A 230,686-nucleotide genomic window follows, 5' to 3' on the forward strand; every position below is an offset into this window, starting at 1 on the left:
TGCCGTTCGTCGCAGCGGGCATGAAATAAGTTGAAAGGATAACGACCATGGCACGAGTTTGTGAATTGACGGGCGTTCGCCCAAAGGCCGGTAACCACGTATCGCACGCGGTTAACCGCACGAAGACCCGTTTCCTTCCGAACCTTCAGACCAAGCGCGTCTGGGATCCGGAGACGGGCCGATTCATCACGATCAAGGCAACGGCGCGCGCATTGCGTACGCTCGACAAGAAGGGCTTTGCAGCCTTCAAAAAGTCGACCGTCAGCCGCTGATCGCGCTTCGAATCTTTGAAAGTCGCTCCTCGTACACGGGGAGCGACTTTTGCATTTTATGGGACGAACACGGAGCAGCCAACTTCTCAAAGACGCCGAGATCGCCATACGGCGAGCATTTATCCGTTGGCTCTCGTCTCGCTCGGAGCCCGAACAGCCGGGCCTCCCGCTCGAACTCGGCGAGACACCGACGATCCTCTTCCTGCGCCAGGATCGCCTCGGCGATGCCATCATTACAACTCCCCTGCTCGTCGCAATGCGCCGCCGCTATCCGCATGCGAAGTTCATCGTGCTCCTCGGAGAGAACAATAAGGACATCGCTCCGCTGCTACCGATCGAAGCCGAGATTGTCATCTATCGCAAGCGGCCGCTGGAAGACATCGAGATGCTTCGGAAACTTCGCCGTCGCACGATCGACGTAGTCGTCGATCTGATGGATAATCCGTCGGCGACATCGTCGATGCTCATTGCCGCGATCGGGGCAAGATATTCGGTCGGCGTCGAAAAAGATAATGCACCGGTTTACAATATCAGAGTGCCGCTGATCGACCGGGGCAAGTACCATATCACCCGGCGGATCGCCGAGCTGCTTCGACCGTTCGGTATCGATCCGGAGACAGTCGACCTGAAAGCGGTCTTGCGAGGCCTGAACGTACAACCGGTTGCCGGCCGCTTCGGATTGAACATCAGTGCCGGTCACCCCGACCGTGAGATGCTGACCTCGACGTTCGCAGGCGTCGCTAAGGCGATCCGTGAGCATGAATGGGCAAACGAAGTAATATTGATGTTCCATCCACGCGACAAGGCTCGGGCTGAAGCTATCGCAGCGGAAGCCGGTACGGGTGGCGTGACGCTCGGGCCGGTCACCAAGAGCTTTCGGGAATTCGCCGAGTTACTCGGCACATGCAAAGTGGTCATTACGCCGGATACGTCGGCAGTGCACGTCTGTTCGGCGCTCGGCATCCCTGTTGTCGCCGCGTATATGCCCATGCCGCCGACGCTGCATTATTGGACGCCGGTCGGTGTTGATTTCGAGATGATCGTACCCAACGCACGCGACCTTACTACTCTGCCGCCGGAGCCGATCATCTCGGCCATCGCGACGCTCGTCGGCCGGTTGCATCACGCCGTGACCACTACCACTAACTCCCCGGCATATGTGGCGTAATTACCGACGGCTGCTGCCATTCGCAAAGCCATTCCGCGGCCGCTTCGCATTTGCGGTCGTATTTAATCTGCTGACGGCGGCAGCGACGACGCTCGTCTTCACCGCGTTGATGCCGGCGATGGCAGTGGTACTCGGCGAGACGTCGCCAACCCAGGGCATGCCCGGCGCCAGTGTCGCCGTCAAGAGCGAGATTCTGCAGTCGTTCAAAGAGTATTTCATGAGAGGGTCGCGGACCGACGCCCTGCTGCGGGTCTGTGTATTCATCTTTATCACCTACCTTCTCAAGAACATCTTCCAGTATACTGCAAACTACTTCATGTCGCTCGTCGAAGGCGGCATGAGCAAACGCTTGCGCGATACGGTCTTCGATAAGCTCACGAGCCTTTCGATCGACTACTTCTACGACCGGAAGATGGGGCATCTTCTTGTGAGGGTGACTGACGATGTCGGTGTCGTGAATGGCATGCTTACATCAAGCATGACGACTTCGGTTCGAGAGCCGTTGCAGATCCTCTCGTTTCTCTACATCCTGCTCTCGACGAACGTCCAGTTAACGCTCGCTGCATTTGCGGCGGCAGCGGCGAGCCTCTTGCTCATTAATGTAATCGGCAAGTCGCTCAAACGATACGCGCACAAGGTGCAGGAAAAGGTCGGTGGGTTTATCGGCGTCGCACAGGAGACAATTGCTGCGATCAAAGTAGTGAAGTCGTTCGGTATGGAGAAGTACGAGTCTGCCCGCTTCCGCGAGGAAACGCAAAAGCATTACAAGTACTCGCGCCGACTGACTCGCATCCGTCAACTCATTTCGCCGATGAACGAGATGATTGCGATTATCGGCTTCATTACAATTCTCTGGGTCGGTGGTAACCAGGTGTTCGCGAAGCAGATGAACGGCAGCGAGGTGATGTTCTTCCTGATCATCATGATCCAGCTCATGCAGCCGGTTCGTGCTCTTTCGGAAGTTGTCGGTAAACTACACGAAGGTTCGGCGGCTTCGGAGAACATCTTTACGGTACTCGATGCAGTGCCGTCAGTCAAGCCGGGCACCCTCCCAGCCCCGAGCGCTCATACGTCTCCGATCGTCTTCGAGAACGTTTCGTTTCAATATCGCAACAGTACGGATCATGCACTCGACGGTATTTCGCTCGAAGTGCGACCGAACGAAGTACTCGCGCTTGTCGGCCCGAGCGGCGCGGGGAAAACGACGTTCGTCGATCTCTTGGCTCGCTTTTACGATCCCACCGGCGGTCGTATCCTGCTCGAAGGAAACAATCTCAAAGAGTATGACCTCGATTCATTGCGTAAGCTCTATGGGATCGTCACACAGGACACCGTCCTCTTTCACGACACAATCTACAATAATATTGCCTATGGCAATAAGAGCGCAACGCGTGAAATGGTCGAGGCAGCCGCAAGAGCCGCAAACGCGCACGACTTTATCGTTGCCTCCCCGGGCGGATACGACACCATGGTCGGTGACCGAGGCGTTCGCCTGAGCGGCGGTCAGCGTCAGCGTATTGCCATCGCTCGCGCCTTGTTGAAAGATCCCCCCATCCTCGTCTTCGACGAAGCCACCAGCGCACTCGATACGGAGAATGAGATGCTCGTACAGGAAGCGATCGAACGTCTGCTCAAAGAACGCACTGCCGTCGTGATCGCCCATCGTCTTTCAACGATTCAGAACGCGGATCGTATCGCCGTTTTCGATTCCGGAAAGATCGTCGAGATGGGTACGCACGAAGAGTTGCTGGCGAACCCGGACGGCGTCTACTACCGTCTGTATAACATCCAAATGCGAGCCGCATCCGAAGGCCTCGTGAACATCCAACCGTAAGTTGTCTCTCGGATGACAGCGAAGAAGCAAACGTATCTCTACAAGCCGCAGAAGGAGTATGTCCAAAAGCCATGGCATAAGCTACTGATCGGACGCATCGAAAAGTATAATAAGATGCTGACGCTTCGGCTCCTCGGCAAATGGCTTCGGATCAAACGACTCAACGCTCCGATGCCACTCGATCAGGTTCGCAGCGTCCTGTTTATTCGCTATGATGCGCTTGGAGATATGATTGTAACGACACCGCTCTGGCGACTGCTTAAGCGACTCAAGCCGTCGATCAAGATTGGGGTAGCAGGAAGTTACAAGAACCTCGATATCCTGCGCTCAGATAACGACATCGATGTTACGTACGACTATTCCGCCGGGTCACTCGCGGAGATCAAAAAGCGTGCAAGAGCTGCGGGGGAGGAAGATTGGGATGTCGTACTTATGTGTAACTTCAACCAGAAGACGCGCAACTCCGTCATTGCCCGTCGCTCCACGAGGCATGGCGTAACCGCCACGGTCGGATCTGAAAACAAGGAAGGACATCAAGCCCTTTTTTCAACGCTTGTGGCTCTCCCCGAAACCGAGCGGCCGATGCTTATGACCGAGCAATTGCAGTACTTGCTGCGCTCAGTCATCGCAATTCCCACAGGTGCCTATGAACGTCCGACAATCAAAATCGACCCGGCAACGGAGCGTGCAACCGTGGTGCGCATCGCCGCACTGCTCGAATCCGAGCAATGCTCGAAATACGTGATCGTCAATACCGATTCACCTGCGTTCAAAAAATGGGGACTCGGAAATAATATTGCCCTCGCCGAACACATCGCCACAACGCATCATGATGTCGTGGTCGTGCTTACTGCGTTGCCGGAGAACGGGAAAGAGATAGAAGAGGCCATAACATCGCTTGGCACTCCACGCATCCATTACGTACAGACCTCGGATATTCACGAAATGTGTACGCTTATCCGTCATTCATCGCTCGTAGTCACGCCCGATACATCGATCGTTCATTTGGCGAGCGCCGAATCGAAGCCGGTTGTTGCATTTTACCTTGCCGCCGGCGAATGGCTCCCATTTGGGATCCCTGCGGAGATATTTCTTCCGTCGAAAGGCGATGCGATCGCGACGATTCCCTTCCCCCTTGTCTGTGACGGTGTGGATCGGATGATGGCGTCACTTACCAACGAATTAGTAGCACACCAACGTATTACCTGGACCGACAGGCCAAGCGAGTTCGAAATTATTACGCTGAATCCTACCGCAAATACAGGGGCGCAGGCGTAAAGCAGAGGCCGAAGATCACAAAGCAGAATACTCCGATCGCGATACGCTTCCCATCAAGCGGTGATTCGTCCATCGTTACCGGATGACGGAAACGGATCACAACGAGAATCATGATTACCCAGGCCGCCCATGTCGATCCTCCATTGATCGCAATTCGCTCAAGCCATGGCATTGATGCAGTCATTGACATCGGCAGCAAGCCCAGCGCCAACTCGGGTAATGAAAGTGCAGCGAGTACGCACACCACTGTGATGCCAACGATCCTATGGATGCGTGGTGAGAATAACCCATACGTAGTGTGTCCGCCGTCAAGCTGACCTACGGGCAGAAGATTTAGCGATGTAACGAACAGTCCGAACCATCCCGCACATAACAACGGATAATGATACATCTCCGTCATCGGCGGTATGTACGATCCAGCAGGGGCAAAGACTTTCTCCATGAACTGATAGAGCAGTGTTTTACCGAATGCAAGGTCGCCACCGGCGGGAAGTGATACCTTCGGATATCCCGGATGGATGTGTTGCAAAAACTCGATTCCCGGCAGGGTCAGAAATCCGACGGCAAGCAACACCAAACACACGATAAACCCTGCGATTGGCCCTGCGACACCGATATCAAAAATGACCTTTCTGCTCGGCAGCTTACTCCGAGTACGGATGACGGCCCCGAAGGTGCCGAAATTCGGCATAATGCCCATCGCCGCACCGGGGAATGGGATGTAAAACGGCAGTGTCGCATCGACCCCGTGTCGACGTGCAGCGATAAAATGACCGAACTCATGCGCCGACAAGAATAGCAGCAGCGCAAGCGAGTATTGCAACCCGTAGCCGATATTTTCCAGATCATTGGGATCATGGCCACTCCAGGCAACGCCGGCAAGCGTGGTCGTGAAGAGCGTAAATACGAACAATCCGATGTGCAGCCAGAGCCGCTGTTTGCCAAGAAAGGTAGAAATGCTCACGAACGGTAGTACGTGTTAGTTACCGAGAAGATTCTTTCCAAGCCGTATGCCCACTTCAACACCACTCTCCTTGCGATCGCCCTTCACGCCGTATCGCGTATAGCCACTATGGTACTCACCGTACACATCAAGCGCTGCGTTCCCTTTTCCTCCTGCGAACCTCGCAACAAGCGCGGCGGCAGGCATCGGGGCGTATGCTCCGGCACAATCAGAAAGCGACAGAAACAATTGATTCTCATCATGAGCGCCGAAACGAAGCGGGACAAATTCCATCGATGCAAGAAATTGCACGGGAGCCTCGACAATTGTCACCTGGTGAAAGACCCACCGTGCACCGATCGTACCCCGAAACACGAACGAACGCCCCCATGACCACTCCCCAAGCGACGTTTCAAGAGAGACAAATTCCCTGCTATATCTGCTGCTCGATCCCCCCACAATACTATCTTTCACCCCGTCAACCCAGTGCGAGGAAATATGGCTAATACGAGCACGCATCGGGTATACGAGATCTCCGACACGGATTGGGAATATACTATAGAGACCGAAGAAGTAATCCGCGGTTTCGACTGGAAACCGAAAATCACTGAGAGATTTGAGACCACTCCAGATCAGGCATTCTGCGCCAATGGATGTCTCGCCGATGAGAAGCGTTCGCCCCCCGAACCCAGCCTCGAGCCGCAGATAGTGCGGGTTAGCATCATAGACTGTTCCAAAACGATTTGGCTCGAGAAACGAGCCGAACATTGGGGTCCACTCGCCGAGCGTACTTGTGGCTGCAATACTTGACGAATCGGGTGTCTTGGCAGAAGGTTGTGCGAGTGTACTGCTGCCGAGAATGCAGATTAGCACACACATGGTGATGAGCGGTAGGAATTTCACGGCCTGTATAAACAAAAAACATCCGCAACGGTGCGGGTAAATTACGATATAGATACTATCTAAAAAAGCAGGGCTCTCCATTCCCGTAGTGGAATGGAGAGCCCCACAAACCTTGTGAACTCTCTTTCTCGACTCGTTTGAGTTAGTTTGTTACATCAGCAGTATGGACGCGTGCAACCCAGCGTACTGTGCCCGGCACACCTGCGAAATCCTGTACCTGAATGCGAAGCGTGGTACCCACGGCAATCAAGGTGACCGCTCCTGTACCAAAGCCATTCACATACGTCGTAACGGGCGAACTGGCGATCGTGACGACCGCGCCCGAACGTGTTGCATTTCCTTCGACAATATAGGATGCCGAGTTGCCAAATCCACCTGTTGCATCACGTGCGGTGACAAGGATACGGAAAGTAATGCTCTGATTGGGAGCAAGGCTCAGCTCAGTTCCAGCACCATCAAGTGCCAGATTCTTGATCGGGTTGGCTGCATCGGTAGTCGTACGTTCAACGTACATTGACGTCTGAGCATCACCCTGAGCGGCAAATCCGCCAGCCGAATGTGCAACTTGACCGTACTGCCAGCTCTGCGCCATGAATCCTGATGCAACCGAATAGGTAGCACCGAGCACCGTCTGGTTCGCAGCACCGCCGACAATGGTCGAAACATCACCGTCAGCATTATTTCCACGTCCGCCACCAATTACAGCATGCGACGCATTGGCCGTTGTAACGTTTCCGCGACCGCCGCCGATAAACGAGTGCATCATTGTCGCGGTATTCGCCTCACCACCTGCGACGGTGGTACCGTCACCAAGTGCCTGGTTATTGTCGCCACCACCGACGGTTTGCGTGATATCTGCAGGATTTCCATTACCGGCACGATTCATACGCCCACCGCCAACCGTTGCGAACTGACCATCGACAATGTTGCTTTGTCCACCGCTGATCGTCCCATGGTTTGCACCGACGGTAGTTGTGTTGCTCAATCCACCGCCGATAAATGAATGCATGTCGTTCGCCGTATTGCCTTCGCCACCGGCGATCGTCGCCCCGTCGCCAAGTGCCTTGTTATTATCGCCGCCGCCAACGGTTTGCGTGATGTTACCGGCAATACCATTGCCTGCACGGTTCATGCGCCCGCCGCCGACCGTACCGAACTGACCATCAACAATATTGTTTTGGCCGCCGCCGATCGTCGCGTGGTTTGCACCGACATTCGTCGTGTTGCCGATACCACCGCCGATAGAGGAGTGTGTATCGTTTGCCGTATTGCCTTCACCGCCAGCGATCGTCGTTCCGTCGCCAAGCGCTTGGTTATTATCACCGCCACCGACGGTTTGTGTAATGTTCGCCCCGATACCGTTACCGGCACGGTTCATCCGACCGCCGCCAACGACAGCAAAATTACCATCGGTGATATTTCCTTGACCGCCGCCGATCGCAGAATGCGTCGCACCGGGATTTGTCATATTGCCAAAACCGCCGCCGATATACGAGTGCATATCCGTAGCCGTATTTCCTTCACCACCGCAGATCGCCGTCCCGTCACCTAAGGCCTGGTTATTCTCACCACCACCAACAGTCTGGGTGATGCCGGGGCCGCCGACTATACCGGCAGTGTTATTCTTTCCACCACCGACGATCGCCCAGTCGTTGATCGCACGGTTACCATCGCCGCCGCCGACCGTCGTTTCGGTACCGATTGCTTTGTTTGGCCCTGCAGCACCGGCACAATCGATGCCGCCACCGCCGACAAACGAACCGCATCCGCTCGCGACGTTATTGCCGCCGCCGCCGATCGTCGCATAGATACCGGAAGCGGTGTTCCCTGTGCCGCCTCCAATGAATGTGAAATCGGCCGTGTTTGTATTGGCCTGTCCTCCTCCAATCGTGGAGAAATTCAGTGGTGCAGCGCCATTAAGAGTAGTGTTGGCCGCACCACCTCCGATGAAGTTGGTATTGCCCGGTCCGCCGCCGTCATTGTTCGTCCCGATCGGATTGAACGCGATACCTTGCGCATGTGCAGTACCGATGCCTGAAGCACCTGAGATACCGACAGAGAGGCTATTCGTCATATCGTCGTACTTCAGATCGATCCCATCACCGCTGCGCAGGTTCAACGCGCCGCCTTTGGTGGTGATCGTCGTACCATTGACGCTGATACTCCCGACGTAATCGGTCGCCAGCTTCTTGGCCGTGATCGAATTGTCAGCGACATTCAACGCATAGGGTACTGAGGCAAGTGGAGTCAGCGGGCGAAGTTCTTCGCCGCTGCCGACCGTGACGCCAAGCCAAAGCTGCTTATCGAGCATACTGAGCTTCGGTAATGCCGATGAGCCGCTGCCAAGCTGCACGGAGAAAACCCCGCCCTGTACGTGCGCTGTGTACGAATCTCTCCAAATGAAGTTCGACCCGTTCGGATCGACGTAGAGTGTCGTGGTGATGGCGTAGTCGCCGTCGGGGACGTGTTGCCCGTTCGACGAATTGAGCACACCTTGATATGTGATCGTGGGAGATGCCACGGCGGATGTCGCTGGGGTCTGCGCGTTAACGGTGCCGGCAAACAGCATCGCCGCAACAACCAGCAAAGCACATCCACGAGTGATGGTAGTTCTGGTATTCATGATTATTAACGTTGGTAAGTTAATCTGTTAATTGATAAAGAAACGAGAAGCATACAGCACGTGCATGAGTGGATGCACGACTGTATGAATGCAATATAAACCGTCGCATGAAATTTTCGCCCCTCAAAAACCTCACGAAACTGTATAGAATGAAGATTTAATAAGTCGATCGGCAAATTAAACCTGAATCAGACCTTTTTGCGAGCAACCAATTACTAAACAACTACCATCAAATAGAAACACCCGTCATGCAGACATGACGGGTGTTGTGTTCCACAGCTCCTGAGGTAGTAGTCTCGGAGTTCATTTTGAAGCAGAAATGCCGCTTTTTGGTATTGGAATCGCGGTTATTGGGTCAACGTCAGGTGCCGTTTTGTACCGTGTTCGGGGACAGAGCAGGGACAGAAATCGATCTGTAATCGCTCTATTACGGATTACAGGCACCACTTGCGTCGGGCGTATAGCCTGCATTGATCGCTTCCTGCCGAGTGCTGAATGTGATCCAGTTCGATCCGGTCCCAACGTATCGGCAATTCGGTAGATGGAATACCTTTGTGGACTTGTTGCCATAGTATGAAACCGTACCGTTTCCATTCGAGCCGTTATCGGTGTTCGTGGTGGATGAGCACCCGCCAACTACAGCTCCGAGTAGAATACCGAATGCGAAGATTCTGAGTGACTTTCTCATCGGGGAGCCCTCCGCTTATGTGCGCTCACGACAGTGCCGTCCTTGCGCTTATACGATCGAACCGAAACGGTCTTATTCCCTTTTGACTTCGAGCTCGAATGGTACGATGAATGACTTCGACCGGAGCTCCGATGACCACCGCGGGCCGGAGAAAGAAGAGGCGGTAGCATCATCAATGCTACCAACAATGCAATGATTGTCTTTTTCATGGATGAATTAGGTTGATGAATGACACTCTATTGGATAATGAGCACCGGGTGTACCTCTACGCCGTTCACGGCCACTCCACGCTGCCCATGGATGAAGTCAAAGAACCGAACGCCTCGCACCGTGACGGCGACGTCGCACGTCTTGAACGAGCTCGTTGGATTGCCGACATGGTCCTTGATCCATTGCGCGGCCGTCGCATACTGTCCTGCATGCGATGTGCGGTTCGCCGGTGAACACGTAGCCGACGGGATCTCGGCGATCATAGTCTGGCCCGAGTCGTCTTGCAGCACCAGGTGAAGATCTCCATCATCCTCCCGCTTGTACGACGTGAGGTGCGCGCTAACCTCTATGACGTCACGCTCGATCTGCAGGCGCGAGTCCGGACTTGTGGGTTTCGGTATTGCGATCTCAGCTGCAACTGTGCTCGGGTGAATCGTAGCGAAGTCTATGAGCGACGTATCGGCATCGGCCAGACTCTTCACATGCCATCGTTCGGTACCGCATTCGGCGGTGTCCGTTGGCTGGGTTGTGGTTTGCGTTGCGCTCGAGCAGGATAATAGCGCGGCGATGACGATTGCAATGGGGAGCATTGATCTCATAGTTGACTAAGTAACACTACGAATATACAACAATTCTATTCGTATGTTAGCGTCAGGAAGTGGCGGGTGGCGAAGTAGCTATTTTGTCAGCGCAATGATCACGTTCACAACAGCCGAAAACGCGGAAATGCAAGTAGCAACAATCAGCCAGAGAGTCATCTCTTGATTCTCGCGAGCGAGCCGATCACTTGCCCTCCTATTCAATTCATTCTCCAAGCCGTTGAGATTGTAACCTGCTACGGTCTGCATGTTGGCGTCGATAATCTCCTGAATTTCATCGTCCGTCAGTTGCCGTATGCTCTTCATACCGCTTTGAAATATAGCTTCGTGATGTTCTTCTTTTTGAAATAAGCGACTCGCCAGAGCTTCGCCGGTATCTTCTCCACATCAGTCCCTTCCGGCGATATCGTGTACTCACCCTTGCTGTAATCCATACGCCTGTCCCCGGGCTGACTGATCGTCATGCTTGCGAACCTCTCAGTGATTGGACGATTCTGGACGGGCCTCGCCATCGTTGCGAAGCTGATCTCTTTGGCGACGGCAAGTGAACCGATATTCGTGCTGTACGTCATGCCCTTTCAACCCCCATCCCACCGAAAGGATTCACGGCGATTGTACGCTAACGCTGCTCGGTCTACGAGGTCTGCGAGCTGCTGTAGCGTGTCGAAATCCACCTCTGCGGAGCGTATCACATTGCGACACATCGCACAGGCCGTGAAGTGGTTCTCGAATGACATTGTCCCCTTGCCCCCGCAGCGAGGACAACGCTCCACCGGGTTCACGGTGACGGTGCCGAAGCCCATGATATAGAGCTTGACCGGCTCGGATTCGTAGAATGCCGTTTTCTCGTGGAATCTGAGAACATGGCCGTTATAGAATGACATAGGTGCCCCTGATTGAAATTGCTATCAACGAGGCAACCCACAGGCACCAGGTGCCGAGTTCCTACGCGGCGACTCGATCGATCAAATGCGGGTCTTCGTATCCAGCTCTACCGACCGCTTTATCTACTGCATAGATATCGAGGTAACTCCGATCACATGGATGCAGCATTGATGTCACCATTTCGAGCGGCGTATCGGGAGCGAGCCACTGTTCTTGTTCATCCGGCGTAACAATCATCGGCATGCGGTCGTGGTAGTCTTTTGTGACCTCGTTCGGATGCGTGGTAATAATCGTGCATGTCGTAATTACCTCGCCACCGTCGAGAACGGTTTCACCCCAAAGTCCGGCCAGTGCAATTAACTCGGCATGCGCGGCGTGGAAATAATATGGCTGCTTATCCTTCGCATTGAGTTTTTTCCATTCATAATATCCGGCAACTGGGATAATACAGCGGTGCTTCTTCATGGCCGGGGCATACATCCGGCTCATGAGGATCTTATCGTCGCGGGCATTGAACGTTGCGAACTTGAAATCCTTGGGGTCACCGATACGAGGCGGCAGCAGACCCCAACGCATCATCCGTGCTTCGCGGTCACCATTTGGATCCTCGATAATGCCACAGATTCTCGTCGTTGGCGATACATTGTACCGGGCATATTCCTGGATGTCGGCAAACTTCTTCACGCCATACTCGCGGCTGAGCTGCTCCCGGTCAATAAGCTGAACTACGCGTCCGCACATAGCTTACTCGGCTTTGAATCCATTCTCAGCGAGAACGCTACGAATCGCGTCTTCCGGCATATTGTGTTCATCGAACTGTATCTCGATGTGCTGTTCGTCAACCCGGTCAATGTTGATCTCACCCTCGGATGGTAAGCGTTCGGATAGACGGTGCACATCATCGTAGAATGTGGCTTGGTTCGGTATGGCAGCGATAATTATCATGTACAAATATAAGAAGCCCACGAACAAAAGTTTAGGTGATAACTGTCATTCGTGCGCCAGACCGTCGCGGATTGCACTTCTTACTCCAATATAGTGAATGTGCATTTCTCGTGCATAATGTAAAGTAATAGTGCATTTTGGAATCATATTGTACAGTGATGGCGGCGACTTGGAAGACTTGGAAATCGCGACAGTCTCAATGCGCCCTGAATTTAATTCGTGAAATAAGAACTCATTGAGCTACAGCAACTTACGGAAGGGTACACATTACTCGTGAAATAAAGAGGCCCGACGCTGTTGAACGTCGGGCCTCGCCACGGGATACAAGCTACTAACACTGGATGGTTGGTAGTTGTAGTTGCTGTGAGCGGTGAGAGATTAGCCGCTCCGGGTTGAATCGGAGGTAACTCGTTCGAGGATTTCGACGAATGCCTGCTTTCGAGCCGTGAGGCGTTCGATTGCAAGCTCATCCTGCATGGCATTGCCTTCCGCGCCGCTTGGGTTCGTCAGCGCCGGGGATTCGGCTTTGAGGGCTTCATTGCAGATCGCAATTTCAGCCCTCAGGTATTCGGATAAATTATCCATACTCGTTACGCGATCGGCAGGAGTTCGACAATCACCGTGATATCGAGCGCAGTACCCGAATCGGGGCTCACAACTACCGCCTCGACCTCTTTGCCCGCCTCGATCACGCCCGTGCCATTGACGAGATAGATCACCGGGTTATCCGGGTTGTCGAGGTTCGAGTAACGTTGGTCGGCAGCAGTGAACGGGATAGTACCCGATGCATAATTCTTACTATCGGCCTGAATGCGAAACAGCATATCGCCGTTCGGAGAGGTCGCTGTATCGGAGAGTACGGTAACACTTTTCAGAACACAGTCCTGATCGAGCGTACCGAGTGCGGTCGAGCCGTTTGTTGTGCCGGAAATGCCGCGTTTGACGAGATGGATTGGATTGCTAATGGTCATTGTATTAGATTGATTAGTGAAGTCGTTGTGCAGAAAAAAATGAGTTTGCTCCCACACCGGCCTCGTTGCCGTCGAGACTCTTCATGCGTAGCGCGAGTGTACCTGCATTTGATCCGTTGCGAATCAAACCTGATACGACATATAGATATGTACTACCAGCCTCAACCGTAGGTGTGAATGCCGCATCATAGGCGCCTATTCGTTTCACCGATACGGTCGAATTAAGTTGCACGAGCGTTGCGCTGATTGCCGTAGGCGATGTAGGACCGTTTACAGCCAGCTGACAATTCGTGACATTGACGTTTGCGCCAATAATGATGAATCGGAATTCCCAGACCTCATTCGCGCCGACGGAAAACGTCATGCCCGTTACATCGACGAAGGAAGTGCTGAACGTCGTTACATCGGCGGTGAGGTAATTACCTGATCCACTCCATGCGGGGATACCTCCGAATACCGATAGTATTTGGCCCGTAGAGCCTATCCCGAGTTTTGACAGCGTATTCGATGCGGAAGCATAGAGTAGATCGCCGGTCGTGTAGGTTGATTGATTGGTGCCGCCATAGGCTTCCGAGATTTTAGTCGCATTCCAGATGCCGGTTGTCACCGTGCCAAGCCCCGTAATAGTTGTTGTGGCTGCCCACGACGTGTTCGTGCCGTCCGTCGTGAGGTACTTACCACTGTTGCCCGTTTGTGAAGGGACGAGTTTCGTGTTCGCCACGCCGGAGACACCCGACGTTTGAGCGAACGATGCGGAAGCAAGCAGAAGAATGATCGCGAGGACTTTCATCAATTCACTGTCAGATTACCGGCTGCCGAGACGACATACCAGAGATTATTCGTGCCGTCGTTCTTCTGAAATACAACGTCGACCGCATCGCCGGAGCCTGTGGACTGGATGTATCCGCCAGTCCCTGCTGTCGTGACCAGAGAACCCCAGTATATCTTTGTCGTTGCGGGCTGTGCGAGTTTCCATCCTGTGTTCTGTGTGGGATCGACACAGAGCGCTACATGCTGTCCGATCGTGGGGGACGTCGGAAGCGTTACGACGCATCGAGTGGAGGTCTTATTCGTGAAGTAGAAGTTGCCCGCCGTTGCGGTTTGATCCGCAGTTATCGTCGAGTACGTGTAACCGCCCGATGGAGCCTGAAACGACGGTGCGGCTGAAGAGCCGTTCGACGTGAGTACCCACCCTGCGGTTGATAGTCCAGTTGATGCGCTCTGGAATGCTCCGGTTGACGTTGTGCCCGCAAGGACGGGAGCGTAGGCCGTGAATGAACCCGCACCTGTTCCGCCTTGAGCGACCGTTACGAGTGCGTTATCTGTGAGTATCGTCGCACTGGCGTTCGGAAGCGTGAACGTCTTTTCAGAAGTCGTCGGGCCGGAGAACTTCGTGAACCCGTTGCCCGTACCTCCATAGCCCGAAGTAATGATCGTCCCGTTCCAGACGCCGGTCGAGATCGTGCCGAGCGTCGTAATGTTCGCCGAGCCCGCCCACGTCGAAATAGCGGTATTCTCCACGAGATTCAGCGACAGATCGGTCTTGATCTGGGTATAGGTTCGTCCGCCCAAACCTGTCGTCTGCGCGAACGCAGGCAACGCATCGCAGGATATGAATGCACTCAGAACAGAGAGTAGAAAATAGAGATAGCGTTTCATGGTCAGTGTTTCAGAAGTAAAAGGGTTGTCAGTGATAGTACCACGCCGGCGAGAATACCGATCGCGAGTGTTCGTGGTCGTTGCGCGTCTTCGCGTAGTTGGTTAAAGTGCTCGAACAGTTCATGGTCGACGATGCGGCGTTCATACACCGAATCAGTTGCCGCATGGAATCGGATCGCATCGGCGTACCGCTCGCGCTGCGACCAGAGCGACATCGACAGGACGGCGTTCTCCGTGCGCAGTGCCGCAATCGCCGAATCCTTCGCAACATCAGACGAATCGCACTGTGCAAAGCAGGGTGATACAAAGAGCAGTATGAATATCAGGATCCTCATGGTATCGTTTGGTATGCGTTCGCCGACAGGACGAGGAAGCGAATGTTGTCCTCGATACAGAGGAGTAGGATATTCCCGTACCGGTCGCTACTCTCGATCACCGTGGTATTATCATACTCGTTGCCGTTATATTCGACGAACTGCCCGGCACCGATCGTCAGACTCCACCCTCCGATCGAACGACCGTAGATGTTTAGCTTCTGCCCGGCAGCGATCGTCGTCGGCAGCGTGAATACGATCCGATGCGCACCGCCGGCATTGCAGAGGTACTCGGTATCCGGACTCATGACCGTATCGCTTGCAACGGTCGAGAATGTCAGACCTCCGTCACGGCCATCACGTCCGGCTGGGCCTTGCATTTCGAGGATGACCACCAACGTCTCCGTCAGTTGGGAGATCGACACAAGCGGAGCATCGTCGACGAAGATCGTCGGTTGCTCACTCGTGAAGTTGATGATCGTATCTGGCATTACTGCGCGTCGAAAGGAACGTAGGCGTACTTCGTGTCCAAGCCGTTGACATATTTGATTCGGATGTAGTTAGTCCCGCGGCTGAGCTTCGTGCTATCCAGATCGAATGAATACGAAAAGCGGAAGCGGTCGAGCGTCGTACCCCAATCCGGTGTGATCGCGATTAGGCTCTCGGCGTCTTTGGATGCATACTGGCACACATCCACAGTCACCATAAAGCTCGTAGCGTCGATGCAGGTATAGAACTTCCCTACCTGTCCTGTTGCCGCAATCCCCTGTACGCCATTAAGCGATACGGTCTTCGAGTCCACAACCGTAATCGTCTGATTGCCGAGCACTGCCGGATTATCAGGTATGCCGACGAGATAGACGTTCTGTCCGGTCGTGAGCTGATGCGGATACTTGAACGTGACCTTTGCCGGATTCTCGGCCGTCGTGCCTGTGATCGGGTTAACGCCCGAACCCGGTACGATAAGCTCCGCTGCCAGCTGCCATGTGCCGCTAAGAGTCTCTCCGAATCGTTTTGTGATGCTTCCCATAAGTAACGGGGGAAGGATTTGAACCTTCAACCTTCGGCGTATGAAGCCGACGAGCTACCAATTGCTCCACCCCGCGAACGATCGACTGCCTGCCTATCGCCCAATCTTTGCCACCTCAAGCGGAAGCAGACAGCGACGCCGGCGGACCGCCCGCCGACAAAATCTGATCGAGTTTATTTTCGATCGAAGCCATCCGACGTTGCCATAGCAGATTGCGAATGTCGCCGTCGGCTTTCATATCCCGCAAGAACATGCTCAGTGCTTCCGGCTCTTTGAGACTCTCCGATGTATCGGTTCGCTCAAGCGTGAAATACGATTTGTTCTTGCGAAGCTGTTCAAAGAGGAATTCCGGATCGACGGTGAGCGAATGCCGAAGCTCGTCCGCCGTGATGTGCAGACGAGCCGCGAGCCCTTCGTAGTCGATGCGGAAGATGGCGATCATTGACCGACGCCGAGTGCAGACGTAATCTCGTCGCCGATCGCGCCCGATAGGATCTCGAGCGTATCGCCCGCGACGTCCGAGCCTTTGGCCTTGGCCGCTTCGACGAATGTCTTGAGTCCGGCGACACCGTCCTTGTAGAGATCGCTCTTCTCGGCGGCCGGCATTTCGGAATCCGACCACACGGCGAGCGTTGCACCGCCGAGTTTGACCATCGCGCCGACTTCCTCTTCAATGAATGGAAGCGTCTTCTCGGCGGTACGCTTGGCAATCGCAGCGAAGATGCTTTGCAGAAATATGACGATCGGATTCATATTAGTATGCTCCTTTGGCTGATGAAATAATGGCATCGAGTAGGTCACGCTTGTGGCCGTAGAAGCCACGGGAATAGGTGTCCAGTGAATCACCGGCTCGGGTGGCGTTGATGCTCCCGTAGAAGTATCCGAGTACTTTGGCATCATTGCCCGTAATACTAGCAAACGCGGAATCGGATGTAGCGTAAAACGAGGAGGAGAACGGAGCCCCCTGTGCCTTGCCGTCATAGTACTGATGCACTCGGGCCTGTTCGTTCGTCACTGCCTCTTTGGTGAGCTTGCGTGTTCCGCCGCATGCCGCAAGCGCAAATCCGATAGCAACAGCAAGCAGGATCGGGACTGTCTTGTTGATCTTTTGCCCGAAGTTCTTATCGAGGAATGCGATTGCCCATTGAAGCGTGTTTTCGTCCTTGTCGATGAGCGCAATAGCGATCGTCGCACCGCCACTGATGACGAGCCACCATACCGGCGCAAGCGTGAAATGGATCGTGACGCTTAGCAGCCAGACGATGCCAGGGATGAACGAGGTGATCGTCGCAAATACGGCATCGGCGCTCTTAGCGAAGCCGTTGGTGACGATACCCGTAATACCGATGCCAAGGGCAGACACGGCCGCCTGGTCGCTGGTGGTAAACGGGATGTTCAGTTGCGGCGCCACTAACGCAAAGAGCGTTACGAGGTAGCCGATGATCTTCGATGCGGTCATAGTTGATCCTTTCTCGTGGTTATGATTTTGATTCTCCAAGCAGAAGTGTTTGAAGGTCTTTCACGCGGTTCAGCCATCCGTCGAGGAAGCGTTCGAGCCCACGGTTGCGGGTGCACAGCTGCGCGTAATGGGCTGAACGGGCACGTAGGAGTGATGCAACGAGCATGTTCTGTCCGAACTCGTCGATCTCGTTGTTCACGGCAACGATCGACTTCGGACCGAGAATGCCGTCGGCGTCGACGTCCACAAGGTTCTGCAAGGACCGCACGGCCGCGCCGACGCCGCAGTTCGCGGCGAAGTCGAACAGGGCCGTTGCGAGCTTGTCGGGAAGCTGATCACAACGGGATGCAATCCAATACGACGCATAGTAAATTGCCCGCAGCTCGTCATCCGTGATCTGACGTACCGATTGCTCGGGAAGATTCTGATGAAAGCGCCATGTGGAATAGACCTCCTGCGTGATGCCCTTCATCGTAGCGCCGCCGGGATCCTTCGGGTCGTTCGACCATCCGCCTTCCCACTTCAGAGTGAAGGCGAGCGAGTCGAGGAATATCTGAGGATAGGTTAGTGCCATGTGCGGCCTTGGCGAAATTCTGCGCGCTGCGCGGTAGCGATGGTATCGACGCGGGAGTTCGTCGCTGTCAGATCATGCCGCAGGCTGTCGATGCGCGAGTGTGCGGTCTTGATCTGCTTCGGCGCATCCCATACTTCATGTACACCCGTCCAGAAAAAGACGAGCATGGTAAAAGCCAGATGCTCGACGATCAAACCGGCAACGCCGATTCCAACGCCTTTCCAAAACCCGCGTTTGCTGAGAATATAGGAGTCGTTGGTCTTGGTCATGGACGTTCGCGGATTAGGGTGAACGACGATAGGCCGCGCGTAGCGGTGTGGTGAAGATCGTTGCGGGATGTGCGGCCATCAGCCGGTCGGCTATGGCTTATATTCAGTTGTAAGTGCAGTGCATCCATATCCGCTTCTTGTCGAAGCGTCGGATTGCTCGGTTGTCACAAGGTAACGAGGTAACCGTCGGAGAGCGTGATAAGGTTCACGCCTTAAATTGCATCGGGCGTATAACACAATATCCACTTCGAGCTAAGATACATGAATACAAAGTGATAGTGTTTATTCGATACGAGCGTGAATGTTGCGCCGCCCGCCGATACATTTGCTCCCCAAGTCACAGTCTGATTGCCTCCCGTCGCTTTGGCGTGGAATGCGAGGAATTGCCCGTCAAAGCTGCCGGAAGAAATATCGAGATTCAGTCCGCCGGTAACGGGTACGATATATTGCGTCGTACCGTCTGCCGGATCGAGTGTGACGTTCGCCGCGTAGTTGATCGACGCGGCTTGATGGTATTTAACACCGAAGTTATCGAGTACAGTTATCATACGTTTCGCGGACGCCAACGACTTGCGTTACCGTCATAGTAAAAGTCTTGGTTCTGGAAAATTCGGATCACGGTTGAAGCGATTCGATTTGCCGTCGTACCTTCAGCCGTATCGTTTGGCGACCATTTGATGCCTTTGCCGGTATTATCGAGAATATTGAGCTCGTAGCCATCCTCACCGTTCGCAATCCCACACAGATCATAGGGGCCAACACCCGCAGAAGAGTCTGTCAGAATAATATTGCGGCAGCCCTGAGGATCGAGCCCCGTGATCTTGCTACCGGAAAGATACCCCGCCGCCCAGATATCGATTGTGAGTATACGTGCATCGATATGACCCATTATATGCAGCGAGCCGGCTCCGTCGAGCCACCATAAGGAAGCGCTGCTGGAATCCTGGCCTTCGATCATCACAGCCGATGCATCGTCGCCCGAACGCTGACGGAAGATCGACGTCTTGTTCTTTGCCGTGTATTGCACGACCTGATCTGCGCTCGTCGAAAGCAGGAACACGCCCGTCGGTATTCCGAGCGCCGACGCAAGCGAAGCGACGGTCGTTGCTTGCCATGGCCCCGTGCTGCCGCTAAGGTTTGCGATTACATAACCCGTCGGGGTATTGACAATCCGGTCAATCGGCATCGCGCCTGCGCCGATCGACCACATTTGCGAACCGTCGCCGACGTCGGATCCCGCGAGCCCGGTTGCCGAATCGATCGAATCGGCTGGATATGGGTAGAGCGAAATGATCTGCCAATAATTGGTTTCGAGGTCATATCGACATATGGCCCACCCTCCGGGCTGCACCTTCCCTGCCGTGCCGTGATAGTTGGCAAGGTCGAATCGCATCCATGCCGACGAGTGCGTATCGTGGTGCTTAATCGTCATCACTTTCGACGTTCCGTTGCGGAACATCACCAGGCGCGGGGCGACGTTCGATCCGCTTGAACCATAGGACGAATCAATGGCACCTGTCAGGTCGAAGTTATTGGTGGCATTGTAAAACTCTATAACCGAATAGCCGATACCATTCACATCGACGAGGCCGATCTCGTCAAGTCGTGTTGCCGATGCGACATTGATCTTTGTCTTGTTCAGCGCGAGCGAGTACATCCAGAGATCGGTTTCGACACCGTTGGCGGGTGCGGTCTGATTTCGGATATTGTTCGCCGGGTTCACCAATAGAGAATTCTTGCCGCTGCCGACGGACGAACCGCCGCCGCCGCTTGTACTGCTGCCGATGTTCGATCCACCCACGGATCCCGATGTTCCGCCGTTATCACTAATGATCGTAAGGTCATTAATTACCGACTCATCGGATGGAACTTCAACGACCCGGAAGCGCGTCACACCGGTCTTTTCATTGAGGTAGAGTTTTGTAACGCCGAAATATACCGTGCTTCCGTAGCGATTCTTTCCCTGCAATTTGAAATACTCGAACATTCCAGAGATTTCGCCACTATCGTTACGAAAGCTCTTGACCGTGTATTCCTTTTCGGTCTCATCGATCAGCAACGCATTTGCCATGATGAGCGCAGTGGAAGACAGGTCGGAGAAATTCTGCTCTCGAATATTCGTTGAATCTTTTGTCAGTCCGCCCGACGTAATCGTCGAACCATCTTTCAGTTTAAGTGTACCGGAAAATTCTTCATAGACGATATTATATTCACCCGCTTTATCGGTGTGGGTGGCATTATCTGCATCGCCGATATCTCCAATGATTGCCTTATCAAAGGCACTCGGCCAGATAGATGGCTCGGGGGATCGTTTGATGTAATCGTACGATCCAATCAACCATCCCTTCGACGGCTGATATAGTATTCCTCCGTCCGAATCCGCTTTTTCCTTGAAATAGTATACGCAATCGTGTTGCTCCGAAATATCGACACTATTGTCATAGATAAAATTATCGGCCTTATAACCACTGAGCTCCCCCCATTTGCGCGTACCGCCGACATAGGTGAGTTCGATTACATCTTCACCGGTCCTCGGCTTGCGCGGACAATAGACGCCGGTTTCGGATCCTCGGTGCTTCACATGAACGCAGGTCTTGGCGAAGTTTCGGTTGAACGTCTTTGGCTTCTGCACGTGGATGGCATTCTGCATCGCCGTCGGGGCCGTTTCCGTCGTCCTGCCAATGCGTTTGAACTTAAGTTTCGGTTTGCCGAAGTCATCGCCGCTTTGATTGTACCCCCAGAGCATACTGCATCGAAACCGAAGCGCCTGATCCTTCAGAACGGCGGCATTGCTCATCGACCATTGGTAACCGCCCTGCTTTTCCCACTGGTAAAATCCGTCTCCGGCATAATAGAGATCACCGTCAGTGGTGAATGTACCTGAACCGTTTATCGGATTACCCGCTCCGTCGGCGAGTGTGAAATGGTAGTCATCAACAATGAGCGCAGTTTTAGTGCCTTGAAGATGGATATTTGCGGATGTGTTGCCGCCGACATTCAGCACGAAGACCGGGATACCTGCATATTTGAGTCCATGCGGTTCATCTGTTTCGAAGATAATCGGCGATGTGTTGGTCGCCCCTACGATCTTACGATGCTCGAGCACCGTACCGCGTTCCGAATCCGCAGCCCATGCGTCGGTCGCTGCGCTTGTCGCACTACCGCCGTAGCCACCAAAGACCTTGAGGAATTGATATTGCATCGGGTTCACGCCGAACACCACATTATAGTTCAGGTGCATGAAGTCACTCAGCTGCGTGCCTGATATTAGTGTCAGCGACCATTCGTCGGATCCGCTTGGCGATGCGAAGCTATGACCATAGGCGTCGCAGACACGTTCGACGTCGGAGGGGTCGAACGTGAAGCAACTGATATCTGCAATCTTCTGAATGATCGACGTGCGAGTGATGGCGCAGAACCCGAATGGCACTCCGTATGGGTTGACGGGCTTGACGGTATCTGTGAATCCGAGATCGACGCGGTCAAAGAGCTTCACGTCATCGGGATAAGAATATGCAGCAAGATTGGTACGATCGATATCCCCACCGATCGCTTTGAACGATGATGTAGGAGTAAGATTGTTCTTCAAGAAATCTACCGTGCCCACTACTCCATTAATACCGAATCCGGTATGAAACTGCTTGCGCTCGCCGTCAACAATGTCCGAAGCCGTGAAGCCGGGGATCGGGTAGCTCTTAACCTTGCCGGAGTTCGTACCGGTGACGAGCTCGGCAACGACGTGCTGATCGGTACTGCCGAGGCCTGTCGTTGTCCGGAATGTCCATTCAGAAAGCGTCAGTGCCGAGAAATCACCGGGGCTTTCCATGTAGTACACCTCGTCAGTAATATTACTGAAGTCGATTGAACCGCTGTAATATACCGGATTGGTCTTGAATGAGTAGTCGGCATTGATATCCAACCTGCACACCCAATAGCGGGCCTTTGGATCGTTAAAGAAACTGCCAAGGAACGTCGTGCCGGCTGCCTTGAAATCCATGTCTCCGGTTGGCGCGCCGTTGATCGTTCCGTGAGCCTTGAAACTATCGAACATCGAGAAGTCCCACGAGAGCGGGACCATATTGCCGTCCTCGTTCGAGCGTTCGATCGCCGTGTCGCCCCAATGAGCTCCGTCGAAATACTGATTCGGGTTGCCGACAATAAGCGTATCGTCCGGATGTGTTTCGGGCCATGCATGCGGCGAAGACCGGCCACCGCCAGAGACATTCGACCAGTCGTGGGTACCATCGTCGCGCATCAACCGGAGTTCGCAAATACCGTCGCTGATCAACAGGCCGCGAAAGACGATGCAATTGGGATTCGGCAGTGGCATTAGTAGTTCGGGAAAGTGTTGTTGATCACTCGATTCTGTGACGACTTATTGCTCTGACGCATCATATCAGATGGAATGGCGGTATCGCGGCCGTTCGAATATGCCTGATGCAGCGCGTCGAACTTCGACTCCAACCGCGAGAAATCGTATCCGCCGCCGCCATGCGAGCCTCCACCTCCGCGCATATAGGCAAGCGATTCTGCATGCGGGATCACGCGATAGCTCGAGCGAGGCTGCATAATCTCCGGACCGCGTTCGCCGACCCAGAACGGTTGATTCGTTGGTGTGTTATCGGTGCCTTCCGCGAACCCGAACAGGCCGCCAAGAATACTGCTGGCAATGCCGCCACCGGGGATGAGTGCGAGCATAGACTTCGCAAGACCGCCGACCATCGACGTCGCCGCGGCTTTTTGTTCCGCTGCGCTGTGAGCACCCATGAACTGCCGCAGGCCGCGAGCACCCGTGACGGCAGCATCAGCGCCGAATTGTCCGTCTTTACTGTTCGCTGAAGGAGCGGTAGGGGCGCTAGCCTCTTGCGCCTTGCCTGTCTCCGTAACCTGGGCGGCAGTCTCTTTCGACGATTCACCGAGCGTCTTGAGGTGTTGCGTGGCATCCTTCGCTGCATCTCCGAGGTCTTTCAGGTGAGTCGGCTCTTCGGCGTACGCACTTTCAATACCAAGGTGAGCTACACGTTCGGCGGACGGCAGCAATTCCGATGCTGCATTAAACTCCGTATGGTGAAGGGATCCATGGACCTGGCCCGACGCATAACCAAGCACCGACGGAAGCAACACATTCGCACCGCCGGATAGATAACGCCCCTCCTGAAGTTGGTCAACACCTTCGTTGATCGAACCAAGGTTCATTAAATTCGAAGCGCCTACCGCTCCGGCACCTGCCGCCTCAAGCCCCTGTATGCCGGTCGTATAACCGACCATATTCCCGGCGAAGCGAGGAATAGAGAACCCTTCGTGCCCACTGCCGAGAAACTTGAACAGATCGTCGCGGTTTTGTTCATATCCATGTGCAATCGACGGCAGGACGCCGCCTATTCCCTTGTTCATCAATTCGTACCCGCCAACCGCTGTGTTGGCGAATATCTCTGCTATGCCTGCCGGGAATTGCGCGAAAGACTTACCTACATCGGCCATTCCGACACTTTCGCGTGTTCGCTCCTCGTCACGTTTATCTTCATTGCGCCGACGACGCTCTTCCTGCTTCGCTTTATTGAGCTCTTTTTGGAATTCCAGTTGACGACGAACAGCTTCTTCTTTTTCCTTCTCACCTTTGGTGAGCTCGGCGGCATCGTCTTTCGATACGTGTGGATAGTTGAGTATGTAATCGGGGAAACCCGTGCCGTCCTTGAAGCCTGGCATTCCGGCGGACTGAAACAGGCCGACCATCGAGTTTGGGATGATCGTGCCCGGAACGTGGTCGATGCGGATCTCCGGGCCTTCCTCGCCAACGAGATACGGTGTGCCTACGGGCGTCGAACCGCCTTTCGCGCGTTTCGGGATATTACCGAGGATACCAAAGATGGAGTTCAGCGGTCCAAGACCGGGGATGGCACTGAACGGACCGCTATCCGCCGTGTCTGCTTTCTTCGCGAAGAGCGAATCAACTAGCTTTTCAACGGCCTTGCTCGCCGCAGTTGCTATCGCATTCCGAACGATGGACAGGAACAGATCGGCAAACCAATTCTTCGCGTCTGCCGTCTTCTGCTGCAAGGGCTGAAAGAACTGCTGCTCGAATGCGCCGAACATCTGCTGACCGGCGCTCTGGGCGATGGACTCGGCTTCCGAATATTGAGCCTTCCACGCCTTATTGAGAATATCCGCGCGGTCGCTGATATACTTTTTGGCCTTCTCGGTCAGGATCTCTTCCTTGCCATAATATTGATCCTGTTCGCCCTGCCACCGGATTTCAAGCAATGCGAGTTCGCGCTTGGTATCATCCGTGATGTTTTCGGCTTTGGCGTTGGCGAGCGTCTTTGCATCGTCAAGGCGCTCTTTCTCTTTATCTCGATCAAGCTGCCGAAGGTGCTCGGCGTCGGATAGATATTGCTTTTCCCATTCCTTTTGTGCGTCGAGAATTGCTTGTCCTCGGCCTTTTTCCAATGCACCGTAGTCCTGACCGAATTGCTTGGCTGCCGCGATCTCGGCGTCGTAGTAAAATAGCGTCAGCGCGAGTTTGCGCTTGCGGAATTCGCCTTCTTTGTCAATGATACGGTCATCGTTCTCAATATCCTGACGGGCCATCTCCGTGTAGTGCGCGAGTTGGTCCTCGGACTCTTTGGTCAGCGCATCGTAGCGAGCCTTGGCGATCTGCTCGGGAGTCTTCTCGGTGCCGGACTTACCGGAAGACGCGGCTGTCGCTTGCGACGGATCGAATGACGACACCTCAGTGAGCGCGTCGTTGTACTTCTTGATCTCGCCGCCCATGCGCTTAATTTTGTTCTCGAGCGCAGAGAGTAATTGCTCGGACGCCTCTTTTGACAGACCGCTGGTCTGCCCGCTTTGGATGGAGAGCTTCAGCCGTGCCGCTTGCTGTTCGAGCAGGGTAATGGAGTCACGCTGACCCGAAAGAGCGGCCATAAAATCATCGTTTGCCGCCTTTGCCTTTTCGGCCATCGCGGCATCCGTGCCAAGGGCGGATGCGTGTACGGTGACAGATCCCGCTGCCCTTTTGGCGGACTCGGCCTGTTGGTCGATAGCGCTTTTGATCCCTAGCTCGGCCTCTTCCTCCTTCGTGGTTGTACCTAACAGCAGATCGAGACCTACATCGGCCTTTTCCGCCCATTCACCCACGGACCCTATCCATTTGATGGCCAGTTGGCCTAGCCGCTCGACTTGGTTTTGACGCCGAATCGATTCTCGTTCTAGTGTCCCGTCTGCGGACGCGATGAATTCGGCCTGGCTCTTGACGAGTTGATTCGTGCCAGCAATAGCCCGACCAAACAGGTCCTCTTTGGAAGTCGCCTGCTCCAGGTCTTTCACGAGCGCAGGCATTGACATCCGCAGTCTGCCGAACACTTCCTTGCCTTCATCGCTATACATTCCTTGCGAAATGCCTCGGATGAATCTGTCGGCGGAAATCTCACCCTCAGTACCGGCGGTCTGTTTTTCAATCGCGGCAGCCGCCTGCACGATTTGCCTATTCTGTTCGCCTACAAAATGACCGGTGAACGCTGCTATCCGCGACAGCTCCTTCCAGTGGGCTTCGGTTATGCCCAATGTTTTACCGAAGCGTTCGTAATCCTGAATTGTCTGATTTACATTCGCTCTAGCCTGAGCAAACGTCAACCCTGACATTTGATATGCGCCCTGCAATTGTCGCGTTACCCGTGCGGATTCTTCACCGAGCTTGACGATCTCGCCGGTTGAAAGCCCGATACCCAATGACGATGCTACGCCGATCAGCTTGCCACTGAATTCACCTGATAATTGCTGTCCGATCCCAAAAATGGATTTACCGTTCGAGCCCTCCTTCACATTTCGAATGTGCATCAGGGCATCGATCGTCTCCTTCTCGACTTGCTTGGCGTTAAGGATGGCCTGCTGCGTCTCTTCGTTGTTATCCTGCTTCAGCGCATTGTTAATCGCCTTAGCTTTCTGACGGTGCTCTTCGAGCAGTACCTCGATCTTACGAAGCGAAAGACCTTTGAACTGGGCTTCGAGTTCGGACTGACGACGAAGCGACGCCTCTATAGTTGCAGCCGAACGGTCGGTGCCGTCCTTCTTGACGACGGATCGAGTAATGATGTCTGCCTTTAACGCTGCGAGCTCGCGGTCCCGATGCGCTTTGTTATCGCGCTCCTCATCGGCTATAGTCTTCCGATTCTGCTCTAGCTCAAGGCGCTCGCGTTCTTTGTAGAAATCAACGAACTGCTTGCTTCGTGGAGGGACCGTCGATCCGCTCGTCAATTCGTCAACGCGAGCCTTGGCCTGTGCCCGGAGACGTTCACGACGTGAATTCTCTTCCTTCTCGGCTTCCTGTGCACGTCGCTCGCGGTCTTTGGAAAGCTGCGTGTCCCCGGCAAGGATCTCGGCGTTAGTTTGCTTCTCCGACTGAAGGCGTTTCGCACGAAGATCAGCATCGTGCTTATCCCAAGCCGCATTCATCTGAATGCGCTTCGCCGTTTCGTCGCTGATAATCTTTGTGACGCCACGTTCATGGATTGCTGACCGTTCGGCGTAAGCCTTCGACCGCTCCTCTACTTTCTTGTAGTACCCGGATTCCCATGCCTGCCATGATGCCTCTGCTGTATCCTTATGCGATGCTATGCGCTTGTTATTGTTCTGTTGCTCTTGACGAACAATAGCAACGCCCGAGTCCTGAAACTTGCGGTTGACGGATTGAATGAGTTCATCGATCTGGCCAAGAAACGCATCGGAGTCCTCGGCCGTGAACCCTAGTCCTATCAGTAAGTTATCGGAGTCGGTCGTTGCCATTGTCAGAGCGGTTTATTCATATTGTCTTCGACCTTCGAACGGATGCGTTCGGAGATCGCGAGATTCGTAAAGAGTGCAAGCTCTTCCGGATGCGGATCGATGCTGATCAACTGCCGGAAGGCCGTGAATCCGTCTGCCGCTCCGAAGTATCGGATGTAATGACGGTATCGTTCGGGGACATAATCGGTGATGGCTTCGAAGCTTCTGGGCTTTCCGTCGCCGTCGAGTTCGAGCTCTCCTTCACGACCTGCCCATTGTTCTCGGAAGGCTCGGTCGATGGCGTCTTCGGCGTCCCAATGGGGAGTGGCTTCTCGAAGGTATCGATAAAAAAATCGCGCACGAGTGCCACCTCCTCCTCCGAGAGCTCATCGACGACCGTGAGCGGATCCGGTGCGTTGCCGACGGGCGTCACCAATACCGAGACGATGGCCCGGAACAGGTACTCGGGGATGAAGTCACGGTAGTACATTGCCGTCTTTCCGTCGTCCGTCGGCTTGAGGTACGTGATCTGATAGAGCGCGTACAGGAAGGCGCGATTATCGTCGATCATCGCCGAACGGTTGCCGCTGCCGTTGTCATCTTCGAGCATGCGGCTCATGTGCACTCTCGCGGCTTTGGAGAGTGCGGCCTTCAGCGCGGCGGCGTAGAATCCGCTATATGCTGAGCGGATCTTATACTGATGACCGGCAAGCGTGACGGTCGTGAACTTCGGTGTTGGCTTGGTTTCGGTATTCATTGGGCAAAGAAAGAAGTGCGGCGGCAAGCAGACGCTGAGCGCATGCCGGCCGCCGCATGATGAATGATATGCTTAGTTCGCAGCGGTCTCGGCCTTCGGCACGGGAGCGGCTTTCGCTTCCGGCTTGTCCTCGACGTAGTTCTCGGCGAAGTGATCGTTCGAGTATGCCGTGTCCTGCGGCTTGCCCGGTGCATCGAATACGAGCCAGAAGCCCGGTTCGACGATGAGCGCACCGTGCCCGATGGCCCTCTTTCCTGTGTGCTGCTCGGCGAGGATGGTCTCGCCGGTCGCCTTGTTGCGATACTTTTTCATGGTTAGTTCGTCCCCCTGTTTTTAATGGCAAGTGTGTCTGCGTTCGTTACGCCGATATCGATCGCCTCGGTGGCACCCGACGTCTCGGTGACGTTCAGGCAGGTCTGTCCCTTCACCTCGAAGTCGATGATATGATCATCGTCGGCCTTGGTGATGGACATTTTCGACGGGACTGTCGGCAGACTGATCTTTCGACCGTCGGCGAGCGTGGCAAGGATCGCAACGCCGGCACGAGCGTCGGTCGTCCAGGCCTTGATGTTCGACGCACCGACGGACTTCGACTTGCCCTTGAGGGACCAATCGAACATCGAATGCGTGTATCTGTTGCGGGTGTCCTTGTCGTATTTGTCCGACGACTTGAGCGTGAAGTTCATGTCGAGCATCGCGCCTTCGAGCGCTGCGCCGGCGGCGTTCGTGAACTGGAACGACTGGAAGTTGCCCGGTACGTCCGTGGTCAGGTCGTAACCGCCCGCACTCATGCCGATTGTTCCGGTGCCCGCGCCGCCGGTCGTCGCAGCGACAGCATCTGCCATCCAGTCAAGCTCGTCGTCATTGACCTGACCGCTGAACATGGCTGCGAGCTTCGACATCGTCACGGTGTGCGAGTATTCGAACGCCGGACCGAGGTTCGTCGAACCATTCGGTGTTGCGGGCGTGGAGTCGTTGATGAAGTACCAATAGTCGCCGTCGGCCATTTGCAGCTTGGCATCGACCAACCCGTTCTTGATCAGCAGATACAGGTTCAGAAGCATCGGCCAGGTGGCGCGAAACGTCTCGTGACGGACCTCGACATTATGGGCATACGGACGATATGCCTTCTGGAAGTCGTCGTTCGTCACGCTCTCGGTCTTGAACGACCGGAGATAAGCATGCCCGAGGGACAAAGCCTCCGGGCTTGTGAATGCATTGCCGGTGGGCACGACGAGCAAGCTGTTCACTCGCTGAGCGCGTCCGGACTTTAACCCTTGGTGTACTGTAGACATTAGCTCTCCTTGTTAGTTAGAAATATGGAAAAACTCGTAAGCAACTCATCGGGCTTGGCGTCGATCATGCAGCGCGAGTAGTCATCGCAGCGACCGCCCTGATTCCACCCGCGTGAATACCGCTTCGAGCATGGAGCCGTGCAGCCCTTATCGTTCGGCGCGGACAGCACGACCATGCGCGGCCCACTTGAATACCGGTCATATTGACCGAGGATCGTGAAGGGATCGGAAGGACCGAAGACCGCGAACGTCGGCACATTAAGGGCCATCGCGACATGAACGATGCCGGTATCGACGCAAAAGACACCACGCGCATTGCCGACTGTCGAAATCAGTTCGGGGAGTGATCCAAACATCGTCTGCCCTGCCCCGAGCCAGACCACGCCGTATTCGCGATTGAGACGGCGGTGAATGTATCCGGCAGAGGCCAGGTCGCGCTCGGGCGACGAGGCGGTCGGCGCATAGATCACCGCGCGTTCATCAATCGATTCATCCACAGCGAAGCCGAGCGCCGTCGGATAGTCAAACGACGGGGGGGCCGTGATGCCGAAAAACGATGCGAACAGGTCGGTGAAATTCGTTAAGCCTGCACCGTCAGCCGCGATCTTCTCGTCGAGCGACCATTCGCAGAGCCAGTAGACCGAGCCGAATGTCGTGAGCGAGTCTTCCGTGAGACCAGGACGAATATTTTCTGCCGGAATGAATTCGCAGCCCGCACGCTCATAAAGCTCTTGCACGAATGGAGTCGCATAGACAGTGAGTTCGTAGCCAAGACGTCGGAGTTCATAGATCACGGGCAACGACGCGATGTGATCGCCAAGGCCCACCCACAGATTGTCGTGGCGGGCCATCAGCAGCAATAGGCGATTCGGATCGCCCGAACCGTCGAAACGGCTGACCTGCCTGCCCGGCGATGTGTAATTCGGCGTCATGCGTCCTTCCAGTCCTGCGGTGTGCTGAAATACGTTCGGACCTTCATTGTCACGATCACCGAGAAGTAGTTCTTACCGAGTTGGCGCTCACCGCCACGCACCGTCGGCAGCGTGTTCGACATGCGGACACGCCATGCGACCTTGTTCAGGAACTCCCAACGACGGTTTAATACCGCATGCGGAAGGCCGTCGTTATTGTATTTGTTTGCGACCATCGGATGAAACAGCGCCATCATGCACTGCCGGAAATGCGCATTACGGACCTTCTCGAAGTCCTTCACACCATCGGGACCGTTGTTGTATAGGAATACCGCCAGAACGTCATTCACCGTCGTGTCCATGAACGTTTCGATCGCGGTAATGTCGGACAGCATCTCTGCCGTAAATAGCCTGCACGTCGGCGTACCGGCTGGATCCGGGGATTCGCTGACCGCACGCTCGAGTGCGACCGACCAACCGCGGCCGACGTCAACAAGCATCGGGCGACCGTTGAGATCTTTCGCGCCGCCGAGTGCTTCAATCGCGTCGTCGACGAAATCGTCGACCGGATTCTGCTCGAGGCCAATCAGTTCGCCGTTCTGGTACCAGTCGGATAACTGCAACATGCTCATGCCGCGATCTCCTTTTTGATAGCCTGGACGACAGCTTGCTTGACGGCAGACCGATTCGCGGGATTAAGGCCGATATGCTTACGTCGGCTCGTGAGGCCTTTGGCGATGTCTTCAAAGTCAGCCCCCGGACGTAAGAGCGCCGTGCCGTCGTTGGTATTGACTTCGAATGACTCTTTGTAGCTTCCGGTGCGATAGAGATCTGGCGGGTCGCCGCGATAGCCCTTACGCTCGCGACCATAGATTCGGTAGATTGGTGTATACTGTTCGAACGGCTGACCGTCCACATCCAGGCCACGGCTATTTGCGTCCCAGATCAGCTCGCGGGATTTCTCCGCTGCCGTCGTGACGCCGGTCGTCCGAAGCGCTTCGTTCGCTCTCGCGAGCTTCGTCCGGATTGCCGTTGTATCGATGCGTAGGATCATGTACTCTCTCTCTCCCGAATAAAAAGGGGATGCCACCCGTGTGGCAGCACCCCCTCCCCTTGTGACTAACCGAGCCTCGCGACGCGGTTAAAAATCGTTACCAAATCGCGACCCGTCTGCCTACCGGTCGCGCTGCTTCCACCTCGTAGTCGGAGATCACGCCGTCGCCGTCGATATCCCATCGCACGAGCGAGAAGTCACCGGCGGAGATCCGTTTCTTACCATCGTCACTGAGACGACCGTACTTCGCTTCGTCGTACTTCGCGCTCATCATCGTTTCCACCGTGAAGCTGAAGCGGTCTCCACGGCCTTCGCGCTCGGTAATCACGCCATCGGCAGCCATGAGCATGAGCGTTGCATAGCATGCGCAGTTGACGAGCACGTCCGGGTTGTAGATCAGATCCAGCGAGTCCTCGTTCGCTGTCCTGCGCCATACCGGAGCGGCCAGTGTGCCGATGTTACGATAAGCGAATTGATTGTCGATCTGATTGGTATCGATCAGGATCGCCCCGGTCTTGGCCGTGTTCGCCAGTGTGCCATTCGTCGGGATGCCTTTATAGCAATAGACATTCGGCTCCGTCGTGACGCTGCCAGCATCGAAGCCGTTGATAGCACCATAAAAACCGAGATACGCATCCCCGGACGTGCCGCTGCGTTCGTCGAATGGCATCACGAGACGTGCACCGGACTGATCGACCGCACGTGCTTGGTCATTGCGTCGGTCGTCGATCTGTTGGCGCATGAATGACATCCATTGCTTCACCGTCTGCGGGAACCGCTTATCGGCTTCCTTGAGCAGATCGAACTTGAGGATGCGGTTCTTCGCAATGTCGATCTTGCGCTGTGCGTATCCGTTGAAATCATCCGACCCCAGGGATCGGCTCGATATGACCTCCATCTGCTCGATCGTGTCGCGAACGTCACTGATCGTGCAGAATTGCTGTTGCGCAAAGGTCTTCTGAGCCATATCCCTGTGATCGAAGTAGATACGGTGTTACTGGATCTTCGTCAGGCGCAAGTAGGAACCGCTTCGAAGCGTAGCGACACCCGACGTGTTCTTCTTGTGCTGAATGACGACGTTTCCGGTCGTCGATCCTACAGTGACGGTGCCATGCATATTGACCCACCCGGTCTGAGAATTAGCGTCATTCCAGGAGTGCCCCGCCGTAGCATCGGCTGTGATCGCGTCGGAGTTGAATTGCGATACCGTGGTGTCGGTGCCGAAGGCGATCGCTTTGATCGTAGCCCCGCTCGGGATATCAACAGCCAGTGACATTCCGGCTGCTGTCGTCGACCCGGTATAGAGATACGCGTCGAGCTCCCAAGTCGAATTCGAGTCGACCGCGATCGAGAGCGGCGTAGACTTGAGCCCGGTGGTGGAGTTCGTCGAATCTGCCGTCAGTACCTTCTGACGGATAGCGTTCTTGGCTACGTGCTGCTGTGCGTGGACGCTCAGAGCCGTAGCGAGCAATGCGAAGAGAATAAGTAGTCTTTTCATGGTTAGCTGACGGATGAGGTGTCTGGCAACGCATCCCATGATGGGTTGCACGGAGTGTTCGAGGTATTCTGGTACATCGCCGGAGGATCCGGCGTGACGTAGCAGAGCACTTGGCCTTTGGCCGAGTTACGGTGTGTCGCTTCGACGCCCGCCGTCTGAATGGCGATGGCGATCGTCGGACTCGTCCCAGAAAGCGAGTTGACGTAGGTCAGTAGATCGACGATCTGTTTTCCCTGTCCGTTCTGGAACGTGATTTTGAAGACCCCGATACCGGACGAGAGCGATATATCTTCGACGAGTGTATTGCCCGAGCCGTAAACGGTATCGAGAGCAGCTTGCACGTTGGCAAGCAGCGTGAGGTTGGTCGCGCTCCAGGTAATCTGTCCAGTCGTCCCGGCACTACCGGTCAGCTGAAACGTCCCTGAGGTCGGTGTACCGCCGATCGTGACATACTGCACGCAGTTGGTCCCGTTCGTCGGCGCGGTGGTTGTCCGTTTGATATTCATAGTCTTACCTTGTGAATATGTGGTGAAGAGTTAGGGCGGTGATAACCGCCCCTTCTCCTATAGTGACGACCCAGCCTTAGCTGAGAGCGGTGACCTTCGTGAAGGCCTTAACGCGTGTGACCTCGAAGGCCATACGAGCGTGCGCACGAAGCTTGTATGCAAGCTGCGTGAGATCCTTTTCGGAGCGTTCGAGCACGACATTGAGCCCGCTGCGCATTCCGAGACGCGCGAACATCGCGAAATCACCAACCACAAGCGTGCCGCTGGTGGCGTGTGGCGTTGCAACGACCGGGATGCCCCACAGCGTCGACGGACCGGCCTCGCCAGGACGACGGTAGATGTAGTTGCTGTTCGCGTCCTTGATGAGTGTGATAGAGCGCATATTGTCGGAGTGCAGAATCCCGAGGTTCGGGTTCGATGCGCCATCGGTCTGACAGAGGACGATTGCACGATAGAAGGCGTCGATGTTAGACTCGGTCTCACCGTTGTTATCGTTGTTGTCGGTACGGGCAAAATTGCCGATCCCCGAGATGTTGATGATGCCCTTCATCTCGTTCGTGCCAGTGCCCTTGAGGATCTGACGCTCTGCCTCGAGATCGACGAAGCGCTCGATGCGCTGATCCATGAACGCGCGAAGACCGGGCTGATCTTCAAGCTGCGATTCCGTGATCCGGAACCACGTTCCGACCGGCGCCGCCGTGACCGTGACCTTATCGGTCTCGAACCCGGACTGCACGAGATCATCGAGTTCGTTGACCTGCGTTCCGGCGTTGTTCTGATACGTGGTCTCCTGGAAGTACTCGTAGGCGTTCGATGCCATCGGAAACTTCGGCATGTAGTCCATGATCATCGGTGGGTAGATCGGCAGCTCGCTGATCCCCGGCACCTGCTCAGGGAACTGCGGCACGTTTGCGATCGTGATGTCCGATCCTGTGGTCTTCATGCCACGATGCTGCCAACCCTTGATCTCCACGACGAGGCCGTTCTTGCCGATCGTGTTGAAGTCCTTGACGGACTTGTAGGCATCGGAGTCAACGAACGATTGACCGACGCTCTTGAAGCCATTGTTACCGTTCTCGCGGCCCTGACCTGGAAGGTTCTCCGGCGTGTTCATCGCCCTGAGCTGCTCCTCGTTCTTGATGGTCTTCACCTCGGCATCAATCTTGGAATTGATGTCGGAGCATTCACGCTCTAGGGCGTCGAACTGCTCCTTCATGGTCTTCATGGCATCGCCCGAGACCTCCTTTGCACGCATCTTGTCGAGCAAGGACTTCTGCTCGGCGACCTTCGTCGAGTACAGGCCCTTCAATTCGGTGATCTGAGTATTCATCAGAGTAGTACGGTTTGATGATTGACCTGCTGCTCCATAAGGCGAGCCTCCATAGCCGCGAGGTCGAGTGTGGTGTCAGTGGATTTGGCACCGGCGTTCTGTCCATCGTCCGCCGGGAGGCCGAGCGCGGACTTGATCTCACTGGCACGTTCGATCAGATCCTTGCCGTTGGTTGCGAGTTCATCCGCAAGGGTTGTCAGCTGTTGACGGTTGGCTGCGTTAAACTGCTGCCCCGTCTTCGCTGAGCCCGAAACTTGGGTGATGGTGGCCAGACGACCAGCAAGGTTCTTCGTCGTGTCAAGCACGAACTTCACATGATCCTTCAGGGACGCTGCGGTTCGAAGCTCGGGAGCGGAGAACGTGAGCGACTTTGCCACCTGATACTGTGCCGAGAGTTCGTCCGGATCGAGTGCCAACAGCGCCGCGGCAACCTTCTTGATCTTATCGGCATAGTCATCGGCACCGATGGCAATCTTCGCGATCTTCTCTTCCACAGTGAGCATGTCAGAGTAGACGATTTCCCACAGACCGCCCCAAAGGAATCGGTCATGGAGGCTGCAGAGCGCATTGATCGTCAGGCTCTCGGACCAGGTCTCGCCGAGGACAGAGTCCTCACCGTCCATCATTGACTTGAGCGATAGGGACTTCAGCGACTTGATCGGGAGCACGGTATTGCGATGCTCGGCCGGTGTCGGTGTGATCGAGGCGTCAAGGCCAAGGGGCCAGCGCTTGATGTGGAAAGACTTACCTACCTGCTCACGCTCCACGAGGTAGGGAGCGGTACCAGACGACCATCCCATTTTTTTCTGCCCGATGAGCTCGTAGATCTTCGCTTCGTACTCGTCACGGAGATCAAGCTGGCCTTCGGCCCAGATACCGGCATCGGTCATCGTGAGCGTCGCCTTCATGCCGCCGCCGAGCTTTTTGCGGCCGAGCAACGGATCGAGACCGTGGTTGTAATACACGGTGGATTTGACCTCGCCGGCAAAGTCGGCGTCGTAGTCGGTAACGGTGTCGAAGTAATCGCGCTCGAGATCGGTATCGCTCTCCGCGCCGAAGCGCACGAGCATCCCGCCGAAACGGCCGTCGCCGAGCGCTTTGATCTCGCCGCCGATGACCACGAGCGAATCCTCTGCCTGTGCTTGTGTCGGTGTCTTCATTATGCGTTTTCCCTTACGGTGATGGTGCCGGCGAGCGGCGGTACAATGTTCCCTTGCTCATCGACAGCCGGAGGCGGTGCGGGCATGTTGGCAGGGAAAAACTTCTCTGCTTCGGCGGGGGTGAACCCGAGTGTGATAGCAAAGGCGATGCACTGTTCACGGGTCATACCGAACTTCTCGTTCGCGCCGAGCGCATAGTTGTTCATGGCGACGCGTAGCTCACGGACACCTTCGATGTTATCGCGCAGACGGCTCGTAATGACGTTGTCGCTGACCGGATCAAGGCCAAGCTCGAGACGCAGTTCGTCAAGTGTAATGGCACCGCCTTTATACATCTCGAGATTATAGCGTCCCCAATCTTGCTGTAGCTCGCGGAACGCCTCCATCGACGAGCGGTCAAGTACAATCTGATAGTCGCCCTTAAACCCGAATCGGTTCTTGAACCCATTGGTGAGCGTCTCGCTGATCATATCGAGGAGAGGTCCGAACGTGCGGGTATTAAACCGTTTGTCACCCTCCTTCATGTTTTGCAGCGTCGCATTTCGCAATCCTGCAGGCCATTCGAGTACTACGAGCGGAATTCCGAAGACGCGAGCAACACGGGCCTCAGCTTCGCGCGAGATCGCCTCGGTGTTGAGCTCATCGAAGGTCCCGGAGAAGCTATCGATACCTTCGATGCCTTCGAGGAAGATCATATTCCCACGAGTATCACCTGTCGTCTGTTTGATTACATCTTCCTTGATGGCCTTCCGGTCTTCCGGCGCTGGTGCCTCCGTGCCGTCCTTCACGCGGGCGATCTTGCCACGCATCAAGTCGTTCTTCAGGTAAGCGTATTGAGCGCGTCCGGCTTCGGTGTCGATGTTGATCTCGTTGAAGACCTGCTGGATCGGAGATACTCCCTTGTTGGAATTGTAGGCGCTGCGCGACGGCCATTTGAGGTGAATCACATCGTTCACGCCATAATCGCGATTATCACCCGGGCGCATGGGGTTGCGATATTTGTAGCCGGAGAGGAATCCACGTTCGTCGTACTTTGGCTGCATGAGTCCGCTATGGTAATTCCATAGCTGCACCACTACCTTGCCGTATTGATTCGCATTGCGTCCGCCAAGAATGAACGTCTCTCCACCAATTGACAGGTTGGTAATTATCGATAGCTTGAAATCCGATTCCGACTGTTCGGGATTTGGGTTCTGCAGCAGCTCGCGGATCTGTGGGTATGGGTCTGTCTGTTTCTTGTCCTCGACCGATACCCGGAACTTGGCCTGCGGGAAGGTGAACTGCCAGAAGCTGATAGCACCGGCGATTAGAGAGTTGTTCTCATAGCCGTTCGATGCGTTGCGGTCGAACGTCGGAAGATCGGTCTGATAGCGACTCTGATAATATACCCCTATCTTCGGCGAGGACACGTTCTCAGCCGGAGCGTCTTGGCTCTTGGACTTGCGGAATGGGGTTGGGATCAGGTCCCGAAGCTTCATCGTGTGCGAGTGCGCTTATGCACTGCAAATCACACGAACCGGCGTAGAATTACGATTGTGGCCTATTTGACACCAGGTGACACCCAATGACCCCTAATGACCTACTTGGTATTTGGATCTTTTTGGACATCGTAGCACCGGACATAGAGCGTCAGCGCAGCTCCGGCGAACTCCTGCGACACGTCGACGAGACGCTTAGACTTCTCACCTCGGAGGAACCGTTTCACATACCGCTTTGCCGTTGACGGCGATATCCGTAACTCCCGGGCGTACTCGTACACCGTCATCGTTCGGATGATATACGGAGCCTGAACCGAAGTCGTGTTCTGCGTTGCCATGCTTCCCGTACTGCTTAAAGAACTCTTACCCTGCGCTTCGTGGCGAGCTTATTGAACGCCCCCGAGCTTGCATCCACCTGATCCTTGTATTTCCCTTTCGGGAATGACCCCATTTCGTTGATGTAGTCGGTGTTCCACTCGCCTTCGACGATCTTCACGTTACCGGCCATCCACTGCGACGAGAACGGACCGGCGCGTGTGACCTTATCGCCTGTCGGGCGTTCGGCATCCACGCTGTAGCCTCGGAGCGATCGGATCAACAGATCGACACTATCACGGCCCATACTGCCCGGTTCCTGTTCGAGCCAGATCTTAACCTTGCCGCCGAGATAGACACCTGTCTGGGTAACCGTGCCATCGACAGCGGTTGTGGTCTGAGCAATACCACCGAATCGCTTAGCATCTCGATTCGCCGTTTGCAAGATGTTCGCATCGCGCTGTGCGGCCCCCCACTGTCCACGGACGACGTCGAGCACGTACAGGTCCATATTCTTCGCGATCCCCATCAGCACGCCGGCTGTATATGCCCCGCCGCCCTCGGTGAATGCCTTGTCCCAATAGCGGACGAGCGTCAGCTCATTCGGCACAGCATCGGCAGAGACGCTCTCAGCCTTCGATGCGGGGAACATGTCGCCTTCGTTCGATACCGGCCGCTGCTGCAGCTGTGCTGCCGCCTGTGAGCCAAGCGCCTTCTCGAGTGACTTCGCGTCCTCCTCGCTGAATCGCTCCGTGGAGACGAGCTCGCCGATCACCTCGCGCGGATCACTGAACCCGATGGAGGTGACGTTCTTCTCGCCCTCGTAGCGGAACGGGATCTTGAGGATCTCGAAGCCCAAGTCCAGATCGATGACATACCCGCTGACGTCCATCACGTGGACGCGCTGCTGCATGAGGATATGCACATGTGTCTTCGGGTCGTTGTAGCGGCTGAACCACTTGTTCTTGTACCAGAAGTTGGCCGCGATACGATCGGCGGCCGTCTCCTCGCGCTCCGGGTTGTTTGGATCGTCGCAGATATTGATATCGCCACCTTCACCGACCACAGACGAGCCAACGCCTAGCGATCGCCGGCTGCCGTGTTGATCGGTCTTGTAGTACTCCTTCGTGTCCTGGTCGGACGCGATCTGGTACAGGTCACCGAAATAGGCTCGGTACTCTGGCGAACGGATGAGGTCACGGGCTTTCGTGGCGTCACGGAGCGCAAGGCTCTTAGCGAACGATGCCGTGAGGAAGTTGTGCGACGGGTCCTTGGTCCACACCCACGCCGGGAAGAACACGCTCGTGAGCATGGACTTCAGCGAACGCGGCGGGACGTTGATGATCAGCTTCCGGATCTCCCGACGGTAGCAGGCCTCCAGATGCTCGCAGATCGCACCGATGTGCCAGTTATCAATGAACGGCGTCGTCGGCTCGAGCACGTGCCAGAACTGCTTCACGAACTCATGGAGTGTTAGGCTGCCACGCTGCGAGTAGAACTCTTCTGCGCGGACGAGCCGTAGCAGCTCCTCCTGCTCCTCGGCCGGCATACGATCGAAGTCTATGCCCGAGAGGTCGAACACCTACTGTGCGTCGGGTGACGGTGTATCGGTAGTGGCTGCCGGTGGCGTGTCCTGCTTCGCATACTTCCGGCGCATTTCCTCGAACGCCTGCTTACGGGCTGCATCGGTCGTGAAGTCGCTCACCTTCTTGCGCTCGATCTCCTTGCGCTCGGGGGCATCGGTGCCGAGGATCTTCGCCTCGCGCTCCATGACCTTCAGGTAGGCACGGAGGTTTTCGGGGTTCGGCTCACGCACGATCTCGGGCTCCTCTCCGTCCTTGGCCGGTAGGACCTTCTCGGTATATAGCCCGTCGGAGAGGATATCGTATAGCTCCTCACAGCGTTCGAGCTGACGTGCGCGGACCTCGTCGACGAGCGTGTGGTCGATCATGCTGACCGTGGCGGCCAAGCCCTCACGTTCAAGCTTCAGTACCTCCACGTGGCTGACACCCATTTTGGCACCTATGCGGCGCAGTGACCACCCCATAGCCCTAAGCATCATGATGTCATTGATCATGGATGCCCGTTTTTCGCCCGTTATTGGTGTGCTGAACATCGGTAATCTACAGCGTTAATCGCAATATGATATTTTCGGCACGTTTCAAGCGGCGCTCAGAGCATTCTATTGCTCTTTATGTACCGTCTCGGGTACCCTGAACCCGACAGTCCTGCGCTTTCGGATCGACGCGACTCGGTCGACGATCACGGGGTTACCGGCGGAGTCCTTCGTCTCGACGTACCGCCAGTTGTCGTAGGCCCGAGTAGCCTGACCCGCCATCACGCGGTTGGCAAATCGGCGCTTGCTCCGCTCCTGCTTGCGGTCCCGAGCTTCCGCCCCCTGCTTTCGACGTGCTGCCTTACCCATGGCTGACCTCCGGCACATAGCCATCGAGATCCGGTACCATCTTCCAGTCGTCACGCCTCGCAAGCTCGATCGGTACGGCGTGGGTGTACCCATGTGCGAGCCATTTCCCGTCGGTGACCGAGTATCGACAGTGGCGCATCCAGGCGTCGGATGTCACGTCGTTCGGGTTCAACGCATACCCGTCGCAAACGGCCAGCCCACGGTTCGTTACTGCGCTTTTTAGTGATTCGTCGAGGTTCATGGCATTGTTAGATTAGAAAGATCGCGCACCAAAAGGACACCTTTTTACTGTAATGCAAAGAGCCCCGGTAGGTTTTGTCCTACCGGGGCTCTTATGAAGCTCCTTAGTTGTGCGATATGGCGGCCGCTTTCGGCGCATCCTCATGTGTACAAATATACCACTATTTCACACAGAAGGTTCAACCGCCATACATTTTTCTCAATATTTTCAGTTGCCGATCGACGTATGGCCTCGGCCTTGATCCCGGCCCGCGGAAAGTGCTTAGCAACGATTGGCACTGCTTCTTTTAATGTGACGACATCTGGATCGTCCGGCATAAGTGGACCCTTTCTTGATTAGGAGTGAGTAATACCGGGGATGGCTCCCCGAATTAGAACATGGGAGCTTGCTCGCTCTCGAACTTTGGAATGACGACAAAATCGCCGAACCGACCGGTATTTGCCTGAAATTTCAGCCGCACGTCGCCGATCGGTCCGTTGCGCTGCTTGGCTATGATGTTCATTGCCGCACCTTCGGTCGGTGCTCCGTCCTCGAACTTCTCCTGCCCGTATGTCTCCGGACGGTAGATGAATAGCACGAGATCCGCATCCTGCTCGATGGCACCGGACTCGCGCAGGTCACCGAGATTCGGGCGTTTGTCAGAGCGGTCCTCAACCTTGCGGTTCAACTGACTCAGCACAATCACAGGAATATCGAGCTCTTTGGCTAGTCCTTTAAGCGAACGAGATATCGTCGAAATCTCACGCTCGCGCGAATCCATCGGCTGGTTGGCCTCCATCAGTTGCAGGTAGTCGACGACGACGAGACCGATATTCTGCAACTGCTTTAGCCGAAGACACTTCGCTCGTAACTGTATCGGAGTGATCCCTGCCGTGTCGTCGATGAAGATCGGCGCCGATGCAACGGTCTTCGCCGCAATGCCCCACATCCGGCGTTCCTCTTTCGTCATACGGCCTTTGCGGACGTTCATCAGGTCGATACCGCCTTCGGCACAGACCAAGCGTTGCACGAGCTGCACGGCTCCCATTTCAAGCGAGAAGATCGCTGTCGGTACTCGCTTCTCGGGAGGCGGCACGATCGCCGCACCACGCACATAGGCCAGACCCTCAGCCGTCTTACCTTGCGACGGCCTGGCGGCTACGATGATCAGATCCGTCTTCTGCCAGCCACCGGTGAGTTCGTCAAGATCCGAAAGCTGTGTCGGAACTCCGGTTACGCCATGCGCCGTATCCTGAATCGCTTCGACTAATTTCGTGGTCTCAGCCACAAGCGTACTGATCGGCATCACTTTCTTGCGGTGCGCGATCTCGGTCAACGCACTCGCATCGGTGGCAGCATCGGCCAGAACCTGCAACGGATCGTGTTCGCCGGACAGTAGTTTCAGCTTCGCGTCCTCGAAGATCAACCCGCCTTCACGCGCCATGTAATGCTCGAGGATCAGACGCGCATGGTCTTCGACGTTCGCGGTCGTCACCACATTCATCGCGAGTTCGACCAAATACGCCGGCCCGCCGACCTCGCCAAGCTCGCCGCTGCGGCGTAGCTCTTGCGAGACTGTGAGTTCGTCAACCTTCTGCTGTTGCTCGAATAGCCGGTAACAAGCGCGGTACACCGCCCCGCATGCCGTCGACCAGAATGGGCTATCCATCTCCGAGCGCGAGCCGATCAACTGGATCACTTGCTGGCATGCAACGGCATCGCGAAGCATTGATCCGACAACCGACTCCTCGGCTGCCACGTCGCGCGGCGGCGTCATGTCCTTCGGCGTGATCCGCTCCATCAGCTCGCCGACGGAGAGGAAGCGGTTCTTTTTTGTTTTCTGACGGGTCATTGTCCGAGTAACTCTGCTGTGCTTTTCGAGGATTCACTGCGCTGTGAGCGCGGCGGTTTGAACGCTGCAACGGGTATAGCCGGAGCCGGTTGACCGCGCGATTGCTGCTGCTCTTGGAATCGTTGACCCTTCGGCTTGAGTTTGCCGGCGAGATAATCCCGCAACGACGCCATCGATCGCCAACCCTCGGCCGCGCAGACAAGCACGGCATCGCGTATTTGCGGCTCTGGGTAGCTCATGCGCAACGGGGCGAGGATGCGGTTCTCCATCGGCAAAATGCGCGGATCGTCCGGGTGCAGCCACTCCCCCACGAAATACTCGAGCGACTCGGTGTCGCCGCGTATCGCATGCGTATTTGAACCCACGGCACCACCTGGCGGCCGTGTCGGCAGCGGCGGTGCTTCCGGCGTGATCTCGGCGAATGTCACCGGCTCACCGACGTCCGGCAAAGTTTTCTCCCCAGACCCCTCTTTCAAAGAGTTATCTTGTTTACCTGTTAATTGGTTACCCTTCGGAAGGGTCTCGAACCCTTCCGAAGGGTTAGCAAAAACATCCGTTTGTTTATTAGACTTAGCTTTTTTTGGCTTCTTCTTGTAGTTCTGGATGATCTCGCCGAACCTCTCCATGAATGCTTCGAAGGCTCGATTACCCGGCTTATTGAGATCGGTGAATTGCTTGTGGAGATGACCATGGAATGAGGGGAGCGTTTCGGCTTCCTGCTGCTTGGCCATATTCCGAACAAAGACGAGCGACTTATCGTACACGATCAACGTCCGTTCCTCAAGCTCTACGAGCGCCTTGGTGACGTCCGATTCCGGGAAGGCAATGTCTCGGCTAATATCGGCGATCGTCGCCCTGTAATAGCCACAGATCGCGCTCTCGCGTGCGGCGCAGAGGTAGACGAACACCCACCGAGCGATCCCTGAAAGCTCCTGAATATCCTCATTGCCCCAAATCGCCGTTGTGATGAATCGCTTGCTTGCCATAGAAACTCTACCAAAGATCAATTGTGTATCGAAAGCCTTGAAATCCTATGCCGACACGTCGCTTGCCGGAGCCACGTTCGCAGGGTTGTGAGTGTCTTAGCCATTATGCGTTGTCTCCCTTCGGGGTGAACGGTTCGTAAATTACATCAAGTCCTTTTCTTAGGTGTATCCGTCGCAAAGCAGAGTACATCATTGCCTGCTCTGATTGAATGTCGAATTCCTCGAAACAATGCTCCCGCTTCCCGATAGGATTGATAACGGCGCGAGTCCCTTTTTGGCCCACCCAGAGAAGCCCCCACTTATCGGGTAGTTCGTTCGGTTTTATCAAGCCCCAGCCGCAACAGTACAGGCGGAACCGTCCCATGCCATTCGCAGGGTTCTGACGAAAATGCTTTTTCTTGTCGGCCAAGAAATCTGACCGGGATGCCTTGCATTCAATGACTACAGACTTCCAGTTGCCGAAGCCAATCACGTCTGGAATCTCGCCGCTCTGCGTAGCCGCCACCAACTCTCTAAATGCTATGCCACAGCCACTTTTCAGTAGCCACCTATAAGCCCGCTCAACAAGTTCGGCGTGCGTAATTTGAAACAGCCTGTCCTCGGCGTTGTCGAGGTCTCGAATAATTGAATCCACGTATTGCTGTTCGTTCATCCTTCGTTGTCTCCCTTCGGGGCTGGTGGTAGGGGCATCCAGTGGGTGACATCGAGATAGCCAAGTAGCTTTGTTCTACCGCTGTAAAACACGCAATTGCGAATCGAATCGTCGATATATACAGCACTTGAAACCCCGTTCTTACCACGAAGGACGATGCACCACCGCTCTTCCTTTGGCAACCGCTCCTCAACGCTGATCCACTTCGGCTCCCCCTGCGCCTCCTTGAGTGCGGAGAGAAGGTAGCGGATGTCTGATCTACTCTGGTAATTGCCGCGAGTATCTTCTTCGCATTCCAGCCTCGCCTCGATCTCCGCTACTCTCTGGTTGTCTGTCATAGGTTAGTCTCGTGCATTCAATAGGTGTCTCATTGAATTTGCTATCTGTTCGAGCTCATCCACTTCCCGGCTGAGAAGTCCATCGATGTCCTCGAATGGTTGGCCTTCAACCAAAGTCGGATAATCGGACCTCTTCTCCCAGACTTGGACGTACTCGTTGCCATCGTATTTAATTTTAACCGTTGTGCGCTTGCCCTTGCGGGTGATTTTTGCTGTTATCATCTTCTATCCTTCCTGTTTAGTGGTTGAAAGTCCGTTGCGGATCGCGGCGGCGCGGTCTAAATAGTCTTGTGTCATCGTGGTAGTGGTTGCCAGTGAGTGATAGTATCAGTGTTGAAGTCGTCGTATAGCATACATTCGCTCCAGTGGGCACCTTGACTGCCAGAATCTTTCGCATTCCACCATATTCCCATACCGACGTAGGAATCTGTGATGATGAAAGGCACGGTGCTCTTTACAAGAACGACGGCCCCACTCTTCGGTTTGCGTTTCTTCGCATCAATCCAGTCTTGGGTCATGCTTCTTTCGAGGTTAAGTGAGTGAGGGCGGTGTGGAGGTCTGGAGTCTTAACGAGCATCGTGTGGCACATATCAATCGTGTCCGTTGACTGATTCTCGAAACATTCATCCTCTCGAACCTTCCAAACGCCTTCATCGAATTGAGCCGAACGCCCTACATTATTTTCGTGGTCGTATTTGTCAAGATTGCACTCCCGCAACATCAGCATCGTCTCATCGACTTCTTCCCACGATTTTCCGACAATCCCATCTGTTGTGGTGACGGTGATGGGGCGAATGGTCATTTCAGAATGATCGCCCCATCCGCCACCCATATAAATACCCATTGCCTGCCCGCTGTTGAACGTGACTCTAATAATCCCGTCTTGATCGGTTGCTACGTAAATGTTCATACTTCTCCCTCCTTCCGTGTATCGCTCGTGGAGTGCGCTGTTAGTGTCACTTCGTACTTCCCCGGTCGCAACTCGATAGGTTCGCAAGGCTGGTCGTCGTACCAACCGACAACGCTGATAGTGCCGTCTTGAAATTGCACCGAGAATTCGTCCGCTTGGTATTCGTCGGGTATCTCACTTTCAAACGGCGTATGCCAAATCTTGTAGTGATCCTCCCACAGCTTCCGTAGCGAGTCCTGCGCGTCGGTGAATGTTGCGCCGTCACTGAGTCTGGTTATGAGTAGGTTAGGCATTGGGGTTCTCCTTGCGTAGTATAGACTCGATTCGTGTTAACATTGCCCGGCCAAACGCCCGCACAGAAACGTTTGCCGGGTGGTCGAGAAAATCGCGCTCCTTGTTTATGGCTTTTGAAATGTTCGCGTCTCGCTCTTGGTCGCGGTTGCGGAGCCATGCGGCAATTTCACCGTACCATTCCTGCCAGTCACATTTAAGGTCAAGTATGGTAATCTTGTTGCTAAGAACAGAGTGCAACTGCTCCGCTTCCTGCAAATGCTTCTCGTCGTTAGTCATTGGTCGTGTCATAGAGTCACCTTCCCCTTGATGTCGCCGTTCCGATCTATCTGAAATTTGTGCCCAGACTTACATACGTAGGTAACCGTTTCTTTTTTGGATACACGAACCGGGCGAGATGATTGCTTGCAGATCGCGCAAGTATCCAACTTCGGATAGTTCTTGATGTTATTTTGAGTGTTCATCGGTTTTCCTTTCGGTTGGGGTGTGTGAATCGCACGTATTGTTTGGGTCTTTACTCAGAATCGTAATACCACAGTAGTACCAGTGTGAACCGTTGCCCTCGCCGCCGATCTTGACGTGAGCGCAGTTCTGGCATGTTCTCGGTGTCTCGGTCTGGGTGGCTTCTGGGGTCATGGCTTGGGTTCCTCCTTGCCGTATGATTTGAGATACTGCTTAACCGTGCTGATCGCAACGCCGTATGTACGCGCCAGTCTTGCAACGGTTGCACTATCCGATTTTACAGGTAGTCGCTTACACGCTTCTCGCAAGTCACGTTTAGTTTCGTTGGTCATACCTTCACCTCTTTTAACTTTGCTTCGTACTCGCGCTGTAGGTCGGAGCGTCCCTCGTCCCACCCCGCCTTGAATCCTTTATCTTCCATTGACCTGCGTATGATTCGAATTGCCGTATCAGCGGCTCCTTCATTCGCATTTGGGTATTCAGGAAAAAATTCTTCGGTGAGGAACTTGGCAAGTCGATCAATCTGAGATTGCGCCAATTCATCTTCCCCCACCTCCGCGACGGGTGCGGGGACGGGCGAACACGCGGGGCAATTCTTTTGCAAGCAACTGTAAGCCACGTTCTTTGTCGCGTCGAACGTTTCGGTGCGCTCAACCCATCCTCTACCTTCACACGTCTTGCACTTCGATGCGGGGGCGGGCGGGGCGACGGGTTCGATTAGTCCGATACCATAGCGAAGCGAGAAGTGACCCACTGGGCTTCTAAACATCGCTACAGTCTTATCGTCAATGAATCCGTGCTCTACCAGTTCAACTTTGTCTCTGAGGTAGTTGTATTGCTCTTTCCCCGTCGCATCTTTGTCGCACACCTTGTACCATCCCAACGGCGTGTCCGGCCCGAGAACAACCGTCTTTGGTTCGACGGGCTTCTGCTCTGACTGGAGAGCGGAGCGGAGTTGCGAACGTGCGGTATCATTGAGTTTTAGCACTACCTCATTCTTGTATTCGTCGGGCACTGTGTCTCCAAGTGCGAACTCGGCTTCCGCCCTGTCCAGTGTCAGCGTCACCGTGATCTGTTTGTTCATGCCCGAACTCCATTTCTATATAGGAAATCAACTGCCTTGCTGACTTGTGCAAAGTTGCCGATGTTGTATTCGCGAAAGAGCCACTGGTTGCCCGTCGAGTCGTCACCTTCCATGAAGGCAATTTTCAGAGCATAGATTAGACGCTCCGCTGATTCGATGTCAAGAAAGAACTCCTCCTCGTTCGTCGGGTCTTGGCCGGTCGCACCGATGTAAATATCCGTGACTCGGCGCGTCAATGCTTCGCGTTCACGTGTCTCTCGCTGTGACGTTGTCAGTCGTTTCTTGTTCATTGGTTGGTTTTTGGCTGAGTGAGTAATACCACTGTCCTGTAGTCTGGCTCCCACATAATTACGGAGGCGTTTGCATCTACAAACGCCTTGACCGCGTTGCGGAAGTCATCCACGCCGCGTAAATCGGACGTGTCGAAATCTTCGTATGCTTCCTGAGTGCCGTTGTCGATAATATCATCCACGTTTAAGCGAAGAACCGGACGCTCCGTACATCCATAAACCCATTCAGGCCATTCGGATTTTTCAACATCATCGTTTTCAAGTTGGTCGAACAGGTCATCAACGGAGGCGTAGAAGTCATCGCAATATATGATGCCGCCCGTGTATTGCTCTGTGGAAATCTTCTTCGCAGAATCAAAATGCTTTTGCTCGGTGGCGGCGAGACGCTTTGTGACGCACGAATCACATTCGAGTTTGTTAGATTCGATACCGCACGTTTGGCACGTACAGCATTTATCGGCGATCTCTTTAGTGCGTTTGACTATCCTGCATTTAGCGCAGAAGAACGCTGCTACCGTGCCGTCTGGGGCCGTTAGTGGTTGTCCGTTCATCTTCTTTCCTTCCTTGCTGTGTTAGTGGGTGGGGGTTAGCTTTTCGAGTGCGTTGGCAATCCGCGTCAACTGATCGAGTTGCTTCTGCTGGATGCTCTCCTGCGTATCTGACCGAGAAAACGGCGAGGTCATATTCCTGTCAAGCACGTCCACCCGCGTAATGAAGTGATTCGTTTCCCCGCGATTGCTGAACCAGTTCTTATTGAACGTCTCGTGATAAACGAGCTTCACCTTCCATCCAAAACGCGCCGCGCTGTCAAGTGTGCGAATTACAAGTGGCGGCTCCGCATCGTTGTCAACCGAGAAGTCAAACGGAACCGAACTATTCATCCCGGTCTGGGTCACGTTTAGATGCCCTTCCCAAGACTTCCAGAAGATGCCCGCTCGTGAGAACTGCGTAATCAGTCCGATTCGCTCTCCATTGCTGTAGTCCTCGGAAGCGCATCCCGCGAACAGAAGTGCTACTGCAATAAACGTGAATGTCTTTTTCATATCCTATTCTCCTTGAGGCACTGCCTCGGTGTGTTGGTTAGTGTGAATTAGTCCTGTTCGATCTCGGTGGTCAGCGTGTCGGGGGTGCGCTTGGCTGGGCGTATTGTACCACCAGGTTTTGAAATGGCTTTGAACTTTTCCATTATCTCGGGCAACCGTTTGTCTCTATATTCGAGCCACGCATCGTGGTTGTGGCAATTGTAATGAGACTCGGGCTCACACGTACACGGGTATTTCTCGTCGGCCTCTCGGCTGGCTATGTCCCTACACGCCGATTCAAACGTAAAGTATCTGCGACGCTCCGTGCGGAATACGATTGCAGACTCAAGCATCAATTCGGGTTGTTTCATCCCTGCTTCTCCCCTTTCTCCCGCTCCGCGATAAGAGCGTCGATGGTGGGTCGTGTGTTCCAGATACGTTCTGCATCTTCCTGTTCGTCGCAATGAACGCCGACAAACGGTACGTCCCTGCCTCCATTGCAGCGTGGGCATTCGACAGCCCAATATCCACAATCTTCCATGCCGGGGACATTGTTGCCTACCCATCGGCTATGTGGCTTGCTATTACAAAACGGGCATTCCCGCAACTCAGCGAGTGTCGGGATTTCCGGCTTTTGCCAAACGGCTTCCTGAGTACGGGCCTCATTACACGCACTGCATCCCATACATCCGACGTTGCTATATCCGCAATCGCAGGGTCTCTTACATTCTCCGCACTCATTCAAACAGCAAGTATGCAACTCAGCGAGTGTCGGCGGGTTTGGTGGTGTCTGTGGCATGGGTTCTGCTTTCAAGTAAAAAGTGAATGGTGCAACGTGCTCCTCGCATTCGTAGGATGTCATCCAGTCAAGTGCAACCTTCGGTAGTTTTGGGTAGTCATTTCTTTTGTCGTTACAAAAATCAATATTGTCCCCATCAATAAACACACGGTGACCGAAGACACGGGCGACGGCAAGAGCAATCGGATGCAGGTCGCCATAATCAAACTTGCCGTTGTCAATATCATCTTGCGTGACTTCGATCTTCGTTAGCTGTGTATCTTTCCATTCGTCGCAGATGTGTTCGCTTACGCATTCGCCACAGACCGTTGCTCCGCATTCTACGCAACGAACAACGCGCAGTGTAGCGATACAGCATTCGCGGCATACCGCATTCGCGTCAGGGCCGTCGTAAGGTCCGAAGTTGCTCATCACTGTGCTCATATTGTTAGCTAATATTAAAGTATGGGCGGCCAAATGGCCGCCCATACGGCTTAATATTAAATGCCGATGCTCTTGAAAATTGCTTCGGCAGCGTCAATTATTTCCTGAGTTGACTTAGTGCCACCGATAGCATGAATCAGCGCAACGTAGATGCCCGATTTTATCTGAGGTATTTCGTATGTATGTATGTCCATGTTTGATGTTTAATTAATGTGAATCAGTGTTAGTCCTGAAAATTCTATCTTTGACTGTGGCATTGGTTACTCCTTTGGTGTTAGTTGATACTGTGTCTTGCTCATTGTGTGGCTTCCTCTTATCGCTTGCCCTCCGAGAGTGCGGCAGTGTGGTGGCGAACCTCACAGTGACCATGTGGCAGTGACCGCAAATACTCAAGCCTGTCCAAGTCGTCCTCGTCCAATAGCGTGGGATCAACTCTGTCAACTATCTCAAGAATAATGCGCTCGAACCCGCCGTTCCGAATAATGGTCGTCCCCATTTGCGGATGCTCTATTGTCTCGTTACCTGTTGCCATAGTCGTTAGTCCTTTCGTGAAAGTTGCTTCAATAGGTTCTGAATCCCGCGACCGTCCTTTACCGTCTTGCCAGTGTACCAACCTGAGTATGGGTAGAACTGAATCTTCGCACCGTCGAACAGGAAGTCGATCCGCGTTGAATCTTCGTACACGATTTCAAGACCGAGCGCGGTAATGCGTTGCTTCGCGTACTCCATCCGTTTCGGCTCAAGTACTTTCTGGCGTTCGGTGTCAAGACGTGCCATAGTCGTTAGTTGGATGGGGTGGTGTGTTCTTGGGCCTGAGGAACATACTTGAAAAACTCTTCATCAACCCCGTGCCGCCAGACGGCCATTTTTACGTAAGCCTGCGCGTTTTCCTCGGTCATATTACCGTCCATAAAACGCTCTTCGCCTGTCCTGATATTGACCGCGAATACATCGTATAGTTGTTCGTTCTTTGTATCTGTCATACTCTCTCCCTTTCGTGTTATGCCGTGAATGTCAGTGTGTATGTGTGCGCGTCGTCGGTTGGCTCATAGCATCACACTGGTAAAAGTCTCGCACTCGCTGCCGCCGTGAATGTGCGGGTAGATCGGCTCCGGGGACGGCTCTGTTCTATTCCGTCTGTCGTATTGAGCCATATAGGTCTTTCTGCATGCGCGGCATCGCGTCGATGTGTGCATATCACTGCCGGGCTTCGTCTCGTGGCAAGTATTGCAGGTGCAAATTTCGTTGGGTTCAGGTTTTCGGTTCATGGTTCGATCACCTCCACACTGACGATGACATGCGGTTTTGGCCCGACGATACCCTTGCGGATGTCGGCCTTCGTTGCTCGTTTAATCTGTTCCTGATACCGCTCGATCGTGCAGAGCTGCGGGCGGTCGTCGGTGATGATATAACCCTTGAGCGCGTCGACGATGGCCTTCACCCATAGGTTATCTTCATCGTAGAGACGGAAGAGGTAGGCGGTGATGACGATCCGGTATTTCACGTCCTCACCGAGCAGGTTACGGAAGTAGGCGATGGTCGCTGTCGGGACTTGCGAGATCACGCACTCGCGGGTGATCTGCTTCCAGTCGTTTGTCTCTTTGTAGAGCCGGAAGTGATGTTTGCCGACGATGGTATTCGCCGACGGTAGCTGACGGGGTATCTTGAATTGTAATGTCATGCGGCGACCCTTTCAAATAAGTGCATCATCACTCCATGCGAATACCGCGCTGAGCCGATATGCTGCACACAGGTGTCGGGCAGCGAGTCCTTCGCCAGAATAAACGTGCGCGATTCCCTCCGGTCGGTACTCCCGTGCATCGCATATAGCACCGGGCGATTGCCGCAGATCTCGAACGTGAGTGCGTTGGCATTGATCGGCACGTCGACCGAGAACTCGGTGAATGGCGCGCTGATGGTCTCGGGTAGGGAGATGGCGGTGATGGTCATGCAGTTTTCTTCCTCATTTCATTGATTTGCACCAATGCCCTCTCAATCATACTTATAATTGCTTCTGGACTTTCTTGTACATAATGGACCATACCTCTTATCATAAATTCACTACCATTTGCACGGCCAATAATCGTTACACCCGAAAGTTCTTGTAGGGGCACATATACGCTGTCGGTGGTAACGACTCCTGTTAGAATGAGTCTGGGGTTTAGGTCTCCAATAATTTCTTTATGGGTATTGCTAACTGGTTGGGGTTCGATCGGTGTTTTCATAGTTCAATCCTTTCCAGTTTGAATGATCTTACAGTGTCGAGCACAAATCGCTTCACATCAGGATCGGTGACGAGCCGTAGTCCGTCCAGATGCCAGTCGATGGCTTTATTCGCAAGTAGGGTTTCGGCGAATCGCCGTGCCCCGTCAATCGTCAGATGCCGCAAGGCTACGCATACGGCAGCCCCCGATGTGATGTGTGTAACTGTGAAGCCCGGATCTTCATCTGGGCGACTGGGTTCAAAGCCGAGGTGCGCATGCAGAGCAAGGCCGCCGCAGCAGAGCGCGTTGATCGCTGGGGTATCATGCCCCTTCATGCATGATACCGTGATTAGATGTTGCTCCCATTTCATCGTGCTTTTGCTCCAATTATTCGTTGTTCACGTTGCAAATTGTGAATAGCGTGGCCGATGTTATCGAGCATTCGACGGGCGTCTTTCGTGTATATCCACGGCGAATGTCCCGGTGCATTCTTCATCGCAGGGTCGGCCAGAATTGCCGCATTGAGACTGACGAGCTCGTCGATGCTATAGTGCGTTGCGAGCTTCGCCACATTGAAACCGTAAGTGGGCCTATTGCCCCATGCTTCTTTCCAATTCATCCTTCGGCCCTTTCCAGTGTATTTGATGCCGCCGTGTATCGGAAGCCGTAACTCTTAAATCCCTTCACGTCGCAGAAGGCATTATGAATATCCACCAGTTTCGGCATCGACGACGGCCCGATGCGGTCTGCCGGAATTGACGAGACACGTATCTCGTATTGCGTCTTTTCGTAGTTGAAATAGTGCAACTTGGCGACGATAACGCCGTTCTATTCGACGAAACCCAGGAAGTGGACATGCTTCCAGATCGAAGCGCCGTTCTTACCGATGACTGCGATCGTCAAGTGCGCGGTGAGCGGGGCTGTGTTCATGCCGTCACCTTCCCTTCCGGCCATTCGCGGACGCGCAGGTCGGCTGGCCATTCGATGTGTGTGCTCATGGGTTTATTCAAATAATGAGTCTGATGCCTTGACCGATCCGCGTCCTTCGGATACGACGATCTGTTTCGCGGACATGCGCTGTAAGTATGCGTCACGGGACGAACGTGCATACCAGGTTTGCGCGGTGAGCGAGTCTCGCGTGACGGGTAGTTCGAAGTCCTTTGTAATGGAGAGTGATTTCATGCAGGTAGTCCTGTTTGGCGTAATTCTTGACTAAGTTCATATAGACGTTCGACCATCAGCGACTTGTACTTATGGGCATCGGCGACTGCATCCTCTGCGGTATTGAAATAGCCAGCGCCGGTCGAGATAAGATATTTCCCAAGCTTGCCAGAAAATCGTGTCACGATCTCGTTGGTGATTGGATTCCGTGGGTGGATCAATTCATATTCTGGTTTCAGGCTCAGGCATTTTGCGGCCCATTGAATCTTCTCGATGAGAGTGGATTCCTTGTGTTTGCGTATCATGCGTTCAAAATCTCCCCGCCCCGCATTCACGCAGGGCGGGGTTGAGTGAGGGGTTAGTTGGTGATCTGGTGAATCTCTTCTGCGAATTCAAGAATGGCCTGGCGCATGGATGCGTGAGACCGCTTCGCTGCCATAGTGCGAAGCTTGGATTCGAGAACGGGATAAGTGAGCTCTGATTTTCGTATACTATTATCCGCCATTTTGAAAGCTGCTCTCACGGTTTGCATCACCTTTTCATGCATAGCAATACACGTCTCAAGCGTACCAATCGAAGTGTTTTTGGGGAGTATATATGATCTTCCGAACACGTGAGTATCATTGATCTTTACGTATTCCAATGAATCATTCGTGGACGGGTCATTAGAATATTTTCGACCTTTTGTGTCGTGAGACCAGATACTGTGCGGAACGCGCAAAAATCCAAACTCAGCCGCTACGGTATCCAATATCTCATTACCATTGGGTATGTATTGGTACAGTGGCATATGAGAATCCCGATCTAGAGACCAAATCGGATGAATCCAAGGATTGCCACTTGGAGTTATATAGGCTTTCACGAATCGGAATGGGCGAAGCATTCTGATGCTCTCATACCGAGCCTCCCATTTCGACCGGAATTTGCGGGCTTCATTATCCGCATCCAGCCATGCCGGAGATTCTGCTGAGAGTTCTTTGAGTGCGTTTGCCTTCTTTTCCAAGAGACCGATCGCCTGATCAAACATATCCTCGGTTATTTCCTGGCTTTCATCCTGGCGGTTTTTGTATGCAGCGATGCGCCTGGTTAAAGATATGCTGTAGGCTTCGGGTATCGTTGATACTTGAAGGAGTTTCTTTCCATCCAACTCAATCGTTTCGCCGTTGATTAGAACGGTTCTTTTACTAAAGTAATCTGGGAAGCAGATCACAATAGAGTCAGAGGTGGTCTCAAGGGCAATAGCAGCGATTGGCTCTGCATCACTAATCACATCAATTGGTTTAGTTGTCATTACTTCTTCCCTCCCTTCGGTGCTTTGCCTTTGGTGCTGCCGCGCCGGTTTGTCACCGGCACCGGCTCAAGCGCCGTCTCCGGCGCAGAGTCTTCCTCGGCTTCGAGCTCGAGTTGATCCGCCCCCAAATGTTTGCCATTGAGGTACTCGATCGTCTCGCGCTCGATATTTGCGACAAGCTCTTCGAGCGGCTTTGTGAGATAGATCAGGCTATCGCCCTGCAGCTCCTCGTATGGCACCGGCGGGAAGTACTTCAGTGGAGTGGTGATATTCAGCGGCACCGGAGAGTGTTGCAGCGTCTTTGTTGCCGAGATCGTCAAGCCGACTGTTTCCTGCCGTTTGAATGCGATCTTGCGGACGACGATCTGATCCTCCTTCGCACCGTCACGCGTTCCGGGTTCGGCCCATGTCTTCGGTAACTCGGCAATCGCAATGAAATGCGGAACGAGCTGTTTCCAGACGTTCGTAAAGTCGTCGGTGACTTTCTCGCCGGACTTGTAGGTGATCTGCTTCGTGCCGTGCTCGGTGATCTGGTCGTACTCGATGGTCGGGATGCCGTCTGGCGTCACGTGTACCGAGTTGATGGTGTATTCGCTTTTTTTCATGGTTAGGGGCGTTAGTTCTTTTGATAGTCCTGAAGTGGTGTGAAGGTCAACTCCATCGTCTCGACACGGGTGAGGATCGCCTGCTTGTTGTTCGCAAGGAGTTCGTCGCGGATCTTCCTCATCTCGATATCGTCGCAACTTTCCAGACGATCAGCGATGATCGTTTGAAGCTGTGTATTCGAGCCTTCGAGGAGTTTGATGGCTACTGTCAGCTGCTCGGAGGTGCTGAGGATATCCCACTTCCGTTTCTCGAAATGGATATCGCCATCGATGATGTCGACATCCTTTGCCGGTAGGTGACTAACGAGTGTGCGACGAAGCTCTCGCACTCGCTCGATGCGGTTCGTAAAACCATTGTATTCTGCTCGCTTAGCATCCGCATCGGCTTGGTGTCCGTTTATGATCGCTCGCTGTGCCTCGATGGCCGCACGGTCGATCACTCGCTGTTCGGCGGCGGCAAGCTTGGTATTCAGCGGACCGATCTCGCGCTCGAAGTCCTCGCTGATGGCATGCAGGGTATGATTACATGCATCTTCAAAGCCCTTGATCTCGTCGTCAAAGGGTTTGCCGATCAGCGTGATCTCCGTCAGATGCTTTTTCGGAAGCTCATCCAGAAGTTGATCATGGTTTGCCTTGAGAGTATCGCGGCGACTGATCGCTGCTTTCAGTTTCCCCTCAAGATCGGCGATCTCCTCACTGATCGTGTTGTACTCTGCCTGGTAGCCACCGTTGAGCTTATCGGATTCTGCCCGCTGTTCCGCTCGCTTCGCGTCTTCAGCGGCACGTTTGCGAATCCCAACTTCGGAGACCGCACTATCCCTTGCTTGTCGGGCATTCTCACGGAGTGAATCGCGATTGGACTCAAGGGAAGCCTTTTCGTTCTTGAGGCGCAACACCTCGTCCGCCGGATCGAAATCGCTGACAGGAGGAAGCGTGGCCTCGAGTTTGTCGGCTGCAGATTGGCAGGCTCTGGCGTCCGAACCGATCGTCTCACGTCGGTTCATCAGCGCCTTCAGCAGATTTTCGATTGTATCGAATGGGTTCGATGCTTTCTTGAATGTGACGTCGCCCGCGAGCTCGCTGAGCAAGTTCTCGTCAGGATTGATATCACAGACCTGCATGACGATCTTGATCCGATCATCTGGACGCTCAGCCGCAAGTAGTCTACCGGCGTTCGTCGTATCCTTCTTGCGGATGCTATTGAGGAAGGTGGCAGGCGACTGCTCCATCTCTGTGTCGTTCGCATAATAGAGATTGCAATCGAAGCCGTCACGTCGCAGACGTTTGACCATGTAGCAGTTATCATACTTCGGGTTATCGTGCCCGAACGTCAGAACGATTTCTGCCTCATCGGCCCCCTGCTGAATGAGCGACGGTTCATTGCCGCCCGAGAGCATGCAATCGAGCGCCTTCTCGACGGTTGTCTTCCCGCTGTGGGAGAAGCCATGGATCACGATACCGGTCTTGGGTATCGCGATCGGCTCGTCATCATAAATGCCGGCCTTCTTCAGGCGAAGTTCTTTAATCCATATCATGGTAGTAACTCCAATCGATTAGTGGCGTGGAAATGCACTCTCAATTTCGTCGTCAAGGTTGCCCTGTTGCGGTGTGGGGTTGGCCGGTTGCGGGTCCTTCTGCTCGGGCGGCGCTTGCTTGATGGACTTCAGGTCATTGCCATACTTCGTCTTTTCCCAGACGATCTCGGCGATGGCGCCGGTCCCTTTCATTCCTTCCGCCTCTTCCCCGAGCTTCTGGGAGATGGTACCGAACGACATCTTCTCCTTGGTCTCGGCATTCTCAGCGTTGATCGTGAAGCGGGTCCACCCGCGGCCGTTGGTACTCCCCTCCTTGCGGGAGACGCCGACGATGACGAAGAGACCGTATGGGCCTTCGGGCTTGCGCTTGGTGGCGGTCGACTGCTGATTCGCAGGTGTGAAGTCCGGATCGTCCGTATCCTGGTCGAAGATATCGGACGCGCCGGAGATAGCGAGGGCAAGAGCGGCATCGGCCCGCTTGATCGCCATCTTCACGACCGTGTTCCGAGTGTCGGCGATCTGCGTGCGGATCTGCTTGACCTGATACACATCACCGTCTTTGTCCTTGGCAAACTTGATGCGCCGTAGATTCTCGGGAGTGGAATCGTACTCCTCATCGCATATTGCGACGCGCCATTTGTATTTCTCCTCGGCGGATGAACATTCACCGACGCCCTGCCCGACCGGGTTACCGTTACCGATGTGGAAACCGTTCGAAGTGACGCGTACCCGGTACTCGCCGTCCGTCGAGAGATCCTCGATCTGATGCTCCGCCCGAATGCGGAAGACGATCAGGAGTTTGTCCGAGCCGGGTTTGTACAGAGAGTCTTTCTTAGTACCAGGGACTTTACCGTAATGCACATTCTCCTTCATGACCGACTTCTTCACCTGGTCAATCAATCGGACGTGCGCGAGAACATCTTCCACCTTGAGTGTGGGTGTCGTTACCGCGTAGGTGTTGATTTGGATCTCCTTCTGATTATCCATTGACGAGCTCCTCCTCTTCTGTCACCTCAACCTCGGCCCACCGCGGCAGGGAGAGATCGAGCATTTCGTCCTCAGCCCATCCGGGATAGAGGCCCGTTGTGGTACAATTGATGTAGGTCTTGAGCGCGGCGCGGTACTTGGTCTTGCCGCCGGCGAGCGCCTCATGACTCATGCGCCACACAGTCACCGCGAACGGTGCCTTCTTCTCCACGGCGATGATGATGAACTCGGTGTGCGGTACACCCTGAAGATTTGCAGCGATGTCCGTATAGAAGCCGCCCTGCATGTCGTAGCCGTACTTTGCTACCTGGCGTGGGAATCCGTCCGGGCTTGCATCGACGGTGGTCTTGAGATCCACGATCGTGAACCGGTCCTCGTAGATCATGTACTTGTCGGTGCGGGCTTTGCAGAGCACATCCGTGAGCGGATCCTTTGCAAGGAAGGTCTGTTCGCACCATCCTTCCGCTTCCATCAACTTCCGGGCGATCGGGTGATGCATGACGCTATCGCGGACCTGTTCGCAGAGAACGCCTGTCGCCTGATCGATGACCGTCTTCCCGAAGTTGTCGGCCAGGAAGTTGTTATAGATCGCCTTGCCATCGGAGGTACGACGATCACACTTGGGTGCGATCGCATAGTCTCTCGCGTAGAGATCCGGCTCGAGGAGAGCGGTGTGAACGGCCCGGCCGATCATCAGCGATTCGGTATCCGGCTTCTCCTCGTTGAGCGCGACCTTCAGATGCGCCCCGCTCTTGGCCGCTTCTTTCAGCTTCGAGTTATTGACCGCATCGTGCAGTGCGTATTCGGGGAATGGGATGGACGGGTAGATCCCCGGTACGCCTTCCCTGAATTGTTCGAGTGTGAGTATTTCTGACATATTGCTATCTGTTTGGTTGTTTGAAAATTCTCGGGTTAGTCGGCGACCCTTCGCTCCAAGTCCGCGATAGAGGACTTCAGCTCGTCGCGCTCATCCTCAAGCTTCTCGATTTGCTTGGCTTGTTCGATGATGGTTGAATCCTGCTCCTCGATGATGTCCGTCAACTCTTTGACGGCCGTGGTGATCTCCTTTTGGCTATCATCGATGCTAGTCTTGAGCCGCTGAAGATTTCTGTATTCCGTTTGCGTCATGATCGTTAGAAAAAAAATGGGCTACTGAGCTTTCGCCGTTCGCCCTTGTGGCAGGGACAGTTAGGATTGGATGCAACGGTCGATGAACTCTTGCGTCATGCGATCATTCGCCCAGTCGGGCAACGGCGTTGATGTATTGAGTTCATGGCAGATCGCTTGCAGGTCTTCGCGGATCTCGGCGAGTGCGCTATGGATCTGTAGTACGCCGACACCCTTCATCAGCTTCGTCTCGATCTCGTGAAGCTTGTTCGCGGCGTCGAGGGCGTGGTTCGTGATCTCATCGCGACCGATCTCATTTAGGATGATGGATGTGTTCATACTCAGTTGCCCTCCCCCGTTTGGTCGTATCCCTGCCCCTTGCGGATCACGTCGTTGACCGTCTCGCGAACCTTCGAGAGTACGTCGTACCACCGGCGCTCTTGTGTGATGTCCTTCTCGAATGACTCCCATTGTGCCGGATGCTCTGCCGTGCGGCCACGAACGAGCTTCGAGCCTTTGGCTTTGAGCGTGAAGAGTGGTTCATGTGTGCCGAAGGCTACAAGGATGCGTACCGACGGACGGTTAATGCCGCCATTGCTCATGATGACCGCGACGGTATCGGAGAGTTTATCGCGGATCTGCATTTGATTATCGCCGAACGGAGCGAGATCGCGAGCTGAGATACGCACCGTGAGCTCGTAATCGGTCACGCTGCCGGGGACGAGTTTCGGAACCTCCGTCGCTGTTGTGGCTGTTGTCGTCATTGCTGTTAGTTTCTTTTATTTGTTTGGTGCCCGGCGTTAGCGCGTCGGGCTTTTTTATTTCCCACACTCATTCCCCGCGCTGCCGACCATCGGTGCCGCAACTCCCGCATTCACCATGACCGTGGAGCTCGCGACGGCGGGGATGAAACTCATACTCTCGAACTCCGTCCAGTGCGACGCGCTTTGTTACGGGCTCTGCGACGTGCGGCCTGCATTGCCATCATTATCGCGTGGCCGATCGGGTTGTATTCTCGCATTACCACTTGCGCCCCATGTCCGGCAGCCCCTGCGAGTTTGCCGCCTTGCATGAATGGGATACTGATCCGCCGACCCGTCGTGCGGAAGCGGACAGCGCCGTGATTGTTGCGATGTAATGCTCTTGCCTTGTTTGTCATTGCTCGTTCGTTAGTTGATATCAGATTCGTCTTCCTCCACTTCGACCTCACGCTCATACCCGCATCCCGAGCAGGTCATGATCACGATATCACCGACATACAGGCGGTCCTGGTGCCACTGGTAATGAAAGCAAGCGGCTTGCAGCAGCGCATCCTGCCGGGACGTCGTACCGTAAATGTTCGCGAAGATCGGATTCTCGACTGCTTCGATCATTGCCGTTCCTCCGTAGCCTTAGTCTGCTCTTCCTGCTGCTTGCGGAATGCGATGTCCTCGCAGCGTTCGCAGAGGTCGCTGAACCCGCAGTCCGGCGGTAGCTTCGCGCCGCAACTCGTGCAGCAGCTTACTTGCAAGTCGTCGATGTAGTCTGACATGGTCGTTTAGAGCATGAAATCATCATCGTTTCCAATCTGCCCGAGCATCGACCCGAGCGATTTCGGCTTCGGCTCTTCCGGCTTCGGCTTCTCTGGTTTCGGCTCCTGCTTGTGCGGCGCGTAATCGCGCTGATCGTATTCGTGGCGAAGCACTCTTCCGCCGACGATGAATGTGGGGTCGATCATCATAGCACTATCCCTTCCAAGAGCGAGCGGCCGGGTGCGGTATTCCGGGGTTTTTCTTTATTCATCCTGTCATCATTCACGTCATTCACTTCCGCACCCGGCGTGCTCACGATCGCTCCCGTTGCCACAGACGTATCGGGATCGGCAACGGGAGTTGTGTTGACGGTAGCCGTACCCACGCGGCCACCGACACGATTAAAGAATCCGCAGACGTATGCCCACTGCGAGACGATGATCCCGAGGACGATCAGCGCAATGCTGACGCCGAAGAAGACGTCACCTGACTGTTGCGTCTGTGCGGCTTCGAAAACTTTCTCGTAGGCGGTCATATCAAAATCCCCCGTGCGATATCCGACTCGGCTTCGTGGAGCAGGGCCGGCGTTGTGATCAGATGCCCCTTGTCGCCAAGCGTATGGTAGAAAGCTCGTCTGAATCTCGGGATCGCTTCCATGCGCTGACGGATGTGCTCGCCGCTCTTATGCTTGAGCGCCGCTACCTGGTCGATCGTCAGTTCGCTCATCTGCGTCATGGAGACCATTAGGCCGATCGCTGTGACCTGCTCTTCCATCCGCTCGAAGAATGCGAAGACTTCTCGCGGCACTGCTACTGCTTCATCCATTCTGGTCGGTCGGGTTGACATTATCGGCCTCCCTTCCGGTTCTTAATTTCGGCTTCCATCCGGCTCACGAGTCCCTTGCACTTCTTGAGCTCGCGCATCGCCAGGTCATCCTTCCCGCGTTTGGCGAATGCAATGGCCTTACCGAGCGATTCTACTTCGTCGGTCACTTCGTCGTCGATCGAACCGTCGAGGTTTTCGGTATCCACTGGCGAAATCGTGTGTAGATCAGGCAGTGAAAGCTCAGAAAGACTATAGTCGCCACGTCCTGCCGCTTCGCGGGCAAGGATCACGAACTCTTCCACCGTCAAGGCACGTGTGCCTTCGAGAATGAAGTACACGGTGCGCTCATGCCGACCGGTGATTTCCGCGATCTCCTTCACGGTGAAGATCGGAGTCTCGCCCCATACGAGGCGTTGGAGGCCGTACATGATCGTGGTCTCATTCACGATCCGGTTCGTTTTTGAATGCCGTTCTTGGTTGTTTTTCCCCATAGTGGTGCTGTAGCTTTGCATCATGAATGATGTGATACTCGATTCGTATTGGCAGCGCGTCGATGACTTCGATGAGCTGTGGGTGCTTCGCAGCGGACAGGACTGGCGATGCGAGGCCCGGCGGCACTATTCGTGGCGGAATTGAGCCTAAAGAGCTCGGCGTCGGACACCGTAGCAGGAATACAGAGCACCCGTCGAATATCCGCGCTGAGCGATTGCGACGGCACACGGTTACGGCTCGTCACCTGCTTGATGTGGTGCACCGATACGTCGGCAAGGATGCTTGCCAATGTGGCGTTGCTCCACCCGCGAGCTGCCATGTACCGTTTCAATTCGCTGCTCCGCATTCGTGACATGGGTTATAGATTGATTAATAGTGCGTTATGACCAAAAATCTGCGTATGTTTGGGCCTTAAAAAACCCACAATAAGCATGGAAACCGAGCAGATCACGCGGGACATAGCGCGAATGACCGTCACGGTCGGAATCACGTTCATGGACGAAGACGGTATTAGCAGACTCGAAAGTGATCGGTATGCACCCGGTATTTTGCCCGTCGTTCCGCAAGTCGGGCACGTCATTCTGGTACCGTTGGCCAGAAAGAAGTTTAAGAAGTACCTCGTCTCGCTCGTGCAGCACGGGCGGCTTTGGCAAAAAGGCGACGGTGGCGTTACCGAGTTAGAATACATCATCAGCGTTACTGCGCATGAGGTGGACGATTATGAGCTGCGGGAGCGTACGAAGCGATTCTAATGGACTCTTCGAGGATATCCGCAGCGCTTACGCTTTCTTTAGCGGCACTAGCCCATTCTTCGTACTTGGCGATATGCTCTTGTTCGTCCACGTCCGGCCACTGGCTCACGATCGGGTCGAGCAGGTCATGGCGGGCAGTCAGCCGGAATAAGAATATCGGCGTACCAAGCGCATTCACCGATGCGGAGACCATTTCCTGGTTGATCCCCGCAGCGGGGCCGCCGGAAAAGGTGTTCACGATGCGGTTCGCATCCTGAATGTCTGACGTCATGTAGAATCTGATCATAGCGGTTATGGGTCAGGCGTTGGCGGTTTGTGGTTGAGAGACCTGATCTTCAGTAATCTCGTCAAGTAGGTTCTCGGCCGGAATATCGAGAAAGCTAGCGATCTTCAGCGCGATATCCAGCGGCGGCACGGTATTGCGCATCTGGTAGTTTCGGACAGTCGCTTCGCTTTTCCCGATCTCATCGGCAAGGGCCACGTTCGAGATTCCCCGGTTTCGCATTGTGAATTCCAATCGAGTCATTAGTATTATTGTGCTAATTCGCTGTACAAATATACGTAGTATATTACGAATTTCCAAATCTGTTTCCTATTTTTCTGCTTTTTTTTCTGTAGTCAGTGGCACTATATTTCTAAGTCGTTATTTTTCAATGAGAAGCACGCCTAATAAATTTCTTGCGAATTATCTATTTAGTGCTTAATTTCGCATGGTGGACATTGGAAAAAGAGCAAAGGCGCTGAGAGAAGCGGCCGGGCTAAGCCGGCAGGACCTCGAAGCAAAGGTATCCTTTTCGGCGAAAACGCTGGAGAACGTTGAGCGCGGCGCCAATACGACGATCGAGGTATTGATACAGCTCGCCGCGGCCCTAGGGACCACGGTAGCGTACCTTATAGGCGAATCGGACGAGCCCACCCCGTCCCGTTCAGCGGGCTCATCGAAGTCCGGCTTCAGTATCGAAGAGATCATTGCCGTAGCCGATGAGGTCAGCAGCTATCCGTTCTTCGCTGATATTGACTATGAACAGGCGATGAAGATGGGTATGAAGGAAGCGGACATCGAGGACGTGATCCGCAAGACGTATGCCGACGTGTGGAAATTGATGTTCAGGAGACGATTGGAGGAATTACAGGCCAAGTAAAATTCCACGTAACATTTCCAATCTCAGGTGTTATTATATTTGTGGACCAATATGATTCGTATCATCATCGTCACTGGACAAATTCATGAAGCACTGGGCTCCCCCTCCTATCGAGCTTCGCCCCGATCAACTGACCGAAGCGAAGCGAGTCGCAACGCTATTGAGCAATCATTCACATGGGGATATCGATCTTTGGGTATCCATGCTTGGCTTTGCCATTGAACGACACCCACTACTTCCCCCGGTCAATGCTATTATCATCAAACAGACGATCATCATCCGCAAAGGCATGACGCGCATCGAGGAGATACGGGCGATTGCACATGAGTATGCCCATCACAAGTTTCATCCGAGGGCGGTGCAGTTTCGGGATCTACCGAGTCGCACGATCGCGAAGAACGAAGGACAGGCGAAGGCCTTCGCGGAAGAGGTGTTGATCTATTCGACGTGAGTTCTATTTATCATCATTAAATCATTATGTTTAGACACATTGGAGCATTTGAATTATTAATAGTGATTTTCTTCTGGGTAGGCCCTGCTATTCTGGCAGGAAATATCGCTCGAAAGAAGGGTCGGAGCTATTGGGGATTTTTCTTGATCGCGCTGGTTCTTTCTTGGATAGGTCTGATATTCGCGGCAATCGCTGCGCCAGCCGCATCGACTACTATAATTCAGCCGATCGATCATGCAACATCACTCGCTAAATTGGCAGAACTCCGTGATGCCGGTACGCTGAGTGATAGTGAATTCGAACTAGAGAAGGCAAAGATTCTTAATTCATAATTATCAATATCATGAAAGAGAAACACAACTCATTTGTACCAGAAGCGCATTATCCATCCTTGACCCTATGTCTACTGTTACTTATTGCCGGAACCTATTTATTACGATATGCAGATGGCGATTCTCTCATCGGTGCTGTCGGAGCCTATGGAATTGCATGTATCATCTACTTATTAGTAAAGGTGGAGCGGAATACCGACGGGGCAAGGTATGAAATTAAGCGAATGAATGAACGAGCCGAGCGATGACCCATAGATTGAGGCCTTTAGAACTTTTTCTCTGCATGGTCACGATTGAGGCGTGATCATATAATGAGGAACCGATTCAGATGGAGTTTGAATGCAGCGCACTCGCACTGTTGCGTGCCATCGTTTCAAAATACTCCTGAACTTTGAATGCCAAAACTCTCTTCCATCTCCATAACTAACGATTACGACCATGCGATACATCTCAGTTTTTGCTCTTATCATCTTCGCCGGCTGCATATTCGACTCGACAGCACCGACAACGACTACTGTTGACACGACGCTATTAGGTAAATGGAAGGGCAATATTTATATGAGCGGCTGGATCACGAGTGCATCGCTTGGTGCCAAGCCCAGCAATGGTCGACACTGGTTAGAGTTCGAGATTCATTCCATCAATGACTCGGCTTTCGGAAGCATTACAGATCTGACTGATAGTCTACCTTCCGATCAACGATTGCCGAATGTGGCGTTTCACGGGCGATTCGACGATACTACCGTGCACGGCTCATTCAAGGGCACGATCGAATATGGAATCGGTAGCGACAAACCTACGCTATACTTCGGATATGCGAATCATGCAGGCGTCGCAATTCTCGATACTGAGCATCTTTCAGCAATTTGCGATAAAATTTCTGGTCAGAACTACCTCTTCGGAGATGTAATCCGCGAGTAGCATGCCGATCGTCATTGGGATACTTGTTGCTGTTCTCGCCTATCGATTCATCGGTTGGGTGCAAGCGCGTCTGCGCGAGGATGCGGCACAGGCTCGCGTCTCTGAGTCCATTGCAGCGAAGAACCGAATGGCTGACGAATATGCCGCCGATGAGCACCGGCAGTGGAAAGAACACAGAATGCCGTTCGTTGACCCGAATGAACCGACAATCGTGCAGGACGCCGACTATCGCGATCTCTCCGACGACCGAATGCTGAACTGAGATGCCCCGAACGAAGTACGACGCTCGCTTCTATGAGGAGCTCTTCGATACGCCCCCGCTCGTGTATGAACGAGGAGGGCGTTTCTATTTGCAATGGTGGGATCCCACCAAGCGCGAGAATCGCCGCAAATCGCTCAAGGTAAAGGTCGATATTCCGGTCCCCGAGAAGCCGTCGGAGCCACGCGACTGGTGGCACAAGTCAGCGCATAAGCAGTACATCACTGCCGAGATCCGCAAGGTGCTACAGGGACGTCGGACGGAACAAGCACTCTCGATCGTCTCTCCTGCGGTTGCCGCCATACCACGTTTTCGCCATAACCCTGCAATGCCGATCGCTCAAGCGATGGAGAAGATGAACGCCGATGCACAAGCCAACGGCTCACTGAGCAAGCAGACTCTGCGCCGGCGTGAGCATACGATCGTACAGGTGACGGCATTCGATCCGCGAGCGACGATACAGGGCATGAACCGAGAGTGGTTTGGAAAGTTCAGGCCATGGATGGAAGCGCAAGGATTTTCGGAGTGGACGCGGTGGACGATCCTCTCTGACCTGAAACGACTATTCGTGAGGATGAAGGTGCTGAAGGTGATCGACTCCACGCCATTCGATGGTGATAACCCGGTGAAGTTCTCACAGCCTGAGACGTTCACGAGCTATACCCCGCTCTCCGAAGAGTTCGCGTTCTTCCGACACGCGTATTACAAGCGGCCGGATATCTTCCTGGTCCTGATCACGGAACGCTTGGCCGGTTGGCGGTGGTCGGATATCTATGCAATGAAGCGTAGCGAGCTCGATCTGAAGGAAAAGATATTTCGTGAGTCGCGCAACCAGAAAGCAAGGCGCGTCGACACTTTCCCGATGAGCGATTGTCTGCATGCGCTCTACGTCGATTTGTACAAGAAGCTCGGGCATGATTTCGCATTCGCGCATCTCGAGTACGCGACGATCCGCAAGTACATCGTAGAGTCATGCGATGCACTCGGCATCCCCCGACTGCGGACGCATCAGTTCAAGAAAACGTATAATGGCGAAATCCTTCCGCTCGCGCGGACCGAACAATCGTACAAACGGCTGATCCATCACAAGGTGACCGACACCGGCGGGAAGCATTACAGCAAGAACGAGGTGGAGTTGTTGCGCTCGATCCTCAACGAAGCGCAGAAGCCGTGGAGTGAATTCGTGCAGGAGCTAACACGTCACAAAGGCGCACAATAACGGGTACAGAACGGGTACAATGCAATAAAAAAGGCGATTCCGTTAAGAAATCGCCTATATTCTGCTCCTGAGGTAGGACTTGAACCTACGACCCTCTGATTAACAGTCAGATGCTCTAACCAACTGAGCTACTCAGGAATCCCTAAAAGCGGGACTATAAACAGCACCCTGTGAAGTGACGGTTCCGACAAAAAGGCTAAATCATGAGAAAATTACGAAATAGCAATGCTGACCGGGCAACCGCGCTCGCTTGTAGATCGTTATCAGTGCACTGACCATCACCGAAATTGCCGTGCCCGGAAGCTTCACATTCGTTCTGCACACCCACCTACCCTACGTTCTGCACCATGGGAAATGGCCGTTCGGGTCGGACTGGCTCTCGGAAGCAGTCGCCGAATGCTATATTCCGCTCCTCGGCGAACTCGACCGCCTGCACGAACGAGGCATCCGAGCACGTATCTCGATGGATTTCTCGCCAATTCTTCTCGAGCAGCTTGCAGACCCTGAATTTCCAGACGTATACACCGAGTATTGTAACGAGCGAATACGGCTTGCTGAATCGGACATCCTTCTATTTAAACAGTCGAAGGAGAAACAGTATATTCCACTCGCCGAGTTTTGGATCGAGCATTATGAGCTCTCATTGCGTACCTTCAAAAGTTGGTATGGCGGTGACCTTATCGAGGCATTCCGACGTCACATCCGCTCCGGCACTCTCGATGCGATGACGTGCGGTGCCACGCATGGGTATTTGCCGCTGCTGCTTTCGGATTCCAACGTCCGGGCACAAGTACGAATTGCCTCCGATACGCACGAGAAGCATTTCGGTACGCGTCCGAGAGGCATTTGGCTTCCCGAATGTGCATACCGACCCCGCTATGCCTGGAAACCGCCGACAGACACGCCCGGACTTGCACGCTTCGAAACCGAACGTGCCGGGATCGAGGAAATTCTCGCAGAACAACAGCTAGAATATTTCGTCGTCGAGGGGGCGCTCACCAAAGGCGGCGTCCCGATGCCTACGTATCCTGAGTTCAGCACGACGATCCACGAGCGATTCGAGCATGACAGCGAAGCGCGTGCATTCAAACTCAAGCAGAAAGAGCTGAAGTCACGCTCGCTATCGGAAATGTATGCGGTAAAGTCAACCCATCGCAAACTCGCGGGAAAATCGCCCATAGTATTCTCGCGCGACCGAAAAACATCGGAGCAAGTATGGTCCGGCGATATCGGTTACCCTGGCGATCCGAACTATCTCGAATTTCATAAAAAACACCATAACTCCGGTCTCCGCTACTGGCGTGTCACCGACTCCAAAATCGATCTGGCAGATAAACTTCTCTATTCACCGGCATCGGTCGACGAGCGGCTGCACTCCCATGCCGATCATTTTGTCGGGTTGGTGAAGCAGACACTCGATCAGCACCGAAAGGAGCACTACACCGACGGTGTTGTCTGCTCCCCGTTCGATACCGAGCTCTTCGGTCATTGGTGGTTCGAGGGCCCTCGGTTTATCGGTCAAGTGATCGAGCTGCTCGAGAACGATCCTGACATTCACCTTACAAATTGTGCCGACGCACTCGACGAACGCACACGCCCGTATGAAACGATCGCGCTCCCCGAGGGGTCATGGGGTGAAGGAGGCGGACATTATGTCTGGATGAATTCCGATGTCAAATGGACGTGGGACGAGATATACCGATTGGAAGCAGCATTTCTCGATGCACTCCGCGAATATGGTTACCTCGATGCACCAGGGAAATTCTTGACGAAGACGATGAAGCAGGCCGCGCGCGAACTGCTACTGCTTGAGGCGAGCGACTGGCAATTTCTGATCACGACCGCCAGCGCCACAGAGTATTCAAAAAAGCGATTTGAAAAGCATGCTAAGCGGCTCGGAAAACTGCTTCAGCTTGTCCGGCGTCTGCTTGGGGGAGAAGAGCCGAGCAAGAAAGACAAGGCGTACCTCAAGAAGGTAGCTCTCGATGACCGGCCCTTTGCCGAGATAGACTTGGCTGCCTGGAAGTAAATTTTTACAGTATCGCAGTACATCTTGCCCAATGTTTGCGTAGTTTTGCGTTAGTTTCGTTAGACAAAATTGAAAGGATATCAATGAAAACACTTGCTACACTTCTTTTGCTTATTCTTGCCTCGCCGTCGTTTGCGCAGATCACGATCACCTATGACCAGTTCGTCTCAGCGTTCGTCACTGGCGGAGGCGCAGCTCGTACCAGCGAGCAAACCGCAACGAGCCTCAGTGCCGCACCGGGACTGATTGCATTGAGTGGCGCTGCGAAGACCTGGGATTTCACCACCACGAGCTACACATCCAATACACAGGCTGCAAATTCACAAATCTTCGCATTTCCGGGAAGCGCTCCGCTTGCGAACGATGCCGATTTCTCGACATCGACGCACGTAATCAAACAGTACCCAAGCACTCCTGGCGATCCGATCATGTATATATATTTCCGGCTCGATCAAACCGGAATGTACACGCTCGGCGTGGTGTCTGATAGTATGGGCGTCGTGACCAAACAATTCGCGTATCAAAACGGTGGATTGCAAGAATATGCCTTCCCGTTGACCTACCAAACGCACTGGAGCAGCACCGTAAATGGCTGGGCACCGCAGTTGCCACAAGGCGCGACGATCACGTTCACTGAGGATGCTACCTGTGATGGGTACGGCTCGCTCACAACACCAACGTCTATTCATGGAAAGACCCCGATCTTGTCGAAAACGAATGACTGCCTGCGCTTGGCAAAAACGCTGACAACGAAGATCGATTTCATGGGCTTTGGGACGACTGTCGTCACAAAAAGGTACGATTGGTATACCACTGGGGGCAGCTCTGCCGAGATCACGTTAGACCGTAACGATGCCCCGCAGAGTATGGTCTATAATTCTATCCCAGGCGGAACGGATGCCGTCGATTTCAATACCGAGGATCCGTACGAAATCCAGTTGGGTAACAATCCGGCAGCACTGAGTTCGAGCCTGAACTTCCAGTCGCCGGCTGATATGAATGCACGAGTCTCGATTTCCGATGTAATGGGTCGTGCGATTTCGGTGCCATTTAACGGAATGGCTCATGCGGGATCGAACGAAGTCCCGATCAATGTCGGCAACCTGGCAAATGGCACGTACTATGTGCATGTTGAAGCTCAGGGGCTCAACACTACCCGCAAACTAATTGTATCGCACTAATGCAGAGTGCCCTTGATAACAAGCCCCGACTCTGTCGGGGCTTTTTTATTTCTGAACCTCAGCCGGCTCGACGTGAATCACAATTCTATTAATATCAGAGTACCGGTGCCGAATGAACCGCTCGATCTCGCTTGAGACTTGATGTGCCTCGAACAGTGATAACCCTCGGTCAAGCTCAATAACCGACGTCAACTTCAGATCCCCGTTGGTCTCATTACGAAGTAGTTCGATATCCTTGACATTTCGTACCGATGAAAACGCATTGCGGATCATCGGGCCGATCACTTCCGGCGAGAATCTCTCCCCCGCCTCCAAACGACGGACGAAATGCAATTCAGCATCGGACCGCTCTTCTTCCAGATGCACAACAATCTGCTTAATCGCAGGCAGCTCGGCGTGAATCCGTTCTTCGATCCGTTCACTGAGCGAATGGGCGTCCTCGAAGGTGCTCTTCGGAGGGAATTCGAGATGCAGATCGAGGGTCAGCACTTCGTCATCGCTGCGAGCAAGCTCGATATTATGGGGTAACACCCCGAACTCACTTGCAATTAGTTTAATCGTATCGAACGACGACTCTCCTCGTGTCTTGATCGGCACCGGATAAAAGTTGATCTCGGACCCTTGCACCAGATCGGCACTTGCATCCTCACACGCATCCAAGATGTGCTGGACGGAAGCGAATGGGAGTACGCGATTAATTTCAATCCCGCCATCGATAAACGTCACCGGTCCTGAACGACGCATGCGAAGTTTACGGGTCGAGAGCACACCATCTACGGCTTCGATTGCCTCGCGCAAGGCGGAATATTCCTTACTCCGATCGAGACGGTCAGTAAGTGCGTCGATCGCTTCCTTGCCCTGCCGAAGACTCAGGTACATCACGAACAAAGACACACCAATAGCGGCATAGTTATCGGCTGATGCCCATCCAAAGACGACATAGGCTAGGATACCTGCAAGGACGGCAAGGCTGCTGAGTCCGTCGACAAGAAAATGCAGGGCATCGGTTTGTAGAGCGGCGCTCCCAGCCTTCTTCCCGGTATGATGGAGCTTCCACGATCGCCAGCCGTCAAGGACAAACGAACCGATCAGGATCGAGAGTGTCAGTAGAGTGATCTCAAGCGGATGAAGACTCGGATGGCTCAACCGATCGTATGCCTCCGAGAAGATCCAGATCGAGACTCCGAGGAGCGCGATGCTTTGGAAGAGCGAGACAAGCGAGTCGAACTTGCCGTGTCCGTAGGGATGATCCTCGTCAGCAGGAAGATATGCAACCCGAACCGCGAACATCGATAGCAGGACCGCGAACATATCCAGGGCCGATTCGCTCGCAAGCGAAAGGATCGCAAGCGACCCCGAAAGTACGCCCGCCAATATCTTGATTGCCACCAGAACGATCGTCACAAAGATCGACACCCACGCTGCTTGCAACGCTTCGGCCTGATGAGTGGCGTGGTGGTGGTGATGTGACGATTCGCTCACAAGACAAAAATACGGTGCGCTTTGGAGCGCAGAACAGATGATCGATATTCGGGAGAAGGGATCCGGACGATCCGAAGTGCCCGAGGCGAGACTCGAACTCGCACAGTCGTACGACTACTGCGCCCTGAACACAGCGTGTCTACCAATTTCACCACTCGGGCAAGTGCGCGCTGTTAACAGCGCAGCGTGAAATTGAATTCCTATCGGTCGAAAAGAACTAAACCCCGCCGTTTTGAATTGTTGCACCGCACGACGATTTTTCCATCTGCTGACGACCACAATTCATGACCACTGAATCCCGTGAATGGACCGTTGAGGATTCCATCGGCACTTATAATATCGACCGTTGGGGGCTCGACTATTTCTCCATCAACGACGGCGGTAATGTTTCGATCTCTCCGCTGCGCGAACGCGGCGCTACGATCGATATCATGGAGGTATTGCGCGACGCAAGCGATCGTGGCCTCCAGTTCCCGATGGTCGTCCGGTTCCAGGACTTGCTGCGCGACCGTGTCGAATGGCTCAACCGGTCGTTCAACGACGCAATCGCCGAGAATAAATTCGGCGGTCGCTACTACGGTGTCTTCCCGATCAAGGTGAATCAGCTACGTGAAGTGGTTGAAGAAATTGCCGACGCCGGGCAGCAATTCCACTATGGCCTTGAGGCTGGCTCCAAACCGGAGCTCTTTTCCGCGCTTGCCACGCACAAGGATCCCGAGTCGCTGATCATCTGCAACGGATACAAGGATTCTGCATTCATCAAAACAGCGACCATCGGCCGCAAACTCGGCAAGAAAATCATTCTCATTGCAGAGAAGCTTGAAGAGATCAAGGCCATCCTTGAGATCAGCCGTGAAAATGGCGTTCAGCCGTGGATCGGTGTCAGAATTCGCCTTGCAGCGAAGAGTACCGGGATTTGGGCTACTTCCGGCGGCGAATCGGCAAAGTTCGGTCTTTCGACGCTCGACCTGATGGAAGCCGTCGAATTCCTGCGGGCCGAAGGAGCACTCGACGCGCTGCGAATGGTACATTTTCACATCGGCTCACAGATCCCCGATATCCAGTCGATCAAGAAAGCGACCCGCGAAGCAACGCGATACTATGCGAAGCTTCGGAAGATCGGTTTTGAAAATCTTGAATACATCGACGTCGGTGGCGGGCTTGGGGTAGACTACGACGGAAGCCGCACCCTTTTCCATTCGTCGACCAACTATTCGCTCGACGAATATGCGGGCGATTGTATATTTAACATCAAGGACGTCTGCGACGAAGAAGGTGTCGCACATCCGAATATCGTCTCGGAATCCGGTCGCGCCATCGTTGCCCATCATTCGGTACTCGTCGTACAGGTCTTCGGTGCAATCGAAAAGACGAAGGCCGATTACGACCTCTCGATCCGTGAGAATGACCATAAGTGGATCAAGCAGCTCGCAGAAGTAAAGGAGTACATCCGTACCAATCCGCGGGTCGCACTCCACGATGCGCTGCAGATCAAAGAGGAGTCGCAGAACGCGTTCGAGCTCGGCATTCTCGATCTCTATACCAAAGCCCGCATCGAGACATTTTATTGGGCTATCGTCGAAGAAATCTCGGACTATTATTCCAACCGCTCGAAAGAAGAGGAAGAAGACGAGCCGATGCCGGAAGAAATCTCCGAGCTCGTTCCGCATCTGGCAGATCAGTACCTCTGTAATTTTTCCGTGTTTCAGAGCTTGCTCGACCACTGGGCACTCGGACAGATCTTCCCGATCATGCCGATCCATCGCCTCAACGAGAAGCCGACGATGCAAGGTACACTCTGCGACATCACCTGCGACTCCGACGGCAAGATCAGCCGCTTTGCCGACATTCAAGACGTTCGCAAGACTCTGCCCCTGCACCCGCTCAATGCGAACGAACCGTATTATATCGCGGTGTTCATGACCGGTGCATACCAGGATATTATGGGCGATCTGCACAACCTCTTCGGACGTGTGAACGAGGCACATGTCTTCCTCGACCCCGACGAGGATTCGGGGTTTTATATCGAAGAGACAATCAGCGGGAATACGATTTCGCAGGTACTCGAGCTCACCCAGTACTATACGAACGACCTCGTTCGCAGCATCAAGGAACAGATCAACGATGCGATTCGCAACGATCGGTTAAAACCGAACGAAGGCATGCGCTTGCTCGCCGAATACGAGAAGGGACTTACTGACCACACCTATCTGACCTTCTCGAACGGTACGACCGCGGTAACCGAAGCGACTACGCAGCGGCAGCGAGCTCTCGTTTGAGGCGTACGCTGACGATCTTCGACACACCGTCTTCTTCCTGCGTCACGCCGTAGAGCGCGTCTGCAGCCGCCATCGTCCGCTTGTTGTGCGTCACGACGATGAACTGAGTATCCACCGTAAACTTCTTGATCAACTGCAGGAAGCGATCGACGTTCGCATCGTCGAGCGGAGCATCCACTTCATCGAGGATACAGAACGGACTGGGCTTCACGAGATAGATCGAGAAGAGCAGCGCAATCGCTGTCATCGTCTTCTCACCGCCCGAGAGCGATTCGATACCATGCGGCTTTTTCCCACGCGGTTGAGCAGTGATCTCGATCTGTGCCTCGAGCGGGTCCTTCCCTTCTTCCAGGGCCAGTTCGCACTCGTCACCTTCGTTAAAGAGTGAGCGGAATATCTCTTTGAAGTTCTTGCGGACGAGTTCGAAAGTCTCGATAAATTTGTTCGTGGCCGTCGTATTGATTTCCTCGATTGTTTCGAGCAGTGTTCGCTGTGCATCAGCGAGGTCTTTGCGCTGCGTGGTCAGGAATTCGAGTCGTTCACGCTCCTTGTTGAACTCTTCATACGCAAGATGATTGACGTTGCCGAGATTCTTGATCTGCTGACGCAGACGTTGGATCTCTTCACGCGTCTCGGGGAAGCTGAACGTCTCGACATCAAGATATTCCTTAATCGCAAGCTCCGGCATCTCGAACTCTTCACGCGATCGACGCTCGAATTCGGCAATGCGCGAGTCAAGTTCACGGATCTTGATATCGAGTTCGTGCGATGCGTTGATGGTCTTCTCGTGCTCGTTACGTTGTTCACGAAGTCCTTCTCGGTACTTCAACGCAAGCTGTTGCTTCTCTTTACGCTTCTCGGCGACGCTATTATGCTGCTCCTGCGTCGTGCGGATCTCCTCTTCGAGTGAAGCAAGCATCGTATTCAGCTCGGTGAGCTTCGTCTCGTTGGCCGTACGATCGGTGTGGAAGCGGTCGAGGTCCTGACGCTTGGTTGCAAGCTGGGTGATCGCGGCAGCTATCTCATTCTCGAGGCGTCGCACCTCCGCGACCGTCGAATCGTAGGCGTTCTGCGCTTCGGCTGCGGCAAGTTGAGCCGCGGTGTAGCGCTCGGTCTCGGCCGCAAGCGAACCTTCGGCCGCTTGAACCTCATGCTGCACCGACGCAAGTGTGACGCTGGCCTCGGCATAGCGCAATTCAAGTTCTTCGAGCGCAGGTGCGACATCCTGCAACATGGCAGACTGTTCCGCTTTGCGAATCGAGAGGCTTTCAAGTTCGGTCGTCACCTTCTGCAATTGCTCGGAGCTGCGCTTGAGGTCGTAGCTACACTCTTCAAGTGCTCGCTCCGACTTGCGAAATCCGTTTTGAGCAACCGACAGTTGCGATTCAATTTCCCCGAGCTTGATAGCTTCGTATGCCTGATTGCTGGAAGCGATCTCTTGCTGAATACGATCGACCTCAACACGGAGCACCGCGACCTTCTCCTCGAGCTCTTTGATCTGATGCTGTTTGCCGATCATCGAACCTTCGGAGTTCTTTTTCGACCCACCGCGAAGCATACCGGTACGCGCGACGACTTCACCTTCAAGGGTGACTACACGTTCGAGGTCACTGTTCGATCGAAGAATGTCGTATGCCTCATTGAGCGACGACGCCGTTGCAGTTCGGCCTAAGAGCAATCGGTACAGTCTCTCGTATTTCGATTCGAAGATCAGCTTGCCGAGCACGCCAACCGGACTATCGACAGCCTCGGAAGACGGGACTTCGTCGAGACAGATGAATGTCGCCTTTCCCTTTTGCGAGTGTTTCAGCGCCTCCACGGCTTCCAACGCTTCCGCACGCGAATCGACAACGAAGTACTGTCCTGCATCGCCGAGCGCATTTTCGACGGCGGCACGGTATTCTTCAGAAGTCGATACCGCATCGAGCACTGTAATCGGTGCGCCAGAGCGCGACCAACCGTGCGACTTCATCAGGAATTCAGCCCCTTCACTCGTACCAAGCGTGCGCTCAACGAGGCTCGTCAGGAATTCGATCTTCGAAAGATGTTGTCCGATCTCTTTCTGGACGGTGAACGATTGGTTTTGCAGTTCGTCGAGACGGTTCTTGAGCTCATCGCGCGTAGCCATCGCCTCGCGTCGGGTCTGCTCGGCATCGGCAAGGAGCCGAAGCGAATTCTCGTGTTCGATCGAAAGGGACGTGTTACGATCCTTGAGATCGTGCTCGCGTATGGTAAGCGTCTCGCGCTCGGACGAAAGCTGCCCCTCGCGGCGGTCGATCTCTTCAAGGCGCGCTTTGAACTGCGCCGCATCCTCAAGCTGCCGGTTCTTCTCGGAAAGAAGCTCGTTTACGCTGCGCTGCGCAACGGCAAGGTCGCGTCGTTTTGCTTCGAGCGATTCACGGGCGGCAGCATATTGGGTGGCAACCGCTTCTTTTTCCGCGCCGCGGGTTTCTGCCGCGATACGAAGCGAATCCAAACTTCCCTGCTTCGTTTCGCACTGCGACGAGAGCGCCGACTGCGAAGCCTCGAGTTGGGCAATGTCCGCAAGCGTACGTTCGTGCTGTGCGACGAGTGAATTGATGCGCTCACCGGTGCCGACGATCGTTTCGCGCAAACGACGGTACGTCTCGTTCTTTTCCCGCAGTGCACGCTCCGAGAGGTCTAATTGCTCCTCAATCTCTTCTTCTTCGCGGGTGACGAGATCAATAAGCGATTCGAATTTCGCAAGTTCGCTCATCAAATGGGTCCGTGCCTGTTCCTGTTCTTCAAGCAATGCGCGAAGCGGGGCTATACGGGCGTGGGCCTCGGAGTATTCGCGCTCGAGCAAATCGATTTCCAGTGTTCGGAGTGTCGAGCTCAGATCGTTATACTTTGCCGCTTTCTCCGCCTGACGTTCGAGCGATGCAACGGCCTTGGTGACTTCCCGGATGATAGAATCGATTTTCTCGAGGTCCGTCGTTACCTGATCGAGTCGACGAATGGCCTCTTTGCGGCGGGCTTTATACTTTGTAACGCCGGCAGCCTCTTCAAAGAGCTTGCGTCGTTCTTCGGTACGATCACTGAGGATCGTCTCGATCATCTTGAGCTCGATCACCGAATAGGCGTTTGCGCCCATGCCGGTGTCCATAAAAAGCTCGATAATATCCTTCAATCGACACTGCGCCTTGTTCAGCAAATACTCCGACTCGCCGGAGCGGAACAAGCGGCGCGTAATCGTGACCTCGGAGTATTCGGTCGGTAGGATCCCTTTCGTGTTTTCGATCGTGAGCGAGACCTCCGCCATTCCGAGCGGCTTGCGATTTCGCGAGCCGTTGAAGATCACGTTCTCCATCGTGTCAGAGCGCAGCGTACTGGACTTCTGTTCGCCAAGGGCCCAACGGATGGCGTCGACGACGTTCGTCTTGCCGCATCCGTTCGGACCGACGACCGAGGTCATGCCGGAGTCGAACTTCAGGAGCGTCTTGTTCGCGAACGACTTAAAACCGATGATCTCAAGCTTTGAAAGGTACATAGTTAGCCGAAGGGGGTATCGCTACAATCCGTGTCGATGGCCACTTGCCCTGACACGATGCCAAGGAGCGACGAACGAACGTCATACATCTAATTATTTCCGTGTACACTTTGTTTCCAAACTACGAGTAAAGTATCGGAAATTTTCGGTCGGACGTCCACAAACCGGCCGTTTTCGTCAGAATGTTACTAATTATACCGTCAATTCACATCCAAGGCAGCCGCTGCATGCCGCGGATCGAATATTACGAGACACATCGTCTGCCAGGCTACGACGCTCCAAACGAACGTACTCGCTTACTTCGGATGGAAAATGCCAAAGCACTCCACTTGTTTTTCGACGTCTCTGAGCCCTATACAGACGAAAATCTGGCGTTGATCCGTCAGGTTCGGACCTCGGTAGATCTGCCCCTCGGCATCACCGTTAATACCATCCCATCGGTGGAGAACCTTCAAAAACTATTTGCAAATGGGATCTATCGAATCTCTTTTAGATCATACTCCGATCTAAATTTATTACAAGAAGTTACGGCCCACTACCCGGCCCAGCAGCTTGCATATTATTATGAGCCTGATGCTACCCCTACTGAAGTGCTCGTCGATCTAAAACGTCTGGGAGCGTGCCGGTTAATCATCGACACACCTGACCTTTCCGACGAAATTCTTGCCCATGCCGAGGAAACTGTGGCCAGGCTGAAATTGAGACTTTCGGTTGTCGCTCGTGTCTTAGTATATACTGACTTCCAACGGATACGTCAGATCGCGCCGAGTATCGATTCGCTCATTTTCGATGGCATTCTCGAGCACGATTCATTCCCCTGTCAGAAACTCTGGCGGATCGACGAGGAACGGGCCTTTATCGCTTCCGGTGATGAAGCTAATCTCTGGCGAAATCCGTTAGAAGGTGTACCTCATATCTAAAGGCAAATTCCTAAATCGATCGTCGTCATGATGAAACGAGTTGTGTACGCAGTGTTCCTGCTGCAGTTGGCAGTGGGTGTCGGTTATTCCCAGTGGCTCAACGCAGACGAAGAGCACGGAGATAATGGTCCGGAAAAATATTACGAGTGGTTCTACCGTCTGCGCTCAAGTGGGACAGGAACAATTCCGGATGGAGCCTATCTCAAGGCATTGAATGCTCGCGATGCCCTTGGACGCAACGCGAGCGCCAAGAATCGTCCACAGTCAGTGCAGACCAGCACGGTGAACTGGACAAACATCGGCCCATACAATATCGCGACCCAACTTGGTGGACCGCACGGCGGACGTATTAACACGATCGCATTCGACCCCAAGGATTCGAAGATCGCCTATTTCGGCGGCGCCAATGGAGGTGTTTGGAAAACGGTAAATTCGGGCGATTCCTGGAATCCTACTTCAGACTTTGCCCCAGCTCTGGCAATGGGTGCGATCGCTATCGACCCAAAGAACCCCAATATCATATTCGCAGGCACAGGTGAATACGCTCGTGGTATCGGCGCCTTCTTCGGGGCGGGTATCCTACGTTCGAGCGATGCAGGCCAGACGTGGCATCCAATCGGACTTTCAAATGTCGGCGCATTTAGTAAGATTGTAATCCACCCCACAAATACAAATATCATCTTCGCAGCTGGTGCCGGCTCAGGCGGAGGGCTCTACCGCTCGACCGACGGAGGCGACACATGGGTGAAACTTGGCGGGGGCTTCCTCCCTGCCGGCGATGTCACCGATATCGATCTTTCTGCCAGCGAAACCAGCTATGTGATCTACGCGGCCATGCCAAGTCACGGCCTGTTCCGCTCGGACGACGGGGGCGATACGTGGGAGTCGCTTACACAATCGTATACCCAAATGCGCCGCGTGCATGTGGCCGTAAACCCGAAGGACGCAAATGATGTCGTCGATCTATCTATCCGGTACGACGGTGGATTCGAGGGATTGCAGCGCTCGACCGACGGCGGACAGAATTGGGACGACATCTCAGGCGTCTTCAATTCCAATGACCCGTTTGATGTCGGCGGCAGCTACCAAGGGTGGTATGATGCCTATCTCACCCGTGACCCCAATAATCCGGACCGTATCGTCCTAGGCGGTATTTCGGTCTGGCTCAGTGAGGATGCAGGCTCTTCGTGGTCCGATGTTGGCGGTGCGTATGCAGGCGGTATTCATCCCGACCAACATGCCGCGGCGTTCAATGCAATCAGTGACAAGTTCTACGCAGGCTGCGACGGTGGTATTGCCATGTCCGATGACCGTGGAAACAACTTTAATGTCATCGATGACAGCACTGCCATTACAGAATCATATGGCCTTGCCATCGATCAGACCGTGGATGACGCGACGTACATCGGCACTCAGGATAACGGCACCCTCACCGGGAGCAAGCTCGGTGCATGGGAGGTTCTTGGCGGAGGCGACGGAGAAAAGGTGGTCGTCGATGCAGTCGATCATAACACGATCTACTTTATGCGTCCAACCGCGTTCCGTGTCTCGATTTATCAAGGCGGGGAATCCGATTTCAGTACCGGCCTCATCACCTCCGAAAATGATAGCTCCGGCTGGATCAAACCGCTCGTGCAGGATGAAACAAATCATATCCTCTACACCGGATCTCAGAATCTGTATATCCGGAATCTCAAGTCGAGCAGTTCGTGGACACGACGTTCGAAAAAGCTGGCTTCGGGCTCCGGAAGCTATATTACATGTATAGGCCCCTCCGGAGACGGCACCAGCCTCATGGTAGGAACGTCGGATGGCAACATCTGGACGACAACCGATAACGGCCTGACGTTCAAACAGTCCACTGGTCTTCCGGGGCGCTCGGTACTTGATCTGGCGGTGAGTCCGGCAGACAAACAAACCTTCTATGCTGCACTCTCCGGTTTCGGCGGAGCACACATTTATCATACGAATGACTTTGGGGCTACCTGGACTCCGACAGCCACGCAGCCACCGGATGTTTCGTGCAACAAGATCGTCATCGACAAGACGCATCCGAATCACCTCTATGTGGCCACCGATGTCGGAGTTTTCTACTCGCCGGATGCAGGCACCAATTGGGTGCCCTATGGCACAGGCCTTCCGAACGTTGCATGCTTCGATATGGCATACCACTATAATAATCGTGTACTTCGCGTTGCGACGCACGGGCGTTCCGTGTGGGAAGCACCGATGGCCGATATTCCATCCGGTATTACCTCACCGAATGTATCGAGTGTTTGGTACATCGGCGAGCCAACGACCATTTCATGGTACGGTACGAGCGGAACCGTGAAGGTTGAGCTCAGCGTCGATAATGCGGCAACATGGCAAACGATCACCGACGCTGCTACGGGCTCGACATACACGATCAGTGCTGTCGGTTACCCCCGCAGCTCCCAGGCACTTGTCCGTGTCACAAGTGGCGCAGATGTTCTATTATCACAGAATTTCCGAATCACCCAGCGACTTGCAGGTTCGACGCTAAGAACATTCGCCGAGTTGCCATTCTATATGTATGACCTCGCCTACGACGGTGATGATAACGTTCTGTGGGTAACGAACTTCAACTCATCGGACAATAAGATCTATAAGCTCGACCCGACCACCGGGGCACAACTCGGAACGATTAGTGTCAGCGGCGGCCGGGACTTTACCGGCATTAAGTACGATGCGATATCGAAACACTTGTTCGTGAACCAGGTTCGGCAGGATAACAACTTGTCGTTCATTTTCGAGATTGATATAACCGGAGCGATCATTCATAAATGGTCATCGCCGTGCCAGTACGGAACGGGTATCCTGCCGATCGGCGATACTCTCCTCCTCGCCGATCGTAATATCAATACGATCTATCTGGTACATAAGGCAAACCCGGGATTATCATACAACACGTTCGATTTGAGCCAAGTTGCGAACCGACGGGCTGCGTTCGGCCCCCGTTGCCTCGCGCTCAATACAAAGACAGGGGATCTGTATCACACGTGGACAGACTTCCAGGGCACGCAGGCAAACGCTACACTCTATGATAGCTACTTGTTAAAGCTCTCGCGTGGTGACGGATCGGAGCTCGCCTCTTACTTTGTGCAAGAGGGCGGCAATAACGGGACCAATGTCCGTGGTGTAGAATACGACCCCCGTTCCAATGGGACGGAAGTGTGGGTCACGGTGCTCAACAGCGGTAACTCGTCAAAGATCATGAAGATCTCGCTCACCGACGGGCCCGATTCTGTCGTACGTGACGTACGCCAATCTTCTGCGCTCGAGCAGCTTGCCGTCTTTCCAAATCCCGTGCATGATTTTACTTCCGTGCAATATACCCTGTCGGAAGCAGCGACATCACGCATCGTTGTCAATGACATGCTTGGGCGCCAGGTCGCACAGTGGCAATTCGCTGGAGAAAGTGAAGGCGAGCATACTCATCGACTGGTACTTGGCTCCATCAGTGCAGGCAGCTATACCATATCGATCTATGCCGGCGAAACGCTTGTCGGCATTCGGTCGATCGTACTCTACTGAGCAAGGAGAATTGAATGACAGTATTGCGCCCGAGGCGACGGGAAACAGTATTCATTACCGGCGTCCACGGCTTCCTCGGGCAGCATACCTTACGTATCCTTCTCGATGAATCACGTTGCGATCTTATACTCAGTGCTCGTCAGGATCGTCTGCTCTATGACGACCTTGGCGACGAGCCTCGCATCATCGCATACGAACCACTCGACCTGAGCGACCGTAATAAAGTCCGAGATACTCTGCTGCGCTATAAGCCGGATGTTATCGTCAACTGCGCCGGCTTCGTAAATGTCGATCTTGCCGAGAAGGATCGGGAAGGTGCATGGAAATCGAATGTGCGATCCGTGGAGTATATTATCGAAGCTGCGCGCAGGCTCGAAGCGCGCATCATCCATGTATCAAGCGATTATGTCTTTGACGGCAGCCGATCACCGTATGCCGAGAACGGCCTCCCTGCCCCGGTTAATTACTATGGCCGAACGAAACTTGCCAGCGAGAATGCTCTTCGTACGAGTGGGCTGGCTCACTTGGTAATCCGTACGTCATTGCTCTATGGTGCAGAGGTGGTCCGAGTACACGGCAAACAAAACTTCGTGTTGAACACGGTCAACAAGGTGCGCAAGAATGAGGCAGTGACGGCGTTCACCAACCTTGCTTCGAACCCTACCCTTGTCGACGATGCTGCACTGGCAATCGTGCGCGCAATCGAATTACAGAAAACAGGTCTGTATCATGTTGCAGGGCCGGAGTTGATGAGCCGTTATGAACTTGCATTGCATACTGCCGACACATTTCGGCTCGACACGGCATTCATTCGTTCGGCAGAGTTTGCTCCTTCAAAGGAAGAAGGCATTGCCGAGCGCCCTCGCTCAGTAGCACTGGTCGCTCTGAAAGCACAGACCGAACTCGGCGTTCGATTTTCCGGCGTATCCGAAGGGCTACAGGTGATGAGCAGAGGCTTGCTCAACCTTGAGGAGGCAGGCGATATTCGTGTGTACGAATAGACTACCCGTACACTACCTGCCCTAAATTAAATTCATTACTCTTTATCGATCGAGCTGACGCCGCTGGTTTGGTTGTTGACATTCGTCGCATTTCCACTGTAGCTGACATGACTTGCGCCGGAAGCATCGATATCGAGCGATTCATCGGCATGGACATGAGCATTACTTGCCCCCGAGCAGTTCACCGCGGCGTTCTTCGATACAAGCCATTCTGCAGCAAGCGTGCTCGCTCCTGATACATCGCAGTCGAGCCGGTTCACTTGTCCTGCAATTGTCGCATGCGATGCACCGGAAACCTCCAGCTTCAGTGCTGTTCCCTTCACACCCGATGCATTCAGTGTTGTCGCGCCGGATGCTTCGAGGCCTTCCACCTGCGGCATCGAAATGCTTACGTGAACAGCCCCATTCCGAAACGAGAAACCGTCCTTCATCGAGACCGATAAAACCTTTCCCGATACCGATGTCTTGACATACTGGAGCATGTTGTCGTCCGCTTCGATCTTGACTGAGTACTCCGCGCCCGCATGCACCTCGGCAGTTATAGCTCCGGAGACGCTAACTGAAGTAAAATCGCGCAGATCACGTTGCTCTGTTTTCATCATACCGGAGCCGCTAATGGAATCCATGTCGTTGTTGGCGACCGCAATCCCGATCGAGATCGCAGCACCGACGGCAATAATTGTGAGTATAGCAAAGAGGCGCATCGTAGTTGTGAATGATGGTGAACTGGAGAGAACTGACGCAGCCAGCCCCAAAATGTTTCACAACCCTACCGCTGACGTTTGAGAATAGATGCTGCAATTTCCTGCTCCCCCATCCGCTGTGCAATTGCGAGGGCCGACTCCCCATTTTTGTTGATGTAGGCAGGATCAGCACCGTGTTCGAGCAGCCATGCGGCGACAGAGCGATTCTTATTCTCAATCGCGATACTGAGTGCAGCGGAGCCTGTGCGAGTCGCCACTGCATTTACAGAAGCCCCTCGGTGGAAAAAGTATGCCACCAGCGATGTGTCATCGGACCGCCCGACAATCCTGCAGAGTACTGGCAGGGTATCGTCAGCGGTGACAACCCTCGCTCCGTGTCCGGCCAAAAACATCGCGACGTTCCAATTACCGAGATCGAGTGCTTGTTGCAGAACAGTGACCCCGGAAGACGAACGAAAGTTCAGATCGGCACCGAGCGATCTGACATACTCCATTTTCTCGACCTCCGGATCGATCGCCGCCCACCAAGCAGTGGCACAACTATCGCGATGACCGTTGCATACCTCAGCCCCTGCGCTAAGTAATACACGCATGATATCGATTGTGCCGAAGCTTGCAGCCACGTCGAGTGGGCGTGTTCCGCGTTCATCGGGTTCTGTCGCGCTACACCCATGATCCAGGAGATAGCGCACGAGCGATGTGTCTCGCTGCCAAAGCGAGAGGAAGAACGCGTTGTTGCGCGTGCGACCGAGATGCACATCGGCACCGGCTTCAACGAGAATCTTCACAACCGTTAGTCTATCGCGATAGACCGCTGCTTCGAGCGGCGTCCCACCGACACTGTCGCGGGCGTTCACATTGGCGTGTGAACGGATAAGAAAATTACAAACATCATCCGCCCCACGAGAGGCAGCAAGATGCAGGAGTGTTGAACGGGAGACGGAATCGTGTGCCATTGCAAGCGACGGCTGCTCCTTTACAAATGACTTCAGCGTCAGTAGATCGTCATTGGCGATGGCTTCCGCAGCCTCGCGGAAAGAATGCTGCGCTCGCGCAGTGAACTGCACCAGTGCAATCAATAGCAGGATAGTGATGAGTCGTCTCATTCGTTAGGCTAACGACTCCATCGTGAGATAGGTTACGATGCTGGGGTTAAAAGCACAACAGCCGCCCGAAAATCGGACGGTTGTTGTGAGTAATTGAGATTGGTAATTCGCGTACGCAGCGACGCCAGCTATGCCCTTCTGAATTTCATCCCCTGATGCTGCGCCGAGTGCAGTATACGTACATATTGTATGACGTATACAGCCGGCGGAACTTGTTCAATTCGCGTGTAGTATTGAAAGAGAAAGTCAGCTCCTTGATATAATCAGCACCTCTTCTCGGTACAGTACCATGCTGAAAACTGTCTTGTGTTCAATCGCGGTGATACTATCCACCACAGAAGGTCAGGCAACACTAAAGAACGATGTTTCAAGTTGTCTGACGACAGATTCGTTGAGCCACAAACACGTTGGATTTGATTCCACAGTTATTTTGGGTTTATGGGGTGGAGCAATCGTGGACGACTTGGGTCAACCGTTTCCTATAGAGATCTACATCCACAAGCCATTGGGAGCAACGAGCGGGCGTTGGGGTTGCAACGTTCGGGTCATCCGTGAGCCAAGCGTGCTTATCGAGCCTGCTTTTGACGATCCGACCCTCCATTTTCATACTAAGAGAGACACACTTGTAGTTACCGCTTGGGCGGAAGTACAAGGAGATTCAGTATCAATCACCATAGATTCTACAATACCGGGTGCACGTAGACCGCATAATACTGGGTGGCACTTCACACTGCGTGGGAAACTCATTCCCGAGGATTCCCCTACTGCAAGAGTTGCACGAGTTCCACTGATAATCGGGAGGCTCAATGGAGGAATCATCAACTCCGAGCCCGGGACAGGTGTGTTCCTGTTGAGAAAGCTACGGAATGCGCCGCCTGAACGCAAGTCAGGCGGCGATTCCGAACCAATGGATTGGTAATTCCCTTACGCAACGACGCCTGCTTTGCCCTTCTGCATTTCGACCACCTGCTCCTGCACCGAGCGCGGAGCTTCTTCGTAGCGGGCGAACTGCATCGAGTACACGGCACGACCCTGCGTCATCGAGCGGAGCGTCGTCGCATAACCGAACATTTCGGACAGTGGCACCACCGACTTGATAACCTGCGCATCGCTGCGGGCCGTCATGCCTTCGATTCGGCCACGGCGGCTCGAGAGATCGCCCATGACGTCACCCATATACTCTTCCGGCGTGATGACCTCGACGTCCATGATCGGCTCAAGGAGCGTCGGCGTTGCCTTGCGGCAGCCGTCCTTGAATGCCATCGAACCCGCGATCTTAAAGGCCATTTCCGACGAGTCGACTTCGTGGTAGCTACCGTCGAACAGACGAACTTTGATATCCTCCACCGGATAGCCGGCAAGCACACCGCTCTTCATCGCTTCCTGGATACCCGCGCTGATCGGAGCAATATACTCCTTCGGGACGACGCCACCAACGATGTCGTTGATGAACTCGTACCCCTTGCCCGGCTCGTTCGGCTCGAGATCGATCCAACAGTGACCGAACTGACCGCGACCGCCCGACTGACGGACGAACTTGCCTTCCTGCGTCACCCTCTTCTTGATCGTCTCCTTGTAGGCCACCTGCGGCTTACCGACGTTCGCTTCCACCTTGAACTCGCGCTTCATACGGTCGACGAGGATCTCAAGGTGCAACTCGCCCATACCGCTGAGGATGGTCTGACCCGTTTCCTCGTCGGTCTTGACGCGGAACGTCGGATCTTCATCAGCAAGCTTCTGAAGCGCCTCGCCCATCTTCTCGCTGTCGGCCTTTGTCTTCGGCTCAACCGCAAGCGAGATAACCGGCTCGGGGAAGATCATGCGTTCGAGAATGATCGGATCGTTCTCGTCGCAGAGTGTATCACCCGTGCGGGTCTGCTTCAAACCGACGGCGGCGCAAATGTCGCCAGCGTATGCCTGCTCGACATCCTCGCGGTGATTCGCATGCATACGAAGGATACGACCGATACGCTCCTTCTTCCCACTGACGCTATTGAGCACGTATGAGCCTGCCGAGAGCGTACCCGAATAGACACGGAAGAACGTAAGCTTTCCGACGTAGGGATCGGTCATGATCTTAAACGCGATAGCCGCAAACTTGTCCTTATCGTCCGGCTGGCGCTTGACATGATCGGTAAGGTTGATGTGGTGACCTTCGATCTCGCCGACATCGACCGGGCTCGGAAGGAATTCGACAACGGCGTCGAGCAGCTGCTGAACGCCCTTGTTCTTAAACGCCGAACCGCAGAGAACCGGAATGATCTTGCTCTGGATCGTTGCAAGGCGAAGCGCGTTGCGAACTTCATCCGGCGTGATCTCCTGGCCGTCGAGATACTTCATCAGAAGCGTGTCGTCGACTTCTGCGACGGCTTCGAAGAGCTTCGTACGGTATTCACGAGCCTGCTCTTGCAGATCGTGCGGAATCTCCGTCACATCGTAGTTCTTGCCGAGCGTCGCATCGTTATAGATATACGCCTTATTCTCGACGAGATCGACAACGCCGGCGAAGATATCGCCCTGACCGATCGGAAGATTGATCGGGATCGGGTTCGCACCGAGGCGCTCACGGATCATCGAGATCACATTATAAAAATCGGCACCGATACGGTCCATCTTGTTGACGAACGCGATACGCGGCACTCCGTACTTATTGGCCTGACGCCATACCGTCTCGGACTGCGGCTCTACGCCACCGACGGCACAGAACAGGGCAACAGCACCGTCGAGTACGCGGAGCGAACGCTCCACTTCGACCGTAAAATCAACGTGACCTGGGGTATCGATGATCTGGATCTGGTGATCGCGCCATACGCAGGTCGTCGCGGCGGAGGTAATCGTAATACCGCGCTCTTTCTCCTGCTCCATCCAGTCCATGGTTGCGCCGCCTTCATGGACCTCGCCCATGCGGTGCACCACACCGGTATAATACAAAATACGCTCGGTTGTCGTGGTCTTCCCGGCGTCAATGTGCGCCATGATACCGATATTCCGAGTCTGGTCTAACGAATACTTGCGTGCCATAACAGAAAAAAAATATACCTAATTTGCCCTTATATTTACAGACAATTGAAAACTAATGGGATATATCTTTAGTTCAAAAACAGACCGTATTACGCATGCTGCCTGAAGACCCCATATCGCTCGTCTGGATCGTCGCCCGTTCGCTGGCGGTCTATGCGGCTATTCTCATCGGTTTCCGTTTCGCAGGGAAACGACACCTCTCGCAGCTCTCGCTCCCCGATTTTGCGCTAATCCTACTGATCGCCAATGCGGTACAGAATGCAATGGTCGGCCCAGACACCTCACTTGTTGGGGGACTGACGGCAGCGGCTTCGTTACTGCTCGGCAACTTCCTTCTTGTACGGCTTCTGCGTCGCAGTGCAACCACACGCGAGGTCTTCGTCGGCGAGCCGAAACTGCTCGTACGAAACAGCCAGCCGATCCAATCTGCTATGGACTCCGAGAATCTTACGGAGGACGACATCCTCGAAGCGATCCGGGAGCACGGATTTTCCTCCCTCAAAGAAGTACGCACAGCCATCCTCGAAAATGACGGATCGATTTCCATCATCCCCTATCCCGAGCCCGGAAAGCACATCGAGCACCACATGGCGCCGATCACTCGCAAGCGCCGGGGAAAGAGACGCATTCTCTGAACCCAATTGATGAATTATCTGTAGTGGTGCCGGCTTTTGGCGGGCTTACATATCGCGTTAGCGAACGCCAACAACGTTTCGTTTTCATTTGGCATGATCGCAGTCGAACATCTTTCCGTCCAATTCGGAGGCAAATTCCTTTTCCGTGACGCGTCGTTCACCCTGAGCGGCCGCGACCGTGCGGGTATTGTCGGCGCCAACGGCGCGGGCAAGTCCACCCTTCTGAAGATCGTCTACGGATTGCAGCAACCGGAATCCGGAGTCGTCCAGACTCCGCGCGATTTCTCGCTCGGCTATTTACCACAGGAAATCTCGTTTGACGACATTACGCTCGAACGCACGGCAATCGCGGAAGTGATGATGGCCCGCGCCGATGTCGTCGGGTGGATGGAAGAACTCGACGTTCAGTCCAACCTGCTCGCAACGCATCCGGACCATACGTCGGATGAGTATATGCAGATCATCGAACGCTTCGGGGAGTTGCAGCATAAGATCGAGGGTGCTAATGCTTACACACTCGAGGCCGACGCATCGCGGATCTTAAGCGGTCTTGGTTTTTCCGAAACCGACCAGCACCGTCCGATTAAGGAGTTCTCCGGTGGCTGGCAGATGCGAATCATGCTCGCGAAGTTACTGCTGCAACACCCCGACGGTCTCCTGCTTGACGAACCGACGAACCATCTCGATCTTGCGAGCTTGCTCTGGCTCGAAGAATTTCTCAAAGAATACGACGGCATTATCGCTGTCGTGTCCCATGACCGCGATTTTCTGAATGGATTGACGACGAAAACGGTCTATGTCTCCCCGTCACGTTCGATCGAGCTCTTTAGCGGCAACTACGACTATTTCGAGAAGGCCGTTGCCGAACGTGAAGCCCAACGTGCTGCCCAGGCGGCAACGCTCGCCGCTCGCCGCTCGGAGATGGAGCGCTTCGTCGAGCGCTTCCGCTACAAAGCCAGCAAAGCAAAGCAGGCGCAATCTCGCGTGAAGATGCTCGAGCGTATGGAGCGTATCGAACTCTCCGAACACGAGCCGTTTATTCATTTCGACTTTCCTGAGGCGCGCCCATCCGGCCGTATGGCGTTCGAGGTCAAGAACGGCGGCAAAAGCTACGGTGAGAAACATGTATTCTCACATTGCGATCTGAGCATCGAACGCGGCGACCGCGTCGCATTTCTTGGGCGCAATGGCGAAGGAAAGACAACGCTCGGCAAGATCCTTGCCGGTGTCGAACAACTGACCGAAGGCGAACTCGCACCGACGTACAATGTGGAGTTGGGCTACTATGCCCAGCATGTCGCCGATTCGCTCGATCCGAAGGCAACAGTGTACGAGACCATAGAGACCATTGCTCGGTCTCTGTACTTCAACTCCAACTCCGATAAAAAGCTCAACTACAACGAGTCGCAAATCCGTGCGTTGCTCGGATGCTTCCTCTTCCGTGGCGACGACGTGATCAAACCTGTACGGGTGCTTTCAGGTGGTGAGAAATCGCGTCTGGCACTTGCAAAACTGCTGCTCGTGCCATCCAACACCCTCGTGCTTGACGAACCGACGAACCACCTCGATATGCGTTCGAAGGAAGTCCTCAAGCAAGCGTTGCTGACGTTCGAAGGAACGATCGTCGTCATCAGCCACGACCGCGATTTCCTACGCGACCTCTGCGACCGCGTCATTACCTTCGGTGGTGGCGAAGTGAAAGAATACTTCGGAGACTTTGAAGATTACATCACCGAACTCGACCAGAAAGAACGCGATGAAGTTCTCGCAGCCAAACGCACCAAGGCTGCGGCGAAAGAACAGGCACAACAGCCCGCCGCATCGACAAAAGACCGCAAACGCGACGAAGCAGCCGAGCGCAACGATCGCAGCAAAAAGCTCAAACCCCTGAAGGACAAGCTTGCAAAGATCGAGAAGTCCATCGCGCCCCTCGAAGAAGAACAGCGCAAAATCGAAGAGCGCACGTACGAACCGGATTACTACGCAGACGCCTCCAAAGTCCAGCAAGACACCAAACGCACGGGTGAGATCAAGATTCTGCTTGAAGCACTCTACCGAGAATGGGTTTCTATCAACGAAGAATTGCTATAAAGCGCCTCAATGTTTGGATCCTACAAAAGGCCTGGATAAGATCATGTTTCCAATAGGCACGTTTAGATTAGGATAGCGCAACTCACCAGAAAGTACCTCCCACGCCAGATAAGGAGGGCGGGGGGGGCTTGTGGAAGTTGGTTGCAAATTTTTTATCTGCAAAAAGCAGCCGCTAAATAGCAGTGTGTCATTGGTAGTTTCGCTCACAACGGAAACTGTAACATCCCCACCCCGGGTCGATCCCCAAACCGGTCCATGACCTGACCATGTCCCGGAAACTATAGTGTCGCTCACTCTAATTTGAACCCAACAGGCTCTGGCAACCAGTGGACTATCCGTCACCAAGTGATAGTATCCAGAAAGGCGACAAGTAGATAACGGATATTTTTGGTATTTATACGATGGAGAATCTGTTCGACTAGGAGATGTCAAACAAAGGACAACTGTTAGCATAATACCAATTATGCCTGCCCCACTACTCATGAAATTTTGTCGCAATAGGAAATTTTAGCAGGAATGTCCCTTCTGTTAAGGGGGCACCAGATGAGTAGTGTCCAACATAACAAGAAATGTTTGTAACTTGATAGCCCACCACACCAGCATGAATGCTGTAGACAGATTTCATCAAATCATAAACTACTCCAGAGAGAATCCAGCGACCAAGCGTTCCTCTGGAGGAAAATTCAAGTCGTACGGAATCTCCATATTGCCGACCATAAACGATTCCAGAATCACTGAATGCATGCCTACCCTCAAGAAGATATTCATATGTCCCTCTCCACTGGTTTCCATCCCTCAAAATCGATAATCTGAGCATACCATCCCTTCGTGGTATAATAAGATCATTAGAAGTGCCACGATACTCTATCCTGTCGAGATTTGCACTATGAACTCTGGAGAACGTAGGTTGTCTTATTGGACACAACTGCGAGTCACGTTCAAGCTTGAATGATTCAACTGTGTCTTGTTCGAAGTAGGTGAGTCTACACCGCATGCACCAAGGAGAAGAAGTTGTATCCAACAGACCCCTTACTTGCCCGAATAGCTGCCCCTCAGCTCTCTTTATATTCATATAGCTTCTCAAATCACCATCTTCGCTCGGCAATAGTCTTAACAAAAAGATAACTTCGTTTTGGCAAAGGCGTCCTGATATCGTCCCCTGATTAACATCAATCCTATCTGGATATGTCGTGAGCAGGGAGAACCACCCATAAAGGCTATCATCAACTCCGACTAGTACCAGCCGAAGGTTAACTGATTGTCCTTCTTCATAGAGGGAAAAACTCTCAGCATGTGAACTTGTCCTCCAAACCCAATTGGCAATTACATGTCCCGTTTTCCCTTGTGCATGTGATGACAAGCTAAATATGCTCAGGAGTAGACATTGGAGCACTATAAGCGCGGAACTGAAGTATACTTGTAGCTTTATCACAGAAAGCACCACTATATGTGTCCTCTAAACTTCGAACAGGAGGGCTAAGGACCGACGCCCCCCCAAACCGTGTGGTGGTTCAATATCTGGTCCATGTTACAACCTTGCTTCAGTAAAGGATCTCCATTATCATCTGTGCCATAAGCAAGACCACTCCATTTTTTTGTATGTATATTATAGCTAAAATAGTTTCCCCAAAGCTCAAGATCGTTGGGGTTAGGATTCTTATCCGGGTCATTATAAATATTGAGATTGGTTGGCAACGGGGCCTTTGGGTAGAAAAGATGATTCAGGAAATATGTATCAATTTCTGTCAAAAGAGGATTGTCACTAGAACTACCTCTGCAGCCAACAACCCCGTCACCATAACTCGGCGTACTACCACAGAAGTGTAAGAGTTCGTGACTGAGGGTCATCTCAAGAACTTGATCACTCAGGCTTCCAGGTCCCGAAAAAGCACCAGCGTTGATTGTCATCGTATGCTCCAATCCATCAGAAATCGCCAGCGTCCTCAGACCAAGAGCGCCTGGTGGGAGAGTCGACACACAAGAAATCTCCTGAACGAAACTCGATGCATCATCCTGCATTGCTTGTAGAGCATTTATTATACAATCAAGATCTGGTATGCATCCTCTCAGCGGACCGAGTATCTTCATTGCATCGTCAGCCAAATGGTCTATTGCCTTATTGAGTGCTGCCCTAATCCGGTTTTTTAAGGATTCATCACATCCTGTTCCAATTGATACATCTGATGAACGTTTTTTTTGATTCGCTGGCGTTCTGTCAACATAATGATTTTTCGATGTAGGGTCGTTATTTAGATTGTAATCATTTGAATGATTTGTTGGATCGTAATTCGGATCACCCTCATGTGGGGAGTGGTATAGCAATGGGATTCCGGAAGAAACGTCATCACCGTGCGATGGCGTCCAATCGTTCATGGGGTTCGTACCACCTGTACCACCCGGCAATTGCGGGTTGTAAATTGGTGTAAGATTCGTCGGTCCAGTGTGAAACCCAATTGGTACTGGGCGGACATCGGCAGTAGGGATATCTCCCCATATATCCGGCACACCTGTGTTAAGCAACCGTAGTTTGGCCAACTCATCCCAATTAGCGAGTAGATCTCCATGTCCATCACCTGGTGGCATAACAGTATTATTTATTAATGTACTATAACCAACTCCATCTCGAACATCGAATACAGCCCTGTATCATTGTTCCTCGCAACAAGACCCATTGATACGCGCCCAAAAAAGTCGTGTGTTGTTATGTTGAGCATTTGTACTGCTGTAAATGTGCCCGGAAATGATGCAATTGGGATAGAGCCCGATGCAGAATCTAAAAAATCACCAGCAACGCCCGCATTATCTCGAATAGCCAACTGCAGATCACTATAAGGAGATGCGCCAAAGTCGATCTCAAGCCCATTTAACCATTGCTTTCCTCCGCGAATGTAGGCGACCTTTCTCATCGGTGGTGCTAAGGTAGCGCTATTATTCACCATTTTGTGGCTAAACATCCACTGTTGGGCATTATTCACCGTTAAAACATCATCAGTATGGAGTGATAAGCACAAGGCGTTACCTGTGTATGCAAACGGTGAGTTCGTCCATGAACTTTGAAGGAAGGAAGTGCTGCGTTTAAATACACCTGAGACCGCCGTCAGTTGCGTATTAGCCACAAGATCCCGGATGTCCCACGGCGTCCGTACCGCTAAGTCGTTCCAACTACTAATAACTTTTGAATCGTTACAATTGCACATAGTATGTCTTGAGTTAGGTTATGAAGCCATTTAAGAGTGCATTTGTTTGGACAAAAAGATACTCATTCAATTGAATATTTCTTTAGTTTTTTAAGCCCTCGCTGGAAACGAGCTTTGCATGCTGTCAGCGGGATACCTTCTGCTGCGGATATCTCTTCAAATGACAAGCCTTCCAATCGTTTCTCAAAAATAGAGCGTTGCGCCGTAGTCAAATTAACCAGGAGCTGATCCAATGTAATACGGTCTAAGATATCCTCCGCACCATTCCCTACAGAAAGGAATTCATTCGATCTGACCTCATAGAGAGAGAGAGAGAGAGAGAGAGAGAGAGAGAGAACGTTTCAACCTGCGAGATGCAACTGTGAGTAGCCAGGAAAATCTGACACGGGCATCGGTACGGGCAATTTCTGGCGCCGATCTAAAATAAATTTCGAACGCGTCTTGCAGTGCATCCTCTATATCTTCGTTTCTTGCATAGCTAAATCGTTTCCCAAGTATCCGTGCGAGGGTGGTAGTGTGTTCAGTAACTACCTTAGTAATTGAGTGGTTGTGCATGATAGGTCAATGATGAACCATTATTTCTAAACCTTTGCACAAATATAACAAATAAAATGGGTTATCAAAAAATTCTTAATAGCGCAATAAAAAGACTGCATTTGAAATACGGTCTTTTAATATGACACGATCAAAACGTTGGACAGCAAGAAAGATATTGACTAGTTTTAGATCTGTGTCATCCCGTCTATGGATACCAGGGCATGGAGTTAGATACTCGTGATCACGGTCACGCTTACGGCATTTCGCTCGACGGCCCGAATACAACGCCAGCGAGCATGGCAGCGATAATCAGTCCGCAGCCGCCGAACTCGACTGCGCTCATGTGTTCCCCGACGATTACAAAGCCGATGAGGGCCGTAACCACGGGTTCGAGTGTATAGATGAGTGTCGCCGACGTCGGCGTAATCTCTTTCTGATAATACGACTGCACGAACGTCGACACTGCCGTTGCAAGAATTGCTGTGTACAAGATCGCGAAGGTTGCGTTGCTGGTAAAGGCGATGTGTGGTGTCTCGACGAGGGGCATAACAACGAGCAGCAAGACCAATCCAACGGATAATTGGATTGTCCCGATCATGACGGCGGCATCGCTTTCCGATTTCGCTACCGCTGCCGCAAGCGGCGACGTCTTATCAAGCCAGAGAATATAGAGTCCGAACGAAACGGCGCACAGCGCGGAGAAGATATCCCCGATGACTACTTTCTCGACAGGGAACGGATGCGTGAGCAATACGATGCCGGTTGCGGCAGCAAGGACTGTAATGATCTTGCGCGCAGTAAGCATCTCGTGACCAATAATGCGCGAAAATATGGGAGTCCACAGAACGGTCGTCGCTGTGAGAAATGCCGACTTCGAGGTCGTGGTCGTGAGCAACCCCATAAACTGAAAGATATACCCGACAGCCAATGTAACGCCGAGCACTGTGCCGTTCGCACGGAACCGCCGTTCGTCGGCATTCTTCGGAGCGAAGAGGATTCGTATCGCTGTGCGTGCGGCAGGAAAAAAGATCAGAAAGAGACCGAGCGCGATCACGAAACGAGTAATCGCGAATAGTACGGGCGACACGTCGGGCAGCGCGTTCTGTACGATGATGAACGTCGTCCCCCACATGCATGTCAAGAGCGTCAACGCAATGACAGCACGGCGAGACTTTGGATGTGCGAGGTGGTCTCTCATTAGAATCGAGCCGTGTAAACAACACTGATGCATATCGTGTTACACTTCATCAAGGAATCATCCTTCAGCATTCAACGTGAAACAAATCACATCCGCAGCCGAACTTCGTCGTGAACTTGCCGCCATTCGCGAGCGAGGTGTTACCATTGGTTTTGTGCCGACCATGGGTGCGCTGCACGAGGGGCATCTTTCACTCGTGCGCCGCTCGCTCGTCGAAACATCGTGTACCGTTGTGAGCATTTTCGTCAACCCGACACAGTTCGGACCGAACGAAGACTTCTCGAAGTATCCGCGTACACTTGAAACCGATCTCGATATGCTCGCCGAGGTTGGTGCCGATTTCATCTTTACACCAACAGTTGATGATATCTATCCCGCAGGCGCCTCCACCGGGATCGATGTAGGGGGATTGGCAACAATCTTCGAAGGAGAGATCCGCCCGGGACATTATTCGGGTGTCTGTACGGTCGTCGCTTCCCTCTTTCACATTGTCGAACCGGATATAGCATACTTCGGTCAGAAAGACCTGCAGCAAGTTGCTGTGATCAAGAAGATGGTCCGAGACCTTCATATCCCGGTCGAGATCATTGTCGCAGATACGGTTCGCGAAGAAGACGGGCTGGCGATGAGCTCGCGTAATCGGTACCTTTCGGCCGAACAACGTGCGGAATCGCTCGTGCTCTACCGAACGCTGAAGGCGGTTGAAGTCGCCGTCGCGGAGGGGCTTTCGCCGAACGACGCCGTGCTCGAGGGAAAGCGGTTTTTTAACGAGCATGCGACCGAGGCCACACTCGACTACCTGGCACTCGTTGATCCAGAAACATTTGCAACGGAGAACTCGTTTAAACAAGCTACGAAGGTTAGCGCGATTATCGCAGCTAGGATCGGAACGACTCGACTGATCGATAATATTCCGATAACCTTCTAATACTCAGCGACTTATAATCATCCTTTGAAGCTGAGCTTGCAATGAAAAGAACCCTGTTCAAATCGAAGGTTCATCGCGCGACTGTCACCGAAGCAGACCTCTATTATGAGGGTTCTCTGACGCTCGACACCGACCTCATGAAAGCGGCCGATCTTCTGCCGTACGAGCAGGTCGCGATCGTCAATAACAACAATGGCGAGCGCTTCGAGACATATCTGATCGAAGGACCTGCCGGTTCGGGTGTATGCTGCGTCAACGGCGCTGCTGCACGCAAGGCTGCTGTCGGTGATGAAATCATCATCATCAGCTACGGTATTTTCGAGGACTCCGACGAACTGCGCAATCACCAGCCGACCGTCGTGCTCGTGGACAAGCGTAATAAGGTCAAAGACATTTCCCACACAGTCGAAGCGTTTCATCTCGTAAACTAACGCACCACATTGGCGACCGCTACAGGGCCACTCGTTACCGTCATTCTCGCTGCCGGCCAAGGCAAGAGAATGCAAGACCCCACAAAACCGAAAGTATTATACGAACTCGCCGGGACACCGCTCGTCGGGCACGTCCTTGCGCAAGCTCGCGGCGTCGCAAGCTCTCGCACAATCGTCATCGTCGGCTATGGCCGCGAGAAGGTTATGGAGTACGTCCGAAGCGTCGAGCCCACAGCGGAGTTCGCCGTGCAGCAGCAGCAGCTCGGGACCGGGCATGCATTGCAGCAGACCACACCGCTATTGCAAGGCTTTGACGGCACGATTCTGATTCTCTATGGTGACGTGCCTCTGCTGAGCCATGAAACGATCGAACGCTTGCTCGAAACGCATCGAACCTCAGCCGCCCGAGCCACGATATTGTCAGCGATCTTTGAAGACCCAACTGGCTACGGACGCATTGTCCGTACCGCTGATGGCAAACACTTACATGCTATCGTCGAAGAACGCGATGCGTCGCCCGAGATTAAAGCGATCAAGGAAATGAATTCCGGCATTTATGTCTTCGATGCAACGACGCTCTTCTCATTCCTGCACAGGCTCGAGTCGAATAACAATCAGGCCGAGTATTACTTGACGGATGTGTTCGGGATGATTGTCAAGACCTACGGAGATAGCTCGGTGGCGCTCTGCGTGACCGAACATCCCACGGAAGTCAGCGGCGTCAACACCAAAGACCAGCTTACCGCACTCGAGTCGTATTATCTCTCGGTGAACGCCTCTGCGAGGTGAACTTCTTTTCTGGCCGGACGTTTGAACGTATGGTAAGACATTCAAGGCATACAGCTATGAAGGCGATCATTCTTGCGGTATTCGTTGTGCTCGTTGCGCAGACGGCCTCCGCACAATTCCGTCCTGGCAGCGGCCTTTCCGGCGACAAGCCTGCGAGTACGTTGGAAGCGATGTCTGGGCATGGCGATGATTTCTTCTCGCGACTGCTCGACCCCAGTCGTTTCTCAATGCACCAATCGTATACGTTCTCGTATATGAGCGGTGGCGGTGGATCTGTCGGCCTGGGGATGTATACCAACTCGCTGGCCTTCAAAGCGTCGGACGACCTCATGGTCTCTGCCGACGTTTCGGCAGTGTATTCGCCCTTCAGCTCGTTCGGCAGTGCATTTCAGAAAAGCCTCAACGGCATCTATCTGTCGAATGCACGTTTAGACTGGAAGATGGGTGATAATACGTTTCTGCGGGTAGAGTATGTCGGGGCGCCGTACGCATCGAGTGCGTATTACGACCCGTTCTATGCCAGCCCGTTCCAGCGTCTGCGCTAATTACTACTATTATCGATTGTTGGCGAAGTCAGTACGATCCATTTTCAAGCGCTCCGGCTCCCGTTCCAAGGGGCAATCGACTTCCCCACGCTTTTCCTCGCTTCTCTTCTGGACATTTAACCTAACCGCTGCGGCAATTGTCGTTGCGCTCGGTTGGCAGTTCGTCGAGCGAATGTTTGTCAAACCGCCGGTTTCGAGCACCCGCGAACGAACGGATCTGCTTGTGCGGGCGGGCGAGCATATTCAGCTCAATGTGCTCAATGGCTCCGGCGCAGCCAATGTCGCACGCATTTACACCGATTTCCTGCGCGCCCGCAAGTTCGATGTCGTCTCAATGAGCAATTACAAGACAAGCACCATCGAGCACACCTATATCATCGACAAAGTCGGCGATTCGAGCGCATCGCATAAGATCGCATACGCACTCGGCATATCACCGGCGCGTATTATTGTCGAACCCGATTCCGAAGCGTTCGTCGATGCAGCCGTCGTGATCGGAAAAGATTTTTCAGCTACGAACCCATTGCGTTAAGCATCCATGGCAAAAACAACAGCGTCACGTTCTACCAAGACAACGAAGAAACCGGCAGCAAAAACTGCCGCACCGAAGAAACCTCGCGCCACATCCACCGCAGCAAAACGACCGGCACCCAAACGAGCCAAGGCGGTAGTTGATACCCAGAAGCAGATCGCACACGTTGCCGCCCTGTATACACTGGAGAAGAAGGCGACCGACGTCAAGATTCTCGATGTGCGCGGGATCACGGCAATCACCGATTTCTTTATTGTCTGTTCCGCTTCGAGCGATGCACAAGTCAAAGCAATCGGCGAGAATGTCATCGTGAAAATGCGCGAGGATCATGGCCTCTCACCCTGGAAGACCGAGGGCTGGGACGCACTACAATGGGTGATTCTGGATTTTGTCGATTTCGTCGTACACGTCTTCCGCGAATCGGCGCGCGAGTTCTACCATCTCGAGCGCCTCTGGGCGGATGCACCGACAGAAACGGTTGAGGACGTACCCGCAAAGAAAACTCGCACCACCAAAAAAGCGTCATAATGCTCAAATTGCAGTTTCTCGGAGCAGCCGGTCAAGTGACCGGCTCGAAGTATTTTGTCCATTCGAGTACGTCACGCGGTATCCTTGTCGATTGCGGACTGTTCCAGGGTCCCAAGGAACTCCGTGAAATGAACTGGACCGAACTGCCGATCTCGACCGGCAATATCGGCACGGTGCTCATCACGCATGCCCATCTCGATCATATCGGCTACCTTCCCCGCCTCGTCAAGCATGGCTATAAAGGCCAAATACTGGCGACCGAAGCAACGATCGAGATCGCGGGATATGTGCTTCGCGATTCGGCCCATCTTCAGGAAGAAGATGCGGAACATGCGAACAAGCATCATTACGCTCGTCACCGTCCTGCGCTTCCGCTCTATGTTTCGGAAGATGCAGAAGCGGCACTGACCCTCTTTCAAGAGATCAAGCGAGGAAAGAAACGAATCCTGCATGATAGCGTCGCCGCGGAGTATTCGAATGCAGGTCATATTCTCGGCTCGTGCTCAATCCGAGTTGAAAAGCGGTATGACGACCGTGATCCGATCAGCATTCTGTTCTCCGGTGATATCGGGCGGCGCAAGCCGATCTATCTAAAGCCTCGCGACCCGGCTCCGGCTGCCGACTACATCGTCTGCGAATCGACCTATGGTGACCGCCTCCACAAGGACATCCCGCCGCTCGAAGAATTGCGCGACATCGTTCTCGAAGCGGTCAAGACATCGAGTGTCCTGCTGATTCCTGCATTTGCTGTCGACCGGACACAAGAGTTGATGTTCTGCCTGAACACACTGATGCGCGAAGGTCAGCTGCCGGATACACTGCCGGTATACGTTGATAGTCCGATGGCAAACGGCGTTACGGATATTTACGACAAATTCTGTGACGAGCATACGTTTACCCAGGAAGAGCTGAACGAGCCGGATAAGAACCCGTTGCGTTTTAAGTCGCTTCGCATTGTTTCCACACCGGAGGAATCGAAGCACCTCAACGATTTGAATGGGCCGGCGGTAATTATCAGCGCCAGCGGGATGGCAACGGGCGGGCGCATTATGCACCATTTGTTCCACCGTCTGAATCAGCCGGATACCATGGTGCTCTTTACCGGCTTTCAGGCTGAAGAAACGCTCGGCCGTGTGCTGATCGAAGGGGAGAAACATGTGCATATCTTCGGTGAGCAGATCGAGGTCAAGGCACGAGTTGCAAAGCTCAACTCCTTTAGCGGCCATGCCGACCAAAGCGAGATCCTCGATTGGCTGCGGACCGTCCCAAACGCTCCAAAAACGCTGTTTCTGACACATGGTGAGGATGCTGCTCGAAAAGTACTCAAGGAGAAGATCGAATCCGAACTCGGGTGGACGGTTGTGCTTCCCCATATCGGCGACCTCGTGGATCTGGAAGCGTGATCTATGGGAGCTAACGGAAGCTGCGAACCATGATTTATTTTTCATGCATACCCTTCCGAACGGACTTCCCGGCCACGAAACCTTCCCGTCGAAATTGTGTCTAATAGTATAGATGATTCGATATTGTACTGCGGTTCTATTGGTGCTTCTTGGCGCAAGCAGTTTGAGCTATGCGCAGAGCACAACATTTGGTAAAAACAAGGTACAGTACGAGCGATTCAAGTGGAAATATATCCAGTCGCCGCACTTTGACGTGTACTACTACGATGGCGGGGAGCAGCTTGCCGCCTTCGTCGCCGAATCTGCCGAACAGGCGCTGCCGAGCATCGAACATACCCTGCGATACGACATCGCTTCACGCGTCTCGATCCTCGTCTACAACTCGCATAATGATTTTCAGCAGACCAACGCGGTCGGCGAGTACTTGCCCGAGGGCGTTGGCGGCGTAACCGAGCTGTACAAGAACCGCGTTATCCTTCCCTTCGAGGGCAACTTCGAACTGTTCCGTCATGTCATTCACCACGAACTGGTCCACGCGGTTGTCAACGATATGTTCGTCGGTGGCAATGCACAGTCGCTGCTGATGGGTACCGGGATCATGATCCCGTCGTGGATGAACGAGGGACTCGCAGAATATGAATCGCTCCATGGTCTCGACCTCGAGACGGACATGTTCATGCGTGATGCGACGCTCGGCGAGTCGGTTCCGTCGCTTGCACGACTCGGAGGGTATGTGCAGTATCGCGTGGGGCAGACAATGTACTGGTACATCGCCGATACATACGGACCGGAGAAAGTCGGCGAATTGCTCAATCGTATCAAGACCACGCGCTCGGCCGAGTTCGCATTTCGTTCGACGTTCGGGATGGGCGTTTCGGACTTCAGCGACAAGTTCATCGAAGCGCTCAAGAAACGCTACTTCCCGGACATCGCTCGTTTCGATAATCCCTCAAGTTTCGCCGAGGCATTAGCCGACCACAAAAAGCTCGGCAATTTCTTCAATGCTGCACCTGAGATCTCGCCGGACGGACATTGGCTTGCATTCATCAGCGATCGCGCCGAGTCCTATGATGTCTATATTCAAGATCTTTCGAAGCTTTCGGATATCCGCAAAGTACTTGGCGGCGGAGGCTCGACCGGCAATTACGAAGAACTGCATTTGTTAACGCCGGGCCTTGCATGGTCGCCCGATGCGCATAAACTTGCGCTCGCATCCAAAGCCTCGAATCATGACCGCATCAGTATCATCGATGTTGCAAGCGAGGAAGCCGACCTGCTTCCGGATTTCGAAGTCGATGCGATCGGGCAGATCGCTTGGTCGCCGGACGGAAAGACGTTGGCATTTATGGCCTATAAGAACGGACAGAGCGACCTGTATACCTATGATCTTGAGAGTAAGCGACTCTTGAATTTGACCAACGACGTCTATTCCGAACAAGACCCTGCTTGGGGTCCCGATTCAAAGACGATCTACTTCACCAGTGATCGCGCCGACAAAACAACACCGGCATCGGCGCCGCTCAATGGCATCACCGAAAGCGCTGTAAAGCATCGTCAGAAGGATATCTATCGCTTTAATCTCGATACCCGAACGATCACGCGCATTACGAATACCGAGGATCAGGACGAACAGAAACCGACGTATGCGCAGGGCGCAAAGAAGTTGTTCTACATTTCGAACAAGAACGGTATTAACAATGTCTTCGCATGCGGACCAGACGGCTCGAACCCTAAACCGGTCACGAACTCGCTCTCGAAGATCGAACAAGTCAGCATCAGTTCGGATGCATCGAAACTGGCGTTCTGTGCGAACCGCGAAGGCGGATATAATCTCTATTTGATGCGCAACCCACTCGACCATACACTCGATTCGTTGCCGACAACAACCCTCCGCCGCCAGATGCTTGCTGACCGCGATCAGAAAGACTCTGCGGCCGCTCGGATCGCCGAGATTATCAAACAGCCGCCAACGTCTGCCGCAGACTCCGCAAAAGGTTACGGGGATGTCTCCGTCGATCTGAATAACTACGTCTTTACCAACAACCCCGATCTCTATCGTCAACCGGTGACACGACATACACCGATCGAGACCATCACCGACTACAAGGACTCGTCCGGAAATTATCTCAGCCACGATTATAAAATTACGTTTTCGCCGGATATTATCCTTGGCAGCGCAGGCTATACCGGGTTCTACGGACTTCAGGGCTCGATGCAGATGCTTTACTCCGACGAACTCGGCAATCATCAGATCTATGTTGCCACGAACCTACTGATCGATCTCAAGAATTCGGATTACGTCCTGGCGTATTTCGATCTCGAAAATCGTACGAACTTCGGTTTGCAGGGCTTCCATAGTGCACGCTTCCTATACACCGATCCCGACCCCGGCTACTCGCAGTATTCATGGTTCCTTGCGCGCTTCACGAACTATGGCCTGAGCGGACTTGCATCCTATCCGCTCGATAAATTCAACCGCGTCGACTTTAATCTTTCGACCCAGGTGTTCGAGCGAGATGTGATCGATAATTCCGCCGGCGATGCGCTCAACCTTGCGACAAAACGCAAGTTTGCCATCGTACCCGGCATATCCTATATTCACGACGATGTAACTTGGAGCTATTTCTATCCGAAGGCGGGCACACGCTACAACGCAGGGATCGTTGGAGCTCCGTCGTTCTCGTCGTCGATGCTTGGGTTTGTGACGCCGCAGATCGACTTTCGTCATTACTTCAAGATCGCCGGCGACCTTTCGCTCGCAACGCGCGTCGCAGGCGCCGCAAGCTTTGGCCCGACGCCACAGAAGTTCTTGCTCGGCGGTGTCGAGGGGTGGCTCTACGGGCTCTACAGCGGCCAGACCTACCCGCTGAACGATCCGCAAGATTTCGCGCTCTTTTCGACCGGTATGCCGCTGCGCGGCTATCCCATCGCTGCGAAGATCGGCACGAAGTATGCGATCACGAACGTCGCTCTTCGCTTCCCTTTCCCGATCTATGTCAGCGGCGCACCGCTGGCACTGCTGTCGGAGGCCTTCTTCGACGCCGGTACGTCATGGAATGACCGAGTCTATCTTTTCCGCAAGAAACCCGATGGCGGCTTCACGACACAGGATCTGCTTGCGTCGAGTGGTATCGGCTTCCGCACGTATCTACTCGGCTTCTACCTCCGCATGGATATCGCTTGGACCACCACGTTCGACACCTGGGGCAAGCCGCAGTATATCTTCTCGATTGGTGAGGACTACTAATCCACCCTACTTTTCATGAACTCGGTTCGTTTGCCATTCTGAGCAAGAAAGAAGTAGGAGACTACCGCCCCTGCATTCTTCTTGAACGTCATGTTGATGCCGGCCTGATCGAACTGGAAATCCATATTTCCTGTCTGGCGTCGCTGATGTTTGTGAATTCGCCGATGAACGCAGCGCCCACACCACGCGCATACTATATCTTCCCATTCTTCGCGATGGCGACGAAGCGGTGACGGATGCTGTTTGAAATCACTATGCGACCATCGCACGCGCAGTGGCTGCCCGCTTACCCACTGCGTCGCTATCTGATGCCGCTATATCGGCATCGCTGATAAGCGAGGAGCCAAGACCGGCAGCCGTGCAGCCGACCGCAATATACTCTCCCACATTCTGCGGACTAACACCATTCGTCGCGACATAACGGATCTGCGGCAGCGGTCCTCGCAACGCCTTCACGTACGCCGGGCCGAGTCCGACCAGCGGAAACAACTTGACAAAATCTGCGCCGCTCGTGTGTGCATGAAAGACTTCGGTCGGAGTCAGTGCCCCGGCCATCGACGGGACCCCATTGTCGCGGGCAACGGTGATCATTTTGGTGTCTACAATTGGGCTGACCAGAAACTTGGCACCTGCGGCGATGGCGGCTTCGGAATCCTTTTTGCCGATCACCGTGCCTGCGCCGATGAGACACTTCGGAAAACGGTGTACCAACTCCTCGATACACTCGATCGCTCCTCCGGAGTTCAGGGTTACTTCAATGATGGAAATACCAGCCTCCGTGATCTTCTGCACGAAGGACGGGATCGTGGAGGTATCGCGTACACGAATGACGGCGAAGAGCTTCTCGTCGGCGATGCGTTGGATGGTTTCGTGAGCCATACACAAAGATACGAACCAAGCAGCTGTACGCGGGCTTTAGCTTGCTGCGAGTTCGCGCTTGAGTGCTTCGCGTTCGATCTCGAGCTGTCGGATCTTTCGCTCAAGTTGGTCGAGCTCGGCGGGCATAGAATCGATTTCGATGCGGAGTTTGCTGGCAGCTTCATCCATCAGGTCGATCGCCTTGTCGGGGAGAAAACGGTCGGCGATGTAACGAGACGAAAGCTGCGCTGCTGCGACAAGCGCAGCGTCTTTGATTCGGACGCCATGATGCACCTCATACTTCTCTTTGAGTCCGCGCAGGATCGAGATGGTATCCTCAACCGACGGCTCGCCGACAAATACGGGTTGAAAGCGTCGTTCGAGCGCAGCGTCCTTCTCGATGTGCTGACGGTATTCGTCGAGTGTGGTTGCTCCAATACATCGGAGTTCGCCGCGTGCAAGCGCGGGTTTGAGAATATTGGCTGCATCCATCGCACCCTGGGTCGCTCCGGCGCCGATGAGGGTGTGAAGTTCGTCGATAAAGAGGATAATCTCGCCTTCCGAATCCGCGACTTCTTTAACGATCGCTTTCAAGCGTTCTTCGAACTGACCACGGAAGCTCGTTCCGGCAACAAGCGAACCCATATCGAGCGTAATAATCCGCTTGCTCTTAAGATTCTCCGGCACGTCACCGGCGACAATGCGTCCGGCGATCCCTTCGACGATCGCCGTCTTGCCCACACCCGGCTCGCCGATCAGAACAGGATTGTTCTTCGTGCGACGCTCGAGAACCTGCATCACGCGTCGTACCTCTTCATCACGACCGATGACAGGATCAAGCTTTCCTTTTGCAGCAAGCTCGGTCAGGTCACGGCCGTATTTCTCGAGCGATTGGTAACGGTCTTCCGCGTTCGGATCGGTCACACGTTGCGAGCCGCGAACATCCTTCAGGGCTTTGAGCACTTCGGCTTTACGCACCCCCTGATCTTTCAGCAGCCGAGATGCCTCCCCCTTCTCTTCAAGAAAGGCAAGGAGGAGATGCTCTGTAGAAAGGTACTCATCCTTCAATGACTCCGCTTCTTTCCGGGCGGTGTCGAAGAGTCGGTTCAGGCTCTGAGAAACGTAGGTTCCGCCGCTAACTCCGCTTACTTTCGGCAGCTTCTCAAGCACAGCGTTTGCCTGGATGCGCAGGCCGTCCACATTCGCGCCCACTTTGCGCAGGATGGCGACAAAGACTCCTTCCGGATCCTGAATCAGCGCAGCGAGCAGGTGTTCGGGTTCGATCTGGGAGTTGCCGTAATTGCCGGCGATCTCCGAGGCCGACTGCAAGGCCTCCTGGGTCTTGACGGTTAACTTGTTCGGATTGATTGCCATAATAAACTCGTTTCGTTACAATTACCGGCGGATTGCGTACCGCTTCATGATTACTATTTCACAGCATTGATAACAACGCACATCCACAATTTGCTCACCTTCTTGCGACGGCGAACAACCATTTCGTGCGTTTACGTTACATTTTACGCCCTCACATTCTCTTTGTTACTACCTCAAAGCGGCACAGCACAGCAGGACGAATCGAAGAAAATCCATATCACTGCCGACAGTCTGATCAATGCGAACAAAGGAGGCGAAGCGATCACCAAACTCGTCGGTAATTTCAGTTTCTATCAGGGTTCGCTGACTGGTACGGCAAAACGTGCAGAACAGCACCCGAACAAGAACTATGTCGATCTGTTCGACGATGTCGTCATCCGGCAGGACACGCTTGCTCTGTATGCTCCACATGTCAAATACGAGGGTAATACCCGCACGGCGACAGCCGACGGGTATATTCAATTCTCGGATCGCGACGATCACATTACTTCCGTTTGGGGGGCATACGATCTGGATCAGGGCATCGCTCAATTCCACGATGGTGTTCGCGCCGTTCAGGGCAACTCAACGCTCTCGTGCGATCATCTAACGTACATACGATCGACACAAACGATGATCGCGCACGGCAATGTCGTCGTCTACAGCGACTCCGGCATGCTTCATTGCGACTCGCTCATCGATGCCCGTTCGATCGGCGAACGTACGGCATTCGGCGACGTCCAGATCAAGAACGATTCGCTCATCGTCTTTTGTCAGTATCTCTACGATTCAAAACCCCAGAATACACTTCTTACTTCAGGTGAGGTTCAGGCGTATTCGATCGCGAACCGCACGATGCAATTCGGCGACACGATCATCCGCGATACAAAAACAGGTCGCTCGTTCGTGCCATCGAGGCCATTGCTCGAGATTATCGACACCTCGCAGCGATTCGATTCCGTGTCGGCTTCGATGACGACGGTGTTCGATACACTCTTTGTGCGCTCAAAAACAATGGAAGCCGTCAGCGGCGATAGTGGCCGCTTCGTTGCGACCGATTCCGTGCTATTGATGCGCAACAACTTTAGCGGAAAATGCGGGAAGATGGTCTACTATCGCGAGCAAGGAATCCTAACACTCTTTGGGAACAAGCGACAATACGTCTGGTACGACAGTACCGAGATCAACGGCGACAGTATCGTGATGTACGAACACAATAACAAGCCGGAACGTATCGTTGCCTACGGTCATGCGTTCGCAACAACCCCGTACTCCGATTCCGTCGGCACGAAGGATCGGACAAGCCAGCTCTCGGCGCAGTCGATGGTACTGACGATCGTTCGCGATACGGTTCGTTCGCTGCTTGCGGTTGATAATGCACTCTCCATCTATTTTATGAGCTCCGAGGGCAAACCGAACGGGCTCAACCGTGCAAGCGGCGATTCGATCCGCATCGACTTCGAGCACAATAGTCCGGAGCGCATCGTTGTGCTTTCACACACCGAACAGGAGTTCTGGCCGGAGCGGTACGTCGGATATCGAGGTGCGGCATTCCGGCTTGGCAATTTCGAACGGCAGTACGACCTGCTGCACCCGCGACGGGCGATCTTCGCGCCGGACTGGGAACCGCATCTCGTCGAGCTTTCCGAGCACATGCAACAAACCGAACACTAAGACATCTATGAGCGAACGCTTATGGTGTGAACACCTGCAAAAGATCTACGGGAAACGGGCAGTCGTGAAGGACTCGAGCGTTTCGGTCGCCCCCGGCGAGATTGTCGGGCTACTCGGCCCCAACGGCGCCGGAAAGACGACGACGTTCTATATGATCGTCGGCTTGATCAAACCGAACAAGGGCCGTGTCTTCCTCAATGACGAAGACATTACACCGCTGCCGATGTATGCTCGTGCGCGCAAAGGGATCGGTTATCTTTCGCAGGAAGCCTCCATTTTCCGAAAGATGAGTGTCGAGCAGAACCTACTCGCGGTGCTCGAAATGATGCCGATGACCAAGCAGGAACGCAAGGAACGCGCAGAGGTCTTGCTCGAAGAGCTCAATATTACTCATATCCGCAAGTCCAAAGGGTATATGCTCTCGGGTGGCGAACGTCGCCGCTGTGAGATTGCGAGGGCACTGGCGTCGAACCCGAAGTATATTTTGCTCGACGAACCCTTCGCCGGTATCGATCCGATCACAGTCGAGGAGATCATGCACATCGTGATTAAACTCAAGCAGCGAGGTATCGGTATTCTTATCACCGATCACAACGTCCACGAAACGCTCTCGATCACCGAACGGGCGTATATCCTCATCGACGGAGAAATTTTTCGCTCCGGCACAGCAGAAGAGTTAGCGAACGACGAACAGATCCGGAAACAATATCTCGGAGAGACGTTCAAACTGGAGCGGTACCAACCAGTATAGCCTTAGCGTTTCCCGACGACCTTCTCCAACTCGTCGCACAGCGCATCAAGTTCGTCAGCCATTCGCTCGATTTCGCGTAATTCGGCATTCTGATTATGAACCAACTGTTCGGCCGAGTTCAGCGCCGAAAGCACGGCTAATGTTGTCGGCGGTTTTCCAGGAAGTTTCTGCTGGAGGTCTTTGAGTTCGCTGTCGAGATCGGCGGCAATACCGCGCAATAATGCTTCGTCATTCGTACGAAGCGTGTAATCCGAACCGAGAATAGTAACTTTGATCGACTCGGCCATCGTTATTTCCTCCCCAACGGTTGCGTGAGTTCATCGACCCGATCGATGAGCGCATCGACGGTCTTCAAGAGTTGCAGCCGCTCGTCACGGGTGAACTTGAGTGCATACACATCCTCTTCCGCTCGGGCGTCGCGAAGCTCTTTCGATGCCTTGTCGCGTTCTTCGCGCAAGAGCTCGAGCTGACGAACGATGTGCGCGTTTTCGTCGCGCAGTTCGACAAGCGCCTGTTCGAGTTCGCCGATACGATGCGCAGCTTCTGTAATCTTCGATACCCGCACGGTGAGCTCTCCCTCCAACGATCCGATGGAGCGCTCGAGTTGTGCGATCGTGGCATCGCGTTCTGCGATCGTCATGTTCGCATGGTGCAGCGCATCGTTCGCTTGCTCGATCTCTGCTTTTGCACTTTCCCCGAGCGCGTCGCGCTGTGAGGTGATCGCGCGTTCGCGTTCGAGCAGCGCTTCGTTCTCGCGAAGGCGAAGCATTGCATCTTCGCGGGTTCGCACGAGCATCTCGACCTGGTCCTCGACGCCGTGGACGAGCGATGCCAGGCGCGACATCGCGCGTGCAAGTCGCTCTCGCGTTTGCAGGATCTCGGCCTCGTGCTGTGTTGCCTCGCTCATGGGGTTACGATCTGAGTGTAGCGCCAATGCGCTCGTGCAGATGACGGGTGACGGAAGCCATAATCGAATCGACCTCCGCATCTTCCAACGTTCGCTCGCTCGAACGAAGCGAAAGCCTCACGCCAAGACTTTTACGCGCCTCGGCCTTCATTTCCTTCGACTCGAACGCATCAAAAATACGCATATCTTCGAGCAATTCCGCCGGAATATTCGAACGAACTTCATCCATCAGCGCCCGGGCCGTCACTTCCCGACCGACCACAACGGCAATATCGCGTTCCACCGCTGGATATTTCGGCAGCGCGGTAACCGTGCGTTCTTTTGTGCGAGCCTCACCCGCAATCGAGAGGAGGGCGTCGTATGAGAGCGTCGCGGCAAACGGCGCTGAGCGCAGATCGAACTCCTTGACAAGTCCTGCCCCAACCTTCCCAGCCACACCGACAATGTCTCGACCGATAAGTACACCAACGGCCTGAGCCGGATCGAAATATGATACTGCCGACGACCAATCGCCAAGCTTCTTGACTTCCGAAAGTGGTATCGTCGATATTTTTGAGATCCCCAACCGTCGCACGAATTGTTCGACGGCTCCGCGAAGCGAGAAAATATCCGCGACGGGCTCCTTCGTATTGTATGGCGACTTCTGCTCCAGTCGATCCTTCAGCACAATTGAGATCTCCCACGACTCGTGGATACGAGCCACTTTCTGGGGTGTATCTGTATAATGGAACACCGCTCCGATCTCGAAGAGGCGCTGCCCTTCCGCGCCAAAACGCTCGTTGCGGCGGCAGACATCGAGCAGATTGCCGATAATGCTGGTGCGCATACGTTCGAGCTCTACCGTAAGCGGGTTCATCAGTTCGACCGGACGAGGGTGGAATTGCTCTGCCACGCGAGCGCCGTACATCGGGGTCGAGATACACTCGAAAAAACCAAGCGCAACGAGTTCGTTGCGCACTATCGTGTTGAACTCTCGTTTCGGCAAGATGACCCGTTCTCGCTGCATCGGAATGCGGCCTTCACGGCTTGTCGGCAAATTATCGTACCCGACAATACGCGCGATCTCTTCGATCGCATCGACTTCCTGTTCCAGATCGACGCGCCATGTCGGTGCCGTCAGCATCCAGGTGGTCGACGATTCCTGGTCGATCGTGAAACCCACTGCGCGCAGATGCGAAGCGATCGTTCGGTCGTCAAGTGATGTCGCTAAGAGCATGTTCGCTCTGGCCGGACGAAACGCAAAACGTTTCGACACGATCTGCATCGGATACTCGTCGATCACGCCGTCGAGTACTTCTCCGTCGCCGAGTTCTGCCATAAGAGCTGCGGCACGATCGACTGCATAGCGGAGATTCTCCATATCGACACCGCGTTCGAAACGGTAGGACGCATCGGTCGATAGTCCGAGCAGTTTTGCCGAGCGGCGAATCGAGCTGGGTGCAAAGTACGCCGACTCGATCAATACTTCTGTCGTCGCATCGGTGATCTCCGAGCTTTCTCCACCCATGATACCGGCGATCGCCAGCGGTTTCTCGGCATCGGCAATCAGGAGCGTATCCGGATCGAGAGCCCGTTCTTTCGAATCGAGTGTAGTGCACGTCTTTGCAAAGCCACCTGCTTTGCGGACGATCACGTGTCGGTCTTTCACCGTTGAAAGATCGAATGCGTGCAACGGATGACCGCACTCCATCAACACGAAATTGGTAATATCAACGATGTTGTTGCGAGGGCGCAAACCGACAGCTTCGAGCTTACGTCGCAACCATTCCGGCGATTCTTTTACCGAAACATTGCGAACAATGCGTGCAATGTATCTCGGGCACAATTCCGGCGACTCGATACTCACTCGTACTGCACTTGTGACTGCCGTATCGCTTCCGTGCAGAAGCGCTGCATCGATTTGCGGACGAGTCACAGCCGAACCCGTCGCGATTGCCACTTCGCGAGCGATACCGATGTGACTCAGACAATCTGCGCGGTTGGGGGTAATACCGATCTCGAGGATCGTATCCGTCTTGCCAAGCACGGTTGCGAACGGCAGGCCGATCGTTGTATTCGCCGGCAGATCCAGCAACCCGCTGTGATCATCGGAGAGTCCGAGTTCGCGGGCTGAGCAGAGCATTCCTTCGCTTGCTTCGCCGCGGATCTTACTTTTCTTAATGACGAAGCCTTCACCGAGATCGGCGCCGATGGTAGCAACAGCAACCTTCATGCCGACCCGAACATTTGGAGCACCGCAGACAATATGCAATGGCTCACCGGATCCGATCGTAACCGTCGTCAGGTGGAGTTTGTCGGCATTCGGATGATCGGCAACCGTCAGGACCTCGCCGGTGACGATCTTCTCGAATCGTTTTCCCTGCTCGTCGATCGCCTCGACTTCGATGCCGAGCGACGTCAACGACACGGCAAGCTGCTGCGGTGAATATGAATGCCGAATGTATTCCGAAAGCCAGTTATACGATATATTCATGTGTTCATTCTCAGCCTAAAACGAACGAGACCCCGCAACTCACACCGGAGGCGGGGTCAGGTGTTCGTTCAAAAGTCCTGCACTATTTGATCACGGTATATGCGACGAGCCAGCGTTCGACCACTTTGTTCGTCGCAGAGATTGTCATGATTGCCGGAGTAGAGAACTCCGTTCTCTGATGGAAATACATACCGATATTCGGATCAACCGCAAATATCCGTTGACCCGTCGCAGTAGCCTGAACGACTAATACACTCCCATCGAGACGAACATCTAATTTGGCCTTACCACCCGATATCGTCGGTGAAGCGATGAGTGAATCGGTTTCTTCTCCGAGATAGCCGCTCGTGGCCGTTGTATAAACAGTCCCAGGATAGCCGCTAATCTGCACGTTCGATGTGTCCTTGCCCAACGCTAGACTCGTCGCTTTCGAGAACGTGGGCACCCTAAACCAAGGGGCCGGCATTTGCAGCGTGAACAATGACGCGTCGATATATGGAATGTAGACATTCAGATCGCCATTGGCATCGAACGCATATACCTCGGTGTCACCCAGCGTTGAGATCGCCGTTACTACTCCTGTCATCCCTGCAAGCGTATCCCCGCTGCGAACGATCGTAACCGTCAAGACCGTATCAATAATCGTTGCCGGCTTTCCTGCAGTGGAGTCGCGCTCGTGCTGACGAAATTGATACGTTGAACCTACCTTGGGCGTAATCGGCTTATTGGGGGTCGCAGGCGTCGTCGTGCTGTCACTGCAACCGATGATGGCAACAGATCCCAGCACAGCAGCAATAAGTGCAACGGTGGAGAAAAACGACTTGGTGGTCTTCATGCGGTGACGGAAATTGTGATTACTGGTAAACTGGCATCGTTTGCCAGAAAGTTCGTACTGGAGTCCAATTTTGGGCATCCTTACTCGGCGAGCAATTTATACCACTTCCCGACTTCCGGCGCGCTAATCCGGACTTCCGGATGCTCTTCGCGCAGTGCTTCGGAAAACGTGTTCATCGCTTCAATGTCGCCATGCGTCAGCACAATGTGCTTCGGTTTAAGGCGACGGGCGATCTCGAGCAACTCTGCCCTTCGGGCATGGGCGCTGAAACGGAAACGCTCGATGCGGGCACGAACAGGAACGTCGCGTTTCATCGAGCCAAACTTGATACGCGTTCCACGTTCGGCATGCGAGACGACATACCCAGGCGTCCGCGGATCGGTGTAACCAATGAAGCAGATCGCAAAATTCTCCTTCCGGAGCCATCGCTGGGCCAGCAAATAACTCGACGTGCCTTCCTGCATCATGCCACTCGATGCAAGGACGATCGACGGCTCTTTGAAGAATTTGGCTCCGAAGAGCCCATCCCGACGCGGGATCAGTGTTTGGGGAATCTCGGCAAGTTTCTCATCGCTTCGCAAGCGCGACGGGCTATACGGCATCTTGTCATACACCTCGCTGATGAGTCTCCCCATCCCCCCGGAATAAATTTCTACCGTCGGGATCTTCTTCTGTCGCATTGCGTCCCACACCATCAGCAGTGCTTCCTGCATCTTGCCTAACGCGAAGACCGGTACGAGCACCGAGCCTCCATTCGTCAGTGTTTCGTCAACAACCTGAAGGAAGCGTTCGAGCTCAATATCTCTGGAGTGGCTGAGATACGCATCGGCCTTGCCGTTCGTACATTCAGTGATCAAGACGTCGACCGGCTCATCCGGCAATTCGGCACCGCCGATAAGCGTCTGCGGATGCAGCGACGTATCCCCTGTATGGAAAATTCGTTTGCCCCGATATTCGATCAGAATTCCCCCGGCCCCGAGGATATGCCCGCTCATATACAGAGTAACTTTTATCTCGGGATTCGTCCCTTCGAGCACGAACGGCTTATGAAACCGTCGGGGCTCGATGTTGCGAAGGATCTCGTCGAGTTTTTCTTCGGTATAGAACGGAAGTTTTTCAATAACCTCGGCAGGGTGCTGCTTTGGTAAGAGGCTTGCCGAATTACCGAGCATGATCCTGGCAAGTTCGATAGTCTCCGGTGTCGCAATGACTCGAGCCTGAGGTTGCGATTGGAGCATGAACGGAACCCCGCCCAAATGATCGGTATGGGCGTGAGTCACAATAAACGTGTCGACACCATAGGCATCGAGCAGTTGGGCCTTCGGAAACGCTTCCCAGCCCAGTTTTTCGGGGTGCAATCCCGCATCAATCAGCAGCCCGTGCCCGCCGATCTGTAAAAAGAACGAGTTCGCACCGATCTCCCTGCCGCCGCCAAGCGCCAGAAATTGGATCTGGTCCAAGTTAACATCAGTTACGGCCCCGCGGGTGGGTCCTCAGGGCGAATGAAACTTCTCGTAACCGTCAAGCTCTAAATAAAATAGAGCGACGCTGAAGGGCCTATAACATGTTATTTCTGGTGAATGGTTCGATACTGGGCCGATGGGTCGTGGCTCAGTTTGAAACTGTGTACGATACAGTCATTCTGAGGTCGCCGCGGCGACCGAAGAATCCCTTTGGCGGAGCCTCACAGGGTTTCAACAAGGGATTCTTCGTTTCACTCAGAATGACGAGTGGCATGCAGTCAAAACTGAGCCAATACCGGCCGATGCGCCTGAAACGACCTATTTCCCGAACCAAATCTGATAGAAGCGGTGTTATATGCGGCTCGAAATCAAGTGCTGCGTGGAGCGCCCTTTTTTAGACATTGGGCGATCACTTCGTCCCTCGGGACGTGCGGATTCAGATGCTTGCGCGGCGATGTACCACAAAAATCTGAGAAAGAACTACCATGCCAAGAGCTAAAAATCTACCTGCCGCACGGCACCGTAAGAAGAAACTCCTGAAAGCCGCCAAAGGCTTTTTCGGAATGCGCGGTAACGTTTTGACCGTTGCCAAGCACCATGTTGACAAAGCACGTCAGTATTCGTACCGCGATCGCCGCAATCGTAAGCGCGAGTTTCGTTCGCTCTGGATCGTCCGCATCAATGCGGCAGCCCGCGAGAATGGCATCAGCTACTCGAAGCTCATGGGCGGTCTTGCCAAGAGCGGCATCACAATCAACCGTAAGCTTCTTGCCGACCTCGCCGTCCGTAACCCGGAAGCATTCACGGCAGTTGTAAAAGCAGCGAAGGGGTAAGCCAGCATACGGCAACCGTTTTCTTGAAAGCGCAGGTCATTCCGACCTGCGCTTTTGTTTTTGGCTCGATGCAAACGGAACCTGTTTATAGGTGCTCATCTGTTACCTGCACATTCCTATCAATCAATACGTATGAGCAACGGCATTTCCATTTCGCGTTCAATCGTTATTAATGCACCATCTTCGACAGTCTGGCATGCGCTGACCGATCCCGCAATCGTGAAGCAATATATGTTCGGGACGGACATGACAGCCGAATGGCGTGTCGGCGGGCGCATTACCTATCGTGGCGAATGGCAAGGCCAGTCATACGAAGACGGCGGGACGATCCTTGCGCTCGAACCCGGACGATATCTGAAGGCAACCTACTGGAGTTCGATGTCCGGTACCGAGAACACTCCGGAGAATCAGCTTATCATCATCAACGAACTCGCCGACGAAGCTGGGGGAACCAGGCTGACGATCACACAGGAAAACAACAAGACCACCGAAACGGCAGAGCATTCCGGCAGCAACTGGCAAATGATTCTCGAAGCGATCAAGAAGATCTGCGAAGCACAGTAGATCAAATCATAACCCGTCCCGAGCGACGCGAGGAGTAGGACGGACTCTTAGTCCGTCCCGAGCGACGCGAGAGTAGGACGGACTCTTAGTCCGTCCCTCTTCAAGCCGGCAGAATGCTCAACACATATCTGCCTTGCGCACAGACGGAGCCAAATGCCCGTCCATACGTCGTCATCCCCTCCACCACGAATAATCGAGCGGTTTGCCGGTCTCGAGCATCGTCTTGAGGCTGCTTGAGATCGCATACCAGCCCTCGACAACCATCGTAGGCATCTCCCCGCCCATGACTTCATGCGTGATGTTCAAGCGTACCTGCGCCGGTGTCACTACGATCTCGAACGTCATCGTCGACGACGCTGAAGGATTGGCATGGTCAGTTGTATATGAAAGCAATCTCGGCGGATCACAAATCAATACTTTCCCAACCTTCTCTGCCGTCTGCGTTCCCTGCGGCTGGACGATATGAATATCGGAGCCAACCTTCCAGTCGGACTCCATCGTACGGCCTCCCCAGTATTGTCTGGTGAATTCGGACGATGTCAACGCCTCCCACAATTTCTGTGGAATTGTGTCGATATATATACTGTATGTGAATATTGCCATAGTGTCGAATAAAATTCGTCCTGCGTGAGATACAGTTTAGAACTGCAGTGGCTTGCCGGTCTCGAGCAATGTTTTCAATCCGCTCAAGATCATCGTCCAACCGTTGCTGACCGCATTGAACAGGCTCTCCACTTCCGCGTAGTGAGTCACGGTAAGCTTGGTGCCGCCATTTTTTTGTTCGAGTTCATAGGTCACGATCGTCTCCGGGACACCGGCAAGCGCGGCGGTGCTCACGTCGAGGAATGTGTACTCCATATACTTCGGCGGATCGATTTTCAGAATCTTCGAGACGATGTTCGCTTTACCGTCGGGCATGCTGTACACGATCTCCGAGCCGACCTTCCAGTCGGACTTCACTTCCCTGCCAAACCAGAATTGCTTCGTGAATTCTCCGTTAGTCAATGCTTCCCACACCCGTTCGGGTGCGACTGCGATGTACGTGGTATATACAAATGTATTCTGTTCCATATCGTCACTTGGTTGATGATTCGAGCTGTTGTTTCAAGCGGCTCAACGCTTCGAGCCGTTGATCTTCATATTTATTCACCCAGCGCCGCATGATCTCGTGAATCGGCACCGGATTGAGGTAGTGCAGTTTTTCGCGTCCGCGCCACTTGACCGAGATCAGATTTGCCTCTTCCAAGATGACCAGATGCTTCGTCACTGCCTGCCGCGACATATCCAGATGTTCGCACAACTCACCGAGCGTTTGACCGTTCTTCGCAAACAACTTATCAAGTAGTTTGCGGCGGCTGCTGTCGGCGAGTGCTTTGAATACTTTGTCCATGTCGTGAATTGATCAACTCAATATGCAACTATTTAGTTGCATATTGAGACACATAATTTCTTCAGTAATTTCCTGTAGCGGCGCACAGCAGACGCACTCACGTACATCGTTATGCTTGTCAGCAGACACAATCCGTCGACGAACTAATTATATTGATCCCCATGTTATTCCCCATCATCGGCGAACACTTCCCCATAGGCCGATCTGCCCTGCCACTGCAAACCGACTATTTGGACACAACACTTTTTGCATTTGAAAGGAGGAGTATCCACTACACAAGAAAGGAGAAAACAACTAATGAGAACCGTCTCGGTGGTTCGACGAGATCAGTATCCGGATTACTACCTGTATACGATCGCTGACGAACGGCATCGCAAGCATACGGTCGAGGTCCCCGCTATAGTATTGCAAGTAGACCCTGAGGAATTTCATCGGGGAAGTAATACAGAGCATCTCGACATCATTGCATGTGGGGCAGTACTATTAAGTCTCGATGACGAAGCAATCTTCCACAAGGTGGATTGTTCGATGGTCGATCGAGCCTACCGTGCAGCCTCAGGCGCTCAAATTCTTGGACAATTCGGCATGTAATGTACCGAACTCTCCAAGCACTTGAACAGCGGCTGTTAGTCCTTCCCTGGACCGACAGCCGTTATTTTTTACGGTTTAAATTACGGATCGCTTATACCCCAAAAAAAACAGATGTCATTCTGAGGGAAGCGAAGATCGTTGCATCGGATCAGGAGCGGGTAAGCGACCACGTGCACATTCCCCTACTTCACCTCAGAATGACATACAGAATCAGGACACTGAACGCTAATACAAAAAACGGGCCAAAGCTGGTTTGTATTGAAATATAGAAGATTGTGCGATTCGCCTACCGATCACGTCAAGTTTCTTTACACGTAGTCTCGCCCTTCACTTCTCATTCCGTACGAATAGGAATTGTTGAAAACCACCCGAAACGCTCGTGGCTGCGGCACGTACCTAATTCCCTTACTACACCATACACCATGCAATGCACATTCTCGGCATAAGCGGGAGCCCCCGCCGAGGCTCGGCCGCAGCGAATCTTCTCGGATCTGTCGCCAGCATTGGCGACGATCAGGTGACGATGACAATCTACGAATCGCTCATCGAGCTCCCACATTTCTCACCTGAACTCGATATCGAACCTGCTCTCGATCCCATCGCCGAATTGCGCCGGCAACTACGTGATGCCGATGCGATCATCATCTGTACCCCCGAGTATGCGTTCAGCATGCCGAGTGTATTGAAGAACGCATTGGAGTGGTCCGTTTCAAGTGGTGAGTTCAATACCAAACCGACGGCGACAATCAGTACATCTCCGCTGTACGGTGGAGGCGAACTTGCACATCAGGAACTGCTGATGGTTCTCAAAGCTGTTGGTGCGCAGATTCCGGAGCACGGATCGGTAACTGTGCGCAACACTCGTAAGCGCATTACCCCGGAGGGGACGATCGTTGATGCGGAGTTGGAGCGAGAGCTTCACGTACTGCTCGAGGGGCTCCTTTCCCTCGCGCGGAGCAAAGCCGACGAGTGAGACGTTAGTACGTCAATGCCGACCACCACCACCCCCACGCCTACATACTTCGAGACCCCGGAGCAATTCCGTGCATGGCTGAAAAGGAATCATGCCTCGGCAACCGAGCTCTATGTGGGTTTCTATAAGAAGAGCTCTGGCAAACCGAGTATCACATGGCCCGAATCGGTCGACGAGGCGCTGTGTGTCGGTTGGATCGATGCCGTGCGCAAACGGATCGACCACGAGCGATACTATATTCGATTCACTCCGCGCAAACCGAAGAGCATCTGGAGTGCGGTGAACATTAAACGCATCGGCGAACTCAAGGCCCTCGGCCGCTTGCAGAAAGCCGGTTTGATTGCGTTCGAGTCGCGCGATACGACGAGATCGAACAAATACTCGTTCGAGCAGTCGGTGCCTATCGAATTCACACCGGCACAACGTGCGCAATTCAAAGCCAACAAGAAGGCCTGGACGTGGTTCGAATCGAAAGCGCCTTCGTATCGCAAAGCAGCGACCTGGTGGGTCATTAGCGCCAAACGCGAAGAGACCAAAGCGAAGAGACTTCTGACACTTATCGAGGACTCGGCCGCAGGCAGGGTGATCAAGCCATTATCGTATTAATGCCCCTTTTGGCAATCAGGCGGACACTTTCCCGTCGGAATCGCGTTTCTTATTATTCATGACCGTAAGCGAATTACAAGCAAGAACTTCCGAATTGCTCACCGAACTTCGGGGTGCGACAAGCGCCGCCGAGCTCGAATCATTCAAGCTTGCCCATTTGGTGCGTAAGGGCTCTATTGCCGAGCTCTTCGAGCAACTAAAGACTGTTTCCAAGGAGGATAAACCCGCTGTCGGCAAGGCACTCAACGCGTTGCGCACAACGGTCGAATCCGCCTTTAAGGAGAAAGAAGAGGGCATCGGCAACGGTCCTGCCAAAACGACGGAAACGATCGACCTAACGATGCCCCCGCGTCCGCTGCCAGTATACGAACCGGGTCACGAACATCCGCTGACCTCGACACTCGAACGGATGGTCGCCATCTTTACGGCGATGGGCTTTGACGTTGCCGATGGTCCGGAGATCGAAGATGACCTACACAATTTTGAAAAGCTGAATTTCGCGCCCGATCACCCGGCGCGCGACATGCAGGACACGTTTTTTATCAAACCGTCCGCCGATTGGACGCCAACAAGCGAGGAACGACCGATCCTGCTTCGCACCCATACGTCGCCTGTTCAGGTGCGCGTCATGGAATCATGGCCGTTGCCGATTCGTGCGGTTATGCCGGGCCGAGTCTATCGCAACGAAGAGATCACGGCACGCAGCGCGGCCTGCTTCTTCCAACTCGAAGGGCTGGTGATTGACAAGGGTGTGACAATGGCAGACCTCAAGGCCGTTCTGCTCGAATTCGCCCGTCAGTTCTTCGGAGCCGATTCGAAAATCCGCCTGCGTCCGTCATACTTCCCCTTCACCGAGCCGAGTGTGGAAGTGGACGTCAGTTGCTACCTCTGCGGTGGCAAGGGCTGCCGCGTCTGCAAACATAGTGGCTGGCTCGAGATCCTGGGTGCTGGGATGGTACATCCGAACGTACTGAAGGCCTGTGGCATTGATCCGGAAGTGTATACCGGCTATGCATTCGGCATGGGCATCGACCGCACAGCGCTCATGCGCTACGGTATCAACGATATTCGGATGTTCACCGAAAACGATTTTCGTTTCTTACGGCAATTTTAGCAGTCGATCCCCCGATCGGAACTCGATGTCTGTGCTGTTACTCATTCGCTCTATCGTTATGAATCAACGCTCCTTTGTTACCCGTCTCGGCGCGGTTGCGCTCGCTCTGGTGTTTATGCTAAGCATCTCAAGCTGCGGCAACTCCGGCTCATCCCCGAACAACCCGACCACCGGATCGAACGACTATGGTGGGAATACGTTTCCCAAGACCGGTACAACCTATACCTATGACCTCTACCAAACCGACTCTGTCGGCACGAAGGTCGTAGGTACGGACACGACGATCGTCGCTTCGGTCGTTGGCGCGGGCATGACGTACCTTGGGGAATCAAATGTGTTTGCAGTACAAGACGGCGGCACAACCAACCATTTTACATTTACTCATGCCGGCGATTTAAAGATGTCTCCAGATACGGCAGGAATAACGGCAATGCTCAATGGCATAGCCAACGCGAGCATTGCGAAATGGTTTACATTTCTGACGGGCACAAAATTAGCAGGCGATTTTCACGCATTTGACACGAGTATCTCCTTTCCCTTTACCTTTAACGGATTACCGATACAGGTTGGAGTAGATATCTCCATTGCGAATGGATATATGAAAGAAGAAGCAGTGCAAGTTGGAAGTGAGTCGCTACAATGTTCAAAGATTCACATCAAGTATACGGTCGATATTCATGCCGTTATCGTCAACTCTACAATTATAATCGATAACACGTACTGGTTCTCTCCGAAGATCGGGTATTTTGCAAAAGAAGTATCGACCAACACCGGGCTCGACATTCTCGGTATGCCACCTTCCGGTAGCGTTCAAACACTTACGTCCTACCATCTCAACTAACTACGGATTTGATGAAGGTATAACAAAACACTGCGAACAATCGCGATGCATGTCGTTGTTTACACTGCCGCTAATCAATGACTGACGTGGCAGACATCAAAACCATCGGAGTATTGACCGCCGGCGGCGACGCGCCGGGAATGAACGCATGCATTCGTTCGATCACGCGTGTTGCCAGACATTACGACATGAAAGTGCTCGGTGTCAATCATGGCTACACCGGACTCATCAAAGGCGACTACACCGATCTTATTCGCTCGTCGGTCTCGAATATTATTCAGCGTGGCGGTACGATTCTGAAGTCCGCACGCACACCGGAGTTTCTCAACCCCAAGGGCCGCGCCAAAGCGTTCGAGTCGATGAAGGCGGCGGGCATGGATGCGCTGATCGTCATTGGCGGCGACGGCACGTCACGCGCAGCGGCAGCGATGTGCGAAGAGTACGACATTCCAATCGTCGGCTGCCCCGGCACCATCGACAACGATCTGTACGGCACCGACTATACGATCGGCTTCGACACGGCCGTCAATACTGCGCTTGAAAGCATCGATAAGATTCGCGATACCGCCGACGCATTCGAGCGGACGTTCTATATCGAGGTCATGGGTCGCACCAGCGGGTTCATTGCACTCGACGTGGGTTTGAGCTGCGGAGCGGAGTTCATTGCCATCCCCGAACGCCCGACGACCGTGGATGATATAATGCAGGTCTTTCAGAAACAACGCGCTACCAAACGATCGAACATGATTGTCGTCGCCGAAGGAGCGGAAGGGGGCGGTGCGATTAAACTTGCGGAAGAAGTAAAAGCCCGCACCGGTATCGACTACCGAGTAACGATCCTCGGTCATGTCCAGCGTGGTGGCAGTCCGACGGCTCGTGACCGCATCCTTGCCACAAAACTCGGCGCAGCAGCGGTCGCCGCATTGCGCGATGGTCGCACGAACGTCATGACCGGCGAGGTGAAAGGTGCGCTGACACTCACCCCGTTCATCGAAGCGGCAACGATCAAGAAACAGGTCGATCCGATCCTGAGCGAACTCAGCATGGTACTGGCCGAATGATGGCCCGGCCTCTGCTGTTCCATCTATTATGAAGTGTATGCACCGACTCTACGCCCTCCTTTTCCTGCTCGTCTGTTCTCAGGCCGCCGTTGCACAGCGTGCGAACTACGATTCGCTCTTGTCTGCGATGCCGACCGAGGTAACGGGCCGTGTCTATCAGCTCGTCAACGACGGCGAAGCATTCCAGTCAACCCACGATTACGATAGTGCTATCAATTGCTACCACAAGATCCTTGAGATTCTGCCGAACTTTGCACCCGCACTCACAACAATCTCAGGGCTCTACGGTGTATCCGAACGCTATCGGCAGGAGATCTACTGGGCACATAAGGCGATCGCTGCGGATTCGATGTATCTAAACGCATGGTTGAATCTGGGCAATGCCTATGCGAGCCTCAAGAGTTATGATACTGCGACAATGATCTTCACGCTTGCAACGCACGTTGATTCTCGTTCTCCAATCCCGGCCTATAGCCTCGGTACCATCGAGGAAGAGCAAGGCCACTATCAGCAGGCGCTGACGTATTACATTTTTTCCAGCGCCATCGACTCCAATTTCACCAACGGCTATTACAATGCCGCAATGATGTACGCACAGCTCGGCAATCCGGAGGAAGCTAAGAAGATGTTGCTGCGTCAACTTGAGATCGACCCCTACGCAAAAGATGCCGAGATCGCCTATAAAGAGATCGAGGCAAAGCAAAAGGAGCTTGAGAACAAAGATAAGAAGGCGACAAAGAAGAGGAAAAAGTAACGGTTACTCCCCTTTCATCCCGACGAACTTGTCCTCATTGTCGCGGAAGAGGACGTTGAATGTCGTCAGGCTGCCGTAGGATTTGGTGATGTATCCTTGAAGGTCGATCTTCTCCGCCTCGTCTAACTTCGTATTTGCGTTTATTTTCTGTTCCAATACGCGAAGGTTGTTGCGCACGGCAACGATCTTTTTGAAGAACACATCGATGTCAACCTCTTTCGGCTGCAAATGAGGATCTTCGGGCTTGAGGATAACTGTGCCCCGGTGAAACTTTGGTGCGATCTCGGCAACATCGTCGCCGCGATTGAGTTTTTGATCCAGTGCGTCCGAAAATGCTTTGAACGCGACGCGGTAGGCTTGTTCGAAATCCATTGAGTCCATCGAAATAGATTGATCTGTCGGGCTCAACGAATGCCTCGGTCGTGAAATTCCGCTCGGATGCCGGTATCACATTTTTGTGCAGATCGCCAGCACCGCTATAACTGGCCCCAGGTACACCAAGATAACCATAATCCACCGTTTCATCGCCATCACCTCCAGATAATAGTACCCCGAACGAGAGGCTCCGGTGGTGCAAGAACGTGTGACCTATGTTAGGAGTCAGTAGTCAGTGGTCAATAGCCAGGACCCGTCGGATCCGTGAGTACTGTTTACTGACAACTCCTTACGCCTCTTCCATCTGGGCCTTCTTCTTCGACTGGCGGAAGCGCTCAGTCGGGTCGAGGATCTTCTTGCGGAAGCGGGTGGTCTCGGGTGTGACTTCAAGCAGATCGTCGTCGTCGAGCCACTCGATCTGTTGTTCGAGCGACATCAAACGCGGCGGATCGAGCTGGATGGCGCCGTCGGACCCCGAGGCGCGCATGTTGGTGAGATGTTTCTTCTTCGTGACGTTCACGATCATCTCGCCTTCGCGGCTGTTCTCACCGACGATCATGCCGCGATAGACTTTCGTACCCGGCGCGACGAAGAACACAGCACGCTCTTGCAGATTTTCCATCGCATAGCCCGTCGTGTCACCGTCTTCGAGCGAGACGAGCGCACCGCGCGTGCGGCCCGGGATCGCGCCTTTGAAGGACTCGTAATCGTAGAACAACTGGTTGAGGATACCGGTACCGCGCGTCATCGTCAGGAATTCGCCGCGGAAACCGATCATGCCGCGTGACGGCACGTGATACTCAAGATGCGCTTGTCCGTTGAGCGTGGCCATGTTGACCATCTGTCCCTTACGGATGCCAAGCGCTTCGATGACGCCGCCGACGTACTCTTCCGGCACGTCGATCACCACCTGCTCGACCGGCTCCATGGTGTCGCCGTCAACGACCTGCAGAATGACCTCGGGCTTGCTCACGGCAAACTCGTAGCCTTCGCGACGCATCGTCTCGATGAGGATGGCAAGCTGCAGTTCACCGCGTGCAGCAACTTTGAACGTGTCGGCCGAAATCTCTTCCATGCGGATCGAGATGTTCTTGCGAAGCTCGCGCTGCAAGCGTTCGCGAAGGTGGCGCGACGTGACGAACTTGCCTTCGGTACCGGCGAACGGCGAATCGTTGACGACGAAGTTCATCGCGATCGTCGGCTCGTCGACGTTGATGATCGGCAGCGGATCCGGATGCTCAGGGTCGGTGATCGTTTCGCCGATATGCACGTCTTCCAACCCGGCAAGCTGCACGATCTCGCCTGCTCCGGCTTCTTCGATCTCGACGCGCTTCAAGCCCTCGAATGCATAGAGCTTTGTAATTTTCGCCTTCTCGATCGAGCTATCGTGTTTGATGCGAGTGATCCAATCGCCCGGATGCACCTTCCCGCGGAAGATGCGGCCTACAGCGAGGCGGCCGAGGTAATCGGACCAATCGACATTCGCGACAAGCATCTGATACGGTGCGTCGAGCTCGCCCGGCGGCGGCGGGACGTTCGTGATGATCGATTCGAACAGCGGAGCCAGATCCTTCGGCTCGTCTTCGAGCTTGTTGATCGCAAGGCCCTGCTTGCCGATGGCGTAGATCACCGGAAAATCGAGTTGCTCGTACGATGCGCCGAGCGACATGAAGAGCTCGTAGATCTCGTCCAACACTTCGGCCGGACGTGCGTCCTTGCGGTCGATCTTGTTGATGACGACGATCGGCTTCAGGTGCAACCCGAGGCTCTTCTTGAGCACAAACTTTGTCTGCGGCAGGCAGCCTTCGGCAGCATCGACCAAGAGCACGACGCCGTCAACCATCTTGAGGATACGCTCGACCTCACCGCCGAAGTCGGCGTGGCCTGGGGTATCGACGATGTTGATCTTGCGGCCATTCCAGTGGACGCTCGTGTTCTTTGCGAGGATCGTAATTCCCTTCTCGCGTTCGAGGTCGTTGGAGTCCATGACGCGCTCGACCAAGTGCTCGTTCGAGCGGAACGTGCCGCTCTGGCGAAGCATTTGGTCAACAAGGGTCGTTTTGCCATGATCGACGTGAGCGATAATGGCGACGTTTCGGATGTCGTCTCTGCGATGTTCGGTATGCTGTTCTGCCATAGTAGTCGCCGCGTCTAACGAGGGGGTGGTGGCATTGGTTCACCTATGAAATGGGCACCTGATTTATGTCCCGTAAATCCATTGTTTTTCATCCGATTCCACCTACCCCCCTCTCAAACTGAATTGCATAAAAAAGGTGGCTTTGGCAGGCGTGGGGTTTGGGTCTGATTTCTCATGTGATTCGGAGATTTCGTCGGTCCATAAATACATAACGATATGACCTTTGGGGCAATAGACTAAGTCCTTATTTTTGAGCTTCAATCTTGCGGGCATCTGGGGAGGGGTAAGGGGTTGCGCATTGTAGAGACGCGCACATGCGCGTCTCCCGCTTTTGGTGTGTTGCTGCTTCTGGAGGGTTGGATCGCCTCTCTCAAAGATCACAAATCCAAACGATTCCACGAAGCCGCCCGATGATGACATATCGCAAATCGGACAACGGCGTGCATAATCCTCAACATCCATCCGAGGCGGTACACTGTATTATCTGCTAAGACAATACAAGACTACAATGCCGATTCGCAAGTTTCTTACGATCTCGTTAGTTGCGCTTTCACTGGCAGCCTGCAAGAAGGCCGATACTGCACTCGTCATTCCGAACCTCATGCCGCGCGGAGGCGATTCGACCTCTGCCGAGTTTGTCAATGCACAATCGGAGGTTGCAACCCTTCGCAGCGACCTGACGCTGCACCCCGATAAGCTCGACGACTATACGAAGCTTGCGATGATCTTTCTGCAAGAAGCGCGCGTGAGCGGCCGCCACCACGAGTATTTCCCCGTCGCGTCGCGGTTGCTCGACGAAACCTTGCGGCGCGACTCGCTGAACTTCGAGGGGCTTGTTCTTCGTGCCGGTATGCAAATGACAATGCATCGGTTCGCCGAAGCGAAACAAACGATCGTCAAAGCGATCAAGGTGAATCCGCATAACTCCGGCGCCTATGGCATCCTCGCCGATGCAAATACCGAACTCGGACTGTATGACGAAGCCGTGAAGGCGGTTGATACAATGATAAGCACACGGCCCGACCTGCGTTCGTATGCACGGGCATCGTATCAGCGCGAATTGCGTGGCGACCTTAACGGCGCACTCGCTGCGATGCGTCTGGCTGTCGATGCCGGTGCCTATGGACAAGAGAGTCGCGAATGGTCCGTTTATCAATATGCCAATCTCTTCTTAAACGAAGGCAAACTCGATACTGCCCAATTTCTCTATAATGGTATCCTCGAAGAACGGCCGAACTATGGGTTCGCACTTTCGGGCTTGGCAATGGTCGCTGTAGCGAAGCACGATTATCCGACAGCAATTGAACACCTTGTGAAGGCCACACAAGTTCTGCCGGAACACATATTCCTCGAGCAACTCTCCGACCTCTACGTCGCAATGGGCGACCGAGAGGATGCCAAACAGCTTGAAGAAAAGGTCATCGCCGCATTCGCCGTACACGAGGCAGATGGTTGGAATGTCGCCCGCGAATATGCACTCTACTGCGCGAATCACGGTATTCATCTTGACGAAGCGCTCACTCGTGCCGAAGCCGATTACCGCACCCGTCCGCATAATATCGATGCCCTCGATACATACGCTTGGTGTCTGCTCAAGAACGGCCGTGCAGCCGATGCTGCCCCGCTCGCCAATGAAGCCCTACGAATGAGCCCGCTCAACCCGACGATCTGGTATCATGCCGCCGTGATTGCCCATTCTACCGGTGACACTGTCGTAGCCTCGGCCCGATATGCCCGTTGTGGATATTTGCCGTGCATCTATACCTCCACTTCATTGGCCATACGTTAATATGCTCGTCTGGACGAAACTTGCATTCGTCGTGCTGCTGCGATTGCACAGCATCCACATTAGCTACGCGAAGGCGGAAGTGAGCGAGTCGCAAGTACATTTCAAAGTGTCGTACTATAAAGACGATTTTCGTCAGTCGCTCGACGCATGGTATTCGGGCAAGAGTACATCGCTCGAAGGTGACGCATTACGTAATGCCGAAGTCGCGTATTTTACAAACTTTCTGAGGATGTGGTCAGGGCCGGAGTTCACCCACCAACTCACTCTTTCGACATGCCACGTCACCGACGACGGCTCTTCGGTCCTATTCGACGCTACATTTGCCAGCGATACACCGATCGCGATGCTGACGATCGATCACCGTGCGATCTGTAAGGAATATCCTGACCAAATGAATATTTTTACGATCAGGATCTTCGGCGCCGAGCACAATGTCATTGCCAACGCCTCGAAGCCGACCACTACACTCACGCGCTAACCACGATGGACCTCTTCCCTACATTCTTTCGCATCGGTTTCGAGCACATCGTGACCGGCTACGATCATCTGCTGTTTTTGCTCGGACTGATACTCGTCACGAAAGACTGGCGTTCGCTCCTTTCCGTTGCAAGTGCATTCACCGTTGCGCATTCGACGACGCTTATCCTCTCCGCACTCGGCATCCTGAGTCTGCCACCGGTCGTGACGGAATCACTCATCGCGCTATCGATCGTCTATGTTGCCATTGAAAATGTCGTCCGCGAAAACCCGTCGAGCAGCAGATGGATCGTCGCCGGTTCATTCGGGCTCATTCACGGCGCCGGATTCTCAGGGCATCTCACCGAGATACTTAAAGGCATGCTCGAAATGGGAAATATCTGGTGGCCGCTTGCCGGCTTTAACGTCGGCATCGAGGTTGGGCAGATCCTCGTGATCGCTGTTGTGTTGCCGATCATGTGGCTCGTGCGCAAATACGGTGTCGAACGTAAGATCGTTCAGGAAGTATCACGAGTGATCGCCTCGGTGGGGGGCGTCTTACTGTTGCTTCGTATCTTCGGCCTGAACCCATAGGCGATCGGCAACAGCTCTGACGCTATTGGGGTATCGTCATTCTGAGCGAAGCGAAGAATCCCTTGAGGTAACTCTGTGAGGCTCCGCCATAGGGATTCTTCGCTTCGCTCAGAATGACAGCTCCTTACACCGTTTCAGACAGAGCCACGACCCGCTATTCCGAGGGCGAACCTTTTAGATGTGCCTCAGTTTCTTATTGAGTATTGTGTGATTCCTACTCGTATGAAACCGATCGCTCTCTTCATTACCCTTTGTATTGCATCGAATATATTCGCCAGCGGCTCGCCGCAGATCGTCAAACGCGACAACGGCACCTTCGGCGGCAATCAATCGACCAAGCTCGGCAAGGACATCACCGGTTGGGAAGAAACAGCAATCCTGCAACCGAAAGGACCCTGTACCCTCGACGAGATCGACGTGTATCTCGATGGCACAATACCCGGTCAGGTAGTGGTATGGGTGATGGCCGATCCTTCGGAAGGCTCGATCCCCCCGACCGGCTGGGTGCGAAGCTACGCTGCCCTCTGTGGCCCGATCACTGTCGATTACGATGGCAACCCCGGCTGGGTGCCAATCGACGTCAAAGATAGCGGTCTTCGTTCCGATGGCTTCGACCGACTCTGTATTCAGCATACCGTCACCTCCGCAAACGGACCGTACTTCGCACTCGATAAAAGTCCGTCCACCAACAGCTCGTTCCTGATGAATCCGAACGAGCCGCTCTTTCAAGGTCTTACCATCCCGGGGAAATATTATCTCGCAAACGCGAACTTCATGGTGCGGATGTTGGTGCGATACGAATTCCCCGCCGGAAATACGTCGGCTCTGCCACCGGCCGCTACGTTCGGTGATCATGCAAAAGATGTCGGGCTCGTGGTCAACGGCAAACAGTTCGCTTCGGCGCGCGCCAGTGTTGCCGACTGGAACGGTGACGGTTGGGACGATATTGTCACCGGAGGAAAGTTCTTTCAAAACAATGGCGATGGAACGTTCAAAAATGTGACGGCAACGATTGGGATCGACTCAGCGGGTGGCGGTTATGTCTGGGGTGATTTCAATGGTGACGGCTTCATCGATTGCTATAGTGTCAATGGCGGAGCTGGCGATAAGATTTTCGCTGGGCAAAGTGACGGCACATTCAAAGATGTCACGGCGTCGACAAAGATTTCGAACCCATATCCCACCATCACACCGATGTGGTTCGATTATGACAAAGACGGCAATCTCGATCTATATATTTCCAACGGTCGAACCGCCGACACCGCCGGAAACGAGACGTACTATCCGGATCAACTGTGGCACAACAACGGCGACGGCACATTCGAAAATCTCACGCAGAAGAACGGAATCAGTGATGCCGAGCAACCCCCATATTACGATTGCTGGGCATCGACTGTTGGCGACTATAACCTCGACGGATACCCGGATATCTTCGTTGCCGATTACCGCCTGCAACCCGACATGCTCTTTCGCAATAACGGAGGCACATCGTTTACCGATGTTGCTGCCGAGACCGGTGCGATCGGTGTTCCGACCGCCGATCCGAACTCCTTTGGACATGGTGCAGGATGCGAGTTTGCAGATTTTAACAATGACGGCCTGCCCGATCTCTTCGTCGGCAACCTCGGACATCCCGATTGGCGAGGCCAATTTTCAAATCCATCACTCCTATTTATTAATCAGGGCGGTGCCGACCACAAGTTCATCGATATGCATAAACAAATGGGCGTGAAGTTCTTCGAGATGAACTTCGGAGTTGTAACGCTCGATGCCGATCTCGATGGGAATCTAGACGCGTTTCACTGTCAATATGCCTATAATGCGACCTCAACGGGAGAACCGTATCGCCGTTCACGCATATATATCAACGACGGTCCGTCGAGAAATTATCATCTCTCGGACAAGACGTGGCATCTCGGCTGCAATATTCACGGCGCTTGGACAGCGGTACGCGGCGACTTCGATCATGATGGCGACATGGATCTCGTTGCGGCAAGTCCGACCGATCTTGTGCGCTACTTCCGAAACGATGTCACACGCAACGGGAAATATCTTTCCATCCGGCTCAAAGGTGATGCATCGCAGCATGTGAATACCGATGCATACGGAACGTCGATGACGATCTATGCAAATGGAAAGAAATGGTATCGTGACCTCATGAGCGGCGGCAGCGGTTCGACCGCTTCACAAAACTCGAATGAGATCAATCTCGGGCTCGGACAGGTGCCGTCCGTCGACAGTGTTGTCATTACGTGGCCGAACGGACGGAAGGCAACGCTCACAACGCTGCAACCGGATCATGGTTATCTGGTGAAGTATCCTGATATCGTGAATGTCACGTTCCAATCCGTACGACAGGAAACGACAAACCAGGCGAGCATTGTGGCTTCGGTTGACGGAGCGAACCTCACAGTACGATATACCGGCAGCGAAGCCATCTCGAACGCACGCATTGAAGTGCGAACACTACTCGGCTCGTTGGTTCGTTCACAACAAGCCGCTACAATTGGATCGAGCGAAGATTACAGAATTGATATCGCTGGGCTTGCATCGGGGACCTATCTTGTAACGCTTTCGAACGATTCGAACACGCACTCAGCGACGATCGTCGTTACTCACTAATCGCTTCCCACACCTGCAAGGCTTCGCGAGTCTGCCGCACATCGTGCGTGCGGATGATCTTCGCTCCGTGCGCGACGCCATAGAGCGCAGCCGCAACACTACCGCTGACGCGCTCCTGCGGAGGAATGCCGCCAAGGATCCGACCGATCGTCGATTTGCGCGATACGCCGAGTACCATCGGTACACCCAAACAATCGAACTCGGCATGGTGCCGAATGAGAGCAAGATTATCCTCGTGCGTCTTCGCAAACCCGATCCCCACATCAGCGAGGATAGTTCGTACACCTGCAATGTGCGCTTGTTCGACCCGACGCTCAAGCCATGCACCGACCTGGCCGACAACATCGTTGTAGCGATATTCTTCGATCGTAGACTTCTGAAACTCCGGACCGTACCCATGCATGAGGATAATCGGCGCATCGAGCGATGCTGCGACCGATAACATTGCGCCGTCTTCCGTCGCACCGCTGACATCGTTAATGATCGTTGCACCGGTATCGAGCGCCCGTCGTGCGACTTCTGCTTTAACAGTATCGATAGAGATGATCGTGTCGGGGAAATCGGAGAGGATATAATCAACCACCGGCAGCACGCGTCGCAATTCTTCATCGAGCGTCACAGGGGGTGCACCGGAGCCGTATGCACTCCCCCGAGGGCGGGTCGATTGGCCGCCGATGTCGATGATATCGGCGCCTTCGGCGAGCATCTCCTGCGCGCGCCGAGCTGCCACTTCAGCGGCAAGGAATAACCCGCCGTCGCTAAATGAGTCGGGGGTAACGTTCAGCACGCCCATCACGAGCGGCCGCGGTTCGCTCAGGAGTTCGTTGAATCGGGTGGTTTGCATAAAACGAAAACGACGACAATTGCTTGCCGTCGCCCTTCGAAGAATTCTCGTGTGACGCCGCGAAGCCTTACGCGCGCTTACGCGTGGCCTTTGCAGCAGCCTTACCGGCGCGGATCTTTGCCTTGCGCTTTTCGGCCTTCTTCTTATGGAGCTTCTTTGCGACTTTGCCTTTCTTGTTCATAACTGTTCTATTGTGAATGGTGCAAAAATACGAAAAAAACGGGAGCCCTCCGGGTGAGCGCTACTGTGAGCGTTTATTCCAGTCGGGAATATAGCCGTCGTTGCGGATGAGATCGTTGATCGTTTCCACTTCTTTCACTTTCGGCAGCAGCGACTCCAGATGTGCAATGAGCATCTCCAACCGCTCGTTTTCGCTGCGAACCAGCAATAAGGTTTGGCGCTGATCGGGCAGCAAGCCGGATTTCTGCGCAATCGCGAATGACGGCTGCTTATCGCTCATATTCCATACCACGGGGTCGAGCGGCTCAACCGAACCCCGGTAGGCAACCTCGCAGAGCTCGTTAAAAAGGGCGATCGCTTTTCGTGTCAGCACCTCGTCTCGGACTTCAGGCTCGTCGTCGATCCACCGGATGCGGGCATACGCAAGCTCCGACGGCGCCCCTTGGTCGAGCTGGACAACTTCATATCGGCGCACACCCTCGGTCACGATGTCGAGCTTTCCGTCCGGGTAGCGTTTCGTCACTTCGGCAATACGTGCCGTGCAACCGACGGAGTGCATACTGTCGTCCTCGGTAAAATTCACGCCGAAGGTACTCTTATGCTCGAGCGAGCTGGCACAGAGCCGTTTATACCGTTCTTCGAAGATATGCAGCGGCACACGTGCTCCTGGGAACAGAATCACGCCGAGCGGGAACAACGGGATACGATCGAGCGTCTCCATCGCTTAGTTGCCGTGCTCGTCCTTCCATACCTCGTACCATGCCATCTGCACGGCTTCGAGTTTGGCCTCGTTCGAGGAATGGATGTCGTCCTCCCAATCGGGCAATGCCGCGATCCAATCACGCAGATCGGTGAATCGCACAGTCAGGGGATCGATGTCGGGCTTTGCCTCGAAGAGGGCTTCGCCGATGTCGTCGATGGTATTCCAGTTCATTGTCGTAAACGTTTAGTCGGCTTTGGCGCCTTCGTGGAAGAGGTGCGCGATCGATGGGTTGAGTTGAGGGATCTCGACGATGATCTCGGCATCCTTCTCGATACGAGTCTGGCAGCCAAGTCTCGATTGAAGGGTCAATCCTTCGGCTTCGTCTAGCTGATCGGCTTCGTCGTCCGTCATCTCAGGAAACGCATCCATCCCCTGTTTCACGATCACGTGGCATGTCGAGCAGGCGCAGACCCCGCCACAATTATGTTGCAAGTCGATGCCGTTTGCGAGCGCCACGTCGAGAACCGAGTCCCCGACCAACGCCTCGCACGTCACGTTCATCGGTAAGTAAGTGATCGTTGCCACGGACGAATTAAGAATTATACATTGAGAATGAAACCCTTTCTTCCATTATGGAAGTCATTCCGACCGAGGAGAGGAATCTGGGTTGTGACATTCTTCAAGAGATAGCCTGCCCAGATTCCTCGGCGTTCGTCTCGGAATGACATTCCATTCGACACGTACTTAACGAGCGGCGAACTTCTTATACCGGTCGTTCGCACGGCCCCAGTGGATATCGCCAATGAAGTTGTCGATATACGCGGCACGCTTCGGGCCGTCTTTGTGGTAGTACGCATGCTCGAATACGTCGCAAGCGACGAGCGGGATCGCACCCCACACTGCGCCATAGTGATGTTCGTCGACAACAACATTGCGAAGCTGGCCCGAGCCAAGCTGATCGACGATCAGCACGGCCCACCCTGAGAGCTTTGCTGCGATGGCGCATGCTTTGAAATCGGCCTTCCATGCATCGAACGAACCAAAATCGCGTTCAATAAGCGTTTTCAGATCCGGGGCATTTGCCACATTTCCGTCGCCGCCGAGATTTTCCCAGTAGAGATCATGAAGCACATTTCCGGCATGGTTCCACGTCCATCGACGCTTGAGTTCGCCGTAGACGGAGTAGTTGCCGTTCGACTTCGAGGCATCGGCCGTTTCGAGCGACTTTTCGATCTCGTTCAACTTATCGACATAGCCCTTATGGTGGGTATTATAATGCCAGTCGGTTGTCTCTGCGTCAATAACTTTCGCGAGCAGCGTCTTTGCTTCCTCATCGGAATACGGACGCGCTTTCAATTTGTAATCGTAAGCTTTCACAGTATTCAATTAGAATAAGTAAATATATCGGGTACACTCTTTCGTGTGCAGCCGCTTACGCGCCTGCTTCTTCGACCGCCTTGCCCGCAAGCGCTTGCGAGACCGAGGCATTGAGTATCTCTTGTGCAAGCGGTTGGGTCACTTGCTCAAGCGCTTCGGTCAGCGCCTGAATCTCTTTGGCACTATCGGAGCCTAATGCTTTTCGAAGTCCGTACAAGGCATCGATGATCTTGTCGATCTTGAGATCGGCCATTCGTGCGCGCGAGAACGTGATGGTCCCTCGGCGAATATCGCCGAGTACCTTCTCGGTTGCATTGGCGATCCGTTCGCCTTCGGTTTTGGCCTCGCCCAAACGACGGGCGGCAATATCTTCCTGCGCGTGAACGATGCTGTCGCGAAGCATGCGTTCGATCTCGTCATCGGTCAACCCGTACGACGGAGTCACGTCGATCGTCTGTGCGATGCCGGTATGCGTCTCGAGTGCGCTGACATGCAAGATGCCGTCGGCATCGATCATGAACGTCACTTCCACCTTCGCTGCGCCTGCAGGCAAGGGCGGAATGCCTTTGAGCGTAAACGACGCCAGGTGCCGGTTATCTTTTACGAAATCTCGCTCGCCTTGATACACGTTCACGACGACACCCGTCTGATTATCCGCGAACGTGGTGTATGTTTCCTTTGCCTTCGTCGGAATCGTCGTGTTTCGGGCGATAATCGTGCTCATCATCCCGCCGATCGTCTCGATACCGAGCGATAGCGGCGTGACGTCGAGCAACAGCAGTTCGGTCGAATTCCCGGCGAGCACATTGGCCTGGATCGCCGCACCGAGCGCGACCGTCTCGTCCGGGTTCAAACTGTCATGCGGTTTGCGCCCGAAGAGCTCCTGTACAAGCTGTTTGACAGCCGGCATGCGCGTTGCGCCGCCGACAAGCACGACTTCGTCGATGTCTTTGGACGTCAGATGCGCATCCTTCAACGCATCGATGCATGGCTGCTTCGTACGATCGAGGATCGGACGGATCATCATTTCAAGCTCTTGCCGGGTGAGGCTGCGCTTGTAGTTGAGGTCCAGCCGAGGGATCTTCACCTCCAGCATCGCATTCGGTGACGACGAGAGTGCGATCTTCGCGCGCTCGGATTCCGTACGGATGAGTTGAAGTTCTTCGGCGGTCGGCACAAAATTCGGCTCGATACGCTGAAGCTGCGAGATCACCAGCTCCATGATGCGGCGATCGATATCGTCGCCGCCGAGGTATGTATCGCCGTTAGTCGAGAGAACCTCAAAAATTCCGTTCGTTAGTTTCAAGATCGAAATATCGAACGTCCCGCCGCCGAGGTCGTACACGGCGATGATGCCTTCCTTCTTTTTATCGAGTCCGTACGCAAGCGCCGCTGCCGTCGGCTCGTTGACAATGCGCAGCACATCGAGCCCGGCAAGTCGCCCAGCGTCCTTCGTCGCCTGACGCTGTGCATCGTTGAAGTATGCAGGGACAGTGATCACGGCTTTCGATACCGGCTCGCCGAAATACTTCTCTGCTCGTTCTTTCAGCTCTTTGAGCACAAATGCGGAAAGTTCGATCGGCGTATACTCGCGGTCTCCGATGCTCACACGGACCAGGCCTTCTTCCTTCGGTACAAGCCGATAGGAAAGCATCCCGGCTTCTTTCTGCACATCGGAATACGACTTCCCCATCAATCGCTTGACGGAGTACACCGTATGCCCGGCATCGGTCAGGGCGCGACGCTTCGCGGGATTGCCGACGGCAATCACGGCGCCATGATCGTCGAGCGTCACGACTGACGGAACAAGCCCGCCGTCGCGGCCGGGTATGACAATCGCGTCGCCGTCCTCGACGTAGGCGATCAGCGAATTCGTCGTTCCAAGGTCGATACCGACGACCTTGCCGTCAGGTTGTTGTCCCGGTAATGCGATCTGCAGTGGCACGAGCTTCGTTAGTCGTTATAGAGTTCTGGAAACAATCGGCGTTCGGTGCACTCGATGGCGATATGAATCACCTTGATGTGCAATTCCTGAATGCGGTCGGTCGTTGCGCCCGGCACGACGATAGGAATATCGCAGAGCGGTTTCATCTTTCCCCCATCTTTGCCAAGCAGGCCCACGACCTTCATCCCCTTCTTCTTCGCGGTCTCGGCGGCAAGCAGGATGTTCGGGCTGTTACCCGATGTGGTGATACCGACGAACACATCCCCCTTTACACCAAACGCATCGACCATGCGCTCAAAGACATGTTCGAAGCCGTAGTCGTTCGAGACACAGCTCAGATGCGATGGATCGCTGAGTGCAAGAGCCGGAAGGGGCTTGCGGTCTTTGCGATAGCGGCCGGTCCACTCTTCGGCAAAGTGCATCGCATCGCAATGGCTGCCACCATTGCCGGCGGAATATACTTTGTTACCGTTGCGGAAGGTCGTCTCGAGCAGATCGACAAAGGCGTCGATCTGCGCAAGCGTATGCGAATCCTTCTGCAGTAGGATCAGGTTCTCCTCTGCGGTCTTTAGAAATCCTTGGATGTGGCTCAGACTCATCGGTCGGTCGTATGCAAAAAAGATCGTTGCTCAGTGCTTCAGGACAAGTGAGCGGCCCTCTTTCGCGGCGCTGAGTGTATCGTGTAACGTTTGGAGATAGGCTCTGGTGGCAAGGGAACGAGTCAGTGTCTCCAGTATCTTCTTCTCGTCATCGCGCAGTGCCGCACCCGGTATGCTATGTTCTGCGATCGAATCCCATGCCGAACGCTGCGTGTCGATCTCGCTGCGCAGCGCAACAATGCGTGCGTTGAGATCCGCTTCGACGTTTTGCAACTGGTTGCCGAGCTTTGCACCGGCTTGCATCAGCGCCACATGCTCCTGTACGCTCATCACGAGTTCGAGCAGATCCATCGGCACCTGCTTCGCATTCTCGACTGAATAACCAAAAAGCGACAGCAGATACTTCGTGCGCGAGATCGGGTCGCGAAGTGTGCGGTATGCAGCATTGATCTGACTCGAGCGTTCGAGCGCATCGCCGATCGCGTCGCCGCCTTTCGCAGCGGAGTGATCGGGATGGTAGCGGCGCTGCAATTCGTGAAAACGCCGCTCAAGCTGAGCGGCGTCTTCATCCCGAAAGGTTCGGGCAATACCCAGAGTCTCGAAGAAGTCGTTCACGTCGTTGTGACGATAAGGGTCTCTCCTCTTATGCTCCGAAGGAGCTGCCGCAACCGCAGGTCTTGGTCGCGTTCGGATTATTGAAGACAAATCCGCGGCCGTTGAGCCCGTCGGTGTAATCGAGCTGCGTGCCGGAAAGATAGAAGAGCGACTTCGGGTCGACGAAGATCTGGACGCCATCGATCACGATCGTCTTGTCACCTTCGCGCGGTGCCTTATCGAAACCGAGCGAGTACGACAAGCCCGAGCAACCGCCGCCTTTGACGCCGACACGAAGGCCGTACGTCTCGGGGATGTTGTTCGCCTGCATGATCTTCTGCACCTCGGCGCGAGCCTTCTCGGTCAGTGAGATCTCTTCTTCGATGTTCGAAAATGCCTTCTCGACGGTCGTTTCCTCGACCGAAGGCATCGCCATTACATCTTGATCCATCATAGCCATAGTATTCTTCTCCTCAAAATGGCTTCGAACGAATCGAAGCCGGGTGGTACAATCTACATTGCGTTATGCGTTCGCCACTTCCTCGTGCAACTGCGCTTGCTTCTTTTTGTAATCTTCGAGCGCGGCCTTGATCGCATCTTCGGCAAGTACCGAGCAGTGGATCTTTACCGGCGGAAGATTGAGCTCGGACACGATCGTCGTGTTCTTGATCGCGAGCGCCTCGTCCACCGACTTGCCTTTGATCAGCTCCGTAGCGAACGAGCTCGACGCAATGGCCGAACCGCAGCCGAACGTCTTGAACTTCGCATCTTCGATGATGCCATCGTCTGAGATCTTGATCTGCAGACGCATCACGTCGCCACATTCCGGTGCGCCGACGAGGCCTGTGCCTACGGTCGGGTCGTTCGGATCGAGCGTTCCAACATTACGCGGGTGAGCGTAATGATCCATTACCTTTTCAGAATACGCCATCGTTATCTTCTCCTTATAGCTATCTATACTTTTGTACGAAGTTCTTGCCCCGGAGATTCGTACGTTCTCACGTAAGGAAGACGGACGAAGTTATTTCATCCCTCATGTTCCTTATTTCTTCAGCCACGGCGGCGGAGCCTTGGCTCCGGCAGGTGCGGCACCACTCGCAGCAGGAGCGGCAGCGGGCTTCGGCGCTGCGGGGGCAGCCGGTTTCGGTGCTGCCGCAGCGGCGGGTTTCGCAGCCGCGACAGGCGCTGCTGCCGGTTTTGGCGGCGGCATCGATGCTTCGGGCGAGACACCCTTCAACCCTTCGATCGTCCCGCCTTCTTTCGGCGTCGAAAGTTCGGGATAGTTGAGCACGAACCCATGCGGGTTCACGCGGCGGAAGATCCCCTCTCGCTCGTAGGCGCGGGCAACTTCCAAAGCGATCTGCTCAGCACGTTCGTTGCGGATCGTCAGTCCCTGCTTGTCTTCGAAGTAATCCTGGATCGCATATTGCAGATCGCGCAGGAACACATTCGAATTATGAAACACCGGGGTGCGGATCTCCCGCATATAGCTCAGAAGCTCGTAAGGATATTCGATAAAGATGTCTGATTGTACCATATTCGGTATCGATAGTCTATCCTACAAAAATACGGCTTCGAGCAATTACCGATTGATAATTAGGAATTAGCAATTGGCTAGTGGTGTGCCCACTCGATCGACTTCAGATCGACGCCGGCTTTCGCCAACTCATAGAGCGGCGACATGTCGCGCAGATGCTTCACTGCGCCGATGAGCTTCTCGGCCGTGTAGTCGATCTCTTCCTGTGTCGTGAAGCGGCCGATACCGAAGCGGATCGACGTATGTGCCAGATCTTCACCGACACCGAGCGCCTTCAGGACGTAGCTCGGTTCGAGCGTCGCCGAGGTGCAGGCAGAGCCTGAGCTAACGGCGATGTCCTTGATCCCCATCATCAACGCTTCGCCTTCGACGAAGGCAAAGCTCACATTCAGATTGCCCGGCAAGCGGCGTGCTGCGTGCTTGATCGGGTCCGGTCCGTTGATGTACACTTCGTCGAGCGACGCCGCGATCTTGTTCCAGAGATCGTCGCGCAAGCCCTGGATGCGCTTCGTCTCGCTCTCCATCTCCGTGACGCAGAGTTCGAGTGCCTTGGCAAGACCGACTATGCCCGGTACGTTGAGCGTGCCCGAGCGCATGCCGCGTTCGTGGCCACCGCCGTCCATCTGCGAGGCAAGCTTCACGCGCGGATTCTTCTTGCGCACATAGAGCGCTCCGACGCCTTTCGGACCGTAGATCTTGTGTGCCGAGAGCGACGCGAGATCCACGTTCATGCGTTGCACGTCGAAGGGGATCTTCCCCACGGACTGGGTGGAATCCGTGTGAAAGATTACCCCCTTCTCGTGACAGATCTTTCCGATCGCCTCAAGATCCTGGATCGTCCCAACCTCGTTGTTCGCATGCATGAGCGTAACGAGAGTGGTTCGGTCAGTGATAGCATCGCGGAGTTGGTCGAGATCGACAAACCCCTCTTTGCTCACGGTGAGGTACGTGACTTTCACACCTTTTCGTTCGAGCGCTTTGCACGTATCTAAGACGGCTTTGTGCTCGGTCGTTGCCGTAATGATGTGGTCGCCTTTCGAGGCGTACATCTCGGCGATGCCTTTGATGGCAAGATTATCGGATTCGGTTGCGCCGCTGGTGAAGACGATCTCTTTCTCGTCAGCACCAATATACTTTGCGATCGTCGTGCGTGCCCAATCGACCGCTTCTTCGGCCTTCCAGCCAAAGGGGTGGTTACGGCTCGCTGCATTGCCGAAATGTTCGGTGAAATACGGCATCATCGCATCGAGGACGCGAGGGTCCATCTGCGTCGTCGCGTTATTATCTAAATAGATCGGTAGCTTTACCATACGTTTCTTCCTATACACTCTCGTACAATCCTGCGCGAAACGTCCGAAGACGCTATCACGCTGTCATCAGCTCTGCAATCGTCGTATTGCCGATCGACTCGGTCAGCTTTTCCTGAAGCTTCGCCATTGGGTGCTTGATCGTGCAGCTCTCGAACATGGAGCACGCTTCGTGGTCGGGGTTCTCGGAGGCGCACTCAGTTAAAGCGGTTACCTCGTCGAGCGCTCCGACGACTCGGTTCAGCGTGATCTGTTCGGGCGAGATCATCATGCGGTATCCGCCCCTGACTCCTTGAAAAGAGTCGATGATGCCGTCACGCTTGAGCGACTGCATGATCTTCGCCAGCAGATCGTACGGGATGTTCGTCGCATCCGATATCTCGCGCGACGTGGCCACCTGCCCGGTCTTCGCCAGGTATTGTAGCGCCATCAATCCGTATTCTACTCGCTTCGATAGTCTCAGCATATTCGCCTCATACCGGACTAAATTAGTCCGACTTTGGTCCCAAATAAAAGGCTTCTTTCTCAAGCCTAATGATTCTGACACTAGTGTAAACTCCGAGAGGTTCCTGTAAGTTCAGACTGAATGATGAGTAGTGACAAGTATGGATGGTGGGCACCAAGAAAGATGGCTCCAAGATATAAGGAAACACAGTGCCAGTGATGAAGTATTAATTCAATTGCCAATGCCCATTATTCAGGAATCTATCAAAAAAAAACCTGAGTTCAAATATCCTCTTAATCAACCATATAACAACTCTATGCGTACAATCTGGCTTTTTACTACCGGTTGTTTTTTCATCCTCAGTTTTGTACTCACGAGATCTGGGGGTGCTGTGACTCGAGACACTCTTTATGCGAATGTTGACTCCACCTCTTCAGTGAGGGTGATTATTGAAGAGACTTCTAATTGGGATACCGTCACTATATCCACGAATCTAACATCTGTACACACTCCGAATATTTCTGGCACCGCGGTATTCGACAGCGACATAACTATGACCCTCGCAGCGGACAGCTGTGTGTTTGGAATCCCGAGCAACGGCAAGAAGTACTGGGTAATACCAACACTCCCACCGCCAGGACAGGCGCCCGTTAGGGCGAATGGAGGCACATCCATTACATCGCGATGCTATGGGTGTAACTTTCCTGAAGGCACTAACTGTTATGTGGTTTGGACTATAATTATGACACCGTGGGGAGCGTTCCCATGGCCCGATTGCAAAGGATTTTGCGGCGGCGGTGATGATGATATGCCTTGCAGTTGGTCCTCTCGGCCCGGAGGAACAATTTTGTCTGGACCGAACCTTCTGCTTCACGCAGTAACGCTCGTTCTAAATGGAACGACATATAACTGAGGTTGGACTTATGAAAACGCGCCCATTCCCAAGCTTGAAAGTATGAGGTCAATTCCAGGAAGGAATAATTGTGCAATTCCAAGTTAGCTCGTGATGTACTTGTTGACGCCGAAGTATATTTGCATTGCGTTGCTCTCTTTGCAGAGTATCATTCAGCGCCCAACTTGCTCCGGAGGCTCCAGCGATCGTGTGGAAGAATCCAGGTACACAGTATTCGTATCTGGCTTCCACGCGCTATTGAATCGTCCAGAACTGCGCTGTTTGGATTCGACAACCGAATCCAAACGAGCGTCTTTCGTTCGCCGCATTCTTGCTGAAGCAAACCATTTCCATTCTGGGTCTATACGCTATGTGGTTGAAAGAAAGGCACCTTATGAGAGCAAACCCCGCTTGTACGAATGCGAGATGCGATATACTCATGACGCTAATTCCGGCAAGATCTCATTCCTACACGAAAGTGCGACAGTGCGCTCACTCTACTCAAGAGATACACTCTTTGCCTACTTCAAAAAAAGAGGTATCCTTATTTATCGACCCGGTCGGATCACCGATCCCGAGCGCGAAATCACTGCCCTGTGGTGGCGCTTTGCCTATGGGTTTCCGGGCTGGCGAAACGGGTTGCCCTCCGAGAATGAACTTATTGAATCGGGGCAGGTACAACTCGTCGGAAGCGACACATGCATCCGATTCTGCAATCCGGTCAGGCACAATCAAGTAGGTGCAAATGATCTACTTGATTCCTCACAGACACAACTCCTGATCTCACGCCTCGATCCAAGCCACTCTCTCTACGAGGAAATCTATTGGCACCCAGCAGATTCTGAGCTATTTAGGATGAGTGGGACAGGCGGCAATTACTCCACCAGCCCAGATCCCGAGATTGCGACTGAAATCGACAGCATGATTGATGCATATCGCCATAGCCCAGAGATTCGGTTCTGTTCGGAAGATGACTATGCTCAAATCGATAAGCAACTCCATGAGCCCACGAAGGAGCATCGGCTCCAAATCGGCGATACGATCCCTCTGCTCGATATCTTAACCGGCCCAGACCAAAAACCCTTGAATAAGTCGCCTCTTGCTTCGGCAAGGGTTAGTATTATTGAGGTGTACCATAATGCCTGCCAGCCGTGCATGCTCTCGCTTCGAGGCATCTCAGATCTTCGCGACACACTACGATCATATGGTGGTGACATTATTGGTATAGATCCTATCGCTGAAGACCAAGCAAACAAACCTCTAAATCAGCGAATCGACCGGATCCTCGGGCGTAGATTTAAAACGTTCAATACTCGTGGAGTACTATTCGATAAATCTTTCGACGGCCCTTTCCCCACGTTTTACGTGCTGGATGACATGCAGAGGATACGCAACATTTTCACTGGTTACTCAAAGGGCCCAACCGAGTACATGCTACTCAACGCAGCGAAGTCAATACTTCGGCAACGGTAGATTCAACGAGCTAAGGGCAGACAAATGGTTTGCAGCTAGGCGTTGCACACGCCGATAAGACTCCTCAAGATGTGTCGACCGTAAATACTGCTTACACTGCAAAGGGCAGCCCATCGGGCTGCCCTTTACTATACACGCGTATCTCGAACGGATTAGTGCTTCACGAGGCCCGTGAAGGCAACCGTGTAGCTATTCGTCGAAGCGTCGTAGTTGACGACATAGTTCGTCGGGTACGAACCGGTCTGCTGCCATGCAGCAGGCTGCTGGATCGCCGTCGAGACTTCGTTCGGCTTCGACTCCAAATAAGCCTTGGTGATCATCGGCTCCATGAAGATCACGTTACCGTGATAGCTGCCATAGATGAACGTCTTCGTGAACGTCGCGCCACCGAATTCCGGCGAGGTCGGATCGACCCAATGCACACCCATCATCGGGACGACGGAGTGATCGCTGATGAAGTGCGCCGGCAAGTACTTCGCGGTATCGAACGGCGTCATATCGGGCACCGTATCATTGATCATCATGACCGGAGCCATATCTTCCATATAGAAGTGGAAATCGAAGTGCGGCAGCTCGTACATCGCAGGCGGATGCCCGGCCGGATTCCAGTCGACCATCGCGAACTTCCACGGTGCCGGAGCGTTCGACGGGAAGTTGATCATATATGCAGCACCAACAGGGGTGTTGTTCTCGATGCTATCGAGTGCCTTCGCGCCGAAGGTGATACCGACCTCGGTCACGTCCCCAGCATCGTTGGTGATGGTATAGGTACGCACAGAATCCTTACCCATTGCAGCAGCTTGGCCATAGCTGAGCTTGGCAAGCGAGTTGGTTGGGGTCGTGGAATTATCGGAAGTACAGCTTGCGACTGCGCCAGCGAGCGAGAGCATGGCGACCGCACGAAGAAGTGTGTTTTTCATGGTTTGTTGTAACGTGAAAGAATGAATTGCACGAACACAGAACGGGCACATAAGTTATTTAGGGATAAATAGATTCCCCATGTTGGCAGTAATGTTGACGGCCCTCGGAATGTGTCGTCCCGAGCTCGGGGTAGCTCTACGCGGGCATGGTATATTTGTAACAAGTGAACCCATCGTGAACATCCTTTTTTTCTGCCTTCTGCTCTTGGTCGTGGCCGCGGTAGCTATGTGGCTGCGCTTCTATCGGTACCGGTTCGTCTCGTTTATCAAGCATGGCTACACAGACGACATGGGGCCGTTCGCGCTCGAAGGCTATGCGAACAAATTGTTTTTCTACTCCGGCGAAACGATAGACTTTTACATCCATAGTGAATTCGACGCCGGGCATGCGGTGATTACTCCCTACGCCACCATAGACGTAAACCTCGCTGAGTTCTCGTTCGCAAAAATCATGCAACCGCACACAACCACCGACTCGGAGAACGGATGCCACTGGACGCGAACAACGAGCATCGAACTCGACAGCCAGTTCACCCCGGGATACTACACCTGCCACCTCGTAAGTGCCGACCGAAGCACACGCTTCGATATCCATTTTATCATCGGTTCACGAACCCCAGCAAAAACGGTGGTCCTTGCTCCTGTCGGGACGTGGACCGCCTATAACTGTTGGGGCGGAAAATCGCTTTATCAGAACAAGTACGAAAACAAGACGGTCTATCGCGTCAGTACACAACGACCATATACACCTTTCCCTGTGAAGAATAATCTACAGGCGGAGGAGAATATATTCCGGTGGTTCGCCACTACCTATGACGATGTCGCGATCCTCCCCGACTTTGCACTCGAAACAAATCCCGAGCTATTCGAGCGTTGCGAATTGCTCGTACTCGCATATCACATCGAATATGTTTCGCGGGCGATGTACGATTCGCTTCTCGACATCCTCACGCGCCCGGTATCGATGATCTCGCTCGGTGCGAACCAACTCTATTGGAGCGTACGGTGGAACGCGGACCACACGCAGATGGAGTGTCACAAAGACCTCACCTCATTCTCGAACCCACACGAATATGGCGGCATGTGGCGGCATCATTTACGGTTCGTACAACGCATCATGGGCGTAGGCTACAATGGTGCAGGAATGCACACTTGGGCGCCGTACCGTGTGACGAATGCCTCGCACTGGCTCTTTGAGGGTACGGGTGTCAAGAACGGTGACCTCTTCGGAGTAAAGGGCATTTCGAATCGACCGATCTGTGGATCCGAGACGGATATGATCGGCACATTCTCAGGCAAGGTAGAACGGATTGCACGTGGCATTAACTGTGCGAGTGCGTCGCAAGGTTCGCTCTATGACGGGGATGATACAGTCTGGGATGGTGCGGGCGGGGGCGACTTCGTACTGAAGTATCTCCCAAACTCAAACGCAGTACTCGCGACAGCGTCGATCGAAAGCGGCGCCGGGTTGGGCGTGGATCCGGTGTTTACGAAAGTAATCGAGAATTTTGTGAAGCGCTACGGGCCAAGCGGCACGGGCTGAAAGCCGGTTTCACTTCTCACTACCTCAACATCTCCTCCACAGCCCTATATACCTGTTCTACTTCAATCGCTCGCACACAGATAAAATGCTCCGCGGGATTAGCACGATAGCACGTCAGCGGTTTCGGTGAGTAGACAAAACATGGACGACATTCAATACCCGTCTGGACGATCGTGTACCGTGTCTTCCATGGATGAACATAGGTCTCGTTCGTCGGACCGAAGATCGCCACCGTTGGCAGCGCGAGTGCACCGGCGATATGCATCAGCGACGAATCGTTCGACACGAAGATATTCATCTTTTGCATCAGAGCGACCGACTCCATAATCGACGAGGTCTTCACTTCAACAATGTGATCCGAGGCATTGCGGAGGATAAGGTCGTTCGCTTCTCTGTCGTCAGGTCCGCCGAAGAGCAGCACAGTCGCGTTCATCTCGGTGCGGAGCCGTGTTGCAAGCGCAGCGAATTTTTCCGGGGCCCATCGACGATTAATATGATTCTTGAATCGTGCGGTCCCCGCATGGAAACCGACGAGGTGCGTCCCAGGGTGTATCTCGTGGTCGCGCAGCCACTCGTCAGCAAATTGTCTGTCCTTGTCGGACAGATATATTTCCAGAGGAGGTAGTGTTGCTTCGTCGAGCAGAGGATTCACCCCAAGTCTCGACAGTAATCGCACGTTCTCTTCGACGCAGTGATAACTATCGTCCTCGCGAATGGTGTCCGTATTGAGCCAATTAAGATTTTGCCAATCGCGCCGCAAGTATCGAACACCGAGCCGCCGCTTCGCACCGATGATGAGGGCAAAGAGATTATACTCTCGTCGATTTTGCGGGTAGATGTTGATCGAGATGTCGAAAGCCATCCCGCGCAAATGGGTCAGAAAGAGCAGACCTTCGAGTTTATTACCACCGATGAAATCGAAGTAGTGGACATGATCGACATTCGGATTACGCAGGAACAGGTCGCGTGTCGCACCAAACATCACCAAGACATGAATCTCAGCATCTGGTTTTGCTTCGCGTAGCAAGCGAAGCATCGGCGTCGAAAGCAGCGCATCCCCGATCCCCGGAAGCGCGATGATGAGTATCTTCTCAGACGCTTGCTTCACGCTTCGGCTTTCTGCTGACGATGACCAGTCCAAGCACCGATGCGCCGAGCGTGACGAGCGTGATCATCGAGCCTGTCGCAAATGCGCTCGACTCGTATCGCAACTCGACCGTATGATCCCCCGCCGGCACTTCCACTGCACGCAGCGCAGTGAACGCACGGTAGAGTTTCGTCTCTTTGCCGTCGATATAGGCATGCCACGCCGGATAATAGATTTCCGAGAAGAAGAGCATTCCATTCTGTGACGTATGCACCTTGGCGTCAATCTTGTCGGTCTCGTAGGTCGTGATCTCGGCCGTTGCTGTGCTGTCTGTCGCATTCATCGCAAGTGCGGGCTGCTCTTCCAAGAGCATCGAGTTACGATAATCGAACGATGCATCCGTCTTCAGAAAATTTACGGCATCGGCATCCGGCTTGACGACCGTCTTATAATACATCTTTACGCGCGGCAGATATGTCGGACGCTGGCCGAAGCCGACCTTGCCGCCATCGGTCATGACGCTCCACTTGATATTCAATAGATCTGCCGTCACTTCCGGTGTTACGCATGCCGGTGCATTTCGTTGCAGCACGAGCGGATTGTATCCCTCGAGTAGCTGGATATGATCGTACGCGCCCTGATTGCGTTTGAGCAGGATTGCATTTGCCGCCCGGATCCGTGCGCGCGACGGCTCTTTTGCTTCATCCTGCTTGAGCATATCGACAAGCTGTACCTGCTGACGATAGGCCTCGCGCGGATCGTCGGTCGTTGCGTTGAGACCGGCACCATAGGTATAGAGCTCGATCATCGTCACAGCGATTGCGCACCCTGCCAACAACACCCCTGTGAACTTCTTGCTTGTTGCAAGCAGCACGATGGCAATGGCGGCAAGCACCGGAAATGCGGCAAGTCCTGCAGCCCATGAGATCGATTGATTCGCCTCGGCAGGTGCGTTCGGGAGGAAAGACGATGCCGAGAACACTCCCGTGATCGCGCCGATCCAGATTAACCCGACGAGTGCAAGAATGCCAAGCGACACCTGTTTCAAGCGCGCGGTGATTTCTTGTCGCAACAGCATTGACAACCCTACTCCCCCAAGCGCACTCATCGCAAAGCCGAAGACCATCATCATACGAGCCGGAGTACGAAGTTTGTCAAAGAGTGGCAACGAGAAGAATATCTTATAGATAATGAAGTGGTCGCCGAGCGAAAAGAGCAGCGCGAATAATGACATCCCGGCAAAGAATGGGACATACTTCTTCTTCCAACCGCTCAATCCTGCCATCACCGCAAGTACAAGCGGGAGCACACCGATATAGCACATCGTCTCCCACGAGAGGAAATACGGGCCATTCCAATACGGCACCTTCGCCTGTTGCAGTGCATCGGTTACACCAAAGAGCCGAGGCATCACCAGCGTCAGCACATGCCCGAACGTCAGCGAGCCGACAACCGATTGATCGAACGTGATCGTCTCGCGACGCGAGAGACCGGCCAGTTCTTGTGCAGGGAGTAATTGGATGGCAAAAATACCCACGGCAATCACAACCGGCACAAGCATTCGCACGACCGTCAGCGCAGAGAAGGTCTCATTCTCGCGATGTCGCAACCGGTAGACGATCTCATATACACCGAGCAGTGCAAGGAAGAAGGTCAGAAAGAGTGTTGTCTGCGGGTGACCGGCGAGATACATCACGCCAAGCGCGAGCCCCGCACTAATGGAATACTTCCACGAGTCCGTTCCTTTTGTAAAGAGCATCACTACCCACGGGAAGAGCGCGAGCTGATATATGATCATCTGATGCATCGGTTGCGCAGTCATATAACCGCCGAAGGCATAGGCAATTGCCGCGAAGAGGGCCGACCATTCGTCGATGCGGAAGAGGCTTCGTGCGCAGAGGTACATTCCAACTGCTGCGATGAGATAATGCATCACGATGAACCACTGCATCACAACCGGTGAGAGATACCCACCCGAGACGAATAATGACTGCAGCATATTCAGCGGATACCAGAAGGCGATCTGAATATCGGCCGTGAACGGCATGCCGCAAAAGACATAGGGATTCCAACCCGGGATATGGCCCGCCGCAAGAGACGATGTCGCCAGCGTACGGAACGGGAATTCCTGCTCGACGAAATCCTCCCACAAGAACTTGCCGCCAAAGAGCAGCGGGTAGTAGAAGATAATGACGAGTACTGCAAGAACACCGACAACGATCGGGATCGTCAGCCGAGGCAGCGTTGTCGCCCCTTTCGGCGCCACGGATTCGGGTTGTTTAGCCATAGCTACAAATTTACGACACTCCCAGCCATGAGGACTGAGTCTGTGCTTGCGTTAAGATAGCCTGCACATTATGATCACAAATGATTAGGTGGGGAGTATGACAAACTGCTTACAGGAAGTCTGGCAATACACGAAGGAAGAGTCCGTAGCACTGCTACTGGTGAGGTGTTACTTATGCAAGCGCCTGATCCTCAGGATCTCAAAGAACATCTTGCTCGAATCGCTCAGGGCGCCGACGGTCGAGCGTTCGTCGTTGTACCATTCGACCGCAACTTCTTTGACCCTGTAACCGTGCTTTTTCGCCAGATAGAGGATATCGACATCGAACGAGAACCCCATAACCTTCTGCTCGCGAAAGAGCTTCTTCGCCGCATCGGCCGTAAACCCTTTGAAACCGCACTGCGTATCTTTGATGCCGCTGAAGACAAAGAGCTGCACCAGCAAATTGAAGAAGCGGCCCATCATCTCCCGATACCACGGTTGATGAACCTTCACGAGTTTGCGGCCTTCGAGCGCGCGTGAGCCGATAACGACATCGCAATGCTCGTTCTCGATCGCAGTAATTACCTTCTCGACCTCATACACAGGCGTTGAGAGATCGGCGTCGGTGAAAATCCGAATCTGCCCTTCTGCCGCCAACATCCCCGCCTGCACTGCCGCACCTTTGCCCCGATTATGTCCCAACTCGACGAGATGGAAATGAACATTCGGTACCGACGGCAGCGAAGCGAATTCACGATTGACAACCTCGACGGTCTCATCCGGCGATCCGTCGTCGCAGACGATCACTTCGCAATCGTACGCTTGTGCGGAAAGATACTCGTGCACCTTTGCAAGCGTCGGACCGATTCGCGTCGCTTCTCGAAATGCAGGAATTATGAGGGAAAGATACAACGTCAGTCGGACGAAATATTCCATATTCAGAGGGCGACCGGACGGTCGCCCTCCATGTGCTTCTCAACTATATATTGAGCAACTGTCGGTCGCCCCTGGGCTCATACGTTACTTCGTCTGAGCCGGCGCAGCCTGTGCAATCGTATCGCCGAGCTGGCGGTGCATCGAATCGACGTGCTCCTTGATCCGGATAAACTCCGCCTCGTACTGGCTTCGTGGCAAGCTCGGGCCAAACTGTGCGAAGAGCTTATCCCAAAGTGCAAGCGCACCTCGCTTGTCGCCTTTACGTTCGGCGATCATCGCCGAAAGCTGCAACCAACGAAGTTCGATATTGCCACGCCATTGCTGATCCTGCGAGTTCGAGCGCAAGCGGTTGTATATATCGAATGCCTTGTCGATCTGCCCCGCTTCGATGAGTGCATCCGCGTACTGCGACTGGACCGCTGTTTCACGCGAACCGAGTGTCGTCGACTTCAGCGTCTCGTTATATTCCTCTTCGAGCGACGCAAGTGCAATATGCGAGTACTTGGCAGACATCGTCTTGTCGCCAACCGCGGAATAGATCTGCGACATGCGGCCCGCAAGGTTTGCGATACTATAGGTCACGCGCGTCGGCGGAACGGTCGCATCGAGTGCATCGAGCGCCTTCTTCGCATCCTGCGGACGGCCCTTGGCCATGTAATACTCAGCTAATTGTTCGTAGGCACTCTGCGTCGTATAGAACGGTGCATCGTTCGTACGGTCGTCGTTGCTCCAGCGAGCGGCCGGATCGGTGAATGTATTGACGAGGAATCCGCGATGGAATTCCTTGACCGGTTCCTTAACCATCTTGAAGCATTCTTCCGCTTGTGCCTGCTCATTGATACGCAGACCGTACGGCAACATCGCAGCGGCCGGCGATACTCGACGGCACATTCCTTCGAGCATCAACTGTCCGTCGAGACCTGTCTGATACTCCGGATCGACACCGAAGGCAAAATAGATCGGACGAGTGTTGATGTTCCCCTCGACGACGGAGCGAACGATCTGGTCGGCCACCGTATAAATGTACTGGCCCTCACGCGGGAATTGGCCGCGATACTTCCAGGTCATCGTGGTCGCCTGCGCATTCGGATCGCCGGTGAAATGCTTCATCGCGTCGGCGTTGACAGCCACCGAGACCGGCGCAGCGTTGTTCACCTCAAGGTGGACACCCTGCTGGCTGTCATCCGGCTGGTTGAGAAGTGCATCGGTGAAGCCCGGCAGTGTAACCGCTTTGCCGGCACCGTTCCAGACGTCCTTGCGGAGCTGTTTAATATACCAGCTCATGTTCGCAAGGGAAAGATTGATGATGCGCACGTCGCGACGAATGCCATAGACATCCTGCGCGCACCAGAGCGGGAATGTGTCGTTATCGCCCGCCGTGAATAAGATCGCATTCGGTTCACACGATTGCAACGTATTGTACGCGAACTCGAACGGGATATTGCAATGCGCACGAGAGTATTCATGCCACTTCGATGCCTGCGCGAATGATTGTCCCTGCGCCATCCCAGCAAGTCCTGCCGCCTGATTGAGCGGTACGGCGATCACGAGTGCTGCAAGCGCACCGCCGAGGAGCCCCACATTGCCTTCGCCGGTCGGTACTTCGAACGGCAGTTTCTTTTCCGGATCGGCAGGTTGCTCCCCTTTCTTTTTGCGGAGCAATTCCATTACGCCGACGGCGCCGATACCGACCCACATCGCGTAGAGGTAAAATGCTCCGACATAGAAGTAGTCGCGCTCACGAGGCTGCGGATCCTGCTGATTCTGATACAATGCTGTCATCCATCCGAAGAGGATGAATGCACCGAGCAGCGTAAGCGCTCGGTTCGGATCTCGTCGAAAATGCCAGTACAATCCGAAGAGTCCAAGGAAAAACGGTATGCCGAGCGTCTTTGTCCAATCGACCCCCGTATCCTGCTTTTGGCTCGGGCGTCCGATGAAATTCCAACCGAGGTAACGGTTGAACATGTGCTGGATCTGGTAGCGCCACATGAAGTCCCAGTTGCCACTGTAGTTCTTGAACGTCGGGGTTTCTTCGCCGCGCTCCGGATCGACTGCCTGACGCGGCCACGGCGGACGGTACCCGTACTGGTCGCGGTTGATGAACTTGGTGATGGTCGCGAAGTTATCGGCATGCCACTGGTTCATCGGCGGCTCCTGCGCGGCACGGACAATAATCATATAATATGTCGAGTACCCAAGAAAGATCAACAGCGCAGACCACAAACTCAGGTTAAGCGTTGCCTTACGTTTCGTCTGGCTCCAGTAGATACCGTAAATCGTACCGCCGAGCAATGCGATCGCAAAGATGCGCGCCAACCCACCGGCGCCAAGCCATTCGACGATCTTTGAAAGAACGACCTCGAACGCGATCAGGAATGCGACGCAGCTTGCAAGCACCATGCCGAGCCATGAACCGATCGTTACCTTATCGTTACGACGACGATAATAGATGAGCATGAATGCCGGGAAGATCGTCAGCAGCGCCAACTGATGCACGCCGAGCGAGAGTCCGATGACATAAGCAGCCAGCAACAGATACTTCTCGTTATGCTCTTCTTCTGCATGGTCGAGCCAGACGACCATGATATATGGAACGAGAGCAATAAAGAGCGAACCGAACGCATATACTTCGCACTCGAGGGCGTTGAACCAGAAGCTATCGGTGAACGTATAGCTCAATGCAGCGATGAGCGCTCCGCCGAAGGTGGTGAGTGCATCTGCCATCGTCTTCGGTTCGCCGCGCCAGATCTTGATCAGGCGTGCGGTTGTCAGGTACAGGAGCCAGATCGTCAGAGCTGAACTCAGGACCGAGAAGAAATTGTAGCGCGCGACGAGATCGCTAAATGTCGGGAGCATGATCGCGATTCGTCCGACGATCGTCCAGAGTGGAGATCCAGGCGGATGAGGAACCTGTAGTGCCGCTGCTGCCGAAGCGAATTCGCCGCAATCCCAAAACGGGGTCGACGGCTGCATCGTGTACCAGTATGTAAACAGGGCCACGAAGAAGCTCAGACCGGCAAAAAGATAATGAATTCTTTTGAATTGCATTCCTGTACGTATTGTTTAACAATGAGTAAAGTAAACCACAAAAGATTGTTGTCGGCTCCCTCGAATATGCGATTAATGGCCAAAAATGCGGGACCGATGGATGAATTATAAATAATCTGTAACAACATTTAATGTAGATACGTATATTTGTCCGAAGATGAAGATCGAGCAAGAGATCAAGCAATCGAAGTTCAGGAACGAATACCACAAGTTGGCAATCAATCTCGCATATACTGCGAACTGGCTGAGCCGAATCACGGCTCAAACGCTGAAGCCCTACAAGCTGACGCCGCAACAGTTCAATGTGTTGCGCATCTTGCGAGGCCAACAACCCAACCCTGCTTCGATCAATCTGATCACCGAACGCATGATCGATAAGATGTCGAATGCTTCACGGTTGGTCGATAAGCTGCTGGAGAAAGCGCTTGTCGAGAGGACCGTATGCCCGACCGATCGCAGACAAGTTGACGTCCGGATCACGGACAAAGGCATTGCACTGCTTGCCGAACTCGACCCGAAGCTCGACGAGCTGAACACACTGCTCGGCCGCATTTCGGTAGATGAAGCTGCGAAGCTCAACGAGCTGCTCGATCGCATCAGAGACTGATGCATTTTTTATGGCTATACCTGTGTCGATACAACTATTGTAACGGCACTGACACGTTTACTTAAACATCTGATACTTATGAAAATCCTTACAAGCACTGTTGCACGCGTTTTATTCGCGATCCCCTTTCTCGTTTTTGGTATCAATCACTTCATCAAAGCGGATATGCTTGCCGGCATGGTCCCCTCGTTCGCCCCGGGCGGCATACTCTGGGTATATCTGACCGGCATCATACTCGTACTCGGAGCACTAACCTTTATCAGCGGAAAATTCGCCAACTACGGGGGGTATGCGATTGCAGGATTTCTTATTATCACTGTACTAACGGTGCAAATTCCCGGCCTAAGCAATCCGCAGACGGCAATGATGGCGTTTACTGGTATGTTGAAGGATACCGGACTTGCCGGCGGCGCACTCCTGCTTGCGGGATTAGCAAGTACAAAGCAACAGACTGCATAAGATAGTTGTTGGTTCGAAGTGAATGATGATGATGATGAGTGGGGCGGCGCATTCGTGTGCCGCCCCCTTTGTATGCATACCAAAGTAATCCCTCGAAGATTACCCTCTCCCGTCTGGAACCTCACGCCGCGTCAGCCGTTTGATTCTTCTCATTCATTCATTACGCCGATCATGCGGAAACGCTCATCGTTATTCATTCTCGGATCGCTACTGGTCGTCCTCGCCTCGTGCCAGCAATCAACGACTGTCGGACCGACCGTCGATATTTCGAAATCAAGCTGGCTCGCACTTCAGACGAAAGTCATTACGCCGAAATGTGTCAGTTGCCATAGCGCAGGTACAGATTATGCAACACAATCGGGCCTCGTCCTAACCTCCGATGTCGCATACAAGAATCTTATAAATGCTGCAGCACATTATGACAACGCACACGCCGATGGGCTCAAGAGGGTTGCACCGGGCCATGCTGATTCGAGCTTCATTTATCTGAAACTTCACGGCTTCCCGGCTGGCAAAGAGTATGGCAGCCCAATGCCACTTGGCGATAAACAGCTATCGATCGGACAGATGGAATTCGTTCGCCAGTGGATCGATGCGGGTGCTCCGGATACGGGCGTGGTCGCAGATGTGACATTGCTCGACGACACGACACATCTTGCGGGTACCGACTTTGTCCCCCTCCCTCCGCCACTTGCAGGACAAGGATATCAGCTCCACCTGCAGCCATTCACGGTATCAAATACATATGAGCGCGAGCTCTTCAGCTACAAGCCCATCGGCAATACGGGCGATATTTTCGTTAACCGCATTCAAACTCGCATGCGGCCGAACAGCCATCACTTTTTGCTCTATACGTTTCAGTCGGGCACCCCGGCGAGTATCATTCCGAAGGATTCCTCGCTGCGAGACATTCGCAGACCCGACGGATCGGAGATCACACAGAATACAAGTGTGATGGCATACCACCAATTCTTCGCTGGGTCAACGAGTCCCGAACTCGACTACCGACTCCCAGAGGGTGTCGCACTCTATGTACCCGCCAACACGTCACTCGATCTCAATGCGCATTACGTCAACCATACCGGCGGTGATGTAACCGGCGAGTGTTTTGCAAACCTCTACACTGTACCCGCAAGTCAGGTCACACATCCGGCGACGACGCTCTTTCTGCCGAACACATCGTTCTCGTTGCCACCGCATCAGCAGACCGTCGTGCGCCAAACTACGCTCAATACGTATGGAACGACGCTCCATATCTTTATGCTCACGAGCCACATGCACAAGCGTGGACAGGATTTCAAGATCTACTTCCAAGGCAAAGCCGGTGATTCGCGCACCGGTCAATTGCTCTACGAATCAACCGACTGGGAACATCCGCCTATCAAGACATTCGACACACCGATCGTTCTCAACCCCGGCGAGGGCATTTCGACGGAAGTCACCTACTATAACGAAACGAACAAAACCATCAGCTTCGGCCTCACGAGCGAGGACGAGATGGATATCGTATTCGGTTACCTGTATTAATCCTTAATCCTGAGGCGGAAGCGGCGCCGAACCATCGTCTGGTGTTGGTTTCGGTGTTACCGGGGGTGTCGGAGGAGTCGCCGGCGGCGGCGGTGGCTGCGGATTGTTTCGCGGCACATTCGTATTCACTTCCAACGGCTTACCGCTGAGGTAACCGGCAGAGCTGATACCCATGAGAGCAAGCAGCGTCGAATCAATCGCAGGCATTTGCAGATAGCTCAGCACGTTCGCGACAAATACGCACATGATCACGACCGTGAACAGGACGTTCTGCAACCTGTGCACACTCAGTCCTTGGTCGTCGGACAAGACATCGTAAATAATCCCCTTTGACGGCACGAATATTGTACTTGCTCCCGGCTTTTGAAAATTCGAATTATCGAGTCCTCGTGAGATCGTCGATGTCCCGACGCTGATTCCAAGCAGGATCAGCACCGATCCGTCGATCGTCGGAAGATCGAGAGTGATGATCCAGATATAGATATACGACCCGACCACGATCATCGTCCATAACAGTAACTGCGTTTTCGACAGACTGAACACAGTCGAGCCGCTTGGCAGCGTCGTCTTGATCAGCTCACGCTTTTGGCAGAGTTTGTAGACGCAGAATGCCAGGATCACATAGAGCACATAGAAAATATAGGTGACCGTCTTATTAAAGAGGATTATCACCAAATTGCGTGGAGCGTTCGAAGGATTGAGACCTTTCGGGAAGATCGGTCGATCGTTCAACAGCCCTGCCGTGACGAATGCTTTGAACCTCCCTGCCGTCTTGGTCATCACCGAACCGGGTAAGAGGTGGTGCCAAGCAGAATCGGTCTGCTCGTTATCCAGGAAATTGAAAAGGAACACCTCCGTATCGAAATCCGGAAGGATCGGGTTAAACGAATGAATGGTCGATAGTGGGATATTATCGAGATACAGGATCAGGGGTACCTTGAGTACCTGTGCTCGTTCATAGAGTGCCTTGCACCCGGCGATGCGCACGGCCACATTCTCGCCTCTGGATATCGTACCAAAGTCGGCCTCGTCCCCCGGCCTACCGGCACGTGAAACATTGACCAGCGTAATGGATGAATCGACTAATGGTTGTGCAACAGCTTCCGCCGCGAATATTACGAGGCAGAGCAATACAACAACAGTGAGTTGGCGAAGAACACGATACGAAAACAGCATTTACGAGTGAAGGCAATATGAACGCGGGACAAATATATGGATATTTCGTCCCGAATCCAAGCCCCCACTCTACAAGACTCACTCAGAAAGTGCCTTAGCCGCAAGATACGCTTGCATCGCAGCTCCGGTCTTCAATGCCTCTTCGTCGATCGTGAAGTGGTCGTTGTGAATATCGGCGGTAATGCCGCATTCGAGGTTTCGGATTCCGAGACGGTAGAACGTACCGGGTTTCTTCTCGAGGTAATACGCAAAGTCTTCTGCGCCCATGAGTCGTTCGGCACGAAAGACGCGGTCGCTGCCGAAGAGCGTTCGAGCTGCCTCTTCGGCGAACTTGGTCTTAGACGGATCGTTCACGAGCACTGGATATCCTTTGTCGATCAGAAGATCATAATGTGCACCGGCAGCCTCACACGTGCCGCGCACGATCTCTTCGACCCGGCGGTGTGCGTATGTTCGCCACTCCGGCGTCATCGAACGAAGTGTGCCGACGAGCTTTACCTCTTCGGGGATGATGTTCGGTGCAAATCCGCCATGCACGGAGCCGATCGTGATTACACCCTGCGCAAACGGATCCAGGTTTCGCGAGACCAGTGTTTGTAATGCAAGGATGACTTGCGAAGCAGTGACGATCGGATCGATCGCATAGTGTGGTCGTGCACCGTGACCGGACTTACCACGAATCGTAATATAGAGTTCGTCGGCGCTTGCCATCATCGCACCTTCGCAAAACCCGACCGTACCAGCATCGTGTTGCGCGATCACATGCAGACCGTAGATCTCGTCGACGCCGTCGAGCGCGCCATCATCGATCATGAACGGGGCGCCACCGGGGTTCTTCTCCTCACTCGGCTGGAATAGAAAGCGTACTTCCCCGTTGAGCTTGTCACGCAATTTCGACAGGATCATTGCTGCACCCAGCCCGATCGCCGTGTGTGCATCGTGACCGCAGGCATGCATCTTCCCTTCGTTCTTCGATGCGAATGGCAGGCCGGTTGCCTCTTTGATCGGCAGCGCATCCATATCGCTGCGAAGCGCAACTACTTTCTTCCCGTTTCCTCTGATCGTCCCGAGCACACCCGTGCGAGCTACTCCTGTGCGAACGTCAACACCGATGGAGCGTAGTGTATCGGCAACGAGCACACTCGTTTTGACCTCTTCGAACGCGAGTTCGGGATGTGCGTGAATCGTGCGTCGAAGTTCGACGATCTTCGGATAGAATTCTTCCGCGAGGGCAATAATCTGCTGTTCGAGCGACATACGTGAAAGTGGTGGTTACGAGCATGACGCTTGTGCGCCCCTACTATTTCTTTCGTAGCACAAAACGCACATCCGGCGGCAGAGATTGCAGGACTTCGATTCCCCGAGGGGTTTCGAACACCGGAGTAATCGTTTGCAACGAATCAAACTTCGTTGCATCGTAGACGACACGCGCCTTAATCAGGAGCGGCGACAGCTTCGCGAGTTGGTCAACGCCGCCACGAACAACGACGGATATCGCCGGCGGATCCAGGAAGAGCTCGCGGTCAGCAGGCAATGCTTCGACCGAAACCGGAACGTCCGAGAACGTCCGTTCGGCGATCGCTTCGACGGTGACCCGGACATTGACGGAATTGGTCGAACGTGACGTCAAGAGATCGCGGATCGTATCGGAAAGCTCGATCGTCTGGTTGAAACTTTCACGCACGCCATGTGCGTGTAGCAGTTTGGTCGGGTACCCACGGAGTGAGTCCACGATCGCATTGGAGCCTTTCACGGTCACGAACGCCGGGGTAACAACCGGGTCGCCAACAACGACATACCCAGCAGCGGGTTCAACGTCGGTGCGCAACTCGACCGGCACACGACGTGCGATCTCCCGCGAGAACGTAACAACGAGAGAATCGGGCTCAATCTTCAGCAACTTCACATCGCTCGGCAGCGATGCCGTGGCAGCCAGTTCGTCACGGGTGATATAGAATCGGCCGAGCAAGTCTCGAGGGTCACGCTCGGAAAGATCGATCTTTAGTTTGGATTTTCCTGTCGAAGCAAGTAGCAACATCCGCCATCCGGGGCCGGAAATTCGTGCATGTACTTTTTCGGGGAGATCGCTCGAGACCGCAAAACCGGACGGGGTGGATACGACAAGCGGAAGATCAATCTCGCTTTCATACGTACCCGAAAGATGGACGTACGACCAGAGCAACACTGCAAAAAGAATCGCTGCTAGTAAGATTCCGATTCTTCGTGCAAGTCCCACGCGAACGTGTGTTGGCTAAGCGGTGCGAGTGTAGGTGGTTAGTTCGGTAGTTGCTGCCATTCGCTATAGAGCATCGGCGAAGACTGTTTGAAGATCGCGCCCGTTTGCTCGAGCAAGTCGAGCAACTCCGCGCGATTCGCCTTCGAGATCATACGCCCTTTGAGTGGAAAGTTCTCGATTGAACGCGCAAACCGTCGAAGCTCATGCACATTCCAGTCATGGACTTCCGTAATATCGAGTTCTTCGGCCGAACGAACTCGGCGCTTCGGGTGCTCCTCTTCCGTGGCAGGGGCACTCCGGGTAGCAAGCTTGAGCGAGCCGAGCAGCAATTCCATCGCAGCAAGATCCGGCTTCGCAAAAAAGGCTACGTCGTTCACTCCGCCGACCGAGCGAACATGTTCGCTCGCATGCTGCACCTCGGCAAGGCCTCCGGCAATCACGACCGTCACGACACCGGCAGCATTCGCTTCGGTCGCCCCGACGATCCGAGCACGCGTCTCGACACCGATGCTTTGCAGCAGTCGTGCGAGCGCGATCGCTCCGGTGACCTCTATCACCGAAACGCTTTCGGATGCTTCTATGGGTGCAGTTCTCGTCATAACAACGTATGTACAAACATACCACTTTTTCCCAAAGATTCCAAATTCGCCCCTCCACACGGACGCGGAATCGCTTTAAATAAACGTGGCAACGCCTTGTAAACTATTGAACTACAACAAATCGTGTCACGAGTGTTTGAACCGGCGTCGTTACCTCGACCCGATATGCCCCGGCGTTCTTCACTGCTCCGGCAGGGATGAGAAGTTCTGCTATGCCTGCCGAACTTGGGACGGATATACCATTGGCAGAGTAGACAGTTCGCCCCAACATATCAACTATTCTGAGGTCAGCCCGGCTGTCGTCTTTGAAGGGGAAATGGACTTTCACGACTCCGCCAGATGATGGGTTCGGCTGTAATGATAGATCGGTCGTGTTCGGGCACGAGCCACTTGCCACAGAAGAACTCACGGTATCCGATACGATCACCACCGTCAGTAACGATCCTTCGATGTCACCGCAAAACACCTTCGTGTCCCCTCTGGTCGAGATCGAAGCCCCGCAGAAGAACAGCATCGAGCGGTCGGGGTTATTCTTGTATGTATCGAAGCGTAAGCGCCCGAGATCGGTCGGATTCGCAAGCATGGATCCTCCAGCATTCCCCATCGTCACCGTAACCGTATCACCATGAATCGACCCCGATTTGAATATCCATCCCGCAGGCGGAGAATAGTATTGCGACATCTTCGCAGCGTTGATGTCGATCACATTCGGATCATACGACAACGAGAACGTGACGCTGCTGACGGTCATCGTATCGACATGGACCGCCAGCGGGAAGCGAAGTGCGACAGGGATTGTCACAGATTGTCCCACTGTCGCTTGAACGGTATTATCATACTGTGGATAGGCATATCCATTGGACACCGAAAGCGGACGTTGGAACGCCCGTACGATGCCGGAATCCTGATCGACCAGAATCGTTTGGTTATATCGTACGTTCGTCAGAACCTGCCTCCCCCCCGGCTGCCACAAAATCACAAGCGAATCGATCACCCCACTCGACGCCTCGCAGCCCGGCGAACCAAAGCCGAAGTGGGCCATAAGAGGCGAGTATCCAAGTGTCCCCTGAGTATAACCTACTTCACGATATTGGGGAGTGCCCTTTGTATAAGCTATCACCCGACTTCCTATCCCCTCTGAGTTTGCACGATGGCCTCGAAGTTCAACGCTCAACCACAAGTTGCTGTTGCCAGATGATCGAAGTAGGCGCGTAAATGCAGGGGTTACAATCGTGAAGTCAATGAAGCCGTCGTTGTCAAAATCTGTCCATCCACATACACTTTCGAGTGAATTTTGGGTTCGATCCTGTATCAATGACTTACGAAAGCCTGTAGGGCCCCCATACCATATCTCCAAAATACCGGTGTATTCCAACAAGATTACATCAAGATACCCATCGTTATCAATATCCTGAATAAATGAACTTCGGTATACTCCAGGTGTGAGGATCAACCCGGATGATGCTGTCATGTCCACAAACGATCGCCCACTATCATTTCGTAAGAGAAAAAGATGATCGTCTTGACAATATAGGAGATCAGGGTAACCGTCCGCATTCAAATCAGCAAATGCGGCTGTTTGAAAACCATCGTTATTTCTATGCGAATTCAAAAAACTGTTATCGAAGTTCGTGTACCCAGACGATGAACTAACAAAGCACTGGTCGACAGAGTGAATATTTGCAACATAGTAGTCTGGAATGCCATCAAGGTTGAGATCTGTCGAGAGCAAGAGATGTCCTTGCCCTGTATTTGTAAAAAGACTGTCTTGTGTGAAACTGGCCCCGGCAAGGTTTCGCTCAATCAATGTACCAAGCCCTGCCTGGGTACTCAAAAGCAAATCGGGATATCCATCCGAGTCAAAGTCCGACCACACAACGCCTGTGGCATAATTACCAGGTGAGACGATTTTGGACGACTGATCCTCGAACCGGAATCCTCCGAGGTTGTGCCACAGGGAAGGGCCAGACGCGTCGAAGTGATTTTCATATAGATCGATGAGTCCATCGCGGTCAAAGTCACCCCATGCAATATGACCATTGTACTGGGGCACTGCCGACGGAAATGCGATTGAAGAGACATTACTGAATGTCCCATTCCCGTTATTGCTGTATAATTCGCTAAGGAGATGCGAGCTTGCATTACCACGCGCTATGTATAAATCCAACCAGCCGTCATTATTAATGTCAATCCACTGACAGTTATACGATGGCGCATTGGAGGGAGAAGCTATACCACTTTGGTTAGTGACATCGGTAAATGCTACCTGCGAAAAAACGGGAGTTCCTTTCAACGCAAGTAGCCCGAAGGCCAATAGGAATATTTGTCGGACCAATCGTTTTCCAATCATCGCGCTATTCCTGTCTTGGACTAATCTGTGAGCGATTGGCCAACACCATCACGCTCATAGGGAACAAGAGGATGACAGCCGGGAAGAAGTATCTCGCTTCTGCATTTATCGGAAGTAGTACGGCAACAAAGTAGAGCATGAACAGCAAAAGAACCCCTACGCCCCGACTTTGTACTCTACTCTTCCAGTACCCAAGTAATGCCAAGAACAACAAAATAACTCCCGAGAGTGCTGAAAATACTTTTATGAGTGCCCGAATCGGTGTTGCTCTAAAATCTGCCAATATTCCCTTTTGAAAATGTTGCGGAAAGTCCTCCTTATCGTTGGTTCGGGGAGCAGGGTCATCTTGTACGAGCAAACCACGTGGAACCAGGAGGAGGGGAATGCGACGTGGAATCAGCGAGAGGTAGAAGAGCGGATGAGACTCAATAATATTTACTGCTTCGCGAAATCGCTTCCTATCACGCTCAATCCCATTGGGGTAGAGCAAACTTGGATACCCCTCATGATGTGCAATCCTATAGTCACTATAGACAGTCCCCAGAGTATCGCCAAACTGACTGATCCCCTGCCAGAGTACAGTACCATTGCTATACCCCAAAGGGATAATTTCATCAGTCAGAAGATAGTTTCTAACGGTGTGCAATCCTATAATTGCATAGAACACAAGGGTAGCAGGCCAGAGTATGCGAAGAGAAACACGGAATGAATAGATCAATGCAAGACCGATAAAAAGCCAAATCGGCAGGAACATCACATCGGGTCGAGAAAGAGAACCAAGCCCGAGTACAAATCCCGCCATAAGTGAATTCTGGAGCGACTTCTTGCCCCACTTCTGTCGATTGCCGTCGATAGGTTCGATTGCCCGAAGAAGCAAGTACGACGTAAGAATGAGTATGAACGGCATCATCGCTTCGGGCAGGATCGTGACTTCAAAACGGGCATGGTTAGGCCAAACAGCGCACAAGAATGCCCCAAGAAGTGACTTTACCTCATCGACCTTAAGTAACCTGAGTATGCGATATACGACTACGCATCCGAGACTTAGTAAAAACGCCTGTACAAGTTGTACAGCAACTGGCTTGATACCAAAAATAAAAAAAACCGCAGCAATAAAACTCGGATATCCGATAGGTTTGTCAATAAACGGTTCGTAACGGTAATTGTCCGGTGAGCCAAAAGGAGCGACGTTGACATAAAACACGAACCCCTTGCCTTCGACAACATTCTTTCCGACATCCAAGCATCGTTCGGAGACGCCTCCGAAATAGTTCGGGCCTGGGAATTCAAGTACAAATGCGAGCCTGACAACTACAGCAAGTATATAGCAAAGCCAAAGACTTCGACGAATGTTTGACGATGCCAAATCGACGAACTTTTGAAAAATCATATTTTATTCCTCACCCCCCTTACCTGCCTCATGACTCCGCGGGCGCTGATCGAGAGTTCGCGGCGCATCGAGATGAAGGCGAGAATACCCATCACGCCGGTCGAGATCAACACTGCGAGCGCTGCACCTTCGGCGTGCATCGTGGGGTCGAGCAGACGGTTTAGGCCGAAAAATACGATGGTCGCGGCAAGCACCGAGTAGAATAGCCCCTTCACCTGCCCGATGGCAATCAGCACATTGGTGGCTACAAGCACTAGCGGCAGAATAAATCCTGTAATAACGAGAAGCTCGAACACCGGCGTGATCCCCGGGAATTTACCTTTATAGATAATCGCAAGGATCGGATCCGCTCCGATTGCAAGCACAAGCGATACGGGCACCAGCACCGCGAAGGAAATGAAGAGCATTTTCTCGATCAGGTCGGATAGCTGTTGCTTATCGCCTGCGGTATGCATCTTCGAGACCACCGGCACGATGAGCAATGTTGCGCCTTCACGCACCGCATCGAACCCGCGATAGAGGGTCTTTGCCGCGGAAAACAACGCGACGTAACCGGGTGCGTACACGCCGATAAGCAACGGGTCGGCCCATTGTTGCAGGGTCAGGAATGCACTCGTGCCGGCCTGGTACTTCGCGAATGAGAGCAACTTCCTGTATTCCCCGCGCGGCACGCGTAGCAACGGCATCGCGAGAAAACCGCTGCGACCGTACACAAACGCGACAATGCTCGACAGCACTCCGCCAATGACGTTGATGCGCATGAAGTCCATCGCCGAGTGGAACATTCCGAGTGAATGCAGCAACACGGTCAGGAATATCATCGAACCATAATAGGCCAGATCGACCCAGAAAATTTCGCGGATACGGTAATCTACCTGCAAGAACCGAATGCCGATCCCTCGGAATATATTCAAGAGTAACGCCAGCGGCATCCATAGGAGCATATCGTAAAGCTCCGACATGTGATAAAGATCGCTGAAGTAACCTGCCGTGACGGCGAAGATCACGCCACTGACGACCATCACCAGCGAGTACAAATTGAAGCTCGCCGCAAGAATCTGCTCGACCTCTGCCTCATGCTCACTCGCAAATTTGACCATCGGTTGCAGGAAAACCGAGTCCGAGAGGACACAGATGATCAAAAAGATCGTCTGCCAAATCGTGAACGCGGCGTACTCGTGTTCGGGCAGTACCATGATCACGACAAAGATCACGGCTACGCCATAGACGAGCAGAATCGCCTTATCGGCCGCCGCCCAGACTCCCTTATTGAGATGATCGCGTAAGTTCAATAGTAACGATGCTACCGGATGATTGACCCGACGAACGCAGGCGCAACTTCTGCGCCTGCGTCTTCGTCATATATGACGGCGAAAACTCGTATGCGAGCAGTTCTAACTCCGCGTTGCCAGCCGAAAGTTCGATGCTGTAACGATTATTTCGATAATCGCTGAGTATATATCGGTGCGAGCCGTCCGGCTCAAGACGCCAGCGCGGATGAAAATGCAGATTCCATTCCACGGTCTCGTTCACATCGGCGACGAAACGGTCCTCGATCGCAAACTTCCCTGCTCCGATCCGGCAGAAGCGCGAATGAACATTCCGGTATTGGTCGTACGATGCTTCAACGGAAAACCCTGTGTCGGTGTCGTCGATCCGATCGATTCTTGCCGGCGAACTTGTCTTCATCCAGCCGAACCACTGCTTCAGTACGGCCCCGGTCCCCGAACCGAAGATGATACGATTATGCGCTTCGGCAACACGCAACGCGTCGCGCTCCGTAGGGTAACCGACGTACACATACGTCCCCGGATCGACGAGAATCGGCAACCCATCGAGGTACACCACCGGTGCGAGCAGATCGTCATGGGCATGCGAAGAAAAGCCATCGCCTCCCCACCCGAACTCTCCCGATCGCAAAAAGAGATAGTCACGTCCGAGTATTGCAGTAATATGCTGAGCCGTGGGAAACACGTTCAAGCGGTCGGTCGAGGGGTTTGGGTCGGCACCGAACACCACATCGCGCCAATCGCCTGCGAGTTCGATCGCTTTCCCGTTATCGAAGTCTCCGAACTTTACGATCCCTCCGTCGGTCGCAACAACCGAGTTACGGTAACGCTTCATTAACCGTGCTCGGTCTACCAGTCGTTGTGGGAGGGCAGCTCCAACGGTTGCGGCTGTTCGCTCGCAGAGCTCGACAAAATCGGTCACAAATCCATGATACCATCCCGATGCCTCCCGGCTTGCACCATCATTATACGTTTGCTCGAGTACAGCGTCAGTCAACACACGTATCCCGCGCGCTGCAATATCCTCCGAACCCGGGAAATCGAACAGCGACGAGACTACCACCATCCCCGCCGCCTCGCCGATGAGATGATTCGACCGGACGATCTTGTCGGTCGAGAGATCGGCGGAAAGAAATGTCAGTTGCTCCCAGATCGAACGTGCAATGCGTTCGTTCGTAAGCAAGAAGCCTGCGTCTGTGAGCAGACGAATCGTGGCCGTCCAACTGATGAGGCGTATTGCGATCTCAAGCGGACTCGACCAGTTGACACTTTGCATAAACGGATTGCCGTCGATCCACGAACCCATCCGATCGTATGCTTCGCTTGCATAACGTTCGTCATGAGTGATGTACGCCGCAATGCCTAGCGTCGGCAGATCTTTGAAGCGATTGATTTCCCATACAAGCTTCACATCTTTCGGCGTATCGGCCGAATGCACGCGTGTTTCTTCGTAGGTGCGTCGTGGCCAGGATGCCTTCTGCAACGGATCGTAATTCCACGGATCGCTGACACCGCGAAGGCGATACGGAAACGAGAAGAAGAAATTTTCATCGCGCACCATCGCATCGGCGTGCTCGATGGCCGACCGGGACACTTCTTCGCTCAGCGTCAGTGCCGGGCGTTTCGCTACCGAACGGAGTCGAACCGAATATACATCGGCAATGAGTGACGGGTTCAACCGCCGTTTCTTTGCTCGCTTTTCGACAAGCAGCCGTACGGTCCCGACGGGGCCGAGCTTACGCAATGCAAGGGAGAGTGTCGAAATTGCGCTCACTAAAAATTCGATTCGTCGCGCCACTGCACGGCCTTCCAAGGATCGGAGGCTTGTGAACGGACAAGGTGAAAGACAGCCCGGCCATCGGTATGCAACACATCACTCGATGTCAGCGTGATATCGAGAGAAAACGCGCGTGTGACGTCATAGACCGTATCGGCGCCGACAGAGTCGATGATATTCCCCCATAACAGATCAATCTCGCTGGTATTTGCAAAGAGCGCTCCGGTATGCAGCATTTCCTCGTCGCGCCCCCATTGCAGATCTAGGCCGCGATCATAATTGTGATAACTAAATACGAACTGCGGATCGAGCAGTTGGCCATAGAGGGTGGTGTCGCGAAATTGATATGCTGAACGGAATGCCTGGAAGTATCCGTCGATCGTATGCGGGTCGCCGAAGGAGTTTTGCGGAAGGCTCTCGTCAAGTGTCGGCGAAAACGGATTGCAGCTCACCACGAATGCGGCGAGCACCAGCAACGGCAGCCATCGAGAGTACCGCTTCACGATGACAACTGTACTTTGAGATCGGTGAATGTCTTTGCCGAAGTCGTGCCGGCGAAATCACTCCAGGACACGATACGCCACTCTTTCGTCCCTTGCTCCGTCGTGACGAGCTGTGCTTGAAAGATCAGCGATCCCGCGATAGAAGACGGAAGGGTCGAGTTTGTCTGTGTCGGAAGCAACACAGAATAATCTACAGCAATGCGCGCTTGCGTAGAGCTTGTTTGGTCGATCTGTTCGTTCGAGAGTGTCACGCTCAGCCGTGGGTTACTCACAAGAGAGGCACGAAGTTTCGTCAAAAACGACTGCTCCGATTGGACGGTCCACGCATCGAAAAGGCTGCGCGAGGCCTGGTCCAATCCCGCTCGCGGACTAAAGCTATATTGTACAGCGCCGCTGACAGCCGTATCCTGAGCCGAAACAAAGCAACGCGAGTAGTTTGCGGCGTCGACCGCTTGAAGCGAACCGCTAAAATCTTCTACCAGAGTATTTGGTGTTGCCGCGGGAGTCCAGACAAATGTCGAGCCGAGATCGGGAGATTCGGGAGTACGCGTCGTGAACAGGTCGCAGCCTGCGAACGCAAGCGCGACGATCATCGCAACCACCGGCCCAAGACTACGCATCCTTTCTGGCAACGATAATCACGCGCGGAGAACTCCCCTCATCGAAGGCGGCGCCGTCATAATTACCGAACACCTCGGCAATGTGCAAGCCCTGTCGGGTTATCATCCCCTCGATCTCAGCGCGAGTGAATAGCCGGACGGACTCCTGAAATTCTTTTACGCCGGCATCCGTCTTGATCACGATCTTCTTATTTACTCGTGCCCCGTCGATCTGGCGGTATTGATCGACAGGCTCGCCACACTCGAGCGTACTTTGTGAATGCGGAATGAGCGTCGCCCGAACGACCGAGGCGTTGAAGTAGTCGATCACGAAACAGCCGCCTGCTTCCAACCCTCCGGCGACATGGGCGATGACTTCCTCATTTTCCAAATCGTGCTCGAAGTAACCGAAACTCGTAAATAGATTTACGATGAGATCATACGTCCCGGTGAACTCTCGCATATCACGATTGACAAAGGTGACATGCACGTGTGCCTCTTCTGCCGATTCGCGAGCTTTCCGAATTAGCGTGGGCGAGAGATCAACGCCGGTCACATGTGTATATCCTCGTTTGGCGAATGCGATAGAATGGCGCCCCGCCCCGCAGGCCAAATCCAGGATACGCGCGTCTTTGTGCGGGTGGACTGTCCGCTCGATCAGATCAAGCAGCTTCGATGCATCTTCTGCGTTCCGATGCTGATAGAGCGCCAGGTAATGTTCGTCAGCGAACCAGTCCTTATACCACATGGGTCGGTCGTTGGTGAGCGGTCGTTTGTGAATGAAGTCAGTGACAGTAGTTAGACGTTATTATGTACTCATCTTACTTTCCGGTCACAGCCTGCTGATCACGCTAGGAGTCTTCCTTCCAATGCCTTTGCGATCGTCGCGTCGTCGACGAATTCGAGGTCCGAGCCGATCGGGATGCCTCGAGCAATGCGGGTGACTCGTGGGACGATATTTTGCAAGAGTTTCGCGAGGTAGAGCGTCGTGGCTTCGCCTTCGATATTCGGATCGAGGGCAAGAATAATCTCCTTCACCCCCTTCTCCGGAGTTAAGCGGTGCAGCAGTTCGCGAATCTTCAATTCTTCCGGGCCGATCCCGTCGAGCGGAGAGAGAGAGCCACCGAGTACATGATATAACCCTTTGAATTCGTTGGTGCGTTCGATGACCAGCACGTCGTTCGGCTCTTCGACGACGCAGATGACCGACTGGTCTCGGCGCGCGTCACGGCAGATCGGGCATGGATCCTCTTCGGTAATGTTCGCACACACCGAACACGTACGGACCCGTTCCTTCAAATGATAGAGCGCCTCGGCAAGCGACTTCGCGTAATCGTCGGGCTGCTTGAGCACATGCAACGCCAGTCGCTGCGCCGTTTTTCGACCGATGGTCGGCAGCGATGACAGCCGTTCTATGAGCGTTTCGAGTGCGGGGGATGTATAGAGCATTACTATAGGATTCGAGCACAATGAATACGGTTTCGTCACTCGGGCATCGCGCTTCGAACCCGCCTATTCACGTGCGTTGTCTACGATTGAATGAGTTTACGTAACATCGTTCAGGGACATTCCGTTAGCACTCGGACCGAGGATATATTTTTTCGAGGGAAGCGACATCGGCGTATCGAACGTGAATCCATACACTGCACCCGAGTGCTCAGACTCCGAACGGCATTCCCGGAATATTCGGCATGAATTGCTTTGCAACGGCATTCACTTTTTCTTCCGAAAGCTCTTTTGCCATCGCAAGCGCGCGGTTAGCAGCCGCAACGACGAGATCTTCCAACATTTCCCGTTCGTTCGGATCGATGACCTCTTTCTCGAACGAGATCGAGACGATCTGTTGCAGACCGTTGGCCGTGACCTTGACCATCCCTCCCCCCGCTTCGGCGGTGGCCGTAATGGTAGCAAGTTCTTTTTGAGCCTTCTCCATCTCGGCTTGCATCTGCTGCAGTTTGCCGAGAGCATTCATCATATCGGGGTTCATTGGAGTGAGTGCGTTTGAATGGTATTCGTTCATGCAAACGAGGAGGGCGAAAGATTGGTTGAGCAATGCCGATGCACGTCATTTCCCGTGTCTAGCCGTATTTCCGGCAAAGAATGAACACTTGTATTGCGCACCTGCGGGATGTCCGCTTGCGAGGCCACGATCTCACGGCGGACATCCCTTGCTTGTGCGAGCTGTATCCCACAGATCAAACGTTGCTGACTGCGAATGCATTTACGTCGGATGCGTCATAGACCTCGGAACCATCGTTATAGAGTCGATAGGTCCCATCGGTTGCAAGCGCCGCGACGTAGAGATTTTCTGAAAGAGCCGCTTGCCCCGGGCAAGTACCCAGTAACTGCTGGATCGGAACATCCTGTGTAAAGACTCCGCCACTAAGTGCGAATCCATCAACCCCGGAGATCACATATCCATTTGCAGCTACCCCCGTCGATTCGGTGTTGTTGCCCTTGATGACCGAGAAGCTGAACGTCGCAAAATTACGCGGATGCGAAGCGATGTAGCTGATCCGAACACCTTGCGCGAGATTTGTGTACTGGATGAAGCCGCATTTGCCGGATTTCACCGGTTGACCGTTCTGATATACCAGATTTCCGGCTCCATCGGTCAATAGCACATCCTGAATATCGGCAACGCACGGTGCATTATCGATACGCACCTTGAACGAGAGACTCAATGCATTATTGAGATTCCCTCCATCAAGCCGCAGATCGTAGTTCGGCGCATCGACCGAGTTGCCGGTATTATTGTAATCCGATACTTGGAATACCTGCTTCGGTACCGAGACAACCTGGAACACCCCGTTATTGTCGAGATGAAGTAATTCAAGGTCGAAACGGTACAGGCCGTCTTGAAGCGAATGCGAATCGAGCGATGCACTCCAGAAGTCCGGGCTGGTCCATTGTATGGTCAATGCTTTATCGGCAGCAGGGACGAGCGGCTCTTGATAAATATCCCAATGCGGGATCTTATAGCCGATATTCTCCCCCGCACCATCGGCGCCGAGCGTGACGGAATGCGTTTCGAAATGGAAATGACCGGCTACTTGCGTGATAACATAATAGTCCTTTGAGACTGCACCGTTTATCACCGTCGTAGGCGGATTGAGTATGTCGTTGAGATTCTCATCCTTGATGCGTGTCTTCTTCCAACGATAGTGTGTAATCGTATTCGTCGGCAATCCATCGCCAAAGAGCAGACGGAAATTGAGTCTGCTTCCGAACGGACTGATTCGATGCGCGTCGATTATATCTGTACAGCCGACATTGCGCATATTCACCCCCTGCACATTGACGGTGTTAAGGTCGTTCTGTTCGATGTGCAGCGCCGTCGCGTTCCAACCGATCGACTTGAACCACACGATCTCACCGACCGCTTGATCGTCGCAATTGCACGGCATCACGCGCGGGTCGGTAATCTTGATCGAAATGACCGAGCCGCAATCGTAATTCCAATATGTATGACACGGCAACGCCGGTTTGTAGACCGTCACCCATTGCCCGTTAATATTTACCTCTACCCAGAAGTACAGATTCAACGGCCCATCTTCGAGCAGCGTGTTCTCCCAGAGTTCGAAGTGCCCATTGCAGTCGGTGTACACAATGGTCTCTTCATCGTACGTATAGATCCATGGCCAAATCCACGGCCAGAGGCAGATATACGGGTATAGAATGTCGTGGTAATCGTAGAGTGCACTGCGCACGGCCGAGACAGAGCCGGAAGACATTGCCATCGCTACTTCTTCGGGTAACGGTGGAAGCGCTTGTAACCTCAGCGACTCTTGCAACGGCTCCGACGCCCGAAGCGAGTTCAGCGGAACGTTCATCTTCTGCATCCGCGCGATCTCACGCCCGGCAGTCTTACCGGACGATTGCGTTCGAGCAAGCTCCGAAGCAGCACTCTGGCGGTACGGATCGGGTGGAAACGGCGGTACTACCTTGATCACTTCACGAAACTTATCGCTGATCTCCTGGATGATCCAGTCCGGAATCTGTCGATAATAGATCGGGATGTGTGGCAGCACGAGTTCGGTCTCGACCTCGCAGATATGCACACGGGCATTACACACGGGCAGTGTTTTCCACTGGCCGTCGATGAAAAAATCCTTCGTGATATTACCCGAAATAAGGCAATTCCCCCAAAACCACGGCTTCAATGCTCCGCTCGGGATGCGGGATACATCGATGAATGTTCGGTCGGTAAATGCCTTCGTGACTTGATACGCACCTGCTTTTCGCAGATCTCGTTCATTGAACGACGAGGCCTCGGTCCCCTTCGGCAGGCCGGGAGCAATGAATATTTTCGCACCACCTTTTAGCGTCGGCGCTGGTGTCTTCAGTCGTGCTTCGAGTCCGTCGAAACTGCTGGCCTCGATAATGCGCCCAGAGTTGTCGGTGACGAATACATGTAGATTGTCGGTCTTCTTAATGCCGGAATCCGCAGATATGCGGATGACGATCGACCCGTTCGTGTCGGTTCTCATGGTTGGTAATCGTGTTGATGCACTGCCTACTCTTATGGTCCGGTTTTCGGCAAACCCGGCGAGGAGCAGACGATGAAGAGCGCAGAGCGGACTATGCTGCAAACTATACTGGCGGATTCGTTCGTGTTTGAGGTGAAACGCCGAACCGCACAGGCATACTCCTGCGATATATTTTCCCCCATCTCTCGCTATCACGGCGATCGCACATCTGGGGAGGCGGTGCGATGTCTTACTCACTCAGAAAAGCGCCATGCCATGATCCCTCGCGGATAGTGGACCGACGTGACGTGGCAAGTGTGTAGGCTTCACCACGATCTGCTAGCCGCGATCGAAACTCATAGGCACCGTCTGCAAACCTACGACGGACGAATCACTTTCCACCTCACGAAAACCTCATGATTGAGGAATTATCATCTCTTGTGTTGCGCCGATGACGCCGAGAAGAAAGCTATGAAGATGCTGCGACGGTGTGAGCGAGAATTTACGCCGAATGTTGCTTCGATGATTCTCGACGCTTCGCTCGGTAATCGAAAGCACCTCGGCGATCTGCCAACTCGGCATGGCCTCGAAGAGCATGGCGCAAATTTCGAGCTCCGTTCTCGACAGCGTCGGAAACAATCGTGCAAGTTCGCCGAGGAAGTGGGGATGCCGCTGGCGAAATTGTTCTTCAAATTTGAGCCACCCAAGCCGATGCTTGCGGCGTGCTGTTCTGCTCCTTCCGTCTTTTGTTGTCGGCTGGGGGGTCACCGCAACGCTGGTCAATGTACTAAACATAGTTGTATCCTTGATGCTGATGAATGAAAATCGTTATAAAGCAACGTCTGGTCTTCTAATATACGGCAATAATTTCTTGTTGACAATGAAATCTTAGGGCCCGGGCATCCGCATGAGTTTATGATCCTCGCTCGTGCCATCCGGCTGCCAATTTTATCTGCCGGCACCCTATCGTGCTCCGTTGGGAGTGTATCATTGCCAAACGCTCACCGACTGCAACAGATATTGCAGTCGGTGAGACATCGGCATGTATTCGCGAATAGATACAGCGCGCGATTCTGGCAATTAACACCAGCCGACGCTGTCGCTCCAGATCTGCTTACCCAGCACCGTTACTGTTGCCGAAGCGCCAGTCGGGATACCGATGTGTGTGCAAATATTCGCACACGCCTGAGCGGATGCACCGCTCGGTACCCATGACGGAACCGGAATGCAGATGCTGCCGATGACCGGCAAACTGAAGCAGAGTTTTCCGTTATTCACAGTTGCGGAGACACATGTGCTATAGTCGCTTGCCGTCACGGAAGCGTCTGTCGCATACATACCCGCGCTGCCCCGCAGAACCGGAGCTGCTTGAATTGGAATAGTCATAGTGGTTTCCTTGATAACATGAATGTGATGGAATCACCGCCGATGCCGGACACGAACTTCGCCTCCGACACCCGACGACTGTTGCCTTAGCAAATATGGACGCCCGCACAGATCTGCTGCGCTGCACTTTGCGCACCCGACCAGCTCTTGAGCGAATCGCACCCGAACTGTTCGCAGATCGCATCAAGCGTTGCATCGAGGATCGGACACACGACATCCCCGATTGGGTCTTCCGGTCCGAGGAATGCAACTTCGCATGCCGCGCCTGCCGCGATACCTACGCCAGTACACCCAAGCCAGCATGTTCCATTCGCTGCGGTGTAGATCACTCCGGCAAGCACATCGGTACAGACCGAACACCCGTCCTGCGGCATCACGGATCCGCCATGCGTTCGTCGCGACAGCTTCGATGTATGTCGCATCCGCTCAATCGGCCTCGCTTGTATGGGAATTCTCATTGGAATGAGCCTTTCGTATTCGTAGTGACACGATCCTAATACACATCCCACTGCCGCATCGTACCGACGGTGACCGGCACGATGTCGCTGACATCGATCGTGTAGCGGTAGACCCGACGTGCCTGCTCGAAGCGCTTCGTAGGATTGAAGAATGAGAGCTTGACATCCCAGCAATCCGAACCCGGTTTGCAAATCGGGCTGCGCTCGACATCGATCGAATCCAGTTTCAAACCACTCTTGATGGCATCGCCATACACCGCCTGAAGCTGGAATGCATTGGTCGCTGCGTAGTTCATCGCTCGTTCCTGGGCAGTCACGCCAAGATTACGGATTTCGTAGTAGATCCGCGAAAGGAACTGGTGGATACCGACAGAACGATCGGTGTATTCCAGCATCGCTTCCTTTGCCTTCGGCGCTTCACCGAGAACTGCACTCACGAGTGACTGCGTCGTCCAGCTATACATACCGCGATGCTCCGGGATGATCAACGGAACGACTTGTCCGTTCAATAGTCTGCGCATGCCGCCGATCGTGCCCGGAATCGAAACGCGCTCGACTCCTTCGGTAATCTGTGCACGCAGAAAATCGCGCATGCGGTCGTACGTTGCCGCCGCAAACGGGCCAGTAGGTGCGATGGCATAGACGGGCGTCTCGTCGATGGTCAGCGTCCAGTGCAGACTGGCTGCGGACGCCGGGTCGGAGCTGAGATACTCGACCATTTCGGCATTGCTCGAAACATTGCGTCCGGTTTGCTGCGAAAACGAGTCTCGCCGAGCCTCGGTCCCGAAGTCGAGACCAATCTGGCCGAGTGCATACACGAGCATCGGGCGAGCCGGTGACGCTTGCTGCGACGGTTTGTTATTGCATCCGCACGGTTCGCTCCCCCCTTTGCAGGAGCATTCCGACGGCACAATCGCGGCATCGTGTTCTTGTGGAATGATCATTGCGGAATTGGTGTCCGCAGTATCGGGTGCCAGCATGGTGGCAACCTCTTCGGTTTGTTGATTGTATTCTGACATGTTGACTCCGTTAGTTAGTAAGTGAAACTTCTGTTCTTCATACGGTTCGCCTTCCGGCTGCTCGATCGCTCGCATCGCTGCCGCGACATCGAGCCTGCCTGAAAGAACCCGGGTGCAATCGGTCTCCACCTTCGGATCGCAAGGAGACGACGAACGCATGATCGCACGAAAGACTGCTCGCGGATCGGGCGTGTACCCGAGTTCGATCTGCATGCTTAGCAACAGCGCTGCAACGCCCGAGACAACCGGAGTTGCATAGCTCGTCCCGGTCTTGCGCCATACACTGCCGCCTGCACGTGCACCCAGAATATCCTCGCCCGGTGCAAGAATGCCGTTGGACCGATAGATTGCACCGAAGTTGCTGAAGTCGAGTGGCGTCCCGTCGTGTCGCATCGCTCCGACCGCGAGGATGTGCGGATTGGACGCAGGGATATGCTGGCAATCGCATCCGTCATTCCCGGCCGCTGCGATGATGAGAATCCCTTGGTCGGTACACCGACGAATTGTGTCGGCAAGGAATGTCTCTTCCACCCCGGAGATCGAACGTTGCCCGCCGGAAATGTTAATGATCTGCGCACCGCGATCTGCGGCCAACGAAACAGCTTGCGCCAATTGCACTTGCGTCGCCGGTTTGAACTCACCATCGATATCCGAACCAAATAGAGGGATGACCAACCCTCGACACCCGGGTGCAATTCCTTCTACGGCAGAACCCCGCTGTCCAAAGATGATGCTGGTTACATGCGTACCGTGTTCGAGCGCCCGGCCTGCAACCGATCCGGTCCCAAAAGGGTCGATCGTTTGAAGATCCGCGCCGCGAAAACATTCATGGTCGAGATCGACATCCCCGTCGATCACCGCAACACAGATAGCTGCGCTCCCCGCAGAGCGTGAGAACAGTTCTGTGAAACCGGGTACAGAATCCCGATCAAAAATATCATTCCCGCGATCGATATGGTCGTCGTGTGGCTGCATCCTAATTGTGTTGATTCGGTAGTGTTGATGGCGATCACATTCCGTGGCCTGCCCATCCCGTGTGCTGTTACTGCACTAATCAAGTTGACAGACCAAATTTACGAGCGACCAATCGGCTTCCGCCACGTATAAACCTCACGAATAATGTTTTTTTATTCGAGACGAGGTACAGCAGTCATTGTCGGAGGAAATCGAAACTCTAACAAACTACAGCAACCGCACGACGATATTATCGCAGAACCGGTATCCCGTTGTAGTCAGGCGAAGTATGTCACCTTCGATGGTAGCCAAACCTTCATTGATAATACGCGCGAGTTCACGATTGGAACGGAGGTCTTCGCGAAACGAGGTGTTGAACTGCGAGATGTGTACTCCGGTCGATCGGAGTCCACAGAAAAGCACTTCGATACGTCGTTCTCGCAGATCCGGACGCTCGGAATTATTACGAGGAAGAATACCATGTTCGATCCGGTCGAGGTACCGATCGAGTGAGGAGAGATTCCACGAGCGCTCGCCGCCGATGAATTCATGTGCTGAGGGACCGAAGGACACGTAGTCTGCATAGCCGTCCCAATAGACAAGATTATGCCGACAGCGTTGAGCTTCGGTTTTTGCATAGTTCGATATCTCGTACTGCACAAAACCCGCATTCGAAAGCGTCTCCTGCACCATCTCATACATCTCCGATGCTTCATCCACCGGCATCTCGTTAACTTGGTGCAGCTTTACCATTCGGTTAAGTGGCGTCCCCTCTTCAACGGTGAGATTATAGACGCTCAAGTGGTCGGTTTCAAGTTCAATAGCCTGCTTGAGCGAATATGCAAGCTTCTGCATTGTTTGGCCCGGTAGCGCAAACATCAGATCAATGCTGACACGATCAAACCCAGAGGAACGTGCGAACCGAACGGCATCGCGGGCCTCATCGGCGGAATGAATACGAGAAAGCCATTCGAGCTCATCGGCATGAAACGACTGTACGCCAAAGCTGAGACGATTCGCGCCGAGCGCACGATATCGTGCGAGTTCCGATTCGGTGACGGTACCGGGGTTACACTCTAACGTGAACTCAAGGTCGGGAAGAAGGACAAAGTGTTTAGTGATCGCCTCGACGATCGACTGTAATTCCTCCGGTGTGAGCAGCGACGGAGTGCCGCCTCCGAAAAAGATAGTCGATACGGCAGAGCCTTCGAGCGACGGATAGCGGGCGATCTTCAAATCGATCTCACGCACAAGCGCGCTGACGAAGCGCGCTTGTGCGGATCGGTCTTCGATCGAATAGAAATCGCAATAGACGCACTTTTGCTCGCAAAACGGGATATGGAAATAGAGCGAAAGTCCGTCGCGGTTCGTCAGTTGATATTGCGTAGTATCCTGTCCCACCGAATGTGAAATGATTGCGTCTCTTCAGGGTCGTAGCCATCCCCGTGATCCGACGGCGGATTGTACCACGACCAATACACGAACATTGCCTTGCCGACAACGTTCTCTGCCGGACAAAAGCCCCAGAAGCGCGAGTCTTCCGAATTATCGCGATCGTCGCCAAGCATCCAGAGATAATCGCGGCCAACGGTATAACTCGTTGCCGTTACCCCGTCTATACTCACCGATCCATCCATCGCACAGTTCACGTGATGACCTTCGCGCTCGATGAACACACGCCAGCCGTCGATGTTTTTCGCATCGAGCTGCAACACGTCCCCTTTCTTCGGCACACGGATGGGGCCGTACTGATCCTGATTCCAACCGGAGTATTTCGGAAAGATCCGAGAGTCTGAGAGTCCCTTCCGTAGTGGCTGTTCGTCATATCTGCCGTTCGGTGGCAGCGTCACCGCAGTTCCATTGACATATACCTGCTTATCGCGTATCTCGACCACATCACCGGCCAGCGCGACGGCGCGTTTAATAAAATCCACATTATGCTTCGCCGGTACGACAAGATCACGTTCACCGGGATATTCGAACACCACCACATCGCCGCGCTTGACGTCGGCATAATCGAATCCGATATGCGGGATCGGCATGTCGGTAAACGGCAGATATTTCGGTGTATGAAACCCGTAGGCAAGTTCATTGACGAACAGATGATCGCCGATCAGCACGGTGTTCTTCATCGAGCCGGTTGGGACCTGGAATGCCTGCACCGCAAACGACCTCACGGCAATCGCGAGCAGCACTGCGACGAGCAGGGAGCGAACAACGCTCTCGTTCTTCTTACTAGTCTTCGGAGTCTTCTTCATTCGAGTACATGAATGGTGATCAATGTGCTCACGCCTTCGTGAGCGTACCGGTTTCGGTACGCCCATGGTGCGATGTAGTTACTCGAATGGACGGAGTTTTGCCCTGCTTACTGCGCGCTATGGAAGAGGCGGTTCCAGCGGACGTGCAGGTTCTGCGGCTCCTCGGGGTCGTAGCCGTCGCCGGTATCTCCCGGCGGATTGTACCATGACCAATAAATGAACATCGACGAGCCGATCACATTATCGACCGGACAGAACCCCCAGTAGCGTGAGTCTGCCGAGTCGTCGCGGTTATCACCCATCATCCAGAGATAGTTGCGTTCGACGGTGTAGCTGGTCACTTTCTTTCCGTCGATCGTGACCGATCCATCAGCTCCGCATTCGCATGAATGGCCTTCGCGTTGGATGAAAACACTCCATGCGTCGATGTTCGCAGAGGAAAGCGCGATCACGTCACCCTTCTTCGGGATACGGATCGGGCCGTAGTTATCATGATTCCACGTCGTGTTACCACGCGGGAAGATCCCCTCTTCCGGATGTCCCTTCGGCAGCGGCGGGAAGTTGTAGCGCGAGTTCGGCGGATTCTTGAATTCTTTCCCGTTGACATACACCTGCTTGTCGCGAACCTCGAGCGTGTCGCCGGCAACGGCGATACAGCGTTTGATGTAGTTTACGTTCTTCTCTTTCGGTTCTACGAGGTCGCGATCGCCCGGGTATTCGAACACGATCACATCCCCTTGCTTGACGTCGCGGTAATTAAAGCCGAAGTGCGGGATCTTCCAATTGGTCAGCGGCAAATACTTCGGCGTATGAAACCCGTAGGCAAGTTCGTTGACGAACAAATAATCGCCGACGAGCAGCGTGTTCTTCATCGAACCTGTCGGAATGCGGAACGCCTGGAACATGAACGAGCGGATCACCAACGCGATCACACCTGCGACCAGAAGCGAACGCCAGAGGCTCTCCTTCTGCTTTACTTTCTTCTTCGGTAGAATTGCCATACGAAAAATCTTGTCTGTCCTGTAGGACCAATGAGTCTCAATCCGATATCTGCAAGATCGCCATGAACGCTTCCTGCGGCACTTCGATGCGGCCGACCTGCTTCATGCGTTTCTTACCCTCTTTCTGCTTTTCGAGCAGCTTGCGCTTACGCGAGATATCGCCACCGTAACACTTCGCGGTCACGTCCTTGCGCATTGCCTTGACGGTCTCGCGTGCGATAATCTTCTGTCCGATGGCCGCTTGGATTGCGACTTCGAACATGTGTCTCGGGATTAGCTCGCGCAGCTTCCCGCAGAGCTTCTTGCCCCACTCGAACGCCTTGTCGCGGTGCACGATCGTGCTGAACGCGTCGACCGGATCGCCGTTGAGCATGATGTCGAGCTTCACGAGATCCGACTGACGATACTCAAGGAATTCGTAATCGAACGATGCATAGCCCCGAGAGATCGACTTGAGTTTGTCGTAGAAATCGAAGATGATCTCGGAGAGCGGAAATTCGTATTGGATATCGGCGCGTGTCGAGTCGATGTACGTAGTTGTCTTGTAGATCGCGCGGCGCTCAGTTGCGAGCGTCATGATGCCGCCGACATACTCGCTCGGCACGATGATCTGCGCCTTCACGTACGGTTCTTCGATGTACTCGATATTGCCCGGAGGCGGCATGGATGAAGGGTTGTCCACCTTCACGACATCGCCCGCCGTCGTTGTTACGTAGTACTCTACGTTCGGGACCGTCGTGACGATGTTCTGGTTGAACTCACGGTCCAGGCGCTCCTGCACGATCTCCATGTGCAGCAGACCGAGGAAGCCACAACGGAAACCGAACCCAAGCGCGATCGAGGTCTCGGCTTCGAAGATGAGCGACGAATCGTTGAGCGCAAGCTTATCGAGCGAGTCGCGCAGTTCGGTGAACTGCTCGGCGTTCTGCGGATAGATACCCGCGAAGACCATCGGCTTCGACTCTTTGAAGCCCGAGATCGGCTCGGTGGCGCCGCCACGGAAATGCGTGATCGTATCGCCGACGCGCGTGTCCTTGACGTTCTTGACGCCCGCGATCAAATAGCCGACGTCGCCCGCTTGCAGTTCTTTCTTTGCCTCGCGGCCCAGGCGTAGCGTACCGATCTCTTCAACTTTGTAGCGCGCCTTGTTCGACATGAAGATGATCTCGTCACCTTCTTTGATCTTGCCGTCGAACACACGCATATAGACGATCGCACCGCGGTAGGCGTCGAACTTCGAATCGAAGATGAGTCCGCGTAGCGGCGCGTCTACGTTGCCTTTCGGCGCCGGAATGCGCGTGCGGACCGCTTCGAGAATCTCCTGAATACCAATGCCTGCCTTCGCGCTGGCGAGCAGGATGTCTTCCTTCTTGCAGCCGATGAGCTCGATGATTTGGTTCGAGACCTCGTCGATCATCGCCGATTGCAGATCGACCTTATTAAGTACAGGAATGATCTCGAGTCCTGCTTCGATGGCAAGGAACAGGTTCGAGATCGTCTGTGCCTCGACGCCCTGTGTGGCATCGACGACCAAAATAGCGCCTTCGCATGCTGCGAGCGAGCGCGAGACCTCGTAGGTAAAATCGACGTGTCCGGGGGTATCCACCATGTTGTAGGTGTACTCGACGCCGTCGGGCGCGAGGTACTTCATCATGATGGCATGGAGCTTGATGGTAATGCCGCGCTCCTGCTCGAGGTCCATATCGTCGAGGACCTGATTGTACTGCATCTCGCGCTGCGCGATCGTCTTGGTTTCGAGCAACAGCTTATCGGCCAGCGTGCTCTTGCCGTGGTCGATATGGGCGATGATACAGAAATTACGAGTTCTCTCGAGCGACATTCCTAAAACTACCTCTCCCTAAGAATTAGCGAGGTAAAACAGCAGGAATGGCGGAATGGCTCCGTGCGGGAATTCGTCGGTTTTTGGACAACGGCTGTATTTTTGTGTCTATGATTGCCAGATGTCTTCTCCTCTTGGCTCTTGCGGGAACAACTAGTTCATGCCATTCTTCGCGCTACCCTACACCCGAGGAATTCACCGGCATGTACCGCAGTGTTGACACGACCCGTCACGAAGCGCTAAGCTTACTATGTACTGTTCCATTCTTGAGAAGTAATAAGACGTTACTGTATCTTCACACCTATCGAGATACCGATGGACGAACGGTAACATCGACTGGCCAGTGGGATATTGATCTTGGCAAAGGACGTGGTCGGGATTATGACTTCGGGTATCCGCCCAACAAATGGAAAATCACACTGTATGACTGGAAACCGTACCCAGGAGATTCTATCCTTCCGTACGGTTTCCCAGAAAAATACTGGCCTGAGACGGGCCAAAACCCCTTGTATGGATGGGGTCATTATGATAGTGATGGCTCAAAGGTGATAGTATTGGATTCCTTTGGAAGAGAACCACAAGTGAAGTTCAGGCATCAGGGCAAGCCAAACCGTTGATCTCAATTTGTGTTGCAGCGTAACGTAGAGGTCAATCGTTCACGAACTGACCCTGGCTCCGCTCATTGGCCACCACTGACGGCTTCAATTGATCAAGAACTTTCCGTTCGAGCTCCAACTGCCGATCGTTGCATGATAGAAGTATAGCCCGGGCCCGAGGGTGTTTGGGAAGTTAATCGATTGGCTCCCCGGACCCAACACTCGCTGCTCGCGGTACACAATCCTACCGGAAATGTCCGCCAGCTGCACACACACAATCGCCGTCGACTCTAACACCACCTCTAACTCCGCGAAGGCAGACCGCATCGGATTGCGCCGGGGCCCCACTCTTGGTATTGTGGACTCTGATTCGGTCGGTACCAGCAACACAGGCTTTCCATATGGAATGCTTACACCTATCTCTTCCCAGAAGACTTTCGAAGTAATCGTGCCGGAAGTCATTCCGCCCCAAAACGGTCGCACTGATGTTGCTGAGTCAGCGGGGATAAGTTGCAGGCCAGCTACCCGCTTACCGGAAAGCAGAAATCCAGGTGCCGATTGGTTGGTCGCTCCCTTCGTCTCAAACATCCTACCACTACGACTGTCGTAGTAGTACGAGTACGTACAGTGCAAGCCGCCAAGACTTGGAAGTTGGATGAAGACCGAATCAGTGCGTAGCAATACGTCTGCTGGTAAATCGGAAACCTCGAGATACCTTGTGCCTGAACCGGTGTAGCTTTCAACCCAGTTGTTATGCAGCCAGAGGGATGCTCCAAAGTCCCACTTCACAAAGGTCATATGTCCCAGTGTGAGTGAGTACTTACCGGGGACTGGGATTCCATCGCGAAGGATCACCCGAAACTTCGCAGTGTACGCAACATACTTTTGCGGAGGATAGTCCGCGGCATTCGGCCCGAGATCCTCGTACACGCTGCGGTCAACCTGCTCCAGAGCCTTCAGCGCACAGCGTCCCCATCCAATTGACCAGTCGGAATTGGTGTCACCCTCACGAAAGATCGTGATATTGCCTGCACACCCACGATCATAATCAGGTAGTGAATAGGTCACAGCCGAGTCGGAGGCCGAGAGGATGGGTAGTCGTGAATCGGTTACGTAGACTTGCATTGGTCCGCTAAGCAGTCCACTTCCTCGAAGAGTCAGGGTGTGGTTTAGGTCATCCAATGCCAGCGAGTCCACCTTAACCGTCTGCGCGGAGGTCGTCTGCGCGAACACGAGGGCGTACATCAAAGAGATTCGGAAGATCTTCATTGTCAGTAATCGAGAATATGAGCTCAAACAACAGACACGCATCTCCTCAACACAAGCGAGGCAAGATTCTTTGCCCTAGTTCATGACATGGATCCATGAACATAGCATACTAACCTGTACAGCGACGTTGGCTTTGACGCAAGTAAATAATTGTGGAGCGTCACGATCATGCGGCCGCTGGAAAGCCATCACTACTTCCCTGGCATGCGCATCTTCAACTGGTCGAGGTGGAGGCGTTGGTTGAGGACGGCGCTCTTGAGGGACGTCTTGCCAGCGGGGTTGAGCACTTTGTTCGTCGAATCGAGCGTCGTCTTCATTTGTGCGACTTCGGGCGACGTTGCCGCTGCAGGGATCGATTCGAGTTTTTTCATTGCGATCTCAAGCGCGGCTTTCGTATTCTCGAGTTGATCTGCTGCCGTTTGCGCGATGCGCTGCGACGAGTCGGCAAGTTGCTGTGCGTCGGTCGCTTGTTGTTTCCAGGTGAAGCCCATCACGCTGCCTTCGGTAAAGCCGGCGTTGACAAGAATCTGGTTAAAGCAACTCGGGAACACGAGCAACAGCAAGAATGCAACAATCAGGATTGCTTCGCGGACGGTAGCCAGTATATCTTTGAGTTTGTCGATCATAGGACAGATGACATTAATGAACAGGGTTGACGATGTCCGGGAGTGCTAATCTACGAACGTTTAACCAGAACTCGTCGGTTGTGCCCCGCTCACTCACGGAGCATTCCGAAGCGTTCATGAGGTGCCCACAATGTTAAATCTTTACATACTCGTCAGGGGCACCTTGACAGCGTGCATGTTTGGTTGTATATTACCGGCGTCAATGAGGGCACCGATCGAATGATGAACGATCATGTGAGAATATGGGCCGGTGATATTGGGAAGAAGTCCGCTGCGGCGGACTTTCGTGCGTCTGGGGGTTACGCTGCGTGCGTGTGTATAACGATGTTGTTGAATAATAATACGCTTGCAGGGATGGGTGCCCGCAGATCATTGAAGTTACGGCGAGGGGGTGGTGCCCGCGTTTTATTGGAGTTAGCGCGTGTATCGGAGCCAGCCGATGGCTTGGACGATGCCAATATCATACTTCAGGCCTTGACAGAGGCTGGCGCGATGGCGGCGCCCGACGAATGCGCGGGGTTCGGGAATTCAATAGACAAAACACGGCGAGCGCGTGTTACACAACGACTTACAAATAGCACCGCTCATGCTGACCGATTTCTACGATATTTCTGCCCTGCTAAGCGAAGACCAACGGATGATCCGCGACACGGTTCGCTCGTTCGTGGTCGACGAGGTGTTGCCCGTTATCGAGCACCACAACCAGGCCATGACCTTCCCGCTGGACCTCGCCCCGAAGATCGGAGCGCTCGGCTTGCTCGGGCCAACCTTGCCGGAGAAATACGGCTGCGCGGGTCTCGACGCCATTGCGTACGGACTCATCAACCAGGAGCTCGAGCGCGGCGACTCGTCGATCCGCTCGTTCTCGTCGGTGCAGTCGTCGCTGGTGATGTATCCGATCTATGCATACGGTACCGAAGAGCAGCGCATGCGCTACTTGCCAAAGCTTGCGACGGCAGAATACATCGGCTGCTTCGGGCTCACGGAGCCGGATTACGGCTCGAACCCGGCAGGCATGGTCACCCGCGCGAAGAAGGTGGACGGCGGGTATATCCTCAACGGCGCGAAGATGTGGATCACCAACGGCACGATCGCCGACGTCGCCGTCGTGTGGGCGAAAGTCGACTCCGACGATCCGAAGTCCATCCGCGGTTTCGTGGTTGAGAAAGGCATGAAGGGCTTCACAGCGCCGGAGATGAAGGGCAAATACTCGCTTCGTGCGAGTGTCACGAGCGAACTGGTATTTCAGGACGTCTTCGTGCCGGACGAGAACATGCTGCCGAACGTGCAGGGCTTGAAGGGTCCGCTCGGCTGTCTGACGCAAGCGCGCTACGGCATCTCGTGGGGTGCGGTCGGCGCGGCCATTGCATGTTACGAAAGCTCGGTGGAATATGCGAAGAGTCGTGTGCAGTTCGGCAAGCCGCTCGCAGGGTTCCAGTTGGTACAGGCGAAACTGGCACACATGTTGACGGAAATCACGAAGGCGCAATTGCTGTGCCTGCGACTCGGCCAGATGAAGAACGACGGCACGATGAGGCCGCAGCATGTTTCAATGGCCAAGCGCAACAACGTCGGGATCGCGCTCGATATCGCCCGCACCGCACGTGACATTCACGGCGCGAACGGCATCCTCGGGGAGTATCCGATCATGCGTCACATGGCAAATTTGGAATCGGTGAACACGTACGAAGGAACCTACGATATTCATACCCTGGTACTGGGTATGGAGATCACCGGTATCTCGGCATTCGAATAGCCAACAAGAGCGCACTACGATTCGAACCGGTTCAAGACGAACAGTATAGTATGTGAGGGCCAGAAACTGAACCGGGTGATCCGACACTATGATCGGATCACCCGGAAGATTGCAGTCGATCTCGATGCTTCATTTAATTAGCCTGCATCGCCACGCAGCTATACACTTTCGAGCCGACCGTCATACGGACGATATAGGTGCCTTCGGGTAATTCGGGCAGGAAGGTCCGAATGGCCGCACTTCCCTGACTGATACCGACATGCGACTCTGCGGAGACAACGCGTCCGAGCAGGTCATAGACTTCCAGTCCGCATTCTGCGGCGTTAACCTCTGACGGTACCCAGACCGTAAGCTGACGCCCGGCGATTACTGCAACCATACTGCGTACGGCATCCGATGCCGAGCGATATACGCCATCTGGTGAACCAGAGAAGCTGCCGTTGATCGGAGCAATGACCAGTGCTCCCTTGGTACCGGAATTCTCGACATCGTAATTCACGGTGATAAATGCGGAGCGATTCGTATAGGCCCGTGTGACATCCGGATGCCACTTCAGGTCGAGCCACATGCTGTCGGAATAGTTAATATAGAAGTTCGAGATCGGATCGACGCCGTACTCGTTGCCAGTGATCGAGAACTCCGAAACGTCCGGCCCACTGAGCTGCACGGAGTTCACAAGGATTCGCTTGGATGTCCCACGATTCGCAAGATAAATTCGGACCGTGGCTTCCGGTGTTCCTTTCGTCGAATCGGCTGTCATTGCGATCACCGTCGGCGCCCATTCGACGCCAGCGTTATATCCCTTGCCGCTCAACAACGAGAATGCCTTCATCTTCGAGTCGAGGGCCGGCACAATATCCGATTTCCAGTACAGTGTAGCCGAATGCGAGTCATGATCTTTCGGATTGAAACAGACATTGACGCTGATCGAATCGCCGGCCTTGATCGTCACCGGCAATGTCGCAAGGAAGGCGGGGTCGACCGAGAAATCAGTGCTATCGCTAAGAACTGGCCAATGCAGTGTCAACGGCAACGTACCGACGTTCTTGAGCTTCACAACGTCACACTTTGTGTCGCCCATGTCGGTTTCTGCAAAATTCAGATCCGTCGCCTGCAGCAATCCGGACGCACCATGTCCCTGGAGTACGTACGTAAAGGTACTCCCGCAATCACCTGTTAGAATAAGCGAACATTGAGTCGCCGCCGTATCGGCCGGATTGAAGCACACGGGAATCGAGGCATTCGATCCCGGAGCGATTCGGATCGTATCCGGCTGTGCCGAGGCGAATTTGAAGTGCGCGGTATCACCCGTCAGTTTTGGTCTCGTAACGACAAAATCGCGAGCACCGGCACCGCCAGGATTCGTCAGCACGATCGCTCCGCACGCATTGACACCACATGGAGCCAAACCATACGTATACGTATTCCCCGATACACTTGAAAGCTGACCAGAGCCGGCTGCTGTCACACTCGGAGCCTTCGAAAGATTCACGAGCAGCGATGCGCCGGAGTTGTCATATACTTCGATCGTTGCAGTTGCAGCGCTCGAGGGAACAGTCGGTTGCACGGTGAACGTATAACTCTTCTGCGTACCATCGAGTATGATTTCTCCCTTATTCAGAGAGTCCAACGATACATCGAACTGAACGTTGACCGACGGCGTAATTGCCATCGAATACGTTGCCTTTGGATAGTTGACAATCTCGATGTAACGAATTCCCGCATGTGTATCACCCGAATCGTTGATCGTTACATCCCATTTCCCGCAGTTATCTTTCACAACGGACGTGAGCTTCGCCGGTGTTGTACCGAACTCGCCGTAGTTAAATCCAAGCGGATTGCCATACGAGTAATAATCATTCGCATTAAAGCCACCAAAACCGAACCCAAAGCGACGATTGAACGATACTTCCGTGGTAAAATACGCTGCCATTTTCGAGCGCTTCCCTGGATTTTGCAGATCGTTCGCCCCATCGACCAGATAATACGATCCCGTATTCGTGATCGATGCTTGAATTCCCATCAGCGAGTCTTCGCCGGGAATATCATTGAACTGCTTCTTGATCGAGACCTGGCTTTGCACCGGCGACGGCGCAACACCGTTATTGCTCATCAAGATCTTCTGTGCAGCCCAGTCCGACTTCGGGAAGATAAGATAGAGATACCGTTCGTACGTCGTATTATCCTTGATGGTCGGAACATAGAAATAGTACTCGCTCTTCCAGCGCGACTTCGGGATAATACTTACCATGCTCGGCGTCGGATACGGGGAGCTTGTTCCCTGCATCCGATTGTCATACTGCATGACACCGAATGGCTTCCCGTTATAATCCTGCCAGCCGGTCGCCTGCTGAATATTCGTTGCCGCATATGCTCCGTACTTCGGCACGGTCACGCCAGTGGGAGAACCACCGGAGCCATTCTCAAAATAGACCATGTTCCCTGCATTCGGTACTGCAACGGCACGAATTTCATCGCCGTACCCCGCTGTCGTCGCCGGTTTTGAATCATAGAACGGGATGGTACAATACCCAGTAGAATCCCATGCTTCCACAGGGATCAGCTGCTCGACCATGAAGTCGCGTCCTTCTGTACCGGATGCAACAGAGCTTGTCAGTGTAAATGCATTTTCGTGTCCTGCCAATACGCAGACAGGCTGTGAGGAGTTGATCACTGTACCGGACAGATCAGCGCCCTGGTCCTTTCCTTCCGCATAGATCGTATAGGTTTGACCTCGATTCAGCGAGACTGAAAATGGTTGCGGCGTTCCGTTGGCACCGGTCCCAGAAATAGCACCAACGTGTCCACCGGCCGTTGTTGTCGAAGGTGTGACGAAGACGTTCGTCCCGTCATGACCGGAGACGATCTCGATAAATCCGCGCGAGGCTGCAGTATTGATATACCCGCCATTGCCTGCTGGGTTATCATTATAGCTTTGAACAACATAATTCTTTCCCCAACACTGCAGCGGATAGGAAAGATATGAACCGCCCGAACACGTCCCCTGACTGACGAACTCAACACTGATCGGTGCCTTGGACGTGATCTTCATCGTACCATAACGAACACCGTCACCCGTCGTCTCCCACGTTTGGAATTTGGTCATATCCAAGGGGAATTGAAACGACTGCTTCGCTGCGATCTTCTTCGTTGTCGCACCATTTTCAAATCCCGTCGAATCGATGTAAACGAAGGTCACACTATTGTCGACCGATGTTGTGACATGCACGTATGACTTATAGGTGGGGCCTGAATAACTGTTTAATGTTGATTTCTGCCGTTGGATCGATGGATACGGCACCCCAACATAAAACTCGCGGCCTTCACTCGGAATGCCGGTCTGTGCCTGTACTAGCGAAGCAATTGCCTGCAGGATCACTGCAACAATGATGGTCCGTTTGGTCATAGTTCTCGTGGAAAGAAGGGAAAGCAAGGTCACTTGCTCCAAAAGGTGAATAACAACACACTCACACGGTGCCACTGCTACAGATATTGGTCGCCAGAACGATCAATTCTGATTTCAATAGTGGTCAATAGCCGTTGTCCATGCAATAATCGGGCCTACAGATTCGACCTCGGCACCCATAAAACACCCACTACAACATGAACACCACACCTTGCGAGACACACCACTTCCTCGTTTGTTTCAACGTGAAGTGAAATTGACTCTCAATGTTGAAAAAGCTCTAACTTATTATGATTTATGGCGATAGGAACACTAATGCACTATCTGTAACTTTGAAAGCAATCGCTGTCGCCCCGAAGTCAACACGAAAAAGCAGCTTCCACTAAATCTGGGTGGTATTGGGATGTGAATGATCCCTGCATTCGTACCAGCCGGTATCTGAACTGGACGTACCACTTCTCTTCCAAGAACATCATGGATTTCCACCGAACAGTCTTGATTTTCTATTCCGTCAGGAAGTTCGAGCACTACTGAGGATCCGTCTTGAAAGACGTTCAGTGATAGAGCATCGTCACTCCTAAAGTGGACGTTATCGGTGATATGATCGAACCGCCCCGTCAACGGCGCAACGACCAGCGCATTACTGGTGCCTCTCCCCTCAACATCGTAGGTGCACATAAGATATGTCGAACGGTCGGCATACCGTCCCGGATATGGAACGGAAACATTGGGATGGAATAGAATGTCGAGCCACATGCTGTCGGCACTGGCGATATAGAAATTTGAAAGCGGGTCGACACCATACTCGTTGCCGACGATACTAAACTCACTGCTATCGAGACCCGAGAGGGCGATCGAATGCACCAAAATGCGTTTTGTGGCTCCTCTGTTAGCGAGATAGATCCTCCCAGTTGCTGTCGGCGCTACCAGAAGCGAATCGGCCGTCAAGCGCAATGATCCAGGCGACCACTCGACCTCAGGACTATACCCCTTTCCGGTCAGCAGCGAAATCTCTTTCGACCGCCCCTCCATTGCCCTTGTCAGATTCGTATGCCAATGAACGGTGGCTGTATGAGAATCTCCGTCGATCGGTTGGAAGCAGATCTGGACGGTTGTGCTATCGAATGGGGCCACGGTGATCGGAAGACTTGCAAGGAATGCAGAATCGATACGGAAGTTCACCGTGTCGCTGAGCACTGGCAGCGTTTGAAGTATGAGCGGTCGATTTCCTGTGTTGCTCAGCGTTACGATACCGCAATTACGATCTCCGGAATCGGTCAACGGAAATTGGACGTCAGTTGCATGGAGCACTCCGGACGCTCCCTGACCGCTGATCGTGTATTTGAACTTTGCGTCGCAAGCTCCTCCCAACTTAACTGTCGTTGAGATCGGAATGGTATCATCGGGATAAAAACAGATCGGCAACTGCAACGGTGTGCCCGGAACAATTGAGATCGGCAGCGATGGACCTGTTCCTGAGAATCGAAAATGGGTCGTGTCACCCACAATCGAGATCGAGGATATCACTTGCTCATGCGCACCTAAACCACTCGGGATCGCAATGTTCAGAATACCACACCTCGGCGAATCGACCGAAGTAGTCCCAAAGCTGAACGAAGTCTTCGATAATGCCGTCAACTGACCTGACGAACTTGCAGTAAGAGCTGCACTTGACCGCAGTTGGATCAATAACGACGACCCGGAGTTATCGAATACCTCGACTGCAGCGGCCGAAGTATCGGCAGGGTTTACACGTTCGACTCGAAAACAAAATTCTCCGTCTGTCCCCGGCAACAGAATTTCATTCTTTCCGATCGGATCCACCGACGCATCGAATCGTGCATTGACGGAGACGGGAATATTCGAGGTGTACGTGTTCTTCGGATAATTCAGCAGATCGACATAACGAATTCCGGTACGGTCATTACCACTGTCTCGCACGCATACTGCCCAATAGCCGCATTCATCGCTAACGGTTGCCGACATTTTTGGCCGCATCGTGCCAAACTCACCATACGACAATCCGAGCGGATTCGCATAGCTGAACACATCGTCATAGTAAGATGGCGGGCCTCCTGCGGTATAGCCGTAATCCACAACGGCAGCATTATAGTAGGCGAAGAAGGTCGAATGCCGCTCAGTATCGGTGGAAGACAATCCGAGATCGGCCACATAATATGCGCCACTGTTATTCAGTGACATCGCAACTCCGATCATTGTCGAGTCAGAGGGAATCGATGCCCATACACGTTTGATCGATACGCCGGAAGCAGAGATCGGCATGAGCGACCCCCCATTAAACGACAGCATGATCTTACTTGCATTCCAATCTGCCTTTGGTGCAATGATATAGAGATATCGTTGGAAGGTACCATATTTCGTACTCTGTACGAAAAAGTAGTAATTGCTCTTCCAGCGAGATTTGGGGACGAGCGAATTCATACTCGGCGTCGGATACGGCGCACCACTTCCCTGCATGCGCTGATCGTACTGCATGACACCGAACGGCTCATCGTTGGCATCGTAGAGTCCGATCGGAACAGTCGTCCCGACAAGAGAAAAGCTCCCATAATTCGGTACACTCGCAGTCGTCGCCGATGCACTTCCGTCATCAAGCATGACCTGATTCCCGTTCGAGGGCAACGTCACGACACGTAATTCATCACCGGCTCCGGCAGCTGTGCTCGGCTTCGAATCGACAAAGGGAATCGACGCATAGCCCCTGGAATCCCAGCATTCGACCGGGATCATCTGTTCCATCATCAGATCGCGACCTTCGGTCCATTGCAATTGATCGCTGCTACCGGCCGTAAACGCCGCTTCATGTCCGCCAAGAACGACGACCGGTTTATTCGAGGTAATCACAGTGCCTGTCAGGTCCGAGTTCGCATCCGAGCCGATCGAATAGATCGTGTATGTCTGGCCGTGGGATAACCCGACCGTGAAGGGCTGCGGTTTTCCGTTGGAACCTGGCCCGCTGATCGCTCCAGGTCGCCCGCCATTTGTCGTTGTTGAAGGAGTAATCTGTAGTTGTGTAGCGTCCTGGGTCGCGATCACCTCAAGGCATCCGCGAGATGGCATTGTGCTGAACATTCCACCAGAGCCGGATGGATTATCATTATAACTCTGTACCACATATTGCTTCCCAAGACATTGCACCGGCAATGCGAGGTATGATCCTCCGGCGCTGGTGCCGACGCTGACCATCTGAACACTGATCGGCACATCGGAAACGATATGACACGTACTATATTGAACATGTTCGCCGCTGGTGTCGGAGATCTTGAACTTGCTCATGTCAAGCTGCACCTGGGTACCCTGTCGTGCGGGTATCTTCACGCTGGCGCCCGTCTCCGTACCGGATGCGTCGAAGTAATTAATCTGTACGTTGGCGTTCGCGGTTGCGGTCAGAAGCAAATACGCATTGTACTTGGACTTGTGAAACGAAGAGCTTCCAGTCTGACGTGGTGTCGACGGCACCAAAAGCCCGAGATAGAACTCGCGGCCTTCACTGGAGATGCCGGATTGCGCAATTCCTTCTGAGCTAAAGAATTGTGCGATGATCAGGATGAGAATGATCCTTCGCATTGCTCGGGGGATGAAAGATGATATGAGATGACGTAATGATCGCGGGGAAACACGACTCTGGTTGCTAACGAACGTAGGGGTCCAAACAATTCCTCTATGTAAATCCCCCCAGAAACGACGACGGCAGCCATACGGCTACCGTCGTTTTTCTATAGCTTGGTCACAGTGCTACCTTCGCCAATCGCCGCGATCGGCGTGATCCCAGCCGCGATGTTCGCCGCGGTCATGGTGCCGATCTTCCCAACGGTCTTCTCGTCTATCTTCCCGGCGGTCTTCGCGCCAGTCGCGTCTCATCTCACGTCGTGCCCAACGGCCTGGCACCCACTCATAGTGACGATGCCACCGGTCGAAATTCCAGTAGCCTGGCGCCCAGTAGGCGTCGGGGTATGGCGCTTCGCAGATGATCTCGCGTCGCGGAGGGGGCGGCGGAGGAGGCGTGCCGACGTAGATGCCGAAGCCCCAATGAACTTGTGCGTTCGCAACCGGTGCCAGGGAAAGAATGGCGGCGAGTGTTGCGAGTTTGATCGTGGTTTTCATAACAATGTTCCTTTCGTGATAGAACTTGATTCGTTAGTTCTGACGAATAAACACTGCATGTGTTTAACGATGTTGATGAATTGTAAGTGAATACTTCTTCACTGACCTACGACGTCTCCGCATGCAGATCGTGATCGAGCGCGATGCGTTCGTCGAAGATAAAACAATCACCCTCGAAGAGCGACTCTTCCTTCGGCACCTCTTCGAAGTACTTCAGGATGCCGCCTTGCAAGTGATACACTTTCTCGAAGCCTTTCTGCAGCATATAGCTTGTCGCTTTCTCGCAACGAATGCCACCCGTGCAGAACATTGCGACCTTCTTATGCTCGCTTGGATCGAGCTCGCTCTCGACGAACTTCGGAAAATCGCGGAAGCGCTTCGTCTTCGGATCGAGAGAACCTCGGAACGTCCCCTTCGCGAATTCGAACGCGTTGCGCGTATCGATCACGAGCACATCCGGATCGCTGATGAGCGCATTCCATTCAGCGGGCTTCACATACTCACCGACCATCTTCAACGGATCGACCGACTCCACGCCAAGCGCCACGATCTCGCGCTTGAGCCGCACCTTCATCTTGCGAAACGGGATCGTATCGTGAAGCGACTCTTTGTGCTCGAGGTCGGCAAGTCGCGCGTCGCTGCGAAGACGGGCGAGGATGGTGTCAATGCTCTCGCGCGAGCCGGCGAGCATGCCGTTGATCCCTTCGCTTGCCAGGAGGATCGTCCCCTTGAGGCTGAGCGAGTTGCAGTATTCGCGCAGCGGCAGGCGCATTGCCTCGTAGTCCGGCAGCGGCACGAATTTGTAGAATGCTATGACGGTGATCTGCTCCATTATCGTAACCCCTTCAACATTCCCGCCGCCGCTCCTGTGCCGTACCGTACCGGAGACAGTACGAATCTCGCTTGTAAGTTCAATAGATAGCGGGCACCATCCACTTCCCGTAACCTCAATAAAACGGGAGCACCCATACCTGCAACCCTTCTAATATCAACAACTTCGTTATACACACGCGCAACCCGCCCTTTAAAACCAAAGAGCCCGCCGTGGCGGACTCTTTCAGAACATCGGATGATATGCGGTTGTCGTATCATGCGCCCACAAATATACTCGAATGTGCCCCTTTTGTCAAGAGGCTAAGTGCATATTCTTGAGATTTAATATTACGGGCACCTGTAGAGACGCACCATGGCGCGTCTCTACTGTCGTATCAGTTTTACAGTCCTGACATCACCGCTCATCGTCGATACGCGGGCGTAGAGTGTACCGTGGGGTAGCGATTGGCCGGAGACCATCCACCGATTATTCCCCTCGCTGCACAGCCTTGTGTCCGTATAGAGATGTTTGCCGAGCGGATCGTAGATGTCGATGCGCATGTATTCGGCGTCCACAAGCCCGAAACGGAGCGTCGTCTGACGGTCGAACGGGTTCTCGTCAGCGCTCAAGAATGTGATCTTCGGTCCGGCATGCGACGCTGAGAATGCGTCGCTGACTGCACGGTACTGCGGGCCTCGAAGGATCTGAAGGTCGAGGTCTTCTAACGAAGGGACGGTCGTATCCTGCGAGTACGGTGTCTTGACAGTGTCACGTACAGAGTCGCGGTACACCTGGTAGCGTTCACGAAGAACAGCTCGCAAAATATCGTCGTACGGATCGAAGATCGATAGGCAGCGGTTGGAATCCTTGAGAAATTTCAGGATCGCCAACTGACCATTGATGTCGTACCCGCGGTCAGCGTTGAAGTATTGCAGCGAAGAATAGATTGCATGCACATCAGCGCAGTAATATAACGAATCGGACCGATAATACAACACTTTCTTAAGCCATTCTCGATACGGTGGCCAGCGGCCCTTGTCCTCACTCTTGTATTGACAGCCCGACGTTGCAGCACCGAAGTCGATCCAGATCGGATGAGGTAACCCTGTAGCTGTTGCACAGTGCTCAATTGCGAACAGAGCAGTGTCATACATTTTCTGGTAACTATCCCCTTGCGCCAATGCGTACACGCTCATCTGGAGAGCTGAGCAGTCCAGTGTATCGGCTGTGCCAGGCAACAACTGCCCGTTGGTGTCCTGTGCATGGATTGGCGATGTCAACAGCAGGACGACTACGAACGCAAGTGATGCAAAAGTTTTCACGTTGGCCGTAAAGACCCTATCCAAAAATGACCTGTGCTCTTTCATTGTGTCTTGAATAACTAGTGGTACAAGCGGTGTTGTTACGTCAGCAAATACGTTGATGAAATGCTATGTTACCAATGCAATCTTCGTTCGTTTGGTTCGAGGTCGAGGACTTACCACTCCGAACGAAGATGTGCTCCTGATATCAATATCCCAAGTGCCGATCGATGATATCCAACATCTCGGGTGCCTGTAGAGCCGGGCATACGCGCGTCTCCATCAACGCCCCGCCAAAACGGAGCCTTAGACTAATCCTGGAGACGCGCATATGCGCGACTCTACAGCGGCCAGAGCACAACCCCGGCTTGCTCATGCATTGACCTAGGTTGTAGAGACGCGCATATGCGCGTCTCTATCAACGCCGCCTGATTCCAGTGAACGCAAAACCGAAGAGAGGCCGCTAGACCCACGAAATCGGTCCGATCCAAATTTCGGCTCAATACGATGACTTTGATATGGCCCGAAGACGCGCATATGCGCGTCTCTACGTGGTTGGAAATTGGATGGTTCGGTTGCGGTGCGCATTCATAGAATCGCCATCCCAATGGGCGACATTGTTTTCAATGTACCAACGAATCTTATGATACGACCTGTCATTGCGAATGATGTGTTCGTGAAACCGCTCCTGCCATGCAAATGGAATTCCATCATGCTTGCAGTTCCATCGAACTGCTGCATTGTAGTTATTGATGACGAGCGAAAGCGAGTTCGGCTGCAACGGCCCAAATGACCTTCCGGGATGCTCGCCGGCGTCTGTAGAGACGCGCAAATGTGCGTCTCCACGCTCTCGGACGTACGCCTCTTGAGGAATTATGACACCCTCTTTGAGATCTCCAGAAATATGGATAATTCCATGGACATGATTCGGCATCACAACGAACGCGTCAAGCGTAACGAACGGGAAATGTGCAGGAATATCTGACCATCGCGCCTTCACATACTCACCCGCCTTGGTAGGAGCGAAAACGCCATCAACGATCTCTCCCAGAGTATGTGCCTTGTCTTTCGTGCAAATAGTAACGAAGTACAGCGCGCTCGTAGAGTAATCCCAATGCTCAAGCCGTATCGATTCCGCCCGATATTTCTGCCGATACAATGTCATACTAATGTTCGATTCCGTAAATACGATTGACCTGTAGAGACGCGCATATGCGCGTCTCAATCAACGCCCCACACTGCAAACCAAACCGAGAATGTAGAGGAATCCCGGACGGAGACGCGCATATGCGCGTCTCTACAAGCTCTTTGAAACCTTTAACGATTCGAATCACACTCCACGATCCACTCGATCCCATACTTGTCCCGAAAACATCCGAGGTATGTCCCCCACGGGCCATCGCCCATCGGGCCTTCGACTTGCCCGCCGGCTGAGAGGCCTGCAAATATTCTGTCCGCTTCCTCTTTGCTGTCGGCAGTGACTGAGATCTTCGATCGGTTCTCGTTCTCGTCCACTCGTCCCAGGACTTCGGGGACGTCGTTGGCGATCAGGACATTCGGCCCGATGGTCAAGGCGATGTGCATGATCTTATTCCCCTCGAAGCGCATGACCTTGACAAACTCTCCACCGAAGACCGACCGGTAAAAATTGAACGCCTCTTCGGCATTCCCGTTGAAATTGATGTGAGGATTGATCGTAGGCATAATTAGCGATGGTAGATTGAACTTCACGACAAAGATACGAACTTCTGCATACTACGACGACGTCCTCAAGATCCTCTTGTTTTATGAAGCGGCTGGCGGCCGAACTCGACCACCCCAACCCCTCCTCGTCGAGGAGGGGCGTCTTATTATCTTTGCTTACGCTGCCGTGAGGGTTAGTGCTTGTGCTTGGGGTGCTCCAACACTTCCAACTGACATTCTTGCCCTCGCTTGTGTTAGAGGTTGCCGTGATCAAAACGATCGATATCGTACTCTCACCCGCTGCGGCGGAGGATTCGAAGCTGCGGCTCGATGCTGTTGCCGAATTTCTCGGCGTGGCGGCTTCGCATATTTCGAGCGTGCTGATCAAGAAGCGCTCGATCGACGGCAGGGCGAAGCAGGTTCGCGTGCAGTTGCGGTTGGAAGTCTATGTTGACGAGCCCGCCCCGACGCCGGAGCCTATCGAGGCGCACTACCGCGCACTTCCGCCGTCAGCCAAGCGCGTTGTCATCGTCGGCGCCGGACCTGCGGGGATGTTCGCGGCGCTTCGCCTTATCGAGCTTGGCATCAAACCGATCATCCTCGAACGCGGGAAGGATGTGCAGGCGCGCCGGCACGATCTGGCCGCGATCCAGAAGAAAGGCATCGTCAATCCCGACAGCAACTACTGCTTCGGCGAAGGCGGCGCCGGCACGTATTCCGACGGCAAACTATATACACGGTCCACCAAACGCGGCAACGTGGACGCCGCGCTCCGTACCCTCGTCGCCCACGGCGCAACACCCGACATTCTCATCGACGCGCACCCTCATATCGGTTCGAACAATTTGCCGAAGGTAGTCGCCGCCATTCGCCAGAGCATCTTCGGCGCGGGCGGCGAAGTGCATTTCGAGTCTGCGGTGAATGACTTTATCTTGAAGGACGGGCGAATCCTCGGCGTGCGCACTCGCGATGGCGCAGAGCATCTCGGCGAAGCAGTGATCCTCGCAACCGGTCACAGCGCGCGCGATATTTTTCGTTTGCTCGCCGCCAATAACATCCTGATCGAGGCGAAGCCGTTCGCGATGGGCGTGCGCGTCGAGCATCCGCAGTCGCTCATCGACCGCGACCAATATCATTGCACGACGCGCGACATCCACCTCCCTGCCGCGAGCTACAAGCTCGCCATCCAATCGAACGGACGCGGCGTGTTCTCGTTCTGCATGTGTCCCGGCGGATTCATCGTGCCTGCATCGACTGCGCCGGGCGAATTGGTGCTGAATGGGATGAGTTTGTCGCGCCGCGATTCGCCGTTCGCAAACTCCGGCATCGTCGTCGCGATCGACGAGGAAGATCTGAAGCCGTACGCCAAGCACGGCGCCTTCGCAGGCGTAGCGTATCAAAGCGAACTGGAAGTAGCAGCATTCAACGCAGGCGGCGGTACGCAAGCAGCACCCGCGCAACGACTGACTGATTTTGTCAGCGGCAAACTCTCGGCAACGCTTCCCGAAACGAGCTACCAACCCGGCACGGTCTCGAGCGAATTGCATTCACTCTTGCCCGCTCCCATCGCGAAGCGACTTCAGGCCGGCTTTACGGAGTTCGGAAAGAAGATCAAAGGCTACATGACGGCCGACGCACTGGTCCTCGGCGTCGAGACGCGCACCAGTTCGCCGGTACGAGTGCCGCGCGACGACGAATCGCTTGAACATCCGCAGGTTGCGGGCCTCTACCCCTGCGCCGAAGGTGCCGGCTACGCCGGAGGCATCATCAGCGCCGCATTGGATGGAGTCAGGGTTGCAGAAGCGATAGCCCACTCGACACAATAGAGCTATCTGGTGATCACGACGTGCTGTGTCACCGTTCGTTTGCCATTACTTACGGAGAGTACATATACCCCAGATGAAAGACCAAAGTCATGACTTCGAAATGTGACCTGACTGCTCGGCTCTAACCGGAGTGTGCGGCCGAAGACATCGGTAAGGCTCATCGATTCGATCGGACAAGCCGAAGTAGCGTTGATTAGTGTCTCAGAAGAGAACGGATTTGGAGTCACTGTTACCGAGAGATCGGAGTAATCCTTATTCGCGACGCCGGAACCAACACTCACCAAGCGCATGATTCGCCCGACGCTGCCGTTATTTGTCCATTTGATTGGTAAGATCTCGTTGTCGGTATCGAGGGCGAACGCAGGGATCGAATATGTAGGGGTCGCTTTGTCGACGAGTATCACGTTCGAGGTCACGACCGAGCCGTTATAGGTCAGTCCCCAGATCCGTCCGGAGCCGGCATCTCCGTAGACGTACACGCCATCGAGCGGCACAATCTTCCTGCCGCGATGCACATAGCCTCCGGTGATCGAAACGTTTCCGCTGGTGTGTGGATACTCGAAGATGGGCATCGTCAAGCCGGTAGTGTCGCAGTCGGTTACGCTTGGCGGATAGCAATGCAGCCCTTCCATCCGGTTCCAGCCGTAGTTCTCGCCGACAAAGATCAGATCGATCTCTTCGTAGAGGTCCTGCCCGACATCGGCGGCCCAGAGCGCGCCAGACTCATCGTCGAACGAGAAGCGCCAGGTATTGCGCAGGCCGTAGGCAAAGATCTCCTTCTTCTTGCCCGTGTTATCGTTCGCGAACGGATTGGTGGGTGGGATACCGTAGTTGTTGCCGCCGCTCGGATGCTCGACATCGAGCCTCAGAATCTTCCCCATGAAGTTCGTGGTGTTCTGTCCGTTCTTGTACGGATCGCCACCCGAGCCGCCGTCGCCGAAAGACGCATAGAGATAGCCATCCGGCCCGAATCGCAAGCAACCGCCTTTATGGTTCGGAAACGTGGGAGGCTGTGTGAAGGTCAGGATCGTTGTCGCTGACGAGGGGATGATGGAATCGGGCGTTGAAGTGCTGACAGTGTAGCGAACGATGAGCGAATAGTACTGTGCCGATGTACCGGTATCGTAGCTGAAATAGATGTAGTGATTCTGCTGGAAATTCGGGTCGAAGGCGGCGCCGAGAAGGCCGACCTCATTATCGTTCTGCGCGACGAGCTTCGAGAGATCGAGGAACATGCGTCGAGTAGATACATTCGCATCGTAGTCCACTACCCACACCCTCCCCCGTTGTTCGACGACGATGAAGCGGTTCGATCCATCGGGAATGAACTGCATCTCGATGGGCCGCGCGAACGACGGCAGGTTCGGGAATGCCTCTTCAAGCGCATACTGCGCACGAACACCCGGTGCAATGCAGAGTGCGACGATGAGCGGGAGGATGAGCGAAGTACGCATACGTTCAAAGTATATAGCGTGAAAGATCGCGGTCGCGGGCGACACTTGCAAGTTTCTGCTCGACGAGTTCCGGCGTGATGACAAGACGCTTGTCGGTAATTACGTCCGGCACATCGAACAGGATCGTATCGAGCAGCGTCGTCAGGATGGTATGAAGTCTTCGCGCACCGATATTCTCGACCGACTCGTTCACTTCGAACGCGATCCGCGCGATGGCAGCGATCGCTTCGTCAGTAAAGCTGATCTCAACGCCCTCGGTCGAAAGCAATGCCGTGTATTGCTTGAGCAGTGCGTTCTCCGGCTGTGTGAGTATCTTCACAAAGTCATCTTGCGTCAGGGAATCGAGCTCGACGCGAATGGGAAAACGGCCTTGCATTTCCGGGATCAGATCGCTCGGCTTCGTCAGGTGGAATGCACCGCTGGCAATGAAGAGCACATGATCGGTCTTCACCGGGCCGTGGCGCGTCGAGACGGTCGAGCCTTCGACGATCGGCAGCAAGTCTCGCTGCACGCCTTCGCGCGAGACGTCCGGCCCTCCGTCCTTGCCTTTGCCCGCGATCTTATCGATCTCGTCGATGAAGATGATGCCACTATGCTCGACGCGTTCGATCGCTTCTTTGACGAGCGCATCTTGGTCGATGAGCTTCGCGGATTCTTCCTGTATGAAGAGCGTGCGAGCTTCGGCGATCGTCACACGGCGCTTCTTCGACTTCTTCGGCATCATATTGTTGAGCGCATCCTGCAAGCCCTGCGCCATTTCGTCCATGCCGAAGCCGCCGACCGGTCCCATGATTTGCATCGATGCGATCGGCGGCGGTTCGGTGACGTCGATCTCGATCTCGCGCGCATCGAGCTCGCCGTCACGGAGCTTCTTGCGAAAGCGCGAGCGAGTCCGACTTGCCGATGCAGCTTGCTTCTGCTCTTCTTCAGTCGGTGCAGTGGCATCCGCCGCCTCGGTCGACTCTTTCTCGCCTGGAAATAAAAATCCAAACGGCGAAGCACTTCCTTCTCGCGATGCCATAGCCGGTGACGACACGGGCGGAACGAGGACATCGAGGATTCGTTCTTCTGCAAACACTTTCGCTTTCTCCTCGACCATCTTCAACATTTCCGTGCGCACCATGTTCACGCCCTGATCGACGAGATCGCGAACCATCGACTCGACGTCGCGACCGACGTAGCCGACTTCGGTATACTTCGTGGCCTCTACTTTGATGAACGGTGCACCCGCGAGTCGGGCAAGACGCCGAGCGATCTCGGTCTTGCCGACGCCCGTCGGTCCGATCATGATTATATTATTCGGCATGATCTCTTCACGCAGGCTACCGCTCACTTGCAGGCGACGCCAGCGATTGCGCAGTGCGATCGCCACCGAGCGCTTCGCATTCTGCTGACCAATAATATATTTATCGAGTTCGCGCACGATCTCACGGGGCGTGAGCGAACGCTCCGGCCCGATGATAAAACCACCCGAACTTGCTGTAGTTACAATCTGATTGTCTTCCATGAATGAGCGTTGACGCAGCGATAGATGCGTCGGATTAGACTTCTTCGACCGAAATATTCGTGTTGGTATAGATGCAGATCTCGCCGGCGATGCGCAGCGACGACTCGACGATCGCGCGGGAATCCATCGTCCCCGTCAGCGCAAACGCGCGGGCAGCCGCAAGCGCATACGGCCCGCCGGAGCCGATCGCGACGATCCCGCCTTCCGGCTCGATGACATCGCCGTTACCGGATACGAGCAGCGCAGACTCTTTGTTCACAACGGCGAGCATCGCTTCGAGCCGGCGCAAGAACTTGTCGTTGCGCCAATCTTTGCCGAGCTCGACTGCCGCACGGCGCAGATCACCGCGAAATTCATTCAGCTTGGATTCGAACTTCTCGAAGAGCGTTAACGCATCGCTCGTCGACCCGGCAAACCCGGCGATGACTTGGCCGTTATAGAGTTTTCGGACTTTTTTTGCGTTGGCTTTCATGACGGTGTTGCCAAGTGTCACCTGGCCGTCGGAACCCAGTGCAGCCTTGCCGTCGCGGACGACCCCGATAACGGTCGTTGCGTGAAATGTGGTCGGATTCATTGTACTAAGAACAGGAGTGGTTTTCTGCTGGTTCGGCGGCGTTATTCGCCGTAGATCTCTTCGATCGGATCGTGACTGACGGCCCACGTCGAAAGCAGCGAAGCCAACGATGCGATCGTTACTCGCTCCTCGCTCTCACGGATCACGAGACCGTAGGTATCGGCGACGAACTGCATGTTCGTGAGGATACGCCGAACCTGCGCAGGCGTTACTTTGCCGTGCCAGTATGAGACCGTCTCTACAAGCATCTTCCCGTGGCGGCGCAAGAACTCGCCCATCGAAAGCACGGGGCTCGCATCGTAGCGCGACGAGCGAGGGTGTGCGATTGCGAGCATGTCAGACACATATTGATCGAAGTGCTTTGCCAATACATCGTTACTTGGCCGGCGCAGTACCTTGGCGCGCTGTAGTGAGAAGTTCGCCTTTGACTGCACACGGAATAATGGTTTGACGGGATAGAGATCGAAATATTGTTTGTGCGTCCCGTCGCGGAGATAATCGTTATACACCCAACGCCGCTTGAGTTCGGTCCACGACGGAAGTCGAACGACCGGATCCTTTTCACTATCGAGTACGACGAACCGTTTGCTGCGCGCATTGTACCCAACGATCGTTACCCAATGCGCCCATTGGTTGATACAGATCAAGCACGGGATTCCCTGATCGAGGTATTTCGTCAGAGCCCGATATGCGGTGTCTTCATTGAAACGTTTGATCTCGATGAGCTTTATATGGAATCGTTTTGCCGCGCGGCGAAGCATTTTTTCGTCGGTGCCCCCACGAGTTGTATGAGCAGCACGCGAGATCGTTCGTTCATCGACAAAGAGTCCGAGAATGGCCAGCGCATGTTTCAGCGCAAACGGACCGCATTGCCAGGTATTCGGCTGAGGATAAAAACTCACTGGACGCTACTTGTTCAGAAATTTGGCGATTCCTTTTTTGCAATCGTCCGTCGACCGAGCGAGCGCGTTCATCGACGCAGCATATTCGAGTGCGGGCTCCATTGACATGCCGGATACCGTTGAAAGCAGCGTCTTCGTAAGGCCGATCGCCGAGGGAGAATTCTTTGCAATCGCAAGCGCGTAGCTCTGCACCGTTGCCTCCAGTTCGGGGCACGGCACCACGGCGTTGATCATTCCAAGAGAATATGCTTCTTCGGCGCTAACTTTTCGTGCAGAAAGTAGCAGTTCGCGGGCATGCTGTTCGCCGATCTTGCGAATGAGGAACACCGAAACGAGCGCGGGGATGAAGCCGATAGCAGTCTCGGTGTATCCGAATTGTGAGTCGTCGCTTGCGAAAACCATATCGCACACAGTTGCCAGACCGCACCCGCCGGCAAGCGCCGGGCCATGCACTTGGGCAATGACAATCTTCGGGAATGTATAGATCTTCCAATAGAGATCTCGCAACGCTCGGGAGTCCGACAGATTCTCCTCGGCCCCGAACGATGAAAGCTGTTGGATATATGCAAGGTCAGCCCCGGCACAGAAGGTCCCACCCTCGCCCGAGAGAATGACAACCCGCACGTCGCCGTCAGCGGCCGCATCGTCGAGGGCTGCCGAGATCTCGGCAATCATCGTCGGGCTAAGCGCATTGCGCTTTTCGGGGCGATTCAGGACGATCCGAAGAATCGGATGTTCGAGCGTTGTTTTGATCAGTTCGTAGGCTGCCATTGCGGTACGATTCTCAACCGCCTATGAACCAACATTCCGGCACAAAGGTTAACTGACTAACAAGTCGGTTTAGAGTTATACATCATGGCGAAACACGAGAACGAAGAGACACGAAAGCAGCAGATCCTCACCGCGGCTGCGAAATGCATTGCACGATACGGATACTATACCACATCGGTCGACATCATCGCGAAAGAGGCGAAGCTCAGCAAAGGTGCTATTTATTGGTATTACAAGAGCAAGGAAGAAGTCTTCGTCGCCCTTTCGGAGTGGCGCTGGAAACAGAATGTCGAGTATATGGAAGCGCTGGAGGCTAAGTCCACCACGTTCAGGGAATTCTTAAATACGATGGTCGAAGCCACCTCGCAGTTCATTCTGAGTGTAACCTATGAGCTCCGGACGATCCACGAACTTAATGCCCTTGCCACCGAGAATGCAGAGCTCCGCCGGGTGCTCGTCGGCAACGATCTGGCCATGCATAAAATATTCGTCCGTGTCCTGAAACGCTTTGTGAAATCGGGCGAGCTCCGGAAAAATATTAAGCCGGACGAGGCGGCAACCTATATGCGCTGCGTCGTGGACGGCTTTGCCATTCACGCCGGCCGCGAAAATGCCCCCCTCCTTGCCAAAACCATGAAAACCGCCTTTCTCTCGTTTTACCTCGATCTGAAGGCCTGACGGATATTTTTTTTGTTTTTCTGAAACAAACCGACTGGTCAGTATGTATATAAGGCATATACATTGACGACCCGTATGTTTCATTCCACACTCGCACTGATTCTGACGCTTTTCACAATCGGCCCCAACGCCGGGCCCCCTGACGATTGCGTCATGCCCCGCATTCACTATACCACCGATACGGTGTATGTCTATGCCGATCGCCAGAGCCCGCTCGTCCTGCATGCACGTATGGCTGAGCCGGTGGCTGTCACAACTTGCAGTATGTGCAGCGGGAAGCACTGCGAACGTTCGGATGTCGCCGAACCGACCGATTCGGGGACAATCGTCCTCAGCGACGTCACTGTTCGCAGCAAACGATCGCGCTCAAACCACTTCTTTACCGGCCCGAATCACTAAGCGAATTGTATCGACGATTTCAAATTATCATTCACTTCGAATTCCAATGAAACAGATATCTACTATCAAAAACTACTATCGTATTGCGAGCTTACTCGTGCTCGGTTCTGCCGGTATCGCGATGATCGCATCCGGTTGCAACACTCAGCCGAAGGCTAACGCCGCCGAAGAAAAGCAGGCCGCTGCCCCCGCTCAGTCGGCCGTCGAACGTGGGAAATACCTCGTTACCGCAGTCGGAGGTTGCAACGATTGTCACACTCCGTTCAAAATGGGGGAGCATGGACCGGAGCCGGACATGCAGCACATGCTGAGCGGCCACCCCGCAGAGTTCAAGCTGACAATGGCCGATGTTCCGAAGGTCGACAATCACAAGTGGGCAATGATCGGCTCGGTTACCAATACTGCCTTTGCCGGACCGTGGGGTATTTCGTTCGCAATGAACCTCACGCCCGATAGCGTCACCGGTATCGGCACGTGGGGTGAGGATCTGTTTGTCAAGACGATCCGTACCGGCAAGCATTGGGCGACGTCACGCCCGATCATGCCCCCGATGCCGCAGCCTGCATTTTCGCACATGACGGATGACGACCTTAAATCGATCTATGCCTATCTACGTACTGTACCAAAAGTTCACAACCAGGTGCCGGATTACATCCCGCCGGTACAAGTTCAGTAACTGCCTCTGCCTTATCAACGAGACAACCGCCGGCCCACCACACAGGCCGGCGGTTGTTGTTTTTTACACCGGGATTTGTATTTGGTCCAACATTTGCTTAACTTTGGGGAATGTCTTAATCTAAATACGCCTCTATGAAAACTCAACGATACCTCCTTATGCTTCCCCTGTTCGTTACGATGCTCATCCCGATCTCCACGTTAGGCCAAAGCGCCAATAGCGGCAAAGACTTCTGGCTCGCCTTCCCGCAAAACGCCCGATTCGAGCGATTTGCCGGAGAGCGTTTCCGTGTCTTTATTTCGGGCACAGAGGGCACGAACGGAAGGATTAAGGAATATGCAACCGGCACACAAACAGAATTCACGATCCCGGCCTCGGGCATCGCTGAAATATCGATCGATACATCCGCGGAGCTGACCAGCCAGGGGGTTCATAAGGCCTCGGCCCATGTCACGGCTTCTGCGCCTGTCTCGATTGTTGCCGTCAGCTATCGGCCCGCGAGCATGGATAGCTACTGCGCAATCCCCACACCCCAGTTGGGACATGACTACGCAGTCATTGGCTACGACTCTATCCCAGGTTTGGATCACTACCACACCCAGTGTGATGTGATTGCAGCGGAGGATGGCACCTCAATCACACTCCAATACCCCAGTTCGGTACATGATGCACATCTCATCCGGAGTTCTACCCTTGAGCGAGGCGAAGTGCTTCATCTCGGTGGCGACGAGGTCCATGCCGATATCACAGGAACGATGATTCATTCGAACAAGCCGGTTGCCGTTATCACCGGCCATACTTGTGCGCAAGTCCCATCAGACGTGTACTATTGCGACCTCCTGATGGAAATGATTCCCAGCTCGGATAAACTCGGACAAACGTTCGCCATTGCTCCGTTCAAATGGCAAGTAGCTTCAAGCATCCGTGTCGTGGCGATGGAAGACAATACAATCGTGAAGCTGGGCGGGAACGTCGTTGCTACACTGACTCGCGGCAGTTACTATCAGAACGATGCAATCCGCCAGGCGACCATGCTCGAAACGAGCCATTCGACATACGCAATGCAATACATGCATGGGAGCGATGAAGCACAAGACTCATATGCTGCCGCCGATCCGTCCATGCTTAGTCTGATACCCATCGAACGAATGCCGACGGTCATTACATCGGCCATTCCCGCGATCCATCCGGGTGGTGGAACGGTCGCACCCGACGATCAGAATGCCTCCTGGCAGGACTTGGTAAATATTGTTACCCGATCAGAAGATCTCTTAACATTGAAGCTCAACGGACATTCAGTCGATGCATCGTCCGTCGTTCCGATCGCAGGGAGCGATCTCGTGGTCGTGACTATTCCGGTTCGACCAGGAAAAATCGAACTGAGCGGTGCACCGTTCGCCGCATATTCGTACGGTGTCGGGCGAAAGGAGAATGCGTACGAATCCTATGCGATGACGCTTGGGATGAACCTAGAATAACGTTATTCCCCTACCGGCTGGAATTTTTCGATCTCTTCAAGGAGGACGGGGACAATCTCTTCCTCCTTGATGCGACGAACAACTTCTCCTTTTCGGTAAAGAATGCCAACGCCCTGTCCAGCAGCAATACCGATATCAGCCTCGGCAGCTTCGCCCGGACCATTTACAACACATCCAAGAATCGCAACCTTCACCGGCTTCTTGTAGTGCGCGGTTGCACGCTCGAGTTCGTCACAGACCTTGAATAGGTCGATCTCGAGGCGTCCGCATGTCGGGCATGCAATGATCTCGACGTTGCGGCTGGCAAGCGAGAGCGAACGCAGAATCTCTTTTCCGACTTCAACTTCACGTTCCGGCTCGTCGGTAAGTGAGACGCGAATCGTGTCGCCGATTCCTTCGGCAAGCAACGTACCGATCCCGACGGCGGACTTGATCGTGCCGACTCGGATCGTACCGGCTTCGGTTACTCCGAGATGCAACGGATAATCCGTACGTTCGGCGATCAACCGATATGCAGCGATCATGAGACGAACGTCTGTGGACTTCACGCTGATGATAATATCACCGAAGCCGAAGTCTTCGCAGATATTCACGTGGCGCATCGCCGATTCGAACAGCGCTTCGGCGGTCGGGTAGCCATACTTTTCGAGAATATCCTTTTCGAGCGAGCCGGAATTCACACCGATTCTAATCGGTGTGCGGCGTTCTTTCGCGAGCCCGAGTACTTGGTGGATACGTTCGATGGATCCGATATTGCCCGGATTGAGTCGGACCTTTGCGACCCCAGCCTCAAGCGCTTTGATCGCGAATACATGGTTGAAATGGATGTCCGCGACGATCGGCATTGTTGTGCCTTTTACAATGTCCGCAATCCCCTCTGCTGCTTCCCAATCGTTGACCGTCACGCGAACGATATCGACACCGGCCTCTTCGGCGCGGTGGATCTGTTCGAGCGTTGCTTTGACATCGCCGGTCTTCGTCTTCGTCATCGTCTGCACCGAGATCGGAGCGCCGCCACCGACCGGCACATTGCCGACCATCACCCGACGCGATTTGCGGCGGTGATTTTGAAAACTATCAAGTCCGGTCTGGGTGGAAACGATCGGTAATTCCATTGAGTCTAATCTACAGTTCGTTATTCACGCGTGTTCAGCGTCCGTCCATCTTCTTCGATGCTTCGAAGAGTATCTCGCGTTCGTCTTCGGTAAGGTTCTGATACCCCGACGCGGCGATCTTGTCGAGGATGCGATCGATATCTTCTTGCGTGATGACACGACCCATTGTCGAGGTGACGTTCGACGCGTTCTTGCTGCGTGACGAACCGATCTCCTCATATTCGGCGTCGAGCGTCGAGTCATCGTCGTTCACATGACGCCGTCCGCCGAACGGGGTTCGAGGCTGTTGCCATGCCCCCATTCCTACAGAGGAGTTGGAACGACTTCGCCGTGCAAAGCTTGGTTTGTAGCCGTCGAACAACAGATAAATAATACCCACGACAGCCCCGCCGAGATGTGCAAGATGCCCGACACCGTCGTTCGCTGGCAGCGATACTACTTCGAACAAAATATACAGCAGTACTGCATACTTCGCCTTCATAGGGATGAAGAACTGGATCAGCAGAATCTGATCGGGGAACATCAAACCAAATGCGGCAAGCAGACCGAAGATCGCACCGGATGCACCGACCAGCGGACCGGCACCGCCCGAGATCATCGGAGAAATGAGAATATGTGCTGCACCTCCGCCTAGACCGCAGAGCATATAATAAATAAATGTCTTTCGCGATCCCCACGTCATTTCGAGTGCAGGACCGAAGATGATCAGGGCGATCATATTAAATAAGATGTGCATGAATCCGCCATGCAGAAACATGTACGTGATCGGCTGCCACAGGTAGAAATTACCAGACTGCGGGGGATACAGATAGAGATAACGCTGGATGAGATACTCGAGCGAGACTCCGCCCAAACGCAGCCCCCCAAAGAGCATCTCGACGAGAAACACTCCAACATTGACGTAGAGCATCGTACGGATCACCGGCGACCTCGCCATGAATCCGCCAAGACCTGCTCCGCCTCTGAAGGAACGGTTAAAACTGCTCATGAATTGTTCCTATGGGTACATTCATGTACCCATTCAAGTGATTAGATACCCCCGAACAGGCACCCATAGATGTCTGTTCCACTGGTAGTATGCTCATCTATACGCAGTATTGAAAACCACAGTTTCACATAGAAGGAACCATGAAGTCATCCAGCGCCGAATTCAGTGGTTACTTGTGGTATTGTGGGTTTCGATAGTACCGGCGACACTCTGTGCCCAGTGGACGGCCGTGGCCCCTGCCTTGCTTGGAAAACAGAGTTTCGGCATGGGGTCGATCATCCATCGCGGAGGTCTCGTCTGGGCGGGCAGCCACGACGTCTGGATGTCACCCGATAGCGGCGTTACCTGGCAATCTCGCTCCGTCGGTAACCTCGGTAACGATTACATCGATGACATCAATTTCTTCGATCGCTCGAGCGGCATCGTATGTACCCATTTCGGCAGCGTATATCTTACTCACGATCAAGGGTTTACCTGGAAACGCTTCCAACGGTTTGGGAGCGCAAACAGCGGAATATTCCTCGGGAATCCGAACGCGATCGCTATCGCGACCGGAATCGGTCAAACCGTTGACGTCACGCTCGATGGAGGAACCACTTGGAGCAGTTCAAATCTCGGAACCCTCGTTACGTGCGTAAAACCGCTGCTCGGTGGAAGCGCACTCGCTCTTGGGGGCGACCAACCAAGCGGCCGCTCGATCTATAAAACGACCGATTATGGCGCAACCTGGCAACGTCAAGCCGGGCACATCGACTTCGACTCCTGGAGCTTCGATGTCGACCCGTGTACGCCGCAGTATATCTATGCAGTCAACGAAGAATGCACGACCCCAGATGATAACAAAGCTGCACTGTATATTTCTTCGGATGAGGGTACATCCTGGACATCAACCGGCCTTCAAGCTGTTCGGCCATATTATTGTGGTTCTGTCGCACTCGCCGCTCCGGGTGTCTTCGTTCAAACGACCGCGAACGGCATACTCCGCTCGACCGATCTCGGAGTAACGTGGAGCCCCATCGGCGGACCGAACGCGCCGTTCGATTCTCGGCTCGTGTGTCCGATCACAGCGAATATTATCCTTGCCGCAGACAACACCGGTACAATTTGGCGCACGTTCACGAGCGGCGGCGACTCATTACAGAACGTCAAGCCTTACGTGGGCCTCGAGATCTCGCCGTTCCAGCTTTTCGTATCCGATACACTACTCAACTGCGACTCACCAATACTGCGTGATGTCGACTTCACATTGCAGCTTTGCAGTTACCCAAAGATCGACACGCAGTACATCGGCGGGCCTGATTCGTTGGACTACGTCATCGTTCGCCCAATTCTCGACTCGCTCTCAGGCTTTGATACGGCCACGATCTCGTTTCACCCGCGCGGAAGCGGGGACCGACATGGTGAGTATGTGATAGTGCTCGAAGACGGAACACACATTGGCGTCCCACTCGCTGGGTATGGCCGGGGAATCACGTTCGTAGAACCGTTGTCGGCATCGGTTGCGACCGACACGATCGGAGACGACGTTTCCGTGCCGATCATCATGACCGGCTTTCCTATCCGCGAGAATTTGGAAGTCGTGCTCAGATACGATCCGAAGCTCATCTATCTCGGCGCGTTTTCGAATACGGGGGTGCCGCTTGACATCCCTGGTGAGCAGTGGGCCGGTCGGTCACGGCTTCGAATCACCGCGGGAGACCTTTTAATCGACAGTGCATCAGGCGAGCTTCGCTTTCAAGTGTACCCTGACGGCGACACCTGTTTCAAGGCCGTCCTTGATTCGCTATCGATCCTAAATCCGCTCGCTCCGTGCGAGTATTCCATCGGGGCCGGCGTACCGATCGACATCTGCCCGCCTCGAGGCTGTGGCGTAATGACGATCACCAGATTCGTCCGATACCATCAACCGCCACGGTTTACCGTATTTCCCAATCCGTCCGCCGGCGTCGTCTATCTTTCATCGACGCAAGATGTGGGAGAAGCAACGATGGTGCTGAGTGACGAACATGGGACATTGCTTCATCTGCTGAGTACGACCGTTCGAAAAGGTACGACGAAACTCGATCTCGGCACCATACCGAACGGATGGTATCGGCTCTCGTTGCACTCGGAATCTGCCGATGCGAGCTGTGCGGTTCTCGTCGCGAGGTGACCCGACAGCTACTGCTGGTCAACCGGCGGCGACCCCGATTTCACGATGAAGAGGTCCACCTGGGTCCCTTCGAGCACCAACTCTCCCGGCTTCGGCGCCTGATCGAAGATCGTACCGGGTTTTGCAGAAGGCCTGTCTGTCGTGTCCTGGCGACCTTTGCCGAGATTCACATTTCCAAGCTTCACAACGGCTTCATTTACCGTTAGACCGGTCAGGTCGGGCACGGGAACACGTCCTGCTCTCGGCCCCTGCGATACAACAAGATCGATCAGTTGGGATGTCGTGACCGTCGTCCCCGCTTTCGGCGACTGCTTGAACACGACACCGGCAGGGATCGAGTCGGTGAAATCCATGTCTGTCTTGCCGACGTCCAGATTCGCTTTGACGAGCAGCAGTCGTGCATCACGAAGATTCTTCCCGATAAGATTTGGCATCACGACGGACTCTTTCCCACCGGATATAATCAGATAGACTTTGCGTCCCGGTTTCGTCTCGTCACCACCTTCGGGTGTCTGGCGGATGATTGTACCGTCTTTGAATTTTTCGTCGAAGCGGGTCTCATACTTGATGGGTTCATATCCTGCCTCGTCAAGGACTTTGATCGCCTGATCGACGTTCATTCCGACCACCTTCGGCAGTACACTTACCTCACCCCGCTTGACATACCATGGCAGGATTACTTTGTCGAGCAACAGCAGAAGCGCGAAGAAGGCCAGCAACGCAATAAGCGCGCCTGTTGCGAGACGTCGGAGTCTTCCCTGCGGTAATTTCGGTTGCTGAACGGGTTTCATCACGCGAATATAAGAGAATAATCCTCGCGGCGTTGAGAACACGTACTGGGGGAATACCGTTTATCCTTCAATGCCGTCGAAAGAATCGTATCTGGCGTATTTTCTCGCGATCAGCGCGATCCTCTTCCTGTTGCAGTGGTTCGTCTACCGCCAACTAAAGAAGGTGGTCGTTCGCGACTTCCCGGATCGATCCGCACTCATCGTCCGGATCGCCCGCATTACGTTCTTCGTAATGAACATACCGGTCGCATTCTTGTTCTTCCGACGTCAGATTAACGCCCAGTTACCCGTTCTGACGAATATCTTACTGGTGCCCTACACGATCTGGCAGGGATTGATGATCGTCTGGACGCTTATCCTCGTCCCCATAGTCGTGTGGGAGCTCACGAGTAAGCGCCTGCGTAACCTCAGGCGCCGCCGGACGTAATATTAGAATTGATGGACGAAGTACAGTTGCAGGAGTCGGGTAGCGGACGCATGAACCGACGTAAGTTTCTTTATGGCGGAGTGGCGACGGTCAGTTCGCTTGCGATCGCCGGATGTATCGGTGGTATTGCCACACGAAATGACGTCCAAATTACCTACCGCGATATTTCCATCCCCAATCTTCCGCCTGAATTCAAAGGTACAACAATCACACTGGCGAGTGACGTCCACTCCAGCCCGTATATGATGCGCGACGAGTTGATCAGCATCGCCCATACCATCAATAGCCTTCAATCGGACATCATTCTGCTCCCCGGCGATTTTGTCACGACACATCGCGACGAACTTCCGCCGATTGTCGAGGCATTTTCCCTACTGAAAGCGCCGATGGGCGTCTATGCGACGACTGGCAACCATGAGTTCTACGTCGATGCCGATCTTGTCAGCGAAGGAATTGCAAGCGCCGGGATTACGATGATCCGCAACGGGAACATACCATTAAAGAAAGGTGATGCTACCGTATATCTGCTTGGTGTCGACGATATCGACTCCGACGGCATTCTCGATCACGTCGACGGCAAGGTCGCGCCGCATATCGATGCTGTCTATTCGGGCGTGCCGAATAACGCTGCAACCATCCTTATGTGCCACAAGCCGTACCGGTTCGAAGAATATGCCAAGACCGATGTCGGGCTGATCGTTTCCGGGCATACCCACGGCGGACAGATTGTGCTTGCAAAATTCGGCAAGACCGTGATCTGCCCAAGCGCCTTCGCATCGAAATACATCCAGGGGATGTATACCAGCGAGAACGGCTCGAAGACACAGATGTATGTCAGCCGTGGCCTCGGGACCGTCGCACTTCCGATGCGACTCAACTGCCCGCCGGAGATCGTGAAATTCACGCTCGTCTAACCGGCAATTCGCTCACTTCGCGACGTTTGCAGAACCAGCACCCCATGCGTTCTTGTTGAGCACGTTCAACGCTCAATATTATACGCACCCGACTTGTCCCAGCACCGACCGCACGTTACGATCTACACCGACGGAGCCTGTTCCGGCAATCCCGGGCCCGGTGGCTATGCAGCGATCCTCATCGACACCGAAGGCCGTCGTAAAGAACTCTCGCAGGGCTACAAGCGCACGACGAACAACCGTATGGAGTTGCTCGGCGTAATTTCCGGTCTCGAATCGCTGAAGGTACCGTGCACGGTCAAAGTCTTCACCGATTCCCAGTATATCGTCAATGCCATCAACGAAGGCTGGCTCAAGAATTGGGTCAAGCGCGGTTGGAAGAAGGCCGACAAAAAACCGGTACTGAACGTCGACCTCTGGAAACGCATGCTCGATCTGTTCGAAACGCATCATGTTGCATTTTCCTGGACGAAAGGTCATAATGGCGACCCGCTCAACGAACGTTGCGACGAACTGGCTGTTGCGGCGTCGCGCTCCGACGATCTCCTCGTAGACGAAGGCGTGCAATGATCGCCCGCTTCATCTTTGGCGTAGTCGTGGTGCTGCTGTCGCTGGCCGCATCGATCTTCGTCCTCGGCTGGTTCGGCATCGATCGGTCGTTACCGCAATACAGCGGGACCGAACATCTCAGCCACGCGACGAACCCCATTGAGATCTATCGCGACAGCTTCGCCGTCGTGCATATATATGGGCAGACGGAGCAAGAGGCATATTATGCTCTCGGCTTTGCACAGGCGCAGGAACGCCTCTTCCAAATGGACATGACGCGCCGCATCGGTCAAGGCAGACTCTCCGAACTGATCGGAGAGAAAGGTCTTGTCATCGATCGTTGGGCCCGAACCATCGGATTTTCAAAGATCGCTGTGTGGATGTGGAATGTCGCATCGCCGCAGACGAAGAAGTTTCTTTCGGCATATGCCGATGGCATCAACGATTACATCGCCACCCATCACGGAAGGCTCGGCATGGAGTTCGACGGACTCCATTACGAACCGAACGCATGGAAGCCGACCGATTGCATGATCATCGGACGACTGATGTCGTGGGAAATGAACTTCGGTTTTTGGAATGACGCTGCGTTCTCCGACATTGCCGACCGCGTCGATTCTGCGCATCTTGCATCATTGATGCCCGGCTATCCGGCGAATGCCCCGACCGTACTCGGCGACCAACACACCGCCTCGGCACAACCGCCGCACCGGCCGGACTCCGTACACATTGGCGGAGCAACCTCGGAAGCAGTACACCATGCCTTGCATTCGTTTTTTGCCGAATTGCACGATACACCATTCGGTGGCTCACAAGCCGGTGGCGGATCGAACACGATCGCCCTTTCCGCTCGCAAAAGTGCCAGCGGGAAACCGATGCTCGAGAACGATATGCATCTGGCCCTCGGCGCCCCGTCGAGATGGTTCGTCGCTCATCTGCATACGAATGACGGACTCAATATCGCAGGCTTTACCGTTCCCGGTCTGCCGCTCGTCCTTAGCGGACGCAACGAGAAGATCAGTTGGGGACTGACGAACGGCATGATCGACGAGTCCGATTATTTCATTCTTGACCTCGATTCGAACGGCCATGCGTATCACACGCCGAACGGATCGAAGCCGATCGCATCGAGCAAAGAGTTCATCCGCGTCCGTACCTCCGACGAAGAAATGCCGTACCGATTCGACACGCTCGAAGTCCGAACCACGGACCTCGGTCCAATCGTCAGCGACATCCCGACGTTCGGTCTTGGCAAGACGTTCGCGAATTCACCGAACACTCCCGTCTCCGATGCCCTCAGCCGTGACCGCGAACCAGGCACTGCCATCGCCGTCGAATGGAACGGCTATTTCGCACTCGGAGACGAACTCGGCAGCTTCTTCAAACTACACCGAGCGAAGACGTGTGGCGAAGCGATCGACGATATGTCCGAATTCGCCACTCCGTGCCTGAACCTATCGGTCGCCGGTGCTGGAGAATCGCAGATCGCATTTCAAGTCATCGGCCGCATCCCCGTCCGCAACGGTGGTGAAGGCCGCACACTGCTCCCGCGCCATGCGGAGGAGGCGTCGGAGCTTTGGCAGGGATTCGTTACGACGGCACATCTGCCGCATCAATCGGATCCCGCCGATGGATTTATCGTCTCGGCAAACAACCCGGCCACGGCGTTTCGTAGCAACCCGCACGGTGAAAACTGGGAGCCTCCGGAACGTGCCGAACGCATGACCCAGCTTGTCAGCGCCGCGAAAAAACTCGACCCGGCACAGCTTTCTCTCATCGTCCGCGACCTTGCAAGCCCGTTCGAGTTTCACGAACTTCGTGACCCGATTCTTCGCGTGTACCAGGATACTTCCATCGGCGGGACGCATCTGAACCTCGTCACGCGAAAGGCACTGGACTACCTGACAAACTGGGACGGCGTGCAGGACAGCATGGACGTCAGCACGACAATACTCAATGTCTTCCTCGTCAGGCTGCTCTCGAATACCTGTTGGGACGAACTTGGCGACCAACTCTATAATGAGTTCGTCTATGTTAATAACGTCCCGGCCCGTACGATCGCTCATTTACTCACCGAGCCGAACAACATCTGGTGGGACGACGTCCGATCGCCGCAAATCGAGACACGCGACGATATGATTCGTCGCTCGTTCGAGCAAACCGTCAAGTGGCTTACCTCGAAGTTTGGCCCCGACGTCCGACGCTGGACCTGGGGCACATTCCATACACTCACCTACCACAACCCGGCAGGAGCGGCATCGTCGGTCGTTGCGAACCTCAGCGACATCAATTCCGGCCCGAATGGCGGCAGCCTGACGACCGTCGCACAATCGAGCTATATGTTCTGGCAGCCGTTCGAAATGCGCGTTGGCCCGTCGATGCGCATGATCGCCGACATGAGCAAGCCCTCACTCTTCGTCTCACTGCCGACCGGCAACTCAGGCAACATGTTCAGCCCCCACTACCGCGATATGGTCGATCAGTTCAAACAAGGTCGATTTGTCGAACTCCCGCTGAACCGCATCGAGCCAACTTGGCAGAAGCTGGTGCTGATGAAATAACGAAGCCCCAGACCTGCTCGAAGGGCATCTAACTCCTTATTTCATTGCGAACTAACTTTACACACTCACCGTCGCAATACCCTGAGACTCGCGCAATGCGACTAAGATCACCATTACCTTAAGAGTCGGGCTTAACTACTGACGGCAGGTGGTAAGTATTGCATAATCCCAACCCAACTACACAGGCCGGAGGGGCCATCATTCAGATTACAGGCCCCCCACTTGTTGAGAGGCCTGTATGTGTAGTGAAGTAACAGCAGGTTTTATCCGCTTTACCTCGTTATTAAGAATGGTTTCGTAACTACTGAGCCAGCCGTCTGCACCCTGAGGAAATAAGCGCCGCTTGGAATCTCATTTATATCAAGCAATATATGTTGATCTCCTTTAGATACATAACTGCTTCGTTTATGAATGAGGGCCTTGCCAAGTTGGTCATAGATCATGAAATCTGCTTCACCATCGGATGCAAGCTCGTAGTACACTGAAAGCGTCCGCATATCAGCATCTGTAACCACCCGCACATTCATCTCTTGGCCAGCAATTGCACTTACACGAACTCCCGCATCGGGAATCGGCTTCAGTGGGAACGTCAGCTTATAGAAGGGTGTGGTGTCCTCTGGTATCCTGGATTGGGTTACTCGGATGCCCTGTATTGCTTTCCAGCAGGCAGCATTTCCACCAGAGTCATCTGGAAATAACAACGTGATGTTATACCACATATTTGCTTCGGCGTTAAAGTCTATATGGCCGAGCGCATTCGCAAGACCATTTAATACGTAGTGTTGGTAGATTGCCTCCGAGTTTATCGGTTGCATCTTCACAAGCCAATTATATTGATTGACCCAAGGCTCTGTCGTGTTGATTGTTTGGGCATACCAAATATCAGCGGTACTAGTAAAAGCATACCGGAATGCATCGAGGGTCTCACCTGGATACACGGTTGCAAATGGATGGTACTCGACGTAAGAGCGCATACTGTCTCTGCACATGACTGGGTCGACACCAAAATATGTAAGTGCCTTTTCATAAAGACAGAGACTGTCCGGCCAATGTATGCCGTAATAGTAACAGTCATCATCAGATATTGCTTGCGTTATAGACGGAGCATCTTTGCCATGTGGTGATGCCCAACCATTCCCACAACTAAAGTCAGCAGTGAGAGCTGTTACGTTCGATGAATTTGAATATGTCACGTTCGGACAGTTAGTTGCATCTGTAGTAGGATTACCCAGATTAATGATTGGCGACCACTGATTTTGTGATACTTCATACGTGGGTGGTAGGATATAAGTGCCACCAGAGGTATAATCCATTTGCTTGGCTCCCGAGTTGGATGGCAATGAAAAAACCGATACGCATGCTAGTACCAATATGGCGATCAGCAACTCTGAGGCAGTTACTCCCGAAGCAATTGAATTAAGCAATTGTATAGGTATAATTACTTTTGAGGGCTTAAACTTGAAGGAAAGCATGTCGTGTATTCCCTTCTATCAATCTGTTCTGTATGATGTTAGCTTAATAAGTCCGTTTAGGTGCCAGAGACAACCTCTTGTAGTTTAATCAGACCGCTACAAACTACGTGAACTACTTAGATTAATGATAAGGGATTCGAAATAATTCCACAACTCGTTAGTTAGATTTTGGTCTTAAGCCTATTCTCTATTCTGCGCCCTGGATTTTAGGATCGTTATTACTGTCTTAGATTCGGGAGGCATCATAATGGTCACAGTGGGCCATGTCGGCCAGCCGTTCACGGAATATAATCCTGTCGGCGCCTGTTTGGAAATCTATGAGAATCAGTACTAAAATTATTATAACGGTCGCGCTTCTTGGTGTGATCGCGTTCTTCGGCAACGGCTGTTCTGAAAAGTCGCAGGCTGAATCCAAGAAAGCCGTGATCGCGCTCCCGACCGCGAAGTGCGAAACGTGCAAGAAGACGATCGAAACAGCACTACAGAATGTGCCGGGCGTGCAGAATTCGCTTGTCACGCTCAAGGGCAGCAAGTCTGTCGAGGTTGTCTATACCCCCGGACAAACGGACGAATCGAAGATCCGCACCGCCATCTCAAAGGCTGGCTATACGGCCGACAACGTTCAGCGTGACGATGCGGCCTACCAGAAGTTGGAAGACTGCTGCAAGTAGTTCGCACGTTAATCTGTCATTCCGAACGAAGTGAGGAATCCGGGACCGCACTATGCTTTCAATCATAGAGCATGTACGGATTCCTCCCTGCGGTCGGAATGACATTTGCCGAGCGAGTATCCACTTCTGAGCCATGATTCCTAATTCCTAATTTCTCATTTCCCAACCCCCACCGCTTCCGTGCGTATCGACGTCATCGCCGTTGTCCCGAAAGTTCTTTCCGGCCCTCTTTCCGAGAGTATCATTAAACGTGCGCAAGAACGAGAGTTGGTGGAGATCGTCGTTCACGACCTTCGTGAATATGGTTTGGGGAAATATCATCAGATCGACGACGAGCCGTTCGGCGGCGGCGCTGGGATGGTATTGCGATGCGAGCCGATCTTCACGCTTGTTCGCAAACTACAATCGGAGCGCACGTACGACGAGATTGTATTCCTCACGCCCGACGGCAAGACTTTCGTGCAGGATGATGCGAACGACCTCTCGCTGAAGCAGAATATCATCATGATCTGCGGCCGCTACAAAGGTATCGATGAGCGCATCCGGCAAGCGCTCGTGACACGCGAGATCTCGATCGGCGATTATGTGCTGACCGGCGGCGAGCTGGCTGCAGCCATTGTCGTCGATGCCGTGGTGCGATTGCTCCCCGGCGCGCTGGGCGACAGCGAAAGCGCCATGCTCGATTCGTTTCAAACAGGATTGCTCGATGCCCCGCTCTATACTCGGCCTGCGGAGTTCGAAGGAATGGCGGTACCCGACATATTACAATCGGGCGATCACAAGAAGATCAGTGAGTGGCGGCATGAACATGCGATCGAACGCACAAAACAACGAAGGCCGGATATACTCGATCAACAGGACCATTGACCCTCCCCGGTATCGTGGCGAGGCGCTGCACCGACTGAAGTCGGCGCTACTTTTTCTTAAACTCCTGTACCAGATCTTTCACGAGCGAGAAGCCCTTGACGATGGTCGAGGCAAGGCCCGTCGAAGTATTGCGAACGACTTTGAGCGGCGACTCGATCGTATCGACGACTTCCGTTTTGATGCGCTCGACATCTTCGAGCACACCTTCGGCAATATCGAGTGCATCGTCAACCGTTTCGTAGATCCGATCGACGCGAGGCTGGAGCCCTTCGGCCACTTGCGAGACGCGGGTCGTGATCTCGCCGACGGAGTCGATGACCGGCACGACATGCATGCGGATCGTAGCAATCTCCTGCGTCATCTGATCGGCGTTCTTGCGAACATCATCGAGCAGCGATTCGGTATGTTGCAGCACGATCGAAACCTCTCCGAGCGTTTTTGCCGCACGCAAGAGGAAGTAAGCAAGTGCCAACAGCGCGATCGCGCCGGCTATGTATAGTACGATTTCCATGCGGGTCCCTTCGTCGAAGGTGAAAAACGTATCAATCGGTCTTCATGCGCGAACGGGCGTCGTTGATGATGCGGTCCGCCTCGTCGATCAGCTCTTCGGCCTTACGATAGGCTTCGTGCATCGTTTCGCTCACGACTTCCGTCTCTTCATGCAGCAATTCTTCGCCGGTCTCTTTTGCCTTCTTGAGCAACGTCGTAAACCGATCGGAAAGGCCGCTCATTTTCTCGGAGATGTCTTCGCGCAATTCTTTGCCTCGCTTCGGGGCATAGAGCAACGCGAATGCAGCTCCGACCGCACCGCCAACGATCGCTCCGACCAAAAACGACTGGACCGACCCGCCGGATTGTCTGACTTCTTTCTCTGCCATAATTGCGTTTGAATACACCGATTACAACAATTCCCCGTCATGCAATGTGCCGTCCAAAACGGCGACTGCCCGAAGCATTGGACCTCCGGGCAGTCAGTTCCATCCGAACAAGTAGGAGCGGGCGTTCAGATACGAACTTCAAGATTGAGCTGGTATGTGCGCGGCAAGCCGAAGTGTGTGCCGCCGAAACTCGATTCGAACTTGTAGAGATACTTTGTATCCAGCACGTTCAGAATCGTCCCGGTGATCTTTGCCGGGATATTCAGTGCCGGTTTGAGGTCGTATCCCGCCGCAAGGTCGAGCACGATATGAGCTCCGCTCGACTTGTCCGGCGAGCCGGGCATGTCCGACGTGAGCCCAAGCAGGTCAATGACCTCGTCGCTATATCCGCGCCGTTTAAGCTCGGCACGAGACGCGGCTTCGTCCAGACCGACACCATCCTTTGCGAGATCGAACGGCAAGCCGGAATCGAACCGTCCGCCAAGCGTTGCGAAGAGTCCGCCGGGCAGATCGTAGTTGAGCGTGAAGGACGCAGTGATCGGCTGGTTGTGCTCGGTCTGAAATGCGTCCTCCCCCGCGAACGGGTGTGAGTAGCTCGCCCCTTCTTCGCCAAGAATGAGTCCGGCAGCGATGGGTGTCGAACCGTCATCCGGCTTGAGTCCGCGCGAATCGCAGAACGAAAGCGAGAGCTTGCCGGAGAAGTGATTCCAATGATGCAGGTTCACGGTGAGGTCGCCCCCAAGCACGCGCCCCTGCTTGATGTTGATCGGGAAGATGATCCCCGAAACTCCGAGTTCGACCTTCGCAATGAAGTTGTCGATAAACTTTGCATAGCCGTCGAGATCGAGGTCGAGATATTCGTTGATGCGCCATGTGCCGCCGATATCGAAGACATGCTCGCGTTCGGCCATCACCGATGTCGGTACGGCGCCTTGCGCGGTATCGACGAGTACTCGGGCCTGCGGCGAGCTCGAGACAAGAATGTTCTCGATCGGGGCTTGCATAATCTGACGATTATACGAGCCCCGGAGCCAGATGTCGTCTGTCAGTTTATACGCTGCCGAGAGCCGCGGGGAAATTCCGGTCTCGTCAACCACCATACTGATTGCATCGAAGCGCACGCCTGCGTTGACGACCCAGCGATCGAACGCGAGTTGGTCTTGCACATACGCCGAAAACCGCGTACCGGTGTTCGACGTATCTACCAAAAATGGTTTGCCGCCGTGTCGGATATCGTACCTCTGATACCGGTAGTCCCCAGATTCCCCATACGCGAGGCTATCGTTCACGACGGCAAAACTGAAATACTCGGACGTTGGAAATCGCTCGCCACCGACACCAACCTTCACGACGTTCGGCACGTCGAACCATTTGGTATTCGCGCTGAATTCGAGCATCCCTCCGAGTGCGTCATTCTCGCGATGTGAGCCGACAAAAAAATCTTCGTTGCGAAGCGCGGCGACGGAGTCGGCAGCCGTCACGATCCGGTTCAGTCCGCCGCTCATATTCGTTTGTTCGCTATGACGCTTGTATGCAAGCAGGCTCAGCGCTGAGGATTCGCCGATTGTCCAATTCAACCGGCCGCCGAGCATCCAGTCCGATACATCTTCTCGTTGGTTCTGCGTTGACGTATCGGCGTGATTGGCGATGCCGAAATTCGATAGATTACGAGAACCGATGACGACGAGGTCAAGGTCATCGGTCAGCAGAAAGTCGGCCTTGCCGAAATAGTTGTGCGAATAGCCGTCGTTATGGATTGGATCCCAGTTACTGACCGGATCGGTGTAGCGATCGGTTTCGGAGCCGGCATACGACAGGAAGAGCGCACCGCGCCCGCCAAGATTTCCGCCGACAGCAAGCGCCCTGTCTCGTGTTCCCCAACTACCGATCGAGGCGCTGCCATCGGCGAAAAACGGTTTGTCGAATCCGGAGCGTGTCGTAATATTCACGATCGCGCTCGTCGAAATGCCATACTCCGCATTGAGCCCCCCGCGGAGGATATCGGCAGATTTAATAAGGTTCGGATTGAAGAGGCTCGAATAGATGCGTGTCATGTTTGTCGTGATCGGTATCCCGTCGATCACATATTGAAGCATGGCATCTTCACCTCGAACGTGCATGCGCCCGTCTTCGTCGGGCACCACGCCGGGAGTATTGAGCAAGATCGCTTCCATCTTCTTTGGGCCGGAGAATGCCGGCAGTTCGGAGATCGACTGTGCGGTGTACGGAGTCGAAATAACCGGTTTCGACATATCGGGCGTGACCGCCTCTACGACAATTTCTTCGCCTTTCTTCTCGATCACATTTCCAAGGACGATCTTCACCTCGACGGCGGAATTGATACTCACTCGTTTGCCTGCGACAATCGCATCTGTGCCTTCGACGAGCCATACATTGTACGTTCCGAACGGAAGGTCGTGGATAGTGACGATGCTGTCGTCAGGAATGTCATACTCAGCAGCCTTTTTCCCCGAGCGACTTTCGAACAATCGAATCGTGAAGCCCTGAAAGCGAGAAATTTGCTGGATCTGCACACGTACCTCGAGCGTACCGGTAGATTGTTGGGCCATGCTCCGTCGTGGCACTAGAGCAAGTGCCAACATAACGACAGAAAGGTAAACGATCGATCTCATTATAACTTCAAGACAATTGGGTGATAGTGAGTTAACACGCCGTTCCGTGGGGAATTGATGAGAAATTGATTAGAAATTAAAAGTCTCGACAGCCGCCTCATTCGGGAGGTGGCTCAGTTTGAAACGGTGTTCGAAGCCATCATTCTGAGCGAAGCGAAGAATCTCTTCGGCGGAGACTTACTACGTTTCATCGAGGGATTCTTCGCTTCGCTCAGAATGACAGTGGGTGCTCAGAATGACGATGGGGTGCTCGGAATAACTTCTTCTTGAACTGTTCACACGGAACCGCTACCGCACTCACCATACGGGAGTGCAAACGGCGGATGTCGGGTTACCAATAGTCTCAAATTCTGTGTATCGAATGAAGAACCCACTGTTCATATTGATCTCGGCAACACTCGTTCTGGCTTCCTGTTCGAAGAAGAACACCACCTCTCATTCATTGCGCGAAGGCAAAGGCGGTAAGAAACTCGGCGGCACGCTCAATGTCAATGAGACCGGCGACTTGCGTTCGCTCGATCCCCCGCAAATCAACGATCAAACAAGCAACCACATCGGCGAGAATATCTACGACCGATTGCTGGAGTTCGACAACAACCTCAATGTGAAGCCGTGCCTTGCAAAGGCATTGCCCGATATTTCACCCGACGGACTCACATACACATTCCATCTGCGGACCGACGTCTTTTTCCAGGACGATGCCTGTTTCCCGAATGGCAAAGGACGGAAGATGGTCGCGAAAGATATTGTCTATTGTTTCACGCGTGCTGTCGATCCGAGCACAAACACGCTTGCGCTTCCCTACTTCCAGGTGATCAAAGGCGCCAAAGAATACTTCGACAGCAAGGCAACACTCGCGGGCGGCGTCAGCGGTCTGGCTGCGCCGGACGATTCGACATTCGTCGTGACGCTCACCGCACCGTTCTCTCCGTTTATCAACTATCCGCTCCTCGGCTGCTCGTTCATCTATCCGCATGAAGCGGTCGAGAAATACGGCAAGGATTTTACGCACCACGGTGTCGGGACCGGTCCTTATCGTTTTGTAGACTATAAAGAAGGACAGTACTGCCTGCTGACCCGCAACGAACACTACTGGCAGGCGGATAAAGACGGCAACCGGCTTCCGTATATCGACTCGGTCAAATTTCGCTTTATTCAAGACGATAAATCCGAGCTGCTGGAGTTCAAGGCGGGCAAACTCGATCACAAATATCGTCTGCCGAATGAGTTCTTCAACGACATTGTCGATGAGCACAAGGAATTGAAGGGCGATTACAAGAAGTATACGCTCGGACGCATTGCAGCGCTTGCGACGCAATTCCATGGCTTCAACACTGTCTATCCCGGCGTATCGAACGTGCATCTGCGACGCGCGATCAGCTTTGCGATCGACCGTAAGAAGATCGTGAAGTATATTCTCAAAGGTCAGGCATTCGCACCGGGCGAGCACGGCCTCGTTCCGCCGGGTATGCCGGGATATCCGTTCGACCAGATTCAAGGATTTGTCTTCAACCCAGACAGTGCGAAGAACGAACTCGAGCTTGCGAAGAAGGAGCTCAACGGACAAATGCCGGAGCTGACACTGTACGTCAACAAAGGCGGCGGACGCAACCAAGATGTTGCCCAAGCGGTGCAGGCACAGATCAAGGAAAATCTCGGGCTTGATGTGAAGCTCGAGATCAAAGAGTGGTCGCAGCTTACGCCCATGATCGACGACGGAAAGGCTGCCTACTTCCGGCTCGGTTGGGTTGCCGACTATCCCGATCCGCAGAACTTCCTGAATCTGCTCTATGGCAAAAATATTCCGCCGAGCGGACCGAGCTCGATCAACCAGACGCGCTTCCGTAATGACGAGTTCGATCGCACATACGAAGCAGCCATTGCCGAAACCGACCGTGCAAAAGCGCTACAACTCTGGGCCAAGTGCGATCAAATTGCAATCGCGAGCGCACCGCAAGTGATTCTCTACTACGACGAAGACTACCATCTGATGCAGCCGTGGGTGAAGGACTTCCCCATCAATGCGCAAGACAACAACCCGTTCAAGTTAACGTGGTTTTCGGAGTAATAGAAGCATACCCTTGTATGAACGAAGAAGGCCGTGTATGCGGCCTTCTTTATTTCAATTACTGAACTGGTCCGATATACTTCATCACAGACCCGAAGTACGTGTCGGGTCGAGTGGAGCTCGAGTAGATCAAGCCGACTCCTCGTGCAAACCATTTCACCGTTGTATCCGACTCCGCAGTAACATATTGTACTTCGGTGACATCGTCGAATACTTGCCCTGCCGGCATTTTCATTTGTGCGCCTCGACGTGTGACTGTTGCCGTCACTACCTCAGGCGAATAGAAGTTGCCGGTATTGAACTGCCATTGTTGGCCTTCGGTGAGCGGGCTCTTCAGATCGAGCCACGTGGCGCCCCCGCTGCCGCAGGAAACACTCCCTACGGTAGCAGCTTCGCTATCGTTCACTATGAAGTAGAGATCGCTATGAAATTGATCGCGGTTGCTGATCCCAACGGCGTAACAGCGACGATCCGGCGACAGGTCGACTGTTGTTTGGTCACGTCCGTTCATTGTCATGCGGACCGTATCGGTCCCGATCGAAGTCGCACGACAATACGCGAATGACACACCCACATCAGACAAGGGGAAATAGAATTGTGAGACGTTGGTTATCGGTGCCGGATGTTGTGGCGCATCTGCGATCCCGCAGGAGGCGAGTCCCGCGGCGAGCAATACTGATGGCACTCGAAGTGCCCGGGTGGTGAGTCTCTTCATCAGAATCGGTATTGGATACCATAGTGAATACTGCCGTTGAGTGTCGTCCGAATGCCGGTCCCGGAGAAGAGCACGGGTGCATTCGCCACGCTCGCGTTCGACAGCACAGCATCGGCACCGCCGATGTTCGAGTGCACGCGCGAGAGGGAAAAGTCAACAGCAAAATCGAAATGCTCAGAAGCCGGAATGCGAACCCCTGCTTCCGCAGCAACGGTATACCCGTTGGGAATAAAACCAGCCGAGGCGCCGATGAGTGCCGTGACCGGCGTATTGAACAACCCCGTGAAGTGATGCGCTGCATAGACCTCGCCGCCCCATGCGCGACGAGTCTCTAACGCTTGTTGCAGAACGGTCACCCCAGTTTCTTTCATCGACACGACACTGCCGGGCAATTGATATAATCCGGAGGTCACCCGAACTCCGATCACATTCGATCGCGTAATGAAATATCCGATGCCAAGACGCTGCTCGGCGAATGGCTTGATCGGCTGTGCGTCGGCCGGTGTCGTAAAGCCGCTGGACGTCTGAAGTGTAGCCTCGAACCGATCACGCTCTTCGCGTCGCTCCCCCTGGCGGAGAGTGACAAGATCGTGTGCACGTTCCGTCGTGATGCTGCCGACATCGCTCATCGCTGCCAGATTGACAACTGGTATTTGTACAACATCGGGTCCAATCCCCTCTGAATTCGACCGTGCAGCGATTACTTCGAGCGGTATCGAAGGATCATCCAACTTCTTGGTATGCGTTGGCACACTCTGACTCGGCATTACTGCATCGATCGATGAGGAAGAAGCTATATTCCGATCGCTGTGAGAATCAACATAGTCTGGGATGCTCGTCGAACCGATCGATGCAGTGTGGAGCGATCCTAGCGACCGATCGGTGCCGTTTCGCAGCAAGAGCGACGATGTTACGATCGTACCGATCAGCAGAACAGCGAGTGTAGCGATTCCTACCGTGCGTTTGCGACGGGTAGACGGGATCGGCGAAGGGGTAGATGAAGCGATGGCCTCGAATGCAGCAGATGTCAGCAGCGGCGCGTGAACACTGTGGACCGAAGTCTTTGCGAGCGAGCGCAGCATTCGGTGGTGTTCGAGCAACTCTGTTGCATGTGGCGACCGGCGCACCTCGCGCAAGAGCGCAGCACGAGCGTCAGGCGTAAGCCCGCCATCGAGATACTCTATGATGCGATCTTCCAAACTCATTCAGAGCGTCCAGCAGGAATCTTATTGTTCGTGTTCTTCTGGGACAGAGGGAATTCGTGAGCCGAGCTCTGCACGAAAATGCGGAGCCAGCAGCTTACGGAGCATCTTCTTTGCACGATTGATCCGAACTTTGACGTTCGGCACCGATACGCCTGTAAGGTCGGCGATCTCGGCATAGGAAAATCCTTCTACTTCCTTCAACAGAAACGCTTCCCGGTAGATCGGCGCAACGCGCTCGAACGCATACTGGAAGATCTGCTGCGGCATTGCCGGATCGATCGCCTCGAACGACAACTCCTTCTGCCGATGCAGGATGCCTTCTTCGTCCTCGAAATCGGCATCGAGATAGACGAACTCCGGCGTAAACTTCGATGTGCGCGTGAGGTTCAGACACACCGACCGCGTAATCTTCATCAGCCACGATTTGATGGCTGCTCCTTCACGGAGTTGTTCGCGGTTTGAATAGATGCGAATGAGCACTTCCTGCAGTGCATCTTCAGCCGCACGGGTGTCACCCATGATGTAGAGGCAATACGCAAAGAGCGAATCTGCGTAGAATTCGTACACCTCTTTGAAGGCCTTCACATCCCCTGCAATAAATGCAGAAATGGTCGAAGAATCAAGACTCCGACGCAATGCGGTTCTTGACGCTTCACCACTGGGAGCGGGGCGCTTCGGTTCGGTCACTGTATGGGGAATAATTACTCTCATATAAAAAGACACATTTAAACTAAAAAGGTTACAAAAAACTTCTGGGCAACCCACCCCGCCCCAGGCTTGTTAATCCGCCTCCAATTTCCAATTTATGATCACAGGCTTCGCGACAGTAGAAGGGACGACATCGTTCCGTGACAGAGAAGGCATTATCTCTCATGAATTCAATCCATTAGGGAGGACCGGCCTCGTCGTCAGCCAGGTCGGTTTCGGCACATACCGTTGTGACGTCCGCTCGGCCGAGCACCGCGCGGCCCTCTCGAAGGCCATTCGAATGGGGGTGAACTTGATCGACACGAGTTCGAACTACGCCGACGGGAATTCCGAAACGCTTATCGGTGCGGTCCTTGCCTCGATGATCGAAGCGGGCGAGATCACGCGAGAGCAGATCGTTGTTGTCTCGAAAGGCGGGTATATTCAGGGGGAAAACTACAAGCGCATCGCTGCTGATGTCGAACGCCGCAAGCCGGATACGACCATCGGGAGCTACGACTCCGAGCTCGTGAAGTACAGCAATGGTCTTTGGCATTCGATCCATCCTGAATTCCTGGAAGACCAGATCACCCGCTCGCTCGAACGACTCGGCCTCGAGACGATCGACGTATATCTGCTGCATAACCCTGAGTATTACATTCAGGCAGCGATCGACGACAACATTCCGGAAGACGAAGCGCGCGATACATACGAGAAGCGTATTGCGAAGGCACTCGAGTATCTGGAGACCGAAGTCGAGCGCGGCCGCATCAAGTGGTACGGCATCAGCTCGAACACATTTCCGAAGCCGGAGGAATCGGTCGACCGCACCTCGCTCGAACGCGTCTGGAAATCCGTCTCAGCCAAGCCGAATCATTTCGCTGTAATTCAGCTACCGATGAATCTGTATGAGCGTGGGGCGATCACAGAGAAGAATCAGGAGAAGTCGTCGAAGTCGGTGATCGAGTTCGCTCGCGAGCACAACATCGGCGTGCTCATCAACCGTCCGCTCAATGCGATCAAGGACAAGCTCCTCATCCGCTTGGCCGATTACCCCATCCGCGAATTTCCACCGGAGCAGGACATCAGCGACCTGGTGCATGATCTCAAACTACAAGAAGACGAGTTCAAGAAGGGACCGCTCAAGGAGATTGCATTGAATCCGCAAGCCTACGATGCCGTCCAGCGTCTGCTTGCTGTCGGCGAGTGGCTCGACGGCAGCCGCTGGAGCGCGTTCTCGTCGTTCGAGGAGTGGCGCGATCTGCTCTTCGGCACACTGCGTCCGCGCTTGCAGTATGTGTTCGATCTGCTGCGTGAAGTGGGAGCTCAGCATCGCGAGGTGTTCATCGCATTGCAGGAGTATGCCGAATCGGTCGATGAAGTTGTCGAGCACATTACGAACTACTATCTGACAAAGTCGAACGAGCGCGCGGCATTCCTCCATACCAAGCTGCGCCCTGTTCTTCCGGCGGACCGCGAAGAGCTTTCGCTCTCCCAGAAAGCTATCATCATGCTTCGTTCGATTCCAGGCGTCTCGAGCGTGCTGGTCGGGATGCGTTCGGAGGAGTATGTGGACGACACGCTCTTCGGGCTGCAGTCGCCGAAACTTGAGAACGTCGAGGAGAAATGGCGGGAGATAGAGTTATAATCCGAGGCAATACCGGAATACAAAAAGAGCGGACACTGCCCGCTCTTTTTGTTATTCAAAGCTGATCCGACTGCTTAGTTCGGATAGACGCTGACGCGCTGGCGGTTCAAACGGAAACGCTCGAACTTCACCGTTCCTTCGGAAAGAGCGAAGAGCGTATCGTCAGAGCCCATGCCGACGTTCACGCCGGGATGGAACTTCGTGCCGCGCTGACGGACGAGGATATTCCCTGCAAGGACGTGCTCGCCGCCATACTTCTTGACGCCAAGTCGTTGCGCGTGTGAATCGCGTCCGTTCTTAGTACTTCCGGCTCCTTTTTTATGTGCCATTGTCTATAATCTCCTGCTAAACTTTATCGTGTACTTTCCCGTCCGAACTGCGGGCGAAGCATGCCTCGCCCCTACGAGTAAGGGACGTTAGATAGAAAACTCGTTGATGTTGAGCATCGTGTAATCCTGGCGATGACCGTGCGTGTTGCGGTATCCCTTACGACGCTTCTTCTTGAAGACGATGATCTTGCCGTCGCGGCCGTGCGAAGCGACCGTCGCGGAGATCTTGGCCTTGCCGCCAACCTTGTCGTTAGCGATCAACACCTTGTCGAACGTGACCGCACTGCCCGGTTCGGCATCAGCGATATACGCAACACGAAGCTGCTTCATGTCGCCATCGATGCGATACTGTTCCCCTCTGAAATCTACAATTGCGAACATATTACAATCCTTCCAAATAGCCGCGTTATAATGCTTTTGGGTTTGAAAAAGTTCTAGAAATGTCCAATTTTATACGTCATTCTGAGCACATTCACTTTGCTCAGTGTAAACTCCGCGAAGAATCCATTGATGAAACGCAGTGAGGCTCCGCCAGAGGGATTCTTCGCTTCGCTCAGAATGACGCCATTTCAAAGGCTTCATTAGAGCAGCTTTCGGAAGCACTTCTCGATCTCGGTCTGCCCGAATTCAAACCCGGAATTCACCAGTGCCTTCGGCTCAACTCGTTGACTACCAAGCAATAAGCCCTCACCCATCTCACCGAGCAGCAGCTTCACTGCAAACGACGGCAGCGGCATGAACGACGGCCGCGAGAGTGCCTTGCCGAGGGCCTTAACAAACTCTTTATTCGTGACCGGATTCGGAGCGGTCCCGTTGACCGCGCCGCTGATCTTCTCATTGGTCAAAGCAAATTCGTAGGCACGGATCTGGTCGTCAAAGTCGATCCAACTCCACCACTGCCGTCCACTACCGACCGGCCCGCCGGCGCCAAGCTTAAATGGCAAGAGCAACTGCTGCAGTGCACCGCCTTTCGGTGAGAGCACCAACCCAGTTCGCATACGAATGACACGCAGCCCCTGAGTTTCGAGAGGCTTCGAGACAGCCTCCCACTGCTTGCACACATCGGCCAGAAAGTCAGAGCCCGGTGCGCTCGACTCGGTCAGCACCTCGTCTGAGCGATCACCATAGTAACCGATCGCCGATGCGCTAAGATAGACCGACGGCTTCTGCTTCATCTCGCTGATAAGCTCGACGAGAAAATTGCCCGTCTCAATGCGACTACGTAGGATTTCGCGTTTCTTCGAGGCCGTCCAACGCCCTGAGATCGATTCGCCCGATAGATTAATGACCGCGTCGAAGCCATGCAGCCGCGAACGGTCGATGCTCCGGGCATATGGGTCCCAGAGGAGTCCGGCGTGATGCGAATCTCGGACAAGCCTGACGACCGTGTGGCCGCCTTGCTGCAAGAGTTCAACGAGTGCGTTGCCAAGAAATCCTGTCGAACCGGAAATGAGAATCCGCATGGTCTGTGGTTGGTGACTGGTGGTTAGTGATTGGTGATTTTACCAATATACGTTGTGAGGGCGCTGAGAGGATTTATGGGAATGACACCGCATCATCCGTGTCATTCTGAGCAAAGCGAAGAATCCCTTGATGAAACGCACAGAGGCTCCGCGAGAGGGATTCTTCGTCGGGCTAAAGCCACTCCTCAGAATGACAGTCAGCCCTTCTCAATGTAAAAGTGGAGGTGAGGGGAATTGAACCCCTGTCCGAAAAGCATGTCCCGGCGCTTCTACGATCGTAGCCTCTTGTTGATTAGTACTCGGCGCCAAAGCAAGAGGCCACCGACATCCAAGTACCGTCGTTCCTGCGATACTCCCGCAGGCGAACAACGCTCCTGCAGGAGAGACCGAACATGCGACACCCGTGATCAACACCGGTTCGTTCTAAGCGGTGTTGCGGATGGGCACCCGACTCACATAGTGAGTCTAGCAGCGTCAACGCGTCGCAAGGACGCGGAGCTTAGGCAGCCATTGCATAGCTATAGTCGGCGGTTAAGCCGCGTATGGTCTTGTTTACGGATGTTCCATACACCACCCGGATCGCGACGCTCGGAGCATCCGCCCCCCGTCGAATCCAATGCACCCCCAATTTTCAACGAACAACCTTCTTCTGAAGGGGTGTACGTAACGCCTGCCCCATTCGTTACGTTCGGCGTCACCCCATAACACCTGTCATTCTTCGGTCGCTGCGGCGACCGAAGAATCCATTTCGCGCAGCCGTAGCATACCCACGCCAGTAGGACGGACTCTCAGTCCGTCCCCTTTCGGCAGCCACAAACATTCGGTCCTGCCCCGAACCTCGCCCACGAATGAATTCGTGGGCTACGCCTGTGGCCGTCCTGCCGGACTCAATGCGGCGAAGCCGCAATCTCCCGTTACCCCACCCCTCATTCTGAGCGAAGCGAAGAATCCCTCTCGCAGAGCCGCAGCACGTCCAAAACCGGTGGCACGGACTCTCAGTCCGTCCCCTTTCG

The 230,686-nt window shown here is 53.8% G+C and carries 234 protein-coding genes, 3 tRNA genes and 1 other RNA gene (1 of these 238 cut by a window edge); 63 read left to right on the forward strand and 175 right to left on the reverse strand.

What is annotated here, in order from left to right; all coding sequences use genetic code 11:
• The 5 genes in view from JSS75_07010 to JSS75_07030 are tightly spaced (at most 58 nt apart) and all read left to right on the forward strand, a layout consistent with a single transcriptional unit that may run on beyond the window.
• Positions 1-29 carry the 3' portion of a 30S ribosomal protein S18 gene (locus tag JSS75_07010; protein ID MBS1903433.1) on the forward strand. Its footprint begins 283 nt before the window's first position, so only the last 29 of its 312 coding nucleotides appear in the window; its start codon lies off the left edge, out of view; it ends in the stop codon at positions 27-29.
• Positions 30-47: 18 nt separating this feature from the next.
• A complete protein-coding gene (gene rpmB, locus JSS75_07015) occupies positions 48-272 on the forward strand; it encodes a 50S ribosomal protein L28 (GenBank protein ID MBS1903434.1) in 225 nt (74 codons plus the stop codon).
• Positions 273-330: 58 nt separating this feature from the next.
• Complete coding sequence (locus JSS75_07020; protein MBS1903435.1) at positions 331-1,440, forward strand: glycosyltransferase family 9 protein; 1,110 nt, start codon at positions 331-333, stop codon at positions 1,438-1,440.
• Complete coding sequence (locus tag JSS75_07025) at positions 1,430-3,274, forward strand: ABC transporter ATP-binding protein (GenBank protein ID MBS1903436.1); 1,845 nt, start codon at positions 1,430-1,432, stop codon at positions 3,272-3,274. Before JSS75_07020 ends, JSS75_07025 begins: the two co-directional genes overlap by 11 nt.
• Before the next feature lie 12 nt (positions 3,275-3,286).
• Positions 3,287-4,552: a glycosyltransferase family 9 protein gene (locus JSS75_07030; GenBank protein ID MBS1903437.1), complete on the forward strand. Its 1,266-nt coding sequence runs from the start codon at positions 3,287-3,289 to the stop codon at positions 4,550-4,552.
• Here the strand turns inward: JSS75_07030 and JSS75_07035 are convergent.
• The 81 genes from JSS75_07035 to JSS75_07435 all read right to left on the reverse strand — a co-directional run bounded on the left by JSS75_07035 (position 4,524) and on the right by JSS75_07435 (position 61,479).
• Entirely contained in the window at positions 4,524-5,516 is a 993-nt protein-coding gene (locus JSS75_07035) for a site-2 protease family protein (GenBank protein ID MBS1903438.1), read from the reverse strand. The genes JSS75_07030 and JSS75_07035 overlap by 29 nt on opposite strands.
• A gap of 15 nt (positions 5,517-5,531) precedes the next feature.
• On the reverse strand, positions 5,532-6,398 hold the full coding sequence (locus JSS75_07040; protein ID MBS1903439.1) for a hypothetical protein: 867 nt from the start codon (positions 6,396-6,398) through the stop codon (positions 5,532-5,534).
• Between the two features lie 142 nt (positions 6,399-6,540).
• The gene (locus tag JSS75_07045; protein ID MBS1903440.1) at positions 6,541-9,021 is read right to left on the reverse strand and encodes a hypothetical protein; all 2,481 of its coding nucleotides are present in this window, start codon (positions 9,019-9,021) and stop codon (positions 6,541-6,543) included.
• 427 nt (positions 9,022-9,448) lie between these two features.
• A complete protein-coding gene (locus JSS75_07050; protein MBS1903441.1) occupies positions 9,449-9,709 on the reverse strand; it encodes a hypothetical protein in 261 nt (86 codons plus the stop codon).
• Between the two features lie 236 nt (positions 9,710-9,945).
• A complete protein-coding gene (locus tag JSS75_07055; GenBank protein MBS1903442.1) occupies positions 9,946-10,509 on the reverse strand; it encodes a hypothetical protein in 564 nt (187 codons plus the stop codon).
• An 87-nt stretch (positions 10,510-10,596) separates the two neighbouring features.
• Entirely contained in the window at positions 10,597-10,824 is a 228-nt protein-coding gene (locus JSS75_07060) for a hypothetical protein (protein MBS1903443.1), read from the reverse strand.
• Complete coding sequence (locus JSS75_07065; GenBank protein MBS1903444.1) at positions 10,821-11,090, reverse strand: hypothetical protein; 270 nt, start codon at positions 11,088-11,090, stop codon at positions 10,821-10,823. Before JSS75_07065 ends, JSS75_07060 begins: the two co-directional genes overlap by 4 nt.
• 6 nt (positions 11,091-11,096) lie before the next feature.
• A complete protein-coding gene (locus tag JSS75_07070) occupies positions 11,097-11,402 on the reverse strand; it encodes a hypothetical protein (protein MBS1903445.1) in 306 nt (101 codons plus the stop codon).
• A 61-nt stretch (positions 11,403-11,463) separates the two neighbouring features.
• Positions 11,464-12,144: an SOS response-associated peptidase gene (locus tag JSS75_07075; GenBank protein MBS1903446.1), complete on the reverse strand. Its 681-nt coding sequence runs from the start codon at positions 12,142-12,144 to the stop codon at positions 11,464-11,466.
• Between the two features lie 3 nt (positions 12,145-12,147).
• Positions 12,148-12,300: a hypothetical protein gene (locus JSS75_07080; protein ID MBS1903447.1), complete on the reverse strand. Its 153-nt coding sequence runs from the start codon at positions 12,298-12,300 to the stop codon at positions 12,148-12,150.
• Between the two features lie 426 nt (positions 12,301-12,726).
• A complete protein-coding gene (locus JSS75_07085; protein ID MBS1903448.1) occupies positions 12,727-12,933 on the reverse strand; it encodes a hypothetical protein in 207 nt (68 codons plus the stop codon).
• A gap of 5 nt (positions 12,934-12,938) precedes the next feature.
• Positions 12,939-13,319, reverse strand: a complete 381-nt coding sequence (locus JSS75_07090) for a hypothetical protein (protein ID MBS1903449.1) — start codon at positions 13,317-13,319, stop codon at positions 12,939-12,941.
• 13 nt (positions 13,320-13,332) lie between these two features.
• A complete protein-coding gene (locus tag JSS75_07095) occupies positions 13,333-14,109 on the reverse strand; it encodes a hypothetical protein (GenBank protein ID MBS1903450.1) in 777 nt (258 codons plus the stop codon).
• On the reverse strand, positions 14,109-14,978 hold the full coding sequence (locus tag JSS75_07100; GenBank protein MBS1903451.1) for a hypothetical protein: 870 nt from the start codon (positions 14,976-14,978) through the stop codon (positions 14,109-14,111). Before JSS75_07100 ends, JSS75_07095 begins: the two co-directional genes overlap by 1 nt.
• A gap of 2 nt (positions 14,979-14,980) precedes the next feature.
• Positions 14,981-15,313 (reverse strand): hypothetical protein, encoded by a 333-nt coding sequence (locus tag JSS75_07105; protein MBS1903452.1) that lies wholly within the window; start codon positions 15,311-15,313, stop codon positions 14,981-14,983.
• Positions 15,310-15,783 carry a hypothetical protein gene (locus JSS75_07110; protein ID MBS1903453.1) on the reverse strand — a complete coding sequence of 158 codons (474 nt, stop codon included), beginning with the start codon at positions 15,781-15,783 and terminating at the stop codon, positions 15,310-15,312. The genes JSS75_07105 and JSS75_07110 overlap by 4 nt, the downstream gene beginning before the upstream one ends.
• On the reverse strand, positions 15,783-16,322 hold the full coding sequence (locus JSS75_07115; protein ID MBS1903454.1) for a hypothetical protein: 540 nt from the start codon (positions 16,320-16,322) through the stop codon (positions 15,783-15,785). Before JSS75_07115 ends, JSS75_07110 begins: the two co-directional genes overlap by 1 nt.
• A gap of 3 nt (positions 16,323-16,325) precedes the next feature.
• A tRNA-Met gene (locus JSS75_07120) sits at positions 16,326-16,398 on the reverse strand.
• Between the two features lie 39 nt (positions 16,399-16,437).
• Positions 16,438-16,764 (reverse strand): hypothetical protein, encoded by a 327-nt coding sequence (locus JSS75_07125; protein ID MBS1903455.1) that lies wholly within the window; start codon positions 16,762-16,764, stop codon positions 16,438-16,440.
• Entirely contained in the window at positions 16,761-17,075 is a 315-nt protein-coding gene (locus JSS75_07130) for a hypothetical protein (GenBank protein MBS1903456.1), read from the reverse strand. The genes JSS75_07125 and JSS75_07130 overlap by 4 nt, the downstream gene beginning before the upstream one ends.
• Before the next feature lies 1 nt (position 17,076).
• Positions 17,077-17,781, reverse strand: coding sequence for a hypothetical protein (locus tag JSS75_07135; protein ID MBS1903457.1), 705 nt, complete (start codon positions 17,779-17,781; stop codon positions 17,077-17,079).
• A 19-nt stretch (positions 17,782-17,800) separates the two neighbouring features.
• On the reverse strand, positions 17,801-18,355 hold the full coding sequence (locus tag JSS75_07140) for a hypothetical protein (GenBank protein MBS1903458.1): 555 nt from the start codon (positions 18,353-18,355) through the stop codon (positions 17,801-17,803).
• A complete protein-coding gene (locus JSS75_07145) occupies positions 18,346-18,624 on the reverse strand; it encodes a hypothetical protein (protein ID MBS1903459.1) in 279 nt (92 codons plus the stop codon). Before JSS75_07145 ends, JSS75_07140 begins: the two co-directional genes overlap by 10 nt.
• Before the next feature lie 212 nt (positions 18,625-18,836).
• The gene (locus JSS75_07150; GenBank protein MBS1903460.1) at positions 18,837-19,172 is read right to left on the reverse strand and encodes a hypothetical protein; all 336 of its coding nucleotides are present in this window, start codon (positions 19,170-19,172) and stop codon (positions 18,837-18,839) included.
• Complete coding sequence (locus JSS75_07155; GenBank protein MBS1903461.1) at positions 19,169-22,954, reverse strand: hypothetical protein; 3,786 nt, start codon at positions 22,952-22,954, stop codon at positions 19,169-19,171. The genes JSS75_07150 and JSS75_07155 overlap by 4 nt, the downstream gene beginning before the upstream one ends.
• Positions 22,954-27,405 (reverse strand): hypothetical protein, encoded by a 4,452-nt coding sequence (locus JSS75_07160; GenBank protein ID MBS1903462.1) that lies wholly within the window; start codon positions 27,403-27,405, stop codon positions 22,954-22,956. Before JSS75_07160 ends, JSS75_07155 begins: the two co-directional genes overlap by 1 nt.
• Positions 27,406-27,511: 106 nt before the next feature.
• Positions 27,512-28,141, reverse strand: a complete 630-nt coding sequence (locus JSS75_07165; protein ID MBS1903463.1) for a hypothetical protein — start codon at positions 28,139-28,141, stop codon at positions 27,512-27,514.
• Positions 28,142-28,213: 72 nt separating this feature from the next.
• On the reverse strand, positions 28,214-28,453 hold the full coding sequence (locus JSS75_07170; protein MBS1903464.1) for a hypothetical protein: 240 nt from the start codon (positions 28,451-28,453) through the stop codon (positions 28,214-28,216).
• A gap of 2 nt (positions 28,454-28,455) precedes the next feature.
• Entirely contained in the window at positions 28,456-29,436 is a 981-nt protein-coding gene (locus JSS75_07175) for a hypothetical protein (protein MBS1903465.1), read from the reverse strand.
• A complete protein-coding gene (locus JSS75_07180) occupies positions 29,436-30,368 on the reverse strand; it encodes a hypothetical protein (protein MBS1903466.1) in 933 nt (310 codons plus the stop codon). Before JSS75_07180 ends, JSS75_07175 begins: the two co-directional genes overlap by 1 nt.
• Positions 30,365-30,973, reverse strand: a complete 609-nt coding sequence (locus JSS75_07185) for a hypothetical protein (GenBank protein ID MBS1903467.1) — start codon at positions 30,971-30,973, stop codon at positions 30,365-30,367. The genes JSS75_07180 and JSS75_07185 overlap by 4 nt, the downstream gene beginning before the upstream one ends.
• Before the next feature lie 2 nt (positions 30,974-30,975).
• Positions 30,976-31,401, reverse strand: coding sequence for a hypothetical protein (locus JSS75_07190; protein MBS1903468.1), 426 nt, complete (start codon positions 31,399-31,401; stop codon positions 30,976-30,978).
• Positions 31,402-31,498: 97 nt separating this feature from the next.
• Complete coding sequence (locus JSS75_07195; GenBank protein MBS1903469.1) at positions 31,499-32,368, reverse strand: hypothetical protein; 870 nt, start codon at positions 32,366-32,368, stop codon at positions 31,499-31,501.
• A gap of 27 nt (positions 32,369-32,395) precedes the next feature.
• On the reverse strand, positions 32,396-32,899 hold the full coding sequence (locus JSS75_07200; GenBank protein ID MBS1903470.1) for a hypothetical protein: 504 nt from the start codon (positions 32,897-32,899) through the stop codon (positions 32,396-32,398).
• Between the two features lie 2 nt (positions 32,900-32,901).
• On the reverse strand, positions 32,902-33,405 hold the full coding sequence (locus JSS75_07205) for a hypothetical protein (protein MBS1903471.1): 504 nt from the start codon (positions 33,403-33,405) through the stop codon (positions 32,902-32,904).
• A 76-nt stretch (positions 33,406-33,481) separates the two neighbouring features.
• Positions 33,482-34,735 carry a phage major capsid protein gene (locus JSS75_07210; GenBank protein MBS1903472.1) on the reverse strand — a complete coding sequence of 418 codons (1,254 nt, stop codon included), beginning with the start codon at positions 34,733-34,735 and terminating at the stop codon, positions 33,482-33,484.
• Positions 34,735-35,895 (reverse strand): hypothetical protein, encoded by a 1,161-nt coding sequence (locus tag JSS75_07215; protein MBS1903473.1) that lies wholly within the window; start codon positions 35,893-35,895, stop codon positions 34,735-34,737. The genes JSS75_07210 and JSS75_07215 overlap by 1 nt, the downstream gene beginning before the upstream one ends.
• Positions 35,895-37,373 (reverse strand): phage portal protein, encoded by a 1,479-nt coding sequence (locus tag JSS75_07220; GenBank protein ID MBS1903474.1) that lies wholly within the window; start codon positions 37,371-37,373, stop codon positions 35,895-35,897. The genes JSS75_07215 and JSS75_07220 overlap by 1 nt, the downstream gene beginning before the upstream one ends.
• Before the next feature lie 101 nt (positions 37,374-37,474).
• Positions 37,475-37,711, reverse strand: a complete 237-nt coding sequence (locus JSS75_07225; GenBank protein ID MBS1903475.1) for a hypothetical protein — start codon at positions 37,709-37,711, stop codon at positions 37,475-37,477.
• A gap of 14 nt (positions 37,712-37,725) precedes the next feature.
• Positions 37,726-39,270, reverse strand: a complete 1,545-nt coding sequence (gene terL, locus JSS75_07230; protein ID MBS1903476.1) for a phage terminase large subunit — start codon at positions 39,268-39,270, stop codon at positions 37,726-37,728.
• Positions 39,271-39,750, reverse strand: coding sequence for a hypothetical protein (locus JSS75_07235; protein ID MBS1903477.1), 480 nt, complete (start codon positions 39,748-39,750; stop codon positions 39,271-39,273). It abuts the gene before it with no gap.
• A 120-nt stretch (positions 39,751-39,870) separates the two neighbouring features.
• Positions 39,871-40,113, reverse strand: a complete 243-nt coding sequence (locus JSS75_07240) for a hypothetical protein (protein ID MBS1903478.1) — start codon at positions 40,111-40,113, stop codon at positions 39,871-39,873.
• On the reverse strand, positions 40,106-40,354 hold the full coding sequence (locus JSS75_07245; protein MBS1903479.1) for a hypothetical protein: 249 nt from the start codon (positions 40,352-40,354) through the stop codon (positions 40,106-40,108). Before JSS75_07245 ends, JSS75_07240 begins: the two co-directional genes overlap by 8 nt.
• A gap of 370 nt (positions 40,355-40,724) precedes the next feature.
• Entirely contained in the window at positions 40,725-42,185 is a 1,461-nt protein-coding gene (gene dnaB, locus JSS75_07250) for a replicative DNA helicase (protein ID MBS1903480.1), read from the reverse strand.
• Entirely contained in the window at positions 42,182-43,171 is a 990-nt protein-coding gene (locus tag JSS75_07255) for a hypothetical protein (protein ID MBS1903481.1), read from the reverse strand. Before JSS75_07255 ends, dnaB begins: the two co-directional genes overlap by 4 nt.
• 103 nt (positions 43,172-43,274) lie before the next feature.
• Entirely contained in the window at positions 43,275-43,823 is a 549-nt protein-coding gene (locus JSS75_07260) for a hypothetical protein (protein MBS1903482.1), read from the reverse strand.
• Entirely contained in the window at positions 43,820-44,161 is a 342-nt protein-coding gene (locus tag JSS75_07265; GenBank protein MBS1903483.1) for a DUF551 domain-containing protein, read from the reverse strand. The genes JSS75_07260 and JSS75_07265 overlap by 4 nt, the downstream gene beginning before the upstream one ends.
• 514 nt (positions 44,162-44,675) lie before the next feature.
• On the reverse strand, positions 44,676-45,071 hold the full coding sequence (locus JSS75_07270) for a hypothetical protein (protein MBS1903484.1): 396 nt from the start codon (positions 45,069-45,071) through the stop codon (positions 44,676-44,678).
• Positions 45,068-45,364 carry a hypothetical protein gene (locus JSS75_07275; GenBank protein ID MBS1903485.1) on the reverse strand — a complete coding sequence of 99 codons (297 nt, stop codon included), beginning with the start codon at positions 45,362-45,364 and terminating at the stop codon, positions 45,068-45,070. Before JSS75_07275 ends, JSS75_07270 begins: the two co-directional genes overlap by 4 nt.
• Positions 45,357-45,641 (reverse strand): hypothetical protein, encoded by a 285-nt coding sequence (locus JSS75_07280; GenBank protein MBS1903486.1) that lies wholly within the window; start codon positions 45,639-45,641, stop codon positions 45,357-45,359. Before JSS75_07280 ends, JSS75_07275 begins: the two co-directional genes overlap by 8 nt.
• A 511-nt stretch (positions 45,642-46,152) precedes the next feature.
• Entirely contained in the window at positions 46,153-46,908 is a 756-nt protein-coding gene (locus JSS75_07285) for a hypothetical protein (protein MBS1903487.1), read from the reverse strand.
• Positions 46,905-47,198 (reverse strand): hypothetical protein, encoded by a 294-nt coding sequence (locus tag JSS75_07290; GenBank protein MBS1903488.1) that lies wholly within the window; start codon positions 47,196-47,198, stop codon positions 46,905-46,907. The genes JSS75_07285 and JSS75_07290 overlap by 4 nt, the downstream gene beginning before the upstream one ends.
• Entirely contained in the window at positions 47,195-47,749 is a 555-nt protein-coding gene (locus tag JSS75_07295) for a hypothetical protein (GenBank protein ID MBS1903489.1), read from the reverse strand. Before JSS75_07295 ends, JSS75_07290 begins: the two co-directional genes overlap by 4 nt.
• 21 nt (positions 47,750-47,770) lie before the next feature.
• The gene (locus JSS75_07300; protein ID MBS1903490.1) at positions 47,771-48,241 is read right to left on the reverse strand and encodes a hypothetical protein; all 471 of its coding nucleotides are present in this window, start codon (positions 48,239-48,241) and stop codon (positions 47,771-47,773) included.
• Between the two features lie 346 nt (positions 48,242-48,587).
• Positions 48,588-49,430, reverse strand: coding sequence for a hypothetical protein (locus JSS75_07305; protein MBS1903491.1), 843 nt, complete (start codon positions 49,428-49,430; stop codon positions 48,588-48,590).
• A 549-nt stretch (positions 49,431-49,979) separates the two neighbouring features.
• On the reverse strand, positions 49,980-50,219 hold the full coding sequence (locus tag JSS75_07310; GenBank protein ID MBS1903492.1) for a hypothetical protein: 240 nt from the start codon (positions 50,217-50,219) through the stop codon (positions 49,980-49,982).
• A 5-nt stretch (positions 50,220-50,224) separates the two neighbouring features.
• Positions 50,225-50,425: a hypothetical protein gene (locus tag JSS75_07315; protein ID MBS1903493.1), complete on the reverse strand. Its 201-nt coding sequence runs from the start codon at positions 50,423-50,425 to the stop codon at positions 50,225-50,227.
• A gap of 281 nt (positions 50,426-50,706) precedes the next feature.
• Positions 50,707-51,123 carry a hypothetical protein gene (locus tag JSS75_07320; protein MBS1903494.1) on the reverse strand — a complete coding sequence of 139 codons (417 nt, stop codon included), beginning with the start codon at positions 51,121-51,123 and terminating at the stop codon, positions 50,707-50,709.
• Entirely contained in the window at positions 51,120-51,392 is a 273-nt protein-coding gene (locus JSS75_07325) for a hypothetical protein (protein ID MBS1903495.1), read from the reverse strand. The genes JSS75_07320 and JSS75_07325 overlap by 4 nt, the downstream gene beginning before the upstream one ends.
• Positions 51,389-51,667, reverse strand: coding sequence for a hypothetical protein (locus tag JSS75_07330; protein MBS1903496.1), 279 nt, complete (start codon positions 51,665-51,667; stop codon positions 51,389-51,391). Before JSS75_07330 ends, JSS75_07325 begins: the two co-directional genes overlap by 4 nt.
• Positions 51,664-52,017, reverse strand: coding sequence for a hypothetical protein (locus JSS75_07335; GenBank protein MBS1903497.1), 354 nt, complete (start codon positions 52,015-52,017; stop codon positions 51,664-51,666). Before JSS75_07335 ends, JSS75_07330 begins: the two co-directional genes overlap by 4 nt.
• Positions 52,014-52,217, reverse strand: a complete 204-nt coding sequence (locus tag JSS75_07340; GenBank protein MBS1903498.1) for a hypothetical protein — start codon at positions 52,215-52,217, stop codon at positions 52,014-52,016. Before JSS75_07340 ends, JSS75_07335 begins: the two co-directional genes overlap by 4 nt.
• A 257-nt stretch (positions 52,218-52,474) precedes the next feature.
• Complete coding sequence (locus JSS75_07345; protein MBS1903499.1) at positions 52,475-52,627, reverse strand: hypothetical protein; 153 nt, start codon at positions 52,625-52,627, stop codon at positions 52,475-52,477.
• Between the two features lie 21 nt (positions 52,628-52,648).
• Positions 52,649-52,828, reverse strand: coding sequence for a hypothetical protein (locus tag JSS75_07350; protein ID MBS1903500.1), 180 nt, complete (start codon positions 52,826-52,828; stop codon positions 52,649-52,651).
• Positions 52,825-53,112, reverse strand: coding sequence for a hypothetical protein (locus JSS75_07355; protein MBS1903501.1), 288 nt, complete (start codon positions 53,110-53,112; stop codon positions 52,825-52,827). The genes JSS75_07350 and JSS75_07355 overlap by 4 nt, the downstream gene beginning before the upstream one ends.
• A 53-nt stretch (positions 53,113-53,165) precedes the next feature.
• On the reverse strand, positions 53,166-54,098 hold the full coding sequence (locus JSS75_07360; GenBank protein MBS1903502.1) for a hypothetical protein: 933 nt from the start codon (positions 54,096-54,098) through the stop codon (positions 53,166-53,168).
• Entirely contained in the window at positions 54,098-54,703 is a 606-nt protein-coding gene (locus JSS75_07365; GenBank protein ID MBS1903503.1) for a hypothetical protein, read from the reverse strand. The genes JSS75_07360 and JSS75_07365 overlap by 1 nt, the downstream gene beginning before the upstream one ends.
• Before the next feature lie 11 nt (positions 54,704-54,714).
• Complete coding sequence (locus JSS75_07370; protein MBS1903504.1) at positions 54,715-56,238, reverse strand: hypothetical protein; 1,524 nt, start codon at positions 56,236-56,238, stop codon at positions 54,715-54,717.
• Positions 56,239-56,256: 18 nt separating this feature from the next.
• On the reverse strand, positions 56,257-57,225 hold the full coding sequence (locus tag JSS75_07375; protein MBS1903505.1) for a hypothetical protein: 969 nt from the start codon (positions 57,223-57,225) through the stop codon (positions 56,257-56,259).
• The gene (locus JSS75_07380; protein MBS1903506.1) at positions 57,218-58,102 is read right to left on the reverse strand and encodes a PD-(D/E)XK nuclease-like domain-containing protein; all 885 of its coding nucleotides are present in this window, start codon (positions 58,100-58,102) and stop codon (positions 57,218-57,220) included. Before JSS75_07380 ends, JSS75_07375 begins: the two co-directional genes overlap by 8 nt.
• A gap of 35 nt (positions 58,103-58,137) precedes the next feature.
• Positions 58,138-58,353: a hypothetical protein gene (locus JSS75_07385; protein ID MBS1903507.1), complete on the reverse strand. Its 216-nt coding sequence runs from the start codon at positions 58,351-58,353 to the stop codon at positions 58,138-58,140.
• A gap of 60 nt (positions 58,354-58,413) precedes the next feature.
• Positions 58,414-58,671, reverse strand: coding sequence for a hypothetical protein (locus tag JSS75_07390; GenBank protein ID MBS1903508.1), 258 nt, complete (start codon positions 58,669-58,671; stop codon positions 58,414-58,416).
• Positions 58,672-58,673: 2 nt separating this feature from the next.
• Entirely contained in the window at positions 58,674-59,096 is a 423-nt protein-coding gene (locus tag JSS75_07395) for a hypothetical protein (protein MBS1903509.1), read from the reverse strand.
• A 149-nt stretch (positions 59,097-59,245) separates the two neighbouring features.
• Positions 59,246-59,491: a hypothetical protein gene (locus JSS75_07400; protein MBS1903510.1), complete on the reverse strand. Its 246-nt coding sequence runs from the start codon at positions 59,489-59,491 to the stop codon at positions 59,246-59,248.
• 10 nt (positions 59,492-59,501) lie between these two features.
• Complete coding sequence (locus JSS75_07405) at positions 59,502-59,705, reverse strand: hypothetical protein (protein MBS1903511.1); 204 nt, start codon at positions 59,703-59,705, stop codon at positions 59,502-59,504.
• Positions 59,702-59,863 carry a hypothetical protein gene (locus JSS75_07410; protein ID MBS1903512.1) on the reverse strand — a complete coding sequence of 54 codons (162 nt, stop codon included), beginning with the start codon at positions 59,861-59,863 and terminating at the stop codon, positions 59,702-59,704. Before JSS75_07410 ends, JSS75_07405 begins: the two co-directional genes overlap by 4 nt.
• Positions 59,864-59,869: 6 nt before the next feature.
• Complete coding sequence (locus tag JSS75_07415) at positions 59,870-60,052, reverse strand: hypothetical protein (protein ID MBS1903513.1); 183 nt, start codon at positions 60,050-60,052, stop codon at positions 59,870-59,872.
• Positions 60,049-60,378, reverse strand: a complete 330-nt coding sequence (locus tag JSS75_07420; protein ID MBS1903514.1) for a hypothetical protein — start codon at positions 60,376-60,378, stop codon at positions 60,049-60,051. Before JSS75_07420 ends, JSS75_07415 begins: the two co-directional genes overlap by 4 nt.
• Positions 60,375-60,668: a hypothetical protein gene (locus JSS75_07425; protein ID MBS1903515.1), complete on the reverse strand. Its 294-nt coding sequence runs from the start codon at positions 60,666-60,668 to the stop codon at positions 60,375-60,377. Before JSS75_07425 ends, JSS75_07420 begins: the two co-directional genes overlap by 4 nt.
• A 20-nt stretch (positions 60,669-60,688) precedes the next feature.
• The gene (locus tag JSS75_07430; protein ID MBS1903516.1) at positions 60,689-61,114 is read right to left on the reverse strand and encodes a hypothetical protein; all 426 of its coding nucleotides are present in this window, start codon (positions 61,112-61,114) and stop codon (positions 60,689-60,691) included.
• Positions 61,115-61,179: 65 nt separating this feature from the next.
• Positions 61,180-61,479, reverse strand: coding sequence for a hypothetical protein (locus tag JSS75_07435; GenBank protein MBS1903517.1), 300 nt, complete (start codon positions 61,477-61,479; stop codon positions 61,180-61,182).
• A gap of 112 nt (positions 61,480-61,591) precedes the next feature.
• Here JSS75_07435 and JSS75_07440 point away from each other — a divergent pair, with 112 nt between their 5' ends.
• Positions 61,592-61,912 (forward strand): hypothetical protein, encoded by a 321-nt coding sequence (locus JSS75_07440; protein MBS1903518.1) that lies wholly within the window; start codon positions 61,592-61,594, stop codon positions 61,910-61,912.
• Here the strand turns inward: JSS75_07440 and JSS75_07445 are convergent.
• Both JSS75_07445 and JSS75_07450 read right to left on the reverse strand, forming a co-directional pair.
• A complete protein-coding gene (locus tag JSS75_07445) occupies positions 61,857-62,198 on the reverse strand; it encodes a hypothetical protein (protein ID MBS1903519.1) in 342 nt (113 codons plus the stop codon). The genes JSS75_07440 and JSS75_07445 overlap by 56 nt on opposite strands.
• 12 nt (positions 62,199-62,210) lie before the next feature.
• Entirely contained in the window at positions 62,211-62,417 is a 207-nt protein-coding gene (locus tag JSS75_07450) for a helix-turn-helix transcriptional regulator (protein ID MBS1903520.1), read from the reverse strand.
• Positions 62,418-62,622: 205 nt separating this feature from the next.
• Between JSS75_07450 and JSS75_07455 the strand changes: the two genes are divergently transcribed.
• From JSS75_07455 to JSS75_07480, 6 genes are all read left to right on the forward strand, one after another.
• Positions 62,623-63,054, forward strand: a complete 432-nt coding sequence (locus tag JSS75_07455; GenBank protein MBS1903521.1) for a helix-turn-helix transcriptional regulator — start codon at positions 62,623-62,625, stop codon at positions 63,052-63,054.
• Between the two features lie 85 nt (positions 63,055-63,139).
• Positions 63,140-63,505, forward strand: a complete 366-nt coding sequence (locus JSS75_07460) for an ImmA/IrrE family metallo-endopeptidase (protein ID MBS1903522.1) — start codon at positions 63,140-63,142, stop codon at positions 63,503-63,505.
• Between the two features lie 26 nt (positions 63,506-63,531).
• A complete protein-coding gene (locus JSS75_07465; protein ID MBS1903523.1) occupies positions 63,532-63,837 on the forward strand; it encodes an SHOCT domain-containing protein in 306 nt (101 codons plus the stop codon).
• Positions 63,838-64,275: 438 nt separating this feature from the next.
• Positions 64,276-64,758 (forward strand): hypothetical protein, encoded by a 483-nt coding sequence (locus JSS75_07470; GenBank protein ID MBS1903524.1) that lies wholly within the window; start codon positions 64,276-64,278, stop codon positions 64,756-64,758.
• A gap of 1 nt (position 64,759) precedes the next feature.
• On the forward strand, positions 64,760-65,020 hold the full coding sequence (locus tag JSS75_07475) for a hypothetical protein (protein MBS1903525.1): 261 nt from the start codon (positions 64,760-64,762) through the stop codon (positions 65,018-65,020).
• A 1-nt stretch (position 65,021) separates the two neighbouring features.
• The gene (locus tag JSS75_07480; protein MBS1903526.1) at positions 65,022-66,236 is read left to right on the forward strand and encodes a hypothetical protein; all 1,215 of its coding nucleotides are present in this window, start codon (positions 65,022-65,024) and stop codon (positions 66,234-66,236) included.
• Positions 66,237-66,300: 64 nt separating this feature from the next.
• On the opposite strand, the gene JSS75_07485 is transcribed toward JSS75_07480, so the two are convergent.
• Positions 66,301-66,374 (reverse strand) — tRNA-Asn (locus tag JSS75_07485).
• Between the two features lie 154 nt (positions 66,375-66,528).
• Here JSS75_07485 and JSS75_07490 point away from each other — a divergent pair.
• The gene (locus JSS75_07490; GenBank protein MBS1903527.1) at positions 66,529-68,265 is read left to right on the forward strand and encodes a DUF1957 domain-containing protein; all 1,737 of its coding nucleotides are present in this window, start codon (positions 66,529-66,531) and stop codon (positions 68,263-68,265) included.
• 83 nt (positions 68,266-68,348) lie between these two features.
• Entirely contained in the window at positions 68,349-69,446 is a 1,098-nt protein-coding gene (locus JSS75_07495) for a T9SS type A sorting domain-containing protein (protein MBS1903528.1), read from the forward strand.
• 45 nt (positions 69,447-69,491) lie between these two features.
• Here JSS75_07495 and JSS75_07500 read toward each other — a convergent pair whose 3' ends face one another.
• Both JSS75_07500 and JSS75_07505 read right to left on the reverse strand, forming a co-directional pair.
• On the reverse strand, positions 69,492-70,928 hold the full coding sequence (locus JSS75_07500) for a cation-efflux pump (protein ID MBS1903529.1): 1,437 nt from the start codon (positions 70,926-70,928) through the stop codon (positions 69,492-69,494).
• Between the two features lie 77 nt (positions 70,929-71,005).
• Positions 71,006-71,089, reverse strand: a tRNA-Leu gene (locus JSS75_07505).
• 123 nt (positions 71,090-71,212) lie between these two features.
• Between JSS75_07505 and speA the strand changes: the two genes are divergently transcribed.
• The gene (speA, locus tag JSS75_07510; protein MBS1903530.1) at positions 71,213-73,207 is read left to right on the forward strand and encodes a biosynthetic arginine decarboxylase; all 1,995 of its coding nucleotides are present in this window, start codon (positions 71,213-71,215) and stop codon (positions 73,205-73,207) included.
• Here speA and smc read toward each other — a convergent pair.
• Positions 73,179-76,718, reverse strand: a complete 3,540-nt coding sequence (gene smc / locus JSS75_07515) for a chromosome segregation protein SMC (GenBank protein ID MBS1903531.1) — start codon at positions 76,716-76,718, stop codon at positions 73,179-73,181. The genes speA and smc overlap by 29 nt on opposite strands.
• Before the next feature lie 227 nt (positions 76,719-76,945).
• Between smc and JSS75_07520 the strand changes: the two genes are divergently transcribed.
• The 3 genes from JSS75_07520 to JSS75_07530 are packed head-to-tail and all read left to right on the forward strand — an operon-like array spanning position 76,946 to position 82,194.
• On the forward strand, positions 76,946-77,638 hold the full coding sequence (locus JSS75_07520) for a hypothetical protein (protein MBS1903532.1): 693 nt from the start codon (positions 76,946-76,948) through the stop codon (positions 77,636-77,638).
• A gap of 27 nt (positions 77,639-77,665) precedes the next feature.
• Positions 77,666-81,193 carry a T9SS type A sorting domain-containing protein gene (locus JSS75_07525; protein ID MBS1903533.1) on the forward strand — a complete coding sequence of 1,176 codons (3,528 nt, stop codon included), beginning with the start codon at positions 77,666-77,668 and terminating at the stop codon, positions 81,191-81,193.
• 14 nt (positions 81,194-81,207) lie between these two features.
• Positions 81,208-82,194: an SDR family oxidoreductase gene (locus JSS75_07530; protein MBS1903534.1), complete on the forward strand. Its 987-nt coding sequence runs from the start codon at positions 81,208-81,210 to the stop codon at positions 82,192-82,194.
• 35 nt (positions 82,195-82,229) lie between these two features.
• On the opposite strand, the gene JSS75_07535 is transcribed toward JSS75_07530, so the two are convergent.
• The 3 genes from JSS75_07535 to fusA all read right to left on the reverse strand — a co-directional run bounded on the left by JSS75_07535 (position 82,230) and on the right by fusA (position 87,025).
• Positions 82,230-82,898, reverse strand: coding sequence for a DUF2807 domain-containing protein (locus JSS75_07535; protein MBS1903535.1), 669 nt, complete (start codon positions 82,896-82,898; stop codon positions 82,230-82,232).
• 65 nt (positions 82,899-82,963) lie between these two features.
• Positions 82,964-84,004, reverse strand: coding sequence for an ankyrin repeat domain-containing protein (locus tag JSS75_07540; GenBank protein ID MBS1903536.1), 1,041 nt, complete (start codon positions 84,002-84,004; stop codon positions 82,964-82,966).
• A 924-nt stretch (positions 84,005-84,928) separates the two neighbouring features.
• Positions 84,929-87,025, reverse strand: a complete 2,097-nt coding sequence (fusA, locus tag JSS75_07545) for an elongation factor G (GenBank protein MBS1903537.1) — start codon at positions 87,023-87,025, stop codon at positions 84,929-84,931.
• A 95-nt stretch (positions 87,026-87,120) separates the two neighbouring features.
• Here fusA and JSS75_07550 point away from each other — a divergent pair, with 95 nt between their 5' ends.
• Both JSS75_07550 and JSS75_07555 read left to right on the forward strand, forming a co-directional pair.
• Positions 87,121-87,660: a DUF421 domain-containing protein gene (locus tag JSS75_07550; GenBank protein MBS1903538.1), complete on the forward strand. Its 540-nt coding sequence runs from the start codon at positions 87,121-87,123 to the stop codon at positions 87,658-87,660.
• Positions 87,661-87,753: 93 nt separating this feature from the next.
• Positions 87,754-89,751 carry an ABC-F family ATP-binding cassette domain-containing protein gene (locus tag JSS75_07555; GenBank protein ID MBS1903539.1) on the forward strand — a complete coding sequence of 666 codons (1,998 nt, stop codon included), beginning with the start codon at positions 87,754-87,756 and terminating at the stop codon, positions 89,749-89,751.
• 1,476 nt (positions 89,752-91,227) lie between these two features.
• On the opposite strand, the gene JSS75_07560 is transcribed toward JSS75_07555, so the two are convergent.
• The 5 genes from JSS75_07560 to JSS75_07580 form a co-directional block, all read right to left on the reverse strand.
• Positions 91,228-92,286, reverse strand: coding sequence for a hypothetical protein (locus tag JSS75_07560; GenBank protein MBS1903540.1), 1,059 nt, complete (start codon positions 92,284-92,286; stop codon positions 91,228-91,230).
• A 62-nt stretch (positions 92,287-92,348) separates the two neighbouring features.
• The gene (locus JSS75_07565) at positions 92,349-92,867 is read right to left on the reverse strand and encodes a hypothetical protein (GenBank protein MBS1903541.1); all 519 of its coding nucleotides are present in this window, start codon (positions 92,865-92,867) and stop codon (positions 92,349-92,351) included.
• A gap of 143 nt (positions 92,868-93,010) precedes the next feature.
• Positions 93,011-93,181 carry a hypothetical protein gene (locus JSS75_07570; GenBank protein ID MBS1903542.1) on the reverse strand — a complete coding sequence of 57 codons (171 nt, stop codon included), beginning with the start codon at positions 93,179-93,181 and terminating at the stop codon, positions 93,011-93,013.
• A 64-nt stretch (positions 93,182-93,245) separates the two neighbouring features.
• Positions 93,246-93,503: a hypothetical protein gene (locus JSS75_07575; protein ID MBS1903543.1), complete on the reverse strand. Its 258-nt coding sequence runs from the start codon at positions 93,501-93,503 to the stop codon at positions 93,246-93,248.
• A 235-nt stretch (positions 93,504-93,738) separates the two neighbouring features.
• Entirely contained in the window at positions 93,739-94,683 is a 945-nt protein-coding gene (locus JSS75_07580; protein ID MBS1903544.1) for an EamA family transporter, read from the reverse strand.
• Between the two features lie 76 nt (positions 94,684-94,759).
• On the opposite strand from JSS75_07580, the gene JSS75_07585 reads away from it, so the two are divergent.
• The 8 genes from JSS75_07585 to JSS75_07620 all read left to right on the forward strand — a co-directional run bounded on the left by JSS75_07585 (position 94,760) and on the right by JSS75_07620 (position 103,086).
• A complete protein-coding gene (locus JSS75_07585) occupies positions 94,760-95,611 on the forward strand; it encodes a pantoate--beta-alanine ligase (protein MBS1903545.1) in 852 nt (283 codons plus the stop codon).
• Positions 95,612-95,652: 41 nt separating this feature from the next.
• Positions 95,653-96,042 (forward strand): aspartate 1-decarboxylase, encoded by a 390-nt coding sequence (locus tag JSS75_07590; protein MBS1903546.1) that lies wholly within the window; start codon positions 95,653-95,655, stop codon positions 96,040-96,042.
• Positions 96,043-96,051: 9 nt separating this feature from the next.
• Entirely contained in the window at positions 96,052-96,831 is a 780-nt protein-coding gene (locus JSS75_07595) for an NTP transferase domain-containing protein (protein MBS1903547.1), read from the forward strand.
• A 56-nt stretch (positions 96,832-96,887) separates the two neighbouring features.
• Positions 96,888-97,376, forward strand: a complete 489-nt coding sequence (locus tag JSS75_07600) for a hypothetical protein (protein ID MBS1903548.1) — start codon at positions 96,888-96,890, stop codon at positions 97,374-97,376.
• On the forward strand, positions 97,348-97,908 hold the full coding sequence (locus JSS75_07605; GenBank protein MBS1903549.1) for a LytR C-terminal domain-containing protein: 561 nt from the start codon (positions 97,348-97,350) through the stop codon (positions 97,906-97,908). The genes JSS75_07600 and JSS75_07605 overlap by 29 nt, the downstream gene beginning before the upstream one ends.
• 6 nt (positions 97,909-97,914) lie before the next feature.
• A complete protein-coding gene (gene rsfS, locus JSS75_07610; protein MBS1903550.1) occupies positions 97,915-98,436 on the forward strand; it encodes a ribosome silencing factor in 522 nt (173 codons plus the stop codon).
• A complete protein-coding gene (locus tag JSS75_07615) occupies positions 98,436-99,839 on the forward strand; it encodes an MBL fold metallo-hydrolase (GenBank protein ID MBS1903551.1) in 1,404 nt (467 codons plus the stop codon). Before rsfS ends, JSS75_07615 begins: the two co-directional genes overlap by 1 nt.
• 112 nt (positions 99,840-99,951) lie before the next feature.
• On the forward strand, positions 99,952-103,086 hold the full coding sequence (locus JSS75_07620) for a PD40 domain-containing protein (protein ID MBS1903552.1): 3,135 nt from the start codon (positions 99,952-99,954) through the stop codon (positions 103,084-103,086).
• 252 nt (positions 103,087-103,338) lie between these two features.
• On the opposite strand, the gene JSS75_07625 is transcribed toward JSS75_07620, so the two are convergent.
• The gene (locus JSS75_07625) at positions 103,339-103,965 is read right to left on the reverse strand and encodes a bifunctional 4-hydroxy-2-oxoglutarate aldolase/2-dehydro-3-deoxy-phosphogluconate aldolase (protein ID MBS1903553.1); all 627 of its coding nucleotides are present in this window, start codon (positions 103,963-103,965) and stop codon (positions 103,339-103,341) included.
• 36 nt (positions 103,966-104,001) lie between these two features.
• Positions 104,002-105,318: an AAA family ATPase gene (locus JSS75_07630; GenBank protein MBS1903554.1), complete on the reverse strand. Its 1,317-nt coding sequence runs from the start codon at positions 105,316-105,318 to the stop codon at positions 104,002-104,004.
• 162 nt (positions 105,319-105,480) lie between these two features.
• Between JSS75_07630 and lptC the strand changes: the two genes are divergently transcribed.
• Together lptC and lptB are read left to right on the forward strand one after the other, a co-directional pair.
• Positions 105,481-106,971, forward strand: a complete 1,491-nt coding sequence (gene lptC, locus JSS75_07635; GenBank protein MBS1903555.1) for an LPS export ABC transporter periplasmic protein LptC — start codon at positions 105,481-105,483, stop codon at positions 106,969-106,971.
• 7 nt (positions 106,972-106,978) lie between these two features.
• Complete coding sequence (gene lptB, locus JSS75_07640) at positions 106,979-107,722, forward strand: LPS export ABC transporter ATP-binding protein (protein MBS1903556.1); 744 nt, start codon at positions 106,979-106,981, stop codon at positions 107,720-107,722.
• A 2-nt stretch (positions 107,723-107,724) separates the two neighbouring features.
• On the opposite strand, the gene JSS75_07645 is transcribed toward lptB, so the two are convergent.
• From JSS75_07645 to JSS75_07665, 5 genes are all read right to left on the reverse strand, one after another.
• A complete protein-coding gene (locus tag JSS75_07645) occupies positions 107,725-108,009 on the reverse strand; it encodes a cell division protein ZapA (GenBank protein ID MBS1903557.1) in 285 nt (94 codons plus the stop codon).
• Between the two features lie 2 nt (positions 108,010-108,011).
• Positions 108,012-108,629 carry a hypothetical protein gene (locus JSS75_07650; protein ID MBS1903558.1) on the reverse strand — a complete coding sequence of 206 codons (618 nt, stop codon included), beginning with the start codon at positions 108,627-108,629 and terminating at the stop codon, positions 108,012-108,014.
• A 4-nt stretch (positions 108,630-108,633) separates the two neighbouring features.
• Positions 108,634-111,102: a phenylalanine--tRNA ligase subunit beta gene (locus JSS75_07655; GenBank protein MBS1903559.1), complete on the reverse strand. Its 2,469-nt coding sequence runs from the start codon at positions 111,100-111,102 to the stop codon at positions 108,634-108,636.
• An 82-nt stretch (positions 111,103-111,184) separates the two neighbouring features.
• Positions 111,185-111,937, reverse strand: coding sequence for a hypothetical protein (locus JSS75_07660; protein ID MBS1903560.1), 753 nt, complete (start codon positions 111,935-111,937; stop codon positions 111,185-111,187).
• 80 nt (positions 111,938-112,017) lie between these two features.
• Complete coding sequence (locus JSS75_07665) at positions 112,018-113,397, reverse strand: MBL fold metallo-hydrolase (GenBank protein MBS1903561.1); 1,380 nt, start codon at positions 113,395-113,397, stop codon at positions 112,018-112,020.
• Positions 113,398-113,885: 488 nt separating this feature from the next.
• Here JSS75_07665 and rplT point away from each other — a divergent pair, with 488 nt between their 5' ends.
• Both rplT and JSS75_07675 read left to right on the forward strand, forming a co-directional pair.
• A complete protein-coding gene (gene rplT, locus JSS75_07670) occupies positions 113,886-114,233 on the forward strand; it encodes a 50S ribosomal protein L20 (GenBank protein ID MBS1903562.1) in 348 nt (115 codons plus the stop codon).
• A 132-nt stretch (positions 114,234-114,365) separates the two neighbouring features.
• On the forward strand, positions 114,366-114,797 hold the full coding sequence (locus tag JSS75_07675; GenBank protein ID MBS1903563.1) for an SRPBCC domain-containing protein: 432 nt from the start codon (positions 114,366-114,368) through the stop codon (positions 114,795-114,797).
• Between the two features lie 171 nt (positions 114,798-114,968).
• Here the strand turns inward: JSS75_07675 and JSS75_07680 are convergent, their stop codons facing one another.
• Genes JSS75_07680 through JSS75_07690 form a run of 3 tightly spaced genes read right to left on the reverse strand, consistent with a single transcriptional unit; the run spans position 114,969 to position 116,187 of the window.
• On the reverse strand, positions 114,969-115,400 hold the full coding sequence (locus tag JSS75_07680; GenBank protein ID MBS1903564.1) for an SRPBCC domain-containing protein: 432 nt from the start codon (positions 115,398-115,400) through the stop codon (positions 114,969-114,971).
• Positions 115,401-115,436: 36 nt separating this feature from the next.
• Entirely contained in the window at positions 115,437-115,868 is a 432-nt protein-coding gene (locus tag JSS75_07685) for an SRPBCC family protein (protein ID MBS1903565.1), read from the reverse strand.
• A 4-nt stretch (positions 115,869-115,872) separates the two neighbouring features.
• Complete coding sequence (locus tag JSS75_07690; GenBank protein ID MBS1903566.1) at positions 115,873-116,187, reverse strand: helix-turn-helix transcriptional regulator; 315 nt, start codon at positions 116,185-116,187, stop codon at positions 115,873-115,875.
• Between the two features lie 297 nt (positions 116,188-116,484).
• Between JSS75_07690 and JSS75_07695 the strand changes: the two genes are divergently transcribed.
• The 7 genes from JSS75_07695 to JSS75_07725 all read left to right on the forward strand — a co-directional run bounded on the left by JSS75_07695 (position 116,485) and on the right by JSS75_07725 (position 122,127).
• On the forward strand, positions 116,485-116,778 hold the full coding sequence (locus JSS75_07695; GenBank protein MBS1903567.1) for a hypothetical protein: 294 nt from the start codon (positions 116,485-116,487) through the stop codon (positions 116,776-116,778).
• 427 nt (positions 116,779-117,205) lie between these two features.
• Positions 117,206-117,751, forward strand: a complete 546-nt coding sequence (locus JSS75_07700; protein ID MBS1903568.1) for an NAD(P)H-dependent oxidoreductase — start codon at positions 117,206-117,208, stop codon at positions 117,749-117,751.
• A gap of 15 nt (positions 117,752-117,766) precedes the next feature.
• Positions 117,767-118,357, forward strand: coding sequence for a YdeI/OmpD-associated family protein (locus tag JSS75_07705; GenBank protein ID MBS1903569.1), 591 nt, complete (start codon positions 117,767-117,769; stop codon positions 118,355-118,357).
• A 58-nt stretch (positions 118,358-118,415) separates the two neighbouring features.
• Positions 118,416-119,471 carry a phenylalanine--tRNA ligase subunit alpha gene (gene pheS / locus JSS75_07710; protein MBS1903570.1) on the forward strand — a complete coding sequence of 352 codons (1,056 nt, stop codon included), beginning with the start codon at positions 118,416-118,418 and terminating at the stop codon, positions 119,469-119,471.
• 58 nt (positions 119,472-119,529) lie between these two features.
• Entirely contained in the window at positions 119,530-120,312 is a 783-nt protein-coding gene (locus tag JSS75_07715) for a hypothetical protein (GenBank protein MBS1903571.1), read from the forward strand.
• A 95-nt stretch (positions 120,313-120,407) separates the two neighbouring features.
• Positions 120,408-121,373, forward strand: coding sequence for a 6-phosphofructokinase (gene pfkA, locus JSS75_07720; GenBank protein ID MBS1903572.1), 966 nt, complete (start codon positions 120,408-120,410; stop codon positions 121,371-121,373).
• A 37-nt stretch (positions 121,374-121,410) separates the two neighbouring features.
• Positions 121,411-122,127 (forward strand): hypothetical protein, encoded by a 717-nt coding sequence (locus JSS75_07725; GenBank protein MBS1903573.1) that lies wholly within the window; start codon positions 121,411-121,413, stop codon positions 122,125-122,127.
• A gap of 3 nt (positions 122,128-122,130) precedes the next feature.
• Here the strand turns inward: JSS75_07725 and JSS75_07730 are convergent, their stop codons facing one another.
• A complete protein-coding gene (locus JSS75_07730; GenBank protein ID MBS1903574.1) occupies positions 122,131-122,499 on the reverse strand; it encodes a hypothetical protein in 369 nt (122 codons plus the stop codon).
• A gap of 292 nt (positions 122,500-122,791) precedes the next feature.
• Positions 122,792-124,639, reverse strand: a complete 1,848-nt coding sequence (gene typA / locus JSS75_07735; protein ID MBS1903575.1) for a translational GTPase TypA — start codon at positions 124,637-124,639, stop codon at positions 122,792-122,794.
• 508 nt (positions 124,640-125,147) lie between these two features.
• Between typA and JSS75_07740 the strand changes: the two genes are divergently transcribed.
• From JSS75_07740 to JSS75_07755, 4 genes are all read left to right on the forward strand, one after another.
• Positions 125,148-126,428, forward strand: a complete 1,281-nt coding sequence (locus JSS75_07740) for a tetratricopeptide repeat protein (protein ID MBS1903576.1) — start codon at positions 125,148-125,150, stop codon at positions 126,426-126,428.
• Between the two features lies 1 nt (position 126,429).
• A complete protein-coding gene (locus tag JSS75_07745) occupies positions 126,430-126,906 on the forward strand; it encodes a hypothetical protein (protein ID MBS1903577.1) in 477 nt (158 codons plus the stop codon).
• Positions 126,907-126,911: 5 nt separating this feature from the next.
• Positions 126,912-127,478: a HupE/UreJ family protein gene (locus JSS75_07750; GenBank protein ID MBS1903578.1), complete on the forward strand. Its 567-nt coding sequence runs from the start codon at positions 126,912-126,914 to the stop codon at positions 127,476-127,478.
• Positions 127,479-127,700: 222 nt separating this feature from the next.
• Complete coding sequence (locus JSS75_07755) at positions 127,701-130,100, forward strand: VCBS repeat-containing protein (protein MBS1903579.1); 2,400 nt, start codon at positions 127,701-127,703, stop codon at positions 130,098-130,100.
• On the opposite strand, the gene folP is transcribed toward JSS75_07755, so the two are convergent.
• The 13 genes from folP to JSS75_07820 all read right to left on the reverse strand — a co-directional run bounded on the left by folP (position 130,090) and on the right by JSS75_07820 (position 139,652).
• Entirely contained in the window at positions 130,090-130,944 is an 855-nt protein-coding gene (folP, locus tag JSS75_07760) for a dihydropteroate synthase (protein ID MBS1903580.1), read from the reverse strand. The two genes, JSS75_07755 and folP, sit on opposite strands and share 11 nt — an antisense overlap.
• Before the next feature lie 241 nt (positions 130,945-131,185).
• Positions 131,186-131,845 carry an LON peptidase substrate-binding domain-containing protein gene (locus JSS75_07765; GenBank protein ID MBS1903581.1) on the reverse strand — a complete coding sequence of 220 codons (660 nt, stop codon included), beginning with the start codon at positions 131,843-131,845 and terminating at the stop codon, positions 131,186-131,188.
• Positions 131,846-131,848: 3 nt separating this feature from the next.
• Positions 131,849-132,058 (reverse strand): Fe-S cluster assembly protein IscX, encoded by a 210-nt coding sequence (iscX, locus tag JSS75_07770; protein MBS1903582.1) that lies wholly within the window; start codon positions 132,056-132,058, stop codon positions 131,849-131,851.
• Positions 132,059-132,070: 12 nt separating this feature from the next.
• Positions 132,071-132,388: a 2Fe-2S iron-sulfur cluster binding domain-containing protein gene (locus JSS75_07775; GenBank protein ID MBS1903583.1), complete on the reverse strand. Its 318-nt coding sequence runs from the start codon at positions 132,386-132,388 to the stop codon at positions 132,071-132,073.
• A 183-nt stretch (positions 132,389-132,571) separates the two neighbouring features.
• Entirely contained in the window at positions 132,572-133,204 is a 633-nt protein-coding gene (locus tag JSS75_07780; protein ID MBS1903584.1) for a superoxide dismutase, read from the reverse strand.
• Between the two features lie 55 nt (positions 133,205-133,259).
• Complete coding sequence (gene hscA, locus JSS75_07785; GenBank protein MBS1903585.1) at positions 133,260-135,137, reverse strand: Fe-S protein assembly chaperone HscA; 1,878 nt, start codon at positions 135,135-135,137, stop codon at positions 133,260-133,262.
• Between the two features lie 20 nt (positions 135,138-135,157).
• Positions 135,158-135,748, reverse strand: coding sequence for a D-sedoheptulose 7-phosphate isomerase (gene gmhA / locus JSS75_07790; GenBank protein MBS1903586.1), 591 nt, complete (start codon positions 135,746-135,748; stop codon positions 135,158-135,160).
• A 30-nt stretch (positions 135,749-135,778) separates the two neighbouring features.
• Positions 135,779-136,363 carry a Fe-S protein assembly co-chaperone HscB gene (hscB, locus tag JSS75_07795; protein ID MBS1903587.1) on the reverse strand — a complete coding sequence of 195 codons (585 nt, stop codon included), beginning with the start codon at positions 136,361-136,363 and terminating at the stop codon, positions 135,779-135,781.
• A 28-nt stretch (positions 136,364-136,391) separates the two neighbouring features.
• Positions 136,392-136,772 (reverse strand): iron-sulfur cluster insertion protein ErpA, encoded by a 381-nt coding sequence (gene erpA / locus JSS75_07800; GenBank protein ID MBS1903588.1) that lies wholly within the window; start codon positions 136,770-136,772, stop codon positions 136,392-136,394.
• A gap of 93 nt (positions 136,773-136,865) precedes the next feature.
• The gene (gene iscU / locus JSS75_07805) at positions 136,866-137,273 is read right to left on the reverse strand and encodes a Fe-S cluster assembly scaffold IscU (GenBank protein MBS1903589.1); all 408 of its coding nucleotides are present in this window, start codon (positions 137,271-137,273) and stop codon (positions 136,866-136,868) included.
• A gap of 111 nt (positions 137,274-137,384) precedes the next feature.
• Positions 137,385-137,879 carry a hypothetical protein gene (locus JSS75_07810; protein MBS1903590.1) on the reverse strand — a complete coding sequence of 165 codons (495 nt, stop codon included), beginning with the start codon at positions 137,877-137,879 and terminating at the stop codon, positions 137,385-137,387.
• 77 nt (positions 137,880-137,956) lie between these two features.
• Positions 137,957-139,189 (reverse strand): IscS subfamily cysteine desulfurase, encoded by a 1,233-nt coding sequence (locus JSS75_07815; GenBank protein ID MBS1903591.1) that lies wholly within the window; start codon positions 139,187-139,189, stop codon positions 137,957-137,959.
• A 55-nt stretch (positions 139,190-139,244) separates the two neighbouring features.
• Positions 139,245-139,652, reverse strand: coding sequence for an Rrf2 family transcriptional regulator (locus JSS75_07820; GenBank protein MBS1903592.1), 408 nt, complete (start codon positions 139,650-139,652; stop codon positions 139,245-139,247).
• 1,129 nt (positions 139,653-140,781) lie between these two features.
• On the opposite strand from JSS75_07820, the gene JSS75_07825 reads away from it, so the two are divergent.
• Positions 140,782-141,996, forward strand: a complete 1,215-nt coding sequence (locus tag JSS75_07825; GenBank protein ID MBS1903593.1) for a hypothetical protein — start codon at positions 140,782-140,784, stop codon at positions 141,994-141,996.
• Positions 141,997-142,148: 152 nt separating this feature from the next.
• Here JSS75_07825 and JSS75_07830 read toward each other — a convergent pair whose 3' ends face one another.
• Complete coding sequence (locus JSS75_07830) at positions 142,149-142,916, reverse strand: hypothetical protein (protein ID MBS1903594.1); 768 nt, start codon at positions 142,914-142,916, stop codon at positions 142,149-142,151.
• Between the two features lie 175 nt (positions 142,917-143,091).
• Here JSS75_07830 and JSS75_07835 point away from each other — a divergent pair, with 175 nt between their 5' ends.
• The gene (locus JSS75_07835; GenBank protein ID MBS1903595.1) at positions 143,092-144,459 is read left to right on the forward strand and encodes a hypothetical protein; all 1,368 of its coding nucleotides are present in this window, start codon (positions 143,092-143,094) and stop codon (positions 144,457-144,459) included.
• 19 nt (positions 144,460-144,478) lie between these two features.
• Here the strand turns inward: JSS75_07835 and JSS75_07840 are convergent, their stop codons facing one another.
• From JSS75_07840 to JSS75_07855, 4 genes are all read right to left on the reverse strand, one after another.
• A complete protein-coding gene (locus JSS75_07840) occupies positions 144,479-145,567 on the reverse strand; it encodes a glycosyltransferase family 9 protein (GenBank protein ID MBS1903596.1) in 1,089 nt (362 codons plus the stop codon).
• Entirely contained in the window at positions 145,551-147,833 is a 2,283-nt protein-coding gene (locus JSS75_07845; protein ID MBS1903597.1) for a YfhO family protein, read from the reverse strand. Before JSS75_07845 ends, JSS75_07840 begins: the two co-directional genes overlap by 17 nt.
• Before the next feature lie 168 nt (positions 147,834-148,001).
• Positions 148,002-148,751, reverse strand: coding sequence for a glycosyltransferase family 2 protein (locus JSS75_07850; GenBank protein ID MBS1903598.1), 750 nt, complete (start codon positions 148,749-148,751; stop codon positions 148,002-148,004).
• Positions 148,752-148,835: 84 nt separating this feature from the next.
• Entirely contained in the window at positions 148,836-151,802 is a 2,967-nt protein-coding gene (locus JSS75_07855) for a DUF2723 domain-containing protein (protein ID MBS1903599.1), read from the reverse strand.
• 157 nt (positions 151,803-151,959) lie between these two features.
• Between JSS75_07855 and JSS75_07860 the strand changes: the two genes are divergently transcribed.
• The 3 genes from JSS75_07860 to JSS75_07870 all read left to right on the forward strand — a co-directional run bounded on the left by JSS75_07860 (position 151,960) and on the right by JSS75_07870 (position 154,395).
• Positions 151,960-152,409 (forward strand): winged helix DNA-binding protein, encoded by a 450-nt coding sequence (locus JSS75_07860; protein MBS1903600.1) that lies wholly within the window; start codon positions 151,960-151,962, stop codon positions 152,407-152,409.
• A 78-nt stretch (positions 152,410-152,487) separates the two neighbouring features.
• Positions 152,488-152,868: a DoxX family protein gene (locus tag JSS75_07865; protein ID MBS1903601.1), complete on the forward strand. Its 381-nt coding sequence runs from the start codon at positions 152,488-152,490 to the stop codon at positions 152,866-152,868.
• A gap of 171 nt (positions 152,869-153,039) precedes the next feature.
• On the forward strand, positions 153,040-154,395 hold the full coding sequence (locus tag JSS75_07870; GenBank protein ID MBS1903602.1) for a hypothetical protein: 1,356 nt from the start codon (positions 153,040-153,042) through the stop codon (positions 154,393-154,395).
• A 3-nt stretch (positions 154,396-154,398) separates the two neighbouring features.
• On the opposite strand, the gene JSS75_07875 is transcribed toward JSS75_07870, so the two are convergent.
• The 24 genes from JSS75_07875 to JSS75_07990 form a co-directional block, all read right to left on the reverse strand.
• Entirely contained in the window at positions 154,399-155,571 is a 1,173-nt protein-coding gene (locus tag JSS75_07875; GenBank protein MBS1903603.1) for a hypothetical protein, read from the reverse strand.
• 78 nt (positions 155,572-155,649) lie between these two features.
• A complete protein-coding gene (locus tag JSS75_07880) occupies positions 155,650-156,828 on the reverse strand; it encodes an amidohydrolase (protein MBS1903604.1) in 1,179 nt (392 codons plus the stop codon).
• Positions 156,829-156,871: 43 nt separating this feature from the next.
• Positions 156,872-157,756 (reverse strand): YbbR-like domain-containing protein, encoded by an 885-nt coding sequence (locus JSS75_07885; GenBank protein MBS1903605.1) that lies wholly within the window; start codon positions 157,754-157,756, stop codon positions 156,872-156,874.
• A gap of 89 nt (positions 157,757-157,845) precedes the next feature.
• Positions 157,846-158,406 carry a hypothetical protein gene (locus JSS75_07890; protein ID MBS1903606.1) on the reverse strand — a complete coding sequence of 187 codons (561 nt, stop codon included), beginning with the start codon at positions 158,404-158,406 and terminating at the stop codon, positions 157,846-157,848.
• Positions 158,407-158,509: 103 nt separating this feature from the next.
• A complete protein-coding gene (locus JSS75_07895) occupies positions 158,510-160,573 on the reverse strand; it encodes a VCBS repeat-containing protein (protein ID MBS1903607.1) in 2,064 nt (687 codons plus the stop codon).
• Between the two features lie 187 nt (positions 160,574-160,760).
• Positions 160,761-162,146, reverse strand: a complete 1,386-nt coding sequence (locus JSS75_07900; GenBank protein ID MBS1903608.1) for a glycosyltransferase family 39 protein — start codon at positions 162,144-162,146, stop codon at positions 160,761-160,763.
• Positions 162,143-163,438 carry an oligosaccharide flippase family protein gene (locus JSS75_07905; GenBank protein ID MBS1903609.1) on the reverse strand — a complete coding sequence of 432 codons (1,296 nt, stop codon included), beginning with the start codon at positions 163,436-163,438 and terminating at the stop codon, positions 162,143-162,145. Before JSS75_07905 ends, JSS75_07900 begins: the two co-directional genes overlap by 4 nt.
• Positions 163,413-165,209 (reverse strand): alginate lyase family protein, encoded by a 1,797-nt coding sequence (locus JSS75_07910; protein MBS1903610.1) that lies wholly within the window; start codon positions 165,207-165,209, stop codon positions 163,413-163,415. Before JSS75_07910 ends, JSS75_07905 begins: the two co-directional genes overlap by 26 nt.
• Positions 165,209-165,715, reverse strand: a complete 507-nt coding sequence (locus tag JSS75_07915; GenBank protein MBS1903611.1) for a hypothetical protein — start codon at positions 165,713-165,715, stop codon at positions 165,209-165,211. Before JSS75_07915 ends, JSS75_07910 begins: the two co-directional genes overlap by 1 nt.
• The gene (locus tag JSS75_07920) at positions 165,712-166,335 is read right to left on the reverse strand and encodes a hypothetical protein (protein ID MBS1903612.1); all 624 of its coding nucleotides are present in this window, start codon (positions 166,333-166,335) and stop codon (positions 165,712-165,714) included. Before JSS75_07920 ends, JSS75_07915 begins: the two co-directional genes overlap by 4 nt.
• Positions 166,328-167,062, reverse strand: a complete 735-nt coding sequence (locus tag JSS75_07925; protein ID MBS1903613.1) for a class I SAM-dependent methyltransferase — start codon at positions 167,060-167,062, stop codon at positions 166,328-166,330. The genes JSS75_07920 and JSS75_07925 overlap by 8 nt, the downstream gene beginning before the upstream one ends.
• A gap of 98 nt (positions 167,063-167,160) precedes the next feature.
• Positions 167,161-167,763 carry a recombination protein RecR gene (gene recR / locus JSS75_07930; protein MBS1903614.1) on the reverse strand — a complete coding sequence of 201 codons (603 nt, stop codon included), beginning with the start codon at positions 167,761-167,763 and terminating at the stop codon, positions 167,161-167,163.
• 208 nt (positions 167,764-167,971) lie between these two features.
• Positions 167,972-168,301 (reverse strand): YbaB/EbfC family nucleoid-associated protein, encoded by a 330-nt coding sequence (locus JSS75_07935; GenBank protein MBS1903615.1) that lies wholly within the window; start codon positions 168,299-168,301, stop codon positions 167,972-167,974.
• A gap of 208 nt (positions 168,302-168,509) precedes the next feature.
• Positions 168,510-170,804 carry a hypothetical protein gene (locus tag JSS75_07940; protein ID MBS1903616.1) on the reverse strand — a complete coding sequence of 765 codons (2,295 nt, stop codon included), beginning with the start codon at positions 170,802-170,804 and terminating at the stop codon, positions 168,510-168,512.
• Between the two features lie 393 nt (positions 170,805-171,197).
• Positions 171,198-171,578, reverse strand: a complete 381-nt coding sequence (locus tag JSS75_07945; GenBank protein ID MBS1903617.1) for a helix-turn-helix transcriptional regulator — start codon at positions 171,576-171,578, stop codon at positions 171,198-171,200.
• Between the two features lie 285 nt (positions 171,579-171,863).
• The gene (locus JSS75_07950; GenBank protein MBS1903618.1) at positions 171,864-172,169 is read right to left on the reverse strand and encodes a hypothetical protein; all 306 of its coding nucleotides are present in this window, start codon (positions 172,167-172,169) and stop codon (positions 171,864-171,866) included.
• Between the two features lie 86 nt (positions 172,170-172,255).
• Positions 172,256-172,591 (reverse strand): hypothetical protein, encoded by a 336-nt coding sequence (locus tag JSS75_07955; protein ID MBS1903619.1) that lies wholly within the window; start codon positions 172,589-172,591, stop codon positions 172,256-172,258.
• A gap of 71 nt (positions 172,592-172,662) precedes the next feature.
• The gene (locus tag JSS75_07960; GenBank protein MBS1903620.1) at positions 172,663-174,621 is read right to left on the reverse strand and encodes a PatA/PatG family cyanobactin maturation protease; all 1,959 of its coding nucleotides are present in this window, start codon (positions 174,619-174,621) and stop codon (positions 172,663-172,665) included.
• Between the two features lie 207 nt (positions 174,622-174,828).
• The gene (gene hemW / locus JSS75_07965; GenBank protein ID MBS1903621.1) at positions 174,829-176,001 is read right to left on the reverse strand and encodes a radical SAM family heme chaperone HemW; all 1,173 of its coding nucleotides are present in this window, start codon (positions 175,999-176,001) and stop codon (positions 174,829-174,831) included.
• A complete protein-coding gene (lepB, locus tag JSS75_07970) occupies positions 175,971-176,858 on the reverse strand; it encodes a signal peptidase I (GenBank protein MBS1903622.1) in 888 nt (295 codons plus the stop codon). The genes hemW and lepB (JSS75_07970) overlap by 31 nt, the downstream gene beginning before the upstream one ends.
• 107 nt (positions 176,859-176,965) lie before the next feature.
• Positions 176,966-177,859 carry a signal peptidase I gene (gene lepB / locus JSS75_07975; GenBank protein ID MBS1903623.1) on the reverse strand — a complete coding sequence of 298 codons (894 nt, stop codon included), beginning with the start codon at positions 177,857-177,859 and terminating at the stop codon, positions 176,966-176,968.
• A gap of 37 nt (positions 177,860-177,896) precedes the next feature.
• Positions 177,897-179,699 carry an elongation factor 4 gene (gene lepA, locus JSS75_07980; protein MBS1903624.1) on the reverse strand — a complete coding sequence of 601 codons (1,803 nt, stop codon included), beginning with the start codon at positions 179,697-179,699 and terminating at the stop codon, positions 177,897-177,899.
• A gap of 701 nt (positions 179,700-180,400) precedes the next feature.
• Positions 180,401-181,564 carry a hypothetical protein gene (locus JSS75_07985; GenBank protein ID MBS1903625.1) on the reverse strand — a complete coding sequence of 388 codons (1,164 nt, stop codon included), beginning with the start codon at positions 181,562-181,564 and terminating at the stop codon, positions 180,401-180,403.
• Between the two features lie 191 nt (positions 181,565-181,755).
• Positions 181,756-182,190: a hypothetical protein gene (locus JSS75_07990; protein ID MBS1903626.1), complete on the reverse strand. Its 435-nt coding sequence runs from the start codon at positions 182,188-182,190 to the stop codon at positions 181,756-181,758.
• Positions 182,191-182,776: 586 nt separating this feature from the next.
• Here JSS75_07990 and JSS75_07995 point away from each other — a divergent pair.
• Positions 182,777-183,946, forward strand: a complete 1,170-nt coding sequence (locus JSS75_07995; protein ID MBS1903627.1) for an acyl-CoA dehydrogenase — start codon at positions 182,777-182,779, stop codon at positions 183,944-183,946.
• A gap of 133 nt (positions 183,947-184,079) precedes the next feature.
• On the opposite strand, the gene JSS75_08000 is transcribed toward JSS75_07995, so the two are convergent.
• The 7 genes from JSS75_08000 to JSS75_08030 all read right to left on the reverse strand — a co-directional run bounded on the left by JSS75_08000 (position 184,080) and on the right by JSS75_08030 (position 195,296).
• A complete protein-coding gene (locus JSS75_08000; GenBank protein ID MBS1903628.1) occupies positions 184,080-187,352 on the reverse strand; it encodes a T9SS type A sorting domain-containing protein in 3,273 nt (1,090 codons plus the stop codon).
• Positions 187,353-187,664: 312 nt separating this feature from the next.
• Positions 187,665-190,940 (reverse strand): IgGFc-binding protein, encoded by a 3,276-nt coding sequence (locus tag JSS75_08005; protein ID MBS1903629.1) that lies wholly within the window; start codon positions 190,938-190,940, stop codon positions 187,665-187,667.
• 168 nt (positions 190,941-191,108) lie between these two features.
• Entirely contained in the window at positions 191,109-191,477 is a 369-nt protein-coding gene (locus JSS75_08010) for a hypothetical protein (GenBank protein MBS1903630.1), read from the reverse strand.
• A gap of 106 nt (positions 191,478-191,583) precedes the next feature.
• A complete protein-coding gene (locus JSS75_08015; GenBank protein MBS1903631.1) occupies positions 191,584-192,309 on the reverse strand; it encodes a rhodanese-related sulfurtransferase in 726 nt (241 codons plus the stop codon).
• A 365-nt stretch (positions 192,310-192,674) separates the two neighbouring features.
• Positions 192,675-193,613, reverse strand: coding sequence for a hypothetical protein (locus JSS75_08020; GenBank protein ID MBS1903632.1), 939 nt, complete (start codon positions 193,611-193,613; stop codon positions 192,675-192,677).
• A gap of 526 nt (positions 193,614-194,139) precedes the next feature.
• Positions 194,140-194,757 carry a transposase gene (locus JSS75_08025; GenBank protein ID MBS1903633.1) on the reverse strand — a complete coding sequence of 206 codons (618 nt, stop codon included), beginning with the start codon at positions 194,755-194,757 and terminating at the stop codon, positions 194,140-194,142.
• Positions 194,758-194,909: 152 nt separating this feature from the next.
• On the reverse strand, positions 194,910-195,296 hold the full coding sequence (locus JSS75_08030) for a VOC family protein (protein ID MBS1903634.1): 387 nt from the start codon (positions 195,294-195,296) through the stop codon (positions 194,910-194,912).
• A gap of 245 nt (positions 195,297-195,541) precedes the next feature.
• On the opposite strand from JSS75_08030, the gene JSS75_08035 reads away from it, so the two are divergent.
• A complete protein-coding gene (locus tag JSS75_08035) occupies positions 195,542-197,101 on the forward strand; it encodes an FAD-dependent monooxygenase (protein MBS1903635.1) in 1,560 nt (519 codons plus the stop codon).
• 2 nt (positions 197,102-197,103) lie between these two features.
• Here JSS75_08035 and JSS75_08040 read toward each other — a convergent pair whose 3' ends face one another.
• The 5 genes from JSS75_08040 to JSS75_08060 are packed head-to-tail and all read right to left on the reverse strand — an operon-like array spanning position 197,104 to position 202,309.
• A complete protein-coding gene (locus tag JSS75_08040) occupies positions 197,104-198,555 on the reverse strand; it encodes a PQQ-dependent sugar dehydrogenase (protein MBS1903636.1) in 1,452 nt (483 codons plus the stop codon).
• A gap of 4 nt (positions 198,556-198,559) precedes the next feature.
• Positions 198,560-200,062 (reverse strand): ATP-dependent protease ATPase subunit HslU, encoded by a 1,503-nt coding sequence (gene hslU, locus JSS75_08045; protein ID MBS1903637.1) that lies wholly within the window; start codon positions 200,060-200,062, stop codon positions 198,560-198,562.
• A gap of 34 nt (positions 200,063-200,096) precedes the next feature.
• A complete protein-coding gene (hslV, locus tag JSS75_08050) occupies positions 200,097-200,636 on the reverse strand; it encodes an ATP-dependent protease subunit HslV (protein MBS1903638.1) in 540 nt (179 codons plus the stop codon).
• Positions 200,637-200,677: 41 nt separating this feature from the next.
• A complete protein-coding gene (locus tag JSS75_08055; GenBank protein MBS1903639.1) occupies positions 200,678-201,538 on the reverse strand; it encodes a hypothetical protein in 861 nt (286 codons plus the stop codon).
• 6 nt (positions 201,539-201,544) lie between these two features.
• Complete coding sequence (locus JSS75_08060) at positions 201,545-202,309, reverse strand: enoyl-CoA hydratase/isomerase family protein (GenBank protein MBS1903640.1); 765 nt, start codon at positions 202,307-202,309, stop codon at positions 201,545-201,547.
• 84 nt (positions 202,310-202,393) lie between these two features.
• On the opposite strand from JSS75_08060, the gene JSS75_08065 reads away from it, so the two are divergent.
• The 4 genes from JSS75_08065 to JSS75_08080 all read left to right on the forward strand — a co-directional run bounded on the left by JSS75_08065 (position 202,394) and on the right by JSS75_08080 (position 205,540).
• Entirely contained in the window at positions 202,394-202,987 is a 594-nt protein-coding gene (locus JSS75_08065; protein MBS1903641.1) for a TetR/AcrR family transcriptional regulator, read from the forward strand.
• Positions 202,988-203,062: 75 nt separating this feature from the next.
• Entirely contained in the window at positions 203,063-203,386 is a 324-nt protein-coding gene (locus JSS75_08070) for a hypothetical protein (GenBank protein MBS1903642.1), read from the forward strand.
• 46 nt (positions 203,387-203,432) lie between these two features.
• Positions 203,433-204,062 (forward strand): c-type cytochrome, encoded by a 630-nt coding sequence (locus JSS75_08075; GenBank protein MBS1903643.1) that lies wholly within the window; start codon positions 203,433-203,435, stop codon positions 204,060-204,062.
• 134 nt (positions 204,063-204,196) lie between these two features.
• Entirely contained in the window at positions 204,197-205,540 is a 1,344-nt protein-coding gene (locus tag JSS75_08080; GenBank protein ID MBS1903644.1) for an IgGFc-binding protein, read from the forward strand.
• A 2-nt stretch (positions 205,541-205,542) separates the two neighbouring features.
• Here JSS75_08080 and ispG read toward each other — a convergent pair whose 3' ends face one another.
• Positions 205,543-206,655 (reverse strand): flavodoxin-dependent (E)-4-hydroxy-3-methylbut-2-enyl-diphosphate synthase, encoded by a 1,113-nt coding sequence (ispG, locus tag JSS75_08085; GenBank protein MBS1903645.1) that lies wholly within the window; start codon positions 206,653-206,655, stop codon positions 205,543-205,545.
• A 34-nt stretch (positions 206,656-206,689) separates the two neighbouring features.
• Positions 206,690-207,643 (reverse strand): rhomboid family intramembrane serine protease, encoded by a 954-nt coding sequence (locus JSS75_08090; GenBank protein MBS1903646.1) that lies wholly within the window; start codon positions 207,641-207,643, stop codon positions 206,690-206,692.
• Between the two features lie 229 nt (positions 207,644-207,872).
• Here JSS75_08090 and JSS75_08095 point away from each other — a divergent pair, with 229 nt between their 5' ends.
• A complete protein-coding gene (locus tag JSS75_08095; GenBank protein ID MBS1903647.1) occupies positions 207,873-209,795 on the forward strand; it encodes a hypothetical protein in 1,923 nt (640 codons plus the stop codon).
• Positions 209,796-209,803: 8 nt separating this feature from the next.
• Here JSS75_08095 and JSS75_08100 read toward each other — a convergent pair whose 3' ends face one another.
• The gene (locus JSS75_08100; protein MBS1903648.1) at positions 209,804-210,586 is read right to left on the reverse strand and encodes a PASTA domain-containing protein; all 783 of its coding nucleotides are present in this window, start codon (positions 210,584-210,586) and stop codon (positions 209,804-209,806) included.
• 70 nt (positions 210,587-210,656) lie between these two features.
• Here JSS75_08100 and JSS75_08105 point away from each other — a divergent pair, with 70 nt between their 5' ends.
• From JSS75_08105 to JSS75_08120, 4 genes are all read left to right on the forward strand, one after another.
• Positions 210,657-211,013 (forward strand): hypothetical protein, encoded by a 357-nt coding sequence (locus JSS75_08105; GenBank protein ID MBS1903649.1) that lies wholly within the window; start codon positions 210,657-210,659, stop codon positions 211,011-211,013.
• Between the two features lie 11 nt (positions 211,014-211,024).
• Positions 211,025-211,927 carry a metallophosphoesterase gene (locus JSS75_08110; protein ID MBS1903650.1) on the forward strand — a complete coding sequence of 301 codons (903 nt, stop codon included), beginning with the start codon at positions 211,025-211,027 and terminating at the stop codon, positions 211,925-211,927.
• 93 nt (positions 211,928-212,020) lie between these two features.
• Entirely contained in the window at positions 212,021-212,497 is a 477-nt protein-coding gene (gene rnhA / locus JSS75_08115; protein MBS1903651.1) for a ribonuclease HI, read from the forward strand.
• Positions 212,494-215,037 carry a penicillin acylase family protein gene (locus JSS75_08120; protein ID MBS1903652.1) on the forward strand — a complete coding sequence of 848 codons (2,544 nt, stop codon included), beginning with the start codon at positions 212,494-212,496 and terminating at the stop codon, positions 215,035-215,037. Before rnhA ends, JSS75_08120 begins: the two co-directional genes overlap by 4 nt.
• Positions 215,038-215,309: 272 nt before the next feature.
• Here JSS75_08120 and JSS75_08125 read toward each other — a convergent pair whose 3' ends face one another.
• A complete protein-coding gene (locus tag JSS75_08125; GenBank protein ID MBS1903653.1) occupies positions 215,310-216,509 on the reverse strand; it encodes a T9SS type A sorting domain-containing protein in 1,200 nt (399 codons plus the stop codon).
• Positions 216,510-216,826: 317 nt separating this feature from the next.
• On the opposite strand from JSS75_08125, the gene JSS75_08130 reads away from it, so the two are divergent.
• Both JSS75_08130 and trmD read left to right on the forward strand, forming a co-directional pair.
• Complete coding sequence (locus JSS75_08130) at positions 216,827-217,180, forward strand: heavy-metal-associated domain-containing protein (protein ID MBS1903654.1); 354 nt, start codon at positions 216,827-216,829, stop codon at positions 217,178-217,180.
• Positions 217,181-217,360: 180 nt separating this feature from the next.
• Complete coding sequence (gene trmD, locus JSS75_08135; protein ID MBS1903655.1) at positions 217,361-218,047, forward strand: tRNA (guanosine(37)-N1)-methyltransferase TrmD; 687 nt, start codon at positions 217,361-217,363, stop codon at positions 218,045-218,047.
• A gap of 46 nt (positions 218,048-218,093) precedes the next feature.
• On the opposite strand, the gene JSS75_08140 is transcribed toward trmD, so the two are convergent.
• From JSS75_08140 to JSS75_08150, 3 genes are all read right to left on the reverse strand, one after another.
• Positions 218,094-218,558 (reverse strand): hypothetical protein, encoded by a 465-nt coding sequence (locus JSS75_08140; protein MBS1903656.1) that lies wholly within the window; start codon positions 218,556-218,558, stop codon positions 218,094-218,096.
• 31 nt (positions 218,559-218,589) lie between these two features.
• Complete coding sequence (locus JSS75_08145) at positions 218,590-218,925, reverse strand: YtxH domain-containing protein (GenBank protein ID MBS1903657.1); 336 nt, start codon at positions 218,923-218,925, stop codon at positions 218,590-218,592.
• Between the two features lie 125 nt (positions 218,926-219,050).
• Positions 219,051-221,495 (reverse strand): TonB-dependent receptor, encoded by a 2,445-nt coding sequence (locus tag JSS75_08150; protein MBS1903658.1) that lies wholly within the window; start codon positions 221,493-221,495, stop codon positions 219,051-219,053.
• 424 nt (positions 221,496-221,919) lie between these two features.
• On the opposite strand from JSS75_08150, the gene JSS75_08155 reads away from it, so the two are divergent.
• The gene (locus JSS75_08155) at positions 221,920-223,626 is read left to right on the forward strand and encodes an ABC transporter substrate-binding protein (protein MBS1903659.1); all 1,707 of its coding nucleotides are present in this window, start codon (positions 221,920-221,922) and stop codon (positions 223,624-223,626) included.
• A 58-nt stretch (positions 223,627-223,684) separates the two neighbouring features.
• On the opposite strand, the gene JSS75_08160 is transcribed toward JSS75_08155, so the two are convergent.
• The 3 genes from JSS75_08160 to JSS75_08170 are packed head-to-tail and all read right to left on the reverse strand — an operon-like array spanning position 223,685 to position 226,182.
• Positions 223,685-224,341, reverse strand: coding sequence for a hypothetical protein (locus tag JSS75_08160; protein MBS1903660.1), 657 nt, complete (start codon positions 224,339-224,341; stop codon positions 223,685-223,687).
• Positions 224,341-225,540 (reverse strand): hypothetical protein, encoded by a 1,200-nt coding sequence (locus JSS75_08165; protein MBS1903661.1) that lies wholly within the window; start codon positions 225,538-225,540, stop codon positions 224,341-224,343. Before JSS75_08165 ends, JSS75_08160 begins: the two co-directional genes overlap by 1 nt.
• A 27-nt stretch (positions 225,541-225,567) precedes the next feature.
• On the reverse strand, positions 225,568-226,182 hold the full coding sequence (locus tag JSS75_08170; GenBank protein MBS1903662.1) for an RNA polymerase sigma factor: 615 nt from the start codon (positions 226,180-226,182) through the stop codon (positions 225,568-225,570).
• A gap of 169 nt (positions 226,183-226,351) precedes the next feature.
• Between JSS75_08170 and JSS75_08175 the strand changes: the two genes are divergently transcribed.
• A complete protein-coding gene (locus JSS75_08175; protein MBS1903663.1) occupies positions 226,352-227,881 on the forward strand; it encodes an aldo/keto reductase in 1,530 nt (509 codons plus the stop codon).
• A 74-nt stretch (positions 227,882-227,955) separates the two neighbouring features.
• On the opposite strand, the gene rpmA is transcribed toward JSS75_08175, so the two are convergent.
• From rpmA to ssrA, 4 genes are all read right to left on the reverse strand, one after another.
• Entirely contained in the window at positions 227,956-228,210 is a 255-nt protein-coding gene (gene rpmA, locus JSS75_08180; protein ID MBS1903664.1) for a 50S ribosomal protein L27, read from the reverse strand.
• An 87-nt stretch (positions 228,211-228,297) separates the two neighbouring features.
• A complete protein-coding gene (gene rplU / locus JSS75_08185; GenBank protein MBS1903665.1) occupies positions 228,298-228,591 on the reverse strand; it encodes a 50S ribosomal protein L21 in 294 nt (97 codons plus the stop codon).
• A gap of 200 nt (positions 228,592-228,791) precedes the next feature.
• Positions 228,792-229,673: a TIGR01777 family oxidoreductase gene (locus JSS75_08190; GenBank protein MBS1903666.1), complete on the reverse strand. Its 882-nt coding sequence runs from the start codon at positions 229,671-229,673 to the stop codon at positions 228,792-228,794.
• Positions 229,674-229,889: 216 nt separating this feature from the next.
• Positions 229,890-230,299: a transfer-messenger RNA gene (ssrA, locus tag JSS75_08195) on the reverse strand.
• Positions 230,300-230,686 lie beyond the last annotated feature (387 nt).

It is taken from the genome of Bacteroidota bacterium, from assembly GCA_018266755.1.
In the GTDB taxonomy this organism is placed as follows: Bacteria; Bacteroidota; Ignavibacteria; order Palsa-1295; family Palsa-1295; genus JAFDZW01.

Excerpts from the sequence above, each read along its gene's own strand:
- rpmB (MBS1903434.1), top strand. The coding sequence starts at position 48 with ATGGCACGAGTTTGTGAATTGACGGGCGTTCGCCCAAAGGCCGGTAAC.
- JSS75_07020 (MBS1903435.1), top strand. The coding sequence starts at position 331 with ATGGGACGAACACGGAGCAGCCAACTTCTCAAAGACGCCGAGATCGCC.
- JSS75_07025 (MBS1903436.1), top strand. The coding sequence starts at position 1,430 with ATGTGGCGTAATTACCGACGGCTGCTGCCATTCGCAAAGCCATTCCGC.
- JSS75_07030 (MBS1903437.1), top strand. The coding sequence starts at position 3,287 with ATGACAGCGAAGAAGCAAACGTATCTCTACAAGCCGCAGAAGGAGTAT.
- JSS75_07045 (MBS1903440.1), bottom strand. The coding sequence starts at position 9,021 with ATGAATACCAGAACTACCATCACTCGTGGATGTGCTTTGCTGGTTGTT.
- JSS75_07050 (MBS1903441.1), bottom strand. The coding sequence starts at position 9,709 with ATGAGAAAGTCACTCAGAATCTTCGCATTCGGTATTCTACTCGGAGCT.
- JSS75_07055 (MBS1903442.1), bottom strand. The coding sequence starts at position 10,509 with ATGCTCCCCATTGCAATCGTCATCGCCGCGCTATTATCCTGCTCGAGC.
- JSS75_07060 (MBS1903443.1), bottom strand. The coding sequence starts at position 10,824 with ATGAAGAGCATACGGCAACTGACGGACGATGAAATTCAGGAGATTATC.
- JSS75_07065 (MBS1903444.1), bottom strand. The coding sequence starts at position 11,090 with ATGACGTACAGCACGAATATCGGTTCACTTGCCGTCGCCAAAGAGATC.
- JSS75_07070 (MBS1903445.1), bottom strand. The coding sequence starts at position 11,402 with ATGTCATTCTATAACGGCCATGTTCTCAGATTCCACGAGAAAACGGCA.
- JSS75_07075 (MBS1903446.1), bottom strand. The coding sequence starts at position 12,144 with ATGTGCGGACGCGTAGTTCAGCTTATTGACCGGGAGCAGCTCAGCCGC.
- JSS75_07085 (MBS1903448.1), bottom strand. The coding sequence starts at position 12,933 with ATGGATAATTTATCCGAATACCTGAGGGCTGAAATTGCGATCTGCAAT.
- JSS75_07090 (MBS1903449.1), bottom strand. The coding sequence starts at position 13,319 with ATGACCATTAGCAATCCAATCCATCTCGTCAAACGCGGCATTTCCGGC.
- JSS75_07095 (MBS1903450.1), bottom strand. The coding sequence starts at position 14,109 with ATGAAAGTCCTCGCGATCATTCTTCTGCTTGCTTCCGCATCGTTCGCT.
- JSS75_07100 (MBS1903451.1), bottom strand. The coding sequence starts at position 14,978 with ATGAAACGCTATCTCTATTTTCTACTCTCTGTTCTGAGTGCATTCATA.
- JSS75_07105 (MBS1903452.1), bottom strand. The coding sequence starts at position 15,313 with ATGAGGATCCTGATATTCATACTGCTCTTTGTATCACCCTGCTTTGCA.
- JSS75_07110 (MBS1903453.1), bottom strand. The coding sequence starts at position 15,783 with ATGCCAGATACGATCATCAACTTCACGAGTGAGCAACCGACGATCTTC.
- JSS75_07115 (MBS1903454.1), bottom strand. The coding sequence starts at position 16,322 with ATGGGAAGCATCACAAAACGATTCGGAGAGACTCTTAGCGGCACATGG.
- JSS75_07125 (MBS1903455.1), bottom strand. The coding sequence starts at position 16,764 with ATGATCGCCATCTTCCGCATCGACTACGAAGGGCTCGCGGCTCGTCTG.
- JSS75_07130 (MBS1903456.1), bottom strand. The coding sequence starts at position 17,075 with ATGAATCCGATCGTCATATTTCTGCAAAGCATCTTCGCTGCGATTGCC.
- JSS75_07135 (MBS1903457.1), bottom strand. The coding sequence starts at position 17,781 with ATGACCGCATCGAAGATCATCGGCTACCTCGTAACGCTCTTTGCGTTA.
- JSS75_07140 (MBS1903458.1), bottom strand. The coding sequence starts at position 18,355 with ATGGCACTAACCTATCCTCAGATATTCCTCGACTCGCTCGCCTTCACT.
- JSS75_07145 (MBS1903459.1), bottom strand. The coding sequence starts at position 18,624 with ATGACCAAGACCAACGACTCCTATATTCTCAGCAAACGCGGGTTTTGG.
- JSS75_07150 (MBS1903460.1), bottom strand. The coding sequence starts at position 19,172 with ATGATAACTGTACTCGATAACTTCGGTGTTAAATACCATCAAGCCGCG.
- JSS75_07155 (MBS1903461.1), bottom strand. The coding sequence starts at position 22,954 with ATGCCACTGCCGAATCCCAATTGCATCGTCTTTCGCGGCCTGTTGATC.
- JSS75_07160 (MBS1903462.1), bottom strand. The coding sequence starts at position 27,405 with ATGGCAACGACCGACTCCGATAACTTACTGATAGGACTAGGGTTCACG.
- JSS75_07165 (MBS1903463.1), bottom strand. The coding sequence starts at position 28,141 with ATGAATACCGAAACCAAGCCAACACCGAAGTTCACGACCGTCACGCTT.
- JSS75_07170 (MBS1903464.1), bottom strand. The coding sequence starts at position 28,453 with ATGAAAAAGTATCGCAACAAGGCGACCGGCGAGACCATCCTCGCCGAG.
- JSS75_07175 (MBS1903465.1), bottom strand. The coding sequence starts at position 29,436 with ATGTCTACAGTACACCAAGGGTTAAAGTCCGGACGCGCTCAGCGAGTG.
- JSS75_07180 (MBS1903466.1), bottom strand. The coding sequence starts at position 30,368 with ATGACGCCGAATTACACATCGCCGGGCAGGCAGGTCAGCCGTTTCGAC.
- JSS75_07185 (MBS1903467.1), bottom strand. The coding sequence starts at position 30,973 with ATGTTGCAGTTATCCGACTGGTACCAGAACGGCGAACTGATTGGCCTC.
- JSS75_07190 (MBS1903468.1), bottom strand. The coding sequence starts at position 31,401 with ATGATCCTACGCATCGATACAACGGCAATCCGGACGAAGCTCGCGAGA.
- JSS75_07195 (MBS1903469.1), bottom strand. The coding sequence starts at position 32,368 with ATGGCTCAGAAGACCTTTGCGCAACAGCAATTCTGCACGATCAGTGAC.
- JSS75_07200 (MBS1903470.1), bottom strand. The coding sequence starts at position 32,899 with ATGAAAAGACTACTTATTCTCTTCGCATTGCTCGCTACGGCTCTGAGC.
- JSS75_07205 (MBS1903471.1), bottom strand. The coding sequence starts at position 33,405 with ATGAATATCAAACGGACAACCACCGCGCCGACGAACGGGACCAACTGC.
- JSS75_07210 (MBS1903472.1), bottom strand. The coding sequence starts at position 34,735 with ATGAATACTCAGATCACCGAATTGAAGGGCCTGTACTCGACGAAGGTC.
- JSS75_07215 (MBS1903473.1), bottom strand. The coding sequence starts at position 35,895 with ATGAAGACACCGACACAAGCACAGGCAGAGGATTCGCTCGTGGTCATC.
- JSS75_07220 (MBS1903474.1), bottom strand. The coding sequence starts at position 37,373 with ATGAAGCTTCGGGACCTGATCCCAACCCCATTCCGCAAGTCCAAGAGC.
- JSS75_07225 (MBS1903475.1), bottom strand. The coding sequence starts at position 37,711 with ATGGCAACGCAGAACACGACTTCGGTTCAGGCTCCGTATATCATCCGA.
- JSS75_07235 (MBS1903477.1), bottom strand. The coding sequence starts at position 39,750 with ATGATGCTTAGGGCTATGGGGTGGTCACTGCGCCGCATAGGTGCCAAA.
- JSS75_07240 (MBS1903478.1), bottom strand. The coding sequence starts at position 40,113 with ATGGGTAAGGCAGCACGTCGAAAGCAGGGGGCGGAAGCTCGGGACCGC.
- JSS75_07245 (MBS1903479.1), bottom strand. The coding sequence starts at position 40,354 with ATGAACCTCGACGAATCACTAAAAAGCGCAGTAACGAACCGTGGGCTG.
- dnaB (MBS1903480.1), bottom strand. The coding sequence starts at position 42,185 with ATGACCCGTCAGAAAACAAAAAAGAACCGCTTCCTCTCCGTCGGCGAG.
- JSS75_07255 (MBS1903481.1), bottom strand. The coding sequence starts at position 43,171 with ATGGCAAGCAAGCGATTCATCACAACGGCGATTTGGGGCAATGAGGAT.
- JSS75_07260 (MBS1903482.1), bottom strand. The coding sequence starts at position 43,823 with ATGAACGAACAGCAATACGTGGATTCAATTATTCGAGACCTCGACAAC.
- JSS75_07265 (MBS1903483.1), bottom strand. The coding sequence starts at position 44,161 with ATGACAGACAACCAGAGAGTAGCGGAGATCGAGGCGAGGCTGGAATGC.
- JSS75_07270 (MBS1903484.1), bottom strand. The coding sequence starts at position 45,071 with ATGAACATTTACGTAGCAACCGATCAAGACGGGATTATTAGAGTCACG.
- JSS75_07275 (MBS1903485.1), bottom strand. The coding sequence starts at position 45,364 with ATGCCTAACCTACTCATAACCAGACTCAGTGACGGCGCAACATTCACC.
- JSS75_07280 (MBS1903486.1), bottom strand. The coding sequence starts at position 45,641 with ATGACTAACGACGAGAAGCATTTGCAGGAAGCGGAGCAGTTGCACTCT.
- JSS75_07285 (MBS1903487.1), bottom strand. The coding sequence starts at position 46,908 with ATGAACAAACAGATCACGGTGACGCTGACACTGGACAGGGCGGAAGCC.
- JSS75_07290 (MBS1903488.1), bottom strand. The coding sequence starts at position 47,198 with ATGAACAAGAAACGACTGACAACGTCACAGCGAGAGACACGTGAACGC.
- JSS75_07295 (MBS1903489.1), bottom strand. The coding sequence starts at position 47,749 with ATGAACGGACAACCACTAACGGCCCCAGACGGCACGGTAGCAGCGTTC.
- JSS75_07300 (MBS1903490.1), bottom strand. The coding sequence starts at position 48,241 with ATGAAAAAGACATTCACGTTTATTGCAGTAGCACTTCTGTTCGCGGGA.
- JSS75_07305 (MBS1903491.1), bottom strand. The coding sequence starts at position 49,430 with ATGAGCAACTTCGGACCTTACGACGGCCCTGACGCGAATGCGGTATGC.
- JSS75_07310 (MBS1903492.1), bottom strand. The coding sequence starts at position 50,219 with ATGGCACGTCTTGACACCGAACGCCAGAAAGTACTTGAGCCGAAACGG.
- JSS75_07315 (MBS1903493.1), bottom strand. The coding sequence starts at position 50,425 with ATGACAGATACAAAGAACGAACAACTATACGATGTATTCGCGGTCAAT.
- JSS75_07320 (MBS1903494.1), bottom strand. The coding sequence starts at position 51,123 with ATGACATTACAATTCAAGATACCCCGTCAGCTACCGTCGGCGAATACC.
- JSS75_07325 (MBS1903495.1), bottom strand. The coding sequence starts at position 51,392 with ATGACCATCACCGCCATCTCCCTACCCGAGACCATCAGCGCGCCATTC.
- JSS75_07330 (MBS1903496.1), bottom strand. The coding sequence starts at position 51,667 with ATGAAAACACCGATCGAACCCCAACCAGTTAGCAATACCCATAAAGAA.
- JSS75_07335 (MBS1903497.1), bottom strand. The coding sequence starts at position 52,017 with ATGAAATGGGAGCAACATCTAATCACGGTATCATGCATGAAGGGGCAT.
- JSS75_07345 (MBS1903499.1), bottom strand. The coding sequence starts at position 52,627 with ATGGCCAGCCGACCTGCGCGTCCGCGAATGGCCGGAAGGGAAGGTGAC.
- JSS75_07350 (MBS1903500.1), bottom strand. The coding sequence starts at position 52,828 with ATGAAATCACTCTCCATTACAAAGGACTTCGAACTACCCGTCACGCGA.
- JSS75_07355 (MBS1903501.1), bottom strand. The coding sequence starts at position 53,112 with ATGATACGCAAACACAAGGAATCCACTCTCATCGAGAAGATTCAATGG.
- JSS75_07360 (MBS1903502.1), bottom strand. The coding sequence starts at position 54,098 with ATGACAACTAAACCAATTGATGTGATTAGTGATGCAGAGCCAATCGCT.
- JSS75_07365 (MBS1903503.1), bottom strand. The coding sequence starts at position 54,703 with ATGAAAAAAAGCGAATACACCATCAACTCGGTACACGTGACGCCAGAC.
- JSS75_07370 (MBS1903504.1), bottom strand. The coding sequence starts at position 56,238 with ATGATATGGATTAAAGAACTTCGCCTGAAGAAGGCCGGCATTTATGAT.
- JSS75_07375 (MBS1903505.1), bottom strand. The coding sequence starts at position 57,225 with ATGGATAATCAGAAGGAGATCCAAATCAACACCTACGCGGTAACGACA.
- JSS75_07380 (MBS1903506.1), bottom strand. The coding sequence starts at position 58,102 with ATGTCAGAAATACTCACACTCGAACAATTCAGGGAAGGCGTACCGGGG.
- JSS75_07385 (MBS1903507.1), bottom strand. The coding sequence starts at position 58,353 with ATGACGCAAACGGAATACAGAAATCTTCAGCGGCTCAAGACTAGCATC.
- JSS75_07390 (MBS1903508.1), bottom strand. The coding sequence starts at position 58,671 with ATGAACACATCCATCATCCTAAATGAGATCGGTCGCGATGAGATCACG.
- JSS75_07395 (MBS1903509.1), bottom strand. The coding sequence starts at position 59,096 with ATGACGACAACAGCCACAACAGCGACGGAGGTTCCGAAACTCGTCCCC.
- JSS75_07400 (MBS1903510.1), bottom strand. The coding sequence starts at position 59,491 with ATGACAAACAAGGCAAGAGCATTACATCGCAACAATCACGGCGCTGTC.
- JSS75_07405 (MBS1903511.1), bottom strand. The coding sequence starts at position 59,705 with ATGATCGAAGCAGTCGAGAATCCGATCTTCGCGAACATTTACGGTACG.
- JSS75_07410 (MBS1903512.1), bottom strand. The coding sequence starts at position 59,863 with ATGTCAGACTACATCGACGACTTGCAAGTAAGCTGCTGCACGAGTTGC.
- JSS75_07415 (MBS1903513.1), bottom strand. The coding sequence starts at position 60,052 with ATGATGATCGACCCCACATTCATCGTCGGCGGAAGAGTGCTTCGCCAC.
- JSS75_07420 (MBS1903514.1), bottom strand. The coding sequence starts at position 60,378 with ATGACCGCCTACGAGAAAGTTTTCGAAGCCGCACAGACGCAACAGTCA.
- JSS75_07425 (MBS1903515.1), bottom strand. The coding sequence starts at position 60,668 with ATGGATGAAGCAGTAGCAGTGCCGCGAGAAGTCTTCGCATTCTTCGAG.
- JSS75_07435 (MBS1903517.1), bottom strand. The coding sequence starts at position 61,479 with ATGGCAGCTCGCGGGTGGAGCAACGCCACATTGGCAAGCATCCTTGCC.
- JSS75_07440 (MBS1903518.1), top strand. The coding sequence starts at position 61,592 with ATGGAAACCGAGCAGATCACGCGGGACATAGCGCGAATGACCGTCACG.
- JSS75_07445 (MBS1903519.1), bottom strand. The coding sequence starts at position 62,198 with ATGATCAGATTCTACATGACGTCAGACATTCAGGATGCGAACCGCATC.
- JSS75_07450 (MBS1903520.1), bottom strand. The coding sequence starts at position 62,417 with ATGCGAAACCGGGGAATCTCGAACGTGGCCCTTGCCGATGAGATCGGG.
- JSS75_07455 (MBS1903521.1), top strand. The coding sequence starts at position 62,623 with ATGGTGGACATTGGAAAAAGAGCAAAGGCGCTGAGAGAAGCGGCCGGG.
- JSS75_07460 (MBS1903522.1), top strand. The coding sequence starts at position 63,140 with ATGAAGCACTGGGCTCCCCCTCCTATCGAGCTTCGCCCCGATCAACTG.
- JSS75_07465 (MBS1903523.1), top strand. The coding sequence starts at position 63,532 with ATGTTTAGACACATTGGAGCATTTGAATTATTAATAGTGATTTTCTTC.
- JSS75_07470 (MBS1903524.1), top strand. The coding sequence starts at position 64,276 with ATGCGATACATCTCAGTTTTTGCTCTTATCATCTTCGCCGGCTGCATA.
- JSS75_07475 (MBS1903525.1), top strand. The coding sequence starts at position 64,760 with ATGCCGATCGTCATTGGGATACTTGTTGCTGTTCTCGCCTATCGATTC.
- JSS75_07480 (MBS1903526.1), top strand. The coding sequence starts at position 65,022 with ATGCCCCGAACGAAGTACGACGCTCGCTTCTATGAGGAGCTCTTCGAT.
- JSS75_07495 (MBS1903528.1), top strand. The coding sequence starts at position 68,349 with ATGAAAACACTTGCTACACTTCTTTTGCTTATTCTTGCCTCGCCGTCG.
- speA (MBS1903530.1), top strand. The coding sequence starts at position 71,213 with ATGACCACTGAATCCCGTGAATGGACCGTTGAGGATTCCATCGGCACT.
- smc (MBS1903531.1), bottom strand. The coding sequence starts at position 76,718 with ATGTACCTTTCAAAGCTTGAGATCATCGGTTTTAAGTCGTTCGCGAAC.
- JSS75_07520 (MBS1903532.1), top strand. The coding sequence starts at position 76,946 with ATGCCGCGGATCGAATATTACGAGACACATCGTCTGCCAGGCTACGAC.
- JSS75_07525 (MBS1903533.1), top strand. The coding sequence starts at position 77,666 with ATGATGAAACGAGTTGTGTACGCAGTGTTCCTGCTGCAGTTGGCAGTG.
- JSS75_07530 (MBS1903534.1), top strand. The coding sequence starts at position 81,208 with ATGACAGTATTGCGCCCGAGGCGACGGGAAACAGTATTCATTACCGGC.
- JSS75_07535 (MBS1903535.1), bottom strand. The coding sequence starts at position 82,898 with ATGCGCCTCTTTGCTATACTCACAATTATTGCCGTCGGTGCTGCGATC.
- JSS75_07540 (MBS1903536.1), bottom strand. The coding sequence starts at position 84,004 with ATGAGACGACTCATCACTATCCTGCTATTGATTGCACTGGTGCAGTTC.
- fusA (MBS1903537.1), bottom strand. The coding sequence starts at position 87,025 with ATGGCACGCAAGTATTCGTTAGACCAGACTCGGAATATCGGTATCATG.
- JSS75_07550 (MBS1903538.1), top strand. The coding sequence starts at position 87,121 with ATGCTGCCTGAAGACCCCATATCGCTCGTCTGGATCGTCGCCCGTTCG.
- JSS75_07555 (MBS1903539.1), top strand. The coding sequence starts at position 87,754 with ATGATCGCAGTCGAACATCTTTCCGTCCAATTCGGAGGCAAATTCCTT.
- JSS75_07575 (MBS1903543.1), bottom strand. The coding sequence starts at position 93,503 with ATGCACAACCACTCAATTACTAAGGTAGTTACTGAACACACTACCACC.
- JSS75_07580 (MBS1903544.1), bottom strand. The coding sequence starts at position 94,683 with ATGAGAGACCACCTCGCACATCCAAAGTCTCGCCGTGCTGTCATTGCG.
- JSS75_07590 (MBS1903546.1), top strand. The coding sequence starts at position 95,653 with ATGAAAAGAACCCTGTTCAAATCGAAGGTTCATCGCGCGACTGTCACC.
- JSS75_07600 (MBS1903548.1), top strand. The coding sequence starts at position 96,888 with ATGAAGGCGATCATTCTTGCGGTATTCGTTGTGCTCGTTGCGCAGACG.
- JSS75_07605 (MBS1903549.1), top strand. The coding sequence starts at position 97,348 with ATGCCAGCCCGTTCCAGCGTCTGCGCTAATTACTACTATTATCGATTG.
- rsfS (MBS1903550.1), top strand. The coding sequence starts at position 97,915 with ATGGCAAAAACAACAGCGTCACGTTCTACCAAGACAACGAAGAAACCG.
- JSS75_07615 (MBS1903551.1), top strand. The coding sequence starts at position 98,436 with ATGCTCAAATTGCAGTTTCTCGGAGCAGCCGGTCAAGTGACCGGCTCG.
- JSS75_07620 (MBS1903552.1), top strand. The coding sequence starts at position 99,952 with ATGATTCGATATTGTACTGCGGTTCTATTGGTGCTTCTTGGCGCAAGC.
- JSS75_07625 (MBS1903553.1), bottom strand. The coding sequence starts at position 103,965 with ATGGCTCACGAAACCATCCAACGCATCGCCGACGAGAAGCTCTTCGCC.
- JSS75_07630 (MBS1903554.1), bottom strand. The coding sequence starts at position 105,318 with ATGGCAATCAATCCGAACAAGTTAACCGTCAAGACCCAGGAGGCCTTG.
- lptB (MBS1903556.1), top strand. The coding sequence starts at position 106,979 with ATGAGCGAACGCTTATGGTGTGAACACCTGCAAAAGATCTACGGGAAA.
- JSS75_07645 (MBS1903557.1), bottom strand. The coding sequence starts at position 108,009 with ATGGCCGAGTCGATCAAAGTTACTATTCTCGGTTCGGATTACACGCTT.
- JSS75_07650 (MBS1903558.1), bottom strand. The coding sequence starts at position 108,629 with ATGAGCGAGGCAACACAGCACGAGGCCGAGATCCTGCAAACGCGAGAG.
- JSS75_07655 (MBS1903559.1), bottom strand. The coding sequence starts at position 111,102 with ATGAATATATCGTATAACTGGCTTTCGGAATACATTCGGCATTCATAT.
- JSS75_07660 (MBS1903560.1), bottom strand. The coding sequence starts at position 111,937 with ATGAAGACCACCAAGTCGTTTTTCTCCACCGTTGCACTTATTGCTGCT.
- rplT (MBS1903562.1), top strand. The coding sequence starts at position 113,886 with ATGCCAAGAGCTAAAAATCTACCTGCCGCACGGCACCGTAAGAAGAAA.
- JSS75_07675 (MBS1903563.1), top strand. The coding sequence starts at position 114,366 with ATGAGCAACGGCATTTCCATTTCGCGTTCAATCGTTATTAATGCACCA.
- JSS75_07680 (MBS1903564.1), bottom strand. The coding sequence starts at position 115,400 with ATGGCAATATTCACATACAGTATATATATCGACACAATTCCACAGAAA.
- JSS75_07685 (MBS1903565.1), bottom strand. The coding sequence starts at position 115,868 with ATGGAACAGAATACATTTGTATATACCACGTACATCGCAGTCGCACCC.
- JSS75_07690 (MBS1903566.1), bottom strand. The coding sequence starts at position 116,187 with ATGGACAAAGTATTCAAAGCACTCGCCGACAGCAGCCGCCGCAAACTA.
- JSS75_07695 (MBS1903567.1), top strand. The coding sequence starts at position 116,485 with ATGAGAACCGTCTCGGTGGTTCGACGAGATCAGTATCCGGATTACTAC.
- JSS75_07700 (MBS1903568.1), top strand. The coding sequence starts at position 117,206 with ATGCACATTCTCGGCATAAGCGGGAGCCCCCGCCGAGGCTCGGCCGCA.
- JSS75_07705 (MBS1903569.1), top strand. The coding sequence starts at position 117,767 with ATGCCGACCACCACCACCCCCACGCCTACATACTTCGAGACCCCGGAG.
- pheS (MBS1903570.1), top strand. The coding sequence starts at position 118,416 with ATGACCGTAAGCGAATTACAAGCAAGAACTTCCGAATTGCTCACCGAA.
- JSS75_07715 (MBS1903571.1), top strand. The coding sequence starts at position 119,530 with ATGAATCAACGCTCCTTTGTTACCCGTCTCGGCGCGGTTGCGCTCGCT.
- JSS75_07725 (MBS1903573.1), top strand. The coding sequence starts at position 121,411 with ATGCACCGACTCTACGCCCTCCTTTTCCTGCTCGTCTGTTCTCAGGCC.
- JSS75_07730 (MBS1903574.1), bottom strand. The coding sequence starts at position 122,499 with ATGGATTTCGAACAAGCCTACCGCGTCGCGTTCAAAGCATTTTCGGAC.
- typA (MBS1903575.1), bottom strand. The coding sequence starts at position 124,639 with ATGGCAGAACAGCATACCGAACATCGCAGAGACGACATCCGAAACGTC.
- JSS75_07740 (MBS1903576.1), top strand. The coding sequence starts at position 125,148 with ATGCCGATTCGCAAGTTTCTTACGATCTCGTTAGTTGCGCTTTCACTG.
- JSS75_07745 (MBS1903577.1), top strand. The coding sequence starts at position 126,430 with ATGCTCGTCTGGACGAAACTTGCATTCGTCGTGCTGCTGCGATTGCAC.
- JSS75_07750 (MBS1903578.1), top strand. The coding sequence starts at position 126,912 with ATGGACCTCTTCCCTACATTCTTTCGCATCGGTTTCGAGCACATCGTG.
- JSS75_07755 (MBS1903579.1), top strand. The coding sequence starts at position 127,701 with ATGAAACCGATCGCTCTCTTCATTACCCTTTGTATTGCATCGAATATA.
- folP (MBS1903580.1), bottom strand. The coding sequence starts at position 130,944 with ATGCAAACCACCCGATTCAACGAACTCCTGAGCGAACCGCGGCCGCTC.
- JSS75_07765 (MBS1903581.1), bottom strand. The coding sequence starts at position 131,845 with ATGGAGACGCTCGATCGTATCCCGTTGTTCCCGCTCGGCGTGATTCTG.
- iscX (MBS1903582.1), bottom strand. The coding sequence starts at position 132,058 with ATGAACTGGAATACCATCGACGACATCGGCGAAGCCCTCTTCGAGGCA.
- JSS75_07775 (MBS1903583.1), bottom strand. The coding sequence starts at position 132,388 with ATGAACGTGACGTGCGAGGCGTTGGTCGGGGACTCGGTTCTCGACGTG.
- gmhA (MBS1903586.1), bottom strand. The coding sequence starts at position 135,748 with ATGAGTCTGAGCCACATCCAAGGATTTCTAAAGACCGCAGAGGAGAAC.
- erpA (MBS1903588.1), bottom strand. The coding sequence starts at position 136,772 with ATGCCTTCGGTCGAGGAAACGACCGTCGAGAAGGCATTTTCGAACATC.
- iscU (MBS1903589.1), bottom strand. The coding sequence starts at position 137,273 with ATGGCGTATTCTGAAAAGGTAATGGATCATTACGCTCACCCGCGTAAT.
- JSS75_07810 (MBS1903590.1), bottom strand. The coding sequence starts at position 137,879 with ATGGTACAATCAGACATCTTTATCGAATATCCTTACGAGCTTCTGAGC.
- JSS75_07815 (MBS1903591.1), bottom strand. The coding sequence starts at position 139,189 with ATGGTAAAGCTACCGATCTATTTAGATAATAACGCGACGACGCAGATG.
- JSS75_07820 (MBS1903592.1), bottom strand. The coding sequence starts at position 139,652 with ATGCTGAGACTATCGAAGCGAGTAGAATACGGATTGATGGCGCTACAA.
- JSS75_07830 (MBS1903594.1), bottom strand. The coding sequence starts at position 142,916 with ATGAAAAACACACTTCTTCGTGCGGTCGCCATGCTCTCGCTCGCTGGC.
- JSS75_07845 (MBS1903597.1), bottom strand. The coding sequence starts at position 147,833 with ATGGCTAAACAACCCGAATCCGTGGCGCCGAAAGGGGCGACAACGCTG.
- JSS75_07850 (MBS1903598.1), bottom strand. The coding sequence starts at position 148,751 with ATGGAATATTTCGTCCGACTGACGTTGTATCTTTCCCTCATAATTCCT.
- JSS75_07855 (MBS1903599.1), bottom strand. The coding sequence starts at position 151,802 with ATGCAATTCAAAAGAATTCATTATCTTTTTGCCGGTCTGAGCTTCTTC.
- JSS75_07860 (MBS1903600.1), top strand. The coding sequence starts at position 151,960 with ATGAAGATCGAGCAAGAGATCAAGCAATCGAAGTTCAGGAACGAATAC.
- JSS75_07865 (MBS1903601.1), top strand. The coding sequence starts at position 152,488 with ATGAAAATCCTTACAAGCACTGTTGCACGCGTTTTATTCGCGATCCCC.
- JSS75_07870 (MBS1903602.1), top strand. The coding sequence starts at position 153,040 with ATGCGGAAACGCTCATCGTTATTCATTCTCGGATCGCTACTGGTCGTC.
- JSS75_07875 (MBS1903603.1), bottom strand. The coding sequence starts at position 155,571 with ATGCTGTTTTCGTATCGTGTTCTTCGCCAACTCACTGTTGTTGTATTG.
- JSS75_07880 (MBS1903604.1), bottom strand. The coding sequence starts at position 156,828 with ATGTCGCTCGAACAGCAGATTATTGCCCTCGCGGAAGAATTCTATCCG.
- JSS75_07890 (MBS1903606.1), bottom strand. The coding sequence starts at position 158,406 with ATGACGAGAACTGCACCCATAGAAGCATCCGAAAGCGTTTCGGTGATA.
- JSS75_07900 (MBS1903608.1), bottom strand. The coding sequence starts at position 162,146 with ATGATTTTTCAAAAGTTCGTCGATTTGGCATCGTCAAACATTCGTCGA.
- JSS75_07920 (MBS1903612.1), bottom strand. The coding sequence starts at position 166,335 with ATGCGTAGTCTTGGGCCGGTGGTTGCGATGATCGTCGCGCTTGCGTTC.
- JSS75_07925 (MBS1903613.1), bottom strand. The coding sequence starts at position 167,062 with ATGTGGTATAAGGACTGGTTCGCTGACGAACATTACCTGGCGCTCTAT.
- recR (MBS1903614.1), bottom strand. The coding sequence starts at position 167,763 with ATGCTCTATACATCCCCCGCACTCGAAACGCTCATAGAACGGCTGTCA.
- JSS75_07935 (MBS1903615.1), bottom strand. The coding sequence starts at position 168,301 with ATGAACCCCGATATGATGAATGCTCTCGGCAAACTGCAGCAGATGCAA.
- JSS75_07940 (MBS1903616.1), bottom strand. The coding sequence starts at position 170,804 with ATGAGAACCGACACGAACGGGTCGATCGTCATCCGCATATCTGCGGAT.
- JSS75_07945 (MBS1903617.1), bottom strand. The coding sequence starts at position 171,578 with ATGTTTAGTACATTGACCAGCGTTGCGGTGACCCCCCAGCCGACAACA.
- JSS75_07950 (MBS1903618.1), bottom strand. The coding sequence starts at position 172,169 with ATGACTATTCCAATTCAAGCAGCTCCGGTTCTGCGGGGCAGCGCGGGT.
- JSS75_07955 (MBS1903619.1), bottom strand. The coding sequence starts at position 172,591 with ATGCGACATACATCGAAGCTGTCGCGACGAACGCATGGCGGATCCGTG.
- JSS75_07960 (MBS1903620.1), bottom strand. The coding sequence starts at position 174,621 with ATGCAGCCACACGACGACCATATCGATCGCGGGAATGATATTTTTGAT.
- lepB (MBS1903622.1), bottom strand. The coding sequence starts at position 176,858 with ATGAAGAAGACTCCGAAGACTAGTAAGAAGAACGAGAGCGTTGTTCGC.
- lepB (MBS1903623.1), bottom strand. The coding sequence starts at position 177,859 with ATGGCAATTCTACCGAAGAAGAAAGTAAAGCAGAAGGAGAGCCTCTGG.
- lepA (MBS1903624.1), bottom strand. The coding sequence starts at position 179,699 with ATGTCGCTCGAGAGAACTCGTAATTTCTGTATCATCGCCCATATCGAC.
- JSS75_07985 (MBS1903625.1), bottom strand. The coding sequence starts at position 181,564 with ATGAAGATCTTCCGAATCTCTTTGATGTACGCCCTCGTGTTCGCGCAG.
- JSS75_07990 (MBS1903626.1), bottom strand. The coding sequence starts at position 182,190 with ATGATCGACAAACTCAAAGATATACTGGCTACCGTCCGCGAAGCAATC.
- JSS75_07995 (MBS1903627.1), top strand. The coding sequence starts at position 182,777 with ATGCTGACCGATTTCTACGATATTTCTGCCCTGCTAAGCGAAGACCAA.
- JSS75_08000 (MBS1903628.1), bottom strand. The coding sequence starts at position 187,352 with ATGACCAAACGGACCATCATTGTTGCAGTGATCCTGCAGGCAATTGCT.
- JSS75_08005 (MBS1903629.1), bottom strand. The coding sequence starts at position 190,940 with ATGCGAAGGATCATTCTCATCCTGATCATCGCACAATTCTTTAGCTCA.
- JSS75_08010 (MBS1903630.1), bottom strand. The coding sequence starts at position 191,477 with ATGAAAACCACGATCAAACTCGCAACACTCGCCGCCATTCTTTCCCTG.
- JSS75_08015 (MBS1903631.1), bottom strand. The coding sequence starts at position 192,309 with ATGGAGCAGATCACCGTCATAGCATTCTACAAATTCGTGCCGCTGCCG.
- JSS75_08025 (MBS1903633.1), bottom strand. The coding sequence starts at position 194,757 with ATGACATTGTATCGGCAGAAATATCGGGCGGAATCGATACGGCTTGAG.
- JSS75_08030 (MBS1903634.1), bottom strand. The coding sequence starts at position 195,296 with ATGCCTACGATCAATCCTCACATCAATTTCAACGGGAATGCCGAAGAG.
- JSS75_08040 (MBS1903636.1), bottom strand. The coding sequence starts at position 198,555 with ATGCGTACTTCGCTCATCCTCCCGCTCATCGTCGCACTCTGCATTGCA.
- hslU (MBS1903637.1), bottom strand. The coding sequence starts at position 200,062 with ATGGAAGACAATCAGATTGTAACTACAGCAAGTTCGGGTGGTTTTATC.
- hslV (MBS1903638.1), bottom strand. The coding sequence starts at position 200,636 with ATGAATCCGACCACATTTCACGCAACGACCGTTATCGGGGTCGTCCGC.
- JSS75_08060 (MBS1903640.1), bottom strand. The coding sequence starts at position 202,309 with ATGGCAGCCTACGAACTGATCAAAACAACGCTCGAACATCCGATTCTT.
- JSS75_08065 (MBS1903641.1), top strand. The coding sequence starts at position 202,394 with ATGGCGAAACACGAGAACGAAGAGACACGAAAGCAGCAGATCCTCACC.
- JSS75_08070 (MBS1903642.1), top strand. The coding sequence starts at position 203,063 with ATGTTTCATTCCACACTCGCACTGATTCTGACGCTTTTCACAATCGGC.
- JSS75_08075 (MBS1903643.1), top strand. The coding sequence starts at position 203,433 with ATGAAACAGATATCTACTATCAAAAACTACTATCGTATTGCGAGCTTA.
- JSS75_08080 (MBS1903644.1), top strand. The coding sequence starts at position 204,197 with ATGAAAACTCAACGATACCTCCTTATGCTTCCCCTGTTCGTTACGATG.
- ispG (MBS1903645.1), bottom strand. The coding sequence starts at position 206,655 with ATGGAATTACCGATCGTTTCCACCCAGACCGGACTTGATAGTTTTCAA.
- JSS75_08090 (MBS1903646.1), bottom strand. The coding sequence starts at position 207,643 with ATGAGCAGTTTTAACCGTTCCTTCAGAGGCGGAGCAGGTCTTGGCGGA.
- JSS75_08100 (MBS1903648.1), bottom strand. The coding sequence starts at position 210,586 with ATGAAACCCGTTCAGCAACCGAAATTACCGCAGGGAAGACTCCGACGT.
- JSS75_08105 (MBS1903649.1), top strand. The coding sequence starts at position 210,657 with ATGCCGTCGAAAGAATCGTATCTGGCGTATTTTCTCGCGATCAGCGCG.
- JSS75_08110 (MBS1903650.1), top strand. The coding sequence starts at position 211,025 with ATGGACGAAGTACAGTTGCAGGAGTCGGGTAGCGGACGCATGAACCGA.
- JSS75_08120 (MBS1903652.1), top strand. The coding sequence starts at position 212,494 with ATGATCGCCCGCTTCATCTTTGGCGTAGTCGTGGTGCTGCTGTCGCTG.
- JSS75_08125 (MBS1903653.1), bottom strand. The coding sequence starts at position 216,509 with ATGCTTTCCTTCAAGTTTAAGCCCTCAAAAGTAATTATACCTATACAA.
- JSS75_08130 (MBS1903654.1), top strand. The coding sequence starts at position 216,827 with ATGAGAATCAGTACTAAAATTATTATAACGGTCGCGCTTCTTGGTGTG.
- JSS75_08140 (MBS1903656.1), bottom strand. The coding sequence starts at position 218,558 with ATGGAAATCGTACTATACATAGCCGGCGCGATCGCGCTGTTGGCACTT.
- JSS75_08145 (MBS1903657.1), bottom strand. The coding sequence starts at position 218,925 with ATGGCAGAGAAAGAAGTCAGACAATCCGGCGGGTCGGTCCAGTCGTTT.
- JSS75_08150 (MBS1903658.1), bottom strand. The coding sequence starts at position 221,495 with ATGGCCCAACAATCTACCGGTACGCTCGAGGTACGTGTGCAGATCCAG.
- JSS75_08155 (MBS1903659.1), top strand. The coding sequence starts at position 221,920 with ATGAAGAACCCACTGTTCATATTGATCTCGGCAACACTCGTTCTGGCT.
- JSS75_08160 (MBS1903660.1), bottom strand. The coding sequence starts at position 224,341 with ATGAAGAGACTCACCACCCGGGCACTTCGAGTGCCATCAGTATTGCTC.
- JSS75_08175 (MBS1903663.1), top strand. The coding sequence starts at position 226,352 with ATGATCACAGGCTTCGCGACAGTAGAAGGGACGACATCGTTCCGTGAC.
- rpmA (MBS1903664.1), bottom strand. The coding sequence starts at position 228,210 with ATGGCACATAAAAAAGGAGCCGGAAGTACTAAGAACGGACGCGATTCA.
- rplU (MBS1903665.1), bottom strand. The coding sequence starts at position 228,591 with ATGTTCGCAATTGTAGATTTCAGAGGGGAACAGTATCGCATCGATGGC.
- JSS75_08190 (MBS1903666.1), bottom strand. The coding sequence starts at position 229,673 with ATGCGGATTCTCATTTCCGGTTCGACAGGATTTCTTGGCAACGCACTC.